Origin of the sequence: Rahnella sp. PD12R, from assembly GCF_019200965.1 — a bacterium.
In the GTDB taxonomy this organism is placed as follows: domain Bacteria; phylum Pseudomonadota; class Gammaproteobacteria; order Enterobacterales; family Enterobacteriaceae; genus Rahnella; species Rahnella laticis.
Map to the genome: position 1 here is coordinate 1 of NZ_JAHTMS010000010.1, position 202,098 is coordinate 202,098.

Here is a 202,098-nt window from a genome sequence, read left to right on the forward strand (position 1 = left end):
ACGTTGATACGGTTGGGAAAAATACGGCCAGGATACAGGAATACATAAAGCACCAACTGGAAGAGGATAAAATGGGTGAGCAGCTCTCGATCCCATATCCGGGCAGCCCGTTTACGGGCAGTAAGTAATCCATAGATGCAAATGTCAGATCGCGATGCGCCTGTTAGGGCGCGGCTGGTAACAGAGCCTTATAGGCGCATATGAAAAACCTCCGGCTATGCCGGAGGATATTTGTTCATGTCAAAAACACCGAACCTGTAACCCACTGTAAATATCCTCTTTGAATATTGCGTTAATTGTGGCGGAAGTTTGCTTAACAATGAATTAGCAATTAAAGCTAAAGGTCGCAACATCAAAAGGTGTTTATTGGCAATGTGCCGGATAAATATCTCAAGTGCGCAATCACCTCTGATTATTACGGCACATTCTGAATACCCGAATCATCCGGGTATAGAGACTGTTTTAGTGAGGAGTAAATCCATGAAAGGCTTAGTAAATGATGTTTTATCCATATTCTATCCAAAAGCTGTTAAGCCTGTTTTGGTGCGCGCCGGATTATCGCATCGTGAAATAGCCTCCCTGCAAGCCGTCGGCGTGACCACGGTTTCCTGGGCTACGTCCATGGAAGAACTCAACAGCGCGTTTGTTAAAAAAGCGTTAGACGCCGGTGCTGTCGGCTACCACATCACCAATGTGGAATCGCACAAACCGGGCAAGGAAGATCAGCACGTTATGGCCGCAACGGCGACCTTCTACCATATCAACCACGCAGGGGCTCGAAAATAACTCAACCAGTTGATATATAAATGTTTTTATCCACAAAAAACAAAATTCAGATGAAAAACCAACCGCCCGTAACCTCCTGATTTTAAGTAACTTAAAAATCGTTTTGCAGAAGACTTACGGGCATTAAATAACCAAATTATTCAAGCTGGTTATCCCCTTCAGAAATTCTCTTTCCTCTTCAATATCTGACTTAACTCAAATTTATCTTTCAAATGTTGCCTTCAACGCTTTAACATTAGCCGCACTTTTAATAAGGAGATTTAAAGGAATGCCAATTCCAGCTTACATGTGGCTTAAAGATGACGGCGGCGCACTCATTAAAGGCGGCGTTGATGTCAAAGACAGGGAATACAGCATCGAGGTAAAAGGTTTCCACCATAATCTGATGATCCCAACAGACAACGCGACGGGCAAGGTTACCGGCACGCGCATGCATTCACCCCTGCTGATCGTGAAGGATTTCGACTGCTCCAGCCCATACATCTATAAAGCTGTGGCAACTGGCCAGAATCTCGAATCTGCCGAGATAAAATGGTATCGCATTAACGATGCCGGTCAGGAAGTGGAATACTTCAACATGCTTTTGGAAAAGGTGCGAATCGTTTCAATTTCGCCAGCAATGGCTGCCAGTGATAACCCGCAGGATAACCATCTGGAGACAGTAGAACTGCGGTACGAGAAAATTACGTGGAAACATAACGACGGCAATATCATCTTTGCCGATTCATGGAATGACCGCCAAACGGCATGATGTGAAAAAGGGGCATAGCGCCCCTTAATCGTAAAGCCATCTTCCGGCTTTGGCAGACTCAATAATCATCTCAACAGTAAGAGGTTTGTACACCTTTTCTTTGTACTGCCGTCGAAGCCGGAACCACCACCACGGTAATTCAGGTTGAAAATAATCATCAATGTTAAAGTTGTCATATTTGATGTTATACCGTGTGAATAAATCTAAAAGCATTTCTTCCAGTTCTTCCGGTACAAAATAAAAATGTTCTCTAAAAGTCCAGTCTTTGCTGACTGGTTTCTTCCGGTCGCTGTAATGTTCAGTGATGTATTGAAGAATCTCATTTTCATCAATTGCCATCAGAAGTACGTCCACGCTACACGGTCTTGAGGGTACGCGATAAGGTTATATTTATTGCGGGTATCCCTTGCCACAAGGCCAACCAGTACTACTCCCTGAGCGTAACCAAGATAGGGAACTGCACGGCCTACAACAGCCCCGATTTTATTCGTATGGCGAACCTCGCCCAGTACCATTGATTCAATACGCATTCCTTTAGGGAATCTTGCATTATTAAAAATACGTCTTGCCATCTTTGACGCTATGCTGGTTTTGTTGCCTTTCGCACCCAGAACCTGACGCTTTGGTAAAATTGGCTGACCTGCAATAATGGTTGCAGCAGTTTCAACTGCCATTCCGGTGTGGTCTGCGAAAGATTCGATGAAGATTAGCCAAAACAACTCTTCTTTAGTTACGTTGGCATGACCGTGATAAAAGTATGTCCCGCCCAACGTTTCTGTAGTATCCATTCTCAATATCCTTTTGATTAGAATGGTTAAAGAATACATCCTGCAGCTGAAGCGAGCAATATGATCACATACACGGAATATCATCAAACTCGTCGGTCGTCGCATCGTTCATGATCTGAATCAGATTTCGCTTAGTGAGAAAAGCCCCGGTGCAGGTCGGGGCTTTCAGCGTAAAGCATAAGCAATCACCGCCACAGCAAACCCTATCGATGCCACCAAAGCTGATTAACTCCTGCGATATTTGCACCTTTTTCGCTCATTTTTCCACCTATTACGCAAGAAAGATTTAGTGATACTATTTCTTTGTACAGACTTCTCCGTTATTCACTCACGGTTTTGTAGATACAAAAAAGCCCCGACTGCTGGTTACAGTTCGGGGCTTTCGCATTTTTGGCACAAAAAAACCGCATCTAAGCGGCTGTTATTAATATTCTTTCCAGTCCGAGAAGGTCAGCGGTTCCCCGTAGGCATAGCAGCGTGTAATTCACAATGTCTTCCCTGATTTTGTCTTTTTCATCCTCGCCGAGCGTGCTGGTGCTGATGTTGATCTGTACATAAATTGTCAGATACTCGGGCCTGTAAAACGTGATGTTGACCGGCTGGCCTTTCGGCGTAAAAGTATCGATGCTGGTTTTGTTCGGATAGTTGTTGAAGCGATTTAAACCGAACCCTGGATTCTTATGCGTGGCCATAGCCAGCACAATATCATCCGTTTCCCCACCATCGATAAACACCTCCATGCTATGGCGGTAAGCGCCGTGCTCATCCGTTTCCGAGTCGGGATTTTCATGCACCAGCACCTGTTTAACCCCTGTGACGTTGCCCAGCGCGGCCTTCATGTTGTCGACCTGATTGTTTCCGGGCAGCGCGACGGATTCAGTCCGACGGACGCGGAAAGCGTTGTCGCTCTCCTCGGCTTTTCCCAAACTTGCACCAGCCGTATTAGTTACCGTAAGAATTCGCGGTACAGGAGTCGCAATGATGGTCAGCGTACCGGGGTTTGCGCTCTCCGCGCCCGCTGTCGTGCATGTGACACCCACCGAGGCATAACCGCTGCTATTCGTCATTACGATGATGTCCGTAGCCCACAGCGTGCCGGTGATCCGATGACGTACCTTTGTGCCTGCAGGTATCTCGATCAAGCCCTCACCGACGAACGCCGCGGTATCGGTCGAAAAGCTTTCTGGCTGCCGGTGCAGACCGGCGAACGCGGCGATGAAATCCAGCGGCTGTCCGATAGCTGAATTTGGGTCAGATGAATGGTAGGCGTTGATTACCTCTTCATCGATGCTCGCCAACGCCTCTGACCATGCCGCAAACGCCAGGCCGTCCGGTGTCTCCGGAGCGATATTCCAGGCGCGGTCAATATCGAGATATTTCGCGCTCAGTTCGTCCTTGTATTCCTGCAGAGTTTTACCGGTCGCCCCGTATTTTGTGATTTCGGCCATTACAGCTCCTTTTCATACAAGAATTCGAATTGATCGTTATTAATATCAATGAGTTCCGCGAACACGGTAAAACGCCGCTTTTTGGTGTCCGTATTCATCTCGAATCTGCTGATCGCCATCACGCCACGCGTGCCGAGAATACCTTGCTTAATATTCGCTTCTGCAATGTCGCGTGAAGACTTTCCGAGAATACTTTGAAACCACGCTGTACCGGCTGTGGCATCGAGAAAATACTCCCCCAAAAAAAGACGAAGCCTGCAAATGCAGGCTTGTCGTGTTTCGTCCTTTCAGGTTGCGAAGTGTTCGCCACTGGTAACAATATCTTCTGTGAAATTACGGATCATTTATTTACTCCGGCTCACGAGGATTAAGCCTGAACAATAAGAATAGATGATGAAACCCTTCTTATTTGGATAAAACAAGTTACGAAAGTGCTTTCCTGACGCCTTTAAGCACAGGGATTAAGCTAAACAGATAATTGCTATCTACAGGTACAGCCTCCTGATAAAATTCGAATGCATATCGTTTAGATACGAAATAATTTTTAATTTTAGAAAGAAACTCTAATAGGACTTCTTCGCTCGCTATTGACCTGTTTAGCTCAGCTATTTCGGCAACGATTTTTTTTCTTGTATCTTCATTTAGCGAAAGATATAAGGCATGGATATCGTGAGTTTGATGTTCTTTAGGAACTACCAATCGGCTATGATGTATAGCGACGATAGCTTCCTCAGGGTCTAAATACTCCTCCTCAGTTACCTCTATAAATTCATTGCCTTCACTGATTTTCACATATGCCGGATCTGTCATCCTTTCAACAAGCAGAGCTTTAAAATACAGCTCAAGCGCCAATACAGCATTTGTATAAATGACATTTTTCTTAGGATCCAGTGGATCAACCCAACCATCTGCCAGGTTAATAGCAACGTCACTAAATGTTGCTGCCATGTCTAAGATATACTCAGGGCCAATCCAGAGGGTTGAAGATACCCCAGGATTCGGCGGGGTTTTAGGTTTTGACATATAAATAAACCTTTCTCTGTAAGTTAGATTTTCATTCCATTATTGAAGGGTCTCATCTAAAAACTACTATAAATCATCACGAACATTAGCAACATAGTTTGTAATGGCTTCTGTTAATATCGGTGCTATTACTCAGGTGTCCCGCTTTTACTCTCACCTGACTGTACACCACCGTGCTTGTGGGTACCGCCTATTTTCACACCGTTATGGGTCAACCCTCCCGCCCCCAACTCGAGTACCTGCTCCCCCGCAGTCATAACCATGCCGTTTTCAGTTAGCTGCAATACCTGGCTGCCAGCAACCATTTTGACGCCGTTATCGGTGAGTTGAAGTTGCACCGTTCCCCCGGCGTTGCTCATGCCGATGCCGGTCGTTGGCAGTCCTGCGATACAGCTCGCGCGTGAACGATAACCCTGCGCGAAAAAAGCATCTGAAGCATCAAACATGCGGGCATCGAGCGGGCGCACCGGCCCGCCTTGTTCAAGCCAGTAATCAACAGATCGGTGTGAGAAATGAATAAATCCTTCCGTTCCCTCAGGAAGTTCATGAAACACCGACCACTGCGCGGTACCGGCGAACTGCACTTTAGTGGTCAACAAAAACTGGCCACAGCTTTAGAGTTTTTCCAGAACAATCGTTCTGATTCATTCGGCGTCAAACCACCATTATATTGATGAGGTCTGAGCTGGCTGTAATATCCTGTGATGTAATTCGTTATTGCCGTGCTGGCTTCGCTAAAATTCGCGTAGCCATTATCCGGTACCCACCCTGTTTTCAGGCTTCTGAAGAACCGTTCCATTGGACTGTTATCCCAGCAATTTCCCCGGCGACTCAGGCTTTGCTTTATCTGATATCTCCACAGTAACTGTCTGAAATTCCTGCTGGTATAGTGACTGCCTTGATCCGAGTGATACAGTAAATTAGCCGGTTTACCCCGTGCTTCCCAGGCCATCGACAGGGCTTTACCTGTCAGTGCTGAATCAGGGAAAAATGACATCGCCCAGCCAACCGGTTTACGGGAAAACAAATCGAGTACAACAGCCAGATAAGCCCAGCGTTTTCCCGTCCAGATATAAGTCACATCACCGCACCAGGCCTGATTAGGCTCGGTAACAGCAAACTGGCGATCCAGATAATTAGGGATCTCGATGTGTTCCTTAGACGCCTTCTTATAACGATGGCCAGGTTGCTGACAGCTGATAATATTGAGCGCTTTCATCAGCTTTGTTGCCCGCCAGCGGCTTAGTTTAACGCCTTTGGTGGTGACCATCGCGGCAATATTACGTGCACCTGCGGAACCATTACTTTCGCGATAGCTTTCACGAACAAGACTGAGTAATGCCACGCGTGTGGCATCAGGCTTCTTTGGCTGCCGCCAGTATTTATAGCTGCTGCGATGAACCCCAAACACGTTGCACACAACGGCAACAGGAAACCGCGCCCTGAGCTTCTCAACTAATGAGAATTGTTCAGGGAGTCTGACATCAAGAGCGTGGTAGCTTTTTTAATATATCCCTTTCCATTTCAACGCGTTGAAGTCTTTTCTTCAACTCACGTATCTCAATCTGCTCAGGTGTCATGGGTGAAGCTATGGGTGATTTTCCCGCTCGCTCTTCTTTCAGTTGTCGAACCCATTTATCCATCGTGGATTTGCCGGCATTCATCGCAGTGGCAGCGGCGGCAACGGTGTAATGCTGATCGAGTACAAGCTGGGCAGCCTCGAGGCGAAACTCGGGGCTAAAATTGCGTCTGTTACGTCCGATCATAATGTCACCTGTTTTGACTATGAGGTGATGATATCACCTCTATTCAGGTGGCCAAATTCACTATGCCACTACGCTTCTGGGACACAAAAACAGCATGATGACCGATAAATACAATGACGATCGAGGGAAAGAATGGAAGGAATTGTCTGTATAAATCGCATACAGTTTTGCAGAAGAATTTTGCAGGAGTTTTGCAGAAGAAATTTTTACCCTTATAAAATAGTACGTTATCCGTTATCTACCATATCAACCACAAAGTGGCTTATGGCTGATGGATTACGACAGCAGTGATGAAATGAAAATGCCGCAGGCCGGGAAGGTTTGCGGCATTTTTTAATTATCAGAATGGCGATTTGCAATCAATTGAAGGGAACTCTCTGCGCCATCAACGCCCATCATTCTCTTTTTCTTAATGTAAAGAACGAGTAAGATTAGCCCGAATAACAACAAATAAGGGAAAGGAACAGGAAATGGGATCGATGGTTTTTTGTAGAGGATGCGGAAAGGAGATCCACGAGTCTGCCAAAGCATGCCCTCACTGCGGAGCCACTCAAGGCATTAATACGCAAGGGACTAAAAGCAGAATTGCGGCAGCTTTATTAGCATTCTTTTTAGGTGCCTTTGGCGTCCACAAGTTTTACTTAGGCAAAATCGGGCAGGGTTTCTTATACCTCATTTTCTGCTGGACGTTTATTCCGTCAATAATCGCATTCATTGAGTTCATTATTTACTTATGCGATTCAGATGAGAATTTTGCCAAAAAATACGGCTGAACGGACTCATCCATGACGATAAAAGCCACTGATTAAGTGGCTTTTTTTGTTTGGTGCCGAAAGCATTGCTCATCTGTTTTTTAACGCTAAGCATATATAGGCAGCAGTAAAAATAACTTAATCACGATGACATTGACGATATCGATAAAGAACGCGCCCACCATCGGCACAACCAGAAAGGCCAGATGCGAAGGCCCGAACCGTTGCGTGACCGCCTGCATGTTGGCAATCGCCGTTGGCGTCGCGCCCAGCCCGAGGCCGCAGTGTCCGGACGCTAAAACAACCGCATCATAATTTTTACCCATCACGCGGTACGTAATAAAAATCGCATACAGCGCCATGGTGACGGTCTGAACAAACATGATCGCCATAATCGGTAACGCCAGCGAAGCAATCTCCCAGAGTTTCAGGCTCATCAGCGCCATCGCAAGAAAAAGAGACAAACTCACATTCCCGAGAATCGAGACAGCGTGTTCAAAAACACGATAAAAACCTAACCAGGACAACGTGTTGCTGAGTATCACGCCGATAAATAAAACATAAACGAAAGTGGGCACCTCAAGCGAGGAGCCTTGCATAAGGTCTGATACAAACCTTCCCGCGCTCAGACAAATCGCGATTAACGCGATGGTTTCCACAAATATTAACGGCGTGATCTCGCGCGCGGCTCCCGGTTTTTCAAATAACATCGGATCCGCGGTATCGTCCGCGACGCCGCCGGGAACGGCGCACCGGCTCAGCAGAAAACGTGCAATCGGCCCGCCCAGAAGGCCGCCCAGCACCAGCCCGAATGTCGCACACGCCATCGCCACTTCCGTGGCATTACGGAAACCATATTGTTCGACAAAGACTTTACTCCATGTCGCGCCCGTACCGTGACCGCCCGTCAGTGTGATTGACCCGGTCAGAAGCCCCATCAGCGGGTTTAATCCCAGCATTTTCGCCATGCCAATGCCGATAATATTCTGCAATACTAGCAAACCGGTGACGACGCAGATGAGGAGGATCAGCGTCCGCCCACCGGAACGAAGGCTGGCCAGATTGGCGTTTAACCCGATGGTGGCGAAAAACGCCAGCATCAGCGGTTCTCTCAGAGACATGTCGAAGTCTATATCTGTGCCGGTAAACTGGTTGATTGCCAGCAGCAATAACGCCACCAGCAAGCCGCCCACCACAGATTCAGGGATGGTGTATTTACGCAGCACGCCAACGGACTGCACGCATTTACGCCCCAAAATAAGCACCAGTGTCGCGGCAACCAACGTGCCATAAGTATCAATCTGAATCATAAGGGGATCTCACTTTCATCATCTCTGAAATGAGGGAAGAAATGTGCAGGCAATGGACAGCAGACGACGCCCGCATAAATCAATGATAGTCGGTCTTTACGGGAGATTTGCTGGGGAGTGAGGGATTTGTTTGAGCTGTGGGACCGCAATGAGACCAAAATCATGACGCTTGAATTTCAGGGTGTGTGTTATTACCGCGGCCACAAAAAAACCCAGTCCCGCCTTTCGGCAGAGCTGGGTTTTCAGCAATCGTTGCCCGTTAAATCAGATTACATCTGGATCAGATGTTTGATTTTCACGTCCGGATTGGTGTCGGCGGCGTAATCAACGCCGTTCAGGCCAAAGCCGAACAGGCGCATGAATTCACTTTTGTAGCCTGCGAAATCCGTCAGTTCAGCGATGTTATCGTTGGTGACTTCGTCCCACAGTTTACCGACTTCTTCCTGCACTTCTGGCGCGATCTCTTTCAGGTCAGCACGCAGACGGCCTTCGTTGTCCAGCAGCGGAGAAGCACCGTACAGGCTCTCTTTGTACAAGCCGTAAACCTGCTCGATACAACCTTCGTGGGTGCCCTTCTCTTTCATCACTTTGAACAGCAGGGAAAGGTACAGCGGCATCACAGGAATGGCAGAACTCGCCTGAGTGACAACGGCTTTCAGAACAGAAACGCGTGCGTCGCCGTGCTGTTCTGACAGTGAGCTGCGGATATCCAGAACACGTTTGTCCAGATCCTTTTTCGCTTCGCCGATAGAACCGTTCCAGTAGATGTCCTGCGTTACTTCTTCACCCAGGTAGGTGAAGGCCGTGGTTTTCGCGCCATCCGCCAGCACACCGGCTGCTTTCAGGTCTTCAATCCACATCTGCCAGTCTTCGCCACCCATCACCGCAACAGTCCCGGCGATTTCTTCCGGCGTTGCAGGTTCGAGCGTGGTTTCGTTAATGGTTTCTTTATCGGTGTTGATGCCACGGATAGTCACTTGCTTACCGATTGGCTTCAGGGTGGAGTTGAACACTTCACCGGTTTTCGGATGGGTACGGCGTGGCGCTGCCAGGCTGTAAACCACCAGATCAACCTGACCGAGATCCTGTTTAATCAGTTCGATGGTTTTCTGTTTTACTTCATCAGAGAACGCGTCGCCGTTGATGCTTTTGGCATACAGGCCTTTTGCTTCAGCGAATTCTTCGAATGCGGCAGAGTTGTACCAGCCCGCGGTGGCGGTTTTGGATTCATCGCCCGGACGTTCGAAGAAGATGCCCAGCGTGGCAGCGTCAGAACCGAAAGCAGCGGAGATGCGGGCAGCGAGGCCGTAACCGGTGGAGGCACCGATCACCAGGACTTTTTTCGGGCCGCCGTCGATTTTACCCTGTGCGGTCACGTAATCGATTTGTTCTTTAACGTTCGCCTTGCAACCTTCCGGATGGGCAGTAACACAGATAAAGCCACGGATGCGTGGTTTGATAATCATATAGACCTCATTGTTGCAACTGTCTCAGTAAATTGGCCGATAGAATATAGGTTTGCGCCGTTTCAGGCAAAACCTGCTGCTTTATCCCATCGTAAACAGACTTCTCTTAAGTGAAAACTGGTTCAATTTTACCCGAATGGACAAAAAAACCACCGGGCTATGCTCTGTGAGCAAGTGTAATCCAGTTACCCCCCTTCTCCTGCGCGCTGGTCAGTATTTTCCGAAATTTCAGCATCCGGCGTGCCACAAACCACTCATTTTTCCTTTTTCCTACCAAAATCCTCAACATGCGTTACGTTTAATAGTTGTGTGATCTGCATCACACTCCATAACGACAATAATGAAATACAGGGAGCACTTGTGACTGACAAACTCAAAGACGGACAGGAAAGCGAGGCGAAGAAAGCGCCGCAGCCGACCGAACCGCTGGTAAAAGTAATCGCGTTCATCGCCACCCTCGGTGGTTTGCTTTTTGGCTACGACACCGGGGTGATCGCCGGCGCGCTGCTGTTTATGAAGCACGACCTCCACCTGACCTCAGTGACCACCGGGATGGTCACCAGTTTTCTAATACTGGGTTCCGCCATCGGGGCCATCTGCGCCGGACGTGTCGCTGACCGGTTTGGCCGCAAGAAAATCATCCTCGTAATGGCGCTGATTTTCATGCTCGGCTCGCTGGGTTGTGCGCTGGCACCGAACGTCGTGCTGATGATTATCTTCCGCTTCATTCTCGGGTTGGCCGTCGGCGGCGCAGCGGCGATTGTGCCGATTTATATCGCCGAAATTGTGCCGTCTAACCGTCGCTGGCAGTTTGTGACCTTGCAGGAACTGATGATTGTTTCCGGCCAGCTGATTGCTTACACCAGTAATGCGGCGATTAACGAAGTCTGGGGCGGTGAAACGACGTGGCGCTGGATGCTCGGTGTGGCGTGTGTTCCGGCGGTGATTTTGTGGGTCGGCATGTTATTCCTGCCAGACACACCGCGCTGGTACGCCATGCACGGCCGCTACCGCGAGGCGCGCGACGTGCTGGAGCGCACCCGTAAAGCGGGCAAGGTCGAGAAAGAACTGAGCGAAATCCGCAGTTCTATGAGTTCTAAAAGTGAGAAACACTCACGCCGCCAGAAGACCATTTCCGTGTGGATGAAGCGGCTGGTGGCGCTGGGGATCGGGGTCGCGATGCTTCAGCAACTCTCGGGCGTAAACACGATTATGTTCTACGCGCCGACGATGTTGCAGGCCACCGGGCTGAGCACCAATGCGTCGCTGATGGCGACTATCGCGAACGGCGTGATTTCGGTGATCATGACGTTCGTCGGGATCATGCTGCTGAGCCGTTTCGGGCGGCGTCCGCTCTTGCTGACCGGGCAAATTGGTTGCACCTGTACGCTGCTTGCCATCGGGCTGGTGACCTGGCTGATGCCGGAGACGGTCAACGGCCATCCTGATGCGGTGCGCAGTTATCTGGTGCTTGGCGGGATGCTGATTTTCCTGTGCTTCCAGCAGGGCGCGCTGTCGCCGGTCACCTGGCTGTTGCTGTCGGAAATGTTCCCGATGCGCATCCGCGGTATGGCGAACGGCGTCTCGGTATTTGCCATGCAGATGACGAACTTCTCCATCGCGTTTATGTTCCCGATCATGCTGGAAAGCATCGGGCTGACCTGGTCATTCTTCACGTTTGCCGCCATCGGCGTGGCGGGCGGGATATTCGCGGTGATTTTCGCCCCGGAAACCCAGGGTAAAACGCTGGAACAGATCGAGAAACACTTCAAAAAGCATTTACAGGATGACCCTGCGCCAGAGAAGGCCGGCGTTTAAACCCTTTCACCGGCGCAGGGATGCGCCTTTTACTCAAACCTCACGCATATTAAAACGGTGCTTCCGGCAGACCGGGCACCGTTTTTCATCTGCTGACCATGACGTAAACGGGCGGCGGCACGTCATACACACCGCGCCCGTTGTTTCCAAAATTTCTGAACCCGCCGCAATATCCTTCTCCACGCCAATCGCTTTTTCGAAGCACAGGGTTTCGCAGTTGCCACAACCCGTACATTTTTGCGCATTCAGCGTAAAAGACGTGCTGCTGATATAAATCGCTGATTCGGGGCAAACCCGCGCACAAGCGCCGCACAGCGAGCACTTTTCGCGATCCAGCACAATGCGATATTCGGTGACCTGCGGGAAGCTGGCGCGTCGTGCCCTGCCGCCCGGTGTAACGTGGCTGGTCTGGTGGGAATCGTCTTTGATGCGCAGCCAGTGACGGCGCGATCCCTGCTGAGTCTCTTCAGAAGCTGGCTGTAGATCCCACAACGGTTCACCGGTTTTTTTCAGCCAGATATTCAGGGCGGCAACCGCCATCAGCCAGCCGGTGTGCGAACCGGCCTCCATTTCAACGGCGCGTATCTGGTATTGCGCGTGCCACATCAGCAGTTCGTTAACCGACGGCGCGCTCAGGCTCAGCGGCACCGTCAGACAGCCGTCGCGGTAAGCACGTTCCGGCGGCGTAATGCCTTCTATCGCGCCAGCCGGACAGGCAAAAAGACAGGCCCCGCAGGCCGTACAACCTGCGGTTTCTATTTCAATCCTACCGTTGTTTACCTTTATGACGCCCGCGCCGCAGACATCCGCGCAGGCCTGACAAGGGTTGCCGGGCAGAGTATTGCGAACGCAGGCCCGTCCGGCACCGGCTTGGGGCGGACGGGCATCGAGCGAAAACAATTTCATTATTGAATACTGAAAAAGTTAAAGCGCAACATCACTTCGGCAATCAGGATTAGCACCGCGCCCGCCAGCAACCGCAGGCGGCTGAACCGCTGCGTGTGCAGACATAATGCCGTCACGCACACGCCTGCAATCAGCAGCGCCCAGGCCACAAAACGCGTGACCGCCATCTGCCCGTACGCTTCCAGAGGCTGATGCGGGAACGTCATCAGATCCGCGCCGCCCAGGCTGGCCAGATAGTTACCGTACACCGGCTGAACCAGCAGGCGTAAAACGGTGATCGCGATCAGCACGCCAATCGACATCAACGCCAGCCTGCGCACGGTTCCCCACGCCAGCAACGGACGCGCCGCCAGTGTCCACAATCCGCTGACCGCGCCGAGGGTCAGCGCGGTGCCGCCAAACATCACGTAGGTGTTGAAGTGCATCCACGTGACAACGGAAGCGTGAACGTAAATCGCGCTCATGCAGAAGATATCCACCGCGCCCGTCGCGACGCCAATCACCATCAACAGCGCGATCACCCGTTTGGTCAGAAGCGCAATCAGCGTCGCCAGCCCCAGCGCCGCCAGATATCCACTGGCGAACACGATTTCACGGCTCAGCCATGAACTGCTGAAATGGCTCAGCGCATGCAACGCGTTAAGCGGATACCCGAGATGCGCGGTGGACGCGATAAGCCCGAGCGCACCGGCAATAAACGCCGTCAGCATGGCGGGCAGCGCAAGACGATGCTTTTCTCTGGCGCTCAGTTTGTCCGCGCCGGAAATCAGGATCAGCGTGGTGAACAGCGTAATGCCGACGGAACTCTGGATCAGCAAAGTGAAAATAATAAGTGGCCATTCATGCATGATTATTTACCTCCCTTTTCAGCGCCCTGATGCGGTTTGATGACAAGATTCGGCCGCGTCAGCGTGGATACCGGCAAACCCTGAACGTCGCACAGGTCGCCGTATTGCGCGCGTAACTCGTCAATTGGCCCGAATTTGATCGCGCCCAGCGGACAGGTCGCGACGCAAACCGGTTGTTCTCCGGCGGCTTGCAGATCGACGCAAAAATCGCATTTCGACATCTGGCCGGTTTCCTGATTTAACTGCGGCGCGCCGTACGGACACGACCACGCGCAGTAGCCGCAGCCGACACATTTGTCGGTATTGACGCGCACAATGCCGTCGCCCGGACGTTTGTGCATGGCGGTAGTCGGGCAGTTTTTGGTGCAGATCGGGTCTTTGCAGTGGTTGCAGGAAATCGACAGCGTGTAGGCGTAGACGTTGTTGTAAACGCCGCCCTGCCCGGTGGGTACGAATCCGCCGCCTTTCACTTCGTAAATACGGCGGAAACGGCGGCCCACTTCCAGATTGTTTTTATCCTTGCAGGCAACCTGACAGGCCTTGCAGCCCGAACAGCGGGAAGAGTCGATAAAGAAACCCAGCTGGCGGTTACTGACCGGCGCGTAATCTATAAATTGGCTCATGCTTTAACAACCTCCACCAGCATGGTTTGATGAGAATTCCCTTTTGCGAGCGCGGTAATGCGCGCCGAACTGAGCACGTTGGCGCAACCGCCACGGTCAACGCCGTTTTCATCCGGCTGCCACCACGCGCCCGCCTGTAAAGCCACCACGCCGGGCATGATGCGCTGCGTCACTTCCGCCGGGATCAGCGTCACGCCGCGATCGTTGTGAATGCGCACGCTGTCGCCCTGCGCAATGCCGCGCTGCGTGGCGTCAGCCGGGTTGATCCACAGTTTTTGCTCCTGCACTTCCTTCATCCACGGGTTGGCGTACTGCGTCGAGTTCGCGCGGTTTTTGCCTTTCCAGGTGATCAGCTGCAACGGGAAGCGGGCAGAAAGTTCATCTTCCGGGCCTTCGTGCGCCGGAACGTAATGCGACAAGGCCGGGATTTCCGGGTGATGCATGTCGTACAGGCGCTTTGAGAAAATCTCGATTTTGCCGGAAGGCGTCGGGAACGGATTGTTTTGCGGGTCGCGGATATTCGCTTCGAACGCGATATGCGGTTTGTCTTTGAAAAGATAACGGCGGGTGACCAGCAACTCGTCAAAGGTCGGCAGTTTCTCTTCCGGCATTGATTCACGGGTTTTTTCCCAGATGCTGACGATCCAGTCTTTTTCTGTGCGTCCGAGACTGAATTCCTTTTCGACGCCCAGTTTGGCCGCAACTTCGCGCAACCAGTCGTAGTCGGTACGGCTTTCAAACTGCGGTTCAATCAGTTTTTCTGAGAGGATCAGGTAGTTGCCGGTTCCCCACGATTCGCCAATATTCCAGCGTTCCATAAAACTGGTTTCCGGCAGCAACAGATCGGCATATTTCGCGCTGGGCGTGAGGAACAGATCGCTGGCCACAATGAATTCAATTTTCGATTCATCTTCGAGAACCTTCACGGCCTGATGAATATCCGGGTTCTGGTTTGCCAGATAATTTCCCGCCAGCGAAAACAGGATGCGGATATTGCTGTCCAGTTTGTCGCCGCCGGTCAGCCCGTCCGCTGACGTGATTTTGCTGGCGTCATCCGCCGCCTGCACCCAGTTCATCACCGAGATTTTCTTCGTTACCGGATTGTCCGGCATTTCCACGCCAGCGGTGAATTTACGGCTGCTGTCACCGCCATAGCCACCCGCCCAGCCGCCCTTCACGCCGACATTTCCGGTGATCGTCGCCAGTATTGTTGAACCGCGCGCAGTGCGTTCGCCGCAGTTGTGACGCTGCGGCCCCCAGCCCTGGATCAGCGCCGCCGGTTTGGTGGTGGCGTAATCACGCGCCAGTTGGCGGATGGTTTGCGCAGGCACATGCGTGATTTTTTCCGCCCACTCCGGCGTCTTTTTCACGCCGTCTCTCGCGCCGGTCAGGTACGCCACCAGCGATTCATTGGCCGGAACGCCTTCTGGCATCGAACTTTCGTCAAAGCCCAGGGTGTAACGTTCAACAAACGCTTTATCGTGCAGGTTCTCCGTGATGATGACGTACATCATCGCGTCCATCAGCGCATTGTCGGTGGAAGGCAGCAGCGGGATCCACTGATCTGCCAGCGAAGACGCCGTGTCCGAATAGCGCGGATCCACCACGATAAACCGGGTGCCGTTCTGTTTCATTTGCTGAAAATAGTGATTGGTATGCCCGAATATGGTCTCGTTCGGGTTATGCCCCCACAAGATCACCAGCGGCGTGTCCGCCAGCGTATCCAGCGTATTGCCGCTGGCTGCCGCGCCATAGGTGTAAGGCGTCGCCGCCGCCGTATTGCCCATACTCACCGAGTGATAAGTATTGAGATAGCCGCCGGTCTGGTTCAGCAACCGCCGCACCATGGTATCGCCGGAGAACGGGCTGCCGCTGACCGCCGTGCCGACGTGAACATTGCGCGATTCCGGGCCATATTTTTCCGTGATGCGTTTGAGGTTATCCGCAATGAGCGTCGTGGCTTCTTCCCAGCTGATCCGCTCGAATTTGCCTTCGCCGCGTTTGCCGACGCGCTTCATAGGGTATTTCAGCCGGTCAGGGTGATAGACAAATTTCCGGTAACTGCGCCCGCGCACGCAGGCGCGCATGATGGGCATTTCCGGGTCGAGATCGGCATCCGGACGGGTGGAAATGCGGGTAACGACGCCTTCCTGAACATGGGCGCGGATATCACATTTGCCGCCACAGTCGAATGAACTACAGGTGGGAACGATTTTTTCCGATGAGGAGGGAAATTCCTGAGAGGCGACGGAGATTTTCCCGCCTGCATGTGCAAATTTAAAGCCGATCAGAGGAAGTGCAGCCACCATGCCGCTGAGTTTGACAAAATCCCGGCGGTTAACGCCTGAGGGATCCTTACAATCTTCATTGTTTTTCATAACATTAGCTCGCAAAAGAAAAAATCATCTCATGCTTAAGTCAAATTTTTCCTTGTGTGATATCAACGCGCACGCAGGTCACCTCTCCTTTCGGGGTATACGCGCTTTATTTTTTAATTTCATAAGGTTATGTATTAATTACCGTGATGTATCGCACATTACTCATCACCCGGAATAGGTATCAAAATTCGGGGTATTTCTGCCCATCACATTTGATGCATCATGTTGTATAATCGGCTTCCACGAATTCTTCCTTAATCCGGGTGCGCGCACTCTATTGCTACGGTGAACTTTGAATTATCCCATCAGCTCAATTAACCACGCCTATCTGGGCAGCAGCGTCTACGCCACCTTGCGTGAAGCCCTGATTACCGGCCGCCTGAAACCCAATGACCGCCTGCGGATCCGCGAACTTGCGGAACAGGTCGGCACCAGCGTGACGCCGGTGCGTGATGCGATTTTGCAGTTGGCAAAAGAGCAGGCGCTGGAAATGCGCACACCGAAAGATATTCGTGTTCCGCAGCTGGATGAACAGCAGTATCAGGAAATCCGCACGTTGCGTTTAGATCTCGAAGGCCTTGGGGCGGAAAAAGCGGCGCAGACAGTTACCGAATATGAGTTACAGCGCATCGCACAGAACATTGAAAACAACCGAAAAGCCATCAGCAGCGAAGATTTGCCGGAGGCGCTGCGGCTTAACAGTGAATTTCATCTGATGCTGGCCGAAAGCGCGCGGATGCCGCTGCTGAGTAATTTCATCGACAGTTTATGGATGCGCACCGGCCCGCTGATTGCCCAGGCGTACGCACATTTTTCCGAGCGGATGGCGATCGAACATCACGAAGAAATCTTGCGCGCACTGCGCAAAGGCGACAGCGCAACGGCAAGAAAAGCCATTCAGGAAGACATTCTCGACGGCAGCCAGAAGATGGTCGAATTCCTGGCCGCCAGCCGGGAGAGGTGATTTCAGAGCGGGATATCTGCCAGTACGCCCGCCAGCGTTTCCAGTAACAGCGTGGCGTGTTCGGGCTGAAAGACCATCGGCGGGCGGATTTTCAGGACGTTCGCCGCCGGGCCGGTGGCGCTGATCAGGATCTGTTTGTGCCGCATCTGGTTAACGACAAACGCCGCCAGCTCTGGCGCGGGCATGTTGCGCTGATCGCTCACCAGTTCCACGCCGATGAACAAACCGTCACCGCGCACATCGCCGATCACCGGATAACGCGCCGCCAGTTTCAGCAGCCCTTCCCGCAGAATTTCCCCCGTCCGTTGCGCGTTTTGTTGCAGCTCTTCACGGCGTAAAACCTGCAAAACCGCATGCGCCGCGCGGCACGAAACCGGATTGCCGCCAAAGGTGTTGAAATAACGCTGACGGCGGCCAAATTCCGCGAACAGTTCCGGCCTGCCCACCAGCCCGGCGACCGGATGTCCGTTGCCCATCGGTTTGCCCAGACTCACCAGATCCGGCATCACGCCGTAACGGGCAAAGCCCCAGCGCTGGCTGCCGGTGCGGCCAAAACCGGGCTGCACTTCGTCGGCGATAAATAACCCGCCCGCCGCACGAACCTGCGCCACCGCACGCTGCATTTCGGCCGGTTCAGGGCTGAAAACGCCGTCGCTGGAGAAAATCGTGTCCACCAGCAGCGCCGCCGGTTTTACGCCAGCCTGTTTTATTTCTTCCAGCGCCCGTTCCACGCCATCGGCGAAAGCGCCCTGACGGCGGAAGGTGTCCGGCGCATCAATGAGCCAGACATTTTTGCCCTGCTCAAAACCGTCGCCGAGCGATGGCGAAAGTTCGGCCAGTGCGCTGGTGACGCCATGATACGCCCAGCGCGTGACCAGAACGCCCTGCCCGCCGGTGATTTGCCGCGCCACGCGCAGCGCCAGATCATTGGCTTCGCTGCCGGTGCAGGTCATGGTGAGATTGCGCAGTTCCGGCGGAAACTCTGTCAGAAAATCTTCGGCAAACTCCACAATAGCGTCATTAAGATACCGCGTGTGCGTGTTGAGCTGCGCCGCCTGCGCGGCAATCGCTTCCACAACAGCCGGATGGCAATGCCCCACGGACGCCACGTTGTTGTAAGCATCCAGATAGCGACGCCCTTCGCTGTCGAACAGCCAGACGCCTTCGCCGCGCACGACGTGCAGCGGTTCCTGATAAAACAGACGATAACCGCCGCCCAGCCATTGCTGGCGGCCTTCCAGAACCTGTTGCTGAGTCAGCATTTTTGCTCCCTTTACGGCAATTCAGATGTACAAGACTGACTGAAAATCTCGCCAGTCTGCGAAAACGACAACGCCATCAGACGCGACAAACTGCCCCACGCGTGCGTCTGATTACGCAAAATATAATCACGGTTTTGCGGATATAACACGGCGCGGTGCTGGGCAATCAGCAGGCTCAGCGCCAGCCGCGAGGCCACGAGTTCAGGCAAAACGTGTTGTTCCGCCTCACTCAGCGGCTGACGGGCGGTGTACGCCGCAATCATCGGACGGCAATACTGGAAGAGATTTTCGCCCTGGCTGTCGAGCTGATACGCCAGCGCCGTCGCCAGTTCATTGATCAGCGGCGCACGCAGCGCATCGCCAAAATCGATAATCCCCGCCAGACGCTGCGGGTCTGCGCTTTTAACCAGTACGTTGTGCGCGTTCAGATCGTTGTGGATCACCTGTTTGCGCAAAAAGCGGCTGGCGGGCACCACTTTTTGCTGATGGATATCCAGCACGCGGCTGATAGTGTGGCGCTGCATCGGGTCAGTCAGATGCGGGATCCAGCCTTCAAGGCGCGACATATCGCTGATGTCCCACAGCAAATCCCGTTTCGCGCCGGGGTGTTCAAAATCGCTGAGCGCAATGTCAAGACGCGCCAGCGTGTCGCCGAGTTCGCGCATCAGTGTCTGAGACCGGGGTACCTGAAATTGCGCGGTACCCGGAAGATAACTGACGGCGCGCAGAGTCAGGTTCTGCCCGGCGACGCTGACCTGTGGCGTCAGTTCGCCGCTGCGGCTTTCCTGCAAACGCGGCACCGGCAGCTGGCTGTCGCGCAAGGCAAGATGACTGAGAATGGCGGTCTGAAAATCGACCTCTTCCGGCACTTCCGCCGGATTCACAAACCGCAGCATGTAAGCGCGGCCTGAAAGCGTGGTCAGGCAAAAATTGCTGTCGCGCTCTCCGCCCAACACCTGCGCGGAACCTTCCAGCCCGTAGACCTGCGCGGCGATGTTTTCGGCTTGCGAAGGGCTGACGCGCGGCACTTCGGTAGTCAGCAGTGACGGCGCTTCAGACATGCTGACCGCCGTTAACGTGGATCTCCGCGCCGTTCACATAAGACGCGCCCGACGTGCAGAGGAAATAAATCAGCGACGCCACTTCTTCGGCCTTGCCCAGACGTTGTAACGGCACGCTGCGCTCGACGATTTCCTGCGTGCCCGGCGACAGAATGGCGGTATCGATTTCCCCCGGCGCAATCGCATTAACGCGCACGCCGTGCGGGCCAAACTCATGCGCCATTTCACGGGTCAGCGTGGAAAGTGCGGCTTTGGAACAGGCATACGCCACGCCCGCAAAAGGGTGCACTTTGCTGCCCGCAATCGACGTAACGTTGATGATGCTGCCCTGCGCGGCCTTAAGTTCATCAAATAATCCGGTCGCCAGAATCGCCGTCGAGAACAGGTTGACGTTGAACACCTGCAACCAGGTGGTGTAATCGCTGCCGAGCACGCCCATGCGCCCGCCCGTCGGCGTTTTTGGCGAAATCCCGGCGTTATCGACCAGCGCATCAAGCCGTCCGCCGAGGCGCTCTTTAATCATCGGCAGCGCTTTTTGTACGCTGTCGATGTCTTCCAGATCCAGATGAATATGGTTGAGAAAACCTTCTGCCCACGGACATTCGTCCACCCAGTTCTGACGCGACGCGGTGAAAATCCGCCATCCTGCAGCATAAAAATGTTTCACCGTTGCGTGACCGATACCTCGGCTTGCCCCGGTCAGCAGTAACGTTTTTTTCTCTGTCATGATGAAGGTCCTTGTCGGTTTGATATTTGATGCATCAGGAATAATCAAAAAAAGAGGACCTGTAAAGTCCTCTGAGTCATTTAATGTTTAATGTGCGGCGGAAGAATGGCGCAGGCGTTCGCCACGGCGACGCAACAGTTCCATCACCAGCAGTAAAATCAGCGATGCGCCGACCATCAGCGACGCCGCAGCGGCAATCGTCGGGTCAAGGTTTTCGCGGATACCGGCGAACATCTGGATCGGCAACGTGCGCTGACGCGGGCTGGCGAGGAATAATGTCACCACCACTTCGTCAAACGAGACCGCAAACGCAAACAGCGCACCGGAAAATACGCCGGGTGCAATCAGCGGCAGCGTCACTTTACGAAATACGCGCCACGGCGAAGCGCCCAGACTGGCGGCGGCGCGTGATAAATTGCGGTCGTAGTTCTTGAGGATTGCCGTCACGGTAATCACCACAAAAGGCACGCCGAGCAGCGCGTGCGCCAGCACCAGCCCCAGATAACTGTTGAGCAGGGAAACGCGGGCAAAGAAGAAGAACATCCCGACGGCGATGATGACTACCGGTGCAATCATTGGCGAAATCAGAATTGCCATCACCAGCGATTTGCCGCGAAACTCACCGCGCACTAATCCGACAGAGGCCAGAACGCCCAAAACGGTGGCCAGAATCGTCGCCAGCGGCGCAATCAGCAGGCTGTTCCCCAGCGAACTCAGCCATTCGTCCGAGTGGAAGAATGTGTGATACCAGCGCAGCGAAAAACCGGTCAGCGGATAGCTCAGAAACGAGCCGGAATTAAACGACAGCGGCACGATAATCAGCACCGGCACAATCAGAAACAGCAAGATTGCCGCGCTGTAGAAGTTGAAACACCAGCGCCACAACCGCAAAATCAGCGCCCCTTTCTGTTTCATACTGTGTTTCATGGTCTGGCTCCTTTAGTTCGCAGCCACTTCGGCTTTGCTGCGCGTCACGCGGATATAAACGATATAAAGCAGAACCACAATCACCAGCAACTGGCTCCCGAGCGCCGCCGCCATTCCCCAGTTCATCGTGGTATTGGTGAAGAACGCCACAAAATAGCTGACCATCTGATCGCCCGGCCCGCCGAGCAGCGCGGGCGTGATGTAGTAACCAATCGCCATCATGAACACCAGCAGCGCGCCCGCCGTGACACCGGCATAGGTCTGCGGCACGTACACCCGCCAGAACGCAGAGAAAGGATGCGCGCCGAGTGAAATCGCCGCGCGGACATAGTTCGGCGAAATGCTTTTCATCACGGCATATAAAGGAAGAACGATAAATGGCAGCATGATGTGCGTCATTGAGATGTAAACGCCGAGACGGTTGAATACCATCACCAGCGGGTGATCGATGATGCCGGTGGAAAGCAGCGCGCGGTTGATCAGGCCACCGGATTGCAGCAAAACAATCCAGCTGGCAGTGCGGACAATCAGCGATGTCCAGAACGGCAGCAACACCAGAATCATCAGTAAGTTGGCGCGACCGGCCGGTTGTTTCGCCAGCCAGTACGCCAGCGGATACCCGAGCGCGACGCAGCACAGCGTGACGACCAGCGCCATCCACAAAGTGCGAAGCAGCACGTTAACGTACAGCGCCTGGTCCGGCGGCAGCGCCGTAATTTTGCCGGTATCGACGTCAACTTTGCGGTCAAACGCGGCCAGCAGATAATAGGAAGTCAGCGGTTTCGCCGCGCGCTGCAACGTCTGCCAGGTGCTGATTTCGCCCCACAGCGGCATACTCTGGATCAGTGCCTCTTTGACCGGCGCGGTGCCTTCGGGAACATGGCGTAATGTGCCGGTGATCAGGCTCCGGTAGCGGTTATCCTCATAGCTCAGACGTTTGGCGACAGTCGCCATCTGGCCGCTGTTACGGGCGTTGCGCAGATCCGTCACCAGCGCGGAAAAGGTCGCTTCATCCGGCACGGTTTTGCCTTCCCAATGTGCAAGCTGCGCCACGGTTTCCGGAAGGGTTTCGCCAAGCTCCGGGTTGGTCACGCTCTTGCCCAAAATAGACGCAATCGGAAACAGGAAGCTGATAATCACAAACAACAAAAGTGGCGCAATCAGCAGCAAAGAACGTCGCGTATACGCCGCTTCTACTTTGCGCAGGCGCTGACGCAGCGTCGGCCCTGAAGCGGCGTCGTCCGGCACCGGTGTCGTCAGCATTTCGGTCTGGCTCATAATTTTCTCCCGCGGCAAATTCTCTGGTATTACCTAACTCAAAGCACAAAATCATTCAGACTGAATCAGGGCGGCAAGCGAAGCGGATCCCCGGCAACAGTCAAAAGACTGTGACCGGGGCGAGCAAATGAAGCCAACGCCGGGTCAGACCAAAGGATGACGGGTATTTACTTAGCAGCCCAGGCGTTGAAGCGCTGTTCTAAGTCTTCGCCATGCTCAATCCAGAAGTTAGTATCTACCTGCAAAGCGCCTGCCAGGTTTTTCTCAGCGGTTGGCAGGTTCTGCGCATATTTAGGGTCAATCATGCCGGTGACTGATTTTTCAGTCGGGCCGTAAGGGATGGTTTCGGCGAAGACTTTCTGGTTTTCAGGTTTGTTGGCGAAAGCGATGAACTGTTCGGCCAGATCTTTGTGTTTGGACCCTTTCACGATGGCCCAACTGTCGAGGTCATAGAGGCTGTTGTCCCAGACCATTTTGAAATCATGGCCTTCACCCTGCGCGGCGCTCACGCGACCGTTGTAGGCGGAGGTCATCACAACGTCGCCGGACACCAGCCACTGAAGAGGTTGTGCGCCAGATTCCCACCACTGAATATTCGGTTTGATTTGATCGAGTTTTTTGAAAGCACGTTCCACACCGGCTGGCGTGGCGAGCACTTTATAGATGTCTTCACGCTTCACGCCATCGGCCAGTAAAGCGATTTCCAGCGTGAATTTGGCGCTTTTGCGCAGAGCGCGTTTGCCCGGAAAATCTTTTATATCCCAGAAATCAGCCCAGCTGGTCGGCGCTTTTTTCAGTTTGCTGGCGTCATAGGTCAGCACCGTTGACCACAGGAAAATGCCCGCACCGCACTCGGTGACCGCGCCCGGCACGTACTGCGTTTTGTCGCCCAGTTTGCTCCAGTCCAGCGGTTCAAACAGCCCTTCATCACAACCACGGATCAGTTCCGGGCTTTCGACTTCCACCACGTCCCAGCCCACCTGTTTGGTTTCTACCATGGCGCGGATACGGGCCATTTCACCGTTGTATTCACCCGGCTCGATGGTGCCTTTACCGGCGGCTGCGAAAGGTTTGTAAAACGCTTTGTCCTGAGCGTCTTTATTCAGACCGCCGAAAGAGATCACTGTCAGAGATTCAGCCTGAGCCTGAAACACCAACCCGGCGAGAAGAGTGGTAAGGGCAATCTTTTTAAACATGCTGTGACTCCTGGGTTAACTAAAAAAGTAAGGAAAGCGCTAAGGTAACGGCATTGTTAAAAACATGATGCATCATATTTTATAATGAAGCATAAACCATGCCATTACTGTTGAGTCCGTCCGCCACGCCGTAAATGGCGGGCGGACAGGTTTTGCAGAGGCGTTATTTGATTTTTTTGTGCCTCACGACCACTCAGTTTCTTTTTATTGTTGAACCTTGCACAGCTGACGTGCATTTCTGCACCCTATCGGGACGTTGTGCGTCAGGATTACTCACCCAGTTCGATGCACAGATATTTCATTTCCAGATAGTCATCCATACCGTGGCGGGCCCCCTCCCTCCCCAGACCGGACTGTTTAATACCGCCGAACGGCGCGACTTCGTTGGAAATCAGACCGGTATTGATGCCCACCATGCCGTATTCCAGAGCCTCCGGCACCCGCCACTGGCGCGCAGCGTCACGCGTGAAAATATAAGCAGCCAGCCCGAATTCGGTATCGTTCGCCATCGCGACCACCTGCGCTTCATCGGTAAAGCTGAAAACCGGCGCAACCGGCCCGAAGGTTTCTTCACGCGCAAATTTCATCGCGGATGTCACACCGCCGACCACGGTAGGCTGGAAGAACGTGCCACCCAGCGCGTGTGGCTCGCCGCCGGTCAGTATTGTTGCCCCGTGTGACAGCGCATCGTCGATATGCTCACGCACTTTGCTGACGGCAGCGTCGTCGATCAGCGGCCCCTGCGTGACGCCGGTTTGAGAGCCCTCGCCCACTTTCAGTTTTTCCACTTCTTCCACCAGCCGTTTCACCAGCGCCGGGTAAATCCCCTGCTGGACATAAATCCGGTTAGCGCAGACGCAGGTTTGCCCGCTGTTGCGGAATTTCGAAGCCATAATACCGGCCACGGCGCGCTCGAGATTGGCGTCATCGAACACGATACACGGCGCGTTACCGCCCAGTTCGAGAGAGAGTTTTTTCACCGTCGGCGCACTTTGCGCCATCAGGATGCGCCCGACTTCGGTGGATCCGGTAAAGCTCAGTTTGCGGACCACCGGACTCGCGCACAGCACTTTGCCGACTTCCTGCGCGGAACCGGTGATCACCTGCAATACGCCCGCCGGAATGCCCGCTTCCATCGCCAGTTGCCCGAGCGCTAAAGCGCTGAGCGGCGTTTGCTCTGCGGGTTTCACGATCATCGCGCAACCTGCGGCCAGCGCCGGTGCGGCTTTGCGGGTGATCATCGCCGCCGGGAAATTCCAGGGCGTAATGGCCGCGCACACACCAATCGGTTGTTTCAGAACCAGCATGCGTTGTGAAGCCTGAACCGGTGCCAGCACGCTGCCTTCCACGCGCTTCGCCTCTTCGGCAAACCATTCGATAAACGATGCGGCATAGACAATTTCGCCTTTTGCCTCCGCCAGCGGTTTGCCCTGTTCAGCGGTCAGCAATGCGGCCAGATCGTCCGTATGTTCGAGCATCAGCTGCGCCCATTTCTGCATCAGCGCGGCACGTTGTTTGGCAGTTTTTTCCCGCCAGACCGCCTGCGCCTGTTCGGCGTAAACAATAACCTGCGCCGTTTGCGCGGTGGTGATCTGCGGTACGCTGCCGATCACCGCGCCCGTTGCCGGGTTGATGACGTCCTCGCGTTCGCCATTTTCGCTGTCGGACCATTCACCGTTGATCAGGCATTGCTGGCGCAGGAGTTCAGTATGTTTGAGTTGCATAACGTTCCTCAGTCAGCCAGCACGCGGGACAAAATAGCCAGCGCGTCTTTGAACTGGGCATCAGGAATGGTCAGCGGATACAGGAAACGGATCACGTTGCCGTGGACGCCACAGCTCAGCATCAGCAGTCCGGCATCCAGCGCTTTACGCAGATACTGTTTTGTCAGCTCAGCCGACGGTTTGCCTGTCTCCGGATCGTTGAATTCTGCCGCGACCATGGAACCGCGCGCACGCACATCAACCAGCGCCGGGCATTTCGCTTTGGCTTTTTCCAGCGTTTCAACCAGTTCCGCACCCAGACGGCTGGCACGTTCGCAGAGTTTTTCTTCTTCGATGATTTCGAGAACCGCCAGCGCCGATGCCACCGCCAGCGGGTTGCCCGCGTAAGTGCCGCCCAGACCGCCCGGTTCCGGCGCGTCCATCAGTTCAGCGCGGCCGGTCACGCCGGAAATCGGGATCCCGCCGCCCAGGCTTTTCGCCATGGTGACTAAATCAGGTTGAGCATTCGGATAGTAATCTGACGCGAACATTTTACCGGTGCGCGCAAAGCCGCTCTGCACTTCATCCGCAATCAGCACGATGCCGTGACGGTCGCAGATGTCGCGCAGACCTTTCACAAAATCTTCCGGCGCAATATTAAAACCCCCCTCGCCCTGAATCGGTTCGTAAAGAATGGCGGCAACCTGCTGCGGGCTGATATCACTGCGGAAAATTCGCTCGATGCTGTCCAGCGCCATTTCTGTGCTGACGCCGTGTTGCGCATTCGGATACTGCCCGTGGAATACCGACGCCGGGAACGGACCGAAACCCACTTTGTACGGCACAACTTTCCCGGTCAGCGCCATGGTCAGTAAGGTGCGGCCGTGGAATGCGCCGGAGAAAGTGATAATACCGGGGCGACCGGTGGCAGCGCGGGCAATTTTTACCGCGTTTTCTACCGCTTCGGCACCGGTACTGAAGAAGGTGGTTTTCGCTTTTCCTGACACCGGCGCGATTTCGTTGATGCGTTCAGCCAATGTGACAAAGCTTGCATAAGGCACAATCTGGTAGGCGGTGTGCGTGAACAGGTCGAGCTGTTTGCGGATCGCTTCGACAATTTTCGGATGGCGGTGGCCGGTATTCAGCACGGCGATCCCGGCGGTGAAATCGATATATTCACGGCCCTGCTCATCCCACAACGTTGCGTTTTCCGCCTTCGCTGCATAGAAATCACACATGACGCCGACACCACGCGGTGTCGCTTCTTTACGGCGTTTTTCCAGTTCGCTGTGACTCATCTTTCGCTCCTGCCTGAAGGTTATGTTTTGAAGATTGCCGGTTGCAAGGTGAACAATTTGTCGAAATAGCAATCCGTCCTTGTTTTTTATCCCGCCAGCGGTTCTATAATCCAGAACCAGTTTTAATTATTTTGAGGATCCACTTTTGCGCTCATTGCTCTCTGACCTCATTTTTCAGCGTCTCACCGGGCTTTCTGAATCTTCCGGAGGCACGCTGAACAGGCGCGTTTATCAGGCATTACAACAGGCTATCTTTGACGGCAGCATCAGCCCCGGCAGCCGTTTGCCTGCGTCCCGGGACCTGGCCAAAGAACTGGATATTTCGCGCAATACGGTACTGGCGGTCTACGAGCAATTGCAGGCCGAGGGCTACATTCAGACACGTACCGGAAGTGGTACCTTCGTCACATCAGATTTACCGGAAGACGGCGTGATTGCGGACAAAACCATCACGCGCTGTGCCCCGCTCCGCAGCCATGTTTCACTTTCCAAACGCGGTTCAAATTTGCTGACGCGCACCGGCGTGGCGTCGCACCAGTGGGGCGCATTTATGCCGGGCGTGCCGGATGTCACAAAGTTTCCTCATGACATCTGGCGCAAGCTGCAAAACCGCCTGAGCCGCCGTCTGCATCCGGAATATCTCACCTATTCTCGCCACGGTGGCTGCCCGGAACTTCAGCATGCGCTCGCTGATTATCTGCGTATTGCACGCTCGGTGGACTGCACCGCCGACCAGATCCTCATCACCGCCGGTACGCATCAGGCGCTGGATTTACTGGCAAAAATGCTTTGCGATCCGGGCGATGTCGCCTGGATTGAAGAACCCAGCTACTGGGGCATTCGCAATGTACTAACCATCAACGGCGTGGATATTCAGCCAATTCCGGTGGATGAAAACGGTATGGATCCGCCTGAAAACCCGCCAGAAAACCGCGCGCCTAAACTGATATGCGTGACACCGTCACATCACTATCCGCTGGGTGCGGTAATGAGTCTGGCGCGCAGACAAAAAATTCTCGCGATGGCCAGTCAGCAAGGCAGCTGGGTGGTGGAAGATGATTACGACAGCGAATTTCGTTATTCCGGCAGTCCTATCCCCGCGTTGCAGGGCCTGGGCAGCGATGCGCCGGTGATTTACATCGGGACGTTTAGCAAAACGCTGTACCCGGCGATGCGAATCAGTTACGTCGTTTTGCCGCGCCCACTGGCTTCGCGCCTCAAGATTGCGCACTCCGAGTTGTACCGGGCGGGTAACGGACTGACGCAACTTACGCTGGCGGAATTTATACGCGAAGGCCATTACGCGGCACATATCCGCCGGATGCGGCTGATTTACGGCAAGCGGCGTAATGTGCTGACGAAGCTGATTGAACAGGAGCTCGGGCCGGAGTTTTTAAGCGAAAACAGTAATGCCGGATTGCATCTGATTTTGTCGTTGCCGGATTCGATTGATGACGTGGCGCTCAGCGCGGAGCTGGAGCAAAAGCGTGTGCTGACCCGCCCGCTTTCCGCGTACTATCTGCGTCCGGCCCCGCGGCGCGGGCTTTTGCTCGGTTATGGCGGTGTTTCGGAGGAAGAAATTGTGTCCGCGTTTGGGCATATCGTGGATTGTTTGCGACGCAGGCTGCAATCTTGTAGTGCGCAGGAGGCGCTGATTGAGATCACCGAAACGGAAGCTAACGACTTGCCTGATCCTGCGTAATCCCTCTTTCACATTGCTAGCAATAATCAGAAGTCTTACAAAAATAGCAATAAAATTCATAAGCCTGCGAGATTTCTCTCAGGCTCTTTTTTTGTGGTTTTTTGCTAAAAAATGCTTGTTAGCGTTTCTGACGGGTGGTAAAGATTTTTAATAACGCCACACAAACACTCCTTCTGAGGATGTTTTATGCATGATTTGTGCCGGGTTGCGTCATCCACTTTCCAGTATTTTTCTTTGCGGAGTACCTGTTATGAGAACGTATGTCAGCTTCAAAAATATCAAGAAGAGCTATGACGGCGATAAACTGGTCGTTAAAAACCTCAATCTTGATGTCCATGAGGGGGAATTTTTGACGCTGCTTGGCCCGTCAGGTTCCGGCAAGACGACCAGCCTGATGATGCTTGCAGGGTTTGAAACGCCGACTCAGGGAGAAATTCTGCTGCGCGATAAACCTTTGCATAATTTGCCTCCGCATCAGCGTGATATCGGGATGGTTTTCCAGAATTATGCCTTGTTCCCGCACATGACGGTGGCTGAAAATCTGGCGTTTCCGCTGACGATACGTCGTCTTAACAAGACGGATATCAAGGAGAAAGTTGACCGTATTCTGGATATGGTCAAACTGAAACCGCTGGCTGATCGCTATCCGGCGCAAATGTCCGGCGGGCAACAGCAACGTGTCGCCCTCGCCCGCGCTCTGGTGTTCGAACCGAAACTGGTGTTGATGGATGAACCGCTCGGGGCGCTGGATAAACAGCTGCGCGAACATATGCAGATGGAAATCAAGCAATTGCACCAGATGCTGGATCTGACGATTGTCTATGTGACACACGATCAAAGCGAAGCGATGACCATGTCTGACCGCGTTGCGGTATTTAACGACGGCGTTATCCAGCAGATGGACAGCCCGAGTGTGATTTATGAAAAACCGGATAATGCGTTTGTTGCGCAGTTCATCGGAGAAAATAACAGTCTGCTGGCAACCAATACGGCAGCCGAAGGTGATTTTTATCGTGCATCGCTTGATGACGGCACAATTCTGCGCGCGGTTAAAATTCGCCCGAGTTCACCCGGTAAGAAAATTTTGCTCTCAATCCGCCCCGAGCGGATCAGCATCAACAATCCTCAGCCGGGTATGGAACAGGTCAAAGCGCGGATTAAACAGTTCATCTATCTGGGCGACCATGTTCGCATGATGACTGAAGTTGCGGGTCAGGATAATTTTATGGTTAAGCTTTCTGCCGCACATATGAATCCGGACTGGAAAGCCGGATCAGAAGTTCTGCTTTCCTGGCTGCCTGAACATCTGCGTGCCCTTGATGTTGTGACCCATTAATTTCGCCTTTCAAATTCCTGAATCCTAAAATCCCGAGATTTTATAATCTTGGGATTTATTATTTAAACATCTTGTCATCTTGTCATCTTGTCATCTTGTCATCTTGTCATCTTGTCATCTTGTCATCTTGTCATCTTGTCATCTTGTCATCTTGTCATCTTGTCATCTTGTCATCACAAGATAAATCCCAGCATCTTATAATCACAACATCCTTCAGGCCTGTATCTCATAATGATAAAATCACATAATCCTGAAATCCCATCATCCCAACATCCATCACAAACCTCGATAATCCTGAGATTTTAAGATTCTGAAATCTTGCTAAACACAAGAATCCCAGAATCCTTTAATCTTAATACTCTGCATACATTATATCCATAATTATGGAATCCCTGAATCCCCGCGCATTGTGAGAATCTTATAATCCCGTGATTTGTTATGGATATCCTGTAATCTCAAAATCCTATAGAAAATCATGGAATCCTGACATCCTCTCATGGCTTATTAATCCAGCTTCGCTACTTGTAGATAACTGCTTGATTTTAATAAAATGATTATGGAATCACAGAATCTCAAAGCAGTATTATGCAATCCTGAGATTCATTCTAAATCCCAGGATTACATAATGCGCATAACAAGATAAGACCAGTGAGCACTCATCAACGTGTAATCCTGTAATCCTCAGAAAGATTCCAGAAGCATGTCATCCTGGAATCCTTAAGTACCGTAGATACCTGTGTGTTCTTCTATTGATAATTAATGATTCAAAGATTACTTAATCCTGTAATCCTACAATTCATATACGCACGTTTCAGGATTTTGTAATCTCAGAGGTGTCAGAATCATTCTATCCTGTAATCATAAAATACAGAGCTGATATCATATGCTTCTGAAATCCTAAGATGTACAAATCCCTGAATACAGGAATCATCAGATGGTGAGATGGTGAGATGGTGAGATGGTGAGATGGTGAGATGGTGAGATGGTGAGATGGTGAGATGGTGAGATGGTGAGATTTTCAAGGCTATTGTTTTGAACGTCAACTCAAACCGAAACCTTTTGGCGTTCTCATTGGCATGATGCCTCCCCGCGAAAATCCCAAGATTGCAGAATCATTAAATCACATGATGGCGTAATCCTTAACGCTTCATGTTTTAACCTTATTCTCTGAGACCGATACTTCAGCCTTATCAGCCTGTAATCCTGACATCCCAAAACCCTGAGATGATGAGATTCAAAAATCACAACATCCTGAACATTATGTTACCGGCGTAATCAATCAACCGGTAATCACGTAATCCTGAAATCACAGGATAATATAATTCGGTAATCCTAAAATATTGAAATCATCGGATGTAAACTTTATAGTAGTGCTTCAATCCTGTGATTCATGGATTTTTAAATCCCAGAATCCTATGATTACATAAATAATGAATCCCGAAACCTTATGATTCCGGGATTCTATAATCTTCATTTAGCGCTTCATCAAGAGGTTGTTATGGCAGCGAAAATTATTTCTTTCCTGAACGGGAAGGGCGGGGTAGGGAAAACCACGACTTCTATTAACATCGCAACCTGTCTTGCCCGGCAAGGTCATAAAGTCGTGATGGTCGATACCGATCCACAGGGAAGCATCAGCAACTGGTACGACGAAAGCAAATGCCAGTTCGACCTTGCGGAAGCCGCATCAGAAAAAGAAGTCTATACCGTACGCAAGCAGTTGAAAGAATATGACTACGTGGTCATCGACGGTGCAGCGGCAATCTCGGCAATTTCATCTGCAGCCGTGATGGTCAGTGATTTAGTATTGATTCCCGTGACACCGTCACCTTTAGATTTTGCAGCCTGCGGCGCTATACTTGCCGTTGTTGAGGCGCGTGAAAATTTACAGCCTGTCATCGCGCGTTTTCTGATCACCAAGAAAGTCGCATCCGCTAAGATGCTGGAAGTCTTGAAAGAATCGATTGCTGATACAGGCGTTCCGGCACTGCGCACAGGCACCTCTCAGCGCCAGGTTTACATCCGTACCATGATGGATGGCGGAACAGTCTTCGATACAACGGACGGTAATGCGAAAGGCGAGATTGAAATTATGACCAAAGAAATTACGGAGTTGTTGAAATGAAAATGAAACTTGGCCAGCACAGACAACTGACTACAGCACTGGACGCTGTAGCAAAGCCGCCCGCTTCAGTGAAGAAGTTACAGACTAACATCGATGAAGAGTTGCATCGCCGTTTCAAAACCAGCTGCTTCCTGCAAGATCGCGAGATGAAAGACGTTCTGACAGAGTTGATCAATGCCTGGCTAATCACCAACGAACGTTCCTGATCGTCTGTTACGTCTGGATCGGGCCTTTTCAGGCCCGTTTCTGTTTCTTAAGCCTGCATAACCTTGTCCCGTCTGATGCTACCTCTTCCCAATCCTTTACGTAATAACGTCGCCAGCCCTTATCAGGATCCCAAGATCAAATAGTGTTTTGTTTTATTTATAAGTTTAGATCTTTCTCTTTAAGAGAGGTTTTTTCCTATGTAAATCAGCAGAATACAACACGTCTTGTGGAGGTATTTCCTGCCCGGAGTGGAGATCCTTCCTGTTGGATGTGGATCCTTTTCATGACCAATGTAGAGCTTTTTCCTGTGGATAATTTCCTTACAGATCAGTCCACTGAATACGTGGAGCTTTTTTCTGTGGACAGTTTTCCATGGGAGCCTCTGTCATGAACATCAGCTTAGATCTAACGCTAACATATTGCCACAACTCATATTTCTGATAAGTGGAGTGATTTCCTGATCCCTTAACAGGCACTCATGTGGAGACATTTCCTGTGACAGCGTCACGTTGTGTCACGTAACAGGGAGAGGATCATCCTGGCCAGGCATAATCAGCTTCAGAAATCGGTATCCGGGCAGCGGAGCAGGGCATATGTGGAAGCTTTTCCTGATCCAATCAGCAGTTATGTGGAGACATTTTCTGATCTGATTAACGCTATTTAAACGATCTCTGAAAATATAATTCTTTATAAACAGTCAGTTAGAAATTATGTGACATTGTCACTTTCCTATATGTGGAAGAATTATCTGATCAAACGTGCGTGAATTCACGGTAACTGTCCGGTCAGTTAACACCTTACGATGGAATACGTGGAAGCATTTCCTGATCCCGCGCATTGCTATACGTGGAAAGATTTCCTGAGATCAGAATAACCCGCATATGTGGAGTTATTTCCTGATCACCGATCGTGTATCCCCAAATGTGGAGACATTTTCTGATCCACGGGCACATATACGTGGAAATTTTTCCTGTAGATCCCGTTTCAGACAGGGAACGGGCCGGGATGATGAAATGAGAAGGGGATCACAAAGCCGGTTCCGGTCGGTTAACGTGCAATATGGACTTATATGTGGAAGAATTTTCTGATCGGCAGGGAAGATCAGCGCGTATCTCAGACATTCAGGGCTGGAGATCTTCAGCTCGATAAGTGGAGTAATTTCCTGTAAAAAGTGAGCCGATCCAGCATGTTAAAAAAAGGATCCCGAAGGCGGCGGAAAATCATATGTGGAAGTTTTTCCTGATCGATGTTTTAGGATCCTCTGATAACAATCTGAAAATAAAGGAATAAATAAGCCTTGTTTTTACTTTACGTCAGTATTTTTTATGTGGAATAATTTACCTACTTTCCACTTATGGATCCTGCTACATGGAACTGAATAAACTCACCGTAGTTCAGGGGAACGATCTTCTTGAAGGCGCCTACAGCGTTACTCTGGATGAAATGCGCTTGCTTAACCTGGCGCTGGCACAAATTGATAGCAGGAAACCTCAGCCGGACACGCTATATCGACTTTTCCCTCAGGATTACCAGCGGATCTACGGGGTAAACCCGACCAGCAGCCACCGCCAGTTGCGTGAAGCTGCAGAAAGCCTGATGAAAAAGCCGGTCACCATCTACAAACCGGATACGAAAACCGGAAAGGTCCGTACCGTTCAGCTTTCATGGTTCTCGCGGCTGGAATACGTCAGCAGTGATGATCACAGCGCCGTTGTACTGAGATTCGGTCAGGATGTTGCACCGTATCTGTATGAATTAAAAGAGTCTTTTACCAAACTCAATTTTGCTAATATTGCCAAACTGGATACGCCGTTCTCCGTGCGCCTCTATGGCTGGTTAATCAAAGCCAAAAACCTCTACGGACGACGCAGCGGTAAAGCCATTGAAGTGACCCTGGATCTCAACTGGATGCGCGAGAAGGCCGGTCTGGCGGGCAAATACGAGGATTACCGTGACTTTCGCCAGAAGCTGCTTGAACCGACGATCAACCGGATCAATGCCAATACTGATATTTCCGTGGTCTGGGAGCCGGTGAAGCAGGGCAGAACCGTTGTTTCGATCAAGTTCGCCTATGTCGATGAGTCAGCGCCGGAAGCCAGTAAACCGCTGCGCCCGCGCTTACCGCGGCGTCCACGCGCTGTAGCAGGCTCTGCGCTGGAAGGCGAGTGGGCACGCCGCTGTATCACTATCTTCGAAGAGTATCGTGAGAAATTAAGTGCTTACGACGTAGAAGAAAAGGCGACGTTGCCGGATCTGCGCAAGCTTTCAGGCTGGTACAAGCTGATCGGTGAGAAGAGCAAACAAAAAGAGATCCTCTCTGAGGTCAGTTCCCGCAGTAAGAAAACCGCTGCCTGACAGCCCGGCCGGAAAGCATTCCGAAATGAACGGCGTATCTTCGATGAGATACGCCGTTTTTCTTTGTACGGATCCGGAGGATTCCGACGTCCATTACAGTTAACTTACTGATTATCATGACTATAATGGTTAGTGAGTGCTTACTGGGTGTGGGCAGGAAATCATTCCACATTACCCGTTTTGGCGGCTTTTTCAGCGTACTGCCCAAAAGCTATAAGCCATATTTTTTCGTTGTTAGACAAGGACAAACCTCAACCTTACTCTTCGTCATGTTTTGTAAACCTATTGCACACTTATTGATGAGGGATGTCACTTGGCTACGTTACTCACTTCTGCCCCCGCGCATTCAGTCTCCCGCGCGCGCCGCACCGCTTCTTTTAAAATCGCATTGCTGGCCAGCGCCGTAATGTTTTCTTCTTTATCCTTTGCGGACGATGTTCTTAAAGAAGGCATCACGCCGGCCACAGACGCCAGCCAGGTGCCTGCTGCCGCGAAACTTCGTACGGACACCGTGATCGCCGGGATCTCCGAACCGCAGGGCATTTTTAACCCTTACTTCTTCGTGAATGGCTGGGACGAAAATGTCACCAACGTGATCTTCGCCCGCCTGATTGACTGGGACAGCCAGGGCAAACTGGTTCCGGGTCTGGCGGAAAGCTGGACGGTCAGCCCGGACGGCAAAACGTATACCATCAAACTGCGTCCGAACCTCAAGTACAGCGACGGTTCTGCGCTGACGGCGGAAGATGTCGCGTTCACGCTGACCGTGCTGTATGACCCTAAATATGATGGCGATACCGATATCACGCTGGCACATATTGCCGGTGGCGATGATTACAAGCAGGGCAAAGCGGACAGCGTCAGTGGTCTGAAAGTTATCGACCCGCTGACCCTTCAGGTGACGACCACGCAACCGGGCGCGACCACGCTGCAAAAAATCGGCGGGCCGGTGCTGTCGAAAGCCTATTACGGCAAAGATTATCAGCGCGGAAATCTCGACACGCTGCGTACTTTGCACGGCAAACCGCTGGGTAACGGCCCGTACGTTTACGACAAATACATTCCGGGGCAGGAGATCCGTTTCCACGCCAACACAAACTATTACCGCGGTACGCCTCCGACGCCACGTTTCATTTATCGTGTCACCAATCCGTCGACGAACTTCCAGTTATTCCAGACCGGCGATACCGACTACGATGCCTTTACGTCACGTCCGGATGATATCGAACAGCTGAAACTGCTGGGTTTTGCGAACATCAACCTGTACGGATCCAGCGATTACAGCAAGATTGAGTTCAATCTTCATCGCCCGGTATTGCAGGACGTGAAAGTTCGCCAGGCGCTGATCTACGGTCTGGATCGCCAGAAACTGATCGACGTGGTGTATCAGGGCTACGGCACCGTGGCTATCGAGCCGATCGCGCCAATCTCCTGGGCGTATAACACCGACGGCGTGAATCCGTACAAATTCGACCCGGCGCAGGCTAAAAAATTACTGGATGAAGCGGGCTGGAAAACCGGTACGGACGGCATTCGTGTGAAAGACGGCAAACGTCTGGAACTGACCCTGCTGGTCAGCAAAAAAGTGCTGAACGACGCGCTGATCCCGATTGCCAAAGAGGATTACCAGAAAATCGGTGTGCTGCTGAAACCACAGGTCGTGGATTTCAACGCGCTGATGTCGCAACGTAAAGCGGGGAATTACGATCTGGCGTCATTCAGCACCAGCACGCTCAACGATCCGCACGACGGCGTCTGGGATTACTACAGCACAGAGGCCACGGAGCAGGGTTACAACAATCCGGAAGTGGATAAGCTGATCAACGAAGGTAATGCGACCCTCGACATCGAAAAACGTAAGCCGGTTTACCACGAACTGTACAAAGTTCTGGCGAACGATCCGCCGGTGATCCTGCTCGGCAACCGTAAAATTTTGTCGGCCAGCAGCGCCCGTGTGACCGGTTTCAAACCGGATATTTACAACGGCCTGACCGGCAGCCTGCCGGATGTCAAAATCGTCAAATAATCAGAAATCACGTTGCTGCCGGTCTTTACCGGCAGCTTCAATGAGAAAGTCATGAGAAATTTCATTCTGCGTCGTTTGCTTCAAACCATCCCGATGTTGTTCCTCGCTTCGCTGCTCATCTTTATGCTGTTTGCCAAAACGCCGGGCGATTTTATCGACGGAAATATTACCCTGACCGCACAGCGTGCCGCCGAACTCAAAGCGTTATATGGCCTCGATCAGCCGCTGCTCAGCCGCTATCTGCACTGGCTGGGGAACCTGCTCCAGGGCGATCTGGGTTTTTCACTGCAATATCAGATCCCGGTGAGTCAGTTGCTGAATCAGTACATCTGGAACTCCTTCCTGCTGGCGACTATCGCCATGGTGCTGTACTGGGGGATCGCGCTGGCAGTGGGCATTGTTTCTGCCATGAAACCCTATTCGCTGTTTGATCACGTCGTCAGCGTGGTGATATTCGCGGCGATGTCATTCCCGACGTTTTTTCTTTGCCTTCTGCTGATCAAATGGTTTGCGGTTGATCTCCACTGGCTGCCGGTTGGCGGCATGACCAATACCGGCAGCGACGCCACGGGCTGGGCCTGGGTGATGCAGGTCGCGGCGCACCTGGTATTACCGGTGATTGCACTGGTGATGCTTCAGGCGGGCAGCCTGACGCGCTATTTCCGCGCCAGCATGCTGGACGTCGTGCGCATGGATTTCATCCGCACCGCGCGCGCCAAAGGGCTGCGCGAGCGCACCGTCATCCTCAAACATGCACTGCGAAACGCACTGTTGCCGATTATCACGCTGTTAGGATTCGAGCTGCCGGGGCTGTTTTCCGGTGCGCTGATCACCGAAAAGGTCTTTAACTGGCCGGGCGCGGGGCACATTCATATTGATTCGCTGGCAGCGCGTGATTATCCGGTGCTGATGGGATTCACGCTGTTTCTGGCGGTTCTCACCATTCTGGGCAACCTGATTGCCGATGTGCTTTATGCGTGGGCTGATCCGCGTATTCGTGTGAGGTCGTGATGTTTGGATCATTATTTTCAACCAACCGCCGGCTTCGTGAAGCGGAAATTCCGGCGATGGCGCAGGTGACACCGTCACCGTGGCAGCAAGCCTGGAAAGCGTTGCGCCAGAACCGGCTGGCGATGTTTTGCCTCATCCTTCTGCTGGTCATGGCGGTCTGGTGCATAGTGGGCCCTTACTATTCGCCATGGCGCGATGATGCCACCGATGCGCTGATGATTAATAAAGCGCCAAATGCCGATCACTGGCTGGGCACCGATTTTCTGGGGCGCGACGTTTATACGCGTCTGCTTCTGGCCGGGCGTATCTCGCTGATCATCGGCCTGCTCACCATGTTGCTCTCCGTGACGCTTGGCTATCTGATGGGCGCGGTTTCGGGGTATCTGGGCGGCGTTGCTGACAAAATCATCATGCGTTTTGCCGATCTGGTGATGACCATTCCAAGCCTGCCGCTGCTGATTGTGATGGGTGCGATGCTCTCGGAACTGGATTTTTCGCCGGATTCCCGCGTCTACATGGTGATCGTAATGCTCAGCTTACTGGAATGGCCGAAGCTGGCGCGTCTGGTGCGCGGGCAAATTCTGTCCCTGCGCGAGCGTGATTTTATGCTGGCGACGCAGGTGCTCGGGCTGTCTGCGCGCCGTCGTCTGTTCGGCCATCTGTTGCCCAATACCGTGCCCATTCTGGTCGTGATGGCGACGATGGCGGTGGCAAACGCCATTCTCAGTGAATCGGCGCTCAGCTATCTGGGGTTGGGCGTGGTGCCACCGACGCCTTCATGGGGAAATATGATGGACGCGGCCAACAGCCTGATCGACTTTCAGCGCCGTCCGTGGTTGTGGATGCCGCCGGGCGTAGCGATTTTTATCACCGTTATTGCGATTAACGTACTGGGCGATGGCCTGCGCGACGCGCTCGATCCCAAGATGAAACGGAGCAAAAAATGACTGAATCGTTGATCCGTTTTAATCAGCTTTCGCTGTCTTTTTCCAGCGATCAGGGGCGCGTGCGTGCAGTGCAGGACGTCACGTTTGATGTTCAGGCCGGGCAAACCGTCGGTATTGTGGGCGAATCCGGTTGCGGAAAAAGCGTCACGGCGATGTCGCTGATGGGATTATTGCCGCCACAGGCCGCGCGCATCGATGGCGGCGAAATCCTGTTTCAGGGTCGTGATTTACTGAAATTGCGCCCGTCACAAATGGCGGATTTACGCGGCAACCAGCTGGCGATGATTTTTCAGGAACCGATGACTGCGCTAAATCCGGTGCTGACCATCGGTGAACAACTGGTTGAGCCGCTGATCCGCCATCTCGGGGAATCGCCAAAACCGGCCTGGGAAAAGGCAACGAAGATGATCACTGAGGTCGGGCTGGCGCGTGCAGAAAGCCTGATGACCAGTTATCCGCACCAGCTTTCGGGCGGCATGTTACAGCGCATCATGATTGCCATGGCGCTGAGCTGTAAGCCGCAGTTGCTGATCGCCGATGAGCCCACGACGGCGCTGGACGTCACCGTACAGGCGCAGATCTTACGGCTGTTACGCGATCAGGCGCGGCAAAATCACATGGCGCTGATGCTGATTACGCATGATCTGGGCGTGATCGCGCAGATGGCCGATCACGTGGTGGTGATGTACGCCGGGAAAATTGTTGAGCAGGGCGCAACGGCGGAGGTGCTGCGTAATCCGCTGCATCCGTACACGCAGGGGTTGATCGCGTCGCGGCCCACGCCGGGCGAGCGTCGCCGGCGGTTGTATTCCATTCCCGGTCAGGTGCCGGATCTGGCTGCGCTGCCGCCGTACTGTGCTTTTACGGATCGTTGTGAACGTGCCACCGACCGCTGCCGTCAGGGGATCCCGCCGCTGGAAGGGCGGTCGCGGCAGGCGGCCTGTTTTTACAGCGGGTTGAGTCCGGCAAATGAAATGACGCAGAAGGAGTTGCAGCCATGAGTACCGACAATCTGATGAGTACTGACTACCTGATAGAAGTGGATGGCCTGAAGAAACACTTTCCGATCCGCGACGGCGTATTCGGGCAGGAAACCGGCCAGCTGCGCGCGGTAGATGGCGTCAGTTTTAACATCCGCAAAGGCACGATCTTCGGGCTGGTGGGCGAATCCGGCAGCGGTAAAACCACCGTCGGCAGAACGCTTCTCGGGCTCTACGATAAAACGGCGGGCAGCGTGAAGTTTCGTGGTGAAGATCTGCACCGGCTTAAACCGAAACAGCTGAAAGCGCTGCGACCGAAAATCCAGCTGGTTTTTCAGGATCCCTACAGTTCGCTGAATCCGCGTATTCGTATTGGTGACGCGATCGGCGAAGCGATGCTGGAACATAAACTCTGCTCACGCGCTGAACTGCACGGCAAAGTGCTGGACGTGATGAAAATCTGCGGGCTGTCGCCGCTGCATTACAACCGCTTCCCCCATGAGTTTTCCGGCGGGCAACGCCAGCGTATTGGTATTGCGCGGGCGCTGATCCTGCAACCGGAATTCATTATTGCCGATGAGCCGATCTCCGCGCTCGACGTCTCGATTCAGGCGCAGATCATCAATTTATTCTCGGATTTACGCGACGATCATGGCGTGACGTTTCTGTTTATCTCGCACGATCTGGGGGTGGTGGAACATCTGTGCGACGACGTGGCGGTAATGTATCTGGGGCAACTGGTGGAAACCGCGAGCCGCGATGCTTTATTCCGCCAGCCTTTGCATCCGTACACGCAGGCGTTACTGGCCGCCGTGCCGACGCTTGATCCTGACAGCGAGCCGGTGGCAATGGTCAGCGGTGAAATTCCGGATCCGTCAAAACCGCCGTCCGGTTGCCGTTTCCATACCCGCTGCCCGCGAGCGACCGAACGTTGCCGCGCTGAAATTCCGTTACTGCGTGAAGTGGAAAGCGGCCACCGCGTCGCCTGCCATCTGGTGTAATTTCTGGCTCTTTCCCGCCGCGGCTGGCCTTAGTCTTCCAGCATGCGGCGGGCTTCACTTTGCATTTTCTGCCCGACGTTTTGTGTCACTTCAATCACCTTTTGCGTCGCGGGTGAAAGAAATGCGCCTTCCCGCCAGGTAATGCCCACACGGCGCGGCATCATCAGCTGATCGTTATCAATCCTGATCAGCCGGGAAATAAACTCTTCCTCGACCAGAATGTTTTCAGAAAGAAAACTGAGCAGGCCACTTTTGGCGATCAAACCAGGCACTGACGCCAGCGAGCTGATTTCCACTTTAACGTCCGGCAGCGGGCAATGATTTTCATAGAACATCTTGTCCAGCCACTGGCGCATCGACACGGTTTTGGCCGGTAAAATCCAGCCGTAACGGCTCATGTCGCGCAGCGAAACTGGCCTGCCCGCCAGCGGATGATCGCGGGACGCCGCGACAACCACGCGATCTGCGGTGACCGGCACCTGAACCACCGGGCTTTCATAGTTCACCAGCGGCCCGATGATAATGTCGATGACGTGGCGCTCCATCAGCGTGAACAGCACGTCGTTCATGCCGATCTGGATTTCCAGTTTTACGTTGGGAACCTGTAACTGAAGCGTTTTGCAGATTTCCGGCAGTAAAAATTGCGTCGCGGAACCCGACACGCCGACACGCACAATCCCGCCCGCGCCGCTGCTCAGTTCCGTCATGACTTCTGCCATCTCATGATAGGAATTTTGCAGCGCCAGACCCCGCTGATAAAGAATGCGGCCCGCCTCGGTGAGCTCCAGACCCCGGCCGACTCTTTTAAACAATTTAATGCCGAGTTCTTTCTCCAAACGGGTGATGGATTTCGATAGCGCGGGCTGCGTAATATTTAAATTTTGTGACGCAAGTCTCAAATTTATCATCTCCGCAGCGGTGACGAAATAATCTAAGTCCCTGTTATTAATCATACATTCCTGAAATTCATCGGTTTGGTAAAAAAATATAGTAGAAGGCATGAGAGGCGCGGTCAATAATCTCGCGATCTTTGCAGGGGCGTGAGCGCCTCCGCAATCTGAACGCCAGTGAATTCACCTGTTTTATGTAAAATAAGAAACTAAGCGCATCTATGAAAATTGTTAATTTCACCCTCAGTAAAGACCACACTAAAAGCTTCGGCATCTTCCAGACAGACGGCATTATTGATGTCGGCCGTCACTCAGGTTGCCGGGATATTAACGAATTCATGGCGCATCATCAGCTTGACGAATTGCAGCGCTATGCGCAGCTTCCAGCCGATCTTCAGCTGAGCGACATCAGCTTCCTGCCGGTGATTGACCGTCCGGGCAAAATCTTCGGCGTCGGCATGAACTACGCCGAAAAGCGCAAAGAGTTCAATGAAACCAGCGATGCGCCGACGTTGTTTGTCCGCTTCGCGGATTCGCAGGTTGGCCATAACGGCATCATCATCAAACCCGCCTCTTCCAGCCAGTTCGATTACGAAGGAGAACTGGCGATCATTATCGGCCGCACCGGCCGCAATATTCCGGCTGAAGAAGCGCTGAATTTCATTGCGGGCTACAGCTGTTATATGGATGGCTCGGTGCGCGACTGGCAGCATAAATGGTACACCGCCGGGAAAAACTGGCCTGCCACCGGCGCGTTCGGACCTTGGCTGGTGACGCCGGATGAAGTCGGCGATCCGCAGAATCTGAGCATTAAAACCTGGCTGAACGACCGGCTGGTGCAGAACGACACCACGGCTAACATGGTGCACACCATTCCGCAGATGATTGCCTATATCAGCACGTTTACGCAGCTTTCGCCGGGGGATGTGATCATGACCGGTTCACCGGGCGGCGTGGGCAAAAGCCGCGTACCGCCGCTGTACCTGAATGACAATGACACGATTGAAGTGGAAATTGAGAACATCGGTCGCTTGACCAATAAAATCCAGGCAGCAGCCAGCGCCGCCGCCTGAATTTAACGCACCTGACTGACCAGAGGCACCGATTTTTCGGTGTCTTTGTTTTTAACGACCATCAGATATGTCAGCGTAAATGACAGCCCCAGCGATAACACCACGCCCATTACGATATAAATGAAGTACGGACCAATGTAGGCGGGCAGGCTGAAAATGCTCGACAGAATATAGCCGTACAACCGCACCCCGAAGAACGCAATAAATGCCGACGCCACAGAACTGCTGATTGTGGTGGCAATAAACGCTTTTTTATAGCGTGTCAGCACGCCAAACAGCGCCGGTTCTGTGATCCCCAGCAGCCCGGAAATCGCCGCCGACAGCACCACAGATTTTTGCTCGCGGGTTTTCACGTGGAAATAAATCGCGAAGGTCGAACCGGCAATCGCCATGTTGGCCATGAACATCATCGGCATCAGCATGTCCCAGCCCTGATCGGTGAAGTTCTGCAAGGCAATTGGCGTCATGGCGTGGTGCATTCCGGTGAGGATCGCCACCGGGCGGATCGCGCCAACGATGAAACCAGCAAACACCGATGACACTTCAAACAGCCCCTGAATACCCAGCGCCAGCAGTTTACCGAGGTATATTCCGGCCGGGCCGATTACCGTCAGTGAAACTAATGCTGCAATAAATAACGTCAGCGTTGGCGTGAAAACGGTTTTCAGCACGTCGGGCATGATTTTGTCCACCCAGCGGTGGATGTAGCTCAGCGCCAGCACCGAGAAAATTACCGGAATAACGCTGGCCGAATAGTTAAATACCGAAACCGGCAAGATATCCATGAAATACAATGCCGTTGGCGCACCCGCAGTATGGCTGGCGAGCGCTTTTGCGGCGTCAATCAGCGTCGGATACATCAGGCAGGCGGCGACTGCGGCGGCCAGATATTCATTGGTTTTGAAAATTCTGGCGGCGGAGACTGCGAGGAAGAACGGCAGAAAATAGAAAACGCCGCTGGCAATCAGGTCAATGATCATCACGGTTTCGCTTTTCGCTGAAATCACCTTGAGGGCGATTAAACCGGCCAGCAAACCTTTGATCATCCCTGCGCCCGCTATGGCCGGAACGATCGGACCAAACACGCCCGACACCGTGTCCATGAACATCGAGATCAGACTTTTGCGCGCATTTGTGGAAACATTTCCTGTTGGCTTTGACGCCGGATCCAGCTGCGAAACAATCGCTTCGTACCAGGTATTCACTTTCGGGCCGACAATAATCTGCACCTGACCGCTCTGGCTCTGCGCACCCAAAACGCCGGGCAGATTTTTTATCTCATCCCACGCCACTTTATTTTCGTCGGCTAAATCAAAACGCAGACGGGTCATGCAATGCCAGACTTTATTAATATTTTCTGCACCGCCGACGCCTTTAATAACGGACTGCATTATTTCTGTATTCACCCTGAACCCCGCGACGGAAATTGTATTTTTATTCTCAGATGGGAAGGGAGTGTAATGAGCGTGGTTTTTAAAAACAAACCAATAAAACAGGATCCCGGTCACACAATCCGCTATTTAAGCCTGATTAGACTGGCTTTTATGATAATTGGTCTGGTTTTTTTGCGGTAATTGGCCGGTCTTTCATACCAAAATAAATGCCTGAAATTAAGGTTTACAGCCGGGTGTAAAATACGGTGAAATAACCGCAATACGAATATTCCCGCACTCTTTTCCTTAAAAGAGCTGAAGGCCATTATTAAGGATTTTCCATGAAACCTGTGCTGATTACGCATATTGAATGCCAGATAACGCGCCCCGATCGCCATAATCTGGTGGTCGTCAGAATTGAAACGGACTGCGGTATTTTCGGCCTCGGCTGCGCCACATTCCAGCAGCGTCCGCTGGCGGTGAAACTGATGGTCGATGAATACCTCAAACCGCTGCTGTTAGGCCGCGATGCAAATCACATCGAAGATTTATGGCAGATGATGATGGTGAACGCGTACTGGCGTAACGGGCCGGTGATCAACAATGCCATCGCGGGCATCGATATGGCGCTGTGGGACATCAAAGGCAAGCTGGCGAATATGCCGCTGTATCATTTATTCGGCGGTAAATCGAAAGATGCGGTCACCGCGTACAGCCACGCGGCGGGGGAAACGCTGGAAGATCTTTACGGCGAAGTGGATCGTCTTCTGGGCGAAGGTTATCGCCACATCCGTTGCCAGCTGGGCTTTTACGGTGGCAACGCGCGCGATTTCCACACCACGCGCGAACCGGCGGCGGGCGCGTATTACGATCAGGATCAGTACATGGATAACACGCTCGCCATGTTTAAAGCGCTGCGTGAAAAATATGGTAATCGGTTCCACATTCTGCATGACGTTCATGAGCGTCTGTTCCCGCAACAGGCAGTGCAGTTTGCCAAAGCGGTGGAACAATATCGCCCGTATTTTATTGAAGATATTTTGCCGCCAGATCAAAACGAATGGCTGGCGCAGATCCGCAGCCAGACCGCCGTGCCGCTGGCGACCGGCGAACTTTTTAATAATCCGGCGGAATGGAAGGATCTGATCATTAATCGCAGGATCGACTTTATCCGTTGCCACGTTTCGCAAATCGGCGGTATCACGCCCGCGCTGAAACTGGCGCATTTCTGCCAGAGTTTTGGCGTGCGTCTGGCCTGGCATTGCCCGCCGGACATGACGCCGATCGGCGCGGCGGTGAATACGCACCTGAATATTCATCTGCATAATTCTGCAATTCAGGAATTTGTGGCTTATCCGTCTAATACGCAGCAAGTTTTCCCCGGCGCGCAGGCACCGGTAAACGGGTATTTTTATCCGTGTGAAGAAGCCGGGATCGGCGTGGATTTCAACAGCGAGGCAGCGAATGAATTTCCGGTGGTGTATCGCCCGCATGAATGGACGCAAAGCCGCCTGCCCGACGGCGTGATCCACACGCCTTAAGTCTGGCGAAACGCCAGATTATCCTGATTAAACGGGATAACGTAAGTGCATGAATAATCGATATCGAGGATATCGCTGAACGCGTAAACGCGGCCGCCCTGCAAAATCCCTCTGTTGGTGATCTGCATGGCGGCGATGCCTTTCTTGCAGCCCAGCAACTGCGCCTGCTCTTTGCTGACGGTGACCGCCTGATAACGGGTGAGGGAATGCGAAATCGCGAAGCCTTTATTCAGAACGTATTGCTGAATGGAATGCTCGATCGTTTTCTGATTCAGATCCGCAAAACCTTCGGCGGGCATCCGTGAATACTCAATCTGTACGTTGCGCTGGCTGATGCGCCGCAGACGGGTAAACGCCCAGATAAAATCATCGGCGGTTAAATCGAAGACCTGCTGTTCTTCGCGGTCAGGCCGCCGCTTGTGCAACTCCAGCATTTTGAAACTGATGTCGGTGAATTTCTTCTCGGTAATCGAGTTGTACACCAGCGGATTACTGCTGACGCCCGCATTGATATAAATCCCCGAGCCTTGCACGATGCGCACCGCGCCGATACTCACGAGTTTTTCAAGCGCCTTGCGCACGGTAAACCGCGATACACCATACTCTTCCGCCAGCTGGCGCTCCGGCGGCAACTTTTCCGGCAGGGATCCGCTGTGCTGATAAATCTTGCTCAGCAAATCCTGAGCGATAAATTCACTTTTTTTCATCGGCGCCTGGCTTATTTGAGACCGGAAGATCGGGAACGCATTGAAACATGCGACAGGCAGAAAGGGCAAATTACAGCCTGAAGGCTGTATTGGATTTTTACAGCTTATAGGGTGTATTCAGCAATTACAGCTTTTAGGGTGTATTTTATAAAATACAGCTTATAATCTGTATAACGCCCGCTTTACGAAGATTAAAGACCTATGAAAACTGTCTATCCGTTAAAAACACTCAGCCAGTTACGGCCAATACTCGTTGGCTTTCGAAAAGCCAACGGGCTGACACAGAAAGAGGTGTCTGAAAAACTGGGTATAACGCAGCAGACCTATGCCCGTCTGGAGGCGAACCCTGCTTCCGCCAGTCTGGACAGATTGTTCCGTGTATTTAATGTGTTAGGTATTGAAATAGTCTTTTCTTCCGAATCCGATCCTGAGGTTCTTTCAGCAAATGAAATCACGCAGGATTATTTAAGCTCGCCCGCCAGAAAGGAACAGTGGTGATGAAATGCGTCGTGTGCAACAACGTTTAGCGATATGGATGAACGGTATTCCTGTGGGGTACTGGGAAAAGCAAAAAGGTGAAGATCGGTTGCACTATTTATCCAAATGGATGGCGGAAGAACAGGGCAGACCGTTGTCGCTTTCCCTGCCATTTACGCCAGGAAATCAGGTGCATCGCGGAACTGTCGTGCGCGACTACTTTGATAATCTGTTGCCGGACAGCGAAGGGATCCGGCGGCGTCTGGCCATTCGCTATCAGGCCGAAAGTCTCGACCCCTTTGATTTACTGACCGAGCTGGGGCGGGACTGTGTGGGAGCGATTCAGTTACTTAACGAAGAGGATGTACCTTCGGGGATATTCACGATCAGGCAGCGTCCTCTTTCTGAAGGGGGCATTGCCTCTCTGCTTCGAAATACCGTTTCCACGCTGCCGGGGCGAAACGATCAGGATGAAGATTTGCGTTTGTCCATCGCGGGTGCACAGGAAAAAACGGCACTTCTGTGGCATGAAGGACGGTGGTGTCTGCCGGAAGGAAATACGCCAACCACGCATATTTTCAAACTCCCTTTGGGGTTAGTGGGAAATATGCAGGCGGATATGAGCACTTCTGTAGAAAACGAATGGATTTGTTCTCTTATCATTGAGCAGTACGGTTTGGCTGTTGCAAAAACACGGATTGCACAATTTGAGGAGATGAAGGCACTGGTCGTTGAGCGTTTTGATCGGAAACTATCTTCTGACAAATCATGGTGGATACGTTTGCCGCAGGAAGATATGTGTCAGGCGATGGGGGTTTCTCCGCTTCGAAAATACCAGTCGGATGGGGGGCCGGGAATAACGGATGTCATGGAAATACTCAGCCGTTCTGAACGGTCACGGCAAGATCAGTATCAGTTTTTCAAAGCGCAGATAGTCTTCTGGTTGCTGGCCGCAACGGACGGGCATGCCAAGAATTTCAGCATTGCGCACCAGCCGGAAAATCAGTACCACATGACGCCGTTGTACGACATATTATCGGCCTGGCCGGTGATCAGGCATGGCAATAGCAAGATTGCGTGGCAGAAATGCAAACTCGCGATGGCGGTTAGGGGTAGCAGTAATTATTACCTGATCAGCAAAATTCAGCGACGGCATTGGGTTAAGCATGGAGAGCTGACCGGGGTTGGGAAACAGCAAACTGAAGCAATGATTGAGGAAATAATTGCCGCCACGCCGGACGTTATCGAAAACGTGGCAGCACAACTTCCTGCGTCATTCCCGGCTGAACTTGCAGACTCTATTTTCACCGGAATGAAGCTACAACTTGCAAGACTGACGGCACAACCATAACGCTTTCATCGTCCCCAAACAAAAAAGCCCGCCAGTTCACACCGGCGGGCTTTGTTTTTCGACAAAATTAAATCGAATTACTTCTGATCAGGTAATGCGTAGGCAATCACGTAGTCGCCGCGTTCTGCGGACTGACGGGCGCCACCGGCGCTGATGATGATGTACTGTTTACCGGTTTTCGGGGAAACGTAAGTCATCGGGCCGGACTGGCTGCCCACCGGCAGGCGGGATTTCCAGATTTCTTTACCGGTTGCGGTATCGAACGCGCGCAGATAGAAATCCTGCGTACCGGCGAAGAACAGCAGGCCGGATTGCGTTGACAGGCTCGCGCCCAGCGTTGGCATACCGACTTCCATTGGCATACGCATTTTGATGCCCAGCGGACCGGTGTCTTTCACCGTACCGACAGGAACCTGCCAGACGATTTTACCGGTTTTCAGGTTAACCGCAGACATCGTACCGAACGGTGGTTTCTGGCAAGGAATGCCCAGCGGAGACAGGAAGCGCTCGCGAACTGCGCCGTACGGCGTACCGTCCATCGGCACCATCCCCATCTCAATACCGCTTGCGCCGGTCGGAACCTGTGCACGCGGAACCATGTAGTTCGCCAGACCCAGACGCATATCATTCACAAACATGATGGCGTTGTTCGGGTCAACCGACACGCTGCCCCAGTTCATGCCGCCCAGAGAACCCGGGAATTGCAGGGAACGATCCAGACCCGGAGGCGTATAAACGCCTTCGTGACGCATGCCTTTAAACTCGATGCGACACAGCAACTGATCCATCGGTGTTGCGCCCCACATGTCAGACTCTTTCAGCGTCTGGTTGCCGATGTTTGGCATACCGACGGAGAAAGGCTGCGTTTTGGAGTAACGTTCGCCAGGGACGTTACCCTGCGGCACTTCGCGGTTTTCCACCTTCGCGACCGGCTGGCCGGTTTCGCGGTTCAGCATGAAAATCATGCCTTGTTTGGAGGTCTGCACCAGAACCGGCGTGCTGCCACCTTTACCGTCCGGCAGGTCATACAGCAGCGGCTGAGACGGCAGGTCAAAGTCCCACAGATCATGATGTGTGGTCTGGAACGTCCAGCGAACTTTACCGGTTGTGGCTTCAACAGCGACCACGGATGAACTGTATTTATCATCCAGCTCAGTACGCGTGCCGCCGAAGAAGTCAGGCGTGGCGTTGCCGGTTGGCATATAAATCAGACCCAGTTTCGGATCATAAGACATCGCTGACCAGACGTTCGGCGTACCGCGCGTGTACGTCTCACCTTCCGGTGGCAGTTTAGTGATGTTCGGATTACCCGGATCCCACGCCCAAACCAGTGCGCCGGTGTGAACGTCAAACGCACGCACCACGCCCGGAGGTTCGCCGGTGGAGAAGTTATCGGCGACACGGCCACCGACCACGACCACATTACCCGCAACCAGCGGGGTAGAAGTCTGCTGGTAGTAGCCCGGTTTCACTTCACCCATGCCGACTTTCAGGTCAACCACGCCGTTGTCACCGAAATCAGCACAAGGCTTGCCGGTGTCGGCGTTGATGGCGATCAGACGCGCATCAATGGTTGGCAGGAACAGACGACGTTCGCAGGTTCCGCTCACGGTACCGCCGGTGGCCGCTGGCGCTTGTGGCGCATCAGAAACCGGAGCCGCCGCTTCGGAAGCCGCTGGTGTTACCGGTTCGGCCGCAGGAACAGCTGCCGGTTGAGCTGCCGGAGCCTGTGACGCCGCGCTGTTCTCGCTGCTGTTCTCGTAATAGCCCAGACCACGGCAACGCTGCCAGTTCGGCGCGGTGGAGTTGGAGTCGTAAGCCCAAAGTTTTTTACCGTCATCCACAGAAAGCGCGATCACTTTGCTGTACGCGGTACACACAAACAACTTGTCACCGATTTGCAGCGGTGTGTTCTGGTCTTCTGCACCGGAACCGTTGCTCTGCGGGATATCGCCGGTATGCGCAATCCACGCAACCTGCAATTTATCGATGTTGGTTTTGTTGATCTGATCCAGTGCAGCAAAACGGTCGCCTGCGGTGGTGTTACCCCAGTTCGCCCAGTTTTTCTGTTCCGCACCTTTATCAACCGGTTTGACCGGAACCTGATCGTTGTCGGCGCTGATGATTGGCGTCGGGACGAACGTGTTACCGAATGCCGCGATCAGGGCAACTGCCAGCACGGCGGCGAGCGAGAAGCTCGGGCCTTTGCGGGCAACAAGGCCCGCACGCGTTTTCAGCAGCGGATACGCCAGTGCGACGAGGAAGGCCAGAACACCAAAGGTGAACAGGCGGGAGAACAGCGGCCAGAAGGTGAAACCGGCGTCCCAGATAGCCCAGATAACAGAAAGCACGAAGGCGATGGCGTAGAGCCACGCGCCCGAAGGCTTGCCTTTGAAAATTAAAACGGCGGAAACGACGAGCGCCAGACCCATCAGCAGGAAGTAAATGCTTCCTCCCAATGTCGCCAGATACGCACCGCCGATGCCGAGTGTCAGGCCGATAACGGCCATCAGCGCACTCAGCAGCCAGAGGAGCCAGGTCCATTTACTCTTAGTTGTTGGCATGATTTATCTCACTGCACTTATGTTGTCGACAAAAATATTGTAGTCAAGATGTGGGAAAAGCTGGAAACACGTAATGAACACCCGTTATCAAATGAACCAGATAGGACAATTTCGCGGAAATAGTAATACTTCTCATCGGGGTTGTGAATGTGTAACGAAGAGTTTGAAATTAGGTAAATTATTATAAGTGAGATTACTCTTTGTGCGGATACAAGATAACTTGTTGATATTTGGTGGTTAAATAATTTAACTTATTCAAATAAATGATATTTAAACGATGATTTATAGCTTTTAAGTCTATGTGGGCGCACTATTTGCCCACGTGAGCGTCGCTTGGCGTGAGGAATGTGACAGAGATCACTAAGAAGTATGATTTTGTGTGAACCTTTTGGGGCGTTTTACTGATGTGGGCTGCAAATAGCTACAGATAGCCTTCGATTAACGTCTTCATTTCTTTAGTAATATGTTCTACCAGACGACTTTTCGGGATCTGCGGCGGGAATACGGCAAGATAGGCAATACTTATGTCTGGCGTAAATGGCTTGAGCACAATATCGCTCTTGTGGCTGCGTGCCGTAATGTAATCGACGATGCCGATGCCCAGATTATTCCCCGCCATGATGCAGCAATTATTAAGCGACGTTTCGATAGGGTTGTTCATATACAAGTCGAGACGGCTCATGACCTGATCCAGCTGTTCGCGCAGCGGCGTTTTCCGGCCGGGAATAATGGGGCGATAGCGGGTCAGATCCATGGCGGTGACCACATCCTGTTTCGCCAGCGGATGCCTCGGCGACATCACGGCCACGGCTTTGGCGGTTGCCAGCATCTCGGCTTCCAGCCCCTTTACATCGGGCTTTCCGAAGATAAACCCCACGTCGTACTGATTGCCGGTCACCACATCCATAATGTGCGTCGTGCTTTCGATATCGAGAAACAGCGAGATATCCGCAATCTCTTCAATCAGCGGCGGCAGAACGTGTTCGACGCACAACGGCGAAAGTGCCGCGACGCTGCCGATGCGCAAAACGCTGCCTTTTGAATGACGGATTTCGTCGGCGATACGTGAAATATGTTCAAGTCCGAGGTAAAGACGTTCTACTTCACGGTACAACTTGATGGCATCGTCGCGCGGGATCAGCCCGCGTCCGTCGCGGTCAAACAGCTTCAGATCGATGGCATATTCAAAGTCGCGGATCAGCCTGCTGACCGCGGGCTGCGTGATATTCATCATATTCGCCGCCGCCGTAATCCCGCCAGTGAGGATCACTTTGTGAAAGGCTTCGACCTGTCGGGGATTAATTTTCATAATATTTCCTCAGAATCCATAACATTTGTTTATGGATGTAACACAAAATACAATTTTCAATCCAGAAGTCCACCCCCTAGACTCCAATTTACGATCTGTCACACATTGCCTGAAAATCTAAAAAAATTAAGGGTTAAATGCATGAGAAAGTCCGTTCTGGCCGCAGTGTTTTCCTCGGCGCTGGCCACCATTTCCGGGTTTCAAACCTTTGCAGCACAGGCCGCTGACCTGAATATTGGTCTTGCTGCGTCAACGACTTCGATGGATCCTCAGTTTTATGTGGGTGGCGCCAACAGCGCGATGGCTCGCAACATCTTCGACGGCCTGGTGAATCAGGACGAAAAACAACACATATCGCCTGCACTTGCCGTCTCGTGGAAAGTTATCAACGACACCACCTGGGAATTCGCATTGCGTCCCGGCGTGAAATTCCACGACGGCAGTGACTTCACCGCCAAAGACGTGATCGCCAGCATCAAACGCGTGGCGCTGGCCTCTAAAAACAGCCCCAGCGCCTACACGCCTTACGTCAACGACATTGCTGACGTCACGGAAGTGAACCCGTTAACGGTGAGAATTGTCACCAAAACGCCGACACCTTTATTGCTTAACAACCTGAGCCGCGTGGCAATTTTACCGGCGCGTCTGGAAACGGTGCCGTCGCAAACCCTGAACGAAGGGAAAGACGTTATTGGCACCGGGCCGTTCAAATTTGTCAGCTGGACGCCGGACGACAACGTGGTGCTGGCGCGCAATGACCAGTACTGGGGCGGAAAATCGCAGTGGGACAAAGTCACGTTGCGCGTCTTCAAAAACCCGAGCGCACGCGTGGCCGCGATGCGTTCCGGTGACGTGGATTTAATTGAAAGCGTGCCGACGGCGGACGGGCGGGATCTGGCGAAACAAACCAGCCTGCATCTGGAATCTGTCGCCGGTAACCGCATTTTGTATTTACACCCGGATCAGGATCGCGATGTGTCGCCGTTTGCCAAAGGGCCGGACGGCAGCAATCCGCTGAAAAAGCGGGAAGTGCGCGAGGCGATGTCGCTGGCGATTAACCGTCAGGCAATCGTTGACCGCATTATGGACGGGCAGGGTGTTCCGGCGTCGCAGCTGGTGCCGAAAGGGTATTTCGGCTACACGCCGTCGATTGCCGCACCGGTTTATGATCCGGCAAAAGCCAAACAGCTGCTGGCGCAGGCGGGATATCCGGACGGTTTTACTCTGACGTTCCACGCGTCAAACGACCGTTATCCGAACGATTCTAAAATTGCGCAGGCGCTGGGTCAGATGTTCAGCCGCGTGGGCATCAAAACCGATGTCGTCACCATGCCGGGCAGCGTCTATTTCTCGCGGGCGTCAAAGCGTGATTTCAGCCTGATTATGGGCGGCGCGGCGATTGAAACCGGCGAAGCGTCGGGCGTGCTCGGGCCGCTGCTCGAAACTTTCGGGCCGAACGGCGGGCAGGGTAACCGCGGGCGTTACTCGAGTCCTGAATTTGATAAAACGCTGGCCAAAGCGCGGGAAACCCTCGACGACGGCCAGCGCGAAAAGCTGTTGCAACAGGCCACAGAGATTGCGATGAAGGACGAAGGCACCATTCCGCTGCTGTTCCTCTCGTATACCTGGGCGATGAAAACGCCTTACAGCTACACCGGCCGATCTGATGGCTACACATTGCCGTACTTTGTCCATCAAAAGTAAGTGTTCAGCGGCATAAGAACACGGACAACGTGCATACCGAACCAAGGCGGGAATAGAGCACCAACACCAGGGTTGTTCTAAGAAAAGAGAGAGAAGCTATGACTTCTTTTAGCGGTGTGTATCCCTATCTGGTTTCGCCGGTTACCCCCGACGGCCAGATAGACAAACCGGTGCTCACGGCACTGGTCGGGCATCTGATTGATAGCGGCGTGCACGGTCTGACGCCGCTGGGCAGTACAGGTGAGTTTGCTTATCTCAACGCAGAGCAGCGCACTGAGATAGTCAAAACCGTCGTCGAAGCCGCTCGGGGCCGCGTTCCGGTAATCGCCGGAGTCGCAGCCACCACCATCCAGGACGCCGTCGCGCAAACCGCTCGCTACGCTGCTCTGGGTGCCGACGGTATTCTGGCGATCCTGGAAGCGTATTTCCCGGTGCCCGAACAGGGCGTGGAAGATTACTTCCGCGCCATCGCGCTGGCCGCCGGAAAACTGCCCGTCGTGCTCTATACCAATCCGCAGTTCCAGCGTTCCGATCTCAGCCTGCCGGTGATTGAGCGGCTGAGCCATGTTGAAAACATTAACTATATTAAAGATGCGTCGACCAATACCGGGCGGCTGCTGTCGATCATTGAACGTACACAAGGGCGGATGCAGGTCTTTGCCGCGTCGGCGCATATTCCGGTGTGTGTGATGATGATTGGTGGCGTGGGCTGGATGGCCGGACCGGCCTGTATTGTCCCGAAACAGAGTCTCGCGCTTTACGAAGCCGCACGTCAGGGCGACTGGAAAAAAGCCATGGAACTGCAACGGCCGCTGTGGCGCATCAACGAAATCTTCGCCAAATATTCAATTGCCGGATGCATCAAAGCCGCGCTGCAATTGCAGGGATTTGAAGTCGGTGATCCGCTCCCGCCGCAAATTCCGCTCAGTGAGGCGGCGCGTCAGGAAATTGCAGAAGTCCTGCGTTCGGTCGGTGCCTTATGAAAACGCTGCCGGTGATTATTGACTGCGATCCGGGCATCGACGATGCCATTGCGCTCCTCAGCGCGTTCGTTGCGCCCCAGCTGAAAATCCTCGGAATTTGTACCGTGTGCGGCAATCAGCCGCTGGTGAATACCTTACGCAACGCGCTGCAAATTACCGAACTGGGTTACCGTGTGGACATTCCGGTGTTTGCCGGATGCCATCAGCCGATGCTGCGCGCGCCCATCCACGGCCAGTTCCACGGTGAAAACGGCCTGGGCAATACCGCGTTTCCGGCACCTAAAAAGCAGCCTGAAACTCAGCACGCAGTCAACTTCCTGACCGACAGCTGCGAGCAGGCGATTGCGGATAATCAGCCGCTGACGCTTTGCGTACTCGGGCCGCTGACCAACCTTGCCACGGCGCTGCGCATCAAACCGCACATCGCCGCCGGTATTTCCCGCGTGGTGCTGATGGGCGGCGCGTACCGCGAAGCCGGTAACCGCACCATGACTTCCGAATTCAACATGCTGGCCGATCCGCACGCTGCGCATATCGTTTTTTCCAGCCCGCTTAACATCACGGTTTTACCGCTCGACGCGACGCATCAGGTCATTCTGACGCCGGAACATGTGGCGAAGTTTGTGAAAGTTTCCGGCCGTATTTCGGCGCAACTCGGTGAGCTGATGGCATTCTGGGATCGCAACGACGTGCGCCGTTATGGTTCCCGCGGCGGGCCGTTGCACGATCCGCTGGTGATCGCGTATGTCCTTGCGCCGGAGCTGTTCGGCACGGAAAAAGCGCGGGTCTTTATCGAACATAACAGTGAGTTATGTATGGGGCAGACCGTCGCCGACTGGTACGGAAAATCGGGCGAAACCCCGAACGTCGATATTGTGACACGCGTGGATGCGAACAAAGTCTTCGCGCTGTTTTACGAACTGCTCTCACGTTATGCCGGGAAATAATCCTATGACGCAGCGAATCATTATTGATACCGATCCGGGCGTGGATGACGCCATTGCGCTGTGGCTGGCGCTGGCTTCGCCGGAACTGGACGTGCTCGGCGTGACGGTGGTCGCCGGAAATGTGGCGCTGAAAGACGCCGTACAGAATGCCTGCAAAATTGTCGCGCTCTCGGGAAAAACCGCGACGCAGGTGTTTGCCGGTGCGCCCGGTCCGCTGGTGCGTGAACAGGTCTACGGAAAATACGCACATATCGGCGCGTTCAGAAATGAGCTGGTGCCGGATTGCGAACTGCAACCCCAGGCGGAACACGCCGTCGATTTTCTGGTGCGTACGCTGAGAAAAGCTGCCGGAGACAACGACCCGGTGACGTTGTGCGTGATTGGCCCGATGACCAATATTGCGCTGGCGCTCGGGATGCACCCGGACGTGGCGCGCGGCATTAAACAAATCGTCACCATGAGCTGCGCCTTTACCGCGCTCGGGCACCGCGTGCCCTGGGCTGAATTTAACGTGTACGCCGATCCTCACGCGGCGGAAAAAGTGTTTAACAGCGGCGTTCCGCTGGTGATCATGCCGCTGGATATGACGTTTCAGGCGCTGATTGGCACCGGTGATATCGACGCCCTGAAACAGGACGGCGGCCTTCCGGGGCAGGCTATTGCGGCGCTGCTGGGCGCGTTTGATCGCAGCGATTTACGCCGTTTTGGCCGCGACGGCGGGCCGGTTCATGACGCGACCGTGATCGCCTGGCTGCTGCAGCCGGGGCTGTTTGACGGTTTACCTGCCCGCGTGGGCGTTGAGATCTCCGGCAAAACCGCCGGTTATACCTATGCTGATTTCTGGCAAAAACTGGCGACACCGCCCAATGCGCACGTCATGCAGACCGTCGATGAATACGGATTCTTCAGCCTGCTGCGCCGCGTGATTTCCCGCTACGGCTCGGCGCAAAAATGAGCCGGTATCTGCTTGGGCGCTTCGGGCAAACGCTGCTCACGCTTTTTGTGATGTCGCTGCTGGTGTTTGGCGGCGTTTATCTGGTGGGAAATCCGGTGGATCTGCTGCTCAGCACCACCGCAACGCCCGCCGAACGGCTCAGCGTGATCCAGTCTTTTGGCCTCGACAAACCGGTGTGGGATCAGTACGGCCTGTTTTTGATGAACGCGCTGAACGGCGACATGGGCAACTCCTTTATCTACAACCAGCCCGCGCTGCATCTGATTTTCCAGCGGATGCCCGCCACGCTCGAACTGGCGCTGGTGGCGTTTTTGCTGGCGCTGGTGATTGGGATCCCGCTCGGCGTTTATGCCGGTTTGCGCCCGGACGGCTGGCTTTCCAAATCCATCATGACCGTCTCGATTTTAGGTTTCAGCCTGCCCACATTCTGGATCGGGCTGATGATGATTATGTTTTTCAGCGTCAAACTGGGCGTTTTGCCTGCGTCGGGGCGTGGCGCAACGGTGGACGTTTTTGGCGTACCCGTCAGCCTGTTTACCGCCGACGGCCTCGCGCATCTGATCCTGCCTGCGTTCAATCTCGCATTGTTCAAGATCTCGCTGATTATCCGCCTGACCCGCGCCGGTGTGCTTGAATGCCTGCAACAGGATTTCATCCGTTTTGCCCGCGCTAAAGGGCTTTCTGAAAGCCGCATCGTGCTGGTTCACGTTCTGAAAAACACGCTGATCCCGCTCATTACCGTCATCGGTCTGGAGCTGGGATCACTGATTGCCTTTGCCGTTGTTACCGAAACCATTTACGCCTGGCCGGGAATGGGCAAACTGATTATTGACTCGATTGCGGTGCTCGACCGGCCGGTGATTCTGGCGTATCTGATGATCACGGTAGTGATGTTCAGCCTGATCAACCTGCTGGTGGATATGTTGTACGTGCTGGTCGATCCGCGCGTGCGGCTGGGGGGCGAAAGCTGATGGCGTCAGATTCGGTACATACGCGAACCGTCGTGCAGGGCAAAGTGCATTCGGCGTTTTACCACACCGTGCGCGCGCTGCTGCGCAATAAATTCTCCCTTTGCGGCCTGATTATTTTAGGGATCGCTATTTTGCTGGCGGTGCTCGCACCGTGGATTTCGCCGCAAAATCCGTACGATTTATCGCAGCTCGACATTATGGATGGCCGCCTCAAACCGGGCACGGCCAGCATGAGCGGCATGATCTACTGGCTGGGCACGGACGATCAGGGGCGCGATTTACTGAGCGCCATTCTTTATGGCATGCGGACCAGCCTGCTGGTCGGCGTTTCAAGTGCGCTGACCGCCCTGACTATTGGCGCCGCGCTGGGGCTGACCAGTGCGTACGCCGGTGGCAAAACCGATGCGCTGATCATGCGCGTTGTTGATATCCAGCTGAGTTTCCCGCCGATTTTAATCGCGCTGATTTTGCTGGCGGTCCTCGGGCAGGGCGTCGATAAAATTATTCTGGCGCTGATCGTTACGCAGTGGGCGTACTACGCGCGCACGGTGCGCGGTTCGGCGCTGCTCGAACGCCGCAAAAGTTACGTGGACGCCGCGCGCAGCATGGCGCTGTCGAACCCGCGCATTCTGTTTCGCCACATTTTACCCAACTGCCTGCCGCCGCTTATTGTGGTCGCGACCATGCGCATTGCCTACGCGATCATGCTTGAGGCCACGCTCTCGTTTCTTGGCATCGGCCTGCCGGTGACGGAACCATCGCTGGGCTTACTCATCGCCAACGGCTTTGATTACCTGATGTCCGGCGACTACTGGATCAGCGTTTTCCCCGGCGTGACGCTGCTGGTGCTGATTGTCGCCATCAACTTAGTCGGCGATGCGCTGCGCGACATCCTTAACCCCCGGAATAAGGATTGAAGATGCACAATCCGGTTTTACAGGTCGAAAGCCTTAATACCGCTTTCAGCGCAGACGGCGGATGGCTGAACGTAGTGCGGGATCTTTCCTTCTCGATTGGCCCGAAAGAAACGCTGGCGCTGGTGGGCGAATCCGGCTCAGGGAAAAGCGTGACGGCGATGTCGGTCATGCGTTTGCTGGATGAAAAGCAGACCCGCTATTCGGGAAAAATTCAGTTCGGCGGACAGGATTTGCTCAGCCTGAACGCGCGTCAGATGCAGAGTATTCGCGGCAACCGCATCGGAATGATTTTTCAGGAACCGATGACCAGCCTGAATCCGGTGCTGAAAATCGGTGTCCAGATTACCGAAGTGCTCAAACGCCATCGCGGGATGGATGACGCCACCGCGCGCGCCGAAGCTGTCCGTTTGCTGGAAAAAGTGCGTATTCCGGCGGCCACCTCCCGGCTCAATGAATATCCGCTGAGCTTTTCCGGCGGCATGCGCCAGCGTGTGGTGATTGCCATCGCGCTGGCCTGTAATCCGCGTTTATTAATTGCAGACGAACCGACGACGGCGCTGGATGTCACTATTCAGGCGCAAATTCTGGCGCTGATAAAATCGCTTCAGGAAGAAGAGGGGATGTCGGTGCTGTTCATCACGCACGATATGGGCGTGGTGGCGGAAGTCGCTGACCGCACGCTGGTGATGCATCGCGGCGAAGCGGTGGAACAGGCGTCAACGCGCGAAATTTTTCATCTGCCGCAACACGCTTATACCCGCGCGCTGCTTTCGGCGGTGCCGCGGCTCGGCGCGATGGAAGGTACGACGCTGCCCGCCCGTTTTCCGCTGACGGACACGCGAACCGGAGCACCGCTGACGGTGGCCGAACCGGTCAACACGTTACGCGCCGGGCCGCCGGTGCTCGACGTAAAAAACCTGATCACCCGTTTTGATGTGAAATCCGGCCTGCTGCGGCGCGTGACGGCGCGCGTACATGCGGTTGAAGATCTCTCGTTCAGCCTGCAACCGGGCGAAACGCTCTCGCTGGTCGGTGAATCGGGCTGTGGAAAATCGACCACCGGCCGCACGATTTTGCGTCTCACCGAAGCCACCTCCGGCGACGTGCTGATCGCAGGTCAGGACATCCGCCGTGCCGATCCGGCGCATCTGGCGGAAATCCGCATGCAGGCGCAGATGATTTTTCAGGATCCGTATGAAAGCCTGAACCCGCGTATGCGAATCGGCCAGGCGATTGCCGAACCGATGATCAGTCTCGGCCTGCACAATGCAGAAGGCGCGAAACGCCGCGTCGCGCAACTGCTCGAACAGGTCGGGCTGCAAAGTAATATGGCGTCCCGATTTCCGCATCAGTTTTCCGGCGGCCAGCGTCAGCGGATCTGCATCGCACGCGCACTGGCGCTGGAACCTAAAATGATTATCGCCGATGAAGCCGTCTCGGCGCTGGACGTCTCAGTAAAAGCGCAGGTTATCAATCTGATGCTCGATCTCCAGCAGGAACTCGGGCTGGCGTATCTGTTTATCTCACATGATATGGCCGTCGTGGAACGTGTCAGCCATCGCGTGGCGGTGATGTATCTGGGGGAAATCGTGGAAATGGGGTCACGCGCGGATATTTTTGAAAACCCGCAACACGCCTATACCCGCAAACTGCTGGCCGCCGTGCCGGTGCCCGACCCGGATGTCCGCCGTAAACGAGCCGTCGCGCCGGAAGAACTCGCCAGCCCGCTGCGCAGCGCCAGCTATCTGCCGCCCGCCCGACATTACCGCGAAGTCGGCGCGGGGCATTTTGTGCAGGTTTGAATGAAATATCCGATCAGATAAGAGGGGAGGACTAAATTTAATTTTTTAGTCATACAGCCACTTTCCCGCACGCGCTGATTCAGCCAACATTTTGAGCGTTAATGGTAGTGGCTCCTCGTAATCATCTCCGCATGTGCATAACGCAAAGATTGATAGGCCAGACGCCTCAATTGGCCAGTACTTTAAGAAATCGAACCCCTGAGGTTCAACCTGGAATTTCTCGAAATATTCTTTCATGATGTCGTCCCCGGTTTCACACGCCCAGACATAACGGCCGGTAGAAAGGCTGGTATCAATAGTGACCGGCCAGCGTTTTTTAGAGAAATAACCCGGTTTGTTAAAACGCTCATTGTACCAATTTATGATTTCCTCATTACTTACCATAGGCGATCTTTCTCATTGGCAATGGTGTTAAAACGGTTAGTGGTTTTGCAGGCAATTGTAGCAACATCGTCCGCGAGTATTACCCAACCAACAAAAGGGATCCATCGGCCAACAAATGCCCCGAGATTTGTTACGTAGGAGAATTTTAACCGCCGGATACTCCCGTTAGTTAGAGTAGGCCATTGCTTAACCTCTATATTAAGCCATTGCCTCAGATGATAACTTAATATCGAGGTTCCAGGTGTTGCGCCAAGAGGTTTGGCACGTGTCGCTTTCATGGGCTGGCCGAGAACAATCAGAGCAAGGTTTGCAAAATCGGTAATCCCTACCTGTTTGCCGGTTTCATCCAGAAAAACCCAAAAGAACAGTTCCCCTGGTGATAAATTAGATAACCCGTTGAAGTAGTAGCCACTGGTTTGTTCGGTAGTATCCATATTTTGTTACCCGGTTATGCGCTCATTCCATGCATCACTGTACTGGATATTTCCATCCAAATATTTCCATGTGATTTTCTGATAGCGCAGTTGAATGGCTTCTTTATGGCCAACATTTATCACTGCTTTTGTGTCATGCATCATCGGGACGACAGAGACGATCTTCACGCCTTCCATGAACATGTTGAAATATTCAACTTCATGACCCGCGTCATTGATCCAGTACCATTTCAATTCTGCTGAGTTCAAGGTCTGGCCGGTGGCCACAGCTTTGTATAGGTAAGGTGAGGAGGAATCAAAATCCTTCTCAACCTGCATTGCTCCATGTACCCGCGTACCCGTGAGTTTTCCCGTGCCACTATCAGTGGGAATACTGAGGGAATGATTGAACGATGTGATTTCGATTGAGTGCTCGCGACCTCTGACATCGACTGACCCCTTAATCAGTGCACCGCCGTCGTCTTTGAGCCATAAGTAAGCTGGAATAGCCATATTTAACTCCCTGTCGTTTGTGTGACAACACCGTATGCTTCCCCGTGTCTATTAACAATTAGTGATTGATTATTAATGTTATTTTCAGAAAAGTAGTACATAAAATCGATAACTCAGCCTCGCAGAAACCAGTCACTTTTACCCTGCACATTTCAGTGGATGCCAGCCGAGATCCGCTCATTACGCAACTTAGTTACAACATACTTTATATGTGGAGAGATTTTCTGTCCGCGTTATCTGTATGTGCCCTGCAAACCGGCGGCATAAGATCCCTCTGTAAGCCGCATCGCAGGCGGGCTCTGGCTTAGTCCAAATGGTCATTAGAAATACCCTAACGATCGTTATAAATAATCTTGACCTGGTGACGGCGATCACGTTTTATTACGATCAAAATACATGTCCGTAATAATTCACCTCGCTAAGGATAACAATAATGACTGAGTGCTCATCGCTGGACACCCGGCCAGAGACGTCTGCTTTTCGCCGCTGGCTGGCGGTCTTTTCACTGGCCTGCGGCACCTTTGTTCTGGTTAACACTGAATTCCTGCCTATCGGCCTGCTGTCGCCGATTGCGCAATCTCTGGGCGTGACGGAAGGCCACGCCGGGCTGGCGGTGATGTTGCCGGGATTAATCGCGGCTATTTCTGCGCCGCTGATTATGCTTTTCGCCAAAAAAATGGATCGCCGGAATCTGCTTTTACTGCTCTCGGCGTCAGTGATTCTGGCAAACGGTATCGCGGTGATGGCCGAATCGTTCAACGTTTTGCTGATCGGACGCATTATTCTCGGCATCGGTGTCGGCGGTTTCTGGTCGTTTGCAATTCCGTCCGGACGCAGACTGGTGGCAGAAGAGCAGGGCGCACGCGCCATTTCGCTGATCACCGCCGGCGTGGCCGTCGGAACCGTGGCGGGCGTTCCGGCAGGGGCGTTTATCGGCGATTTGTATGGCTGGCGGATGGCGTTTACCCTCAACTCCGCGCTGGCGCTGGTTTTCTTCGTGCTGCAATGGCTGGCGCTGCCTTCTTTACCGGCGCAGCAGTCCATCGGCCTGCGCGCAATGCTCGGCGTGACGAAAGTGGCGGGGATCCGTTATGCGCTAATCATCGGTGTCTTTATGGCGGGCGGCCATTTCGCGGCTTACACCTATCTCGAACCCTGGCTGCGCTTTAATCTCAAACTGCCTGCCAGCGATATTTCCTTATTGCTGATGGGCTACGGGGTTGCAGGGCTGATTGGCACGCTGACCACGGAAATCACCGTGCGCGAATTTGGCGTGAAGAAAGCTTTCATGCTGAACATGTTGCTGCTGAGTCTTTCGGTGCTGGCGTTGTCGCTGTTTAACCTGCCGTTGCCGCTGGCCAGTGCGCTTGTGATCCTCTGGGGCCTGGCGTTTGGTGCGCTACCGGTGTGTCTCAATATCTGGACTTATCAGGCATCGCCCGCTTTGTTTGAAACCGGTTCAGCGTTACTGGTTTGCGTATTCCAGACCTCGCTGGCGCTGGGCGCGCTGTTCGGCGGGATCCTCGCGGACAATGCCGGTGTCAGCAGTGCGTTTCTGCTCGGCGGCGCGCTGACGCTGCTCGCGGGCATCACCATTTTCCTGTCACGCCCGCAACCTGTTGCGCTGCATTCCGCCAAAGAATGATCGTTTGCGATCAGGAAATCTTTCCACGTAAGCGATTCTGACCTCCCCGGAGCCTGCCTTTGGCGGGCTTTATTTGATTTAAGGCAATTTCAGCTCAATTATTGTTCGCATGAACTTCGCAGCCCTGCTATTTTTTTAACGGGGTTTAACCGGAGGGAGTGCGTTATATGAGAGTGTTGAGGAGTGAAAGGGACTATATATCGTGGATGTTTGAAGACTACTTTAAGTTTTCGGATTCCATCGTCTCACCATTAATGAGTGATGAGGAAATTCAGCAGGTTTTGGTTGAATTGCACCCTGATTCTTTTCCCTGCATTGGATATTTAACATCTTCACCAAATGGTTGTATTTATGATGTAAATTTTATTTCTCCTGACACGGTTTCAGCATGGGCGACGGAATTGAATGTAAGGTAATCCTATTTTATTGATAATGATATACACCATAAAAAACATGGTCTTAAGATTAATCCTAGGCCATGTTTTGTTTTTACTGAAACAAAATACGTGGAGGTTAAACAACAAATTAACAACACTCAGGTTATCGTTTTATAGAATTTAAGAATAAATGTCCGCCAAAAATTACGCTTTTTGCATTAGGTTATTTCTTTTTCGTATTTGCTCATGTGAAAACGTTTTGAAACACTGTGTCTGTAAAGCTACGGCTTCAATTTGAACACTTATTTATTCACGGAAAGAGTAAACCTCATGCGCACCGCAATAAAAATTTCACTCCTGGCGTTATCGCTGGTTGGCGCTCTGGCGCTGACGGCTTGTGATCAAAAATCCAAAGATAACCACATCAAAGTGGGCATCAGCGCGGGTATCGATCAGCAGATGTGGGAAACCATCAAGAAAACGGCCAAAGATAAATACAATCTGGACGTCGAAGTGGTGACCTTCAACGATTTCGTGCTGCCTAACTCTGCACTGAGTAGCGGCGATATTGACGTCAATTCCTTCCAGCACCGCCCGTATCTCGATAAACAAGTGAAAGAGCGCGGCTACAAACTGGTGGAAGTGGGTAAAACCTTTGTTTACCCGATCGCGGCGTATTCCCGCAAAATCAAATCCATCGATCAGCTGAGCGACGGCGCGCAGGTTGCCGTACCGAACGATCCGACTAACCTTGGTCGCTCGCTGTTACTGCTGCAAAAACAAGGGCTGATTAAACTGAAAGACGGCGTGGGTTTGCTGCCTACTTCGCTGGATATCATTGAGAACCCGAAACATCTCAAAATTGTTGAGATTGAAGCCCCGCAGCTGACCCGCGCAATTGACGATGACAAAATTGAACTGGCGGTGATCAACACCACGTATTCCGGTCAGGTTGGCCTGACGCCGGGCAAAAACGGTCTGTTCGTGGAAGACAAAGATTCGCCTTACGTGAACATTATTGTGGCGCGCGAAGATAACAAAGACAGTCAGGCCGTGAAGGAACTGGTTGAGGCTTATCAGACAGATGCAACAGTTAAAGCGGCGGATGCCATCTATCACGGTGATGCGGTAAAAGGCTGGTAAGAATACAATCGCCAATAAGTAATCATTGAATCCTGAGATTTCACAATCTCAGGATTTTTTGTCTCTGTAAAATCAAAAAGCCGTTTTCAGCAGACGCCGAAATCACCGTCTAAGTGATACAGATTCACAGAATCAGCGCTCACTTCGATCTCTTTTTTTGCAAAATCATCCGTACGCGCACACCACAACGTCTCGCCTTCCACGCGCAGCACAATCATTTGCGGTCCGCCGGTTTTTGACTGAACCAAATCCTGGGGTTTAAACATGTTTGTCTCTCTGTATTTTTGTGGGGGTGAATGAATTCCGTGATTTGCGATAAAACCGCGGTGAAGCCGCATAGCCGGGCGATCCTCGCGAATCACAGCGCTAAAGCTATACTTATAGCCAATGTAATACAAACCGGAGGAAAAACATGACCATTCATAAGAAAGGATCGGCGCACTGGGAAGGCGATATTAAACACGGTAAAGGTTACATCTCGTCTGAAAGTGGCGCCCTTAAGGATCAGCCGTACGGATTTAACACCCGTTTTGAAGGCAAAGCCGGAACCAACCCGGAAGAACTGATTGGCGCCGCGCATTCTGCGTGCTTCTCAATGGCGTTATCGCTGATGCTCGGCGAAGCAGGGCACACGCCGGAAAGCATCGATACCGTTGCAGATGTGTCACTGGATAAAGTAGATGGCGGATTTGCCATCACTAAGATTGCGCTCGACAGCAAAATCAAACTGCCGGGTATCGATAAAGACAAATTTGACGAAATCATCAAAAAAGCCAAAGCTGGCTGCCCGGTTTCACAGGTGCTGAAAGCGGAAATCACGCTGACTTATCAGCTCCACTGATACCTTCACCGCACCTCTTCTAAGCCATGCAAAGCGCATGGCTTTTTTGTGTCTGCTTCATAACTCTCACTTTAAGTTCTCCGCCCGTTTGACAAAAATCCGCCGCCTGCCATTACTTGATCATTCCCTTAAACCGAATGCTGAGCCATTGCGTTCGATTATATGTAGAGGTCTTGATCGCGCCATGTTGACGTTACGCCAGATCCGCCATTTTATTGCTGTCGCTGAGACCGGTTCGATTTCTGCGGCTGCGCAGGCTTCTTTTGTTTCGCAATCGTCGTTAACGCAGGCGATTCAGCAACTTGAAGTGGAAACCGAAGCGCGGCTGTTTGACCGTCACGCGAAGGGAATGACTTTGACGCATCAGGGGCATCAGTTTTTGCGCCAGTCGTATCTGATCCTCGCAACCGTTGATAACGCCAAACGCAGCCTGCAACTGGGCACCGAAAGTGTGACCGGGCAAATCACGCTGGGCGTAACCAGCCTGGTGGCCGGGTATTTTCTGGTGGATTTACTCAAGCAGTTCAACGCGTATTACCCGAACGTCGAGGTGAAAGTCGTCGAAGATGAGCGCCAGTACATCGAACATCTGCTGGTCAGCGGCGAAATTGATATCGGTGTGCTGATCCTCTCAAATCTTGAAGACCGCGATGCGCTCCAGACCGAAGTGCTGACCCACTCCTCTTACCGCTTGTGGCTGCCGCCGTTGCATCCGCTGCTGGAGCGTGAAAGCATTTCGCTGGCGGATATCGCTAACGAACCCCTGATCCAGCTCAATGTGGATGAAATGGAAAAGCACGCGCAGCGGCTGTGGGCGCGGGCGGGGCTGAAACCGAATATCGCGATGAAAACCGCCTCGACCGAAGCCGTGCGCAGCCTGGTGGCGGCAGGGCTTGGCGTGTCTGTTCAGCCGGACATGGCGTACCGCGCGTGGTCGCTGGAAGGCAATATGATCGAAGCCAGTAAACTGGAGGATTCCATCGAACCGCTGGATATCGGGCTGGCCTGGCGGCGTGGCAGTGCGCGGCCGGAACTGGTGACGCCGTTTCTCACCATTGCGCGGGAAAACAGCGCCAAGCGACGTCCGGCTTAACGGAACATTCGTTTTTTCCGAACGCAGCCTTCAGTAATTGCTATTTGTTGCCCTCAGAGAAATTACCTAATGTGAATAGACGAATTGTTACTAACAAATAACATTTTTGTTAATTCACGATGATTGTCTTCTCTGTGGGGTAAGCGATGTCGGATGCAGAATTTGTTGCCCGTTTTTCTGAAAAACATGCAATTAACGGCGACCTCCGGACCGGCGAGGGCGCCACGCAAAGTATTTTCAATCCCGCCACCGGTGAAGTCATTGCCGAAATCGCTGAAACCTCGCTTTCTCAGGTCGATCAGGCCGTCACCGCCGCCAACAATGCTTTTCTGCGCTGGTCACGCACCACGCCGGCTGAACGTGCATCGGTGCTTTTGCGCATTGCCGACGCTATCGAAAAACAGGCGTCGTCACTGGCGCAGCTGGAATCTGTTAACTGCGGAAAACCGCTGCATCAGGCGCTGAAAGACGATCTGCCTGCGGCCATCGACGTTTTTCGCTTCTTTGCCGGTGCGGTGCGATGTCAGCAAGGGCAGCTTTCCGGTGAATATCTTCCCGGCCACACGTCGATGGTGCGCCGCGATCCGCTGGGCGTGGTGGCGTCTATTGCGCCGTGGAATTACCCGCTGATGATGTCGGCGTGGAAGATTGCACCGGCGCTGGCCGCGGGAAATACCGTGGTTTTTAAACCTTCCGAACATACGCCGCTGACCATTCTTGCGCTGCTGCCAGCGTTACAGGAAATCCTGCCGCCCGGCGTGCTTAACGTGATCACCGGCAGCGGCGAGGGCGTCGGTAATGCGCTGGTCAGCCATCCGCACGTTCGTCTGATTTCCCTGACCGGCGATATCGTCACCGGCCAGCGCATTCTTCAGGCTGCGGTCAAAACCGTGAAACGTACGCATCTGGAACTGGGCGGTAAAGCGCCGGTGATTGTGTGCAATGACGCTGATATTGACGATGTGGTAGAGGCGGTCAGCCAGTGGGGATATTACAACGCAGGGCAGGACTGTACGTCCGCCTGCCGCGTTTATGCGCAGGCCGGGATTTATGAGCGTCTGGTAGAAAAATTGGGTGAGGCGGTCTCGCAGTTATCTTTCGCGCGCAAAAACGATAGCGAAAATTTTATGGGGCCGCTCATCAGCAGCCGCCAGCGGGATCGCGTGTCGAGCTTTGTAGAGCGGGCGCTGAGCCAGCCGCACATCGAGCGTATTACCGGCGCAGCGTCGCATTCCGGCCCCGGTTTTTATTACCAGCCGACGCTGCTGGCGGGCTGCCTGCAAAGTGATGAAATCGTCCAGCGCGAAGTGTTCGGGCCGGTCGTGAGCGTGACGCGGTTCGACACTATTGCGCAGGTCGTCAGCTGGGCAAACGAATCAGAATACGGACTGGCGTCGTCGGTCTGGACACAAAATATCGACCTGGCAATGCAAATCTCTTCCCACCTGCAATACGGCACCACCTGGATTAACACCCACTTTTCATTAGTCAGCGAAATGCCCCACGGCGGATTAAAACGCTCCGGGTACGGCAACGATCTTTCCAGTTATTCATTACAGGATTACAGCGTAGTCAGACACATCATGGCGAAGTTCAAACCACAATTCTAAAAACATATCTACGACGACAGGACAGGAGTAACCGATGAAAAAGCTATCTGCTATTTGTTTGGGCCTGCTGAGTTTTTTAAATACCGCTCTGGCCGCGGAAACACCGGCAAGTTTGGGTAAAGGCGAAGGCCAGTTAAATATTGTGGCCTGGCCGGGGTATATCGAGCGCGGTGAAAGCGACAAAAATTACGACTGGGTGACCCAGTTTGAAAAGCAAACCAGCTGCAAGGTGAATGTGAAAACCGCGGCGACGTCCGATGAAATGGTCAGCCTGATGGCGAAAGGCGGCTATGACCTGGTGACGGCGTCCGGCGATGCGTCGTTACGCCTGATTTACGGTAAACGCGTCCAGCCAATTAATCCGGCGCTGATCCCCAACTGGAAGAGTATCGATCCGCGTCTGACGCAGGGCGCATGGTTTAACGTTGGCGGAAAAGTGTACGGCACGCCGTATCAGTGGGGGCCAAACCTGCTGATGTATAACACCAAAACTTTCCCGACCGCGCCGGACAGCTGGGCGGTCATTTTCGTTGCGCAAAATCTGCCGGATGGCAAACCGAATCAGGGACGCGTGCAGGCGTATGACGGCCCGATCGCCATCGCGGATGCCGCGCTGTATCTGAAAAGCACCCAGCCGGATCTGAAAATCGACGATCCGTACCAGCTCAATGAAACCCAGTATGCCGTCGTGCTGAAACTGCTGCGCGCACAACATCCGCTGATCCACCGCTACTGGCACGATGCGTCGGTGCAGATGAGTGATTTCAAAAATGAAGGCGTAGTTGCCAGCTCTTCCTGGCCGTATCAGGCCAATGCGCTGAAAGGGGAGAAACAGCCGATTGCCACCGTGTTCCCGAAAGAGGGCGTTACCGGCTGGGCGGATACCACCATGTTAGCTGCTGATTCTGAGCATCCGAACTGTGCGTATCAGTGGATGAACTGGTCGCTTGAGCCAAAAGTGCAGGGCGACGTTGCCGCTTGGTTTGGCTCCGTGCCTGCGGTTCCGGCCGGATGCAAAGCCAGCCCGCTCTTAGGCACGGAAGGCTGCGAAACCAACGGTTTCAATAAGTTTGCGTCCATTTCCTTCTGGAAAACGCCGCAGGCCGAAGGCGGGAAGTTCGTTCCTTACAGCCGCTGGACACAAGACTACATCGCCATCATGGGCGGCAGATAATCCGCTTCATCCTTTGAGCCGTCTCTGCGTTGGCTGCGTTCGCGAACCCCGGTCACTTACTTCAGTAAGCTCCCGGGGATTCACTCAGTTGCCGCCTTGATACAACTCAAATGATTTTGCGTTTGGTTTCGGTGAAAAAATCCAGGAGCACTTTATGCCTGCCGTACAGTTCATCAATGTTTCCCGTTTATTCGGGGATGTGAAAGCCGTCGATAATGTGTCGATTGATATTCAGGACGGCGAGTTCTTTTCTATGCTCGGGCCTTCGGGCTCAGGGAAAACAACCTGCCTGCGTCTGATCGCAGGTTTTGAAACGCTGACATCAGGGTCCATCCGCATCCACGGGCAGGAAGCGTCGCAGCTCGCGCCGTATGAGCGCGACGTGAATACCGTTTTTCAGGATTACGCGCTGTTTCCGCACATGACGGTACTCGATAATGTCGCTTATGGCCTGATGGTCAAAGGCGTGGGGAAAAAGGAGCGAACGCACAAGGCGATGGAAGCGCTTGAACGCGTGGCGCTCGGTTTTACCGCCGACCGTAAACCGGCATTTTTGTCCGGCGGCCAGCGTCAGCGCGTGGCGCTGGCAAGGGCGCTGGTGAATCAGCCGGGCGTGTTGCTGCTCGATGAACCGCTCGGCGCGCTGGATCTCAAACTGCGGGAGCAGATGCAGGGTGAGCTGAAAAAGCTGCAACGTGAGTTGGGTATCACCTTTATTTTTGTTACCCACGATCAGAGCGAAGCGCTGTCGATGTCGGATCGCGTCGCGGTGTTCAACAATGGCCGCATCGAACAGGTCGATACGCCGCGCGAGCTGTATCTCAACCCGCGTACTGCATTTGTCGCGCAGTTTGTCGGCACCGCGAACGTGCTCACTTCCGATCTCTCCCTCAAACTCACCGGTCTTTCCGGCAGCCGTTCCATCCGCCCTGAACATATCCGCCTGACGCCGCAACCGGTAGCCGGAACGGATACGGTACAGGTCAGCGCCATCCTCAAAGATATTCATTTCCAGGGCGCCGCTACGCGTTACGAACTGGCGCTGGAGGGCGGTGAAAAGCTGTTTGTCAGTGAGGCAAATAACCTTTCGGTCAGCGCGAAAAACACCTTCCATCAGGGGCAACCGGTGGTGGCCTGTTGGGACAAAGATGCCATGGTGGCGCTGCTTGAGGGTTAAACGATGGATATCAGCATGACTCCTTACGAGAAGCGATCGCGGCATGGCCGGGCGCTGGTGACATTCCTGCATCGCCGCCCCGGATTTTATCTGGCGCTGCTGCTGGTGCCGCCGCTGCTGTGGTTCGGCGCGGTGTATTTAGGCTCGCTGTTTGCGCTGTTGTGGCAGGGTTTTTATACCTTCGACGACTTCACCATGACGGTATCCAATACGCTGACGCTGGCCAACTTGCGGGCGCTGTTTGATCCGGTGAATGCCGACATCATTATCCGCACCGTGACGATGGCGCTGCTGGTGTCATTTTTCAGCGCGGTGCTGGCGTTTCCGATTGCGTATTACATGGCGCGCTACATTACCGGCAAGAAAAAGGCGTTCTTTTATATCGCCATTATGATGCCGATGTGGGCGAGCTATATCGTCAAAGCCTATGCGTGGACGCTGCTGCTTTCCAAAGGCGGCGTGCTGCAATGGTTCCTGGAACATCTCGGGCTGGAGCCGTTATTGGCGGCGGTGCTGAGCCTGCCGGGGATTGGCGGGAATACGTTATCGACGTCCGGGATTGGCCGCTTCTGGGTCTTCGTCTACATCTGGCTGCCGTTTATGATTTTGCCGATTCAGGCCGCGCTGGAACGCCTGCCGCCATCGCTGATCCAGGCATCGGAAGATTTAGGCGCCAAGCCGTGGCAGACGCTGCGCTACGTGATTTTCCCGCTGGCGGTGCCGGGCATTGCCGCCGGGTCGATTTTCACTTTCTCGCTGACGCTGGGCGATTACATCATCCCGCAGCTGGTGGGGCCGCCGGGGTATTACATCGGCAACATGGTGTATTCACAACAAGGTTCGATCGGCAATATGCCAATGGCTGCGGCGTTTACGCTGGTGCCTATCGTGCTGATCGCGCTTTATCTGTCGATGGTTAAACGATTGGGGGCTTTCGATGCACTCTAAACGCGCACCCTGGTTACTGAAACTTTCCGCGTGGAGCGGGCTGGTTTTCCTGCATTTCCCGCTGCTGATTATTGCCGTCTACGCCTTTAACACCGAAGACGCGGCGTTCAGTTTTCCACCGAAAGGCTTCACGCTGCACTGGTTCGCCGTGGCGGCCGGGCGTCACGACATTCTCGACGCCGTCTGGCTCTCGGTACAAATCGCCTGCTACGCCACGATTATCGCGATGGTACTGGGCACGCTGGCGGCTGCGGCGCTGTATCGCCGGAATTTCTACGGCAAAAACAGCATCACATTATTGTTCATGTTGCCGATCGCACTGCCGGGGATCATCACCGGGCTGGCGCTGCTCAACGCCTTTCACGCCGCGCAGATCGAACCGGGCATGCTGACGATTGTTATCGGCCACGCCACGTTTTGCATGGTGATTGTTTATAACAACGTGATTGCGCGCTTCCGGCGAATTACGCACAGCCTGATTGAGGCGTCGATGGATCTCGGGGCGGACGGCTGGCAGACCTTCCGCTATATCATTTTGCCCAACCTCAGTACGGCGCTGCTGGCGGGCGGAATGCTGGCGTTTGCGCTGTCTTTCGATGAAATCATAGTGACGACATTCACCGCCGGGCACGAACGGACATTGCCGATCTGGCTGCTCAATCAGCTGGGCAGGCCGCGTGAAGTGCCGGTGACGAACGTCGTCGCGCTGAGCCTGATGGTACTGACCATGTTCCCGATTTTAGGGGCGTGGTATCTGACAAAAAACGGGTCTGATGTGGCCGGTGACGGCAAATAATAAGGAAAAATGATGCAAACGAACATGCTGATTAATGGTGAGCTGGTTGCCGGAGAAGGGGCGTCATTGCCGGTTTTCAACCCGCATAACGGACAGGAAATTGTGCGTCTGGCGCAGGCCAGCGAGCAGCAGACCAAACAGGCCGTCGATCTGGCGCATCGCGCATTCACGCAGTGGGGACAAACCACGCCGAAAACCCGCGCCGAACTGCTGCTGGCGCTGGCCGACCGCATCGAAGCCAACGCCGAAGCGCTGGCAAAACTCGAGTCCCTGAACTGCGGGAAACCGTATCATCTGGCGCTGGGCGATGAGATCCCGGCGGTGGCCGACGTGTTTCGCTATTTCGCCGGTGCCAGCCGTTGCCTGAACGGCTTAGCCAGCGGGGAATATCTGTCCGGACATACGTCGATGATCCGCCGCGACCCGCTGGGCGTGGTGGCATCTATCGCGCCGTGGAACTATCCGCTGATGATGGCGGCGTGGAAAATCGCGCCCGCACTGGCGGTGGGCAACTGCGTGGTGATCAAACCTTCTGAAATCACGCCACTGACGGCGCTGAAGCTGGGCGAACTGGCACAGGATCTCTTCCCGGCTGGCGTGCTGAACGTGCTGTTTGGCGACGGTCAGACGGTGGGTAACGCGCTGACGCATCACGATAAAGTCCGCATGATTTCCCTGACCGGTTCAGTCGCAACGGGTGAAAAAATTGTTGCGCAGGCCACCAGCGGCATCAAACGTACGCATATGGAACTCGGCGGCAAAGCGCCGGTGATTGTATTTGATGACGCGGATATCGATCAGGTGGTGGAAGGCGTGCGCACGTTTGGCTTCTACAACGCCGGGCAAGATTGTACCGCCGCCTGCCGCATTTACGCGCAGAAAGGCGTTTATGCCCGGCTGGTCGCAGCACTGGGCGAAGCGGTTTCCACGCTGAAATTAGGCACCGATGAAAACAGCGAAATGGGCCCGCTGGTTTCTGCGGCGCATCTCGAACGTGTCGAAGGTTTTGTGCAGCGCGCAAAACAGGTGCCGCATATTGAGGTCGTGACCGGCGGCGAACGCGTCTCAGGCGAAGGGTATTACTTCCAGCCCACGGTGCTGGCAGGCGCACGGCAGGAAGATGAAATTGTTCAGCGCGAAGTGTTTGGCCCCGTCGTCAGCGTGACGGAGTTCGATACCGAAGAGCAGGTTCTCGACTGGGCCAACGAGTCAAACTACGGGCTGGCTTCGTCAGTCTGGACGCAAAACATCGGCCGCGCGCACCGCCTCAGCGCCCGCCTGCAATACGGCTGCACCTGGGTGAATACGCACTTCATGCTGGTCAGCGAAATGCCACACGGCGGCCAGAAACAATCCGGCTACGGCAAAGACATGTCGGTGTACGGGCTGGAGGATTACACGGCAATCAGGCATGTGATGATAAAACACGAATAACGGGCTTTCATGGTTCGTCGCAGTTATTCAGGCGGGGCGCATCGTCAAAATCATTTGTTATCAGGCTAATAGTCAAAATGGCAATTATTGTTAAATACTATTAGGAGGAATCTGAGAAGATGAGTTCGCCCCTTCAAGAGCTAAGCCAATGAGAGTGCCGGAGATAAGCGCCGGGTGGGGTAAAAATTAAGGAGAAGGCCGCCATCGGGCGGCCTTTTTGCGTTTCTGAAGCGGAGTCTACGATGAACTGCTCAGGAATATGATGGCGATAATGAACGAGACGACCGTCAGGGCAGCGAGTAAGCAGTTGCCGGGAGTCAGCAACTTGCTGTTGGTCTTGCTTCGGTGGTTTCGGAACAGTATCCAGATCATCACAATCGCGATGAGTATGAATATTATCCCGCCGGTCAGACTGGCAACTGAAGTCATGTATGAGCCCTCATCAGTTAAACCCTAATGATAGCTCATATTATTGAATCTATTCCCGAAGCAGGCGTGCGGGCGTTATGCCTCGCCGGAAGCCGCGATTTTTTTGCGGGCGATGTCGATAAACAGAATGCTGGCCGCGAACGAAATTCCGGAGCCGATGATCATGGAAAGCAGATAAGAAGTGACGTAATTATATTCTTTATCTATTAATGTCTGTTGTTCAGAAATTAAATCAATGTTGTCCATGACATAACCCCGGGACAAAAAGAGGCCTGCCCAGAGCGCGCCGCAGACAATGAAACAGGTATAACAGACGTACGAGAATTTTTTATCAATATAATCAAGGTAGAACTTGGGATCTGAATAGGCCATTTTGAGAAGACCCAAAAAACAGCCCAGATAAATACCAATCAACCACTTCATTACGTCCCAGTTCATAGATGTCTCTGAATGTTGCCGCTGCGGCAGTAAACGATAGATAGAAGCCATCTCAGGATGCTTTGTCACACATCGCTCAATAGCCGTCAAAACCCTAACAATTTGATTTTACGTTGTTTTTGTCGTAAATAACGCGGTGTATTATCACACACACTTCGACATTCTGGCAAGATTGTTCACGCTGCTGAAAGAGTGGAACAGGTTAAAGGAAGTCCTAAATTGCGCAGCGTAAAACGGAAATAAAAAAGAGCCGGAGATTTCTCTGTCGGCTCTTTTTTGGCACTAAACGTTTGATGCTTAATTAACGCTTTCTCGCCAGCAGCGTGGCAAAACGCAGTTTGTAACGGTTGCCGTTTTCATCGCGTTTATGCAGTTCGCCGACGTCTTCGTTGTATTTAACGATTTCCCAGCCTTCGTAATAATTACGCAATTCTTCCGGTTTGAAAGTAAACGGGAAAGGCAACGGACACGGATAATCCGGGCTGTCCATAGCCGCGACAATCAGGTTGTAGCCGCCGGACTTTGTCGCCGCGTGCATATCTTCGATGATGTGCGGGATGCTGCCGCGTTCCAGGAACATCATCACCACGGTGGAGAAAATGAAATCGTACTCGCCGCTGAAACGGTGCGAATTGAGATCTGCCTCGCTTATTGCGATGTTTTGCAGTGATTCCGCAGCGATGATTTCATTCACTTTTGCGACGCTCATCGCGTTGTGATCCCAACCGGTGACGTCGAAACCTTTCAGGTTCAGATAAAGCGAGTTACGCCCGCTGCCGCAGCCTAAATCCAGCGCTTTGCCCGGCTGGACATAATTTGCGGCGTTGATGATTTCAGAGTGCGTGCGGGTCAGGCTGTATTTTTCGGTGTAATAATCTTCGTGCGCAATGGGCTGAGTCATCCCTGGTTTCCTTTAATAGTGAATCGAATATCCGCTATTATCCTCCAAAATGACTCCGGCACCATTACCCTTAGTGATCAGCTTTATCGCCTAAAAACTTACACCGCCAGCCAGGCCTTCGCGCTGGCTTTCATTTTTTGTTCCAGTTCGCTGCCACGTGTGGCAAAGATGCGGTTCAGCGGGAAACCGCTTTTTTCCAGCAGATAAGCCAGTGCGGCATATTCACGCGGATACTTCGTCACGACGCTCTGGTCTATTTCCACCGGGCCCAGCGGGAAAGTGAACGTGCCCATATCGTAAACACTCTGACGGTGGAAGAGTTTCCAGACGCCGTCGCGTTTTTCGGCCAGATCGTAAAAACGGTTATGGCATTCACAGCCCAGATTAAGTTTTACGTTTTCGCCCATGATCATCGCGTTGGTTTCCAGAATCGCTTTGTTTCCGCGGGTATTAAACGTGACGGCCGGTTGTGCGATGAGGTGTTTGGTGCGCAAATCCGACGCGCCCATACGCATTGAGCCATCGACAAAATCGCTCGCCAGCCCTTCAAACCAGGTGATTTCAATCGTGCCGTCCGGGTGGAATAAATTGCGCAGCCCTTCCCAGTTACCCAGGTCGCGGAACATCCAGCCATTCATCAGATCATTAAGTTGCTGACGGTCTTCAAGTTGATTTTGCATTTCGGTGACTCCTGTTAGTTGACGGTGTTCAGTTTGGTCGTGAGAGGCGTTAAACTCAAATATATAGATTTGACTGAACAATCATTTTTAATGATTGATGGAGCGATTATGGATTTGCGTCATCTGAGGTATTTTCTGGCCGTCGCCGAAGAACGGCATTTTGGCCGTGCGGCTGAACGGCTTAACATTGTTCAGCCCGCGTTAAGTATGCAAATCAAAGCGCTGGAAGCTGAACTGGGCGGCGCATTATTTATACGTACCAGCCGTCACGTAGAACTCACGGAAGCCGGGATTCTGCTGCGGGCAGAAGCACAGCGCACGCTGGATCAGGTGGAACATACCCGGCTGACCGTTGAGCGCTCCCTGCGCGGGGAAACCGGGCGCGTCAGGGTCGGATTCGCGGGCAATGCCATTTTCAGCGGTAAAATGACCAGCGATTTACGGCGTTTCCATAAAGCTTATCCCGATGCGGAGATTGTGATTCAGGAAGTCGCGCCGCAAAAACAGGTGGAAGCGATCCTCGCCGGACAGCTGGATATTGGTTACACGCCGGATAACAGCACGACGTCCGTCGCTGCCATCCGGGTGCAAAAGGCCGGAAGCTGGGAAATTATGGTGGCGCTGACGGACGATCATCCGCTGGCGGCGCACGCCTGCATCACCCTTGAGATGCTCGCGGAGCAGCCGCTGATTTTGTACGACGCCCACGACACGCACGAGCACGTCTATCTCATGTTTGCGAAGAAATTGGGCGATAAGTTCCGCGTCGCGCACCGTTCCGGCAGCACCCTGAGCGTGCTGGCGATTGCCGCCGCCGGGCTCGGGCTGGCGCTGATCCCCGCGCCGGTTCAGCAGGTGAATATTCCCGGTCTGCTCTACCGCCGTCTTGATGCGCCGGAGATGATGGCGAACCTGGTGATCATCAGCCGCGTCTCAGAACCGGGTCATGCGGTCACGGCTTATCTTGAGATGGCGCTCCCGGCGGTGTGAAGGATTCTGCCGCCGGTATGGCGTTAATTTCCGCGTCTTCCGGTCTGGTGGTTTGTCTGCCGGAAAATATAACTGCCGACGCCGTGAACCGGATCGCCCTGAAAACCGACTTTCTGCATGCCGATTTTTTCCAGAACTCGCTGTGACGCCAGATGATTTTCACGCACGGTGGCGGAAATCTGCGGGATCCCAAAATGCTCAAAGCCGGAATTCAGCGCCGCGCTGGCGAATTCGGTCGCCAGCCCTTTTCCCCACGCGGACGTGGCGAACCGGTAACCGAGAAACACCCTGTGATTTTCGTAGCCTTCACGAATGCTCAGCCCGCCAAACCCGATAATGTTGTCCGGCTGCGTATTCAGCGCGACAGCCCAGTGTCCGAACCCATAATCGGGCCATTCGCGCAGCCAGCCGTTCAGTTTTTCGCGGGCAAATTCAAGGTCAGGATAGGGGCCGCGCGGGTTGAACTGATGAGTCTGCGGGTCGCCATAGATCGCGAAAAGGGAATGGACATCATTGGCCTCAACCGGCCGGAGCAATAACCGCGATGTTTCGATGAGCATAGTGAATGTTTTCCTCCCGTTAGCTGAAATAGATCTTAGCCTGAGCGGAGAACTCTGCCACTGTTTGTAAGGAATAAGTGACCTTATTATTATCTCCCAACAACAAGGTCATGGTAATACGCGGGTTACAGATGAAGAGGGGAAATTAGTTACCGACTACAACGTGGTCGACATCGATTTCTACGCGTCCATCATCTTTATCCACATCACCGATAATATGCACGGTTTTGCCGATCAATCTGCGTTCATCGTCGTCGTCATCATCGTCCACGTCGATGCGGATTTTGCCCGTGCTGTCCTGGAACCAGTAGCGGTCGTCGTCTCCGGCGTAGCTGATGATTTTTCCTGTCAGCATCACCCGTGCATCGTCGCGCAGTGTTTTGGCCTGTGCCACGGTGACTTCACGGGTATGTGAATGATTCGCCAAGGCAATCATGGGAAATAAGAAAATAAGTAATACACTTTTTTTAACCATTAAGGATCCATCCTTCCCTGCGGGAATGCTATTCCGAACCGGTCTAACAAGGAGCAAAAGCAACCGGTTTACGGCGGAAGCGGATTCTAATCCTGAACAGAATGTAAGTTAATCCTGCGGGGGAATTATCAGAGATTTCTATCGTGAATATTGGATTTATCCGACGCAAACGATAATCCGATACCGGAAAATACCCCTAAAGGAGTAGTCCTGTTTGCCCGAAATTTGTTCTGTATTAAGAGAACGTTTAATTCCAGCAAAAGCGCTTTTTGGTTTTGATTTATCATACGTCAGTCATATCAATCAGGCTCAAACAATGCCCTCAATGAATATCTCGTTATCCTCCGTGCTACGCATACTTTTACTGCTTTCTCTGACCGGGCTAGCCTTGCCTGCGATGGCGATTAACTGCCAGCGGGCAGCCACGCTGGTGGAAAACACGCTGTGCAGCAGCCCGGAACTGCGCTGGCTGGATCATAATCTGAACTGGATTTATCAGACTGAAGTGGTGAAAAACCCGCAAAGTATCTGGAAACAACAACAGGAATGGCAACGTGCACGCAGCAGTTGTGTCAGTGACAGCTGCATTCAGCGCGCTTATTTACTGGGGTTAAGTTCGCTGGCGCAGGTCGACCGCAACCAAAGCATGGAAGGCAAATGGTGGAATAAAACCGCGCCCAACGGCAGCGGCGGAATGCTAACGGTTTCGCGGGTATCGCGCTGGGGCTATGAACTGAATGCCACGTCGTGGGCGGGCGTAAACAAAGTCTCGCTCAGCGGAGAAGGGCGACTTTATTACGGCGTCGGTCTGGTGGACGACCTGAAAGATGCCAGCGGTTGTAAATTACTGATGATCCCGCGTCCGGACGGAACCCTTGAGGTTGCCAGCAATACTGACTTTGGCTGCAAGCTTTTCCTGCCGGAAGGTATCGCGGTCGACGGCGTGTATGTGCGCGGAGAAACCGATCCGCGCCCTCCGGCAACCTTACTTTCGCTGGGCATTTTCCCGACCGAGGCGCTGGATCAGAAATTTCGCACGCTGGTGGGACAGGATTACGCCGAGTATGTCAGAACGGCCAATACCTACACGTACAGTGACGATCTGGATAATCAGGGTGCCACGGTCATGACGCTGACCGTGAAAGGGATGGCGAACCGCAAAGCGGCGATGATTCGTTATACCGCTGAAGGACAAATCTGGGCGCTGCGCATCGAACCAACTTCTGCGGGTAAAGTGAAGATTGGTTACGTGACGACCGAAGCCGACAAGTCAGCCATTCCAAAATCCCTCTCGACCTGGTGGCTGAACTTCCCGGATGCTCCGGAAATCGTCCCCTCACAGAAGTAATCTTCAGCGCCGGGCAGTCAGAACAACATACCGCCCGGCCACCACAGCAATCCCAGCACGACGGCCACTCTCAGTAAAAATCCGCCTGTTATCACGGCCAGATGCGCCGCCACCGGTAAGGACAGGGCACGCCGCCACTTTTTGCTGATCATCAGCTGAGCTGCCCGACAATTTTCAGATCCACATCATCCGGCACTTCGTTATAAGAAAGCACGTTCAGACCGGCGGCAAACAAACGCCCGTAGCGGGCCAGAAGCGGCCGCAACTGAGGCGCAACCAGCAGGCAAGGTGACTGATTCTGCGCTTTCAGTGTCTCGAGGATCACCGGCATATTGGTTTGCAGCTGGGTCAGAATATTCGGGTCAACCGGGAAACTGTCGAGACTGACTTTCCCCGCCTGCTGGGCCTGATTCAGCGCGCTGAGCAGCAGATTTTCCACCTGATTATCCAGCGTGAAGGCCGACAGCGCTTTTTTGTCCTGCGTCATCGAAGCAATGATGGCGCGACGCAGGGCATAACGCACGTCAGAGGCCAAAAGCAGCGGATCTTTGGTCACGGCGGCGCTTTCCACCAGCGTGGTGGCGATAGTGACAATATCTTTCAGCGACACCTGTTCGGTGAGCAGAATGCGGTAAATGCGCAGCTGCTGGCTGAAATTTAAACTGCTGTTCAGATCTTCTGCCAGTTTTGGAGCCAGTTGCGAAAGGCGCTCATTGAGCAGCGTAATGTCGTCATAGTTGAACAGTTCGGGCAGGCTTTCCCGCGCAATTTTATTCACATGCGTGGCGACCACGCTGGCGCAATCCACCACCTGATAACCCAGATTCAGCGCGCGTGCTTTCTGGTCTGGCGTGATCCACACCACCGCCAGCCCCCAGGCGGGGTCGATATCCATCACGCCATCGACTTCGCCGTACTGTTCGGCGGTAGGAATAGCCATCAGCCGGTCGGCGTGAACTTCGCCCAGCGCGCTGCGGATCCCGTTGATGTGAATGGCGTACTGCGCCGGTTTCAGGCGGAAGTTTTCACGAATGCAGATTTCCGGCAGTAAAACACCGCTGGTTTCCGACACCACCTGGCGCACGCCGCGCATACGCTGCGTCAGGGGGCTGCCTTTGGCTTTATCCACCAGTGTGACCAGCTTGTAGCCAAGATTGAGGCCAATCGGCTCAATAACCGGAATGCTTTGCCAGCAAACGGCTTGCCCTTCCGGGTCTTCCAGCACTTCGGCAATGGCGGCCATGTCGGTAACCGGCGTCGCCTGTTTTACCTTCTTGCTTTGCTGCCACGCGGTGAACAGCAGCAGGGCGGTGAACACCAGAAAGACCACATGCGGCATGCCCGGCACGACGGCCAGAATAAACATCACGAAGGCGGCGGTATACAGCGTCGCAGGTTTTGCCAGCAGCTGTTTTTTGATGTCATCGGACATCTCGCCGCCGTCACTGACGCGCGTCACGATAATCGCCGCCGCCGTCGCCAGCAGCAGGGAAGGGATCTGCGCAACCAGACCGTCACCGATGGTCAGCAGCACATACAGTTCGAAGGCGTGGCTGGCGTCCAGACCGTGTTTGAAGATACCGATGCAAATCCCGCCGATGACGTTAATCACCAGGATCATGATCCCGGCGACGGCGTCCCCGCGCACGAACTTGGATGCGCCGTCCATCGCGCCGTAGAAATCCGCTTCGTTCGCGACGTCTTTGCGGCGCTGGCGGGCTTCTTCCTGATTGATCAATCCGGCATTCAGATCGGCGTCAATTGCCATCTGTTTACCGGGCAGGGCGTCGAGGGTAAAACGCGCTGACACTTCGGAAATACGTTCGGCACCTTTGGTCACCACCACAAAGTTGATGATCATCAGGATGACGAAAACCACGAAACCGACGACGAAGTTGCCGCCGATCACCACCTGGCCGAAGGCTTCAATCACCTGACCGGCAGCGCCTGCGCCTTCATGCCCGTTGAGCAACACCACGCGGGTAGACGCGACGTTCAGACACAAACGCATCAGCGTGGTGATCAGCAAAATGGTCGGGAACAGCGCAAAATCGAGCGGCCGTTTGCTGTTCACGCTGACCAGCAGCACCATGACCGCCAGCACGATATTGAAGGTGAACAGAATATCGAGCACCATCGGCGACAGCGGCAAAATGACCATTGCCAGCATACTCAGCAGAAGTATCGGTACACCGACGTTGGCTTTTTTCAGCATCGGGATGATGCCTTTAATGTCAGGACTTGCCATGAGTTTCCAGTACCTCTTTCGGAATAGGGATCCGGGTGTTCAGCGCCGGTTTTTCACCCTGACCGGCACGCCAGGATTTCAGTTGCATCACGTAAGTCAGCACATGGGCGATGGCTGCATACAACGGTGCGGGAATTTGCTGATTTACCCGCGTAGTGTGATAAATCGAACGGGCGAGCGGCGGAAACTCAACGATTTCCACCTGATTTTTACGCGCCACTTCGCGGATATACAGCGCGACTTCGTCGACCCCTTTCGCGACGATGTAAGGTGCAGCAGCGCGGTCTGCGTCATATTTCAGCGCCACGGCAAAATGGGTCGGGTTAGTAATAATGACGTCGGCATCGGGTACGGTGACATTGATTTGTCCCATGGCCATCTGACGTTGTAACTGGCGGATCCGACCCTTGATTTGCGGGTTGCCGTCATTGTTTTTATGTTCCTCTTTCACTTCATGCTTGGTCATACGCATCTTTTTGGAGAACAGGAATTTGCTCAGCGGAATGTCGATCACCGCGAAAGCCGCGATGATTAACACGAACGTCAGCATGATGTCTTTGTACATCAGCAAGCCGTGGTTCACGGCCTGCCGCAGCCAGAGTGTTTGCAGGGAAAGCAGGTCAGGCAGTTCGCTCTGCACCGTGTTGTAAAGCACGGCCAGCAGCACGGCGCACTTGGCGATCATCTTCAGCACGTCGGTAAAATGGCTGGGCGAAACCAGTCGTTTTATGCCGCTCAGCGGGCTGATTTTCTTGAAGTCAGGTTTGAGTTTTGACAGCGTAAACTGCCAGCCGCCGGGGATCAGGCTGCCGATAATCATCGCCAGCGGCACCGGCACCAGCGTCAGAATAAACTTCATGAGGATCAGCACATGCGTGAGCATAAACTGATGCAGCGCACCGTCGTCATTGAGCCAGTCAGCCATCTGCCCGACCGCAACAAACGACGCGGCAATCAGGCTTTTGTAATAAGGCAGAAATGCGCCGAGCGTCATGAAAGACGCGATTAAACCCACCGCCACCGTGACATCTTTTGAACGCGGAATATCGCCTTTCTGGCGCGCTTTTTTCAGCTTGCCCTGCGTGGCTTTTTCGCTTTTATCGCCGCTGCTCTCCGCCATCAGGCCTCCCGCAGCCGGTCTAACTGCGCCAGCACGTCATTGGTCAGATGCAGATAGTGATCAGGCATATTGCTGACCAGCAGGCCGATACAAAACAGCCCGAACAGCATGCTGATTGGGAAACCGAGCGAAAACAGGTTCAGCGCCGGAGAAACACGGTTCAGCAGACCGAAAACGCCCTGCACGATCATCATGATAAATACGGTCGGCATCGCCAGCAGCAATGCGCCGGAAATCAGCCAGCCCACGCCGCTGACCACGGTTCGCAGGGTCAGATCGCTGATGGCGTGACCAATCGGCCAGAAAGTGAAACCTTTATAAAGAATGGTGACCAGCAGCAGGTGGCCATCCATGGAAAAAAACATCAGCACGCAGAAAATAAAAATCATCTGCGCAATGACCGTGGTGGAGACGCCGTTGCCCGGGTCATTCATCACCGCCATGCCCAGCCCCATGTTGAAAGACAAAATATGCCCGGCGGTTTGCAGTGCGATGAAAACCCATTGCAGGATCGCGCCAAACATAAATCCCCACAGGATCTGTTCGCCCACCAGCAGAAATGTTTGCACCGAGAGCAGGGCGGTCAGCACCACAACATTGTGCAGCATTGGCGAGATCACGGCGGTCAGCGCCAGTGCCACCGCTACGCGCACGCGGCGTGACACCGATTTTTGGTCCAGTACCGGGCAGAAATGCAGAAAAGCCAGAATGCGGACAAACGGCAGAAAACCGGCCAGCAGCGGGGTAAATAACTCGCGGACGTCGATACCCATCAGCCGGCCAGATGCGCAGCCTGCTGAAAAATCAGCTGGGCGAAGTCGATCAGTTGGGTCAGCATCCATTTTCCGGCGAAAATCAGCACGGTCAGGGTCGTCACCAGACGTGGGAGGAAGCTCAGCGTTTGTTCATTAATCTGCGTGGTGGCCTGAAAAACCGCCACAATCAGCCCGACAACCAGGCTCGGCACAATCGCGACCATCGAGATGATCAGCACCAGTTTTACGCCCTGCGCCACAATATCGCCGGCGACGTCGAGAGTCATCATTATCCCAGCCCCTGAATACTGCTGGTCAGCGTACCGACCACCAGCGACCAGCCGTCACAGAGCACGAACAGCATCAGCTTGAACGGCAGCGAAACAATCAGTGGTGACAGCATCATCATCCCCATTGCCATCAGAATACTGGCGACAATCAGGTCGATAACCAGAAACGGGATGTAAATCATAAAGCCAATCTGGAAGGCCGTTTTCAGCTCGCTGAGCACAAAAGCGGGCACCACGATTGTCAGATCCTGATCTTCCGCCGCGCCTTCGACTTTGGCGATAGTCATGATTTGCTCGAGCGCTTTGGTACTGGTGTTGGCGAGCATGTAACGTTTTAACGGCACCGTGGCGGTGGCCAGCGCGACTTTCAGCGTGATCTGGTCATTCTGAAAAGGCACGATAGATTCGTTGTAGATATGCAGCCCGACGGGGCGCATCACCAGCATGGTTAACGCGAGCGCGATGCCGGTAAGGACTTTATTGGGCGGACTTTGCTGCAAACCGAGCGCCTGACGCATGACGGCCAGCACGATGATAAACCGCGTAAAACTGGTCATCATCAGCACCATGATCGGGATAAGCCCGAGCAGCGTCATGAGGATCAGAATTTCGATTTTGACGTTGTAATCCTGTCCGGTCGCCGTATTTGCTGTACTGAAAAGCGTCAGGCCGTCACCGGCGGCCTGCGCCACGGGCATGAAAAACAGGCCGCCGAGCAGCAGGGCAATCAGCCCGCCGCTCCGGGAAAAACGAAAGAAAAGTACCGGGTTCATAACGCCAGTTCACCCAGTTCTTTGTTGTTGAATTCAATAATGCGCAGGCCGTATTTATCGTTAAGCACCACGACTTCGGCCTTGCCGAACAAAATACCGTTCACTTTGATATCCAGAGGTTCACCAGCCATTTTGTCCAGCTCGATAACGGACTCGTTATTCACGGCCATCAGGTCCGCCAGTGAAATATTCACGGAGGCGACTTCCAGCGTAAGCGTCACCGGAATGCGGCTGAACAGTGAAAGTTTGCGCTTTTTCTCGAAAAGTTCAGATTCACTCATGCTGCCGGACCGGGCAGCGGAAGCAGGCATCGCCGGTGCGAGGGTGTCACTTAAATCGAAATTCAGGTCGAGATCCTGCGGCAAGTCATCCTGATGGTCAGTCATGTTGATCGTTAATCCTGTCGGTAAATTCTGAGAAGAAAAGTCTGCCGCGGTCTTCAGACACCACGGCATTAAACAAGGGCTGGGAACCGACGTGCAGCGGGAAACAGTCCGGCAGCGAAATCGGCAACACGTCGCCGGTTTTCAGCGCCGAAAGCTGTGCGACCGTCATGGCCACGCTGGCCAGATGGCCGGTCAGTTGCAGCGGCAGGGTCGAGACCATGGTTTCCAGCTGCCGCGTCGTGAAGTTCTCCGGCTTGCGCGCCAGCGTATCCTGCGAGCTGCATAACGCGGCCAGCAGGGCATCGATATGGTGGCCGTCGAGCAGCAGGGAAAAGCTGCCGTCCTGATATCCTTCCAGCGCAAATGTAATCCGGTATGACCAGTGGCCGATCAGGGCGTTATAGTCATTTTTAATACCCAGCGGTTCACTGAATAACGTGTCATTAAGAATAAATTCAGCCAGTTCCAGCCCGAGTTTATTCTTTAAACGTTCTTCCGTTTTGGTGACCGGCGCAGAAATGATCTCTTCCGGTCCCATCGATTCTTTTGCCAGCCCGTAATAATCATGCAAAATATTCAGCAGTAAAGGGCGTTCAATCTGAAACGCGATATTACCCAGCCGGGTAGACATGATTTGCGAATACTTTTGAAAAGAGTCCATTTCAAAATGCATCTTGTTCAGGGCGATATTCACCCGGAATTTTTTCAAAAAATAAATACTGATGTGTGCATCAATCAGGTCGAAGCGTTCGTTAAAAATCTGCGGGACTTTATGCCACGGGCGACCCAGCTTATTTGCTTTGAGTTCTGTCAGTTCAGGCAAGCTGTCTTTGTTGTATATCCGGATTTTATTTTGCATTGCCTGTCTTTCTCGTGCTGGGAATCATTTATTCCAGAGTTTTTTGAAAAGAATTTAAGTGCTGAATTTTTTTGTCGCTTTTCATCAATGACCCGTTTCAGCATATTTCTGGTGGCCATTTTTTTAGAAGATGAATTAAACCCGTATTTGTACAGTCGCGCAACCCTGTTTGAGTTATTAATGGCTTATTTAAATGTCATTAATAATGGTTAAATTTATGTTTAATTCGCTGTTTTTAATGGGTTTATATTTTAATACTTGATTAAACCTCGCGCCCGGCCCTCATTTCCGTATACTCCGCTGAAATTATCAATCTGATCCCGCATTTATACCGGTGAAATGGTGCTGCGGTGATTTAACCCTAATCAGGGTATTGATGAACAGGCCGGTAAGTTTTGTGCTGAAAAGAGTCATCTCTTCAGCCATTTTTCATCGGTGATATTTGACTATTGCGCCACAGCTTTTTTCAGAATCAATGCTAATCCGCGCATATTAACTGGGACCACACTGATGATGACCCGAATGTTACAACAGGATAACTCTCCGCAGAGCGATATCTACGACAGTAAATATGTCGCCTGTTCTCCGTCGAGTATTAATGTATTCGGCCTGGCGAAGCGCGTTTCCCGTTTTAATGTGCCCGTTCTGATCACCGGTGAAACCGGAACCGGCAAAGAGTGTGTGGCGAAATATATTCACCTGAACGCCTTTGATGAAGATGCACCTTATATTGCAGTGAACTGTGCGGCTATTCCTGAAAACATGCTGGAAGCGATTTTATTCGGTTATGAAAAAGGCGCATTTACCGGTGCCATTAACAGCGTGCCAGGGAAATTTGAAATGGCGAACGGCGGAACCTTATTGCTGGATGAAATCGGTGATATGCCTCTGGCGCTACAGGCCAAATTATTACGCGTGTTGCAGGAACATGAAATAGAGCGCCTCGGCAGCCATAAACGTATCCCCCTGGATATCCGTCTGATTGCCGCTACCAACAAAGATCTGGAAAAAGAAATCGCCGAAGGGCGATTTCGTCAGGATCTCTATTACCGCCTTTCTGTGGTGCCGATGCATATCGCGCCGCTGCGCGAACGCCCTGAAGACATCATCCCGCTGGCGCAGATCTTCATGCGCAAATACCCGTCTTTCAGCCAGACGCCGGTACGTCTGACGCAGGATGCCTGCATCGCACTTGAGCAGCACGAATGGCCGGGCAATGTGCGCGAGCTGGAAAACGTGATTCAGCGCGGCTTGATCATGTCCCCGGGTGGCGATATTTGCGCGCAGTCATTCGGCCTGAGCGTTGCCGGTGACGTTTCACCGGTCTGTGCCGGCACCCCTTCCACCGCCGCACCGCGCCACATAAAACAGCGCGGACGTCAGGCGGAATATCAGTACATCGTTGATTTACTTAAGCGCCACGAAGGCAACAAATCCCGCACCGCCGAGTTTCTCGGGATCACGCCGCGCGCGCTGCGTTACCGGCTGGCCTCCATGCGCCAGAAGGGTTTTGACCTGGGCTTTTGTACGACTTCGCCTAATTCGCACGGATAAAACGGATTTCACATGAACAAAATTGATGCCATTGGCATAGGACAGACGCAGCGCCAGCTGATTTCGCAGATGCAAAGCATCAGCGCACAGGCAGGCGCGCCGGTCATTGCGCCCGCCACCGGAAAGGCGGAAACCGTCTCCTTCGGCAATGTGCTGGATAACGCGATTAACAGCGTTGACCAGCAGCAGCACGTCGCCAGCGCAAAACAGCGCGCGGTGGAAATGGGCGAAAGTGATGACCTGACCGGCGCGATGCTGGAAAGCCAGAAAGCCAGCGTGTCTTTTTCGGCCATGATGCAGGTTCGCAACAAGCTGACGTCCGCGCTCGACGAACTGATCAACATTCCGCTGTAAGGACAGACCGTGCTTGAACAACTGAAACTCAAACTGAGCCGACTGCCGGTCGAAAACCTGCGTAAGTGGGGCGTCCTGGCGGGCGGAGCAGCACTGGTCACTGCCCTGATTGTAGCCGTGATGTGGGGCGGCAGCCCGAACTACACGGCGCTGTTTGGTTCGCAGGAAAACATCCCTGTCGCGCAGGTGGTTGAAGTCCTCAGTGGCGAGAAAATCGCGTACCGGATTGAGCCGGCAAGTGGCCAGATCCTGGTGGCTGAAGGCAAACTGCCGCAGGCGCGCATGGCGCTGGCCGCCAAAGGCATTGCGGCGCTGCACCCCGCCGGTTACGAGCTGATGGACAAAGAAGAAATGCTCGGCAGCAGCCAGTTCGTTCAGAACGTGCGTTTTCGTCGCAGTCTGGAAGGTGAGCTGGCGCAGAGCATTATGGCGATTGACGCCGTGGGCAGCGCCCGTGTGCATCTGGGCATCAGCGAGGCCAGTTCGTTTGTCCTGAGTAACCGTCCGCAAAGCAGCGCGTCGGTGATGGTACGTCTGAAATACGGACAGACGCTCAGCGCGGAACAGGTCGGCGCCATCGTCAATCTGGTTTCAGGCAGCGTGCCGGGCATGGATGCGGCAAACGTGCGCGTGGTCGATCAGCAGGGGCAACTGCTTAGCGCTGATCTGGAAGACAGCAGCGCCGTCTCCGGAAGTAAACGTATCGACGAACGCGTGCAGCACATCCGCCAGCAAACCGAACGTAACGTGGCGAATCTGCTGACTTCCGTGGTTGGCGCGCACAACTTCCGCGTGAGCGTGGTGCCGCAGGTGGATTTAAGCCAGATTGAGGAAACGCAGGAGCGCTATCTCGGCGAACCGCGCGTGAATTCAGAAAGCCTGCAACAGGAAAATACCACTGACGAAATGGCGATTGGTATTCCGGGTTCGCTGAGTAACCGGCCCGCTAACGCCGCGCCCGCCGCCAATACCAATCCGCAGGGCTTAACCAGCCGCAATCAGGCGCAGCGCCAGTTTGCCTATGACCGCGATATCCGCAGCGTGCGCCATCCGGGTTATAAGCTGGAAAAACTCTCCGTGGCCGTGGTGCTTAACGAAGCCGCACCTGCGCTGGCGGGCTGGAACGCCGACAAACAAACCGCCATGAACCAGTTGCTGACCAACGCCGTGGGCATTGATGCGCAGCGCGGTGACGTGCTCAGCCTGAGCCTGATGAATTTCGCCGAGCGCGATACGTTCGAAGAGCCGGTACTGAAATGGTGGGAAAAACCGGCAGTCATGAACTGGGCCGAACGCGGTGGTATGGGATTGCTCGGTTTGCTGGTCATTCTCTTTGGCATTTTGCCGCTGTTACGCCGTGTGGCGCGCAGGCCGGAACAGCCGGGCGTTGGCAACGGTTTGCCTGAAATGCTGGCCGACGGCGTATTCGTCGATGACACCGGCGAAGAGTCTAAATCCGGCGATGAAGCCACGCTGAACAACGCCCTGCCGCGCAGCGCGCTGCAACTCGACGATAACTTACCGGCCCAGAGTTCCGGGCTGGAAACCAAAATCGAATACCTACAGATGCTTGCCCAGAGTGAGACCGACCGGGTAGCCGAAGTCATTAAACAATGGATCAGCAGCAATGAGCGAAGCACCAGCAGCACCAAATCGTCCTAGCGGCAAAGGCAGCAACAATCCGGGGCGAACCCGCCTGGAGCAGGCCGCTATTTTGCTTCTGAGCATTGGCGAAGAAGCCGCAGCGACGGTGATGCAGAAATTCACCCGCGAAGAAGTGATGCGCCTGAGTGAAACCATGGCGCGCCTGCATGACGTCAAACTGACGCAGGCACGGGATGCGCTGAACCATTTCTTCAAGGAATACCGCGAGCAAAGCGGAATTAACGGCGCGTCGCGCAGCTACCTGAAAGGCATTCTGGAGAAAGCGCTGGGCGGTGAAATTGCCCGCAGCGTGATTAACGGGATTTACGGCGATGAAATCCGTTATCGCATGGCGCGCCTGCAGTGGGTTGATACCCCGCAGCTCGCGGCGCTGATCGAACAGGAACACCTTCAGTTACAGGCCGTTTTCCTCGCCTTTCTGCCGCCGGATGTTGCGGCACTGGTGCTCACGCACCTTGACGCTTCACGTCGAGAAGAAATTTTGTTCCGCGTTGCGCGTCTCGATGACGTTAACCGCGACGTGGTTGATGAGCTGGATCGTCTGATTGAACGGGGCGTGGCGGTACTTTCTGAACACGGTTCGAAAGTGAAAGGCATCAGGCAGGCGGCGAACATCGTGAACCGCATCGCCGGAAATCAGCAGGAATTGCTGGATCAGATGCGTGCCCGTGATGAAGACGTCGTGGATGCGCTCAAGGATGAAATGTACGAATTCTTTATCCTCAGCCGACAGACGCCGGTCACGCTGCAACGTCTGCTCGACGAAGTGCCGATGGAAGACTGGGCGGTTGCGCTCAAAGGAACCGAACCGGTTCTGCGCGCCACGATTTATGACGTCATGCCAAAACGGCAGGCCCAGCTGTTGCAAAACACCACCAACCGTCTGGGGCCGGTGCCGCTGAGCCGCATCGAACAGGTGCGCAAAGAAATTATGTCGCTGGTGCGGGAACTCGCCGAAGAGGGCGAAATTCAGGTGCAGCTGTTTGCCGAACAAACCGTGGAGTAAAGCATGACGCTTAAACGCAACACGATCCCCCGCCACGGCGTCGTCCGTGTTCACACCTTCCCGCCGCTGCGTAAAAACCGGCATGGTGAAATGGCGCACGGCGGTGCATCGCTGGATCCGGCGGAATATCAGCAACAGCTGATGAACGGTTTTCAGGAAGGGCTGAACAACGGCTACGAGCAGGGGCTGGAACAGGGGCGCGAAGAAGGCTATCAGACGGGGCATCAGCAGGGCTATGACGCCGGTCTGCAAAAAGGCCGCAGCGAAGGAAAAATCGCCGGACGCCATCTGTTTGAACAGGCATCGCAGCCTTTTGCCGGGCTCAGCCAGCAGTTACAGCAGGTACTGGACGAGCATGAACAGCGCCGCCGCACCGAACTTTTGCAACTGGTGGAAAAAGTGACCCGACAGGTGATCCGCTGCGAACTGGCGTTGCAACCTACACAACTTCTGGCGCTGGTGGAAGAAGCGCTGAGCAGCCTGCCGGACGCGCCTTCGCGGCTGAAAGTGTCGCTCAACCCGCTGGAATTCGCCCGCATCAGCGAGGCCGAACCACAGAAAGTGGCTGAGTGGGGCATGGTGGCTGACGAATCGCTGGAGCCGGGCGAATGCCGGGTAGAAACAGACACCAGCGACATGGATGTCGGCTGTTCGCACCGCCTCGATCAATGCATGGACGTACTGACGCAAACCCTGACCGCGACGGAAAACGCGGATGAGTGAAATGACCGATTTTGACAAAGCGCTGGCGTCGCTCGAAGGCATTAATCTGGCGCGCGTTGCCGGACGCCTGACCCGCGTCACCGGCATTTTGCTTGAATGTGTCGGTTGCCGTCTGGCGATTGGTCAGCGTTGTCAGGTCGAACAGGCTGACGGCGAAATGATTGATGCACAGGTGGTGGGTTTCGACCGCGAAATCACCTTTCTGATGCCGTTTAAACACCCCGACGGCCTGATTGCCGGTGCGCGGGTTTTTCCTTCCGAAAAAGAGAGCGAACCGCCGGTAGGCGATGCGTGGCTCGGTCGCGTGGTGAACGGGCTGGGTGAGTCGATTGATGGCAAAGGCCGTCTGGGCGGCGACACGCCGCTGCCATTACAGCTGCCACAAATTAACCCGCTGACCCGTAAACCGGTGCATGAACCCCTGGACGTCGGCGTGCGCGCCATTAACGGCTTACTGACCATCGGCAAAGGCCAGCGCGTCGGGTTGATGGCGGGCAGCGGCGTGGGGAAAAGCGTGCTGCTTGGCATGATCACCCGTTACACGCAGGCCGATGTGGTGGTGGTCGGGCTGATTGGCGAGCGTGGCCGTGAGGTTAAAGAGTTTATCGATAACGCGCTGAAATCCGCAGGCATGGCGAAATCCGTGGTCGTGGCGGCGCCGGCGGATGAATCGCCGCTGATGCGTATCAAGGCGACGGAAATCTGTCATTCCATCGCCACCTATTTTCGCGATCAGGGCAAAGACGTTCTGTTGCTGGTGGATTCCCTCACGCGGTATGCCATGGCACAACGTGAAATTGCGCTGTCGCTGGGCGAACCGCCGGCCACCAAAGGGTATCCGCCGTCAGCGTTTGCCGTGATCCCCAAACTGGTCGAAAGCGCCGGAAACAGCGAAAGCAACGGCTCGATGACCGCCATTTATACCGTGCTGGCGGAAGGCGATGATCAGCAGGATCCGATTGTTGACTGCGCCCGTGCGGTGCTCGACGGTCACATTGTTCTCAGCCGCCATCTGGCGGAAGCCGGGCATTATCCGGCCATCGATATTGGTCAGTCGATCAGCCGCTGCATGAGCCAGGTGACGGAAAAAAGTCATCAGCAGGCGGCGCGGACATTCAAGCAAATGTACGCCGATTACCAGGCGATCAAACCGCTGATCCCGCTGGGCGGCTACGTGGCCGGTGCCGATGCGCAGGCTGACCGCGCCGTGCGTCTCAGCCCGGCGGTGACGCAATACTTGAGTCAGGACGTCGACCATTGCGCGGCGATCCCGCAGTGCATTACCGAACTTGAGGCGCTGAGCCGTGCCTGATTTTTAACGATGTTTAATCCGCAGGGAAGATCATGAAACCCGTCAACACTATCGGCGTGCTGGAACAGCTGCGCCAGATGCGCGAACGCACCGTGAATGAACTGACCGGTCAGCTTGCGCGGCAAAAACAGCTTTGCCAGCGTTATATAAACAATATTAATTCACTGAATGCGCTGTGCCACGACGGACTTTTGCAAAATCAGGGAGCCGTGGAGCGGATGAACCAGATGCATTACAAAGCCAATATTCAACGCGTAATCGCCTGGCAGGAACAGGAACAGGCGCTGGCGGACATGCGCGCGCGCGAATTGCAGGCTGATCTGACCGTGGAAGCGTGTCGTGAGAAAACCGTAGATCTGGTGCTGTTACAGCAACGTGAAGCGCTGGCGAAAGCACGTGGCGCGCAGGAACAGAAAAATACCGACGGGCTGGCGCTGCAAAGCTGGCTGCGTAACCGCAACAACCGCCGTAAGCGCTGACAGGCAGGTTTATCCATGACGCAAAAGACTCCGTTAAACAGGACTTCCAGCCCGCTGATATCGGGTTTGCTTGCCCGCTCAGCGGCGAAACATGCCGACGCGAAGGCGGCATTGCCTTTTGTCAGCGTGATTACCCCAACCTGGGAACGCCGCGCATTTTTGCCTTATCTGATTTACATGTTCCAGTATCAGGATTACCCGGCTGACCGCCGTGAACTGGTGATCCTCGATGATTCAGCGCGCAGCAGTCAGGATTTGGTCGACCAGATTAACCGGACGCAAAACCGCGACAATCCCATCCGCTACTACCACGTCTCCGAACATCTGGATCTCGGCGAGAAACGTAACCGTCTGAATGAACTGGCGCAGGGCGAATACATTATCTGCATGGACGACGATGATTATTATCCGCCGGATAAAATCAGCTACACAATTGGCGAGATGCAGCGGCATAACGCGCTGTTTGCCGGATGCGACCAGATCCCTATCTGGTACAGCCACATCGACCGGATCTATAAAACGCAGGCCTTTGGCACGCATCACGCGCTGAACGGGACGTTTGCCTATCACCGCAACTTTCTGAAAAAACACCGCTACGAAGATTCCGCCAATCTCGGCGAGGAAGAAGGTTTCCTCAACGGATTTACCGTGCCGGTTTTACAGCTGGATCCGATGCGCTCGATTTTGTGCGTCTCCCACAGCAGCAACACGTTTGATAAAGATTTCCTGATGGGGCAGTGCGAGGCGGTGGACGCGACTGTCAGTGATATCGTCGGCGATGGCCTGCTGCGCAAACACTATCAGCGGCTGAGTCAGGCTCCGGTGAGAAGCATCATTAACTGGGGCTTTTTCAGCCGCATCGTAGTGAATTCGCTTTCCGGCAACGACGCCACGCGGGAGGCATTTTGCCAGACCTTGCTGGGCCTCGGCGTCAGCCCGCAACAGCTGGAAATCTGGCCGGAGGGACTCGCCGGAGAACCGCTGGCGGTAAGTCATAAAGCCGTGGCTGAAAAAGCGCGGGCCGAAAACTGGCCGAATTATCTGCTGCTCGATGACCGTCTCAGTCTGGTCCGGCAGGAAAAAACGGTGGCCAATATTAACCGGATGCTACAGGCGATGGAGCAGCTTGAATGGAGCGTGAGTTTGCTCGGCTGCAACCTGCACCGCCTGCATCTGCTCAAATCATTACCCGGAACGGTCCGTGCGCTTGAAGCCGGGCAGGCCGTGGCCTACGCCGTGAATCAGCCGTATTACGGCCAGCTCATCGATAACCTTTCGGAGGGGCTTCTCGGGCTGGAACAACAACCTGATAACCCGAATTTTGCGCTCGATTCTCACTGGCTGCCGCTGATGCAAACCGGCCTTTGGCTGGCGTTGTATCCGGGCTTTGCCTACCGGCGTGAAGGCGATAACGGCGAAGATCTTACCGCCGGATTCTTCCGCAAGGTTCAGGCCGGTTAGCCCTTCATCAAAGCAACTTCTGATGTCAGAACAGAAAGTATTATGAAAACGGAAAGCATTTTGAAAACTGAAACTCCCCTGATTGACAGTTATTCGCCGGAATTTGTCCTGCGTCTGCATGAAATGAAAACGCCTTGCACCTGCGAAAGTTGCCAAAAAGAACCGGCGCTGAGCCAGCTGAACTGGGCGAACGAAAGCCGTCACAGCGCACGACTGGAATGTGACCACGTCGCGCGCGACATGTTGCTCGATCCGCAATCTTTTGTGCTGCACAGTGCGAAAATTCCCGCGCAGGAAGGGGCGATGGAGCCGTTATCCGGCTGGCACCGCGCGGTAAATCAGGGCTGCATCAACCTGCTGATTTGCGGTGAGCTCAATACCGAAGAAAAGCTGTACGCCACGGGGGTTTTCCTCAGCAAAATGCAGCGCGTCGCCGGTGATAATGATCTGAATGCGGTCAGCGAATGCTGGCAGCAACTGCTGGAAATGGTGGAGAACGGCGCGCTAAGGCAGCAGTTCCGGCAGTTGCCGGAAATTGAAACCTACAAACTTGAGCAATTACGGCATATCAGCCTGCAACCGGTGGATGCCGCGCTGGATCCGCTCAGCGCGATGGCGCTGACGCTCAAACTCAATGAACTGAACGTGTTATCTGATGATTATCTGACCGACAGCCTGCATGAAATTAAACAGGACAACAGCCTGGCGCTGTTTGCAGAAGTGCACCCGTCGCTGTGGACGAACTACTTTATTTACCGCTGTTACCACGACGTATTCCCGGGCCGCGATCCGCAAAATTACAGCCATGCGTTTATGTCGCTGTGCGTCGATTATTTCTCGCTGAATGTGTTGTGCAGCCTGCTGGCACAAAGCGACTGCCCGCCGGACGAAGACAATGTTCCGGCGTTATTTGCCGACTGGCGGCGCACCGCTTTGCAGCGTGATTCCGCCGCACTGAGTGCCGATCCGCTGCTGATGGGGCTGTCTCTGCTGTCATGAAAACCGACCATCACGCCTCTAAAACGGTGATCACCTTTGGCACGTTCGATGTGTTTCACATCGGTCATCTGAATATTTTGCAACGCGCCAGCGCGCTGGGCGATCGTCTGGTCGTCGGGATTTCTTCTGATGCCCTGAATATCGAGAAAAAACAGCGTGCTCCGGTGTATTCCCAGCAGGAACGCATGGCGATCGTCAGCCAGATCAAAGGCGTGAGCGAGGTCTTTCTGGAGGAGTCACTGGAAGCTAAAGCCGGCTATCTGCGTCAGTATCAGGCGCAGATTCTGGTGATGGGAGACGACTGGAAAGGGCGTTTCGATCATTTTTCAGACCTGTGCGAGGTGGTGTATTTCGCCCGCACACCGTCCGTTTCGACCACGTCGATCATCGAAGTGGTGAAGGCGATTACCTGATCCTCACTCAACATCCACGCTCATTCCGGGGGAAAAATGTCTACGGAACTCGCTGTACTTACGCAATTTGGCACGATGATGAAAGCGGTATCAGAGCGCACGCCGAAGCGCCGCACCGTGCTGTTTTTTGGTCGGGAAACTTTTTGCGATAACAGCAAATATCTCTTTCTGCACATGGTGGAGCGCTGCAAAGATGCCGAAGTCATTTGGGTGAGTACGGAAACGCATCTGATTGAGCGCCTGCGCGAAAACCAGCTGCCGTGTTTTGATCTGACCGAAAATTACGACCGTTCCGTTGATTTGCTGCTGCATGCGGCGGTGGCGGTTTTTTGCGTCAATCCGAGCCAGAGCCTGGTAGGGAATTTGCCCCTGTTTTCCTGCCTGAGCGGCGCGGTACATATTCAGTTGTGGCACGGCGTTTCGGTAAAAAAACTGCTGTTGCAGTTGCTGCCTTATCTGTCCACACAGGATGAAACGTTTTTGCGCCCGGTCAGCTGGGCGACGCGTGCAGATTATGTGCTGAGTACTTCGCCTGAACTTGACGCTTACTGGCACCATGTTTTTGGCGCACGGACTTTGCTGCGCGGCGGCTACTCACGTAATGATGTCATCCGGCGGCCAGCGACGGCGGGCGAAATGATCGACGCCGTGATCCCGGAAAGCGCCCAAAAAGCGCTGGCATCTTCCCGGCGGAAAGTGCTGCTGGTGCCGACGTGGCAGCGTGGGAAAAACACTGTGCTGAGCGACGCCAAATTTCTGGTCCGGCTGATGACCTACGCCCGTAAACATGACCTCGAAATCTTCTACAAAGTGCATCCGCTGTATGTGTACCAGGCGCAACCCGCGGGGAAACAAGTCGATCATCTGCACATTTTACACGCCGGTGTGGATGTCTACCCGTATCTCTCGCAGTTTGACGCGCTGATCACCGACTATTCCTCGATCATGTTCGATTTTCTGCTGACCGGAAAGCCGGTGCTGACACTGGATATCCGACACGGAGACCATCAGCTTTTCGAGCCAGATTACAGCCTGCTGCCGGGCGACGAAGACTTTCGCTATCTCTTTACGCTGGATACTCTTGGGGAAACCTTGGGTGAGGCGCTGAACGCAGACACTAAACAGGCGGGACGTCAGGCGCTGGCGGGCAGGTTATTCCCCGAAGGCGAAGCCAGCCCGGCGCTGCATGACAAAATTCTTAAAATCCTGGATGAGAAATGCCGGGAATCATCGACGTTTGCAGTGGAGTGAAGAACGGCGCGACTTATGCCGCTTCGCTCTTTTCCTGAGGCGGGAATTGTTCAACCCGGATTTCAAAATCTGTAAAAACGGCAACCGGCATAATGGTATTTTTACTTTTCACCTTTTTAGCGAAACCATAGCCTTCCAGCGTTTTCATCGTCGTAGAAAGATTGCTGATATTACGACCGGCAAGCCTGGCAAGCTCAGACAGGCTTTCGGGTTTTTCGCGCGCCATCATCCTCAGGAGTTCGATATTCTCGTTACTGAGGATTTGGCCAAGCGCCAGCAGGGAAGTGAACCAGATTTTAGGGGCGTTTTCTTCCGGTACATATTCGCCTTTTACGACAGCCATAATCCGTTGTCGAAACATGTGATCCGGCATAATTCCGATCAGTGCTTTCATAAGTCCTTTATGTCCTTGTCATTTATTACCGGGCGAAATCACCCAGAATCAAATCTACGGCTTTAAAAAAATCATCAATCAACTGCTGCGCATTCACGAACTGATAAGCCGTTCCTTTATGGTTCAAAGCGGGGTGAATATGATCCCACTCTAGCCGCTTTTTCTTTCCAAGCCCCGACTTGTCCGACACCGACGCATGCGAGTTATCAAGGCCGAAAATGCGCTGGCAGTGACGATCGTGCAAGGTCAGTGAATAGCGGATCCCGTGCGGGCGTTGCAAACTTTTTGCAACCTGATAGGCGATGATTTCGTACCAGTAACCGTTCCGGTAAATAAACTTCACGCCATGCAGATTCAGCAGCAATTCTAATCCATGATCCATCAGTGACAGACTTCCTTATGACCTGATCATAAGCTAATTCAGGCGAACTATCAAGCCGGTTAATAAAGGCGTCCTTATCGGCCAGAATATCGGGCATCACAATCTTAAGTTCAGAGAATTTTTACAAGTTGCGCAATGGATTACGGTGATTTGAAAAGCCGGGAAGTGAGACATTTATTTATGGAAGGAAGTGCACAAGACTGGAAGAGGGAGGGGAAGATCCCCGTCTGTTAAGAAGGGGATTTCAGGCTGAGCACGGTTTCAGAACAACCGTTCCCGCAGGCTTTGCAGAAGAAAATTACGCTGGGGTCTTTGTGCATCATCCAGCAAACGGATAATTTCGTTTGCTGCACGCTTTCCGGCATTGCCGTCCTGAAATGCATCGCAGACGTTCCGGCGGTAATCACTCAGCTCCGGCCAGAGGGTTTCTTCACTGAGCGCACGGCGCAACTCCGGCAACGAAGCGGCCTGCGGCAGGAATTCGCGTACGGTCTGATCGGTACTGTAAACATCAGACAACGTGCGGTTGTCGTGAAGTAAATGGCCGAGACCTTTCCACCCCAGCAGCAGGGTCTTTTTGCCCGCATGAATTGCATCGAAAATAAACCCGCTGTTGTCTGTGATTACAATATCTGCTGCTTCCAGCAGGCTGAAGGTGGACGCGTGACTGACCAGATTTTTGCGAAAATATTTTTGCACCAGTGCGCGGGAAGGCGCCTCTTCGTTGCGGATAAGCGTGCCGTGGTGAAGTTTCACCAGCAGGGTGACGTCGTTTTGCAGCGCATTGAGCGATTCCGCCCAGTGCGGCAGCGAAGATAATTCGCCAAAGGTGGGTGCATATAACAAGGTCGGGCGATTTTTGCGACGGTTGAGCATTTCTGCCAGAGACCGGTCATATTTCGCGTTATGCCAGTCATCAAAACGCGGATTACCGACCACCACCGCGTTGCCACCTATATCGATGCGCTGACGTGTGTGTTCTGCATAACACAGCACGCAGTCATAAAACGCATTCCACCATGCGTGTCCCCAGCGGTCTTTCGCCAGACCGTAAAGTGCCCGGACATTCAGCGGCGCAAGGTTATTAAGCAGTGGCGTGTAATACGGGCTGACGAGGCAGGAAAGTTGTGACGGTTTTCCGGTCAGAACCGAGACGCGCAGCAAAGGTAAATCGGTGCGTTGCAGTTTTTGCAAATAGCCGACCATTTCACTGACAAAAGTCGCTTCAATGACGTCGCTGATCACCAGCGCGCAGGGGATATTTTGTGCCTGCAGGGCGGCAATAATGTTTTTGTACACCTCAAAGTGAAATGAGGTTTCCATATAAAAGCCGACAGGTTTACGTGTGATCGTCATTTTTCGCCGCCTGTTAGCGGGAATACAGGAAATCAGCCTGACCGGTTTTCACCAGCGGCTGCATGATTTCCTGCTGCATGGTCAGCAGCAATCCGTTGCGTTCATTCAACGCCTGGCATGCCTGCGCCTGCTGTTGCAGCGCTTTCCATTGCCCGCGTGTCTGGCCGGCGAGACTTTCCGGCAGACGTGAAAAAAGGAAATCTACGCCGCGTGCATCGGCAGGAAGCCTCAGCGTTTTCAGGCAGCGATAGCGCTGGCTGGCGGACTGATTCAGCGCCTGATAACAGACCATCAGTGCCTCGTTGACCGCCGTGACGGTGTCGGCCTGGCAGGCGATCATGGCGTCGCGCTGTTCTTCCAGCAAACCGCTGAGTTGCTGATAACGTGCGTGGTCGTGGCCGATCCCGGCCAGCAGATCTCTGATTAACACGCTCTTGTCGGTCTGGCCGTTGTGACTTTCACTGTTCATGAATGATTTTCAAAACTCTGGTTTTCAAAACTCTGATTTTTAAGAGCGGAAGAAATCCCGCATGGACTGCGCCAGTTCGTCGCAGTTCACCTGAAGTTTCCCCTGGCTGATGGCTGCCTTGAGCGCGCTGACTCTTTCCATGTCCACGTCCGGCATCGCGTGCAGCTGGGTTTTCGCGTCATTGATCATCATGCTGTCGCGGGTTTCAGGCACATTCTGCGGCTGTGCTGCTTTTTTGCCGGAGGTCGCTGCTTCATTGCGCGTTTCCTTCGTCGTTTGCAGTGGCGCAGTGGCGGCGGTGTGCTGAGTGGCGTTAATTTTCATAGGAACCTCGATGCTGTGCGATGTTTTCCGGGCCTGTTCTGACAGGGCATAAGCCGGTTACCAGAAAGAAGCGACACCGCCAGGCGGAAACTTAAATTCCGCGGCGGAAATTTTCACTTTTTTGTAGGCCGCCGGTTATGACTGGCCGGGCGCGTACAACATCCGCACTACACCCATGCCGTCCACCACCGCCGTTACGGTTTTTTTGCTGCTCAGGTTCTTCACTTTCACCATGTCTCCCTTGCGGCCATTTTTCATCGCCTCACCCGTCATGCGGGCCTCCACGCCATCCTGTTCCGCAATCATGATGACTTTTTGCCCACGGTTAACCAGCAGTTCGCTTTCGAGCTGTGAGGGAACAATCACCTGCATGTCGCGAATGCGTTTTTTCACCGTCAGCCCGACCGCGTCATCCGGATCCGTCAGGTAACCGTTACGGCTGCTGCTGATGTTGCGCTTTTTCATTTCGATATCGTTCGGGCCGACTTTGTTGCCGCGCTCAAGCGTATTTTTGGCGACCACCACCGGCACATAAATATCCGGTTTAACGGTCACGGTGATCTCCCAGCCATTGGCGGCAGGACAGCGGATATCGTAGCGCAGACGGGCGAGATCCAGCCGGTCACCCTGCGGCATCGCAACTGTCAGGGGCAGGGCGCAGGGCTGAAAACGGCTGACTTCTGCCGGCACAAACACGTTCAGTTTCGACTGAAAATCCTTCCAGTTTTTCTGACCCGCGACGCGGCTGATATCTGCAGTCGCCGCCGTGACGGCCTGCTGGTAAATCTGCTTGCGGGCCGTGCCTTTGGCGGCGCTGGCATTGGGGTTAGCCAGGGCAGGCGGAAGGGCGGCAATACACAGCAGGAAAAGACCGCTGAGGCGGAAAACTTCCTTCCGCTTAATTCCGGGGAAAAACATAGATACCTCATCGAATTCAGTAAGTTAAAAAACTGGCACGCCATTTGCTTAATGCGCGTGTATCGATGAGAGCATTGAGGAGGAAATCATGGGGATTAGTTTTGACAAGGCATTAGGTGTTCATCCTGCCGCGGTGCAGCTTCGTCTTGCGAGGGCTGAGCTGCTGTCGGCAAACCTTGCCAACGTGGATACCCCGAATTTCCAGGCTAAAGATATTGATTTTGCCCGTGAGATGCAACGGTCAGTTGCGCAAATGCAGTCAAAAAGCATTGCGCAGAGCGGCTTCGCGGACACACAGCAGGTGAAATATCGCGTGCCAAATCAACCCTCCAGGGACGGAAATACCGTCGCGCTGGATGTGGAACAAGCCGAGTTTTCGAAAAATACACTGGACTACCAGACCAGTCTGGCTTTTCTGAATTCGAAAATTACCGGCCTGAAAAAAGCGATCGAAGGGAAGTAATAAATGTCATTTAGCGATATCTACCGGGTATCAGGGTCGGCAATGACGGCGCAAACCGTGCGCCTTAATACCATTGCCAGCAACCTGGCGAATGCGGAATCGCCGGCAGCAACGGAGGCCGCCACCTACAAGGCACGTCGTCCGGTGTTTGCGGCGGTGTATCAGAACAGTGAACTGATTGGCAACCGGGCGATGAGTGGCGCGCGCGTTCAGGTTTTGGACGTGGTGGAAACCGGCGGCGCGGTGATGCGTCATGAACCGGGCAATCCGATGGCCAACGCGCAGGGCAACGTGTTCTACCCGGATGTGAATGTGGTGGAAGAAATGGCCGACATGATGTCGGCGTCGCGTAATTTTGAAACCAATGTCGAAGTGCTCAACAGCGTCAAAAGTATGCAGCAGAGCCTTCTGAAATTAGGTGAGGGATAAGTATGAGCGTCAGTGGAATTCAAAGTAACGCCAGTACCTACAGCAATGACAACGTCAGTGCGAACAGCAGCGCCGGGGATATGAGCAGCCTGTTTCTGACATTGCTGGTCGCGCAGATTCAAAATCAGGATCCGCTGAATCCGACCGACGGCACCGAGTATGTCAGCCAGCTGGCGCAGATGTCTCAGGTGCAGTCGATGGAAAACATGTCGGCGCTGATGAATCAGAACGCCACCTTAATAGACAACATTCAGGTGCTGACTACCGCAGGTCTGGTGGGTCAGACGGTCATGGTTCAGAGCGACAGCATTGAAATGGGTGAACAGGCCATTGATGGCCGTCTGACGCTGGGCCACGCCGCGACCAATGTCACGGTGACGGTGAAAGATTCTGCGGGCGTGGAGAAAACTATCGATCTCGGCGCGCAGGATGCCGGGCAGGTGGATTTCACTATCGATCCTGAAGAACTGGGGCTGGAACCCGGCAAATATACGTTATCGGTGGTGACCGATACCGGCGAACAAACGGTACCGATTGAGATTGCCGGCACGGTCAATAACGTCCGTATCCCGCTGGAAGGCGGCGCGGCACTCCTGAATATTCCGGGGCTCGGTGAAGTCCCTTATTACAAAGTCAGTCAGTTTGGCGGTAAGCCTTCTGCCTCCGCAACAGCTTAAAGGAATAAAGCGAAATGAGTTTTAACATTGCAACGACCGGCCTGAACGCCATTACCGAACAGCTGAACTCGATCAGTAACAACATCGCGAACTCCGGCACTATTGGCTACAAATCCATGCGCGCCGAATTTTCTGCGATGTATGCCGATTCTCAGGCAATGGGCGTGAACGTCAGCAAGGTTTCACAAAGCATTACCCGCGGCGGCAGCATTCAGGCATCTGCCAGCAATCTGGATCTGGCGATTTCCGGCAACGGTTTCTTTGTTATGCGCGACAGCGATGGCAACACCACGTACTCCCGCGCCGGTTACATGACTACTGATACCAACGGCTATCTGAATCAGAACGGGATGAAACTTCAGGGTTATCCGGTAGATGCCAACGGCGTATTGCAGGTGGGAACGGTGACTGACCTGCAGGTGAAGAGCGGTTCGATTCCGGCGAAAGCCACCGATCAGCTGGATTTTGCCGCCAACCTTGACGCGCGTGCTGAAAAACCGGAACGCGATGTGTTCGACCCGGCCGACGCGAAATCTTACAACAACACTTACACCACGCAGGTTTACGACTCACTGGGCCGCGAGCACAGCCTGTCACAGTATTTCGTCAAAAAAGACGACAACACCTGGGAAGCTTATTACTACATGGACGGCGAGCCGCTTAACGGTGGCGCACCGACTGAAATGACTTTCACCGAGCAGGGCGTTTTGCAGGCACCTTCGGACAAAGTGAATCTGCAAGCCGACATCGGCGGCGCGGCGGGCCTTTCTATCGATCTCGATTACAGCGGTACCAGCCAGTACGGCTCCGAGTTCTCGGTTTCCAAAAACAAAGCCACCGGCTATTCCGCAGGTGAGAAAACCGGCGAGCAGATTGACGCCGACGGTTCGGTTTATGCCACCTACAGCAACGGCCAGCGTATGTTGCAGGGGCAGTTAGTCCTGGCGAGTTTCAGCAACCCTAACGGGCTGGCATCAACTTCCGGTACCGCCTGGACCTCAACCAGCGAATCCGGCACTGCGCTGCTGGCGGCGGCCGGTGCGGGTCTGAACGGCACCATCAAATCCGGCGCGCTGGAAGGTTCCAACGTGGACTTAACCAACGAACTGGTCGGGCTGATGACCGCGCAGCGTAACTATCAGGCGAACACCAAAGTGATCTCTACCAACGACAGCATGATGAACGCGCTGTTCCAGGCGCTGTAAGGGAAGAGTCATGGATCACCTGATTTATACCGCCGTCAGCGGCGCGACCCGCAGCCTGACGCAGCAAACCATTCATGCCAACAATCTGGCGAATGCGAACACCGAAGGTTTCCGCGCCGATCTGGAGCGGGCCGGAAGCCAGCAGGTTAACGGGTATGGTTACAACAGCCGGTACATGGTGAATTCCCAAAACGGCGGCGTGGACATGAACCCCGGCGCGCTCAAGGAAACCGGACGTCAGCTGGATATTGGCATTAAAGGTGATGGCCTGATTGCCCTGCAAAATGGTCGCCGCGAAGCCTATACCCGTAACGGGCATATCGACGTGGACACCGACGGGAATCTGACCATCAACGGCCTCGCCGTGCTCGGTGACGCGGGCCCGATCCAGCTGCCACCGTTTTCGTCGATGGCAATTGGTCAGGATGGCACCATCACGATTATCCCGGATAACGGCGATTTCATGGCTTCGCAGGACGTTGACCGCATCAAGCTGGTGGACGTTCCGGCGAACCGTCTGCGTAAAAACAAAGATGGCCTTCTGGTTTCCAACCGCGCAACTGAACCGCGTGCGGAAGCCGTGCAGGTGGCCGGTCAGCATCTGGAAACCAGCAACGTTTCGGCAATCACCGAAATGGTGTCCACCGTTTCCCTGAACCGTCAGTTCGAGGCGCAGATCAAAATGATGAAAGCCGCAGAAACTCTGGCACAGGCGGGTAACCGTCTGATCCGTGGCAGTTAATAAGGAACGTTAATGAACCCAGCTTTGTGGATCAGTAAAACCGGTCTGGCGGCGCAGGACGCCAAAATGAGTGCCATTTCCAACAACCTGGCGAACGTCAATACCACAGGTTTTAAACGGGATCGCGTGGTGTTTGAGGATTTGTTCTATCAGAACGTGCGCGCGCCGGGCACGCAGCTTGATCAGAATAATATGACGCCTACCGGCATTCAGTTCGGCAGCGGGGTGAAAATCCTCGGTACGCAGAAAGAGTTCACCACCGGCAACATTCAGGTGACCTCGCAGGAACTGGACGTCGCCATCACCGGACAGGGTTTTTTGCAGGTGGAAACGCCGGACGGCGATATCGCTTATACCCGCGCGGGCAACCTGAAAATCAACAACGACGGCACGCTCACCAATGCACAAGGTCTGCCGCTGGTACCGCAGATTGAACTGCCAGATCAGACCAAAAGCCTGACCATCGGCAAGGACGGCACGGTGTCAGCGACGGTCGCCGGGGAAACCGATCCGGTGGAAGTCGGCCAGATTACGCTGGTGAACTTCGTCAATCCGGCCGGTCTGGAAGCCACGGGCGGTAATCTCTACCGCGAAACGGCTGCCAGCGGCGAAGCGGTAGAAGGCGTGCCGGGCGAAGATGCGCTCGGCCAGCTGGAACAGGGATCGCTGGAAGGATCGAACGTGCAGGTGGTGGAAGAAATGGTGGAAATGATCACCGTTCAGCGCGCTTACGAAATGAACGCCAAGATGATTTCTGCCGCCGACGACATGCTGAAATTCATCAGCCAGCAACTGTAGTTTTGACTTTCCCCCCGCGATGGGGGGAAAGCCTGTTCATTCACAATATTTGGAAGGATCACGTAATGAAATCAGGGCTCATATTCGTCGCCGTCCTGCTGCTCAGCGGCTGTGAAAGCCCGACCTGGATAGCGCAGAAAGACGACGCGGCCTATGCACCGCCGGAAAATCTGGTGCAACCGGCACCGCAGGTCAGCGGCGGCGGTTTATATCAGACAAACTATAACTGGGCGCTGACGCCCGACCGTCGCGCTTACCGCGTGGGTGACATTCTGACCGTCAGGCTGGAAGAATCGACCCAGTCGAGCAAACAGGCGAAAACCAATTTCGGCAAACGTAATGACGTCGAACTGGGCGCGCCGACGGTCTTTGGTAAAACCTACGACAAACTGAGTGGCTCGGTATCGGGCGACCGTAACTTCAACGGTAACGCCACGTCTCAGCAACAAAACATGCTGCGCGGCGCGATCACGGTCGCTGTCCATCAGGTTCAGCCTAACGGCGTGCTGATTATCAAAGGCGAGAAATGGCTGACGCTCAATCAGGGCGATGAATACATGCGCGTGACCGGCATGGTGCGTTCCGAAGATATCGAACGCGACAACAGCGTGTCATCGCAGCGCATTGCGAACGCGCGGATTTCCTATTCAGGGCGTGGCGCATTAAGCGACGCCAACACGGCGGGCTGGCTGACCAGAATCTTCAACCACCCGTTATTCCCAATCTGATGCAGGAGTTAAAGATGGGACACAAGATCACAATGTCCGTTGTCGCGCTGGTGATGACGCTGCTGACCGGGATGCTGACCGCTCCGGCGGTCATAGCGCAACCGCTCGGTTCGCTGGTAGATATTCAGGGCGTGCGCGGTAACCAGCTGATCGGTTACAGCATCGTGGTTGGCCTCGACGGCACCGGTGACCGGAATCAGGTGAAATTCACCAGCCAGTCCGTGACCAACATGTTGCGCCAGTTTGGCGTGCAGCTTCCGGCGAAAATCGATCCGAAAGTGAAGAACGTCGCCGCCGTGGCGATCAGCGCCACCCTGCCGCCGATGTACGCACGCGGGCAAACCGTCGACGTCACCGTGTCTTCGATGGGCGACGCGAAAAGCCTGCGCGGCGGCACATTGCTGCTGACCCAGCTTCACGGTGCCGACGGCGAAGTGTACGCGCTGGCGCAGGGCAACGTGGTGGTGGGCGGCATCAAAGCCGAAGGTGACAGCGGTTCAAGCGTCACCATTAATACGCCGACCGTGGGGCGGGTGCCGAACGGTGCGAGCATCGAGCGGGAAATTCCGAGCGATTTTCAGCAGAACAATATCGTGATGCTGAACCTGAAGCGTCCGGGGTTTAAAACCGCCAATAACATTGCCGTGGCGCTGAATCAGGCGTTTGGCAGCAATACCGCCACCGCGCAAAGCGCCACCAACGTGGCCGTCAAGGCGCCACAGGACGCCGGGGCGCGCGTAGCGTTTATGTCGATGCTGGAAGACGTGCAGATCAACGCCGGAAAAGTCTCGCCGCGCGTGGTCTTCAACGCCCGCACCGGCACGGTAGTGATAGGCGAAGGCGTGGTAGTTCGTGCAGCGGCGGTATCGCACGGCAACCTGACGGTCAGTATTCGCGAAAGCCGCAATGTCAGTCAGCCTAATCCGTTTGGCGGCGGTCAGACCGTGGTCACACCGGAAAGCGACGTGCGCGTCAGTCAGGGCGCAGCGCAAATGGTGACGGTTCCGGCGGGCACCAGCCTGCGGACGATCGTCAATACCATCAACAGTCTGGGCGCATCACCGGATGACACGATGGCTATCTTGCAGGCGCTGCATGAAGCCGGTGCGCTCGATGGTGAGCTTGTCGTGATTTAACCATGGAAAGTCAGATGATTAATGCAACCGGACCACGCACTGTTTCACCGGATTTTACCGGCACTCCGCGCCCGCAGGGGCTGGAGCAGGCGGCTGAACAGTTTGAAGCGCTGTTTTTACGCAACATGCTGGCGTCCATGCGTAAAAGCACCGACGTGCTGTCGGGCGAAGACGGCATGTTCAGCAGCAAGGAATCGCGCAATATGCGGGATTTCTACGACGACGCACTGGCGCAGAATCTTGCCAGCCAGCGCAGCACCGGTATTGCCAGTCTGCTCATTCAGCAACTGTCGCCGCAGGTGGATAAAAAGTCGGGCGGCTGATTAAGAAATGTCGCGACTGAGTCGTTTTACAAGGAGAGATAACGTAATGCGCAGGAACCCCCTATGAACATGATCAACATTGGCTTTAGCGGCTCGCAGGCCGCGCAGGCACAGCTCAATGCCACGGCGATGAACACCGCGAATGCGTTTACGCCGGGCTACAGCCGCCAGCGTGTTGAACTGAGCGCCATCGGCCCGATGGGAAACGCGGGCATGACGCCGGGAAATGGCGTCGAAACGACGGCCATCCGCCGGGTGAACGATCAGTTTGTCACCGGACAGGTGTGGCGCGCGACCAGCAGCAGCGGCTACTACGGCATGTCTCAGCAATACCTTAGCGGGCTGGAAACGCTGCTCGGAACGTCGAGCACCAGTCTGGGCAACGGGCTGGATACGTTTTTTGCCGCGCTGAGCGAAGGAACAACGCAGCCTGACAGCTCCGCGCTGCGCCAGCAGATGATCACCGAAGCAAACTCGCTGGCGACACGCTTTAACAACACCAATGATTTCATGAATAAGCAGCGTTCAGATCTGCACAATCAGCAGAAAACCACGCTCGACAGCATTAATACGCTGAGCGGCAATATCGCCGATTACAACCAGAAAATCATGGAGCTGGAATCCACCGGCGGCAGTACCAGCGTTCTGCGCGATCAGCGTGACGAACTGGTGCGCGAGCTGAGCGGGCTGGCGGATGTGCGCGTGACGGAAAGCGGCGACGGCAGTTACAGTGTCACGCTCAGCTCCGGTCAGCCGCTGGTGAGCGGACGTTCTTCCGGTTCGCTGGCGATGTCGGTGGACGATGAAGGCAATCCGCAGCTGGCGCTCTCTTTTGCGGGCACCACTTTTCCGGCATCAATGTCCTGCGGCGGCCAGCTTGGCGCGCTGTATGACTATGAAACAGGCACGCTGGCGGAAATGCAGGCGTCGGTCAATGGCATGGCGCAAGCGCTGGCGAATGCGTTTAACGACCAGCTGGCCGCCGGTTTTGACCTTGACGGCAATCCGGGCAAACCGCTGTTCAGCTTTGATCCGTCGAATCCTGCCGGAATATTGCAGGTTAACGATCTCGACTGGCGTGAACTGGCGCTGTCTGGCGCGGACGATGAACCGGGCAACGGCGATAACCTGAAGGCCCTGATCGACATTAAAAACCAGAAAGTGACCATTCCCGGCATGGGCGAAATGAGCCTGAGCGAAGGGGCGGCCAGCATTATCAGCAAAATCGGTATTACCAGCCGTCAGAACCAAACTGAGATGACCGCCGCCAACACCTTGCTCAACCAGACGCAAAACCAGTGGGCGTCGATCAGCGGCGTCAGTCAGGAAGAAGAGGCGATGAACCTGATGCAATACACGCAGGCATACAACGCGAACCTGAAAGTTATTTCCACCGGCAATCAGATTTTCACCGATCTGCTGGCGCTGTTCTGATATCTCCGGGAGGGATAAATCATGCGAATTACCAATCAGGTCATGGCCAATACCATGCTGCAAAACCTGAATACCAACGGCAGCCAGATGAGCAAACTGGTGACGCAAATGGCCACGCAAACCAAAATCGGCGTGCCATCGGATGATCCGATCGCCAGCACCCGTCTGGTTCAGATGAACCGCGAACAGTCGGCCATCAACCAGTACCAGAGCAATATCAGCCGTCTTTCCGGCAGTTTGTCGGTGCAGGAAGCGCACGTCAAAGCGGTCAGCGACCAGTTACAGGAAGTGCAGGACACGCTGCTTTCCGCCGCCAACGGCGTTCATTCTCAGGCAGATATGGAAGGTTTCGGGCAGAAAGTGGATAGTATGGTCAATAACCTGCTCGCCACGCTCAACGCCCGTAACGAAGATGGCCGTTACCTGTTTGCCGGCACCAAAAATGACCAGCCGCCGGTAATCTACGACGAGGTCAGCGGCAAATATGTGTATCAGGGGAACGAAGGTACGCGCAGCACCACCGTCGCCAATGGTGTCGATATTGTGGAAAACACCGCGCTGGCGCAGACGTTTGGGGACGGCAGCGATCCGCTGGCGTTGCTCAATAAACTCAACGATATCAGCAAGAAAATGCAGGATCCGGCGAGTTCACCGGAGAGCTATCAGGATGAACTGAACGCTTTACTGGGCGATGTGAAAACCACCTCCGACGCGGTTTCCGGTTTGTTCACCGATTTGGGTGGCCGCCAGAACCGTCTTACGCTGCTCGATGATGCGCACACTGACATCAAAACGGCGAACGAAGGGGTGATCCGCGAATTATCGGATACCGACACCGCGCAGGCGTATGTGGATTTCAATATGATCTACGCCTCGTCGCAGGCCGCCAATAAGGTTTACGCGCAGCTCTCACAGCTTTCACTTTTCAATGCCATTTAAACCGCAAACTGAACTGAAATTATGCAGGTAGAACGCCAGTCTTCTTCTCTTCTCACTATGACTCCGTCACCGCTTTCGGGCGGTGCTGCGGGGCCGGCGCGGCCTGTCAGCGCGTCTGCGCTGATCAACCAGACGCCGCAGACGGCGCGTCAGAACGCCTTTCCCGATGCGCCACGTTTGTCTTCGCAGCCTCTGCGTTACAACGTTCAGCTCAATGACCAGCTGACTTCCGTCCAGCAGGCGGAACATTTCCTGCAAACCACGGAAAAGCAGTTACTTAAACTTTGCCACAGCGTTTCAGGTCGGGCAGGCAGCGGTGAAATCCAGGCGCAGGCAATGTCGCTGAAAAAAGTCCTGGGTGATCGTCAGTCTCTTTCCGCCGGAACCGTTGACCGGAATATGCAGGTTTCACTGACAGGCAAAGCGCAGGTGAATTTCGGGCTGCGTAACAGCGACGCGCTGGTGAACAGCGGCAACAGCGAAACGCTGATGTTCTCGCTTGCAGGCAATCGCCGTGAGCTGAGTGCGGTGTCGCTGGGTCAGGATGCCAGCAGCAATAATTCGGTGCTGCGGCTGAATCAGGCGCTCGGGCAGTGGGGCATTCATGCCACCACGCGTCAGCAACAGGTGCAGTTTCGCGTCGAAGAATCGCAATGGTCGCGCGTCAGTCAGCATCTGAGCGTGCAGGGGGAAGGGGAGCGTTTTCCTCAGGGGCAGTTTGTTCCGCTGCGCCCGCAGGCAGAAATGTCGCTGGAGGATGTGGTCGCGGCAGTCGTTGCTGAACCGGCCAGAGCGGGCAACTATCTGCCACAATTGCAGAATTCGCTGGAAGAAATCACCCGCCAGCGTTCACAGCTGAAAACCAGCAAAGCCTCAGTGCGCCAGCGCATTGACAGCATGGCGACCTATGCGCCAAAGGGCAGCGCGGAAAAGATCGCCGCGCGTCTGGGTTCGCAGCTCAATGCATCCTCTGAAACGTATGCGGCGCTTGCCACGGCGGTCGGCGCGCAGGCAAATGTGCATGCGCTGACGGTGAGAAATGTGTTATCGGCGGTGAAAAACGCCTGATTATTCAGGCGTTATTCGCTGTACAGGATCAGCCCGTTGTGGGCAATCAGCAGTTCGGTGTTGTCGTTTTTCAGCGTGGTAACGGAAACCACATTTGTCGTCATATACTTCAGCGAGTTATTCACAATCAGCCCGCCGCCCGGATTAGAGTTGAAAATGGGCTGATAGTTGAATGCCATTCCCTTTCGCACATCTTCGCGTTTAATCAGCTTTCCTTTGGCCACAAAATGATTGTCATCGGGGCTGGTCAGCGTCATCAGCAGGGTGCCGCTGCGGTTCTCAAAATGCGGATCGTACAGCTCTCTTCTCTCTGCCAGCAGATCGTAATAGCCCAGCTGCAAGTTTTGATTTTGAAAATCCTTGCGATTAAAAACCAGCTCCGAAGGCCGGGTTCCGTTTTCGCGTGCATGCGTGACCATCCACATCGCCAGAAGCGAAACCATCAGCGCACTAGCTAGCGCAAACATCCATTTCATTTAATTTTCGTTCCGTTTCACGATAGATCAGGGAGTTCAGCTGGTCTGCGTTGAGCCGCCACTGGTAAACATTCATCGCCAGCTGGCGTTTTCCACAACTGTTGCTCAGCACAATGGTGTAATTGAGCACCATTTCGGACAGGTGATAATAAATCTGCATATGGATGCTGCGGCCTTTCAGCGTCTGGTTAATCCGGTACAGCGTGTTTTTCAGGCGGAAATGCAGGTCGTCCTTCGATTCTTCAAACGCCTGGCTGTCCGCCAGTTCGAAAATCCGGATATTGCTGTAAACATTCTCCTCAATGCTGCGCATCACCACCGCATCATCCTCTTTCATCAGCCAGGTTTTCCATCCCCAGCCAAGCAGCAGCGTCGTCAGCGCGGTGATCAGAATAATCATGCCGGTTTTCTGCCACTTAGAAGCGGTCGCCCGCGCTTTTGTCACTGGAATCGCCCGCTCCACCGGCACCGGTATTTCTTCCCTTTCCGGTACACGTTCTGGTGTGATTTCTGGTTCTGCCTGAGGTTTTTCAGCCACAACCGGCAGGGGCTCAGGCGCTTTTTCCAGTGGCTGACAAAATTCTGCTTCGAGAATGTAGCCCTTTCGCGGGATCGTTTTGATGATGCGTTGCTGTTTACCGTCATCTTCCAGCGCAACGCGCAGGGCATGAACCGCATTGGGCAGTGAGTTATTACCAATAATCCGGCGTGCCCAAACCCATTGCGTCAGCTGATCGCGCGAAAGTATTTCGCCGGCGTGCTCGATAAAAACGGTTAATAATCTTAACTGATATTCACCCAGGCGGCGTTGCTCTCCCGTAATCTGATGGATCAGGGATGCAGACGCTATATCCAGCCGCCAGTGGTTAATGGTGCATTCGGAAGGTTCCATATCACTCAATTGTCTTGATTTCTAACCCGATAATATCCGGAAAATAGCAGGTTAATAAAATTGCAGATTAACCGGCTGACATAACAATAAACACTGATTAACCCGCATATCGTAATTTTAATCGGATTTTTCTCTGTTTGGCGTGTGCGCATTCTTACTTGTTTGGCTTATGAGAACACTGGTTCAGATCAATATTTTTCAGATAAGTAGTACTTCAACTTGCAGGGTTAATATTTATCTGCATGTATTTATTGTGATTTATGGTTTTAATAATAGTTAAATAATCGCAACAACTGATGTGATTATTTTCACATCCGGCCGGTTTCCCGGAACTTGCCAAACTTCGGAATGTTCTTGCTATGGGGTAAACAAGAATCATTTCAGTCGGGTAATAATATTTTCTCATGGTGTTAAGAAACCGACGTATTGTGTCGCTTATAACCCCTTCGGGTTAATTAAACAGTGGCAGTGTCTTTGTATAAAGAAGGAATATATTTACGTCCCCCCAAAAATAAAAAATCACTTTTTTTTCATTTTCGATTTAATTACTGAAATACAGGTGTCGTTTATCACTGGTACTAGCGAATGAGTCTGATGGACAGGCTCACAAGATTGACTACCAAGGAGATGACCCATGTCTTTATCTATTTTCACCAGTGCTTCATCCATGGCTTCCACCAACGCCCTGAACAAATCCAACAGCATGCTGAGCACCGCAATGGAACGTCTGGGTACCGGTAAGCGTATCAACTCTGCGGCAGATGACGCAGCTGGCCTGCAAATCGCGACCCGTCTGCAAGGGCAATCAAACGGTATGACGGTGGCGAAGCGCAACATTTCTGATGCTACCGCGATGCTGCAAACGGCTGAAGGTTCTTTCGATGAAGTGACTAACATCCTTTATCGTATGAAAGACCTGGCAACACAGTCTGCGAATGACACGAACACCCAGAAAGACCGTGATTCACTGCAGGCTGAGTACAGCGAGCTGAATAAAGAACTGGACAACATCATGAGCAACACCTCTTACGGCGGCGAAAAACTGCTGAGCGCAAGCGGCAAACTGTCCAATTCTATGAGCTTCCAGATCGGTTCAAGCTCCGGCGAAACCCTGAAACTGGATCTGAAAACTTCCCTGACTGCGGTCAGCGGCGCAATGACTACCGTTTCCGGTCTGACCCTGAATGCGACGGCTTCAGGCAGCAACGCGGCTATCACCCAGATTCAGGATGCACTGGATACCGTGGGCAGCATGCGTTCAAGCCTGGGTGCCAACATCAACCGTCTGGGTCACACCGCGGCGAACCTGGCAAACATGCAGGACAACACTAATCTGGCGCTGGGCAACATCCAGGATGCTGACTTCGCTTCCGAAGCATCTTCCATGACCCGCAACCAGATGCTGGCGCAAACCAGTATGTCCATGCTGAAACAGTCCAACAGCATGAGCGGTATGGTGATGTCCCTGCTGGGCTAATCCTGCTTCTCCCGCACCAACAAAACACCGCTGAAAGGCGGTGTTTTGCTATCAGCCGTACGGAAAATGCAGGCGACGCTTTTCCCTTCCGCCTGCGGGGAGCGGGGCGGAAGTTTCCCTTCCCATCAAATAAAAAATTACAGCAAAAACAATGAATTAAAAGTTGGCATGCCTTTTGCTAAAACGTTTAACTCAATGAGGTGAATGATGAGCGATTTATTAAGTCTGGACCCACAAACCATGGCGCAGCAGATGGCGCAGTACGACGTCATGGCGTTGCAGTCCGCCCTGAAAACCCAGCAGGGCACGCTGAAAACTCAGCAGGCGGCGCTGTCCGCCCTGAAATCTGCCATGACCGATTTCCGCACGGCGCTGACGGCGATGAACAAAGCCGACAGCGGCATGTTGAAAAACAGCGCGACGGTGAGCAAAGAGGGCTATCTGACGGCGACGGCCAATTCCAGCGCGTCGAAAGGTTCCTACAACATCTTTGTTCAGCAGACGGCGTCGTCGAGCCAGACCGCGTTTGAAAACCTGAGCGATGACGAAGTGAAAAACGCCAGCGGCATGATGGATATCACCATCAATGGCGAAACGCTGTCAGTGGATATGGATTCCGTCAGCACGCTGGGCGAACTGGCCAGCGCCATCAACGGCAGCGATGACAACCCCGGCGTGACGGCGTCACTGATGCGCTCTGAAGGGAAAGTCACGTTGCTGCTGAGCAGTAACGAAACCGGCGAGAAAAATGCGGTCACGCTTGATACCAGCGGTATTACCGGTACCGGCGCAGATGCGTTGCAGCAAAGTGTCATGACTGAAGCGAAAGACGCGATTGTGCGCATGGGCAACGAGAACGGCCCGGAAATGCGCAGCAGCAGCAACACGTTCAGCGAGCTGATTCAGGGCGTCACGCTGGAAGTGACGGCTGAACAAAAAGCCGGAGAGACGCCGTTGCAACTGCGTATCGGCACTGACCAGACCGAAACCACGGCGCAGGTTCAGTCGTTTATCGATGCGTACAACAACCTGCGCACACAGCTCGATACCCTGACTCAAAGCGGCGCTGGCGGTAAAGAACGCGGCGCGTTTGCCGGTGATGCCGGGATCAGTTCGCTGTCCCAGCAGATGAATTCGATGCTACGTACCGAATTTAACGGTAAGCGCATCACCGATTTCGGCATCACGGCAGACAAAGACGGCAAGCTGACGCTCGACAATGACAAATTTAAAGATGCTCTGGCAGAAGATCCGGCCAGCCTGACGGCGCTGTTTAACGGCAACGACGGTCTGATCAAAGGCATGGATAAGGCGATGGACGGCTATCTGAACAACACCAACGGGATGCTGAAAATGCGTCAGGACACGCTGGATCGCAAAGAAAGCCAGCTGACCGATAAAGCCGACCAGATTAATACCCGTTATGACACGGCCTACAACCGTTATCTGAAGCAATTCACGCAGTTGCAGAACGTCATGACACAAATGAACAACACCATGAGCATGTTCGGGATCGTCTAAAAACGCATTCACGCGCAGGCCAGAGAACCGCAGGGAGCTGACGGAGAAGCTTATGTACGGAAATACTCAAAACGATTATCACCATTATCAGGATGCGGATCTGGCGATTCAGACCGCCGCCGCCACGCCGCACCAGCTGGTCCTGATGCTGTTCAACGGCCTGATGGATGAACTGGTGCGCGCGCGCAGCCATATCGAAGCCAAACGTTTCGAGAAAAAGGCGCAGAGCATTAACAAATGTATCGACATTCTGAACGCCCTGACCAGCGCACTCGACTACGACCGGGGCGGCGATCTGGCGCTGCAACTGGCAGGCATTTATGACTACAGCGTTTACCGCCTGTATGACGCCAGCGACAAACTGTCCGTCGAAATGATTGACGAAGTCGCGCAAATCCTGGGCAATATCCGCGAAGGCTGGGAAGGGATGGGCAAGCTGAATGGATGATCTTCAGCTCATCCGCCAGCTCGGGCAGGCGTTAACGCAGGCGGTCGAAGCACAGGACTGGCCGCGTTTACAACAGGCAGACCGGGCCATTGCCCGGCTGCTGCACGCAATGGCCGCTTCGCCGCTTACGCAGGAAAAGCGTCAGGCATTACAGGCGCTGCAGCAGCATCACCAGCAGATGTATCGCGTTTGCGAAACGCGCCGGACGGAGCTGGAAGAAAAGATGCGCCAGCACCGGAGCCAGCGTGACGGACGTCAGGCGTACGCCTTATTTTCTCAGGAAGAGGAACTGTAATTGATCCCTTTGCAACCGATGAATTTCCCGCCAGTGACCGGTTCCGCGCTGCCGGAGACGCTGGCGTTACCGGCACAAGGGACGGCTTCTGACGCGGTCAGTTTTGTGATGCCAGAACTTCCGCTGATCGCCTTTTCTGCTGATGGCGGTCCGGACGAATCTGCCCCCACATCGTCAGAAACCGACACGCAGCTGTCTGACGACGTGGCGGCACAACTGGCACAACTGCTGAATCTTCTGGTTCCGCAGGAAACGCCGGTAGCACCTGTCGCTCCTGTCGAAATCGCGGCCACAGAACAGGCAACACGGGTTCTGCCTGCGGGTTATGAACCCCCTGTGATGCCGGTTGCGGCGGAAACTAAAACTCCCCGCGCACAAACTTCTGCGGCGCTGGCAACGGCGGCCAGCGTGGCTGAAAGCCTGTCTCAGCCGGGCGCGCAAAACACCCTCAAGCCGCTGGCGATGTGGCCCGCGCTGATCTCACTGGCACAGCGTCAGGAAGGTGCAGAAAAACCGGTGCTAACGCCGGGAACGCAGCAACAGCCTGCAGGCGTATTGCCCGCCAGTTTCCAGACCGCGCATAACCCGCCGGACATCACGCAGGGTCGTTCTGAAGCTGCTTCCAGAGCCGTAAATATGCCGATGAATATCACCGACGGCACGCAGATCCAGGGCGAGAAATTACGTCAGGTTCTGGGCGAGCGGTTACAGCTGCAACTCGATAACCGCGTTCAGCACGCCACCATCCGTCTGGATCCGCCCGAGCTGGGCAAAATTGAGATCTCGCTGCAACTGGATGCCAACAAATTACAGGTGCAGATCCAGGCCGGACAGCCGGAAGTCGCGCGCGCCCTGCAACAGGTCAGCCATGAACTGCGCCAGTCGCTGACTGCGCAAAACAACCTGCAGGTGCAGGTCAATATTTCGTCTCAGCAGCAGTCATCGCAGCAGCAGGGACAACACCCGTCGCAGACGCCGTACCAGCCCGCAAATCTGGCGGATATCGCCCCGGCTGCGCGCAGTCGCGCCGATGACATGTCGTCTGTGAAGCCGCTCGACACGTCAATTCTGACGACAGTCTGACCAACAGGGTAATGACATCATGACTTTAAAGACTTTTTTACTTGGCCTGCTTCTGGCTATGTTCGCCGCGGTCATGACCGCCGGTTTGGTGGTTTTTGGCAATGCCTGGCTTAACGACAAACCGGACGGCCCGGTTCGTTCAATGCTCAGTCGCAGCGCGCAGGAAAAAGACGACATGGAATTCGTTGAGATTAAAAACCTGGTGGTGACGCTGAAAAACGATCAGGGGCGTGAGCGTTATATGCTGCTCGAGCTGGGGCTGGGTACGGCTGGCGAACAGCAGAAGAAACGGGTAGAGAATTACATTCCGGTGATCCGCGGCACCACGGTGGATGTGTTGTCGGCGATGACCTATGCCGAAGCGCGCAATTTGTCCGTCGGTGAAATCCGCGAACTGCTGATGGAAAACTACCAGAAATCGTTTGAACGCAATGACAGATCCCTGCCGTTTGAGAAAGTCATCATCAGCAAGCTGGTGTTCCAGTAATCCGCAATGAGTGAATTTATCGAAAGCGTAGCGCTGACGCCCGGTCAGGAAAGTCAGTACATGAAGGACTGGCTGCCGCTGGTCAGACGCGTGGTACGCCAGCTGGCACCGCAGGCGGATGCGGTCATTGACCGTGATGACATGGAACAGATAGCGCTGATGGGATTGCTGGAAGCGCTGCGTCGTTACGGTGCGCCTGACGAAATGTTCGCCGGTTATGCCGCGCTGCGTATCCGTGGCGCGGTGCTTGACGAGCTTCGTCTGCACGACTGGCGTCCGCGGCGCCTGCGGCAGAAAACGCACAAAATCAGCGATGCGCTGCGTACGCTTAGCCGCACGCTCGGCCGCGAGCCGCAGGAAGAAGAAATCCGCCTGCACCTTGAGCTGTCTGCGGATGAGTATCAGGAATACCTGCAACTCGACAGCGCGGGCACGATGGAAAGCCTCGATAACCTGCTGGCGGTGGGGGATTTCGCCCCCGCAGCCTTGCAGGGCCGGGCGCTGGAAGACGACGTGCATACCAGCCGTATGCTCGCCTACGCCATCAGCCAGCTGGACTCGCGCGAACAGATGATTCTGGCGCTGTATTACCAGCAGGAACTGAGTCTGAAGGAAATCGCGCTGGTGCTCGAACTGACTGAAGCGAGAGTCTGCCAGCTCAATAAAAAGATCAGCGAAAAAATTCGCCTCTGTTTCAACTAATCAGATTTATACGGAAAGATTATGCAAAAAATTCTAGGTCTGCTCATCGTGCTGTTCAGCGTCGTTGGCGGATACATTATGTCCGGCGGGCAACTGGCGTCGTTCTGGCAACCGGGTGAAATCCTGATCATTCTCGGCGCGGGCATCGGGGCGATGGTGATTGCCAATCCCAAACACGTCCTGCGGGAAATGTGCCAGCAGGTGAAAGGCGCGATGCGCAAAAATGAATACACCGACGAGTTCCAGAGACAGCTGCTGATCCTGCTGTATGAACTGCTGGAACTGGTGCAGGACGGCGGCCTGAAAACGCTGGACGAGCACATTGAAGTGCCGGAAAACAGCCCGTTATTTCAGAAATACCCGCTGATCCTGCGCGATAAAGCGCTCATTACGTTTATTGCGGATAACTTCCGCCTGATGGCGATGGGCAAAATCAACGAGCACGAACTGGAAGGGATCCTCGAACAGGAACTGGAAGCGGTGGAAGAAGAATTGCTGGTGCCTTCGCGCTCCCTGCAACGTACCGCAGAAGCCATGCCGGGATTTGGTATCTGCGCGGCAGTGCTCGGTATCATCATTACCATGCAGTCGATTGACGGTTCCATCGCGCTGATCGGGGTGAAAGTGGCTGCGGCGCTGATCGGGACATTCCTCGGCGTTTTCTTCTGTTATTGCCTGCTGGATCCGCTGGCGAATGCCATGGAACAGCGCAGTAAAAGCCGGATGTCGGTGCTGGAATGCGTGCGTATGGTGCTGGTGAATCACGTTGCCGGAAAACCCACGCTGCTGTCCGTGGATTCCGGACGCAAAATGCTGCCGCTTGTCAGCAAACCGACCTTTGCAACGCTTGACGGCTGGGTTAACCAGATGGCGGAAGATGAGACATGAGATCGTCGAAAAATACCCACAGCACAACGATCATCAAGCGGGGTTCGCGCAAGGGGCATTCCGGCGTTCACGGCGGTGCCTGGAAAGTGGCGTTTGCAGACTTTACGCTGGCCATGATGGCGCTGTTCATGGTGCTGTGGATTGTCGGTTCCGTGAGTGAAGAAGAACGCAAAGAAATCGTCGCGCAGATCAACAGCCAGTCGATTTTCAGCAGCACGGTTTTTGACCCGATTGATATGGAAAGCGCCAGCGGCGGCGGCAAACTGATCGGCCCCGCACAGCCGGTGACCGACGCCAGTACCGCGCAGAATCCGAACGATCCACGCGGTAAAGACGGGAAAGACGCAGACGGCGGTGAATCCCTCGACAGCGTGATGAACCGTTCGCATATTGAAATGGAAGAACTGACGGCGGTGATTGAAAAAATCACGGCGGAAAATAACGCACAGGCCAACCTGAAAATTGAAGTGATCCCGCAGGGGCTGCGCATTCTATTGCAGGACGACCGCCAGAAAGCGATGTTTGAGCGCGGCAGTTCCACGCTTACGCCATTCTTTGGCCGCCTGCTGACCGAATTGGCGCCGGTATTTAATAAACTGGATAACCAGATCATCATTACCGGCCATACCGATGCGGTGCGGTTCCGCGATCAGGAGCGTTACAACAACTGGAATCTCTCCGGTGACCGCGCACTGGTGGCGCGCCGGGCACTGGAAGGCGGCGGGCTGGATCAGGCGCGGGTGATTCAGGTGAGTTCGATGGCTGACCGCATGCTGCTTGACCCGGAAAATCCGGAGAGCGCGGCAAACCGCCGCATTGAAATTACCGTTCTGACCAAAGCCGCTGCCGACACATTATTCCAGTTCTACGGTTATCACGGCGAGAAAGTGGTGAAGCCGATCACTGAACGGCTGGAAGCGGACGGCAAAAAGCCGTAACCGCATTAGGATGAGTCTCCCTCCCGGCATTCACTGCGCACGTAAGTGATCAATAAACCGCCGTACTTTCTCGGGAACGTGGCTGGTGTTGGGGTAGAGCGCAAAAATCCCCTGCGGCGGAAAACGATGATCGGGCAGCAAATGGCGCAGGCGGCCCGCGTCGGTTTCCGGCTGAATCAGCCAGTCCGGCAGCAATGCGACACCGGTGCCGTGCAGGGCGAACGCCAGCAGCGAAGACGCATTATCGGCGGTCACGACCGGCGGCGTGGCGACGCGAAACAGCTTTTGTTCTCCCTGCGGTAACGTCACGGGCCAGCTCACCGGCCATGGCAGACGGCAGTGGGCAATCCACTTTGCTTGTGCCAGCTGTTGCAGATTACCGATGTCGCCGTGCCCGCGTAAAAACGCCGGAGACGCCACCGGCAGTATGCCAAAACTGCCCAGCGTGGCGGCGTGATGGCTGGAATCCGCCAGCTGACCAAGGCGGATCGCCAGATCGAAACGGCCTGAAATCAGGTCATCGTGATGCGATGAGGCGACATGCTGAATGCGCAATTGCGGATGCAGCGCCGCAAACGCGGCCAGCGCCGGAACCACCACCCGCGCGCCATATTCCGGCGTACTGGTGATCCGCAACTGACCGCTCAGCCCGCCGTGATCGCGGCGCACATCGTCGAGCACCGATTCCGCGTCCTGCAATAAAATCCGGCAACGTTCGTAAAAGCGTTCGCCGGAATCAGTCAGCGCCAGACGCCGCGTGCTGCGGGTCAGCAGCGCGACGCCGGTTTCATTTTCCAGCTGCTTAACGTTAAAACTCACCACCGCTTTGGTCAGCCCGAGCGTTGCCGCTGCGCCGGTAAAACTCCCCGCCGTCACCACTGCCACGAAAATTTCCAGACGTTGTAAATTCAGCATGCCGAAGCCTTTTATTGTCAAAATTATTTTGACAGTGTAGCGGCAACCCGCCCGTATATCAGCCACCCTTTCTCCGTTACATTGCCCGCCATTCAGTGTGAAGGAGAGAATCAAATGCAGTACCGCACGCGTGTGGCCAGTGTGTATCTGCTGGGGTTTTTTGTTGATCTGATCAACATGTTTATCGCCAACGTGGCGTATCCCGGCATCGCCCGGCATTTTGACGCGCCGGTCAGTGCGCTGGCCTGGGTCAGTTCCGGGTATATTCTCGGGCTGACGCTGGTGATCCCGCCCAGCCGCTGGCTGGCTTCACGGCTGGGCGCCCGTCGCGTATTCACCGTGTCGCTGGCGATTTTTATGCTGGCGTCGGTTGGCGCTGCGGGCGCGCAAAGTCTGACGTCGCTGACGGTCTGGCGGAATGTGCAGGGGCTCGGCGGCGGCCTGCTGATCCCCGTCGGACAAACGCTGGCGTACGCACTTTATCGCAGCCACGAACGGGCGCGGCTTTCAGCGGTGATCATGCTGGTTGGCCTGCTGGCACCGGCGTTATCGCCGGTGGCGGGTGGCATTATCGTGGATCATCTGAACTGGCGCTGGGTTTTTGTCGCCAGTTTACCGCTGGCGCTGCTCGCCTGGATCCTTGCATTGTGCTGGCTGCGCGAGGTTCCGGCTGAACCTGCGGTGCGTTTTGACCTGCGCGGTTTTTTACTGGCCAGTCTCGGGCTGACGCTGATTTTATCCGGCCTGACCCGTCTGGGGGAACGCAGCGAGTTGACCGCGGGGAGCGCGTTATTGCTGGCGGGTGTGGCGTGTCTTTATGCTTTCGTTCGCGATGCGCGCAGGCGACATAATCCGCTGCTGGATCTGCGGCTGATCAGGGAGCCGCTGCTGCGCACCGCGATGATAATTTACCAGTGCATCCCCGGTATTTTTACCGGCGTGGGCCTGATTGCGATGCTGTATTTGCAGGATGAAATGCAGTTTTCTGCCGCGCAGGCGGGCGGACTGATGGTGCCGTGGTCGGTGGCGTCGTTTGCGGCTATCGGGTTAACCGGCAAAGTGTTTAACCGCACCGGCCCGCGCGCGTTGTTTATCCCAGGATGTCTGGTTCAGGGGTGCGGAATTGCGCTGCTGGCGTGCATGACCGTTTATCCGCAGGCGTGGCTGGCGGTGGCGGCGTTCACGCTGATGGGGTTCGGCAGCAGTTTGTGCAGCAGCACGGCGCAGAGCTGCGCATTTTTACACATCGCCGCGCCGCAGCTTGCTGACGCCAGCGCGTTGTGGAACATCAACCGCCAGCTGAGTTTTTGCCTTGGCGTAACGGTCATCAGCGTCCTGCTTAATCTGTTGCAGGCGTATCTGCCGCAATGTGCCTACGAAGTGAGTTTCGGGCTGGCGGCGGTGAGCGTGCTGGTTCCGGTGATATTTTGTCTGAGATTACCGCGCGGGGCGGTGGTGCAGGAATGAAAACAACAGGAGAAAAGATGAACCGTTTTGTGAAAGAAGTGTTTGATGCGCATGAACTTATCCGCCAGTGGCTGGGCGATGCAAATTCTCCGCAGGCAATTTGTGATGAATTGCTGGCGCGGTTTAGTGAGGATTATTCGATGGTGACGCTGACCGGCCACCGGCTGGATTATGCGGCGTTACGGGCATTTTTCACGGCGCAGCACGGTGCGAAAACCGGGCTGGAGATTCAGGTTGAGCAGCCAGAATTAATTGCGGAAAGCGAGTTCTCCGCCGTGGTGACGTATCAGGAGCGCCAGCAATTGCCGGGGCAGGCGGCGACGCTGCGTTATTCAACGGTGGTGTTCAGCGTGGTCGCGCAGGGCAAAATCCTTTGGCGGCATCTGCATGAAACAGCGGCGGGCTGATTTCTGCATGCAGACGAAAAAACGGCCTTCCCGCAGGAAAGCCGTTTTGATTTGAAACCCGATATCTGGCGGGCGGCGAAATCAGTGGGTCAGCGTTTTTCTGACTTCACTGACGTCTTTCGCTGTCACTGCAGGCGCGTTGTTGCTCCACCCCTGACGGATAAAGGTCGACAACTGCGCCGCTTCTTCATCGGTCAGACGGCCCGCAAAGCCCGGCATCGCCAGCGTTGACGGTGCGCGTGCGGTTGACGGTTGCTGAGCACCGGCGAGGATCGTGTGGATCAGGCCGGTCGGATCTTTCGCATTCACAATCGTTGCCTGATCCAGCTGCGGGAACACGCCCGGTGCGCCTTTGCCGGTCACAAAATGGCAGGCCCCGCAGTTATCCAGATACAAACGCTCGCCTTCGCTGAGGTTTTTCGCCGCCGTCAGTCTGGCTTCGGTCGCGCTGGTTTTCTGCGTTTCCGGTGCCGGAACCGGCGGATTGCCGCCCAGGAATTTGATGTACGCGGCAATGGCTTTCAGATCTTCATCGGTCATGTGTGCGGTACTGTTCTCCACCACCGACGTCATTTCACCGCCCACGGCCGCTTTGTCGTTGCGCCCTTTGCCCAGATAATCAACGATTTCCTGCTGATCCCAGTGCGCCACGCCGCGCAGCGACGGAACGTCCCAGTTATTCAGACTGCCGCCCGCGAGGAAATCAGAGTCGCTGCTGTCCAGCGCCTTCTCGTTCATCCCCAGACCGCGGGGCGTGTGGCAACTGCCGCAGTGCCCGAGGCTTTCGACCAGATACGCGCCACGGTTTACTTCGGCAGACGCGCCGCCAATCGGCTGGAACGGTTTATCGGATGCGAATGCCCAGTTCCAGAAACGCATGCCCCAGCGCTGGCTGAACGGGAAGCTCAGATCTGTTTCCGGTGGCTGTTCAGCACTCGGTTTCACGCCCTGCATGAAGTAGACATAAAGCGCGTGCATATCTTCATCGTTGATTTTGGCGTAATCCGGATACGGCATCGCCGGGTACAAACGGGTGCCATCCGGCAGCACGCCTTTACGCACGGCGTCCGAGAATTGCGCTTCCGTATAACCGCCAATCCCGTGATCTTTATCCGGCGTAATATTCGTCGAATAAATGGTTCCCAGATTCGAATTAATCGCCAGGCCGCCGGAAAACGCCGGTTTCCCCGCCACCGTATGGCACGCGCCGCAGTCACCCAGACGCGCGACGTACTCGCCCTGTTTGATGAGCTGCGCGTTATTCGCGTCATCCGCCTGCGCATTGGCCATCAGCCCGGTGCCCAGCAGCAGGGCGTTCGCGATAAATAAACTTTTGAGTTTCATCCTGTTCATCTCCGCTTATGCCTGAACCAGTGGACCAGGATTTTTCAGATACTGATCTTTAATCGCCTGCGCGGCCATCAGCGTGATGGCTCCGATGGTATCCGTCGGGTTCGCCTGGAAGTTCTGCGGGAACGCATTGCCGCCCGGCACAAAGACGTTATGCACATCCCAGCTTTGCAGGAACTTGTTCAGCGCGGAGGTTTTCGGGTTATCGCCCATGACCGCGCCGCCGACGTTGTGCGTCGAAACGTATTTGGTCAGATCAAAGTGTGCGTCCATCGGCAGGAAGCTTTCGCTGTAGCTGTCCGGGTTCAGCTCTTTGGTGATATTGCCCACAATCCCTTTCAGGTACTGCTGAAGTTTGAGTTCGTTCTGTTTCCAGTCGAAGGTCATCCGCAGCAGCGGATAGCCGTATTCATCTTTGTAGTTCGGATCGAGATCCAGATAAATATCGCGATAAGACTGACAGGTGGTGGTGATGCTGATTTTCATCGAGTGGCCGTACCACTCTTCCATGCCTTCTTTCCAGCCGGTGCCCCACGCCGGTGTGCCTTTCGGCAGAGACGTGCTGATTGGCGTGCCGGTGGCCTGAGAACTGTGGATTTTCGCGCCGCCGATAAAGCCCAGAGCAGGGCCGTCGAAATTGCCCGGAGAGATGTCGTTGATCATCTGGCCGGTGGCGCCTGCGGTGGCGAACGGGTTGAAGTTTTTGTCTTTGAAGAACAGCGTGGAGCCGCCATTGCTCAGGAACGCATAGTTACGGCCAATCACGCCTTCTTCGGTGATCGGGTTGTAAGGTTTGCCGATCCCGGAAAGCAGCATCAGGCGGACGTTACAGAACTGGAAGCTGCTCAGCACCACGATTTTCGCAGGCTGGAAGCACTCGTTGCCCTGCGCATCCATGTAGATCACGCCTTTGGCGGTTTTCTTGTCGTCATGCAATTCGACTTTCAGCACGTTGGCGTGGACTTCATAAGAGAAGTTGTCCATGCGTTTCAGTGCGTCCATGACGGCCGTCTGCGGCGAAGCTTTCGAGTAGTTCAGGCACGGATATTTACTGCAATAGCCGCAGTAGTTGCACGGTGCGATCTGGTTGCCGTACGGGTTGGTCCAGGCGCGGGAGACGCAGGCAGACGGGTTCGGGAACGGGTGATACCCCATTTTTTTCGCCACTTCGGCAAACATGCTGCTGTTAAGCGTATCTTCCAGCGCAGGCAGCGGATACGGCTCTGAGCGTGGCCCTTCGAACGGGTCGCCGCCTTCCATAATCTGGCCGCGCAGGTTGCCGGTTTTGCCCGACTGCCCGCAGATGTGCTCAAACTTGGTGTAATACGGCTCGATTTCATCCCAGGTGAACGGGAAATCCATGATCCGCATATCTTCCTGCAAAATGCCCGGTTTGTACGCCTCATCGGCATACGTTTTGAGCTTTAAATCGGTCGGCGTAGGGCGGATAAGAACAGCCGTCCAGTGCAGACCGGAACCGCCAACGCCCGTACCCGGCGCAAATGCGCCCCATTTACGGGTCGGCAGCGCGGTTTCGCTCATGTTGTAACGCACGGTCACCGCTGCTTCGGCGGGCGTTGCCATCACTTTGTTGCGTACGGCGTAGGCGTATTCATCCGCCGGTTTCGGGTAAGCAAATTCTTCGTACCCGCGATCGCCGCCGCGCTCAAGTGCGCGAACGGTCAGACCGGCCATTGCCAGCTCGATGCTCATCAGCGAGCCCGCCCAGCCGAGGCCGACAACGACGACGTCGACTTCTGGTTTAATTACTTGTGCCATCTTTAATCCTGTCAGTCATCAGAAAACGGAAAGAGGTCCGGCGCTCAGGCGCGGGCACCTTGCAGGCTCACCGGCCCCAGCGGATAAGGGACGTTGTGTTGTTTCACCCACTCCGTAAAGCTGGCGCGCGCACCGGGGAATCCGATGGCGATCCACGCTTTCATGCCTTTGTTGCCGCCATAAATCGGGTCTGCCAGATAGCCATGTTTGGTATCGGAAAGCAGTTCCCCGAAGAATTGCGACGCGACCAGGTTCTCTTCGCCCATATCGGCAAAACGGATGCCATTTTTCTGGAGCTGCGTCAGGGCGTTGTCTTTGTCCTGATCGGAGAGCGCGTGGAAGTCTTTCTGATGATTTTTCTGACACCAGCTGTTCGCCAGGCGAATACCGGTTTTGTAGATTTGCTGAGGACGGAAGGGGATCTGATACCCCATGGTCGCGGGCGCGTGAACGTTAAATGGCCCCTGCATATAGATTTCTTCGCCGAAATCGCCGTGCATTTGCTGATCGATAAAAATTGGCACGTTGGTTTCAAGCGCGCCGGGCGCTTTCCCTTTGCCTCCTGCGGGGATCAGACGGTCAGCGGCGGCCATTATAAATTGCCACTCATCCGCGCTGAAAAACACGGGTTTATAATCGAGTAAATCCGGGGCAGCCATTTCAGCAGCCTGCGCCGCGGACAACCCTTTCATCATGATGGTGCCGACGGGCAACGCCATCAGCGACCCAAGTAAAAACTTGCGACGGGTAGTTTTCTTTTGAAGGAGCATAGAATTACGACTCTCACATGCCTGATGTTAAGTTTGGGTTAATTGTTATTATTTTTGGGTACAAATTTATAATATCACCGCTACATTTAAAATAAATGACTAATTTCCACAAGGAATGTGAGGAGGAGATATTTCTTATGTTTTTAGATATCAGTGAATAGGTTAAATTTCATATAAAACAGTATGTTATTATTATTTTATTCGAGTTTTCAGTTGCGGGGATTTAGCATTTCTTATCAAAGAATAGCGACGGATAATTCCGGTTAAATTTAGATCAATATAATTCCGGAAGGAAAGTTAATGTTATTTGTTGATATAAATGTTACCTAACATTTTTAACATTTAGAAAATGGAATAAATTTAATGTTTATATTTAAGGTCAATACCAAGACCTTGGGTTGCCACCCAAACGGGCTTCAAGGGCTTTACACAGACTTGTGTAAGTTTCGGTTTTTCAATTGCAGTGACTGCTTAACGCGCTGCGCCGAAACCGACCAAAGAGGCCCGGGACGGAGCCTCTTTGGAATCTCCGCGTCTTTTTTACTGCGCGCTATCGCTCGCTGACTATGTTTCAGCAGCCACATCTATTGCCGCAAAATCCCGCCGCTGCGCGGTGCCCTCCTGTCGGGTTACAAACCGCGCGTAAAGATACGCGGTTTTCCACCTCTCCCTGCGGCGCGATTTTTGAAAGCGGCTGGAGGCATTTTTAATTCAAAATCAAAATTAGCCGGCATCAATCTTCCGAATTACATAGCCATTGGCCGCTTTCAAAACGACGTGGAGTGAGCGGTGAGAAACAGCGAGAGTCTTTATTCGAGGAGGTTCGAACCCGAAGCGAAAGTACCGCGCAGCGGCGGCGTTTGCGGCAATAGCCGTTATGCCTGAAACATTGTCAGCGAGCGATAGCGCGGAGTTAAAAGAGCCCGGGGGGCTTGGGGGCGGCGGCGATATGCCGCCCCCAAGTCGGTGTGGGCCGACGCCCACGGTTTTGACCTTGAAGCCCGTTTGGGTGGCCAACCCAAAAACAATCAGGCTGATTCCCTGATCACCAACCGATACCCCGTATCCACAATCGGTTCCTCAACCTTAATCCCTTCAATTCTGTCCGCCAGCATAGTGGCTGCGCGGATCCCCAGATCCCATTTCTCCACGCTGACAGTCGTGATCGAGGGCCGGTTATGGGCCGCGAAATTCAAATCAGCAAAACCGATCACCGAGAAATCATCGGGTACGCGCAGCCCCTGTGCTTCCGCTTCCATGATCACGCCTTGCGCCAGCGTGTCGGAACTGCAAATGATCGCGTCGAACCGCTCGCCGCCGGAAAGCATCTCTTTCAGCGCTGCACGTCCGACTTCCATATTGGCAGGCAGCGAGACCATCATTTCGCGGATTTCTGTGCCGGGTTGTGCACGCAGCACGTTGATCGCGCCATTCATGCGCACCACGGCGCGTCTGTCCGAAGCACAGATAAAACCAAAACGCGTGAAGCCTTTCTCAAGGAAGTATTCGCCAATCGCATTGCCGACTTTTTCATGTGAAAAGCCGATCAGCATATCAATCGGCGTCGGGGTTAAATCCCAGATTTCCACGACAGGAATATTGGCGTTGAGGATGATTCTTTTCAGATCTGACGAATGATGAATACCGGTCAGAACGATGCCGTCCGGACGGCGCGAGAGCAGGGTGGCGACAATCTCAGTTTCTGCATCCGGCTCGTAACCGACAATACACAGCAACATATGGTAGCCGCGCGCGGCCAGTTCATCGCTGATCGCCTGAACGGTATCGACAAACATATTGTTGTTAATCTGCGGCACAACCACGGCGATCAGCTTCGTGCGGCTGGTCGCCAGCCCGCCTGCCAGCATATTAGGGATATACCCGGTCACGTTCACGGCATCCATCACTCTGGCGATGGTGGCTGGGCGCACGACCTTGGGATTATTCAGCGCCCGGCTGACCGTCATCGGTGAAAGACCGGCTTCTCTGGCAACATCTTCAAGCGTGGCCGTACGGGAACGACCTGTGTGATTCTTTATTATAGTATTCAATGCATTGCTCACTGGTTTGCAAGTTCAAACTACGAATGTTTGCGCAATCATTACCAGTTTCTCACAAGAAAATGAGGGACGATAGACCCAAAGTGTTAAAACGCTGTTATCAGACAGATATCAATTTGAGGAGGAGAATTCTGAGCCTTTCCTCTGCTCCTCAGCGACCTGTCGTCGTGCCCCTGTAAACGAAGATCTTAATTATTTCCGCGAATTATTTGCCCAAAACGTGAAGGGAGTCATGGGCAATGGTCAAGGAGAGACAATTTCTATAAGTTCGGAATTATCCCTGCCGGAAGTGATGCCGTATACTTCTTTCAAGCAGAAACAATTAACCATCTCTATTTATCTGCTGGTACTGAGTAATGACAGATAAAGAAAGATCCGTTGTCAGACCTGCACTCTATACGGGATACGAGGGTTTTCATTATGGAAAAGAAAGTCATTTATTTGTTTTGTTCCGCCGGAATGTCCACTTCTCTGCTGGTTTCTAAAATGAAGGTTCAGGCCGAGAAATATGAAGTGCCTGTCATTATTGAAGCATTTCCTGAAACCCTGGCAGCCGAGAAAGGTCACGCTGCGGATGTGATCCTTCTCGGCCCGCAAATTGGTTACATGCTGGAAGAAATTAAGAAGGTATTACCGGGCAAGCCGGTTGAAGTGATTGATTCTGCCCTCTACGGCAAAATTGATGGGTTGGGTGTATTGAAAGCAGCGGTTGCTGCGATCAAAAAAGCAGCAGCACAGTAAGTTTTAACTTTTGCGTCAATTTTAAATTAGCAGTGATTAGCATTTTTAAGTCAAAGAGAACTCCAGTCAAAGAGCGAATTTCATACCTTGCCGCCGGAAGGCGGCTTTAAAGGAAAATGCCAATGAGCAAAGCCATTGATTCACTTGAAAAGATACTTCTCCCGTTTGCGGTAAAAATAGGTAAGCAGCCCCACATTAATGCCATCAAAAATGGCTTCATCAAATTAATGCCGCTGACCCTGGCTGGCGCCATGTTCGTTTTAATTAATAACGTATTCCTGAACTTTGGTGCCGGTTCCTTCTTTTATTCTTTAGGCGTTCGTTTAGACCCGTCAACCATAGAAACACTGGCGGGATTAAAAACCATCGGGATTAACGTTTATAACGGTACGCTCGGAATAATGTCGCTGATGGCACCGTTCTTTATCGGTATGGCGTTAGCCGAAGAGCGGAAAGTCGATTCACTCTCGGCGGGTTTATTAGCCGTTGCCGCATTTATGACCGTCACACCTTACAGCGTCGGCGAAGCGTATGCCGTTGGCGCAAACTGGCTGGGTGGTGCGAATATTATTTCGGGGATGGTTATCGGTCTTGTTGTCGCCGAAATGTTCACGTTTGTTATTCGCCGCAACTGGGTCATAACCTTGCCCGCCAGTGTACCCACTTCTGTTTCGCGTTCTTTCTCCGCGTTAATTCCGGGCTTTATCATTCTGTTTATTTTCGGGGTGATTTCCTGGTTACTCGGATTATATGGCCACAACTTCCACCAGATTATTATGGATTCCATTTCCAAACCTCTGGCGTCAATGGGAAGCGTGGTGGGCTGGGCGTATGTAATTTTCAACTCACTGCTGTGGTTCTTTGGTGTGCATGGTTCTCTGGCGCTGACCGCGCTCGATAACGGCATCATGACCCCGTGGGCGCTGGAAAACATCGCGTTGTACACCGAATACGGTTCTGTGAGTGCGGCGATTGAAGCGGGCAAGACCTTCCACTTCTGGGCCAAACCGATGCTCGACTCCTACATTCTGCTGGGCGGTTCCGGGGCAACGCTGGGTCTGATTATCGCCATCTTTATTGCCTCTCGCCGTGCGGATCACCGTCAGGTGGCGAAGCTGGCACTGCCGTCAGGCATCTTCCAGATTAACGAACCGATTCTGTTTGGTCTGCCGATTATCATGAACCCGGTTATGTTTATCCCGTTCGTGCTGGTGCAGCCGATTCTGGCCGCTATCACGCTGGCCGCCTACAGCATGGGCATCATTCCGCCGGTCACCAACCTTGCACCGTGGACCATGCCGACCGGTTTGGGTGCGTTCTTTAACAGTAACGGCAGCATTGCGGCGCTGCTGGTCGCCTTGTTCAACCTCGGTGTCGCCACGCTGGTTTACATGCCTTTCGTGATTCTTTCCAACAAGGCTCAGGCGATTATTGAAGAAGAAGAAAGCGAAGAAGATATTGCGGCTGCACTGAAATTCTAATCTGACCTGAAAGCGGGGCGAAAATGGCCCCGCCATTCAGCGGACTTTCAAGGAGAGATAAACATGTTTGATTTAGACAGCATTGTTGAGACTGAAACCGAATTGCAGGATCTGGAAGAAGTGGTAATGGGGTTAATTATTAACTCCGGACAGGCGCGCAGCCTGGCGTACGCCGCGCTGAAAAAAGCTAAAGAGGGCGATTTTGAGCAAGCGCGTGCGGTGATGGCGCAGTCAAAAATGGCGCTGAATGAGGCGCATCTGGTGCAGACCAAACTGATTGAAGATGATCAGGGTGAAGGGAAAACCAAAGTCAGCCTGGTGCTGGTCCATGCGCAGGATCATCTGATGACGTCCATGCTGGCCCGTGAACTGATTGCAGAACTCATTGAGCTTCATGAGAAAATAAAATAACGTAGGGATCCAGGATGCAGCCACAGGTATTGAGCATGGAAATCAAGACAGCGCGCGAAAATCAACTCTTCGACGGTCAAAATTTCCACATGTTCATCTACAACAAAGTAGAGAGTATTTCCGGGCTGCATGAACATGATTACTACGAATTCACCGTGGTGCTGACGGGGCGGTATTACCAGAACGTCAACGGGAAAAGGGTATTGCTGGAGCGCGGAGATTTTGTTTTTATTCCTCTGGGTTCGAATCATCAAAGCTTTTATGAATTTGGCGCGACAAGAATACTGAATGTCGGCATCAGTAAAGCTTTTTTTGAGCAGCATTATCTGGCCCTGTTACCGGCACAGTTTATTGCGTCGCAGGTTTATAAAATAAACCACGAATTTCTGAATTATATTGAGTCTGTCACGGCGTCCCTTAATTTTCGTAATGGCGAGTTTAATGAATTTCTTGAGATGGTAACGTTTTATATCGTTAACCGTCTGCGCCACCATCGTGAATCGGAAGTGACCGCGGATATTCCGGGCTGGCTGACGATGGCGGTTGAGAAAATGCATGATAAATCGCGTTTCGGGGATAAAGCCTTATCCAATATGGTGCAGTTATCCGGTAAGTCGCAGGAATATCTGACCCGCGCCACACAGCGCCATTACGGCAAAACGCCGATGCAAATCATCAATGAGATTCGTATTGATTTTGCGAAGAAACAGCTGGAAATTACGAACTACTCCGTGACCGATATTGCATTTGAGTCCGGTTACAGCAGTCCGAGTATGTTTATTAAGAATTTCAAAAAGCTGACTTCATTTACGCCGAATCATTACAGAAAGAAATTATTCAGCATTAACTAAATACCCATCGATTATAGATGGATTGTTTATATTAACCGTTTTTTGTAATTTACAGTGCATTATTATTGCACGGGAGCTCCTATGCGTAAAAAACTGAAAGTGGTCACCATCGGTGGCGGAAGCAGTTATACCCCTGAATTACTTGAAGGCTTTATTAAGCGTTACGATGAATTACCGATTACTGAATTGTGGCTGGTCGATGTTGAAGGCGGAAAAGCCAAACAGGATATTATTTACGATCTGTGCGTGCGCATGGTTGAACGCGCGGGTGTGTCAATTGAAATACACAAAACGCTCGATCGCCGTGAAGCGCTGGCCGGAGCTGATTTCGTCACCACGCAGTTGCGCGTCGGACAATTAAAGGCGCGTGAACTGGATGAACGAATTCCGCTGAGCCACGGCTATCTGGGCCAGGAAACTAACGGCGCGGGCGGGTTATTCAAAGGCTTACGCACAATTCCGGTGATTTTTGACATCATCAAAGATGTCGAAGAAATCTGTCCTGACGCCTGGGTGATTAACTTCACTAACCCGGCGGGCATGGTGACAGAAGCGGTTTTCCGTCACACCCAATTCAAAAAATTCATCGGCGTCTGCAACATTCCTGTTGGCATGAAAATGTTCATTCAGGATGTGCTGAAACTGTCAGCGGAAGACGATTTGTCGATCGACCTCTTTGGCCTGAACCACATGGTGTTCATCAAAGACGTGCTGGTTAACGGCGAATCCCGTTTTGTAGAGCTGCTCGACGGCGTGGCGTCCGGCACACTGACCGCCGGTTCGGTGAAAAACATCTTTGATTTACCCTTTAGCGAAGGGCTGATCCGCTCGCTGAACCTGCTGCCATGCTCGTATCTGCTGTATTACTTCAAGCAGAAAGAGATGCTGGCGATTGAAATGGGCGAATTCTACAAGGGCGGCGCGCGGGCAACCGTGGTACAGAAAGTCGAAAAACAACTCTTCGATCTGTACAAGAACCCGGAGCTGAACGTCAAACCGAAAGAGCTGGAACTGCGCGGTGGCGCGTATTATTCCGACGCGGCCTGCGAAGTGATCAGCGCGATTTACAACGACAAGCAGACCGAGCAGTACGTCAACTTCCCGCACAACGGCCATATTGATAATATTCCGGCTGACTGGGCGGTGGAAATGACCTGCACGATTGGCCGCGACGGCGCGAAGCCGCATCCGCGTGTCACGCATTTTGACGATAAAGTGCTCGGCCTGATCTACACCATTAAGGGCTTTGAAATCGCGGCCAGTGAGGCGGCGCTGAGCGGAAAACTCAATGACGTTCTGCTGGCGCTGAATCTCAGCCCGCTGATTCATTCCGATAAAGATGCCGAAATACTGGCGCGGGAAATGTTGCTCGCCCATGAAGCGCTGCTGCCGAATTTTGCCGATACCATTGCCGCGCTGAAATAATCCGCCGCCCTCCCGTAAAAAGGAGGGCGCGTTAAAAAGGGACGCTTATGGATAAATTACTGATTGTGAACGCCGACGATTTCGGGCTGTGCAAAGCGCAGAATTACGGAATTATCGACGCGTTCAACAACGGCGTCGTGACGTCCACCACGGCGATGATGAATATGCCGACCATCGGGCACGCTGCGGCGCTGAGTGCGGCAAATCCGGGGCTGGCCGTCGGGATGCATTTTGTCCTCACGCTGGGAAAACCGCTTTCGCCGATGCCCGGTCTGGTGCGCGAAGACGGTGAACTGGGGAAATGGATCTGGGAAATGGCGGAGCAGGGCACGCTGCCGCTTGATGAAATTAAGCAGGAACTGAAAGCCCAGTTTGCAAGGTTTACAGAACTGTTTGGCCGTCTTCCCACGCATATCGACAGCCATCATCACGTGCATCTGCTTGCACCAATATTTCCGATTGTGGAAACTTTTGCGAAAGAACAGGGCGTGGCAATACGCATCGACCGCGATGAAATCAGGAAAGGCGAAATTGTTCTGCGCGGCGCGCAAAGCACGCAGGGTTTCGACAGCACGTTCTACGGCGAGGTGATTTCAGAAGCGTTGTTCCTGAATACGCTGGATCAGGCCACCGCGCGCGGCGACGAGTCCGTGGAAATCATGTGCCATCCTTCGTTTATCGATAACACGATCCTGGCGAGCAAATATTGCTATCCGCGGCTGACAGAGCTGGATGTTCTGACGACCGCATCACTGAAACAGGCGATTGCAGAACGCGGGTTCAGGTTGGGGACGTTTAAGGATTTATAGGTTTTGGTAGCAAACCTTTCAATGTTAATGAGTTAACGCCCCCTGATGTTTGCCGGTAACGCAAGGATTGGGGGCAGTCCAAATTTCCTTTCTACGCACATTCATGATGTTATCTGGGTAAACACGATATCGGCGGGGGGCCTGCTTTACACGGAGTATTCAGTAGGAGGGACGCCCAAAACACTTTTGAATGAATAGCTGAACGCTGCTGTACTTGAGTACCCCATTTCGAGCGCTATTGTCGTGACGCTTTTACTTTGCTTAAGCATGATAACAGACTCAAATATCCGCATTTTCTGCTTCCAGAGACTAAATGATAAACCGGTTTCCTTTTTAAACTTTCTTGAAAAGTTGCGCGTAGACATGCCCACGTTGGCTGACCAGAATTCAATAAAATGCTCAGAACCGGGTGATTCCAATATAGTACGGCACATTTCGTTTAACGCCGGACTTTGCGGCCAGGGAAGGACAAAATCCACTTGCGGTAAATTAAAGATAATATCCAGCAAGACGCTGACCAACTTGCCGTCTTTCCCATGTTCATCGTATAACTCCGGAATGGTTTCGGATGCATAATGTATGAGCTCTTTTGCAACGTCACTGATGGTCACGGCTTTACACATGGTGATGGTGTCGTCTACGACATCTGTTTCGATATCCAAACTTTCAAGGAATACATCATCCATGGCCCACACGGTATGCTCCATATAAGCGGGGATCCAGATACCATAATGTGAAGGGACGATCCAGCAATTATCGGCGGTCTCAAGGCGCATATTTCCATTTCGAGCGCAGTGAAATTGTGCAAATTCATGAGTATGTGGTAAGACGCCCGTATTTGATTTAATTAAATAAGAGCGAAAATGAACAGGACGGCGCTCCTTGGGCATTGGATAGTCCTGCGATGAAACCCAATTTCTTTTAGCTGAGGCTTTCATTGCCGATTCCCTGAGAACATCTTGCTTAGACTTCTTATCGATAAAGATTGTCCTGTCATGATAATACATTTACAACATTTATAGATAATAATAATTCCCATGAATTGTTGTGGGTAATGAAATTTCCGCCCGCAATGAATTGTGCAAGTTATTGATTAAATGGATGAATTTTGAAATATTTTGCTTCCGTTACTCAGCATGCAAGGTATGACCCATGGCCACTCATGGGAAAGAACCTTTTACAGAAAGCTGATATTCAGATAGAAGGAATCCGCCCCTGGGATATCAGAATACGCCATCACGGCTTCTTCAAGCGCATTATGCTACAGGGTCTTTTGGGACTGGGTGAAAGTTATATGGACGGGTGGTGGGAATGCGATCGTCTGGATATATTCATCTACAAATTTCTCGCCCATAAATTAGATGAAGCAGTGCCCGGATATCACAGCAATATCATGATGGGATTAAGTGGAAAAATATTAGGCCGGAAACCGGATGATTGTGGCTGCAGTGCTTTAGAAAAAGAATACGGTATTGGTTACGATGTTTTCGCTCATATGCTCGATCCGTATATGCAATATTCTTGTGGATACTGGAGGGCGGGCGCAACGCTGGCTGAAGCCCAGGAAGCTAAATTGAAAATGGTTTGTGAAAAACTTCAATTAGCACCGGGGATGCGTGTATTAGATATCGGTTGTGGCTGGGGGGGAACTGCAGAGTATATGGCACGTCATTATGATGTCTATGTTGAAGGTATCACTAATTCTACCGAAGAACAGAAAGTCGCGCAGTCGCGGTGCCAGGGACTTGATGTAACGATAATGCTCGAAGACTATCAGGATCTGCCTGACGATAAATTTGACCGCATTATCGCGCTCGGCGCGCTTGAGTATGTGGAGCTAAAAAACTATCAAAATTTTTTTAAAGCGGTTGCTCGCAGTTTGAAACCTGATGGTCTTTTCCTTTTGCACAGCACAGGTAGCACCCAGCTGGTTAATCATGTCGGCCCCTGGTTAAATAAGTATATCTTTCCCAATGGATGCCTGCCTTCAGGGCAGCAATTAGTCCAATCAACCGAGCCTTATTTTAAAATTGAAGATTGGGATAACTTAGGTACGGATTATGATAAAACATTGATGAGTTGGTTTGAGAAAATAAACGAGTCCTGGCCTGTGTTGTCAATGAATCATTCTCCGAAATTTAAACGTATGCTTGATTATTATTTATGTTCTGGTGCGGGATTTTTTCGTGCAGGAAAAATTCAGCTCCGGCAGATACTGCTTTGTATAGGGGGTGATGGTAAGACTATTTAAAAACACGGCCTTCATTTTCTAAAGAATTTTTTCTTTATCTGCATTCGGCAACGCCATTTATTAAATCAGAGAAATTATGAAACATACTTTATTACTGTCTTCTGTCATTATTGCACTACTTTCTGTGTCCGGTTGTTCAAGCTATAAGTCACTCGAATTGAGTCAACAACAAGTCCATGCTTCTTCTGCTTCATCTGATTATACCTATTATAAAATTGATCCACCTTTGTACGGAGGTGATGTTGTGCAATATTCATTGCGTAACGGAAGTAGCGGTACACTTACTGTGAAAAGAACAACACCACAAACATTAATCAGTGATGACGGACTCGTGATTAATTTGTCGGATCTCGTCTCACTTAAGCGTAAAGAAATATCCAAAGGAAAAACAGCTGCCGCTGTCGGTACCGGTGTTGTTAGCACCGTGGTGGTTGTGACGGCTGTCGTGGGTTTAGCTTTTGGGGCTGGCATGGTTGCGATGTTATCAGCAAGCTAACGTATTAATGGAAATCAATTGTTGTAATTTGAGGCGCAGCGAGATGAAAGTGGAGTTGAATAAGAGTACGCCGGAAAGAATTTTACATGCTGTGCTTTTTGAAGTACTTGGGAATGTTGTTATAGCCATTTTCCTCGCCTACAGTCTGAAAGTTTCTTTGATACAGTCCGGGACGTTATCATTCATTTCCGCTCTAACTGCAACGATCTGGAATTACGTATTCAATAAGATTTTTGATGAGATTCAGAAGCGGTTTTTATTTGAGAGAAGCTTCCCGATCCGAGTTTTGCATGCCGTTTTCTTTGAAGCCGTACTTGTTCTTTCACTCACGCCTGTTGCGATGTTTTTACTTGAGTTAACGGTGACTGAGGCATTTTGGGTTGAAATAGGCTTAATATTTATTTTCTTACCTTATACGTTAATTTTTAATTGGGTCTATGACTATATACGTTGGAGGTTTTTGGCCAATGAGTAGATTAATTATTTTAATTGAGTTGAGAAGGTTGCAAAAATGAACAGTGTGGATTTATTAAAATTTAAGGCCAGTTCTCTGGAAAGTAAGGGGCTAATACGAAGAGCAATATCAATCTGGCAGGATATTTCGATTAATCCAAAGTTAAGTAAGCACGATAGAGATCAGGCGATGCGTAGCTTGAATCGTCTTAGGTGCGCGATTCAACAAAAAGTCGATATTCAGAGGGAGAAACTAAAGACCTATCCAGACAGATATAAAAATGTCGAGTCAGATAAAGAAAAGATTATGCATCTTTATCGGCAAGGATTAACAACACGGGAAATCCAACAGATTACACAGCGATCCAGGGATTTTATTTATAATTGCAAGAAGAAATCATGAATTTTTAGGGGTTTTAATCAAAAGGCACGCGAATGAAAAAAAATATGATCGTACCTAAGGACTATAACGAATGGCAGAGAATCTGCCGTGAGCTCCTTGATGACGCGGGGATCGAGATTGGTGGTGGTGAGACGTATGATATTCATGTCAAAAACCCAAAATTCTATAAGCGTGTTTTAAAAAGAGGGTCGCTTGCATTGGGTGAAAGTTACATGGACGGGTGGTGGGATTGCGCCAGGCTTGATGTATTTTTTACTAAAATCATTAATGCAGATTTACAATCCCGTGTACCGGATAATTTGAAAGATATCATCAGAGTGGCCGGGGCGAGATTCATAAACTTTCAATCCAAGAAAGGAGCCCTGAAAGTTGGTAAAGAACACTACGATCTGGGTAATGACCTTTTTTGTCTGATGCTTGACCCCTGGATGCAATACTCTTGTGGTTACTGGAAGAACGCAGATAATTTATATCAGGCACAGCAAAATAAACTTAAATTGATTTGTGAGAAGTTGAAGTTAGAAAAAGGGATGAGTCTGCTGGATATTGGCTGCGGCTGGGGAGGACTTGCGGCATACGCTGCTGAACATTATGGTGCAAAAGTCACGGGGATTACGATATCAGCAGAACAGCAAAAAATGGCGCAAGTGCGCTGCGCCAGTTTCGATGTTGAAATTCTGCTTCAGGATTACAGGGAACTTGACAGGAAATTTGACCGCATCGTTTCTGTCGGAATGTTTGAGCATGTAGGGCCTAAAAACTATGCGACTTACTTCGATGTGGTGGACAAAAATCTGAAACCAGATGGAATTTTCTTATTGCATACGATTGGTGCTAACAAAACAGAAGTCAACGTCGATCCCTGGATTAATAAGTATATTTTCCCTAACGGATGTCTGCCTTCTCTCGCGCATATCGCTTCGGCCAGTGAACGGTATTTTGTTATTGAAGATGTACATAATTTCGGTCCAGATTATGACAAAACGCTTATGGCCTGGAGTGAGCGATTTCTGGCCTCCTGGAAACATATCGAAGGGAATTACTCAGAAAGATTTAAAAGGATGTTTACCTATTATTTAAATTCGTGTGCAGGCGCTTTCAGATCTCGTGATATTCAGCTCTGGCAGGTCGTCTTTACAAGAGGGTTAGAAGGCGGTTTGATCGTCCCCCGCTAATAATAATGCAAAAATTCTGGGTTGAAACCGACAGCTTGCTACATGCCAGCTGCAGCTTAGCGGCTACCGATCAACCCAGTCTAAAATATTGTCTGTCAGCTGAATATTGGCGATTGCGAAAAGCGCCCTGCGTCTGACCTAAATCCGGCTTTCCGCTTTAATCCATTGCATAAAATCATCGATAAACACCCGCGTTTTCAGCGGCAGGAGTTTGTTGGGCAGGGTGATTGCGTAGGTGTTGCGCGGGAGCGGATTTTCCACGCGCCAGTCAGGTAAAACGCGGCGCAATTTACCGTTGGCGATATACCGGTTGGCGATAAAAGTGGGGATCAGCGCAATGCCGACACCTTGCAGAATGGCGTCGATCATGGCGTCACTGTTATTGATCATCAGCCGTGGAACCAGCGTCACACTTTCCATGATTTCATTTTGCCAGAAGCGCCATGCGCCGCGAAATTGCCGTTCATCAGGGAAAAAAATGTTGTGTTTGATGAGTCCGGCGGGGAAATCCGGCAGGACTTCGTCGTAATCCGCGGAACACACTAATACGTAATCGATTGGCATCAGGGCGCGGGCCACCATGTTTTCCGGCGGGCTTTCAGTGACACGCAGTGCCAGGTCGTAAGCGTCCTGCGCCAGATTACTGACCCGGTCAGACAACGTCAGCTCGACATTGATCTCCGGGTAACGGCGTAAAAACGCAGGCAGAAACGGGGTGAGCAGAATTTTACCCAGCGTATTCGGCGCGGTAATACGCAAAACACCCTGAGGGGTATCACTGAAACTGTCTGCCTGAGAGAAGAGGGCCTGCGTGGCGGATAATACGGCCTGCGCCTGCCGGTAAATCTCGAGCCCGACCTCGGTCGTCGTGACCGATCGCGTGGAGCGGGTAAATAACACCACATTGAGGCGTTTCTCCAGCCTGTCGATCATCCTGCTTACTGACGAGGGGGCCATCGAGGTCTCACGTCCTGCCGAAGAAAAGCTCCCTTTTTCAACCACCTGAATAAAAACGGACAAACTGGGAAGCAGTTCTGCTAACTCACTTGTGTTCTTCACGCATAGCTCTTTTGTTTCTGGGATATCTAGCCAAATTAGCATCAAGCCGTATGATGTTCAACAGAGGGTTCATCTGGTGCAAATCGACCATAATAGTCAATTTATTTAATGGGTTAGCTATGTCAAACCAAACGGTAATTGAAATGATCCGCCAGCGTGATGTGCTAAATGTTGGCGTTAGTCTGGGTTTCAGAGGGTTGTCGTTTCGTAACGCAATAAAGAATTGCTGGGAAGGGTTCGACATTGATTTAGCCAGGGCAGTGGCGGTCGCGGTGTTTGGCGATGCAGGAAAAATCCATTACATGCCCTTGCAGTCTGGTGACCGTTTCCGGGCGCTGCGTGATGGTGTGATTGATCTGGGTTCGTTCAATTCCAGTATTACCTTCCAGCGTGAGGCGGAGTCAGAGGTTACTTTTGTTCACCCGATGCTGTTTGACGGTGAAGTGCTGATGACGCCGGCCAGTAATTTGCTCGAACCGGTTGAACAGGCAAGTTATACCCGCAAGCGCCGGATAGCGGCGATGCGCGGTTCGACCACCGAAGAAAATCTGAAGCGTTATTTTGGAAATTTAAACCTGTCCTGCGAAATCAGCCTGTTTGATTCGCCGACTCAGGCACGCCAGGCTTATCAGCATGGTGAATGCAATATCTACTGTCTCGACTCCTATCTGCTGGCCGGTGAACGCGCTCAGCTGAAGGATAAAGACGCACACATTATCTTGCAGGATCGTATCTCACTGGAAACCATGTCACCGGCGGTGGCATCGCATGATCCGCAGTGGCTGAAAGCGGTAACCTGGGTCATGCGAGCGCTGATTGAAGCGGAAAACCTGCAAGTCAGCAGCAAAAATATTCATGAAATGAGTCAGGAGGCGACGGGTTATCTCAAGACCTTCCTGTATCCGTCAGAACAGAATTGTAAAAATCTGGGCCTGCGCCCTGAATTTATTCGCGAGATTATTCATCAGGTCGGCAACTACGGTGAAATATTCCAGCGCAATCTGGGGAAATACTCAGAACTGAATCAGGCGCGTCGGGATAATAATTTATGGTCGCAGGGCGGGATGTTGTATTCGCCTTTGTTTATATAGCCTCTGATTTATATTTATACTTAATTTTATTACGTTATTTTCGCGCGGTTATCCTTTAAATATTCTTTGGCAGGAACATCATGAGTGAACTATTGGCTGAAAAACAGCAAGAGATGATTTTGTCTGGCTCTGTGAAAAAGAATTTCGGTTATTTAGAGACGCAACCCGATAATGTTGATGCCAGCGTTATCAGAAATATTATTCTGCATGGCCATCATCAGGGCAATGTTTTATATGTTATTCGTAATTTCGCGAATAAACAGATTTGCCAGGATGTGGCTGAAAACTTCAATAAGATGGTAAATCGTAACGGCGGTGGAAACCGTGCGGATGACGGTTTTGTGCTGACCAACCAGATTGGCGCCACGCAGTTCTCACGTAATGGCGAACAATATATGGCGGAAGTGAACCGGGTGAATGCCAGCGTCGCCGAGCTGATGTCAGTGACCGACACGTATGCCACAGAATCCCTGTTCCTCAACCGCACGCTGGAAGATTTATTCCTCGAGGAAGGCATTCACTTTGGCCCGGCGCGATATAAAAATACTTACGCCTGTTTCGCCACTTTCCGCCGCTGGCTGGACAACGGTGCTATGTCGCTGATGCCGCATGAAGACCGCGCCCAGCTTAAGTTTGCGCTTCAGGATAATTTCGAAATTGCCGATGCAATGACGGTGACTGCTTTCAACGTGTGTCTGGAAGCGGCGCAGGGCGGCGGCGAGCTGAAAATGTGGAACCTCGACCCGGACGAACTTTGCCGTGCGCGCTTTGGTGTGACGGACACCGGTTATCCGTACCCGCCACATCTGCTCCAGGGCGTGGAGTCGTTATCCGTGCAGCTGAACGCCGGTGACATTTACTTTATGAATGCCTGTCATTTGCACGGTGTAAGCAGTGTGAGTCAGGGAAGCCGTCTTACAGCCGGACGCTTTATCGGCAGACTTAATAACAGCAAAGTGGTGTATTGGACATAATCGGAATGAATTAACAACGGCGATTTATTCTCTCTGTATTCTGAATTAATAATGAGTCTGATATGAAACATATTGATCATCTTGCCGCCGGAGGATACGCTTTTATTCCCGGTAGTTATTATCAGGCATTGCCTGATACCCATTACGAAAATAAAGATGTTTTTCTTTCTGATCTGGAACAGTTAAAAATTGCGTACGAAAGTCTGACGCTGGATCCTTATTCTCCGGGCAACCGCTGGCGCGGATATGCGCAATGCCGTCGCGACGCAGAGGGGAAACTGTTTTTTGGTCATTTCACAGCCTATAAGCAAACTAAAAAATACAATCCGGATACCGGAGGTATTATTCGCCAATATACTTTGTTGCCGGAAAATATCACCGCGAACCGTCTGATGCAGGCAATTTTGCAAGACGATATCGCTTTTGTTGAAGCCTATGAACGTATCGGGCCGCTGGAAGAACTGACCGTCGGCATTCATCTGTTTCGCTATGAAGCGCAGTGCGATGCACCTGCCTACAGCTCACCCGTGTGGCTGCATAAAGATGATGAGGATGTGGTGTTCGTCCATCTCATCCATGCCTCCGCCAATATGCTGGGTGGCGACAATCTGATTGCGCCGAACCCTAAAAACATTGAGCGGGTGCTGCGCCTTGAGAACCTGTTCGACACGCTGGTGGTGAATCACGACAAATATCACGCCGTGACGCCGGTCGGTTGCCGCGAACCCGGAGAGACTGCCGTGCGCGACATCATCCTGGTCACGTTCCAGCGTACTGAAGGAGAGGCCGCATGAGCCTGAACCATAAAGCTTTTATCACTGGCGCATCCAGTGGGATCGGCAGGTCGATGGTGGCGGCCTATCTGGCAGCCGGTTATGTGGTCGAAGGCATTGACTGCGCCCCGTCCGTTTTCACCGATGAGCCTGACTACTCTCACCATCAGCTGGATATTACTGACTCCATTCGCCTCGATGCCCTGTTTGAAACGGCAGAGTACGCCAGCGGCAATAACGTCTTAATCAACTGTGCCGGCACCCGCGAAATCTGCCGCATTGATGAGTTATCGCTGTCGCTGTGGGAACGCGTTTTTGCCGTCAATGTGACTGCTAGTTTCGTTGCCGGGCGTGCCTTCTGCCAGCAACTGGTTCGTCAGAACTTACCGGGCAATGCCGTCAATATCGCCTCGGTATCGGGGCTGATGGGCGAGCCGGATCGCACCGCGTATGTCTCATCAAAACACGCAGTGATTGGCCTGACGAAACAACTCGCGCTGGAATACGGCAGGCATCAGATCCGGGTGAATGCCATTGCGCCCGGGGTTATCCGCACGCCGCTGACCGAACCTTATTACGACAATCCGGCACAGATGGAGAAGATCCAGCGCGGTCAGTACCTGCCTGTGCTGGGCGAAACGCAGGATGTGGCACAAGCGGCGATGTATCTCACCTCGCCGGAAGCGCGATTTGTGACCGGTTCAACACTGGTGATTGATGGCGGTTGGACGATTGGTAAAGAGCTTTAATCCGATGGCCAGCATAACGGCCACTTATGACTTGCAGGAGTTTTAACATGAACAACACCTATATTTTGATCCTCGGCGGTGAGTTTGCTTTACGTGAGCGTGTTTTAGCCGGTGCCCTGCGGGCTTCTGGCGGCATGCGGGTTCTGACTATGGCGAAAAACCGCACCACACCGACAATTAAATTCTTCGACGGCTTTTTGCCGGGCGATGTCGCGGACGCTGAGGCGGTGCTGTGCGCCGTCCTGGACCACGAACGCAAGACCGGTGAAACCCCTGCGGCGGTGATCCCGATGAACGATTTCACCGTGCGCGCCGCCAGCCTGCTGACTGAGCATTACCAGCTGCACGGGAACGACAGCCAGACGATCACCAACTGCCGCGACAAATTTGTCATGAAGCAGATCCTGCAAGCTGCTGGCCTGCCGGTGCCCCGCTTCGCGGCGTTTCGTACCTTAAACGAACTCAAAAAACTGATCGCTGAGATTGGTCTGCCGGTGGTGATTAAACCGCGTGAAATGGCGGGCAGCCTGGGTGTATTAAAAATCAGCCGTGAAGACGAAATCGAAGAAGTATTCGGCAAATGCGTGACCGATGTGATTTCACTGAACGGGGAATCTTTTGCGCCGGAAGACCTCTTCCAGGTCGAGGAATATGTTCCGGCCTGGCAGGAAGTCAGCGTCGAGGTGATCAATCAGGGCGACTATCATCGCGCGATGGCCGTGACCGACAAATACCTGGGCGAAGAGCCGAATTTCGTGGAAGTGGGCCACAGCATGCCGTCGCTGCACAGTAACAATAAGCAGCTACGCGACATCGCCGAACGTGCCTGCCATGCGCTGGGGATCCGTTACGGCGTGGCGCACTTTGAAGCGCGCATTACCCCGACGAATGAAATCAAAATCATTGAAGTGGGGGCGCGCACCGGTGGCGACACCATCATGGATCTGGTGGAAAGAACCTACGGCATCAATCCTTATGAACTGCACGTGCTTAGCCATCTGAACAAACTAAAACCCCTGCCTGACACCCTGAAGCCCCGCGGTCTGAGCGCTGTTGCTTTTATTAAAGCCGACGAAGGCGTGATTGAAAAAGTCACTTTGCCCGCCAGCCTGCCAGACCACGTAGTGAATATGCAGGTCACGGCTAAGCCGCTGGATACATCGAAAAAGCTGGTGTCGTGGAAAACCCGCGAAGGCTCGGTGGAGTATTTCTGGCCACAGCGTGCGGCGGAACCGGGTTTTGATGAGCATTTAACGATTGCCGATCAGTACGCGCGTTCGCTGTTTACGCTTCGTCAGGCCTGATATTAACCGGGCTGCCGCGCCTGTGCCGGTGGCCCCTGAACTCTTTTAAGGATAGTGATGATATGAACAGTGATCGTTTTGGATTAAAACGTTTTGTCTTTTCCCGCTTTGCCGGGTCACTGTGCGATCAGTTCCTGCTGTTTGCCGTGCCGCTGGCGATTCTGAAAGCCACCGGTTCCCTGACTTTTTCGTCGCTGGCTTTCGTCATTGAATGGCTGCCGCGCATTCTGTTTTTCCCGCTGTCTGGTTTTCTGGCAGACCGTATCAAACCGCGTTTTATCTTCTTCAACGTAGAAGCAGGGCGTTCGGTACTGATGGTGGTGGCCTTCCTGACCCTGACTTTTCACCCGAGCGCCACGTTCCCGGTGCTTGCCGTCATGATGGCACTGCTGTCAGTCGCCTACGTGCTGAACTTTGTTGCCACTGAAGCGCTGTTGCCGCGCCATATTCCGGCCAGTACGTTGCCGAAAGCGCATTCCATGCTGCAAGGCGTTGATCAGATTACGCAAGTGCTCGGCCCCGCGCTGGCGGTAGCTATTTCTGTGTACGGCGGCGTCGGGGCAATTTTAGCCTGTGCCGCCGTGCTGTTTGCCATCTCGGCCATCAACTATTTGTTCCTCGAAACACACGATCTGGTGGTTGCTGAGAAGATGAGTTTCCGCTCAATTGTGGAATCGAACCTGACGGCGATTCAGGTGCTTAAGCAGAATAAAATCCTGCTTCATCTGTGCGCACTGACCTGGGTGGTGAATCTGGTTTACGGGGCGGCGCTGGTGGTGAGTGCGGCGGTGATCCTGAAAGAATTCCACCTGCCGGAAAGCTATTTTGGCGTATTACAAACGTCCGCCGCGCTGGTCACCATTGTGACGTTTATCTTTGTGCCGCGCATTGCCAAACGGTTTGGCCTCTCGACGCTGGGAACGCTGTCATTTTGCGGGATGATTTTGTCTGGTGCGCTGATGTCGCTGTCACTCGATTTCGCGATGTATCTGGTGGGTTATGCGGTGCTGATGGCCTTCGACGGCGCATTCAGCGTTTACCTGCGCACCTTACGCAGCCAGATTATTCCACAAGAGCATCTGGGCAAAACCATGGGGCTGATTGGTCTGATGAATATGTGTTCGGTGCCGGTCAGTGGTCTGGCGGTGACGGCGCTGGCGGGCAGCTTTATGCCGCTGCAAATCATCGCCATTATCCTGGCTTTCGCGCTGGCATTAGGGCTGGTGCTGATCGTCGTCGGTCGCCGCGCCTTTGGCTACCGCAGCTGGTTACCGCCGGTGATTGCGCAGCCGCAGGTTTAAAAAGGATTACCCCTTACCCGGCCGGGTAAGGGGTGTATTTGCTAAAACAACACCCTCAGAAAGAGAAGCACGAACACCCAAGTGCGCCCCAGAAGGCGTTGTCGTCGGAGACCGGAACGTCGGAACCACGGGCGATGTCGTGGCTATGTTTGTGCACGCCGCAAGGGCCGACGCACTGGTGAGCCTGACGAACCAGCCCGACGCGTGCGGCACCTTGCGGAGGTGCGGAGCGGTAATGCCCCGGCACGGTGGTGACCGGCGACCAGTCCGGCAGAACCGGGATCGCTGGCGGTGAAAGCGGTGAGAATCCACCCGCGGCGTACACCACTTTGCCGTCTACCACTGTCATTACCGATTCAATGCCTTTAATGCGTTCTTCCGGCACGCTGAAGAAATCTTCAGAAAGCACCGCCAGATCCGCCAGCTGCCCGGCTTTGATTTGGCCCTTTTTGCCCTGTTCGCTGGAGAACCACGAGCTGCCCTGCGTCCACAACATCAGCGCGGTTTCGCGATCGATTCTTGCGTCGTCATCGTACATCGCCATTCCGCCGACCGTGCGGCCGGAAACCAGCCAGTAGAGTGCCGTCCACGGGTTATAACTGGCCACGCGGGTGGCGTCGGTGCCCAGCCCGACTGGTACACCGGCGGACAACATTTTCGCCACCGGCGGCGTGTGTTTGGTGGCTTCAAGGCCGTAGCGCTCAGCGAAATATTCCCCCTGGAATGCCATGCGGTGCTGTACCGCAATCCCGCCGCCCAGCGCTTTGACGCGTTCAATATTACGTTCGGTGATGGTTTCCGCGTGGTCGAAGAACCAGTGCAGGCCGTTAAACGGAATATCGCTGTTCACTTTTTCAAACACATCCAGCATGCGGCTGATGGATTCGTCATATGTGGCGTGCAGGCGGAACGGCCAGCGATGCTCGACCAGATGACGCACCACGCGCTCCAGCTCAATTTCCGTACCCGGCGGTAAATCCGGGCGCGGTTGCAGGAAATCTTCAAAATCTGCCGCCGAAAACACTAACATTTCGCCTGCGCCGTTATGACGGTAGAAATCCGTGCCCTGACCGGGTTTCAGCATGTCGGTCCACAGTTTGAAATCATCCAGCTCATGCTGCGGACGCTGGGTAAACAGGTTGTAGGCGATGCGCACGGTCAGCTGATTTTTCTGATGAAGTTCATCAATGATCTGATAATCCTCAGGATAGTTCTGGAAGCCGCCGCCCGCATCGATGGCGCTGGTCAGCCCGAGACGGTTCAGTTCGCGCATAAACTGGCGCGTGGAGTTCACCTGTTGTTCCAGCGGCAGTTTTGGCCCTTTTGCCAGCGTCGAGTACAAAATCATCGCGTTGGGTTTGGCAATCAGCATGCCCGTCGGGTTGCCGTTGCTGTCACGCTGAATTTCGCCGCCCGGCGGGTTTGGCGTGTCTTTGGTGTAGCCGACCACCTTCAGCGCGGCGCGGTTGAGCAGGGCGCGGTCATAGAGATGCAGGATGAACACCGGCGTATCCGGCGCGGCCTGATTGATTTCATCCAGCGTGGGCATGCGGCGTTCGGCGAACTGAAATTCAGTCCAGCCGCCCACGACGCGAACCCACTGCGGGCCTGGCGTGCGCATGGCCTGATCTTTGAGCATCCGCAGCGCATCGGCCAGAGAAGGCACGCCTTCCCAGCGTAATTCCAGATTGTAATTCAGACCGCCGCGGATCAGGTGAAGGTGAGAGTCGTTAAGGCCGGGAACCGCCGTGTGACCTTGCAAATCAACCACCTGCGTACCCGCATCGGCGAACTGCATCACTTCATTTTCTGTGCCGACGGCAAGGAATTTGCCGTCTTTAATTGCCACAGCGTTCGCCTGCGGTTTTTCGCGGTCGACGGTGTGGAATTTACCGTTGGTTAAGATCAGGGAAGCAAAATGAGTCATTGGAAAAGCTCCTGTCATTGCGCGGTTGTGCGCGTCAGCCATGAATGGAAAACTCGGGTAATAATCGGCATCCAGAGGAATACCACCAGCGCAACGACGGACGCGTCATTGAGTAAATGGCCGCCCTCCGTGCCTTTGAGCTGCGGCAAAAAGAGACCCCAAAACCAGGGAACGATGTGCGTTGACGGGTAAATCACCAGCAGGGTCAGCAGATATTGCTTCCAGCGTGCCGGAGGACGAACGGTGGCGCTGGGCGGGGTGAACCAGAATTCGGCACCGGGGCGCACTTCCGTGCTGTCGCTTTGTAAAAGCAGCGGGCTAACTTCATCCACCAGCTGTTTGCGCAGGTCTGATTTGTGCCAGGCGTTGAGATTTTCCAGCGTGTCGAAGCGCACCAGAATGGTGTAGGCATCGCCGCTGCGGCTTGGACGGATGACGTTGACGCCCAGATGGCCCGGAAAGGTACTCGCCTGCGGCATGATTTTATTCAGCCAGGTTTCGTACTCTGCTTCACGGGCAGGCGCAACTTTGTGCGTAATGACAAGCGTAACGTGCTGCTTGTGGGTTTGAGACTGGGACATTAACCACCTCGCCTGTTGAAAATAAAATCATTTATCGAATCAATGAAATGATATTAGTTGGCGAGTTGAATCAATGATAGGCGAGAATTTTGGCCTTCTTGTTAAGTTTTTTTGTTACTCATTTTCCCCGACCACGCGCAGGCTGCGCTGCTTCATGACGCGGTGCAAATTCGATTCCAGCCAGTTCGCCAGCCCGGAAACCTGATCCTTCACCTCAATCCCCAGCGGGGTCAGACTATACTCAACGTGCGGCGGCACGACCGGGAACGAACGGCGGTCAACAAAGCCATCTTCTTCTAACGACTGTAATGTCTGTGCCAGCATTTTCTCACTGACGCCCCCGACTTTGCGGCGCAGTTCGCTGAAACGCAGCGTTTTGTCACTCAGGGCGAGCAATATCAGTAAACCCCAGCGGCTGGTGATGTGCCGGAGGATTTCGCGGGAAGGGCAGTTTGGGTCGAGCACTTCGCCCCGGCGGATCTGTTCTGTGAGGGGCAAACGCTCTGCCGGTATGTCGGAAGGAATTATTTTCATACTAACCTTTTGGTGCGTACTTACGAAAAGTTAGTATATCGCATAGGATGTTTTCAGAGCCAGCGTCTTTCGGGCCTCATGTTGAATAAAACACTTTTTGGAGAAACAAAATGATTGCAATCACCGGTGCTACCGGCCAGTTAGGCCGCCTCGTTATTGCTGCACTTTTGAAGAAAGTGCCTGCTAACCAGATTATTGCTGCCGTGCGCAGCCCGGAAAAAGCCAAAGACCTGGCTGATTTAGGTGTGGAAGTGCGTCAGGCCGATTACAGCCAGCCTGCAACATTAGATTCCGCGTTTAAAGGCGTTGAGAAACTGCTGCTGATCTCTTCCAGCGAAGTCGGTCAGCGTGAGGCGCAGCACAATGCGGTGATTGTCGCCGCGAAACGCGCAGGCGTTAAATTGCTGGCATACACCAGCCTGCTGCACGCAGACAAAAGCCCGCTGGGCCTGGGCGTGGAACACCGCGCGACCGAAAAAGCACTGAGCGAATCCGGCGTGCCTCACGTTCTGCTGCGCAACGGCTGGTACACCGAAAACTACGCGGCAAGCGTGGCGCCTGCACTGGCACACAATGTGTTTATCGGCGCTGTTGGCGAAGGGCGTATTGCTTCTGCCGCACGTCAGGATTATGCCGAAGCCGCCGCCGCAGTGCTGACGCTCGATAATCAGGCGGGTAAAGTTTACGAATTAGCCGGTGATGAGGCGTATACGCTGGCTGAATTCTCCGCAGAAATCGCGAAGCAGTCCGGTAAAAAAGTGGATTACGTTAATCTGCCGGAAGCTGAATTTGCGAAGGCGCTGATCGGCGCAGGTTTGCCGGACTGGCTGGCGAATATGCTGGCAGATTCTGATGCGGGCGCGGCAAAAGGCGGGCTGTTTGATGATTCTCATACATTGAGCAAACTGATTGGTCGCCCGACGACACCGGTAAAAGACGTGATTGCTGAGACGCTGAAAGCGCTCTGATTTGTTAAATGTTGTTCATTATCTGTGACTCAGCGGCCTGCAATTTTGCGGGCCGTTTTTCTTTCTTCCTGATCCCTGTTCCCGCCGTCTGTTAAGTGCAACACCATCTGGTATTATCAGAAAGTCCGCATAAATACTCAGGTGATCTTATGACAGAAAATGAATTCAGACTGCTGCTCATCGATAATGGTTTTGACGAGCCGGTGCTGGTCGAGCGGGAACCGCTAATCCGTCTTGAAAAACATGCTCACCCGTTCGAAGCCATGGCTTTTATCCTCAGCGGTGAAATCACTATCACCACCCAAAACGGGCTCAGAACCTATTGCACCGGGGAGATTTTTCATCTTCAGCCCAATGAAATGCATGAGGAAGAGTTCGGCGATCAGGGCGTCCGCTACCTTTCAGGGCGTAAAAGCTTGCAGTAAATCGCAGATAAAAGAATGCCCGTCAGGGGAAACGGGCATTGGAATGAGTTACAAGGGGAAACCTTAAATCGACTGTAGCAGGCTACAGATGAGCTTTATAATAATCATTTAATGTGACGTTTGTGTGTAGGAACAATCTGTTTTCTGCTAAATGTGGCAACAAATTTTCAACGTTCCCTCGCTATACAACCGGTTAATTTCGCGGCAGAATACGCGCCCTTTTTGGCGAGAAAAACAGCGAGCGGAGAATTCTTCAGTGAAAATCAATGTCATTGGCACCAGCGGAAGCGGGAAATCAACACTGGCGCGCGGGATTTCTCAGAAGCTGAATATTCCGTATATCGAACTGGACGCATTGTTCTGGCGGGCAGACTGGCAGGGCACGCCGGATGAGGAATTTTTCGCCCGGCTTGGCGAAATGCTCTCCGCCAGCGAAGGCTGGGTGCTGGACGGCAATTATAAACGCACGCAGCCCGTTAAATGGCGGGAAATCGATCTGATTATTTGGGTGGACTACTCGTTCGGGCGGACGCTGTTTCAGGCGGTGAAACGTGCCGCCACACGCGCATGGCACAAGCAGGAAATTTGGGCTGGAACGGGAAATCGTGAGACGTTTCGCAAAAGCTTTTTCAGCCGGGATTCCATTATTTTGTGGACGCTGAAAACCTTCGCCAAAAACCGCCGCCAGTATCAGGCATTGCTGGTGGATCCTGACTGGCAGCATGTTCGTTTTGTACGCTTACGTTCACCCCAGCAGGCTCAGGTTTTTCTCCGTAATCTGACCCAGCTGTAACACCATCCACGGGCTGAACGCCCAGGGTGTTGCACGCACGCTGTTCAGCAAATCTTCCGGTTTTACCCATTGATAATCCATGACTTCCGTGTCGCGTGGCTCGGGAGCGCTACGGCAAAATGCGGAAAAAATCGGGCAGAATTCGTTCTCGACAATCCCGGAAGCATCGGTTGCGATGTACTGGAATTCTCCGATCAGCGAGGTGATTTTTTCAACCGATAAACCCAGTTCATACTGGCATCGGCGGTAAACGGCTGCCTGCAATGATTCGCCGGGAAGCGGGTGCCCGCAGGCGGAGTTCGTCCAGACACCGGGCCACGCGATTTTGTTCAGGGACCGGCGCGTGATCAGCAACTCGCCGCGATCGTTGTGGATGTAGCAGGAAAAAGCCAGATGCAATGGCGTCTGAGCGTTGTGCACCAGCGCTTTATCCATGGTACCGGCCGGTTGATTTTTAACATCAAGCAACACGACTTCTTCAATCATAAAACTCTCCGTTACTCCTCCATCATCGCTTTCAACAGGCGAACCAAATGCTGTTGATCATCAGGAGAAAGTCTTGCCAAAAACTCAGTGTCTACCTGCTGGCCGAGCGGCTGGGTTTTGGCCAGAACCGCTTTTCCTTCCCCGGTCAGGGTAATAAAACGCCGGCGTTTGTCCGCCGGATCCGCCTCACGGATTAACAAACCGCGCGACTCAAGTCGTGAAAGCATTTCCGCCAGCGTGGCCTTGCTGCTGATGGCAACGTCGGTCAGCTGCACCTGTTCAATGCCCGGGTTTTCAGCAATTGAGCGCAATACCGCGTACTGAGGTTTGGTCAGATCCGGAATGCATTGCTGCCATCTCGCGGTGTGTTGCTGGAATACCTTACGCATTAAGTGAAAGGCTTCCTGTCTCAATTGTGTGCTCATCATCGTTCCCGGCTTTCTTATGGTTTCGCCCTATCTTAGCAATCTATGGATCTCGAATGCGACAGACCATTGCGGGGATTTGAAAATGAGTATAAGGTAAAAATAGTTCGTATACGAACAATATATTCGAAAAGGCCAACGTGAGTGAGGGTGGTATGAGACTGATTGTGGGGATGACCGGCGCGACGGGCGCACCTTTGGGCGTCACGCTGCTGAAAGCGCTGCGGGAAATCGACGGAGTAGAAACGCACCTGGTGATGTCGAAATGGGCGAAAACCACCATTGAACTGGAAACGCCCTATACCGCTCGTGAAGTCGCTGAAATGGCTGATTTTACGCACAATTCTGCCGATCAGGCGACCACGATATCCTCCGGTTCATTCAAAACCGACGGCATGATTATTATTCCGTGCAGCATGAAAACGCTGGCCGGGATCCGCGCCGGTTATGCCGAAGGGCTGGTCGGCCGTGCGGCGGATGTTGTGCTGAAAGAAAACCGTAAACTGGTGCTGGTTCCGCGTGAAACACCGCTCAGCACCATTCACCTCGAAAACCTGCTCGCGCTGTCGCAAATGGGCGCGGCGATCGTGCCGCCGATGCCCGCCTATTATAACCATCCCGAGACAATTCAGGATGTTACCGACCATATCGTGACCCGCGTACTCGACCAGTTTGGCCTGGAATATCACCGCGCAAAACGCTGGGCCGGGTTATCGCCAAAAAGTGACGACGTCACGTTATAGCGTTCAATTTCTAAGTTCTAAAACACGTAGTAATCGTTCAACCGAAACAGGAGAGTCGAGATGGCTTTTGATGATCTGCGCAGCTTTATGAGCGCACTGGATGAAAACGGACAACTGCTGAAAATCACCGAACAGGTGAAAGCAGAGCCCGATCTGGCCGCGGCGGCGAACGCCACCGGTCGTATCGGTGAAGGCGCGCCCGCGCTGTATTTTGACAATGTGGAAGGGTTTACCGACGCCCGTATCGCCCTGAATACGCTCGGTTCCTGGCAAAACCATGCGATTGCGATGGGGCTGCCGCCCAATACCTCGACCAACGAACAGATTGCCGAATACATCCGCCGCTGGGATACCTTCCCGGTAAAACCGGAGCGCCGGGATAATCCGCCGTGGGCGCAAAACACCGTCGATGGCGAAGACATTAACCTGTTCGACATCCTGCCACTTTTCCGCCTGAACGATGGCGACGGTGGTTTCTATCTCGACAAAGCCTGCGTCGTTTCCCGCGACCCGACCGATCCGGACAGTTTTGACAAACAAAACGTCGGCATTTACCGGATGGAAGTGAAGGGCAAGCGCAAACTCGGCCTCCAGCCGGTGCCGATGCACGATATCGCGCTGCATCTGCATAAAGCCGAAGAGCGCGGCGAAGATTTACCGATTGTTATCACGCTGGGCAACGACCCGATCATTACGCTGATGGGCGCAACGCCGCTGAAATACGACCAGTCAGAATATGAAATGGCCGGTGCGCTGCGTCAGGCGCCGTACCCGATCGCCACCGCGGCGCTGACCGGTTTCGACGTGCCGTGGGGTTCAGAAGTGATCCTCGAAGGGGTTATCGAAGGCCGTAAACGTGAAATCGAAGGGCCGTTCGGGGAGTTCACCGGGCACTATTCCGGTGGCCGCAATATGACCGTGGTGCGTATTGATAAAGTGTCGTACCGCACCAAACCGGTATTCGAATCCCTGTATCTCGGGATGCCGTGGACCGAAATCGATTACCTGATGGGCCCGGCGACCTGCGTGCCGCTGTATCAGCAACTCAAAGCTGAATTCCCGGAAGTTCAGGCCGTTAACGCCATGTACACGCACGGGCTGCTGGCGATTATTTCCACCAAAAAACGCTATGGCGGCTTTGCGCGCGCGGTCGGTTTACGCGCCATGACCACGCCGCACGGGCTGGGCTACGTGAAAATGGTGATTATGGTGGATGAGGACGTCGACCCGTTCAACCTGCCGCAGGTGATGTGGGCGCTTTCCGCGAAAGTAAATCCGGCGGGCGATCTGGTTCAGTTGCCGAACATGTCCGTGCTGGAGCTGGATCCGGGGTCTTCTCCGGCGGGGATCACCGACAAACTGATCATCGATGCCACCACGCCGGTCGCGCCGGATAACCGAGGGCATTACAGCCAGCCGGTACGTGATTTACCGGAAACCAAAGACTGGGTTGTGAAACTGAATTCCCTGCTGGCGGGCCGTCAGGTCTGAGCATTAACTGACTGACTTTAGGAGTGATTATGATTTGTCCACGTTGTGCCGGTGAGCATATCGAGCGGATGGCGGTATCGCCGGTGAAAGGGGTCTGGACGGTACATCAGTGCCAGCGTTGTTTATACACCTGGCGGTCAACGGAGCCTTTGCGGCGCACCAGCCGGGAGCATTACCCGGAGGCGTTCCGGATGACGCAGGCGGATATAGATAATGCACCAATGGTGCCGTCAGTGCCGCCGCTTTTAGGGGAATAGTATTGGGCTGCTGCCCAACCCCGCAAGACCTTGGGCTCGCCGCCCAAACTGACTTCAAGCGCCAGCTTGGTGTAAGTTTCGGTTTTTCAATTGCAGTGATCGCTCAGCGGCTCGTGCCGAAACCGACCAAAAGGGGAAAGCGTTTCCCCTTTTGGATTTCCCCACGCTTTTTCAACACGCGCTGCCGCTGGCTGGCTATGTTCCAGAAACTCCGGCCAGTGCCGCAAAATCCCGCCGCTGCGCGGTGCCCTTCGTTCGGGTTACAAACCTCGCAAAAACACGCTCGGTTTTCCACCACTCCTGCGGCGTGATTTTTGAAAGCGGCCAGTAGCTCGTGCCTAATGCTTAATGCCTGTGCCTAAAGGCTATTTACCTGCGCACCCATGGACGTTATTGCAGCGTTATTGTTTTATCCGTATTTGACGTTCCGTTTACGAATGATTTGAATTTTTTATCAAAATCATTCAGGCAGGTATCCATATAAACTTTTGTGACGTCGTGGAGTTTCTGATAATTATTTGCCTGCCAGTCTGCGAGCGGGGCTTTAACGGCTTCGGGTTCGCAGACAACATCAAAACCGACCATTTTGGCGCTCTCGCCGCCTTTGCTGATGGTCGTTTTATAGTGAAGTTCGTAATTATCTCCGCCGGAGAGGTTTTCATAGACCAGATACCAGTTATTGACGTATATCTCGACCGGTTTCTTATATACCGTTGGTACGCTGCTCTGCATTTGATTTTTTACGTTATCGGTCAGCTTCGGTGCCATATAAGTCAGCGATGGATTGACTTCGCTCATCACCGGCGTGCCCTTCAGCTGCTCCTTGCTAAAACTTGTCTCCTGAACGCCGCCTGCAAACATCCCGACTAAAACATGCAGTGTTTTCAATCCGGTAACCGCTGCAGTATCAGAACGGTTGATCATTCTCAGATTACTGTCCGTCGGCTGGCTAATGCTCGTTTTCAGTTCGTAGATAACATTCAGTGTCATCTGACTTCCATTGTCAGAGCGTATTTCCGTTGAACTCATTGTCTGGTGTGTCTGCGGTAATGGCGGCGTCGCGCAACCTGCCAAAGAAAGTACCATTGCCGGTAATAATAGATTTACCCTGAATTGCATGACGCGTTTCCTTACTTGTTAATATTCTGATGGTGGGTGAAATTCCCTCAGCAAGTATCGGCAACAGTCACACAATCTTTATGGTTAATAGCAGAGGTACAACATGGAAATTAATTAATCACAGGGGGGGATTAAATTAAAGCCAAATAAATGGCCCGCAAGCTGAGGGCCATTTTATTTCTATCGCTTAACGTGGTGCCCGCCAATGGTAATCACGGTGACGTTATTGCCCCTTTTTCTTTCAACGGACAGCCCTGAAAGATGAACGCTTTCAGGGCGGACATAACGGGGATTAAAAATGTGCCTTAACGGGGGTGATGATCATGCTGCGGATGATGAGATTCCGCATGGTGGGCGTCATGATGATGGTCGTAATGCGGGTGATGATCGCGTGGGCGCGCCATCATGCAACCTGTCAGAGAAAAAACGAGGCTCAGGGAAAGAACGGTTTTTAAGAAATTGTTCACAACATATGACTCATTCAATATTCAGAACCGGCAGATCTCCCTTTGCGCAATGAAAGCGGAGATCTGCTTCAGATAAACGGGCTTTTGAAATCAGACGCGTGAAATCAGAAATCCAGTTCGCCACCTAAATAAGCGCCATCAATAATGCGTTCATTTGGATTCCCTGCGCTGCCGTCAACGCCGATATAACGGTAACCGGCTTTTACTTTTAATGGCTGGAACGGAACCCAGCTGAATCCGCCATCGGCTTCAACATAACTTTTCGCGCGGTTAATTAAAGAATCGAGCGCGGCATAACCTTCAGCATAAAAAGCCAGTGAGTCAGTGAAGGGCACGGTAATACCGCCGCCGACCGGGAAAGCCACGCCTTCGTTATCGGAAACTGAACCTTGCATATACACGGCTTTTGCGCCGAGGTTGATCATTGCCGGGCCAACAGGAATATTAAAACCTGCGCCTAACGCGCCTGCCTGACGTCCGTTGCTGGTGTTTTTTGCCCAGTTGCTGTCAAGGTAAAGACCGGAAGTTGCACGGCCCATACCGACATTGAGCTCGGTGAAATCAGTGCCTGCTTTGGCACCCAGTTCTAACGCCTGAGCCTGTCCGGTAAAGGCCATTACTGCGACCAGCGTGCTGCCAGCAACGAGAGTTTTCATTGAGTTGATACGCATTTTAGACCTGTCATATGTCGTTTTATGTCTTCTGAAGCACCTGGCAAAATAGGCCAGCCAGGTGCTGGTGTGAAGATGCTATAAAACGACACGAGGCTTACTCACCTCAATTTATATCTGTAAAAATGACATGTATAGTTTTTTATGCTTCAGTTCGCGATGATGAAGGTTTTAAATCTAAGTCAGTTCGCCACGCAAACGAACTGTGGCGCGTACGGGCTGCTGATCACATACGCGCTGTCACGGATATTTCTTACCCCGATGTTTATCGATGTGCTGTCACCGCTGTTTTCAAGCCACAGCTGATTGAAGTCGGCATCCGGCGTGGTATCTAGCGGTGACGGTGTCACTTTTTCAATGGTGAAGTGATAGGTTTTACTGTCGACCCTGACGCCGTGAGTCAGATAGATCGTGCGCTCCAGGTAGGTATTTTTCGAAGGTGATTTCACATTGCCTTCGTACTGCACAATACCTTTGTCCTTCCCGTAAAACTGAAGGTTTTCATTGAGTGAAAAAATTAATTGTCCTCGTTCGAGATCCATACTCCATCTGGCAAAGCCTTTACAGTTAAGCGACGGCACAGAATTACGCGGGAAGAGGAACGCCACAATTAAGGCGATGAAGACCACAGCCAGCAGTAATAGAGAAAAACGCAGAGGTTTCAGGTATCTCATGGTTTGATCCATTTATAATGATAAAAATTATCACAGGAGATAATTTCTCTGTTCTTCCCCAGGACGCATAAAGACAGCAATGTCCGCCGGGTGTCCAGATTGGACACTGTCACTTCACGGTTATAAATAATCACATTGTCTTTGAGACACTGAAGGCCATTTTTCTTCATGATATTAGCCACTTCCTGCATAGCATCCTTTTGACGCCGTTCAGAAATGTCCTTTAGAAAAATCACCTCACAACCGCTTTCCTTGTGAGTAACCACTGTTTTCTCATCATGATCATCCTGATATTCCCACAACCCGAAAGCGGCGGCGCACAATACGGTCAGCGCCCCAAAAATGACCGGCAGGGTTTTCTTTTTTGGCGCAGCCGTGACAACCGGCGTTTCAGAAACCATGGGCTGAGAAGGTGGAGGTGGCGTCCGGGGTACCGGCGCGGTTTCTTGCTGCATTGTCTCCGCTACCGGCATCACGCTGATGCTGGTATTCAGCCTGAAGCCGACTTTCGGCAGCGTCACAATCAGTTCATGGCAATCGAGCATCGCCAGATTGCGGCGCAGGATACTGATGTACTGGTTAAGATTATTGCCTGATGCCTGCAAACCGTGGCGATCCCACACGGTTTCGAGTAAGTAATCACGGGTCAGGTCACGCCCGTCCGATAACAGAAACTCCTCCAGAAGGCGCGACGCTGGCAGAGTGAGTTTTATAATATCTTTGCTGGCGGGATAAAAGAGCGACCCGTCGTCTGAGTTGAATTCTATTTTATTATCAATAAGATATTTCATCTGACCCTGTTAGATATCCATGAAGTCGTTCAAGTGATCTTCTGAGAAAAGGCGTCTCAGATTAAGAGTATACAAATTAAAATCCGATAGTCGTACTTCGGGAAAATATCGGTGGATTTTCTCTCCTTCTTGCTGTTATCCCTTATTCGCGTGTGGGTAATTTTGTTGCCGGGGATAATTAATTATCCGGTGAAGTCTGCTGAATGAAAAATAAAAACCTATATATGCCCCCATCGGGTAATTAAATTGTCTGCTTAATTGAAATACGGTTTCCTGTGCTGCCTGATCACAACGTATCGGAGGGAGCAGGGCCACGCGCATTTTCTCCCGCCTGCACGGGAGCATTCAATGACCGTCAATTTTACTGATTTTCTCGCTGCTTTTTCCTCGGCGCTGGACTTACTGAAACCGGAAACTCCTCATCAAAGCGCCCGCCGGGCCTACATTACACACAACATCGCCCGACATCGTGGCCTCAGCAAGCCAGTTCAGCGGCGTTTGTTTATCGCCGCCTTGCTGTGGGATATCGGTAACGGCGCGCATTCTCCCGCGCATTGCGCGCAACGGCTGAGTAATATCCCGCTGCTGGCCGGATGCGCCGGTCTGATTTGTGGCGCAGGTATTCACAATGCAGAACACAGCCTGCTGCAACTGGCAGACGACCTCGCCGCCCTCAGCGTGTATGAATTTCCCCGCGGGCATTACCCCGAAAAGGCCATGCAAACCCTGTGCGATTCCATCGGGTGTAAATACGCGCTGGATGACGTTATTGCCCTGCGTGATCTGGGTTTACAGCAGGAATTCTGGAAGCAGCTCGCGTCTTCTGCTCTCAGCACTGAAATTCGCCTGCTCGCACCTTTCCCCGCATATACCATGACGGACACTGAGTTACTCCAGATTGCCAGTCTGCTGGCGCGCGTGATTGATACACATTGTTGCTCGGCCATGGGTCATTCTTTCAAAGTTGCCGAACTGAGTGCTCAGCTGGGCGGTTTATACGGTTTTTCACAGACGGGCATAGAAAAAATTCATATCGCCGGTCTGCTGCACGATCTCGGAAAACTGGCGGTCCCGGCGGCGGTGCTGACGCAAAAAACGCCGCTGAATGAAATGCAGAGAAAACTGGTTTTCCGCCATCCGCTGCATACCTGGGATGTTTTATCCGCGGTGCCCGGTCTGTGCGATGTCGCGCAGAGCGCCAGTTTTCACCATGAACGGCTGGACGGCAGAGGCTATCCTTTCTACCTGAAAAGCACGCAGCTTGATCTGGGCTCGCGCATTATTTCCGTCGCGGATAATTATGCCGCGCTGACGGAAGAGCGTTGCTACAAGGCGGCATACTCACCGGAAAAAAGCTTTGCGATCATGGAAGAAAACGCCCGCGGTGGCGGGCTGGATGCAGCCGTCGTGGGCGCGCTGAAGTCCGGCCTCAGCGTTAGCCCGGACTTACTCAGCGCATCGTCAGTACAGCCGTAACACTGACATTGAATTTCCCGGTCTGCACCGGCTCACCGGGAGCCCGGCTCAGTTCCGCCACGTAACCCGTCTCATGAAATGCCGCGTCCGCATCGGTACTGGCGGCGCTGAAATCAACATATTTTCCCTGTTCTGTCCTCACGCTCAGCCCGATGCCCGGCAGACTGGTTTCGATGTGTTGCGCGTCAATCCGCTTGCCGTTGTACACAAAATGAATGTCCAGGTTGTCGTAATCTTCCGGCGCGTTACAGCGCAAGGGGAGATGAAAACGGACGCGGGAAAGCACCGGAGACGTGCCGGGCGTGGCGTCGGGGAATGTGACGTGCAGCGAATTACGGGTGATGCTGCACTGGCTGACGTTAAGCCGCAGCGCATTCAGGCCCAGCGACATAAGCGGAGCACCTGCCTGATTAAGGGTAAACAGGGCGGGTAAATGGTATTCACCGGCCTGAACCCGACCGGTTTTATACAGGCGGATCGCGAAATTTTTCATCGACGCCGGAACGGACGACCCCATCAGCGCCGCGCCGTTGTGCAGGCACAGGCTTCCGTCCTGCTGGCAAAAGCTAAAACCAATCCCCGGAATATCCGTCTGATAAATGCCCCGGCCTTCATCCCAGACCGGGTGCGGGATCATCACATTGAGGTCAGCGTCGGGCAACACCGCATGGCTTAACGTGCTGGCAGGAAAGGTGCCCAGCAGCGTGCCGCCGGGTTGGATTTGTTTTACCGCGACGGTGCCGGCTTTAAGTAACAGGGTTTTGTTTTCGCTGGCCTGTGTCTGGGATAACAGAACCGGAGCAAGCAAAGGCAATAACAGCCAGCTATTGCGGCGCGCTATGAACATGATAATTTCCACAAAGTTGATGTGTCGGAGGAAGCGCCGGAGGTTGCCGGGCGGGGAATATGGCACAGCAGCTTGCCGTTGAGGGTGACGGCCAGCGGCCAACGGGCTTTACTGAAATCCGCCAGCAAAATACCTGCTGCGCCACCGGTGCCCAGTTCAGAATGACCGGCATCCTGAACGCTGACGCCAAATGGCAGGGGCTGCTGTTTTTTATCGAGTATTTTGGCAAAACGCCGGTCGTGGCGGCGGGCATTAAATTCGGCTTCGATGACTGCGCCATGGGTCGGAATCACCCTTTTTACGGTCGAAGACGCATCGATATGTCTGTCGAGGGATTCAGGATCCAGCGCCACATCGTTTGCCCGGTAAGGCACGGCGTACGGGATCACCGCGTTGCCCCAGCGATCGGTAGAGATATTTTCGCTGTTTTCAATTTTCAGCCCCGATGTCTGCGGGGTGTGAACCAGCACCACCGTGTCGCCCAGCGGCTGGCTGAGCGTGACGCCATGATGATGCACCAGCACGCCGCCTTCCAGGCCGAGGCTGGTTTGCTGATAACCCCGCCCCTGTGAAATCCCGGCGCTGACAATGCCCGCCGCACCGCTGTAATCACCGGAAATCTGCGCCGTTTTCTGGCTTCCTTGGCCGGAAAGACTGACGTCATAACCCAGCTGATTATCATCAAGAAAAGAACCGTTCACCGAGGCCGTCTGCTGCGTACCGCCCCGCGAATCTGTCAGGGCGTTGTAACCGACGTGGTGTTTTTGGGATCCGCCCAGCGGGATCACGACGTTGAACGTCAGGCTGTTATCCGTAACGGCCTGAAGGCTTCGCTGATGGGTGTAGTAAACCTGAAATTGTGATTGCCAGCGGTTGACGCTCAGCCCGAGACGCGAACTGCGCTGCCGGCTGTCGTCCCCGCGCCGGTCTTCGGTATAACGCAGCATCACGGTCATTGTACCGATGCTCTGATCGAGCTGAACGTTGTACTGATCACGGTAGCGGATGCCTGCCGGGCTCAGTTCGGCGGCGCTGATCGCTTCGCCGACTTCCTGATAATTCTGGCTGTATTTGTGCTTCCAGCTCAGGCTCAGGGTGCTTTGGGTTTCGTCGACCGTGCGTACAAACAGCGTTTCCAGCTGTTTCCCTTGCCGCATTTTTGGGGTGCTTGCGGTTTGGGACTGACTGCGTTTAAGCATTAATGACAGCCCGCCAATCACCGGGATGTTCGCACCCAGCCCGCCGCCGCTGTTCTGATAACAAAAGTTGCCCTGTGTCGCCATCTGCTGACCGGCAAGCAGGGTGAAGGTATTGCTTAACCCGTAAAAGGCGCTGGCCTGATAGATTTTTGGCGTAAGCATCAGACCTGCCGTCATGCTGTTGCGATAACGTCCGGCAGAGATTTCATAGTTAAACACGCCCGGCGGAAGCAGGGCGGCAATGGCATTGAACGCCTGAGTAAAATGTTGCGTACTGCCATCGCTTTCCGTCACGGTGATATCAAGATCGCCGGAGCTGCTCGCGCTGTGTAAATCCTTAATCAGAAACGGGCCGGGCGTAACGCGGCGCTGGTCAATCACAAAACCGTTCTGGCGGATGACCACGGTGGCGTTGCTGCGCGCCGTTCCGCTGATGACGGGCATGTAAAAACGCTGATTATCCGGACGCATTTCATCGCTGGAAGAGAGCGTCATGCCGCGCAGTGAAACGGACGAAAAGATTTTGCCATTCGTGAAGAAATCGCCGCCGCGAAATGTACTTTTCAGTGCGGCGATATCGCGGGTGATATAGCTGGCGCTGCTCTGATAATGGCTGCCCGCCTCGCTGCTGTAGTTAAAATAGCCGTCGTTGCGCAGCCGCCAGTTTCCCAGATTGATGCCGCTGCTGAGCGTCGAACTGGCGGTGTCATTTTGCTGACTCTGGCTGCCGGTATTGCGTTGCAGGTTCAGGTTGTAATTGAGCCGCGCGGCGTTAAGCCCGGCAGCCCAATTTTCTTCCGGCGCGATATCGCCTGAACCGGCGGAAAACCGTGCCTGCGGAACCGTCAGGGAAAGCTGTTCGCTTCCGGCGTCATAATTTACCCGGGCATCATCCACAAAAGCAGCCAGCGGGTGCGGACCTTCAGGGGAATGGTCGGGCGTAATGCCCCAGGCGCTGAGTTGCGCGGTGGTAAAAACGGGCTGAACGGAACCGTCCGCCAGCTGAAAAGACTGCGTGATCTGGCCGGTTTCCTGAGTATTGATCAGCAGAACGACCGGATAATTTCCTGCGATCATCTCGCCGCCTTTTTCCAGCACTGATGTATCCACGCCCTGCAAATTGCCCACTTTTTCCATTAAAGACATATCGAAGTCTTCACTGTACACAACACCCGGATAACACATCGGGAGCAGAAAAAGGGTAAGAAAATGCGGGGGGATTTTCATGACGGGTGACGGGATCCGGGCCGTAAAGCCCGGTAACATCTGACGCCCGTGAGGTGAATGACGCCAGATGTTATTTCCCTATGAGTTACTTATACGTGAACGCAAAAGTTGCGTTGGACGTCAGAGCACCGGCGCTGACTGTGGCGTCCTGTTTCGCGTATTCCACAACAAAGTTGATGCTTCCGTTACCCTGATTCAGGCGGTCGATGTAATCGGCAGAAGGCACGACGCCGCCATTCACCTGAAGAGGTGTCGCCAGATCCTGCTCACTGAAAAGCTCGAAGCCTACGCCTTTTGCACTGGCGGCATCGGTGCTGGCGTTGGTCAGAATATTCGGCGTTGAGCCATCGGTATGACCATCTATGGTCAGCGTCAAATCATCCGCACTGGCTTTTTCAGCGCAGTTCACAGAAAGGTGAAAACGTTGCTGATTTTCCGCGGTGGCCTGGCCTGTGGTGAGCGCGGCAACTTTCGCCTGGTTGATTTCCGCCAGGTTCACGGAATGATCGGTACCACTGTCATTGATGGTGCAGGTCGGGGCTTTCACCGAACCATTGAACTGAATTTCAACCGAAGAAGCGGCGTCATCAGCGTGAACCATACCGGCGACCGGTAATAAAGATAAGGCTAAAGCACCTGCTAATACATTTTTATTCAACGTCATTTTCTTGCCTTTATAAATTTAAAACGTGGAGACTCACTTTCCTTCAGAGAGGGTTTAAATCGCTGTGGGAAATTTTATTAAAATACATACTAGAGAGAGATGTTTTGTATTTTTGATACGCCGCCAAAATCATTGATAATATTGTAATGCACCTGATGGACTACGGCGCTGGCGGGAACGGAAATTGTCAGGGTGGAAAACGGTTCAACCATATTGGCGGATAGTTTGTTTTTGTCGTTACTGACCGGGCCGCCCCATACTTTATCGAAGGTAATATGGTAAGGCGTCGGATTGGTGACGATCAGTTTTCCCGGTTCCGCGCGCCAGGTCATTTGGGTAAAACTGTCATGAAGTTCCGGGTCTATCCCTTTCGGGCGGTAGAAAATTTTGATGCGGGTCTTGAAGGCGACAACCAGCTGCGGCCCGCTTTCTTTGGCTTTTTGCGGGATTTCCTTTACATTCAGCCACATCATCGTTTCACGGTCTGACGGAAGATTGCTGGCGTCGATTTTTTCAATGCGCAACGTGCTGGCATTATTTCCGCTGATTTTAGACAGCGGCGGATACACAGTAAAACGACCTTCTTCCTGACCTTGATCGTTTTCGATCCAGGCCTGTGCCAGGAAATTAATTCGCGTCGGGTTATCGACTTTTACAGATTCCTGCGTTTTCGATTCAGGATATACCACCCGGGTTTCATTAAGAATAAGCGAAGCATGACAAAAGAAAGGAGGTAAATAAGTCACCAAAGCTAAGGTTAACGCCGTGACTATTTTGCTGTTCATGTTTTTACCGGTATTAATGTATTAGGATAATTCGCAGGGGATTATTATAGGTGGCTGGTATCAACGCTTCTTCAACGGGTTTCTGCTGCTTATTTTAGATGTAAATCAATTGATACCAGAATATTCAAATTCGTCAGTTATCACAAAATGGTTAACTTTTCGGGAGGATTCGGTAAGACATCCGCCGGTAATCTGATGTCATCGACAGTAACCGCAACGGTGACGATGATGATCAACAGACGTAATTTCCTCTTAGGCAGCACCGCCGTCTCGGCGATTGCCGTGATGGGGCTTTTCCCCGGGGTATTTACCCGCAAGGCTGATGCGCAGGCAAAAACTGAAACGTTCGAAATTGAACTGACCGATGCGCAGTGGCACCAGCGCCTCAGCGAAGCACAATATTACGTTTTGCGTGAAGCCGGTACTGAGCGCCCTTATTCCAGCCCGCTCAATAATGAGCATCGCGAAGGGCAGTTTGCCTGTGCGGGTTGCGCGCTGCCTTTATTCTCTTCGGCGACCAAATTTGACAGCCACACCGGATGGCCGAGTTTCTGGAAACCGCTGCCTGACGCGGCGCTGACCCGCCGGGATACGACACTGGGCATGGTTCGCGACGAAGTGCATTGCCGTCGCTGCGGCGGCCATCTTGGCCACGTTTTTGACGACGGCCCGCAGCCCACCGGTCTGCGTTATTGCATGAACGGGCTGGCGATGACGTTCAGTCCAAAAGTTTAATTCCCGCGAGGCTGCTATGAAAACAACTGTGAAAACATCCGAAAAAAGAGTGAAGTCGTTACGCAATATCAGCGTGATCGCCGGTCTGGTGCTGGCGTCTGCCTTTGTCTTTCAGAATACCGCCTGGTCCTGGGGCGGCGCGGAAACGGCGGTGGTGATCCCCGCACCGGCACATGACGAACCGGCGGGCACATCACACAGTGAAACAGCCGTATTTGCCGGTGGCTGCTTCTGGGGAATTCAGGGCGTGTTTCAGCATGTGAAAGGCGTGACCAGCGCGGTGTCCGGATACGCGGGCGGCGACGCGCAAACCGCCAGCTACGAACAGGTCAGCGGCGGCGATACTGGCCATGCGGAATCGGTCAAAGTGACGTTTGACCCGACGCAAATCACCTACGGCGAACTGCTGCACATTTTCTTCTCCGTGGGGCATAACCCGACCGAACTGAACCGGCAGGGGCCGGACACCGGCAGCCAGTACCGCTCGGCAGTATTCCCGACGAACGCGGCGCAGGCGGAAGTGGCGAAAGCGTATATTGCGCAACTGAACACCAGCAAAAGCTACAGCGATCCGCTGGTGACGAAGGTGGAAAGCAATGCGCACTTCTATCCGGCGGAGGCTTATCACCAAAACTTCCTGAATGATAATCCGGACTATCCGTACATTGTGGTGAACGATCTGCCGAAGATTAAAGATTTAGAGAAAGTCTTTCCGGGGGATTACCGGGAGAAACCAGTGCTGGTGACAAAGTAGAGCTTGACGCTCTGGCTTTAAAGTCAACACCTTGGGCTCGCCGCCCAAACTGGCCCAAAGGGCGCGTTAACGCGCGCGCCCTCTGGACTCCCGCGCTTTTTAACTGCGCGCTTCCGCTCGCTGGCTACGTTTCAGCAACTCCGGCTAGTGCCGCAAACGCCGCCGCTGCGCGGTTCTCTCGCCTCGGGTTCGAACCTGCTCGAAAAAAGACTCTCGCTGTTTCTCACCACTCACTCGACGTCGTTTTGAAAGCGGCCAGAGGCTTTTTAGTTCAAAACCTCACTGCCGATTATTTTTTAGAAAAAGAGTGGACGCTATTACAAAAGGTTAAGCAAGAAAACAGATTGCCGTTGAATTTAGATAAGCCTCAGGCCGCTTTCAGAAAGCTTGCCGAACGAAGCGTTTCGAGACCTGTGGCTCGAAACCGAGAAAGGGAACCGCGCAGCGGCAAGTTTTCGCGGCAATAGCTGCTGTACCTGAAACATAGCCAGCGAGCGATAGCGCGGGTTGTAAAAAGACGCGGAGATTCCAAAGAGGCCCCGTCCTGGGCCTCTTTGGTCGGTTTCGGCGCGAGCCGCTGAGCGATCACTGCAATTGAAAAACCGAAACTTACACCAAGCTGCTGCTTCAAAGTCGTTTGGGCGGCGAGCCCAAGGTCTTAACCTTGAGCGATCACCGCAATTGAAAAACCGAAATTTACACCAGGCCGCCTTTAAAGGCAGCCCTTTGCAGCTGCCTCCTGCAAATCCAGAAACTCCTGAATGCATTCCATACACGCTCCCCGTTCTTCCACATGCGGCATGTGGCTTGAATTCTCAAAAATCACCCACCGGACGTCTTTGATCCTGTCGGCAAAGGGCTGAACTACTTCGGGGGCGGCTTCGTCGTAGCGGCCGGAAATCAGCAAGACCGGTACGTTGATCGCCGGCAGACGGTCGATGATCGTCCAGTCTTTCATGCTGCCGATGACGTGAAATTCGGTCGGGCCGTTCATGGCGTGATAAACCGTCGGATCAGCGTCCATCGCGGAGAAGGTGCGTTTTACCTCTTCCGGCCACGGGTCGAGACGGCAAACGTGGCGCGCGTAGAAAACCTGCGAGGCGGCTTTGTATTCTTCGCTGTCGATGGTTCCGGCCTGTTCGTGGGCGAGCAGGGTTTTCTGCACACCGGCAGGAAGTTCGCTGCGCAGGCGGGCGGCGGCTTGCAGCCAGAGTTCCATCGAGGCGGGTGAGTTGGCGATGATCAGCGCCTTCAGGCCGTCCGGCTGCGTAACGGCGTGTTCGGCACCTAACATTCCGCCCCAGGATTGCCCGAGCAGGGCGTAGTTTTCTTCGATGCCTAGATGGCGCAGGAGATTGTCCAGCTCTGCCAGAAACAGCGACGGTTGCCAGAAACCGGCCGGTTTATCGGGAAGATGCGTCGAACGACCATTGCCTACCTGATCGTAATGAATGACCGCGCGATCCGTTTCGGCGATGTCGCGAAAGGCGTCGACGTAATCGTGCGTGCAGCCCGGTCCGCCGTGGGCGATCACCAGCGGAGTCTTGCCGCTGCTGAGATCGCCGCTGATGCGGTACCAGGTCTGGTATTCCTGAAACGGCGCGTAGCCTTCAGTGATGTTGACCATTTTGTTTCCCCTGTCGGTGAATAATCTTCTCAGGGTAAACATCGGGGCGGTGCTGAACAGCTAGTAAAAAAGATAGGAAATCGGGCAGTCAGCTGTCCAGCAGGCGGTAATGCAGCGCGCGAACCACTGCCTGGACGCGGTTGCTCGCCCCCAGTTTCCGACCGGCAGTGTTGAGGTGCAGCGTGACGGTGGCCACCGAGCGGTTGAGTTTGCGGGCGATTTCCTTGGCCGTCAGCCCTTCCGCCGCCCACGCCAGACATTCGCGTTCGCGCTTGCTCAGCCGCACATGTTTGCAGGTCAGCACGCTGGCGTCGAACAGCGGAAAGACGCACTCCTGAAACGTCAGCGCCAGCAGGCTCAGCTCCGCCAGCACATCGCGAATATCCAGTTCATGCCCCGCGCCGGTGTGTATGCCGGTCACGGTGACAAACCCGCCGTTCGGCAAATGCAGGGGGACAGTTGCGCCGCACGGCATATTGTTATCACACATGTAATGCGTGACCGGTTTGTTGAGATCGCTCAGGCGATTTTGCAGGGACGTATTGTCCGGCCGCTGATAGGACCACACAAACGGCGCGCAGCTTTCCAGCGCGTAATGCTGCACCGGATCGACCTGATAATAGCCACTTTCCAGCCACAGCTTTTGCATGTCGCCCGGCACGTTACACATCCGCAGCAAAGAGGGCGTGATCAGCTCGCCTTCCAGCGATCGCGGTACCGGTGTGTAATCGTAGATCAGGGCATCGAACCCCAGACGCGACGTCTGCGCAAAGAGCTGGTTAAACGCGCCGTCCACGGTGGTTTCCCGTAATGGCGCTGCACTTTCTTTCACCGCGAGTTTCATGAATTCATCTCCGCAAGTTCCTCTTTCCGCCATGAATGTGCTGATCGGGCACCGATTTTGCTGCTCACCGGTTGTTAAGAAAAAGTTATGCAATCGCAGTGCCAAATCTCCGACGGGACAAACCTAGTATTTTTGCTAACTACCGGTGAGGTTTTGCTGAGGCTAACGTAGAGCCACAGGGGAAATGACGCCTGCTCTGCACCAAAAACAGTCATTAAGAGGATTGCCATGCACCGTTACCGATTTTTGCTCTGGCGCCCGCTGCAACTGCTGCCGGTTTTGCTGGGGATCAGCATCCTGACGTTTGTCATGGTGCGCGCCATTCCCGGCGATCCGGCGAGGATCCTGCTGGGCGTACGCAGCACGCCGGAAGCCATCGCCCGCATTCGTGCGCAGTACGGACTGGATCTGCCAGTCTGGCAGCAATATCTCTACTTCTTGCGCAACCTGTTGCATGGCGAAATGGGTAAATCGCTGATTTACCGCGTGGATACGCTGAAACTGATCATGTCACGCATCGAACCGACGCTGTATCTGGTGCTGGGCAGCGTGCTGCTGGCGATGCTGTTTACCGTGCCACTGGCGGCAACGGCGGCGCGAAACCGCGGGCGGCTGGCAGATCAGATGATCCGTCTGCTTTCTACCGTCGGCCTCGGATTACCGGCGTTCTGGCTGGCGATCATGATGATTTTGCTGTTCAGCCTGTCGCTCGGCTGGTTTCCGGTGTCGGGCTACGGCAGCGATTTTGGCGAGCGTTTACATCATCTGTTTTTGCCTTGTCTGACCGTGGCGCTGGCGCTGTCGGCGGTGCTGACCCGCAATCTGCGCGCCAGTTTATTGATGGAATTGCAGAACGATTATGTCACCGCAGCCAGGGCGCGCGGGCAGAACGAGTACCGGATTTTCTGGCGGCACGTCATGCCCAATTCACTGGTGCCGACGGTCAATCTCCTGGCGGTAAATATCGGCTGGCTGATTGGCAGCACGGTGGTGATTGAAAGCGTTTTTGCCATTCCGGGCATGGGGCAGTTGCTGGTGAAAGCCATTATCAGCCGTGATTACATGGTGGTGCAGGGCGTGGTTTTGGTGTTTGCGCTGGCGACGGTGGCCGTCAATCTGGTGGCTGATTTGCTGACGGTGGCGTTAGATCCGAGGGTGAAGCTATGAGCATGACCGAAAAAATAGCCACGCAGCGGTTGGGCAGCTTTCACCTGCGTTGGTTGCCGCGTCAGCAGGCGCTGCGGCTGGGTATTCTGATGCTGAGCGCGTGGGTGCTGATTGCGCTGTTTTCCCCGTGGATTGCCCCGTTCGACCCGATTGCGCAGGACGCTGCCGTCACGCTGTCGCCGCCAACTTTTGCGCACCCGTTTGGAACTGATAACTTTGGCCGCGACATTCTTTCCCGCGTGATGTGGGGCGCGCGGATTGATCTGCAAATCTGCATTATCGGCGTCATCTTTCCGTTCACCTTTGGCACGTTGATTGGTGCGTTTTCCGGGTACCTCGGCGGCGCGGTGGATACGTTTTTTATGCGCGTTATCGATGTGGTGCTGGCGTTTCCATTTCTGGTGCTGATGCTCTCTATCATCGCCATTATCGGGCCGGGGTTAAGCAGTTTTTATATCGCGATGGCGATGGTCGGCTGGGTGTCTTATGCCCGGCTGGTACGCTCGCAGGTGCTGACGCTTAAACACCGGGATTTTATTCTGGCCGCGCGCAGCCTGGGTTACAGCCATCCGCGCATTTTGCTTTTGCATCTTTTACCCAACGCGCTGACCAGTTCGCTGGTGTTTTCGATGTCCGATTGCGTGCTGGTTTTGCTCAGCGGCGCGTCAGTGAGTTACCTCGGCTTAGGCGTTCAGCCCCCGCTGGCCGAATGGGGCGTGATGGTCGCTGAAGGGCAAAGTTTTATCACCACCGCCTGGTGGATAACCACGTTTCCGGGCCTGGCGATTGTGATGCTGGCGATGAGTTTCAGCCTGCTGGCCGACGGTTTAGGCGACAAACTGGGGGAGCGCCCATGACGCTGTTGCAGGTGTGCGGTTTAACCATTGAAGACCGGCAGGGCGTGGCGCTGGTGGATAAGCTTTCCCTCACGCTCAGTGCCGGTGAAATCCTCGGGCTGGTGGGCGAAAGCGGGTCGGGCAAAACGCTGAGCTGTCGTGCGATGATGCGCCTGTTGCCGGGCGAAGGCTTGAACATCCGCGCCGGAGAAATCCGCCTGAATGACACCGATTTACTGACGATCAACGATAAACGCATGACGGCCATTCGCGGGCGGGAAATTGGCATGATTTTCCAGAACCCGGCCAGCCATCTGAACCCTGTGATGACCATCGGGCAGCAGATTGCAGAAAGCCGCCGCCTGCATTTTGGGGCGAGCCGCCGCGAGGCACAGCGTCAGGCCGTCGAATGGCTGCGGCAGGTGGGCATTCCCGATCCGCAGCGTCGCGTGGACAACTATCCGCATGAGTTTTCCGGTGGTATGCGTCAGCGCGCAATGATCGCCGTGGCGCTGGCCTGCGAGCCAAAAATTCTGATTGCCGATGAACCGACTACGGCGCTGGACGTCACCGTGCAGATGCAGATTTTACGGCTGCTTTGCGATCTGCGCGACCGGCTGGGTATCGCCATTATTCTCATTACTCACGATCTCGGCGTGGTAGCACAAACCTGCGACCACATCGCGGTGATGTACGGCGGGCGCTTGTGTGAAACCGGCGAAAAACGGCACGTACTGGCGCAGGCGCTGCATCCTTATACCCGCGGCCTGATTGACTGTCAGCCCGCCAGCGAAGGCGGCGCGGGGCGGCTGATCACGTTGCCCGGCCAGCCACCGGTGGCGGCGCGTTTCCCGACCGGCTGCCGTTTTCATCCGCGTTGTTCACACGCCACGGCGCAGTGCCATGACCTTCAGCCCGCGATGCCGACCGCTGCGTTTGCCTGCAGCCATGTCGCCGCCTGCCATCACCCTTTGCGGGTTCTCAGTCCGGTGATTTCCGGGAGGGAAAATGAATCCACTTTCTGACCGGTCGGCTGCGCCGGATGTGCGGCCTTATCCGCTGCTGGAAGCCGAAGATTTGTCGGTGACGTTTCCGGTATCCGGCGGGCTGGGGCGTAAAAAGCGCGTCGTGCAGGCGGTGAACGGTGTGTCGATGTACATCAATGCCGGAGAAACGCTGGGGCTGGTGGGCGAATCGGGCAGCGGAAAAAGCACGCTGGGGCGCGCGATGTTGCAGCTGGAGAGCGCCAGTGCAGGGCGTGTGCGCTTTAACGGGCAGCTGATCACCGGCGGCGTGAAACCGGATATTGCCCGGCTTCGTCAGCAAACGGCAATGATTTTTCAGGATCCGTTTTCCTCGCTGAACCCGCGTCAGACGCTGGGCGAGAGCATTGGTGAAGTGCTGCGCGTGCATCAGAAAGTCGCAAAAGCGGCAATACCGGCGCGGATTAACGAACTGCTGACGCTGGTCGGCCTGAGCGCAGAACATGCGTCGCGGCGGCCGCAGGCGCTGAGTGGCGGGCAATGCCAGCGTGCCGGCATTGCCCGCGCGCTGGCGATTGAGCCACGGCTGATTGTCGCCGATGAATGCGTCGCCGCGCTCGACGTGTCGATTCAGGCCCAAATCATCAACTTGCTGATGGATCTGCGCGAGAGCATGGGGCTGGCAATTTTGTTTATCGCGCACGATCTGGCGATTGTGCGGCGTCTCTGCGACCGCGTGGCAGTGATGTATCTGGGGCGGATTGTTGAAAGCGGCCCGACGCAGACGGTCTTTACTTCGCCGCGCCATCCTTACACTGCCGCGCTGGTGGCGGCAATTCCTGAAATTGACCCCGACCGCCCGCTGCCGGAGAACCCGTTACAGGGCGAGCCGCCCAGCCCGGTTTCGCTGCCTGCGGGCTGCGCTTTTCATCCACGCTGTGCCCGTGCGCTTCCTGCGTGTAGGCAGGGCGCGGCACCCGAAACCCGGCATATTGCCGACCATGCTTTCGCCTGTGTGCTTGATGCGCCCGGTAGCGAAAGGATTTTTCCGATGACTGAAGGAATGTGACATGAAGCAAAAGCATTTTAACGTTGTGGCCGCCGGGGTGCTGCTGGCGTTGAGCCTGGTCAGCGAAATGGCGCAGGCGGCCGGGGTTCTGACCATCGGGCGGCGCGAAGACAGCACGACGTTTGACCCGATCAAATCGGCGCAAAACGCCGATAACTGGGTGTTCTCCAACGTGTTTGATCCGCTGGTTCGCGTGGACAATACCGGCACCAAACTGCTGCCGGGGCTGGCGGAAAGCTGGACGATTTCGCCGGACGGCAAAACCTATACGCTGAAAATGCGCGAGGCAAAATTCTCAGACGGCACGCCGGTCACGGCTCTGGATGCGGTGTTCAGCCTGACGCGTATCCGCGATGACGCCGGTTCACTGTGGAAAGATTCGTACAGCATTATTGATACGCTGAAAGCGGGCGATGCGCACACGCTGGTCATCACGCTGAAAACGCCGTCGGCAGCGTTTCTTTCCCAGCTGGCGCTGCCTAATGCGTCGGTGATTTCACAGGCGGCGCTGACCAAACAGGGCGCGGATGATTTTGCCGAACATCCCGTGGGATCGGGCGCATTCAGCGTGAAAGAGTGGACGCGTGGCGAGAGAGTCGAGCTGGTCAAAAACCCGTATTACTGGGATGCCGCGAAGGTAAAGCTTGATGGCGTCGAGTGGCTGACGCTGCCGGACGACAATACCCGCATGCTCAAAGTGCAGGCGGGCGAAATCGATGCGGCGCTGTCGATTCCATTCTCACGCATTTCCTCGTTGCAAAAAGACCCGAAACTGGCCGTCGAACTGGACACTTCTACGCGAGAAGACCACTTGCTGATTAACCATTCACACGGCGATCTGGGCAAAGTTGAAGTCCGTCAGGCGCTGGATTTCGCCATCGACAAAAAGTCGATTATCGACACCGTGACGTTCGGCTACGGCAAAATCGCCAATTCCTATATTCCTGACGGCGCGTTGTATCACTACGCCGGTAACTTACAACGCCCTTATGACCCGGAGAAAGCCAAACAGCTGCTGGCAGCGGCAGGCGTGAAAAACCTGACGCTGAAATATCTGGTGAACGCCGGGGATGAAGTGGATGAGCAAATCGCCGTTCTGCTGCAACAACAGCTGGCAAAAGCGGGCATTACGGCCAGTCTGCAAAAAGTGGATCCGAGCCAGAGCTGGGACATGTTAGTCGCGGGCGATTACGACATTTCGGTGATGTACTGGACGAATGACATCCTCGATCCCGATCAGAAAACCACATTTGTGCTGGGTCATGATTCCAACAACAACTACATGACGCGTTATCACAACGATAAAGTGAAAGCGCTGGTGGCCGCCGCCCGTGTGGAAATGGATCCGGCAAAACGCCAGCAGATGTATATCGATCTACAGAAAATGGCTAAAGCGGACGTGAACTGGATCGATTTGTATTACAGCCCGTACCGCAACGTGACACGTAAAAATATCAAAGATTTCCATCAGAATCCGCTGGGCCGTTTCACGCTGGAAGACACGGTTAAAGAGTAATTTCGCCTCACCGGGGAAATAATAAGAAAGCTGAGATAAAAGTCTGTTTACCCCTTTTGCCCACCTTCCGGTGGGCTTTTTCTTGCCGCTGAGTTCTGCGTTTCTGCCCGCCGGTGTGTCAACCGATCCTCAACCATTACGCTGGCTTCGCTTGATTTTGAGCGCCCGCTCAAGTACCTTTCGCGCTTGAGCAAGTGCTCAAAAACTTTCTGAGGCTGTATATGTTCGTCCAAAACCGCTGGCTGATCCTCGCCATTGTCACCAGTACCCTTTTCCTGATCATCATTGATATGACGGTGCTTTACACGGCGCTGCCGCGTCTGACGCTGGCGCTGGGGGCGTCGTCATCCGAAAAATTATGGATCGTGAATGCGTATCCGCTGGTCGTCGCCGGGCTGCTTCCCGGCGCGGGTATGCTGAGTGACCGTCTCGGGCATAAAAATCTGTTTATGAGCGGCCTGCCGGTGTTTGCGCTGGCGTCTCTGTGCGCGGCTTTTGCGCCGTCCGCAGAATGGCTGATCGCATCCCGCGTGTTTCTGGCGATTGGCGCGGCCATGATGATGCCTGCGACGCTGGCGATTGTGCGCCATGTGTTTACCAATGAGCGCGAACGTGCGCTGGCGATTGGTATCTGGTCGGCAGTGGCGTCAGGCGCGGCGGCGCTCGGGCCGGTGATTGGCGGCGTATTGCTGGAATATTTCTGGTGGGGCTCTGTGTTCCTGATCAACGTGCCAATTGTGCTGGCCGTATTCCCTTGTGCGCTGGCGCTGATCCCGCGCGGCAAAGGCAACCCGGAACGTCCGTGTGATTTCACCGGTTCTGCGATGGTGATGCTCGGGCTGGTCGGCGTGATTTATGCGCTGAAAGAGCTGAGCAATATGAACTCTTCATGGGCGGGCGTGTTGTTCCCGGCCTTTGCAGGCGTACTGTTTCTGGGGCTGTTCGCCAGAAGGCAAAAACGCGCCGTGCAGCCGATGATCGATTTTTCGCTGTTCCGCAACCGCGCCTTTGCCTGCGGCGTGGGCGTGGCGATCACCTCGATGATTGCGCTGATCGGCATCGAACTGGTACTGAGCCAGCGGTTGCAACTGGTGCTCGGGCTGACGCCATTTATGGCCGCGATGTTTATTTTGCCTATTCCGGTAGCCTCCGCGCTGGCATCGCCGCTGGCCGGAATGCTGATGCCAAAATACGGCGTCCGTAAAATTATGCTCGGCGGTTTCGCGCTTTCCGCCGCGGGAATTGTCAGCCACGCGCTGCTGTTTGAAGGCGGTACCGCGATGCAGCTCGTCAGCCTGTTTATTTTAGGTTTCGGCCTTGGCGGCGCGGTGACGGCGGCATCGACCTCCATCATGCTGAACGCCCCGGAAGAGAAAGCCGGAATGGTCGCGGCGATCGAGGACGTGTCATGGGAAATGGGCGGCGTGCTGGGTGTGACGTTGCTGGGCGGCCTGATGACGGCAGTTTACAGCCGCAGCCTTATGCTGCCGGACGGTATTGTGACCGGCGACGGCGCGTATGACAGCCTCGATGAAGCGCTGAATCTCGCCAGCCATCTCAGCCCGGAGCATGCGACGTTAATCAGCGAACTGGCGCGGACGGCGTTTGATCAGGCGTTTCTGGCAGTGCTGATTTCTGCCGCCACGCTGGTGATCGCCACCGTAGTGGTGCTCAAAATCGTCCTGCGTAAGCCGGTGGGCGTGCGCCAGTCTTCCTGATAAACTGCGACCTGAGCGGTTGCTCAATGCCAGCACAGGATTGATGATGAAAGAAAATCGGGAAGCGTTGAGGGCGAAAATCCTCGACGGCGCAATCAGCCTCTTTATCGAAAAGGGGATTGAGAAAGTGACGACGCGCGAACTGACGGAATACGTCGGGATCTCGCGCAGTCATATTTATCACTACTTTCCCGACTGGCAGACGCTGTGTATCGAAGCGCTGACGGAGGTAATGCTGGCGGAGCTCAAGGAGTTCACCGCAGAAATCGTGGCGCTGCCGCCGCAGGAAAAACTCCACACGCTGGTAAACAGCTATCTGCCGGACACGCAGGGTGACATCTGGCGACTTTACGGTTCGCTGTGGCAACTGGCGGCGCACAACGAGGCTTACGCCGCGCTGGCGCAACTGATGGTGAGAAAATGGCTGGATTTGCTGGCTGAAATCATCAGCGCAGGCACTGAAGCAGGGATATTTCGATCCACCAATGCCGCACGCGTCACCCGCCAGCTTTCCGCAATGCTCAACGGCTACGCCGATCAGCTGATCGTCATGCCCTCAGCCGACGTCAGGCTGGAAGCCATGGAAGATATCTGTGATTTCGTGGAATTGGTGTTGAAGAAATAAATAAAAGGCCGCCACGGATGCAGCGGCCCTCTGCATCAATGCTCCCGCATTCCCGCTGCAAACATCAGCAGATGAAATACTGTCGCGACGACAAACAGCGCTAACACACTTCCACCCCAGATGACGGCCATCCAGCCAACGCGTTTTAAGAACGGCGCTTTGGTGATGTTGTTGTCATCCATTTTTCTGATGAGATTCATACGAAATTCCTCAGTGATAACCCTGATCCGGCGTCACTTTTCCGCGGAACACGTAGTAGCTCCAGAAGGTGTACACCAGAATGATCGGGATGATGAACAGCGCGCCAACCAGAATGAAGCCCTGGCTTTGTGGCGGTGACGCCGCTTCCCAGATAGAAATGGACGGCGGAATGATGTTCGGCCAGATGCTGATCCCCAGACCGGTATAGCCCAGGAACACCAGCGCCAGCGTCAGCAGGAACGGCGCGTGATGCGCATTTTTGCTGATGGCACGGAACATCCACGCAGAGACTAATACCACCAGAACCGGTACCGGCAGGAACCAGTAAAGGTTAGGGCGTGTGAACCAGCGGGTGGCGATATCACTGTGCGTCAGCGGTGTCCACAGACTGACTGCCAGCGTCACCAGCAGGAAAACCACCAGCAGAGGTTTAGCGATTTTGTGCATCGCTTCCTGCAATTCGCCTTCGGTTTTCATGATGAGCCAGGTGCAGCCGAGAAGGGCATACGCCACGACCAGCGCGAACCCGCAGAACAGGGTGAACGGCGTCAGCCAGTCCAGCGCGCCACCGGCATACGTGCGGTTAACCACAGGAATACCGTTGATGACGGCGCCCAGAACCACACCCTGACAGAAGGTCGCGATAACCGATCCCCAGATGAAGGATTTATCCCACACATGGCGTTTGGCCGGACTGGCTTTGAAACGAAATTCAAATGCCACGCCGCGGAAAATCAGACCGAAAAGCATCAGGGTCAGCGGGATAGACAGCGCATCCAGAATCACCGAATACGCCAGCGGGAATGCGCCGTACAGCGCCGCACCGCCCAGCACCAGCCAGGTCTCGTTGCCGTCCCAGACCGGCGCAACGGTGTTCATCATCACGTCGCGGTCGTGCTCTTTTTTCACCAGCGGGAACAGCAGACCGATACCCAGGTCGAAGCCGTCCATCACCACGTACATCATCACGCCGAAGATGATGATCAAAAACCAGATCAGCGGTAAGTCGATACCCATTATCAAGCTCCCTTAGAGTCGTCGGACAGTGATTCCGAAATAGCAGACAGCGGACGCGCTGGCGTACGGTGCTGGCCCGGACCACCGTGGTCTACGCTTTCGCCTTCATGCGCCTGCGGACCTTTGCGGATCAGACGCATCATGTAGCCGTAACCCACGCCAAATACGGAGCAGTAAATCACGATGAACAGGATCAGGCTGACGCTCATCTGGAGAACGTTATGGTTCGATACCGCATCTTTGGTGCGCAGCAGGCCGTAAACGACCCAGGGCTGACGCCCCATTTCCGTGGTGATCCAACCCGCCAGCAGTGCCAGCAGACCGGAAGGCCCCATCAGGAAGGCAAAGCGCAGGAACGCTTTAGAGGTATACATTTTGCCGCCACGACGCAGGATCAGGCTCAGCACACCCAGTAAAATCATCAGCATGCCCAGACCGGCCATGATGCGGAAGGTGTAGAAAATGACTGACGAGTTCGGACGATCTTCTTTCGGGAAGGATTTCAGCGCCGGGATCTGATGCGTCAGACTGTGCGTCAGGATCAGGCTGCCGAGATACGGGATTTCAACCGCGTAACGGGTTTCTTCGCGGTTCATATCCGGGTAACCGATCAGCACCAGCGGCGTCGGTTTATTGTCTTTATTTTCCCAGTGACCTTCGATGGCCGCAATTTTAGCCGGCTGATATTTCAGGGTGTTCAGGCCGTGGGCATCGCCCAAGAATGCCTGAATCGGGGAGACAATCAGCGCCATCCACATCGCCATCGACAGCATGGTGCGGATTGCCGGGGTATCTCGCCCGCGCAGTAAATGCCAGGCCGCCGCAGAACCCACGAAGAACGCCGACGCCAGAAAGGCCGCGGTGGTCATGTGCATCAGACGGAACGGGAAAGACGGGTTGAAGATGATTTTCATCCAGCTGACCGGCACGACCAGATTGTTAACAATCTCGTAGCCCTGCGGTGTCTGCATCCAGCTGTTGGACGCGAGGATCCAGAAGGTGGACATCAGCGTACCGAGCGCCACCATGCAGGTGGAGAAGAAGTGCAGACCGGGGCCGACGCGGTTCCAGCCGAAGAGCATCACGCCCAGGAAACCGGCTTCGAGGAAGAAAGCGGTTAACACTTCATAGGTCAGCAGCGGGCCGGTAATGCTCCCGGCGAACGAGGAGAACATGCTCCAGTTGGTGCCGAACTGGTAAGCCATCACCAGGCCGGAGACCACGCCCATACCAAAGTTCACGGCAAAAATTTTCGACCAGAAATGATACAGGTCGCGGTAAGCCTCTTTCTTCGTTTTCAGCCACATGCCTTCCAGAACAGCCAGAAAACTGGCAAGCCCGATTGTGATTGCGGGGAAAATGATGTGAAAAGAGACGGTGAACGCAAACTGGATCCGGGCCAGTTCTAGCGCATCAAGACCAAACATAACAACCTCTTTTTGTGTGTCAGGTAACCCTTCCAGACATTAATACCGGTACGGGAACCGGCAATTTCTGACATTCGCAGGTGAAGTCTTGAATGAAAGGGTGGTACAGCTGGGTTTTCGCGAGGAGCCGATTTAACCACAGGGGTTAAAGGTATTAACAGGGACGGTTTCGTGGGGAAATTACCGGCTGAAACACTTTCGCGGCAGGGGAATGAGAGCGGGGAGGAAAACTATTTGCAGCCCGAAAGGCCTGAGGGAAGAGTAACCCTAAAAAGTGCGCGGGCATGATGTTGCATTGATCTGGATCAAAGAGTTTTGATGTTTTCTGAATGTAATTACCCTGCGTCCAGTAATGACTTGTTGTGTGCCATATTGGTAACTAAAAAGTTAAATTGCCAGCGGCATCAGCGCATTCTGATTTTAATGCAATGTAAATTTATGTCATCGGTTTTGGTTGAAAAGACGCCAAAACAGGTAATGGTTGTAGTATTTGTTTACATTTGCGTATCACGAAGTAAACGCCGTCAGCGCAGCGGGGTTGGCCGACGGCGTATAAATCATCGTTGTTGTGTTTCAGGCACCGCAGCGGTGGGTTCCAGCAGCGCATACCGGTTCAGCAACTGCGTGAACTGATTATCCAGTTGCATCAGCAGCTGAGGAGATACGGCATTTTTCTGCTGCTTCGCTTCGGCTAATTTACGCAGCGATTCTTCGACCGGCGTGGCTGTGTTCAGCGCCTGCTGAATGGCAAAAACCGACGATTTGAGCTGCGAGACGGTCATATATTTGCCGCGCTGTTCATCCAGCCCGTTAAGCTTATCTGCCAGTTGCTGCAACTGCGCGTTGGCCGAATACCAGCCGTTGAGGTTTTCCAGCGGTATAGCATTGGCGGTCAGCTGCTCGTTCCATTCCTGCGTCAGCTTTTTCGTCTCGGGATTGTCAGGCCAGAGGAAACGGGTCTGCTGTATCAGCTGCGAACCGGTGTCCTGCGCCCAGCGCGGCGAAAGTGCGGCCAGATGGCGGGTTTGCTGGCGGGTGGTGGCAATGATCTCTGGCGCCTCGCGGTTAAGTGATTCTGCCTCGCGATTTTTCAGGGCTTGCAGCTCAGTAGCGCTCAGAGGTTTAGGCGTGTTAGTCAGTGACGCTATCAGCCGCTCGCTGGCAGGCGGATGATTAAACGCGTTCACGCCTGCCACCACGCCGCTGCCGACCAGTACGGTGACCACAATCCCCGCCACAAATCCTTTCCACTGTAACGGACGCCTCGCTGACTGAGCGGGCGCAATCACCACCTGCGGCGGCACCGGTTCTGCCTGAGCGACATAAACCCAGGGTTCTCTGGCCCGGGTCTCCCATGTTGTTTCAACTTTTTCGGCGGAAGCGGGCAGCACAACGGCAGAGTCTGTCGTGGCGTGCATGTTTTCGAGGCGCATCGCGGCACCCTGCATATAGGTGCTCAGCACGCTAAGCTGGCTTGCGTGTTTGAGTTCAAGGCGTTGCAACACGTCGCAAAGCGCATTGATGAGTTTTTCCGCCTCATAAATTTGCGGCAGATCGCGGTATTCCAGCGTCATTCCCCGAAGGGATTGCTGCAAGCGCTGGCTCAGCCCGGTCAGAATTTCCATCCGTGCATGAACTGGCTGCGGCCATAGCCCCGGCCACTGGCGGGAGATCAGCGCGTCGAGTATCGCCAGCCCTTCATTCAGCCCGGACAACCCGACGAGTTGCGCCCGTGCCTGCGTGTACCACGATGCAGTTTGCAGCTCGATGCCATTTTGCTGGAACAGGCTCAGACACAGCTGTTCCACTTTTTTCCAGTTCACATCCGGACGCGCCGGGTGTGTCAGCTTACTCAGTTCTTCGCGTAAAACGGCATAATCAGCCAGCGCACGCGGGTCGCCCCCGGTGCGCAGCTGGCGTTCAATAGACATGGTTGTTTTCCTTAACTGACGTAATTCTGCTCTTTCACATAGCGGATCAGCACAAGGCCTTCAGGTATTCCCGAAGGCCAGTGCATTAAAGAATTCTGGCGGCACGGTTAAAGGTCAGGACAATAAACCTTCAATCATGTTGAAAAAGATCTCTTCGCTGAACGTTTCGCCGGGCTGCGTGGACCAGCCTGCCGGACGCCATGTCCAGTGAGTGTGCTCTGCGGAACGCATGAATAAACGGCAAAGAGGGACAGGAGCGCCCTCAGCGCAGAGGCTGACTTCCACGCAGCCGGTCACGCCCTGACCGTATAAAAAGGCAGGCGTGAATTTCACCATCCTGTTTTCATAACGCAGGTGGATGCCGGGAATGTTGAATGCCTTTCCGCCTATCAGAAATTCAACCAAGGAAACGGAGGTGCTTTCCGTCTGGATGCCGGTACCGGCCAGCCATGTTGCCACGTTCTCCTGAAGCTGACTCATCTGTTGCTGAAACTCAGCGATATCAGCCTGACCTTTATTTTCAAACACGGTGCGACCCGGCTGTTTGTCCTGTAGCTTTTTCAAAAAACGTTCTTTAGCTGACATACTTCCTCTGTCATTGACGATGGCAGGTGACACTCAGGATTGAATCTGACCATCAAACATAATTCTGCTGTTTCATATGGCGCATCAGCACCCGGCCTTCCGGCATAAATTCCGTCCCGAACCGCACCAGACCAAGCTCTTTCAGCTCAGCGTCGATGGCGTATTCAAGATGTCCCGGTGTGGATTGCGGCAGTAAAATCACGTTCAGCTTTCGGATCCGCGGCTCGTATTTCAGCAGCGTGGCGGAGAGCGTGGTCAGCAGGGAGTGCGCGGTGCCGGGCATCCCCTGCAAGATTTTGCTCATGTCCGGCAGGCCGTAATCTGGCAGATGCGAAATCGTTCCTGCGCGGCAGTTAAGGACCCGCTGCATGTTGTCGAGCACGGACAGAATGACCTGATTGGCTTCGCTGACCTGATGAAGTTCAATGCCGCCGGCAAAATTGCCGAGCAATTGCTCATAAAGAGAAGGGGCGCGATGGTCTGGCATCAGTCTTTCACCGCAATCAGCGTGAGGTTGTTATTCCCGAGTTCGATGGTTCGCGCTTTATCCGGATCCAGTTCTTCGCGGGACAGAACAAGTCGCCACTGATCCTTTGCAAGATCCGGGTTCCGGAAGAGACCGACGACTGCCACGAATTTGGCGTCTTTTTCCATTGGCATATCCAGCGACGCAGCCATGCCGGGTTTGACCACCACGTTGCGGCTGGCCAGCAGATCGTCTTTCAGCGCATCATCGCCGTCGCCTGCCAGTTGCTGATAGACCGTTTTCTGGAACAGTTTGTCATCACGCAACTGATAGACGCGAACCAGCACCGGTTGCGACGCTGAATTGGCCTCGCTGGCGTCGGTATTCAGTGCTTCACGGGCGGTGAAATCCAGCTGCAGCACTTTTATCTGCTTATAAAAAATGGATTTTGTTGCAGAGACGGTGCTGTCTGTCACGGCCTGCGTCAGTCCGCAGCCGCTCAGCAGCAGGACGACAGCGGGCAGACAGAATTTATTTTTCCATGCGGTATTGAATAACACGTCGTATTCCTTCCTGAGGCGTGTGAGGGAGCATGCCACGGTAGTGGCCCAGCTCCACGGTAAAGTATTCGGGAATATCGTCAGAAGTCTCATCGTCCAGACCCAGGACACCGGTCAGCCCGAGCCTGAACGGATTGTCTCCCAGAACGGGCGCGGGCAGCAGGCGGGTCGGGACGGTCAGCTCGAGGCGTGCGCCGTAACGCCAGCCCAGATAAACCCGCAGTAGCACCTGAAAATCTGCGTAAAGCGCGCCATCCGGCAGCCAGTCTGCGGCCTCATCGCTGTCCGCGGTGTGCAGGGAAATCAACAGCTGGCTGTTGGCGTCGGTACCTTCATCGCCCATCAGGGTATCGCCGTCCAGCCAGCGGGCACCTTCGTCCGCAAACGACATCGGAGTAGTGATGCGCACGCTGCGCAGGCAGTGTGGCGTCACGTCTGCACGCGTGCGAGGAGCCAGCAGCTGGACCAGTGCCTGCACGCCTTCCGCCGTTCTTCCCGGCTGGCGCATGACGCCCAGCAACGCCAGAAAACGCGATGTCGGTGTTGCAAGGTGGCGCTGCGTACCGGGGATACCCATGCCAATCAGGCCCAGCAGGCTTTGCGACGTGTTGTCTGCGCCGCCCGCCTCGAACGTCGCCGGGTAAGAGTATTTGCGCCAGATGCGGTAAAACTGCGTCATGATGCGGTGGTTAAAGATATCGAGAAACCCCTCCAGCGCCTCATGGCCATCGCGCTGCTGGGTGATGTCGTCGATGTAGGACGTCGGCAGCGGCGAGTCTACGCCGTAAAGCCCCATAAAGGTGGTACGTACGGTCGGCGGTGCGTCCGGATTTTCGGCATCCCGCTCGAGCGCTTTCAGCTCGCTGACCGGAAACCCCATCCCCGGATGAGGGCGAAATCGCACCGGGTCATCCGCCGGGTTGGCGGTGCTGCCGAGCGGCGGGTTACCGGAGTGCTCCAGCAACTGGCAAAAGCGGTAAAAGTTAATCCGCCCGATGTCCCGTTCAACCCGGTCATTCAACCGGAAGTGCGGGTGCGGGTTTTGTGGTTCTCTTCCCATTCCAAGCGTTCTCCGGTCGGTTGCAGTATCAGTGTCAGGCGATTAAACAGATGAATGTCGGTGTACAGCGCAAAGAAACGGCTGAGCATTTCACCAAACAGGCAGATGTCGCCGCTGCCGGCAAAACCGTTGCTGTCGAGGGTAATTTCGATATGCACCCCGCGCAGCAGATAGCCACGCTCGAAACGCTCAATCTCGCTGTGCCTGACGTCAACAATAGCCTCCAGACGGCGGCGGTTCATCTCGCTTTCGGTCCAGTCGTAGAGGGCGAGCGTGCCACGCAGCACTTCAGCATTGTCCATCATCCACAGGAAGCTGCTGCCCAGGTGGCTCAGCACCCGCCAGTGAAAACGGTCACGGTTAGGCGGATAACACGGCATGGTCGGCGCGGACAGGTTGCGCACCCGCACGTTAGCACCGGTGGATTTCACCGCCGTATCCAGCACGGTGCTTTGCAGCGATTTGCGCGGCAACTGGCCGTTGGTGCCGGTGAGGCTCAGGGACAGATTCTCGTTTTCCGGCACGGTGTGGTTATCAAACGCCTCACCGCCCAGCACCAGCCAGGTGTCGTGGAGGCCGGAAGGACCGCGCTTGACGCGTGTGTGGTAGTAATACTCCGGCGCGTCGTGGCGCAGCATGCCGCCCTTGTGGCGGAAACTGGTGAACGGCACATAAACCTGATGACCTGAATGCTTGGAGGAAATCACCGAGTCGACCGAATAGATTTCGGTGTGGCCATCCTGAACGCGCATCGGGCGCAGCATGTACTCAGTCTGCAAGGACGAGAGAGACAGCGGGTCTGATTCGAGCGGGAACAGGTTGATGACCGGCACGCAGTGCAGCCGCAAATGTTTTTCAGAGAACGAAAAATCGTGCTCCCAGCGTTTTTCCAGCACCACGTCAATCTCAAACCAGGCAAGCTCCGCGGGCAGATTTACGGTATCCAGCCCTTTAAGACCGGCAAACATAAACTTTTCGCGGAAGGTGAAATACTCCAGCAACAGCTGATAACCGCTGAATGCGCTGTCACCCTTGGGCCACAGGGTATCTTTTTCACTGAATCCTTGCGGGGCAAAGTAACAGTCCAGCGACTGACGGTCAGCTTGTCCCGGCAGACGTATCCAGAGCTGCGCAACGTTGAGGGTCAGTGCTTCATGTAACGCGCAGGCCAGCGGTGCATCGGCATCAAAATAGAGCGGCAGATGGCTCAGGTTGATTTTGCTCCAGTCAGCCAGTTCACCGCAATTAAACCGCAGGCGGAGAACTGACCGGCCATCCGGCTCCGTATCGAGACCGGCGCGGGTCAGCGACAGCGGAAGCAGTTCAATATCCTGCGTGGTGGTGTAGCGGCAACGCGTTGCGCGTTCACCCATCGGCCGGGAAAGAACTTCAAAGCCTTTACTGACAGCCATGCGTTCCTTCATGCCCTGCCACTGCGGGGTGAACTCCACAATAGAAAGGGAAGGGATGGTGCGCAGATAGTGCGGCCACAGCAGGCTGACCAGCCCTTCGGTCAGCTCGGGTAAATCGTCATCGAGCTTTTCGCGCAGACGCCCCATCAGGAAGGCGAAGCCCTCAAACAGGCGCTCCACGTACGGATCGCGGGCACCGGCCTTGTCCAGATTCAGTCCGGCAGCCCGGTCCGGGTGCGCGCGGGCAAACTCTTCGCCCGCCTCGCGCAGGTAACGCATTTCGGCGTCAAAATAACGTAAGGTTAAGTCGTCCATAGACATCCATGAGATCTTGAGGAATAAATTAAACGTGGTGGGTATATGCTGACTTACCTGTTTTTTGTGTCACACAGCTCCGGTATTAATGCATATCTTGTGGCCATGCCGGGTGTCCACCCTGATGGATTGCCATAGCACTGAATGTAACCTCCTTCTTCAAGTGATTTTTTATAACCAATAGAAAATGCAATCATTCCTATTACAGCTACAATAAGAAAGAAACCGGATATCTTAATCAATATCTTTCCTAATTTTTCTGAAATGCTTTTTTTTATGCATAAAAACAGGTATTAACATCAGTGCATAAGGCATAAAAAAAAGAGGAAATAAAATCGCAAATACAGACCAATATGATAAAACTACAACACTCTGGTGGGTATGATATGAATATAATAAATAGATGCCGGCATAAAAAACAGCCACAGAGATTAAGGTGAAAAATAAAAAACCTAAAAAGGAAATCAAACGCTGCTTTGTATTGTATGTCATAGTGTAATCCTAAGCTTACAAAGTTAATCTAAGCCAGTAGTCCCCGAGCCTCCTAGTTTGCTGTCGTACTTTTTTTAAAAAATTAAAAATAACGAGGTGCTTATAAGATGCCCCGCATTCGCTTCTGTAAAAATGTTATCGGTAATTTTTACAAGGGTGTCTATTGCCAATAAATAATAGTTTAAAGGAATAGCCCTAGAAAATTACATGTTTTGATTTTCATAAAAGCTTGATAGTGAAACGTATATCAGACTAAGAAGATATACAATTGATGCAAGGGTAATTCCTCCCCAACGGATTGTAAAAATTTTTTACCAAAAATATTAAAACTGGGATTAGGCGGGCAAGGTATCATTTTTCTTAATGACTGCGTCATCTGGAGTTTCTACAATCTGCGATATCGAGTACGTATTTCGATGCCATGCCTGGCGTCCAACCAATTGCGACACTACTGCACTGCACGTAACCCTTGTTCATTAATGAACTTGTATATAAAGAAGAAAACCCTATCATAAGAAGAATAGTAAACATTAAGAAAGAGAATGATATTCTCATTAAGATCTCCCCTACGTTGATAGAAATAATTCTCCCATGAAATATTACAGGAAAAATAAGAATCAAGAAAGGTATTGAAAATGTCGGGAACAATATTGCAAAGACGGTCCATGTAGAAAAAATGACGGATTTAGGGTGGGTGATATAGTGTCTGAACGAATCTATGCCAGCAAAGGATATAGCTAATGATAAAGCTAGATAAAACAAGACTCCGATTAATGCCCAAAACCTATGTTTGAAATCATACATAATTAATATATCCATGGGATATTGACTTGCACCGTCTCAAATAAGTGAATATTAATTATTTATAACGTGGGGTAACGAATTATTCTAAGTCGTAATAATATGAATTTTTATCTGATTTCTTGAGATATAGTTCCATTTGGTAGTTGTAAAAATGATTTTTTATCAAACCTGTAACGTATTTCTCCATTTCTCAATAGTGTCACATCCATCACCCAATCTTTATTTATGCAATTTTGATTTGTTCCAATATCATCAAAACATAGTAAATCAGAGTCTTCATCTATTCCACGATCAATCTTATACCCAGTATCTATATTAAGAATCACGACAGTATAAGTGCCTTCGCCGTCTGGTTCTGGAATGTTGAACCGGGTTCGTATCTGTTCTTTGTTTTTTAACCACCATGATATTTTCCCTTTATCAGTGAATGGTGGGTTTTTTATAAGCAGGGCGCTAAAGCCGCTCTTCATACGATGGGCATCCACAATAGATGTCGGTTTTGAAACAAAAAAAACACAAATAGATATAGCTGCAATTATTATTATTTTAATAGCTCTTTTTATTATCATCTAACTTCACCCGTTATCGTTATCGTAGTATTCATTTCGGTTATGAACGGGCGAAAACCATAATTTTCCCATCGCTGCAGTGTATACCAAATGCGGAATATTCTAAACTGATGAAACACTCGATTGGAAATATCATAATCATCAAGCCCGAAGTGATCCTGCACTTTGTATTTTATTTGTGCAGAGTAACTACTTCCATGTATATCCAGAGACTCTAGAGTTATTTCCGTTGACCATGTGTCATGAACAGTTATCACAAGTCCATTAATTCTATCGATTAGGTCGTCAAATTTTGGTAGCTTTGAATGCAAGGAGACGGATTCGGTTAACTTTCCCTTTCTGGCTAGTGGATAGATCTCTTCATCAGCATCTATGTTATCCGCAAGAGCTTGTTTAATTTGTATCAGAGAACTGCCTGATGAGGTGTCATTCAGAATTTGTTCTTTTAACGCCTGATCCAATAATGGGTCATTAAAAGGTGTGCCTGTGTTCCCCTGCATATGGGTGATCATCCGTCGCATAACTCCTTTATATTCACCATAGAAGGAAAAGGAATCTGATAAATCGCGAAATTCATCAAACAAGATCCTCGCAGAATTTCCCTTATCCAATTGGACTTCCTTTTGAGGAAGATAGTAACTATAAGGGGATGGATCAAGTTTAGTTCCGGTATAAGGGTCAACTCGCGCAGAAACGTCTCGAAGATCAAATTTATTTTTCAATACATCCTCAGTGAGATCTCCATGGTGCATATCCTGTGCGTCATAGTCATCCATTTTTCTCTTCGTTTTGAAAATCAGCACGGGAGTAATAAGAGGTGGTTGTTTATTTTTGCTTTGCACTTTTTCTTCTGATTTTTGCGAGTTTGTATTTTGAGTCTGCTGCTCATATTTCGATTCAACGCCTGTTTTGTTGGCCTTTGTAGCACCACTATTTGGCGTTAAATCATACGTATCATTCACCATCGACGGAATAAATCGCGCCTGGCACGGGCAGCTGCTTTTACTGTGCAGGGTACCGGCGAACATTCGGCCCATCACGGAATCCCCCGGAATGTGGCCAACGATGATGAACATGCCCGGATGCTTGCCACAGGTGACGTGATCTTGTTCGCGGGCAATCGCTTTACCGAACAATGTATGCGTGGGATCGCCTTCGGTGATAACACCGCCGCAGGTGGTTTTATCCTGAATGACCAGATAGTAGCCTTTTGCCATGAAAATATTCCTTTACGTGTTTTAGCCGCACAGCACGGCGGCGCGGGCAGGGTCGAGGGCTATCAGCCCGCTGAGCAGGGTGTCCATGTCGGCCAGCAGGCGGAGTTTATCACCGTCGCCGCGCTGGGTTTTCATGCGCAGCAACTTCAGGCGGCGCGCCTTCACTTCAAATACCAGCCCCGGCTCCCATTGTTGCAGCGTCAGCGTTGTGCAGCCCGCATCGAGATCTCCGAGCAGGTAAAGTGCCATGTCATTTTTGCCGTATTGCTCGGCGACACGTGCCATCACCAGACGCAGCAACCACTGATGGCGGGCGGTGGTAATACCCGGTCGCGACTGCAACCAGTTCAGCGCATTTTCGATACCGTCGCTGTCGGCCAGTGTCAGCGCTTCGGCTTCAAGTTGCAGGATATCGTCCTCGCCGGAGGCGACGGCGGCAGACGGTTCACTGCCCCAGCCGGAAGAGGATTCCAGCACCTGCTGGTTGATCCAGCCCAAGGTGACTTCATCGGCAAAGGGTGTGCCGTCGCTCCAGGAGAGGGTTTCCAGCCCCGGCAGGCGCGAAAGCAGCAGGCTTAAATCCTGCGTGATGCATTTGGCCCAGCCGTCAAATGGCGCACCGGCCTTCGTCAGCGCCTGATGCAAATACCACTGCACGTCCAGCCAGAAGTGGTTTACACCCTCGGAGAACATCGATTCCGCCTGTTCAAGCAGTTCGGTCCAGCTTTGCTGCAGATAAAGACGCTTAAGCTGGGCCCGATATTCGGGACGCGGGGGCAGCAGACGGGTGCGTCCGGTGGCATCGAGCGGTGGCAATTCATGCACTGTGTCCCAGCGGATGCTTTTAATGAGATGGTGGCCTGAGAGCCAGCCCGACGGCTGGTCGCGGAGGTACTTTGCCAGTGTTTTCGCCTGATCAAGCAGGTCGCGGCCTGACTGCACCGGGCGCAATGTCGGCGATGTGCTGGTGCTTTCTGACGCGGAGGAGGGGGAAGACGTGCTGCTGTTTTGCGGCACGACAGCGCCCATACCGCCAGACTGTGCGAGGCGGTTTTCCAGCGCAGCGTAAAGGGCGCCGAGGCCCGGACGGGACGCCGCATCCCAGGCGCTTAACCCTTGTTCGATTAACGCCAGTGCCCCGGCAATCCGGGAAAAATCCGCCGTATCAACTTCCGGGTACAGCGACAGGCTGTCCAGTACGCGTGAACCGGAGAGCCATTCCAGCGCGGCCTTGCGGCTGGTGGCACGCTGCGGATGCAAGGTTTCACCAAAGCGGGTAATGAGCCCTGCAAGCAGGGACAGGCCGTCGGCAAGTCCCGCCTCGCCGTCGCGGTGCAGACGCGCCCAGACGTAGTACGTGGCAACGCGCACGTCCTTACAGTGCGCGGTCAGCAGCTTTTCTGCCAGTTCGCAGGTCAGTGCTGTATCCGCGCCGGAAAGCTTGTTGACCTCTTCGCGCATCTGCTGGAAGTCATCGTCGTAGCCGGGGTCTGTCCCGGCCGGCGTGTCTGCTGATACCGGTTGCAGCCAGTTATCCCAGAGTAAGGCCAGCTGCTGCGCCTGCTCTAAAAGTGCGTCAGGCTCAGTCGTACAGGCGGTAAGCAGGGTTGTTAATGTGGCCATTACGGCTCCTCGGCGATTGCATCGGGGTCAAAAGGTTTTTCAGCCGGTACCGGCGCATCCTGAATCAGGAAAATTTGCGCCGGCAGCGTGAAGTTGCGCAGTTGCAGAAGGCCAAGCGGGCCTTTGCCGAGCTCAGTACGCAATATCCATTGCAGCGGTTGTTTGTCTGGCGTGGTGAAGGTCAGCTGATAACGACCCTCATCGAGTTTTTGTTGCTTCGCCTGTTCCAGCCAGCGGATAAGCCCCCAGGTGCCCTGATAATCGCCGTACAGGCGGGCACCCGCATTGGTGGACGTCCAGGTCAGCATTGTGCCCGGTTTATACGTCTCGCCCGGCCAGCGGAAACTCTGCCAGCTTTCCATCTGGTTGAAGTAATGCAGTTTTTGTCCGTCAATCGACAGATTGGTTTCCACCACGTCCGGCACCGGCCGGGCCAGCAGTTCGAAGCGCATTCCCTGGCTCCCGTCGGTAAACAAGATGTCAGATATCTGGCTCAGCTGATTGATAGCATCCAGGAAGGCCGGGTTGAAGGTCAGCCCCTGGCCGTTCACTTTGTCTGGCACCCAGCGCGTGCCTTCCTTATGCAGCACGCCGTTCAGTTCGCGGGTCAGGAAGCTGTCGATACGCCCGCTGTCCTTACGGATAAATTCCGCCAGCATTGGCAGGGAAGCGTCGCTCTTGCTAATCGCAAACGGATAACGGCCATCAAAGGCGGATTTCCAGTTGGCGACAATGGCGTTTTTCCACTGGTCGTTGAGGCTGGCAGAGGACGGTTGTAACACCGTTTCCCACGCCTGCGTCAGCGGCTGCACAAACATCGTCTGTCCGAAACCACTCCACTCTTCACCGAGGCTGGCGGCAATTAGGCTGCCGTATTCCTGGGTATCGGTCAGGTCAACGCTTTTGCCCTGGAACACGGTCTGCGCCAGCACCTGCGTCATTTCCTGCGGGTCATTGGCGTTAGCCACCTGCTGAAGTTTCAGGCGCACGCGGGTCACGCGGGTGAGCAGCGTTTGCAGGCTGAGCGAGCTGTCTGACGACATCATGTTCTGCGCACCGCCTTTGCCCATCAGCGCCAGCAGAGGTCCGAAAGTTTCATCGAGTGGCCCGACTGGTCCGCTGGCGTGCTGGTCGATGGCCGGCTGTGCGTCCTTGTTCATCAGCGCTTTGGCGGATTTCACCAGCGAGTCGGATAACGCTTCATCATATTGTCCGGCCTGCCCCTGCCATGCCAGCGTGTTCATCAGCGCGATTAACGGTGACTGGCGCACGTCACTCATCAGCGTCAGTTGGTCGATTACGTCGGAGAGATTTTTCGCCTCATTCCAGCGCAGGCTGTTGAGGAAGTTCAGCCAGCTGCCGGCGAAGTCGGTGAAGTAACGCTCGGTCAGGCGTTTTTTCAGTGCCTCCGGCGAGATATCATCAGAGATTGCCCGGCGGCTGTCGCTCAGTACCCAGTCAATTTCCTCACGGCGGGAGGTGACGGCTTTGTCGATGGCGCGCTGGATTTGCTCATCCCAGGCCTTACGGGTGAACATCCCCGGCACTACTTCGTCGGTGTGGAACAGACGCTGTGCATCGGTATCCCCGGTCATGTCCACCAGCGTCATATCGGCATAGTTGCGACGTACCGACAGCAGCATGTTTTCATACAACGTGCTTTCCGCATTGCGCTGGCCGATTTCACCCAGCAATACCTGCCTGCTCTGCGAGACCAGCGACGTATCCGGCGTGATTTTCCACGCGGGCTGAGCCGGGAGGTTGGTGGCATAAAACTGCCACAGGTCTGGCGCCAGACTTTGCCACAGGCCGGGAGACACGCCCGCGCGCTGCGGTTCGGCGGTTTTCATCACCTGTGCGTAAAAGGCAGCGTCAGCTTTTTCCGGGCGTGCCATCATCAGATAGGCCTTGAGCTGGTCATAGCCCGGTTTTGCCAGCACGGCGCGCTGCGGGCTGTTGGCCGGCAGGTTCGCCAGTGTGCTGATTTTTTGCTGCAAACTCTGCACGGCCGCATCACGGATCAAACGGTTACTTGCGTTGCCGTACCACGGCATCAGCGTGGTCAGCAGTTCCCGGTTGTGGTCTAACCCGAAACGCTGATACCACGGCGCACCGCGGGCAATTCGCGTTTGCAGACGGCCGATATTATTACGCAGCGCCTGCAGGGCAATCAGCTGTTCATCCGAGGCGGGTTCTGGCTTTGAAAGCAATTGCGCCTGCTCAGCCGCGCTCACCATCTGGTGACGGTTGACCGCAAAGGACACCACGCTGCCCACGCCCCACAGCACAATCAGGGCCAGCAGGCTGTAACACACACCTTGCTCCCACGGCAGACCCACGCGGCGGCCGCGCGCAGCCAGACAGTCATCCAGTACGCCCTGCCAGCTGGCCGGTGCCGTCCAGGTTTTTTCATGCACACCCTCCGCCGTCGCGGAAGTCTCCGGCAGGCTGAACATCAGCCCGCGCAGCGGAATACGTGCGGCATAATCGGCAAACCAGGGTGTTAATACCTGACGCCAGCGCATGGCTTCAGTCGTTTCCAGTGAGTGCGCCAGTCGCAGCAAAAAATCGTGTCGCTGTTCGGCGAACACCTGCTGCATCCCCTGTTCGCGCAGGGCAGGCAGCAGGGATAGCAGCTGGCGTTCGAGGGTATCCGGACTGGCGCTTGCGGCCAATATGGCACCGACCGGCTGCGTGACGCGGCCGTCCTGCCCCCAGCGGCTGTCGCAGACCTGCCACAGATACACTGGCGGCTGATAACGTAACGCCTCACCGGATTTTTCCAGCGAGCGCAGGCCGTCATCCATCCACTGTGCCCCCCGGCTTTGTGACTGCGTCAGTGCCCAGACCACGCCGTCCAGCGGGCGACTGCGGCGCAGCTTACGCAGCTCAGCCAGACGGGTTGCATCTGCCGGTTGGTGCAAACTGCCGCCGTGCAACAGCACGGTACGCTGACCTTCCAGCCAGCCCTGTTCCGCCAGACGCGGAGCCAGCGCGGCAATCTCTTGTGTTTCACCGACGACCATCAGCAGACGAACTTTGTAGCGCCAGAACAGGCCGTAACGGCGGCGGAGGCGGGTTTTGAGCAGCCTCACTTCCGTCTGCGATTTATCTTCGGCTTTTTCCATTTTTACCGGAGCAGGTGCGTCATCGCCTTCGGCGTGCTGACGCGTCTCGTCAAACCCTTTCTTGCCGGACAACCGCAGGCCAGCAAAGGAGAGCAGGGCGCAGAGAGTGACGACGCTGGTACCCACCACCAGCCCGGTCAGCCAGCGGTCGCGCTCTGGTGTTTCCCGGATTAAACCCACCTGTTCGGGGTGTTGCCAGACCAGCCAGCACAGAACGACCCCGGCCAGTAACAACAGCAGGGTAATTATCCAGAACCAGACCTCTGGCTTTTTAACGGGTAAGGCAATGCGCTTCACGCTGTATTCTCCTTGTGAGAAGCGAGGGGGGAGACGACGGTACTCCAGACAGCGTTACTGTCTGGTTCGCCACTGATGATCATATGTGGAGCAGGGGACCGGCTGATGGCCTGTGCAGCGGCGGCAAAGGCCAGCCAGGGGGCTGCAAGGCCGGGGTCTCCCATGAATTGATTAAAATCGTGTACACCTGTGGCAGCATCGACAGCAGCCAGAGGTGGGTTTTGCAGGGCAACGATGGCACATTCATGCCCTTTACTGGTTCCGGATATCCCGGCTAACCAGAGATGCTGCAGAGCGGTCGACCGCAATGGAACCCAGTCAATGGCTTGCTCAATTTTTTCCTGCAAGGCAACGGGCTCGGGTTGTGAAAGCTCTGGCCGGTGCAGCAAGGCTATCGGCGGCAGTGTATTTTGAGTCAGGCGGTTACCTAACAGCAGCCCTGCAATGGCTTCAGCGGTGTTTTCTGGTTGTGCAGGGGCGATTTGCAGGGCAATGACTAACAATACGGCTTTGTCCTTGATGCGGTAATCAAGCCAGTGGTCTATGGCTATCAACCCTTGCCCCGGAATAAATTCCATAGGCAGGGCAAGCTCATTCTCAAGCCAGGCTTGTCGCCAAAGGTCCCGAACCTTTGTATCCGGTAATGAGGACGATGATTCCAGCAATACAGCAACCGGGTTATCTTCGGGCAAATGGGATAAAGGCTCTGCCAGGGTTTTCAGTAATGCAGTGAAAGCGTTGGAAATCTGTGTTTGAGGTAATTCGCCTTCAGAATCTGGTAACCGGCTGTGCCGGACACTGCTCTGAGCCTCCCATGACGTTTGAGAAAACAGGATGTTTTCGTTACGTAACAATGCGTCAGTCGTATCCGTGGACTGAGACTCTGCTGCGTGTGCTGTCCGGTGTTCGGCCGCCAGGATTTGTAACGCGCGTCGCCCGCGGCGGACCTCTTGTAAAATGACCTGTTCGCGCCTTTTGTCCCAGGCGTTGGCATGGATTTGCTGCATCATGTACACCGTCATGCGTAACCCCATGAGTACAAGCCAAAACAGGACGGGGACCCCAATGGCAAACCACCAAAAGGAGGTTTCGCCCACCAGTTTTCCCAAAAATCGCATAAGTAATATTCCCGACGCAATAAAGCCTGCCAGCGCACCAAGCCAGCGTAATGGTTTAGGAGGGGCAGGGCGTAACGACGGGCCGGGAATGGTATTTAAATTTACTGGCATAGGATGCTCAAAGTATCAAATATAGATTTGTTTTTTCTGGCGCTGTTGATTTACCCCATGAAAGTCAGAGGGTTAAAATCTGCCGGAACACTTTAAGAACTCATTATTCTTTAGAGTAACGGTATTCAAGTTGGCAATGCTTACTTTACCCAAAACCAATTTAGAACTTATTATTTCCGAGAGGAAGAATATTTTATTAGCATGAAAATACACTTCTTTAGTTTTGTCCGGGTGGACGTTTTGTACTCTGTATACAGCTTGATTTGCAAACCCGATAACGCCATAACCTTCAGTATTCTGAAGTGGATTAAATAATCCTAAAAAATTTTATGCCATGGTAATGGTACGTTTTTTGGCCTCCTATTTGAAATTATTATTGATGTACTAAAGGTTGGTTAATTTATTCTTGAGGATAGCGATTAAATTCCCACGATTCATCTTTAGTGCATTTTTCGAATAACTCATTATTTTGTAAGTAATAATCAGGCTCGGTAGTTACTATATCACCGGTATTTGTATTAACAATACTTCCGGGATCAGAGTCGATATATACGTTGTTTGAGCTTGCCAAGAATTCGATACCAAATATCCCTTTACTTAAACTTTTCTTGCCGATGGTTTGATTGTTTTTTATATCGAAAAGGATTAATGTGCTATCTTGTGGATTGTTCTTATTCAGTATTTTAGGGTGCCCCCATGCAATAAACTTGCTTGCTGAGCAGTTAACGGAATAACCCGTAATGAAAGTGTTGGTTTTGATATTGATTATTTTATTATGACTATTAATGGTCACTACACCACCATCTGTAATGCTCACCGTAAGCTCAAATGAAAATGCATTATGGGTGACCAGCAAACTCGCAATCGTTAACAGTGATGTTTTTCTTATCTCTTCAAAAAAATTCATACAACATTACCTATGTAAAAGGTGGGTATATATGACTGTTAAATTGTATTTAATGGATTTGGTTTTTTAATCGAATAGTTTCCAAGGATTTTAAAGCGTTAGAGGTAAGGTCGACATCTTTATTATTTATTCTCGTTGTTAGATTACCTGTCCCACACAAAGCATATATGTCATGAATCATACAAAAATGTATCAATTTTTTTAAATCTTTGTCTCTATATAAAACTTGATCATGTTTATTTATATTTTCATCAACAACTGCAAATCCAGAAGAATTTGGTGATTGTATATTATAAAGCTTCAACTTGACGTATGTGGAAGATCCTTTAAAACTAATACCTGTTTGCCTGACTTCCCAGAGTTTTGTTTTTTTGTTGAATGATATTTTTTCTGGGTAGCTACCTGTATCATATCCATTTTTATATGTATCAGTATCAAACATGCACAACCACTGGCTGGCTGGAATACTTTGTGCTGGGGAGGTAGTTATACCTTTTGGTGAAAAAGAAGTGTATGTCACAATATCACAGCCACTTGTTTGAACAGTATTATAATCTATGGGAGAAGAGTCATTAATGCTCATCTCTGTGATTGTAAGATTTTTTGAGTCTATAACCTCTTGTGGTTTAGGCACTATCTCTGCTTTTACTGAAAAGCAAACTATTAACAATGTTGAAATGATAAATTCTTTATTCATTATATTCTCCTTGTGTTATTTTCTTCGGGTTTTTCAAAAGTAACGTTTCCTTGAGAATCTGGGAAATTCATTTCTTGCAGAACTGCAATGGCACTCCCGTAAACGCAGCATCTCTCAATAAAACCATTCAAACCTGAAAAATCAGACCTTTCTCTTGCTCCTGGTAGATTAATAGTTGCACTGGCTTGCCAAAATGAAATACTTCGATAGTAAATGTGATTTGCTGACACTTGTCTTTCAAGAACATGTTCTGGGTCAGCGTACCTTGCCATTTGTGTCGTGCACCAATAAAAACCAGCGCTATCGGCAGGTTCATAATCACCAGTTTCTATATCATTTCGCCAATTAATAACATCTAAGGCTAATTGTGGATTGCTAGTATCATTAAGATGATTATCTGAATACCTTAATGTACTATTCCTATACAAACGATTATATTCATCTTCCAAACGTGTTTTTACGGTCTCATCATATCTATACCCACGGTATTTAAAGTATTGCTAGTGAACGTTTTTTTTAAATATCGTTAATAACTACTTTTATAATTTCCATTTTTTGCGTTCGGATTAATAGGTCGTAAAAATATCCTAAGGATATGTACATCATTTTACCTTGAATGAAAGATATACGTTCTTGTAAACTTTAAATAAGGACAGTTCGCCTCTGCCAGTGAAAATGAAATTTATCTTTCTCGATAAATTAATTTCTGCCTGAAAGCACTGCTCAGCATGATATCCAGCATCGTCTTTATATTTACATGAAATTACTGCACTCATTCCGGTAAAATTCAGCGTAACTACGTTGTTTTATAACTTTCCCCGCCATAACACAAACTCGCAAACAAACACAAAAAAACATCATAATAGTTTTCACTTATTCATCCCCAACAATAGAATACGCATTTTTTGTTGATTGAAATCTGCGCAATCAAAAGATTGCTGATCCCATCTGTTTATTACCATACTTACAGAATTTGAACTGTCGCGTGTAACCCCCGCATCTGCGCTACGCAAAAATCGATTTTTCTCAGCATGGGAAAGGTTGAATAAACTAAAGCCAAAATTGATAAATTTTTTTGATTTCATGAGGTTTTAAAAGTATGACTTAGAGATGGTACGTTATTAATGAATTCCTATCTCCATGCTTTCTAGTGACTTTAATGCATAAGGTGTAAAGTCAATTTCCTGACCATTTATGTTATGCACTAAACTGCCAACGCCACATAAAGCCTCGGTATCGCGAATCATGCAAAAGTAAATGATTTTTTTTACTGGACTATTTTTAGAAAGTTCTCTATCTGATATAAGTATATTACGGCTAATAATCGCAAACCCCTTAGAATTAGGTGATGATATATTATAAAGATCGATGGGCTTGTATGGTGTATTTAAATATGCGGGAGAAATGTCAGTTTTTTTATTTTTTTTCTTAATCCATAGGGATTTAGTTTTAGAATAGGATACTCCTTCCGCCAATCCAGGGCCGTAACCGTCTTCATAAATATCTGTTGCATATAAACAAAACCATTGGGCAAACGGTATTTTTCCCGGCGACAGCTCATCTACACTATTTGTACCTTCGGCGGGGACATAGAAGTTTTTATATTTAGCATCATTACAGGAGCTATTTTGTTGGATATATTGGATTGGGGAATTTTCTCCAATAGTATTAATTTGAAACTGTTTTTGATTAGAACCCGCTGGTAAAAGTATTTCAGGGGTAATGGTGGAATTAGCTGATGCACAACAGAACAAAAAAAGAAAATATAGCTTTTTCATGACCTCCTCCTTAAATTGCCGTTTTCAGGTAAATCTACTGTGAGCTCGCCATGCGCATCAGGGAACTTTTCTTCAGTTAGAGTTGCAAGTGCACTTCCATAGACGCTGCATCTTTCTGTAAATCCGTTTAAAGCATCAACATATAGATTGTTCACTTTACTTGGTAAGTTAACAGCAGCGCTAGCATTCCAAAATGCTGAGCTCCTATAGTAAATTTTACCATCGCTGACTTTTTTTCGTTCAAGCAAATGTGTTTGATCTGCATATCTTGCCATTCCTGTGTTAGACCAATAAAAACCCGCACTATCAGCCGGTTCATAATCACCATCTTCCAGGTTTTTTCGCCAACTAATAACATTTGCCGCTAAATTAGGGTTGTTATTGTCTTCAAGATGATTATCTAAATATCTAATGGAGTGTTGGCTATACAAACGATTATATTCATCTTCCAAACGTGTTTTTACGATCTCATCATATCTATACCCACGGTACTTAAAGTATTTATAGTAATTCCCTGGGCTAGTTAATTGCAAAAAGCCACGTCCATACCATGGATAATACCAGATATTATAATGTCTAATTACAGCGTGTGTTCGTTGGTTTCTTTCTGTATACACATAACCTTCATGCGTAGTAGTTAACCAAGCAGTCTCTTGTATAGCATTACCAAAAAAACATGCCATTCGGAATGGCGTGTTAATTAAATATTTTCGTAATACTTTATTTATTCTGGAATAGTGGTGTGCTAGTACTGATCCATCACCATATTTGTCAGGAATAGTTTGCCATTGACCGTTTGAGATTGCTTTAGTAGGGATTAATTGTTTCATTTCATTTTTACTCAGCCACCCACACTTCCTAAAATGTCCTATAAACCTCGTTGGTTCAAAATGCCAGACTCTTCCTGATGGCAGTGGGTTTTCAGCTAAACAAAGCGCCTTTGCATGGTCGGTCAGAGGCCCCAAATCACACAGCTCCATAGGTTCTGGCAGAAAATCATTTTCTTGCGACAGCCACTGGAAGCGGTTATCTACTGTTGTTTTATCCCATTCAAGCGGGAAGTGACAAATCATCCCACTTAAATCTTCTCCAGTTCTGCAACGTAAATTAATTGTGGGTGAATTGCACTGGCTATTCGTATCCGTATCATCATCAACCAGTTGCCATCCCATCCAGTGTGGGAAATCAGCATCACTGAATACTTTCACTGAAGATGAGGCCAGATTAACAACGCCTTTGCCGTCCGGGTAATTAATTGTTCGCCACAAAGGGGCGTCGGCAGGGGACAAAGTTTCATTATCTGTATTAATAACGCGGCCAAACCTCAGTAATTCATATCCGGCGCTTGGGCTGTTCGGGTATAACGTTAATGCTTTACTGTAAAGGTTGTACTCATAATCTGCGCCATCCGCATCCGTTAAAGGTGCGCCAACTTCGGGATATTCTGAACCCAGGACATTTTTCAGTCGGGTTGTCATCGTGCAACTGCCTTGGTGAAAACGCATCGTCACAAATAGGTCAGATTTTGTTTGGGGCACAGGACCCTTTGCCATCAAGGATGCAGGCGTGTTGTCTTTAGGCGCCGAGTCATAGACAGGGGTGCCTGCTGGCAGATAAAAGTGAATATCTCCGTAAACAGCATCTGTCCTGCCATTATTTTTCAAATCAAGCTCCGGCGTTTCACGGCCTGTAAGCTTTTTGATATTGGCGTTATCACAGAATATTTGAAAATGAATGGCGTTCTGACCATCCACCATGCCGACGGTTCCTAACGGATCTTTCCGGTAGACGGCTGAACCTGGCGAAATAGTGCTTCCGATGCTTTTCATGTGCATATACAGCGACCAGTAGACAACTTTGCCATCCTCATCGCTGCCAATTTCTGTTTCATGTCTGAGCACTACATAGCCGCAATCAGTGGGGCCATTGTAGTTAAACGGCAGTAAGTCACGTTTCTGAAGGCTCGGTTGACGTACAGAAAAAACCGTACCATCGGCGACAGCTCTCACTTGCTCTGGCGTACCTGCGTGATCTGTGTGTTTGATGTGGATACCACCATGCCACGCCTGGTTGGTACTGACCGGGTAACCACGTTTCGAATCAAACGGCATCATGCTGCTTACCCATTCTTCATCGGTTTGTGACGAAGTCCGTGCGCGCAGGAAAGGAGGGCTGATTATCATTGATTAATCCTTTAATTAAGAAAATGGATACTTCTGAGCGGGTGGTTTAGCTTTAACGGCTAATGTCGGCACTACTGTCTCCAATTTCGCCTTGTCAACACGCCCGTAATTCCCCGCCTTTGTCACATAGTCCCCGGCCGTGCCTGATTCAATTTTGTTTGCATCCAGCGTGATGTAACTTCCACCCGAATTGAGCGTGATCTTCTTCTTCGCCGTGATCCTGATTTCATCTTCAGTACTGGTGATGGTGATCGCCTTACGGGCCAGCAGTTCCATTATGTCATTTTGTGCCTGAACTGTTACCGGCCCCTGATTGGCGATAAGTTTCATGCCCAGTTTTCTGACGAAGATACTTAAGGTATTACCTACACCAATGAAGAAATTCTTCGCGACGCTGATATCCGCGTTTTTCCCTGCGGTAGCAATCAGGTTATCGCTGGCACTCATTTGCAGATGCTCTCCGCTGCTCAGCGCGATGCCTTTTGGCGCACTGAGTAACAGGACTGCCTGTTTTAGTTCAGTGAGGTTTTGTTGCAACAGATTGATTTGAGCCTGCAGGTCAGATGGATTAGCTGCGGCTGCTTGTGCATCAGTCGAAATGGACTGCATCTGTTCCTGTGCACTTTTCAGGATGCTAACGGCAGGGGCCATCTCCAGCGCTTTTCCCTGCGCTTTTGCCTGGCCGTCGGCGCTGATGAAAATGCCTTTTTCCGCGCGAAGTGCCCCGAACATATCGGTCCGGAGCTCAAACCCTTCGCCGCGCTGCTGTTTCCCGCTGTCTACCAGGTGCCCGAGATTGAGCTGGCTTTTGCCGCCGTATTCGGTGCTGAGCTTGATGTGCTCTTTGCCTTTCTCATCATCAAGACGCAGCTTGTTGTTTGACGGGGTGCGCAGGACGTTGCGCTTGTAGTTTTTGATGGTGACGTGGTCGCCGTGCGC

General features: G+C 53.2%; 198 protein-coding genes and 4 pseudogenes. 108 read left to right on the plus strand and 94 right to left on the minus strand.

Annotated elements, in window-relative coordinates; all coding sequences use genetic code 11:
* The 3 genes and pseudogenes from KWG64_RS18700 to KWG64_RS18710 all read left to right on the plus strand — a co-directional run.
* A pseudogene (locus KWG64_RS18700) lies at positions 1-128 on the plus strand (IS200/IS605 family transposase); the annotation flags it as partial.
* 352 nt (positions 129-480) lie between these two features.
* Complete coding sequence (locus tag KWG64_RS18705) at positions 481-786, plus strand: DUF1471 domain-containing protein (protein ID WP_195824284.1); 306 nt, start codon at positions 481-483, stop codon at positions 784-786.
* Positions 787-1,054: 268 nt separating this feature from the next.
* On the plus strand, positions 1,055-1,537 hold the full coding sequence (locus tag KWG64_RS18710) for an Hcp family type VI secretion system effector (RefSeq protein WP_195824285.1): 483 nt from the start codon (positions 1,055-1,057) through the stop codon (positions 1,535-1,537).
* A 24-nt stretch (positions 1,538-1,561) separates the two neighbouring features.
* Here the strand turns inward: KWG64_RS18710 and KWG64_RS18715 are convergent, their stop codons facing one another.
* From KWG64_RS18715 to KWG64_RS18725, 3 genes are all read right to left on the minus strand, one after another.
* A complete protein-coding gene (locus KWG64_RS18715; protein WP_195824286.1) occupies positions 1,562-1,876 on the minus strand; it encodes a DUF1493 family protein in 315 nt (104 codons plus the stop codon).
* On the minus strand, positions 1,876-2,325 hold the full coding sequence (locus tag KWG64_RS18720; RefSeq protein WP_218522770.1) for an STM2901 family protein: 450 nt from the start codon (positions 2,323-2,325) through the stop codon (positions 1,876-1,878). Before KWG64_RS18720 ends, KWG64_RS18715 begins: the two co-directional genes overlap by 1 nt.
* A gap of 410 nt (positions 2,326-2,735) precedes the next feature.
* Entirely contained in the window at positions 2,736-3,773 is a 1,038-nt protein-coding gene (locus KWG64_RS18725) for a baseplate J/gp47 family protein (protein ID WP_218522771.1), read from the minus strand.
* A gap of 29 nt (positions 3,774-3,802) precedes the next feature.
* Between KWG64_RS18725 and KWG64_RS18730 the strand changes: the two genes are divergently transcribed.
* A complete protein-coding gene (locus tag KWG64_RS18730) occupies positions 3,803-3,949 on the plus strand; it encodes a hypothetical protein (RefSeq protein WP_195824288.1) in 147 nt (48 codons plus the stop codon).
* 247 nt (positions 3,950-4,196) lie between these two features.
* Here the strand turns inward: KWG64_RS18730 and KWG64_RS18735 are convergent, their stop codons facing one another.
* The 3 genes from KWG64_RS18735 to KWG64_RS18745 all read right to left on the minus strand — a co-directional run bounded on the left by KWG64_RS18735 (position 4,197) and on the right by KWG64_RS18745 (position 6,562).
* The gene (locus KWG64_RS18735; RefSeq protein WP_195824289.1) at positions 4,197-4,796 is read right to left on the minus strand and encodes a hypothetical protein; all 600 of its coding nucleotides are present in this window, start codon (positions 4,794-4,796) and stop codon (positions 4,197-4,199) included.
* A 128-nt stretch (positions 4,797-4,924) separates the two neighbouring features.
* Positions 4,925-5,392, minus strand: a complete 468-nt coding sequence (locus KWG64_RS18740) for a Gp138 family membrane-puncturing spike protein (RefSeq protein ID WP_255562230.1) — start codon at positions 5,390-5,392, stop codon at positions 4,925-4,927.
* Positions 5,389-6,562, minus strand: a protein-coding gene (locus KWG64_RS18745; protein WP_218522772.1) for an IS3 family transposase whose coding sequence is annotated in 2 segments (ribosomal slippage) — positions 5,389-6,295 and positions 6,294-6,562 — 1,176 coding nt in all. Because the reading frame shifts where the segments join, the coding sequence is not laid out codon by codon here. The genes KWG64_RS18740 and KWG64_RS18745 overlap by 4 nt, the downstream gene beginning before the upstream one ends.
* Positions 6,563-7,032: 470 nt before the next feature.
* Between KWG64_RS18745 and KWG64_RS18750 the strand changes: the two genes are divergently transcribed.
* The gene (locus KWG64_RS18750; protein WP_195813105.1) at positions 7,033-7,335 is read left to right on the plus strand and encodes a TM2 domain-containing protein; all 303 of its coding nucleotides are present in this window, start codon (positions 7,033-7,035) and stop codon (positions 7,333-7,335) included.
* 86 nt (positions 7,336-7,421) lie between these two features.
* On the opposite strand, the gene gltS is transcribed toward KWG64_RS18750, so the two are convergent.
* Together gltS and fabV are read right to left on the minus strand one after the other, a co-directional pair.
* Positions 7,422-8,624, minus strand: coding sequence for a sodium/glutamate symporter (gltS, locus tag KWG64_RS18755; RefSeq protein ID WP_218522773.1), 1,203 nt, complete (start codon positions 8,622-8,624; stop codon positions 7,422-7,424).
* Positions 8,625-8,893: 269 nt separating this feature from the next.
* Positions 8,894-10,090 (minus strand): enoyl-ACP reductase FabV, encoded by a 1,197-nt coding sequence (fabV, locus tag KWG64_RS18760; RefSeq protein ID WP_152326696.1) that lies wholly within the window; start codon positions 10,088-10,090, stop codon positions 8,894-8,896.
* Between the two features lie 345 nt (positions 10,091-10,435).
* Between fabV and KWG64_RS18765 the strand changes: the two genes are divergently transcribed.
* The gene (locus KWG64_RS18765; protein WP_195824391.1) at positions 10,436-11,908 is read left to right on the plus strand and encodes a sugar porter family MFS transporter; all 1,473 of its coding nucleotides are present in this window, start codon (positions 10,436-10,438) and stop codon (positions 11,906-11,908) included.
* Between the two features lie 33 nt (positions 11,909-11,941).
* Here KWG64_RS18765 and KWG64_RS18770 read toward each other — a convergent pair whose 3' ends face one another.
* From KWG64_RS18770 to KWG64_RS18785, 4 genes are read right to left on the minus strand one after another with little or no spacing between them, the layout of a single operon-like run.
* A complete protein-coding gene (locus KWG64_RS18770; RefSeq protein WP_218522774.1) occupies positions 11,942-12,814 on the minus strand; it encodes a 4Fe-4S binding protein in 873 nt (290 codons plus the stop codon).
* Positions 12,814-13,662: a DmsC/YnfH family molybdoenzyme membrane anchor subunit gene (locus KWG64_RS18775; protein ID WP_218522775.1), complete on the minus strand. Its 849-nt coding sequence runs from the start codon at positions 13,660-13,662 to the stop codon at positions 12,814-12,816. Before KWG64_RS18775 ends, KWG64_RS18770 begins: the two co-directional genes overlap by 1 nt.
* A 2-nt stretch (positions 13,663-13,664) precedes the next feature.
* On the minus strand, positions 13,665-14,285 hold the full coding sequence (locus tag KWG64_RS18780) for a DMSO/selenate family reductase complex B subunit (RefSeq protein ID WP_218522776.1): 621 nt from the start codon (positions 14,283-14,285) through the stop codon (positions 13,665-13,667).
* Positions 14,282-16,663, minus strand: coding sequence for a DMSO/selenate family reductase complex A subunit (locus KWG64_RS18785; RefSeq protein WP_218522777.1), 2,382 nt, complete (start codon positions 16,661-16,663; stop codon positions 14,282-14,284). The genes KWG64_RS18780 and KWG64_RS18785 overlap by 4 nt, the downstream gene beginning before the upstream one ends.
* 292 nt (positions 16,664-16,955) lie before the next feature.
* Here KWG64_RS18785 and KWG64_RS18790 point away from each other — a divergent pair, with 292 nt between their 5' ends.
* Complete coding sequence (locus KWG64_RS18790) at positions 16,956-17,627, plus strand: GntR family transcriptional regulator (RefSeq protein WP_101078088.1); 672 nt, start codon at positions 16,956-16,958, stop codon at positions 17,625-17,627.
* 2 nt (positions 17,628-17,629) lie between these two features.
* Here the strand turns inward: KWG64_RS18790 and KWG64_RS18795 are convergent, their stop codons facing one another.
* From KWG64_RS18795 to KWG64_RS18830, 8 genes are all read right to left on the minus strand, one after another.
* The gene (locus KWG64_RS18795) at positions 17,630-18,889 is read right to left on the minus strand and encodes an aspartate aminotransferase family protein (protein ID WP_218522778.1); all 1,260 of its coding nucleotides are present in this window, start codon (positions 18,887-18,889) and stop codon (positions 17,630-17,632) included.
* Between the two features lie 11 nt (positions 18,890-18,900).
* Positions 18,901-19,950 carry a phosphotransferase gene (locus tag KWG64_RS18800; protein WP_218522779.1) on the minus strand — a complete coding sequence of 350 codons (1,050 nt, stop codon included), beginning with the start codon at positions 19,948-19,950 and terminating at the stop codon, positions 18,901-18,903.
* Positions 19,943-20,677 (minus strand): SDR family NAD(P)-dependent oxidoreductase, encoded by a 735-nt coding sequence (locus tag KWG64_RS18805; RefSeq protein ID WP_218522780.1) that lies wholly within the window; start codon positions 20,675-20,677, stop codon positions 19,943-19,945. The genes KWG64_RS18800 and KWG64_RS18805 overlap by 8 nt, the downstream gene beginning before the upstream one ends.
* An 87-nt stretch (positions 20,678-20,764) precedes the next feature.
* Positions 20,765-21,604 (minus strand): ABC transporter permease, encoded by an 840-nt coding sequence (locus tag KWG64_RS18810; protein WP_370628723.1) that lies wholly within the window; start codon positions 21,602-21,604, stop codon positions 20,765-20,767.
* A 12-nt stretch (positions 21,605-21,616) separates the two neighbouring features.
* A complete protein-coding gene (locus KWG64_RS18815) occupies positions 21,617-22,882 on the minus strand; it encodes an ABC transporter permease (protein ID WP_218522781.1) in 1,266 nt (421 codons plus the stop codon).
* A 167-nt stretch (positions 22,883-23,049) separates the two neighbouring features.
* Positions 23,050-24,078 (minus strand): ABC transporter substrate-binding protein, encoded by a 1,029-nt coding sequence (locus KWG64_RS18820; RefSeq protein WP_218522782.1) that lies wholly within the window; start codon positions 24,076-24,078, stop codon positions 23,050-23,052.
* A gap of 269 nt (positions 24,079-24,347) precedes the next feature.
* Positions 24,348-25,802 (minus strand): NAD-dependent succinate-semialdehyde dehydrogenase, encoded by a 1,455-nt coding sequence (locus tag KWG64_RS18825; RefSeq protein WP_218522783.1) that lies wholly within the window; start codon positions 25,800-25,802, stop codon positions 24,348-24,350.
* 8 nt (positions 25,803-25,810) lie between these two features.
* Positions 25,811-27,079 (minus strand): 4-aminobutyrate--2-oxoglutarate transaminase, encoded by a 1,269-nt coding sequence (locus KWG64_RS18830; protein WP_218522784.1) that lies wholly within the window; start codon positions 27,077-27,079, stop codon positions 25,811-25,813.
* Between the two features lie 145 nt (positions 27,080-27,224).
* Here KWG64_RS18830 and KWG64_RS18835 point away from each other — a divergent pair, with 145 nt between their 5' ends.
* The 10 genes from KWG64_RS18835 (at position 27,225) to KWG64_RS18880 (ending at position 40,769) form a co-directional block, all read left to right on the plus strand.
* Entirely contained in the window at positions 27,225-28,781 is a 1,557-nt protein-coding gene (locus KWG64_RS18835; protein ID WP_255562231.1) for a PLP-dependent aminotransferase family protein, read from the plus strand.
* A gap of 250 nt (positions 28,782-29,031) precedes the next feature.
* Complete coding sequence (locus KWG64_RS18840; protein ID WP_165059893.1) at positions 29,032-30,117, plus strand: ABC transporter ATP-binding protein; 1,086 nt, start codon at positions 29,032-29,034, stop codon at positions 30,115-30,117.
* 1,498 nt (positions 30,118-31,615) lie between these two features.
* Positions 31,616-32,242 (plus strand): ParA family partition ATPase, encoded by a 627-nt coding sequence (gene parA, locus KWG64_RS18845; RefSeq protein WP_218522785.1) that lies wholly within the window; start codon positions 31,616-31,618, stop codon positions 32,240-32,242.
* Positions 32,239-32,448: a plasmid partition protein ParG gene (locus tag KWG64_RS18850; RefSeq protein WP_101078106.1), complete on the plus strand. Its 210-nt coding sequence runs from the start codon at positions 32,239-32,241 to the stop codon at positions 32,446-32,448. Before parA ends, KWG64_RS18850 begins: the two co-directional genes overlap by 4 nt.
* A 1,369-nt stretch (positions 32,449-33,817) precedes the next feature.
* Positions 33,818-34,804 (plus strand): replication initiation protein, encoded by a 987-nt coding sequence (locus KWG64_RS18855; RefSeq protein WP_104925214.1) that lies wholly within the window; start codon positions 33,818-33,820, stop codon positions 34,802-34,804.
* A gap of 406 nt (positions 34,805-35,210) precedes the next feature.
* Positions 35,211-36,830 (plus strand): ABC transporter substrate-binding protein, encoded by a 1,620-nt coding sequence (locus tag KWG64_RS18860; protein ID WP_255562245.1) that lies wholly within the window; start codon positions 35,211-35,213, stop codon positions 36,828-36,830.
* A gap of 51 nt (positions 36,831-36,881) precedes the next feature.
* Positions 36,882-37,841, plus strand: a complete 960-nt coding sequence (locus tag KWG64_RS18865) for an ABC transporter permease (RefSeq protein ID WP_152326710.1) — start codon at positions 36,882-36,884, stop codon at positions 37,839-37,841.
* Complete coding sequence (opp4C, locus tag KWG64_RS18870) at positions 37,841-38,788, plus strand: oligopeptide ABC transporter permease (RefSeq protein ID WP_218522787.1); 948 nt, start codon at positions 37,841-37,843, stop codon at positions 38,786-38,788. The genes KWG64_RS18865 and opp4C overlap by 1 nt, the downstream gene beginning before the upstream one ends.
* Positions 38,785-39,789: an ABC transporter ATP-binding protein gene (locus KWG64_RS18875; RefSeq protein ID WP_218522788.1), complete on the plus strand. Its 1,005-nt coding sequence runs from the start codon at positions 38,785-38,787 to the stop codon at positions 39,787-39,789. Before opp4C ends, KWG64_RS18875 begins: the two co-directional genes overlap by 4 nt.
* Before the next feature lie 14 nt (positions 39,790-39,803).
* Positions 39,804-40,769, plus strand: a complete 966-nt coding sequence (locus KWG64_RS18880) for an ABC transporter ATP-binding protein (protein WP_218522899.1) — start codon at positions 39,804-39,806, stop codon at positions 40,767-40,769.
* Positions 40,770-40,798: 29 nt separating this feature from the next.
* On the opposite strand, the gene KWG64_RS18885 is transcribed toward KWG64_RS18880, so the two are convergent.
* Entirely contained in the window at positions 40,799-41,770 is a 972-nt protein-coding gene (locus KWG64_RS18885) for a LysR family transcriptional regulator (RefSeq protein ID WP_370628724.1), read from the minus strand.
* A gap of 110 nt (positions 41,771-41,880) precedes the next feature.
* Between KWG64_RS18885 and KWG64_RS18890 the strand changes: the two genes are divergently transcribed.
* Positions 41,881-42,732 (plus strand): fumarylacetoacetate hydrolase family protein, encoded by an 852-nt coding sequence (locus KWG64_RS18890; RefSeq protein ID WP_195813084.1) that lies wholly within the window; start codon positions 41,881-41,883, stop codon positions 42,730-42,732.
* A 2-nt stretch (positions 42,733-42,734) separates the two neighbouring features.
* Here the strand turns inward: KWG64_RS18890 and KWG64_RS18895 are convergent, their stop codons facing one another.
* Positions 42,735-44,123: a PTS transporter subunit EIIC gene (locus KWG64_RS18895; protein WP_218522900.1), complete on the minus strand. Its 1,389-nt coding sequence runs from the start codon at positions 44,121-44,123 to the stop codon at positions 42,735-42,737.
* 323 nt (positions 44,124-44,446) lie between these two features.
* On the opposite strand from KWG64_RS18895, the gene KWG64_RS18900 reads away from it, so the two are divergent.
* Positions 44,447-45,646, plus strand: a complete 1,200-nt coding sequence (locus tag KWG64_RS18900; protein ID WP_218522790.1) for an enolase C-terminal domain-like protein — start codon at positions 44,447-44,449, stop codon at positions 45,644-45,646.
* On the opposite strand, the gene KWG64_RS18905 is transcribed toward KWG64_RS18900, so the two are convergent.
* Positions 45,643-46,353: a GntR family transcriptional regulator gene (locus tag KWG64_RS18905; protein WP_104925221.1), complete on the minus strand. Its 711-nt coding sequence runs from the start codon at positions 46,351-46,353 to the stop codon at positions 45,643-45,645. The two genes, KWG64_RS18900 and KWG64_RS18905, sit on opposite strands and share 4 nt — an antisense overlap.
* Before the next feature lie 201 nt (positions 46,354-46,554).
* On the opposite strand from KWG64_RS18905, the gene KWG64_RS18910 reads away from it, so the two are divergent.
* The gene (locus KWG64_RS18910; RefSeq protein WP_195813082.1) at positions 46,555-46,851 is read left to right on the plus strand and encodes a helix-turn-helix domain-containing protein; all 297 of its coding nucleotides are present in this window, start codon (positions 46,555-46,557) and stop codon (positions 46,849-46,851) included.
* A gap of 4 nt (positions 46,852-46,855) precedes the next feature.
* On the plus strand, positions 46,856-48,181 hold the full coding sequence (locus KWG64_RS18915) for a type II toxin-antitoxin system HipA family toxin (RefSeq protein ID WP_218522791.1): 1,326 nt from the start codon (positions 46,856-46,858) through the stop codon (positions 48,179-48,181).
* Between the two features lie 77 nt (positions 48,182-48,258).
* Here the strand turns inward: KWG64_RS18915 and KWG64_RS18920 are convergent, their stop codons facing one another.
* The gene (locus KWG64_RS18920) at positions 48,259-50,745 is read right to left on the minus strand and encodes a membrane-bound PQQ-dependent dehydrogenase, glucose/quinate/shikimate family (RefSeq protein WP_218522792.1); all 2,487 of its coding nucleotides are present in this window, start codon (positions 50,743-50,745) and stop codon (positions 48,259-48,261) included.
* 421 nt (positions 50,746-51,166) lie between these two features.
* Positions 51,167-52,054 carry a LysR family transcriptional regulator gene (locus KWG64_RS18925; protein WP_165059880.1) on the minus strand — a complete coding sequence of 296 codons (888 nt, stop codon included), beginning with the start codon at positions 52,052-52,054 and terminating at the stop codon, positions 51,167-51,169.
* A gap of 141 nt (positions 52,055-52,195) precedes the next feature.
* Here KWG64_RS18925 and KWG64_RS18930 point away from each other — a divergent pair, with 141 nt between their 5' ends.
* The 7 genes from KWG64_RS18930 to KWG64_RS18960 all read left to right on the plus strand — a co-directional run bounded on the left by KWG64_RS18930 (position 52,196) and on the right by KWG64_RS18960 (position 60,333).
* Positions 52,196-53,758, plus strand: a complete 1,563-nt coding sequence (locus tag KWG64_RS18930) for an ABC transporter substrate-binding protein (RefSeq protein ID WP_195813075.1) — start codon at positions 52,196-52,198, stop codon at positions 53,756-53,758.
* A gap of 98 nt (positions 53,759-53,856) precedes the next feature.
* On the plus strand, positions 53,857-54,741 hold the full coding sequence (locus tag KWG64_RS18935) for a dihydrodipicolinate synthase family protein (RefSeq protein WP_218522793.1): 885 nt from the start codon (positions 53,857-53,859) through the stop codon (positions 54,739-54,741).
* Complete coding sequence (locus tag KWG64_RS18940; RefSeq protein WP_218522794.1) at positions 54,738-55,688, plus strand: nucleoside hydrolase; 951 nt, start codon at positions 54,738-54,740, stop codon at positions 55,686-55,688. Before KWG64_RS18935 ends, KWG64_RS18940 begins: the two co-directional genes overlap by 4 nt.
* Before the next feature lie 4 nt (positions 55,689-55,692).
* The gene (locus KWG64_RS18945) at positions 55,693-56,643 is read left to right on the plus strand and encodes a nucleoside hydrolase (RefSeq protein ID WP_218522795.1); all 951 of its coding nucleotides are present in this window, start codon (positions 55,693-55,695) and stop codon (positions 56,641-56,643) included.
* Positions 56,640-57,614 carry an ABC transporter permease gene (locus KWG64_RS18950; protein WP_218522796.1) on the plus strand — a complete coding sequence of 325 codons (975 nt, stop codon included), beginning with the start codon at positions 56,640-56,642 and terminating at the stop codon, positions 57,612-57,614. Before KWG64_RS18945 ends, KWG64_RS18950 begins: the two co-directional genes overlap by 4 nt.
* Positions 57,614-58,531, plus strand: coding sequence for an ABC transporter permease (locus KWG64_RS18955; protein WP_218522797.1), 918 nt, complete (start codon positions 57,614-57,616; stop codon positions 58,529-58,531). The genes KWG64_RS18950 and KWG64_RS18955 overlap by 1 nt, the downstream gene beginning before the upstream one ends.
* Before the next feature lie 2 nt (positions 58,532-58,533).
* Entirely contained in the window at positions 58,534-60,333 is a 1,800-nt protein-coding gene (locus KWG64_RS18960; RefSeq protein WP_218522798.1) for an ABC transporter ATP-binding protein, read from the plus strand.
* A gap of 45 nt (positions 60,334-60,378) precedes the next feature.
* Here KWG64_RS18960 and KWG64_RS18965 read toward each other — a convergent pair whose 3' ends face one another.
* Genes KWG64_RS18965 through tssD form a run of 3 tightly spaced genes read right to left on the minus strand, consistent with a single transcriptional unit; the run spans position 60,379 to position 61,643 of the window.
* Positions 60,379-60,717, minus strand: coding sequence for a DUF1493 family protein (locus tag KWG64_RS18965; RefSeq protein ID WP_195813068.1), 339 nt, complete (start codon positions 60,715-60,717; stop codon positions 60,379-60,381).
* The gene (locus KWG64_RS18970) at positions 60,711-61,151 is read right to left on the minus strand and encodes an STM2901 family protein (protein ID WP_165059866.1); all 441 of its coding nucleotides are present in this window, start codon (positions 61,149-61,151) and stop codon (positions 60,711-60,713) included. Before KWG64_RS18970 ends, KWG64_RS18965 begins: the two co-directional genes overlap by 7 nt.
* 6 nt (positions 61,152-61,157) lie before the next feature.
* On the minus strand, positions 61,158-61,643 hold the full coding sequence (gene tssD, locus KWG64_RS18975; protein WP_195813067.1) for a type VI secretion system tube protein TssD: 486 nt from the start codon (positions 61,641-61,643) through the stop codon (positions 61,158-61,160).
* Positions 61,644-62,076: 433 nt separating this feature from the next.
* On the opposite strand from tssD, the gene KWG64_RS18980 reads away from it, so the two are divergent.
* Both KWG64_RS18980 and metQ read left to right on the plus strand, forming a co-directional pair.
* Positions 62,077-63,288 (plus strand): MFS transporter, encoded by a 1,212-nt coding sequence (locus KWG64_RS18980; RefSeq protein WP_195813066.1) that lies wholly within the window; start codon positions 62,077-62,079, stop codon positions 63,286-63,288.
* 707 nt (positions 63,289-63,995) lie between these two features.
* Positions 63,996-64,808, plus strand: coding sequence for a methionine ABC transporter substrate-binding lipoprotein MetQ (gene metQ, locus KWG64_RS18985; RefSeq protein WP_195813065.1), 813 nt, complete (start codon positions 63,996-63,998; stop codon positions 64,806-64,808).
* 86 nt (positions 64,809-64,894) lie between these two features.
* Here metQ and KWG64_RS18990 read toward each other — a convergent pair whose 3' ends face one another.
* Positions 64,895-65,074, minus strand: coding sequence for a DUF2158 domain-containing protein (locus KWG64_RS18990; RefSeq protein WP_195813064.1), 180 nt, complete (start codon positions 65,072-65,074; stop codon positions 64,895-64,897).
* Positions 65,075-65,220: 146 nt separating this feature from the next.
* Here KWG64_RS18990 and KWG64_RS18995 point away from each other — a divergent pair, with 146 nt between their 5' ends.
* The 8 genes from KWG64_RS18995 (at position 65,221) to KWG64_RS19030 (ending at position 73,881) form a co-directional block, all read left to right on the plus strand.
* A complete protein-coding gene (locus tag KWG64_RS18995; RefSeq protein WP_218522799.1) occupies positions 65,221-65,649 on the plus strand; it encodes an OsmC family protein in 429 nt (142 codons plus the stop codon).
* Between the two features lie 184 nt (positions 65,650-65,833).
* A complete protein-coding gene (locus tag KWG64_RS19000; RefSeq protein WP_104925231.1) occupies positions 65,834-66,742 on the plus strand; it encodes a LysR substrate-binding domain-containing protein in 909 nt (302 codons plus the stop codon).
* Positions 66,743-66,888: 146 nt separating this feature from the next.
* Positions 66,889-68,352 (plus strand): gamma-aminobutyraldehyde dehydrogenase, encoded by a 1,464-nt coding sequence (locus tag KWG64_RS19005; RefSeq protein ID WP_195813061.1) that lies wholly within the window; start codon positions 66,889-66,891, stop codon positions 68,350-68,352.
* Between the two features lie 34 nt (positions 68,353-68,386).
* On the plus strand, positions 68,387-69,526 hold the full coding sequence (gene ydcS, locus KWG64_RS19010) for a putative ABC transporter substrate-binding protein YdcS (protein ID WP_218522800.1): 1,140 nt from the start codon (positions 68,387-68,389) through the stop codon (positions 69,524-69,526).
* Between the two features lie 154 nt (positions 69,527-69,680).
* Positions 69,681-70,703 carry an ABC transporter ATP-binding protein gene (locus KWG64_RS19015; protein WP_218522801.1) on the plus strand — a complete coding sequence of 341 codons (1,023 nt, stop codon included), beginning with the start codon at positions 69,681-69,683 and terminating at the stop codon, positions 70,701-70,703.
* Between the two features lie 15 nt (positions 70,704-70,718).
* On the plus strand, positions 70,719-71,651 hold the full coding sequence (locus KWG64_RS19020; protein ID WP_218522901.1) for an ABC transporter permease: 933 nt from the start codon (positions 70,719-70,721) through the stop codon (positions 71,649-71,651).
* Complete coding sequence (locus KWG64_RS19025; RefSeq protein WP_218522802.1) at positions 71,641-72,447, plus strand: ABC transporter permease; 807 nt, start codon at positions 71,641-71,643, stop codon at positions 72,445-72,447. The genes KWG64_RS19020 and KWG64_RS19025 overlap by 11 nt, the downstream gene beginning before the upstream one ends.
* Before the next feature lie 12 nt (positions 72,448-72,459).
* Positions 72,460-73,881, plus strand: coding sequence for a gamma-aminobutyraldehyde dehydrogenase (locus KWG64_RS19030; RefSeq protein WP_218522902.1), 1,422 nt, complete (start codon positions 72,460-72,462; stop codon positions 73,879-73,881).
* Between the two features lie 237 nt (positions 73,882-74,118).
* Here the strand turns inward: KWG64_RS19030 and KWG64_RS19035 are convergent, their stop codons facing one another.
* The 4 genes from KWG64_RS19035 to KWG64_RS19050 form a co-directional block, all read right to left on the minus strand.
* On the minus strand, positions 74,119-74,310 hold the full coding sequence (locus tag KWG64_RS19035; RefSeq protein WP_101078180.1) for a hypothetical protein: 192 nt from the start codon (positions 74,308-74,310) through the stop codon (positions 74,119-74,121).
* A gap of 75 nt (positions 74,311-74,385) precedes the next feature.
* Entirely contained in the window at positions 74,386-74,817 is a 432-nt protein-coding gene (locus tag KWG64_RS19040) for a hypothetical protein (protein ID WP_218522803.1), read from the minus strand.
* 232 nt (positions 74,818-75,049) lie between these two features.
* Positions 75,050-75,649 carry a tellurite resistance methyltransferase TehB gene (gene tehB / locus KWG64_RS19045; RefSeq protein WP_218522804.1) on the minus strand — a complete coding sequence of 200 codons (600 nt, stop codon included), beginning with the start codon at positions 75,647-75,649 and terminating at the stop codon, positions 75,050-75,052.
* A 98-nt stretch (positions 75,650-75,747) separates the two neighbouring features.
* On the minus strand, positions 75,748-76,329 hold the full coding sequence (locus KWG64_RS19050; protein ID WP_218522805.1) for a nuclear transport factor 2 family protein: 582 nt from the start codon (positions 76,327-76,329) through the stop codon (positions 75,748-75,750).
* Positions 76,330-76,437: 108 nt separating this feature from the next.
* Between KWG64_RS19050 and KWG64_RS19055 the strand changes: the two genes are divergently transcribed.
* Positions 76,438-77,319: a LysR substrate-binding domain-containing protein gene (locus tag KWG64_RS19055; RefSeq protein WP_218522806.1), complete on the plus strand. Its 882-nt coding sequence runs from the start codon at positions 76,438-76,440 to the stop codon at positions 77,317-77,319.
* Positions 77,320-77,342: 23 nt separating this feature from the next.
* Here KWG64_RS19055 and KWG64_RS19060 read toward each other — a convergent pair whose 3' ends face one another.
* Complete coding sequence (locus KWG64_RS19060) at positions 77,343-77,879, minus strand: GNAT family N-acetyltransferase (RefSeq protein ID WP_218522807.1); 537 nt, start codon at positions 77,877-77,879, stop codon at positions 77,343-77,345.
* 145 nt (positions 77,880-78,024) lie between these two features.
* Positions 78,025-78,354: a NirD/YgiW/YdeI family stress tolerance protein gene (locus tag KWG64_RS19065; protein WP_218522808.1), complete on the minus strand. Its 330-nt coding sequence runs from the start codon at positions 78,352-78,354 to the stop codon at positions 78,025-78,027.
* Between the two features lie 316 nt (positions 78,355-78,670).
* Between KWG64_RS19065 and KWG64_RS19070 the strand changes: the two genes are divergently transcribed.
* Positions 78,671-79,702, plus strand: a complete 1,032-nt coding sequence (locus KWG64_RS19070; RefSeq protein WP_218522809.1) for a lysozyme inhibitor LprI family protein — start codon at positions 78,671-78,673, stop codon at positions 79,700-79,702.
* A gap of 17 nt (positions 79,703-79,719) precedes the next feature.
* Here KWG64_RS19070 and KWG64_RS25740 read toward each other — a convergent pair whose 3' ends face one another.
* From KWG64_RS25740 to KWG64_RS19105, 8 genes are read right to left on the minus strand one after another with little or no spacing between them, the layout of a single operon-like run.
* Positions 79,720-79,854 (minus strand): hypothetical protein, encoded by a 135-nt coding sequence (locus tag KWG64_RS25740; protein ID WP_255562232.1) that lies wholly within the window; start codon positions 79,852-79,854, stop codon positions 79,720-79,722.
* Positions 79,854-81,950: a flagellar biosynthesis protein FlhA gene (locus tag KWG64_RS19075; RefSeq protein WP_218522810.1), complete on the minus strand. Its 2,097-nt coding sequence runs from the start codon at positions 81,948-81,950 to the stop codon at positions 79,854-79,856. Before KWG64_RS19075 ends, KWG64_RS25740 begins: the two co-directional genes overlap by 1 nt.
* Positions 81,937-83,070: a flagellar biosynthesis protein FlhB gene (gene flhB / locus KWG64_RS19080; protein WP_218522811.1), complete on the minus strand. Its 1,134-nt coding sequence runs from the start codon at positions 83,068-83,070 to the stop codon at positions 81,937-81,939. Before flhB ends, KWG64_RS19075 begins: the two co-directional genes overlap by 14 nt.
* Positions 83,070-83,843 (minus strand): flagellar biosynthetic protein FliR, encoded by a 774-nt coding sequence (gene fliR / locus KWG64_RS19085; RefSeq protein WP_218522812.1) that lies wholly within the window; start codon positions 83,841-83,843, stop codon positions 83,070-83,072. Before fliR ends, flhB begins: the two co-directional genes overlap by 1 nt.
* On the minus strand, positions 83,843-84,115 hold the full coding sequence (gene fliQ / locus KWG64_RS19090; protein WP_195813047.1) for a flagellar biosynthesis protein FliQ: 273 nt from the start codon (positions 84,113-84,115) through the stop codon (positions 83,843-83,845). The genes fliR and fliQ overlap by 1 nt, the downstream gene beginning before the upstream one ends.
* A complete protein-coding gene (gene fliP / locus KWG64_RS19095) occupies positions 84,115-84,888 on the minus strand; it encodes a flagellar type III secretion system pore protein FliP (RefSeq protein WP_195813046.1) in 774 nt (257 codons plus the stop codon). The genes fliQ and fliP overlap by 1 nt, the downstream gene beginning before the upstream one ends.
* On the minus strand, positions 84,885-85,274 hold the full coding sequence (gene fliN / locus KWG64_RS19100) for a flagellar motor switch protein FliN (protein WP_218522813.1): 390 nt from the start codon (positions 85,272-85,274) through the stop codon (positions 84,885-84,887). Before fliN ends, fliP begins: the two co-directional genes overlap by 4 nt.
* Positions 85,267-85,935, minus strand: coding sequence for a FliM/FliN family flagellar motor switch protein (locus tag KWG64_RS19105; RefSeq protein ID WP_255562233.1), 669 nt, complete (start codon positions 85,933-85,935; stop codon positions 85,267-85,269). Before KWG64_RS19105 ends, fliN begins: the two co-directional genes overlap by 8 nt.
* 6 nt (positions 85,936-85,941) lie before the next feature.
* Between KWG64_RS19105 and KWG64_RS25745 the strand changes: the two genes are divergently transcribed.
* From KWG64_RS25745 to KWG64_RS19160, 12 genes are all read left to right on the plus strand, one after another.
* Complete coding sequence (locus tag KWG64_RS25745) at positions 85,942-86,346, plus strand: hypothetical protein (protein WP_255562234.1); 405 nt, start codon at positions 85,942-85,944, stop codon at positions 86,344-86,346.
* Between the two features lie 300 nt (positions 86,347-86,646).
* Positions 86,647-87,687 carry a sigma-54-dependent Fis family transcriptional regulator gene (locus KWG64_RS19110; RefSeq protein ID WP_218522903.1) on the plus strand — a complete coding sequence of 347 codons (1,041 nt, stop codon included), beginning with the start codon at positions 86,647-86,649 and terminating at the stop codon, positions 87,685-87,687.
* A 12-nt stretch (positions 87,688-87,699) separates the two neighbouring features.
* Entirely contained in the window at positions 87,700-88,041 is a 342-nt protein-coding gene (gene fliE / locus KWG64_RS19115; RefSeq protein ID WP_195813043.1) for a flagellar hook-basal body complex protein FliE, read from the plus strand.
* Positions 88,042-88,050: 9 nt separating this feature from the next.
* Entirely contained in the window at positions 88,051-89,703 is a 1,653-nt protein-coding gene (fliF, locus tag KWG64_RS19120; protein WP_218522815.1) for a flagellar basal-body MS-ring/collar protein FliF, read from the plus strand.
* On the plus strand, positions 89,669-90,712 hold the full coding sequence (locus KWG64_RS19125) for a flagellar motor switch protein FliG (RefSeq protein ID WP_195813041.1): 1,044 nt from the start codon (positions 89,669-89,671) through the stop codon (positions 90,710-90,712). Before fliF ends, KWG64_RS19125 begins: the two co-directional genes overlap by 35 nt.
* A 3-nt stretch (positions 90,713-90,715) precedes the next feature.
* Positions 90,716-91,435: a flagellar assembly protein FliH gene (gene fliH / locus KWG64_RS19130; RefSeq protein WP_218522816.1), complete on the plus strand. Its 720-nt coding sequence runs from the start codon at positions 90,716-90,718 to the stop codon at positions 91,433-91,435.
* Positions 91,428-92,747 carry a flagellar protein export ATPase FliI gene (fliI, locus tag KWG64_RS19135; protein WP_218522817.1) on the plus strand — a complete coding sequence of 440 codons (1,320 nt, stop codon included), beginning with the start codon at positions 91,428-91,430 and terminating at the stop codon, positions 92,745-92,747. Before fliH ends, fliI begins: the two co-directional genes overlap by 8 nt.
* A 32-nt stretch (positions 92,748-92,779) precedes the next feature.
* Positions 92,780-93,226: a flagellar FliJ family protein gene (locus tag KWG64_RS19140; RefSeq protein WP_195813038.1), complete on the plus strand. Its 447-nt coding sequence runs from the start codon at positions 92,780-92,782 to the stop codon at positions 93,224-93,226.
* Positions 93,227-93,241: 15 nt separating this feature from the next.
* Positions 93,242-94,687 carry a glycosyltransferase gene (locus KWG64_RS19145; protein ID WP_218522818.1) on the plus strand — a complete coding sequence of 482 codons (1,446 nt, stop codon included), beginning with the start codon at positions 93,242-93,244 and terminating at the stop codon, positions 94,685-94,687.
* Between the two features lie 60 nt (positions 94,688-94,747).
* Positions 94,748-95,686, plus strand: a complete 939-nt coding sequence (locus tag KWG64_RS19150; protein ID WP_218522819.1) for a hypothetical protein — start codon at positions 94,748-94,750, stop codon at positions 95,684-95,686.
* Positions 95,683-96,099, plus strand: coding sequence for an adenylyltransferase/cytidyltransferase family protein (locus tag KWG64_RS19155; protein ID WP_218522820.1), 417 nt, complete (start codon positions 95,683-95,685; stop codon positions 96,097-96,099). Before KWG64_RS19150 ends, KWG64_RS19155 begins: the two co-directional genes overlap by 4 nt.
* Positions 96,100-96,135: 36 nt before the next feature.
* Positions 96,136-97,350: a CDP-glycerol glycerophosphotransferase family protein gene (locus KWG64_RS19160; protein WP_218522821.1), complete on the plus strand. Its 1,215-nt coding sequence runs from the start codon at positions 96,136-96,138 to the stop codon at positions 97,348-97,350.
* Positions 97,351-97,363: 13 nt separating this feature from the next.
* Here KWG64_RS19160 and KWG64_RS19165 read toward each other — a convergent pair whose 3' ends face one another.
* From KWG64_RS19165 to flgA, 6 genes and pseudogenes are all read right to left on the minus strand, one after another.
* Entirely contained in the window at positions 97,364-97,744 is a 381-nt protein-coding gene (locus KWG64_RS19165; RefSeq protein ID WP_195813034.1) for a transcriptional regulator, read from the minus strand.
* A 25-nt stretch (positions 97,745-97,769) separates the two neighbouring features.
* A complete protein-coding gene (locus KWG64_RS19170) occupies positions 97,770-98,108 on the minus strand; it encodes a DUF6516 family protein (RefSeq protein ID WP_218522822.1) in 339 nt (112 codons plus the stop codon).
* Positions 98,109-98,387: 279 nt separating this feature from the next.
* Positions 98,388-99,482: a CDP-glycerol glycerophosphotransferase family protein gene (locus KWG64_RS19175; RefSeq protein ID WP_218522823.1), complete on the minus strand. Its 1,095-nt coding sequence runs from the start codon at positions 99,480-99,482 to the stop codon at positions 98,388-98,390.
* A gap of 13 nt (positions 99,483-99,495) precedes the next feature.
* Positions 99,496-99,951 (minus strand): flagellar export chaperone FlgN, encoded by a 456-nt coding sequence (gene flgN / locus KWG64_RS19180; RefSeq protein WP_218522824.1) that lies wholly within the window; start codon positions 99,949-99,951, stop codon positions 99,496-99,498.
* Between the two features lie 39 nt (positions 99,952-99,990).
* Positions 99,991-100,275, minus strand: coding sequence for a flagellar biosynthesis anti-sigma factor FlgM (gene flgM, locus KWG64_RS19185; protein ID WP_218522825.1), 285 nt, complete (start codon positions 100,273-100,275; stop codon positions 99,991-99,993).
* 135 nt (positions 100,276-100,410) lie between these two features.
* Positions 100,411-101,237, minus strand: a pseudogene (gene flgA / locus KWG64_RS19190) (flagellar basal body P-ring formation chaperone FlgA).
* A 44-nt stretch (positions 101,238-101,281) separates the two neighbouring features.
* Between flgA and flgB the strand changes: the two are divergent.
* From flgB to KWG64_RS19250, 12 genes are all read left to right on the plus strand, one after another.
* Positions 101,282-101,656, plus strand: a complete 375-nt coding sequence (gene flgB / locus KWG64_RS19195) for a flagellar basal body rod protein FlgB (RefSeq protein WP_195813028.1) — start codon at positions 101,282-101,284, stop codon at positions 101,654-101,656.
* 3 nt (positions 101,657-101,659) lie between these two features.
* Entirely contained in the window at positions 101,660-102,085 is a 426-nt protein-coding gene (flgC, locus tag KWG64_RS19200) for a flagellar basal body rod protein FlgC (protein WP_218522827.1), read from the plus strand.
* A 2-nt stretch (positions 102,086-102,087) separates the two neighbouring features.
* On the plus strand, positions 102,088-102,762 hold the full coding sequence (flgD, locus tag KWG64_RS19205; RefSeq protein WP_195824342.1) for a flagellar hook assembly protein FlgD: 675 nt from the start codon (positions 102,088-102,090) through the stop codon (positions 102,760-102,762).
* A 14-nt stretch (positions 102,763-102,776) separates the two neighbouring features.
* Positions 102,777-103,967, plus strand: coding sequence for a flagellar hook protein FlgE (gene flgE / locus KWG64_RS19210; RefSeq protein ID WP_218522828.1), 1,191 nt, complete (start codon positions 102,777-102,779; stop codon positions 103,965-103,967).
* Positions 103,968-103,977: 10 nt separating this feature from the next.
* Entirely contained in the window at positions 103,978-104,709 is a 732-nt protein-coding gene (locus KWG64_RS19215; protein WP_218522829.1) for a flagellar basal body rod protein FlgF, read from the plus strand.
* 12 nt (positions 104,710-104,721) lie between these two features.
* Positions 104,722-105,507: a flagellar basal-body rod protein FlgG gene (flgG, locus tag KWG64_RS19220; protein WP_195813023.1), complete on the plus strand. Its 786-nt coding sequence runs from the start codon at positions 104,722-104,724 to the stop codon at positions 105,505-105,507.
* A 65-nt stretch (positions 105,508-105,572) separates the two neighbouring features.
* Complete coding sequence (flgH, locus tag KWG64_RS19225; RefSeq protein ID WP_195813022.1) at positions 105,573-106,235, plus strand: flagellar basal body L-ring protein FlgH; 663 nt, start codon at positions 105,573-105,575, stop codon at positions 106,233-106,235.
* Between the two features lie 53 nt (positions 106,236-106,288).
* Positions 106,289-107,371 (plus strand): flagellar basal body P-ring protein FlgI, encoded by a 1,083-nt coding sequence (locus tag KWG64_RS19230; RefSeq protein ID WP_255562247.1) that lies wholly within the window; start codon positions 106,289-106,291, stop codon positions 107,369-107,371.
* Between the two features lie 14 nt (positions 107,372-107,385).
* Positions 107,386-107,694, plus strand: a complete 309-nt coding sequence (locus tag KWG64_RS19235; RefSeq protein ID WP_218522830.1) for a rod-binding protein — start codon at positions 107,386-107,388, stop codon at positions 107,692-107,694.
* Positions 107,695-107,757: 63 nt separating this feature from the next.
* Positions 107,758-109,128: a flagellar hook-associated protein FlgK gene (flgK, locus tag KWG64_RS19240; RefSeq protein ID WP_218522831.1), complete on the plus strand. Its 1,371-nt coding sequence runs from the start codon at positions 107,758-107,760 to the stop codon at positions 109,126-109,128.
* A gap of 21 nt (positions 109,129-109,149) precedes the next feature.
* Positions 109,150-110,067: a flagellar hook-associated protein FlgL gene (flgL, locus tag KWG64_RS19245; protein ID WP_218522832.1), complete on the plus strand. Its 918-nt coding sequence runs from the start codon at positions 109,150-109,152 to the stop codon at positions 110,065-110,067.
* 21 nt (positions 110,068-110,088) lie between these two features.
* Positions 110,089-111,135 (plus strand): hypothetical protein, encoded by a 1,047-nt coding sequence (locus KWG64_RS19250; protein WP_218522833.1) that lies wholly within the window; start codon positions 110,089-110,091, stop codon positions 111,133-111,135.
* A gap of 11 nt (positions 111,136-111,146) precedes the next feature.
* On the opposite strand, the gene KWG64_RS19255 is transcribed toward KWG64_RS19250, so the two are convergent.
* Positions 111,147-111,611 carry a hypothetical protein gene (locus KWG64_RS19255; RefSeq protein ID WP_218522834.1) on the minus strand — a complete coding sequence of 155 codons (465 nt, stop codon included), beginning with the start codon at positions 111,609-111,611 and terminating at the stop codon, positions 111,147-111,149.
* Complete coding sequence (locus KWG64_RS19260) at positions 111,586-112,503, minus strand: transcriptional regulator (protein ID WP_218522835.1); 918 nt, start codon at positions 112,501-112,503, stop codon at positions 111,586-111,588. The genes KWG64_RS19255 and KWG64_RS19260 overlap by 26 nt, the downstream gene beginning before the upstream one ends.
* Positions 112,504-113,137: 634 nt before the next feature.
* Here KWG64_RS19260 and KWG64_RS19265 point away from each other — a divergent pair.
* The 9 genes from KWG64_RS19265 to lafU all read left to right on the plus strand — a co-directional run bounded on the left by KWG64_RS19265 (position 113,138) and on the right by lafU (position 120,342).
* On the plus strand, positions 113,138-113,980 hold the full coding sequence (locus KWG64_RS19265) for a flagellin (RefSeq protein ID WP_195813015.1): 843 nt from the start codon (positions 113,138-113,140) through the stop codon (positions 113,978-113,980).
* 204 nt (positions 113,981-114,184) lie between these two features.
* Entirely contained in the window at positions 114,185-115,501 is a 1,317-nt protein-coding gene (gene fliD, locus KWG64_RS19270; protein WP_255562235.1) for a flagellar filament capping protein FliD, read from the plus strand.
* A 52-nt stretch (positions 115,502-115,553) separates the two neighbouring features.
* Positions 115,554-115,949 (plus strand): flagellar export chaperone FliS, encoded by a 396-nt coding sequence (gene fliS / locus KWG64_RS19275; protein ID WP_195813013.1) that lies wholly within the window; start codon positions 115,554-115,556, stop codon positions 115,947-115,949.
* The gene (locus tag KWG64_RS19280) at positions 115,942-116,244 is read left to right on the plus strand and encodes a flagellar protein FliT (protein WP_218522836.1); all 303 of its coding nucleotides are present in this window, start codon (positions 115,942-115,944) and stop codon (positions 116,242-116,244) included. The genes fliS and KWG64_RS19280 overlap by 8 nt, the downstream gene beginning before the upstream one ends.
* Positions 116,245-117,327 (plus strand): flagellar hook-length control protein FliK, encoded by a 1,083-nt coding sequence (locus tag KWG64_RS19285; protein ID WP_255562236.1) that lies wholly within the window; start codon positions 116,245-116,247, stop codon positions 117,325-117,327. It abuts the gene before it with no gap.
* 19 nt (positions 117,328-117,346) lie between these two features.
* The gene (gene fliL / locus KWG64_RS19290) at positions 117,347-117,814 is read left to right on the plus strand and encodes a flagellar basal body-associated protein FliL (protein WP_218522837.1); all 468 of its coding nucleotides are present in this window, start codon (positions 117,347-117,349) and stop codon (positions 117,812-117,814) included.
* A 6-nt stretch (positions 117,815-117,820) separates the two neighbouring features.
* Positions 117,821-118,516, plus strand: coding sequence for a FliA/WhiG family RNA polymerase sigma factor (locus KWG64_RS19295; RefSeq protein WP_218522838.1), 696 nt, complete (start codon positions 117,821-117,823; stop codon positions 118,514-118,516).
* A gap of 21 nt (positions 118,517-118,537) precedes the next feature.
* Entirely contained in the window at positions 118,538-119,404 is an 867-nt protein-coding gene (gene motA, locus KWG64_RS19300) for a flagellar motor stator protein MotA (RefSeq protein ID WP_218522839.1), read from the plus strand.
* On the plus strand, positions 119,401-120,342 hold the full coding sequence (lafU, locus tag KWG64_RS19305) for a putative lateral flagellar export/assembly protein LafU (RefSeq protein WP_218522840.1): 942 nt from the start codon (positions 119,401-119,403) through the stop codon (positions 120,340-120,342). Before motA ends, lafU begins: the two co-directional genes overlap by 4 nt.
* Before the next feature lie 30 nt (positions 120,343-120,372).
* On the opposite strand, the gene KWG64_RS19310 is transcribed toward lafU, so the two are convergent.
* Positions 120,373-121,257, minus strand: a complete 885-nt coding sequence (locus tag KWG64_RS19310; protein ID WP_218522841.1) for a LysR family transcriptional regulator — start codon at positions 121,255-121,257, stop codon at positions 120,373-120,375.
* A 114-nt stretch (positions 121,258-121,371) separates the two neighbouring features.
* On the opposite strand from KWG64_RS19310, the gene KWG64_RS19315 reads away from it, so the two are divergent.
* Positions 121,372-122,724 (plus strand): MFS transporter, encoded by a 1,353-nt coding sequence (locus KWG64_RS19315; RefSeq protein ID WP_218522842.1) that lies wholly within the window; start codon positions 121,372-121,374, stop codon positions 122,722-122,724.
* A 17-nt stretch (positions 122,725-122,741) separates the two neighbouring features.
* Complete coding sequence (locus KWG64_RS19320; RefSeq protein WP_218522843.1) at positions 122,742-123,131, plus strand: DUF4440 domain-containing protein; 390 nt, start codon at positions 122,742-122,744, stop codon at positions 123,129-123,131.
* Between the two features lie 81 nt (positions 123,132-123,212).
* On the opposite strand, the gene KWG64_RS19325 is transcribed toward KWG64_RS19320, so the two are convergent.
* The 4 genes from KWG64_RS19325 to KWG64_RS19340 form a co-directional block, all read right to left on the minus strand.
* A complete protein-coding gene (locus KWG64_RS19325) occupies positions 123,213-124,475 on the minus strand; it encodes a cytochrome c (protein ID WP_370530237.1) in 1,263 nt (420 codons plus the stop codon).
* A gap of 15 nt (positions 124,476-124,490) precedes the next feature.
* The gene (locus tag KWG64_RS19330) at positions 124,491-126,260 is read right to left on the minus strand and encodes a GMC family oxidoreductase (protein WP_195824356.1); all 1,770 of its coding nucleotides are present in this window, start codon (positions 126,258-126,260) and stop codon (positions 124,491-124,493) included.
* Positions 126,261-126,304: 44 nt separating this feature from the next.
* Positions 126,305-127,030, minus strand: coding sequence for a gluconate 2-dehydrogenase subunit 3 family protein (locus KWG64_RS19335; RefSeq protein WP_218522844.1), 726 nt, complete (start codon positions 127,028-127,030; stop codon positions 126,305-126,307).
* A gap of 1,028 nt (positions 127,031-128,058) precedes the next feature.
* Complete coding sequence (locus tag KWG64_RS19340; RefSeq protein WP_370628726.1) at positions 128,059-129,093, minus strand: LacI family DNA-binding transcriptional regulator; 1,035 nt, start codon at positions 129,091-129,093, stop codon at positions 128,059-128,061.
* Positions 129,094-129,510: 417 nt separating this feature from the next.
* Here KWG64_RS19340 and KWG64_RS19345 point away from each other — a divergent pair, with 417 nt between their 5' ends.
* From KWG64_RS19345 to chbG, 6 genes are all read left to right on the plus strand, one after another.
* A complete protein-coding gene (locus KWG64_RS19345; RefSeq protein ID WP_195826036.1) occupies positions 129,511-129,831 on the plus strand; it encodes a PTS sugar transporter subunit IIB in 321 nt (106 codons plus the stop codon).
* A gap of 122 nt (positions 129,832-129,953) precedes the next feature.
* Positions 129,954-131,312 (plus strand): PTS N,N'-diacetylchitobiose transporter subunit IIC, encoded by a 1,359-nt coding sequence (gene chbC / locus KWG64_RS19350; protein WP_152326755.1) that lies wholly within the window; start codon positions 129,954-129,956, stop codon positions 131,310-131,312.
* A gap of 63 nt (positions 131,313-131,375) precedes the next feature.
* The gene (gene chbA / locus KWG64_RS19355; protein ID WP_195813000.1) at positions 131,376-131,723 is read left to right on the plus strand and encodes a PTS N,N'-diacetylchitobiose transporter subunit IIA; all 348 of its coding nucleotides are present in this window, start codon (positions 131,376-131,378) and stop codon (positions 131,721-131,723) included.
* Positions 131,724-131,737: 14 nt separating this feature from the next.
* A complete protein-coding gene (chbR, locus tag KWG64_RS19360) occupies positions 131,738-132,574 on the plus strand; it encodes a transcriptional regulator ChbR (RefSeq protein ID WP_195812999.1) in 837 nt (278 codons plus the stop codon).
* Between the two features lie 81 nt (positions 132,575-132,655).
* Positions 132,656-133,999 (plus strand): 6-phospho-beta-glucosidase, encoded by a 1,344-nt coding sequence (locus tag KWG64_RS19365; protein WP_218522846.1) that lies wholly within the window; start codon positions 132,656-132,658, stop codon positions 133,997-133,999.
* Positions 134,000-134,046: 47 nt separating this feature from the next.
* The gene (chbG, locus tag KWG64_RS19370) at positions 134,047-134,808 is read left to right on the plus strand and encodes a chitin disaccharide deacetylase (protein WP_218522847.1); all 762 of its coding nucleotides are present in this window, start codon (positions 134,047-134,049) and stop codon (positions 134,806-134,808) included.
* A 146-nt stretch (positions 134,809-134,954) separates the two neighbouring features.
* Here chbG and KWG64_RS19375 read toward each other — a convergent pair whose 3' ends face one another.
* Positions 134,955-135,746 (minus strand): helix-turn-helix domain-containing protein, encoded by a 792-nt coding sequence (locus KWG64_RS19375; protein WP_195812996.1) that lies wholly within the window; start codon positions 135,744-135,746, stop codon positions 134,955-134,957.
* A gap of 170 nt (positions 135,747-135,916) precedes the next feature.
* Between KWG64_RS19375 and cfa (KWG64_RS19380) the strand changes: the two genes are divergently transcribed.
* The 5 genes from cfa (KWG64_RS19380) (at position 135,917) to cfa (KWG64_RS19400) (ending at position 139,586) form a co-directional block, all read left to right on the plus strand.
* Positions 135,917-137,059: a cyclopropane fatty acyl phospholipid synthase gene (gene cfa / locus KWG64_RS19380; RefSeq protein WP_255562237.1), complete on the plus strand. Its 1,143-nt coding sequence runs from the start codon at positions 135,917-135,919 to the stop codon at positions 137,057-137,059.
* 76 nt (positions 137,060-137,135) lie between these two features.
* A complete protein-coding gene (locus KWG64_RS19385) occupies positions 137,136-137,555 on the plus strand; it encodes a hypothetical protein (RefSeq protein WP_218522848.1) in 420 nt (139 codons plus the stop codon).
* A gap of 43 nt (positions 137,556-137,598) precedes the next feature.
* Positions 137,599-138,030 (plus strand): PACE efflux transporter, encoded by a 432-nt coding sequence (locus KWG64_RS19390; RefSeq protein WP_218522849.1) that lies wholly within the window; start codon positions 137,599-137,601, stop codon positions 138,028-138,030.
* A gap of 36 nt (positions 138,031-138,066) precedes the next feature.
* Complete coding sequence (locus tag KWG64_RS19395) at positions 138,067-138,411, plus strand: hypothetical protein (protein WP_218522850.1); 345 nt, start codon at positions 138,067-138,069, stop codon at positions 138,409-138,411.
* 32 nt (positions 138,412-138,443) lie between these two features.
* A complete protein-coding gene (gene cfa, locus KWG64_RS19400; RefSeq protein WP_218522851.1) occupies positions 138,444-139,586 on the plus strand; it encodes a cyclopropane fatty acyl phospholipid synthase in 1,143 nt (380 codons plus the stop codon).
* Positions 139,587-139,724: 138 nt separating this feature from the next.
* Here cfa (KWG64_RS19400) and KWG64_RS19405 read toward each other — a convergent pair whose 3' ends face one another.
* On the minus strand, positions 139,725-140,687 hold the full coding sequence (locus KWG64_RS19405; protein ID WP_255562238.1) for a LysR family transcriptional regulator: 963 nt from the start codon (positions 140,685-140,687) through the stop codon (positions 139,725-139,727).
* 77 nt (positions 140,688-140,764) lie between these two features.
* On the opposite strand from KWG64_RS19405, the gene KWG64_RS19410 reads away from it, so the two are divergent.
* From KWG64_RS19410 to KWG64_RS19435, 6 genes are all read left to right on the plus strand, one after another.
* On the plus strand, positions 140,765-141,736 hold the full coding sequence (locus KWG64_RS19410) for a transporter substrate-binding domain-containing protein (protein ID WP_195812989.1): 972 nt from the start codon (positions 140,765-140,767) through the stop codon (positions 141,734-141,736).
* Positions 141,737-141,816: 80 nt separating this feature from the next.
* Positions 141,817-142,710, plus strand: coding sequence for an L-isoleucine 3(1)-dioxygenase (gene hilA, locus KWG64_RS19415; protein WP_218522853.1), 894 nt, complete (start codon positions 141,817-141,819; stop codon positions 142,708-142,710).
* Between the two features lie 62 nt (positions 142,711-142,772).
* Positions 142,773-143,504, plus strand: a complete 732-nt coding sequence (gene hilB / locus KWG64_RS19420) for a 3(1)-hydroxy-L-isoleucine 4-dioxygenase HilB (protein ID WP_218522854.1) — start codon at positions 142,773-142,775, stop codon at positions 143,502-143,504.
* The gene (locus KWG64_RS19425; protein ID WP_218522855.1) at positions 143,501-144,232 is read left to right on the plus strand and encodes an SDR family NAD(P)-dependent oxidoreductase; all 732 of its coding nucleotides are present in this window, start codon (positions 143,501-143,503) and stop codon (positions 144,230-144,232) included. The genes hilB and KWG64_RS19425 overlap by 4 nt, the downstream gene beginning before the upstream one ends.
* 47 nt (positions 144,233-144,279) lie before the next feature.
* The gene (locus KWG64_RS19430) at positions 144,280-145,536 is read left to right on the plus strand and encodes an acetyl-CoA carboxylase biotin carboxylase subunit family protein (protein WP_218522856.1); all 1,257 of its coding nucleotides are present in this window, start codon (positions 144,280-144,282) and stop codon (positions 145,534-145,536) included.
* Positions 145,537-145,598: 62 nt separating this feature from the next.
* On the plus strand, positions 145,599-146,837 hold the full coding sequence (locus tag KWG64_RS19435) for an MFS transporter (protein WP_152326771.1): 1,239 nt from the start codon (positions 145,599-145,601) through the stop codon (positions 146,835-146,837).
* A gap of 55 nt (positions 146,838-146,892) precedes the next feature.
* Here the strand turns inward: KWG64_RS19435 and KWG64_RS19440 are convergent, their stop codons facing one another.
* The 3 genes from KWG64_RS19440 to KWG64_RS19450 form a co-directional block, all read right to left on the minus strand.
* Positions 146,893-148,764, minus strand: a complete 1,872-nt coding sequence (locus tag KWG64_RS19440; RefSeq protein ID WP_218522857.1) for an amidohydrolase — start codon at positions 148,762-148,764, stop codon at positions 146,893-146,895.
* 14 nt (positions 148,765-148,778) lie between these two features.
* Positions 148,779-149,345, minus strand: coding sequence for an antibiotic biosynthesis monooxygenase (locus KWG64_RS19445; RefSeq protein ID WP_152326773.1), 567 nt, complete (start codon positions 149,343-149,345; stop codon positions 148,779-148,781).
* A 114-nt stretch (positions 149,346-149,459) separates the two neighbouring features.
* Positions 149,460-149,879, minus strand: a complete 420-nt coding sequence (locus KWG64_RS19450; protein WP_218522858.1) for a helix-turn-helix domain-containing protein — start codon at positions 149,877-149,879, stop codon at positions 149,460-149,462.
* A 110-nt stretch (positions 149,880-149,989) separates the two neighbouring features.
* On the opposite strand from KWG64_RS19450, the gene KWG64_RS19455 reads away from it, so the two are divergent.
* From KWG64_RS19455 to KWG64_RS19465, 3 genes are all read left to right on the plus strand, one after another.
* A complete protein-coding gene (locus KWG64_RS19455) occupies positions 149,990-150,847 on the plus strand; it encodes an SDR family oxidoreductase (protein ID WP_218522859.1) in 858 nt (285 codons plus the stop codon).
* Between the two features lie 149 nt (positions 150,848-150,996).
* On the plus strand, positions 150,997-151,272 hold the full coding sequence (locus tag KWG64_RS19460; protein WP_195812980.1) for a cupin domain-containing protein: 276 nt from the start codon (positions 150,997-150,999) through the stop codon (positions 151,270-151,272).
* Positions 151,273-151,528: 256 nt separating this feature from the next.
* Positions 151,529-152,065 carry a shikimate kinase gene (locus KWG64_RS19465; RefSeq protein ID WP_218522860.1) on the plus strand — a complete coding sequence of 179 codons (537 nt, stop codon included), beginning with the start codon at positions 151,529-151,531 and terminating at the stop codon, positions 152,063-152,065.
* Here the strand turns inward: KWG64_RS19465 and idi are convergent.
* The gene (gene idi, locus KWG64_RS19470) at positions 152,018-152,551 is read right to left on the minus strand and encodes an isopentenyl-diphosphate Delta-isomerase (RefSeq protein ID WP_218522861.1); all 534 of its coding nucleotides are present in this window, start codon (positions 152,549-152,551) and stop codon (positions 152,018-152,020) included. The two genes, KWG64_RS19465 and idi, sit on opposite strands and share 48 nt — an antisense overlap.
* 11 nt (positions 152,552-152,562) lie before the next feature.
* Complete coding sequence (locus KWG64_RS19475; RefSeq protein WP_195826023.1) at positions 152,563-152,976, minus strand: MarR family winged helix-turn-helix transcriptional regulator; 414 nt, start codon at positions 152,974-152,976, stop codon at positions 152,563-152,565.
* A 155-nt stretch (positions 152,977-153,131) separates the two neighbouring features.
* On the opposite strand from KWG64_RS19475, the gene KWG64_RS19480 reads away from it, so the two are divergent.
* From KWG64_RS19480 to KWG64_RS19490, 3 genes are read left to right on the plus strand one after another with little or no spacing between them, the layout of a single operon-like run.
* On the plus strand, positions 153,132-153,719 hold the full coding sequence (locus KWG64_RS19480; RefSeq protein WP_218522862.1) for a non-oxidative hydroxyarylic acid decarboxylases subunit B: 588 nt from the start codon (positions 153,132-153,134) through the stop codon (positions 153,717-153,719).
* Between the two features lie 60 nt (positions 153,720-153,779).
* On the plus strand, positions 153,780-155,210 hold the full coding sequence (locus KWG64_RS19485; protein WP_218522863.1) for a non-oxidative hydroxyarylic acid decarboxylases subunit C: 1,431 nt from the start codon (positions 153,780-153,782) through the stop codon (positions 155,208-155,210).
* A gap of 29 nt (positions 155,211-155,239) precedes the next feature.
* Positions 155,240-155,467, plus strand: coding sequence for a non-oxidative hydroxyarylic acid decarboxylases subunit D (locus KWG64_RS19490; protein ID WP_218522864.1), 228 nt, complete (start codon positions 155,240-155,242; stop codon positions 155,465-155,467).
* 390 nt (positions 155,468-155,857) lie between these two features.
* Here KWG64_RS19490 and KWG64_RS19495 read toward each other — a convergent pair whose 3' ends face one another.
* From KWG64_RS19495 to KWG64_RS19510, 4 genes are all read right to left on the minus strand, one after another.
* On the minus strand, positions 155,858-156,586 hold the full coding sequence (locus tag KWG64_RS19495; RefSeq protein WP_218522865.1) for a hypothetical protein: 729 nt from the start codon (positions 156,584-156,586) through the stop codon (positions 155,858-155,860).
* Between the two features lie 571 nt (positions 156,587-157,157).
* Positions 157,158-157,709, minus strand: coding sequence for a YfaZ family outer membrane protein (locus KWG64_RS19500; RefSeq protein WP_255562239.1), 552 nt, complete (start codon positions 157,707-157,709; stop codon positions 157,158-157,160).
* A gap of 197 nt (positions 157,710-157,906) precedes the next feature.
* A complete protein-coding gene (locus KWG64_RS19505; RefSeq protein ID WP_195813489.1) occupies positions 157,907-158,398 on the minus strand; it encodes a FidL-like protein in 492 nt (163 codons plus the stop codon).
* Positions 158,395-159,189 (minus strand): helix-turn-helix domain-containing protein, encoded by a 795-nt coding sequence (locus KWG64_RS19510; RefSeq protein WP_218522867.1) that lies wholly within the window; start codon positions 159,187-159,189, stop codon positions 158,395-158,397. Before KWG64_RS19510 ends, KWG64_RS19505 begins: the two co-directional genes overlap by 4 nt.
* 348 nt (positions 159,190-159,537) lie before the next feature.
* Here KWG64_RS19510 and KWG64_RS19515 point away from each other — a divergent pair, with 348 nt between their 5' ends.
* A complete protein-coding gene (locus tag KWG64_RS19515; RefSeq protein ID WP_218522868.1) occupies positions 159,538-160,665 on the plus strand; it encodes an HD-GYP domain-containing protein in 1,128 nt (375 codons plus the stop codon).
* Here the strand turns inward: KWG64_RS19515 and KWG64_RS19520 are convergent.
* The 4 genes from KWG64_RS19520 to KWG64_RS19535 all read right to left on the minus strand — a co-directional run bounded on the left by KWG64_RS19520 (position 160,640) and on the right by KWG64_RS19535 (position 165,387).
* Entirely contained in the window at positions 160,640-161,512 is an 873-nt protein-coding gene (locus KWG64_RS19520; RefSeq protein WP_218522869.1) for a hypothetical protein, read from the minus strand. The genes KWG64_RS19515 and KWG64_RS19520 overlap by 26 nt on opposite strands.
* Complete coding sequence (locus KWG64_RS19525; RefSeq protein ID WP_218522870.1) at positions 161,503-163,857, minus strand: fimbria/pilus outer membrane usher protein; 2,355 nt, start codon at positions 163,855-163,857, stop codon at positions 161,503-161,505. The genes KWG64_RS19520 and KWG64_RS19525 overlap by 10 nt, the downstream gene beginning before the upstream one ends.
* 166 nt (positions 163,858-164,023) lie before the next feature.
* Positions 164,024-164,602 carry a fimbrial protein gene (locus KWG64_RS19530; RefSeq protein WP_218522871.1) on the minus strand — a complete coding sequence of 193 codons (579 nt, stop codon included), beginning with the start codon at positions 164,600-164,602 and terminating at the stop codon, positions 164,024-164,026.
* 89 nt (positions 164,603-164,691) lie between these two features.
* Positions 164,692-165,387 (minus strand): molecular chaperone, encoded by a 696-nt coding sequence (locus KWG64_RS19535; RefSeq protein WP_255562240.1) that lies wholly within the window; start codon positions 165,385-165,387, stop codon positions 164,692-164,694.
* 195 nt (positions 165,388-165,582) lie between these two features.
* Here KWG64_RS19535 and msrB point away from each other — a divergent pair, with 195 nt between their 5' ends.
* Together msrB and msrA are read left to right on the plus strand one after the other, a co-directional pair.
* Entirely contained in the window at positions 165,583-166,122 is a 540-nt protein-coding gene (gene msrB, locus KWG64_RS19540; protein WP_255562241.1) for a peptide-methionine (R)-S-oxide reductase MsrB, read from the plus strand.
* A 16-nt stretch (positions 166,123-166,138) separates the two neighbouring features.
* Positions 166,139-166,876 carry a peptide-methionine (S)-S-oxide reductase MsrA gene (gene msrA, locus KWG64_RS19545; protein ID WP_370628729.1) on the plus strand — a complete coding sequence of 246 codons (738 nt, stop codon included), beginning with the start codon at positions 166,139-166,141 and terminating at the stop codon, positions 166,874-166,876.
* Positions 166,877-167,588: 712 nt separating this feature from the next.
* On the opposite strand, the gene KWG64_RS19550 is transcribed toward msrA, so the two are convergent.
* Together KWG64_RS19550 and KWG64_RS19555 are read right to left on the minus strand one after the other, a co-directional pair.
* A complete protein-coding gene (locus tag KWG64_RS19550; RefSeq protein ID WP_218522874.1) occupies positions 167,589-168,503 on the minus strand; it encodes a proline iminopeptidase-family hydrolase in 915 nt (304 codons plus the stop codon).
* Positions 168,504-168,591: 88 nt separating this feature from the next.
* Positions 168,592-169,347 carry a LuxR family transcriptional regulator gene (locus tag KWG64_RS19555; protein ID WP_218522875.1) on the minus strand — a complete coding sequence of 252 codons (756 nt, stop codon included), beginning with the start codon at positions 169,345-169,347 and terminating at the stop codon, positions 168,592-168,594.
* Positions 169,348-169,575: 228 nt separating this feature from the next.
* Between KWG64_RS19555 and KWG64_RS19560 the strand changes: the two genes are divergently transcribed.
* From KWG64_RS19560 to KWG64_RS19590, 7 genes are all read left to right on the plus strand, one after another.
* The gene (locus tag KWG64_RS19560; RefSeq protein ID WP_218522876.1) at positions 169,576-170,514 is read left to right on the plus strand and encodes an ABC transporter permease; all 939 of its coding nucleotides are present in this window, start codon (positions 169,576-169,578) and stop codon (positions 170,512-170,514) included.
* Positions 170,511-171,371 (plus strand): ABC transporter permease, encoded by an 861-nt coding sequence (locus KWG64_RS19565; protein ID WP_218522877.1) that lies wholly within the window; start codon positions 170,511-170,513, stop codon positions 171,369-171,371. The genes KWG64_RS19560 and KWG64_RS19565 overlap by 4 nt, the downstream gene beginning before the upstream one ends.
* Positions 171,368-172,375: an ABC transporter ATP-binding protein gene (locus KWG64_RS19570; RefSeq protein WP_218522878.1), complete on the plus strand. Its 1,008-nt coding sequence runs from the start codon at positions 171,368-171,370 to the stop codon at positions 172,373-172,375. Before KWG64_RS19565 ends, KWG64_RS19570 begins: the two co-directional genes overlap by 4 nt.
* The gene (locus KWG64_RS19575; RefSeq protein ID WP_218522879.1) at positions 172,359-173,402 is read left to right on the plus strand and encodes an ABC transporter ATP-binding protein; all 1,044 of its coding nucleotides are present in this window, start codon (positions 172,359-172,361) and stop codon (positions 173,400-173,402) included. The genes KWG64_RS19570 and KWG64_RS19575 overlap by 17 nt, the downstream gene beginning before the upstream one ends.
* A 1-nt stretch (position 173,403) precedes the next feature.
* On the plus strand, positions 173,404-174,918 hold the full coding sequence (locus KWG64_RS19580) for an ABC transporter substrate-binding protein (protein WP_218522880.1): 1,515 nt from the start codon (positions 173,404-173,406) through the stop codon (positions 174,916-174,918).
* 221 nt (positions 174,919-175,139) lie between these two features.
* Complete coding sequence (locus KWG64_RS19585; RefSeq protein WP_218522881.1) at positions 175,140-176,636, plus strand: MFS transporter; 1,497 nt, start codon at positions 175,140-175,142, stop codon at positions 176,634-176,636.
* Positions 176,637-176,682: 46 nt separating this feature from the next.
* Complete coding sequence (locus tag KWG64_RS19590; protein WP_218522882.1) at positions 176,683-177,261, plus strand: TetR/AcrR family transcriptional regulator; 579 nt, start codon at positions 176,683-176,685, stop codon at positions 177,259-177,261.
* Between the two features lie 35 nt (positions 177,262-177,296).
* On the opposite strand, the gene KWG64_RS19595 is transcribed toward KWG64_RS19590, so the two are convergent.
* From KWG64_RS19595 to KWG64_RS19690, 21 genes and pseudogenes are all read right to left on the minus strand, one after another.
* On the minus strand, positions 177,297-177,461 hold the full coding sequence (locus KWG64_RS19595) for a DUF2474 domain-containing protein (protein WP_152326793.1): 165 nt from the start codon (positions 177,459-177,461) through the stop codon (positions 177,297-177,299).
* A 10-nt stretch (positions 177,462-177,471) separates the two neighbouring features.
* On the minus strand, positions 177,472-178,479 hold the full coding sequence (gene cydB, locus KWG64_RS19600) for a cytochrome d ubiquinol oxidase subunit II (protein WP_101079059.1): 1,008 nt from the start codon (positions 178,477-178,479) through the stop codon (positions 177,472-177,474).
* Positions 178,480-178,481: 2 nt separating this feature from the next.
* Positions 178,482-179,906, minus strand: coding sequence for a cytochrome ubiquinol oxidase subunit I (locus KWG64_RS19605; RefSeq protein ID WP_218522883.1), 1,425 nt, complete (start codon positions 179,904-179,906; stop codon positions 178,482-178,484).
* A 557-nt stretch (positions 179,907-180,463) separates the two neighbouring features.
* Positions 180,464-181,837 (minus strand): VasL domain-containing protein, encoded by a 1,374-nt coding sequence (locus KWG64_RS19610; protein WP_218522884.1) that lies wholly within the window; start codon positions 181,835-181,837, stop codon positions 180,464-180,466.
* A 114-nt stretch (positions 181,838-181,951) separates the two neighbouring features.
* The gene (locus tag KWG64_RS19615; protein WP_218522885.1) at positions 181,952-182,422 is read right to left on the minus strand and encodes a hypothetical protein; all 471 of its coding nucleotides are present in this window, start codon (positions 182,420-182,422) and stop codon (positions 181,952-181,954) included.
* A 52-nt stretch (positions 182,423-182,474) separates the two neighbouring features.
* Positions 182,475-182,909, minus strand: coding sequence for a type VI secretion system baseplate subunit TssE (gene tssE / locus KWG64_RS19620; protein ID WP_218522886.1), 435 nt, complete (start codon positions 182,907-182,909; stop codon positions 182,475-182,477).
* Positions 182,909-183,448 (minus strand): type VI secretion system lipoprotein TssJ, encoded by a 540-nt coding sequence (tssJ, locus tag KWG64_RS19625; RefSeq protein WP_255562242.1) that lies wholly within the window; start codon positions 183,446-183,448, stop codon positions 182,909-182,911. The genes tssE and tssJ overlap by 1 nt, the downstream gene beginning before the upstream one ends.
* Positions 183,420-184,508, minus strand: a complete 1,089-nt coding sequence (gene tssG / locus KWG64_RS19630) for a type VI secretion system baseplate subunit TssG (protein WP_218522888.1) — start codon at positions 184,506-184,508, stop codon at positions 183,420-183,422. Before tssG ends, tssJ begins: the two co-directional genes overlap by 29 nt.
* Positions 184,466-186,235 (minus strand): type VI secretion system baseplate subunit TssF, encoded by a 1,770-nt coding sequence (tssF, locus tag KWG64_RS19635; protein WP_218522889.1) that lies wholly within the window; start codon positions 186,233-186,235, stop codon positions 184,466-184,468. The genes tssG and tssF overlap by 43 nt, the downstream gene beginning before the upstream one ends.
* A gap of 1,403 nt (positions 186,236-187,638) precedes the next feature.
* The gene (locus KWG64_RS19640; RefSeq protein ID WP_218522890.1) at positions 187,639-188,100 is read right to left on the minus strand and encodes a DUF943 family protein; all 462 of its coding nucleotides are present in this window, start codon (positions 188,098-188,100) and stop codon (positions 187,639-187,641) included.
* The gene (locus KWG64_RS19645; RefSeq protein ID WP_218522891.1) at positions 188,097-189,317 is read right to left on the minus strand and encodes a PAAR domain-containing protein; all 1,221 of its coding nucleotides are present in this window, start codon (positions 189,315-189,317) and stop codon (positions 188,097-188,099) included. Before KWG64_RS19645 ends, KWG64_RS19640 begins: the two co-directional genes overlap by 4 nt.
* A 21-nt stretch (positions 189,318-189,338) precedes the next feature.
* Positions 189,339-190,940, minus strand: a complete 1,602-nt coding sequence (gene tssA, locus KWG64_RS19650) for a type VI secretion system protein TssA (RefSeq protein ID WP_218522892.1) — start codon at positions 190,938-190,940, stop codon at positions 189,339-189,341.
* A complete protein-coding gene (locus KWG64_RS19655) occupies positions 190,940-194,365 on the minus strand; it encodes an ImcF-related family protein (RefSeq protein WP_218522893.1) in 3,426 nt (1,141 codons plus the stop codon). The genes tssA and KWG64_RS19655 overlap by 1 nt, the downstream gene beginning before the upstream one ends.
* Positions 194,362-195,594 (minus strand): hypothetical protein, encoded by a 1,233-nt coding sequence (locus tag KWG64_RS19660; protein WP_218522894.1) that lies wholly within the window; start codon positions 195,592-195,594, stop codon positions 194,362-194,364. Before KWG64_RS19660 ends, KWG64_RS19655 begins: the two co-directional genes overlap by 4 nt.
* 400 nt (positions 195,595-195,994) lie before the next feature.
* A complete protein-coding gene (locus tag KWG64_RS19665) occupies positions 195,995-196,501 on the minus strand; it encodes a hypothetical protein (protein WP_218522895.1) in 507 nt (168 codons plus the stop codon).
* 49 nt (positions 196,502-196,550) lie between these two features.
* Positions 196,551-197,198 carry a hypothetical protein gene (locus tag KWG64_RS19670; protein ID WP_255562243.1) on the minus strand — a complete coding sequence of 216 codons (648 nt, stop codon included), beginning with the start codon at positions 197,196-197,198 and terminating at the stop codon, positions 196,551-196,553.
* Positions 197,198-197,698: pseudogene (locus KWG64_RS19675) on the minus strand (M23 family peptidase); the annotation flags it as partial. The gene KWG64_RS19670 and the pseudogene KWG64_RS19675, both read right to left, overlap by 1 nt.
* 102 nt (positions 197,699-197,800) lie before the next feature.
* A pseudogene (locus tag KWG64_RS25755) lies at positions 197,801-197,995 on the minus strand (hypothetical protein); the annotation flags it as partial.
* 324 nt (positions 197,996-198,319) lie between these two features.
* Entirely contained in the window at positions 198,320-198,976 is a 657-nt protein-coding gene (locus KWG64_RS19680; RefSeq protein WP_255562244.1) for a hypothetical protein, read from the minus strand.
* Complete coding sequence (locus KWG64_RS19685; protein WP_218522896.1) at positions 198,973-201,159, minus strand: M23 family metallopeptidase; 2,187 nt, start codon at positions 201,157-201,159, stop codon at positions 198,973-198,975. Before KWG64_RS19685 ends, KWG64_RS19680 begins: the two co-directional genes overlap by 4 nt.
* Positions 201,160-201,174: 15 nt before the next feature.
* Positions 201,175-202,098 (minus strand): type VI secretion system tip protein VgrG (locus KWG64_RS19690; RefSeq protein WP_218522897.1); only part of this gene is annotated, 924 nt, incomplete at its 5' end.

Bases quoted from the DNA above. Each gene is read 5' to 3' on its own strand.
- KWG64_RS18705 (WP_195824284.1), top strand. From the start codon at position 481: ATGAAAGGCTTAGTAAATGATGTTTTATCCATATTCTATCCAAAAGCT.
- KWG64_RS18710 (WP_195824285.1), top strand. From the start codon at position 1,055: ATGCCAATTCCAGCTTACATGTGGCTTAAAGATGACGGCGGCGCACTC.
- KWG64_RS18715 (WP_195824286.1), bottom strand. From the start codon at position 1,876: ATGGCAATTGATGAAAATGAGATTCTTCAATACATCACTGAACATTAC.
- KWG64_RS18720 (WP_218522770.1), bottom strand. From the start codon at position 2,325: ATGGATACTACAGAAACGTTGGGCGGGACATACTTTTATCACGGTCAT.
- KWG64_RS18725 (WP_218522771.1), bottom strand. From the start codon at position 3,773: ATGGCCGAAATCACAAAATACGGGGCGACCGGTAAAACTCTGCAGGAA.
- KWG64_RS18735 (WP_195824289.1), bottom strand. From the start codon at position 4,796: ATGTCAAAACCTAAAACCCCGCCGAATCCTGGGGTATCTTCAACCCTC.
- KWG64_RS18750 (WP_195813105.1), top strand. From the start codon at position 7,033: ATGGGATCGATGGTTTTTTGTAGAGGATGCGGAAAGGAGATCCACGAG.
- gltS (WP_218522773.1), bottom strand. From the start codon at position 8,624: ATGATTCAGATTGATACTTATGGCACGTTGGTTGCCGCGACACTGGTG.
- fabV (WP_152326696.1), bottom strand. From the start codon at position 10,090: ATGATTATCAAACCACGCATCCGTGGCTTTATCTGTGTTACTGCCCAT.
- KWG64_RS18770 (WP_218522774.1), bottom strand. From the start codon at position 12,814: ATGAAATTGTTTTCGCTCGATGCCCGTCCGCCCCAAGCCGGTGCCGGA.
- KWG64_RS18775 (WP_218522775.1), bottom strand. From the start codon at position 13,662: ATGCATGAATGGCCACTTATTATTTTCACTTTGCTGATCCAGAGTTCC.
- KWG64_RS18780 (WP_218522776.1), bottom strand. From the start codon at position 14,285: ATGAGCCAATTTATAGATTACGCGCCGGTCAGTAACCGCCAGCTGGGT.
- KWG64_RS18785 (WP_218522777.1), bottom strand. From the start codon at position 16,663: ATGAAAAACAATGAAGATTGTAAGGATCCCTCAGGCGTTAACCGCCGG.
- KWG64_RS18795 (WP_218522778.1), bottom strand. From the start codon at position 18,889: ATGCTGACTCAGCAACAGGTTCTGGAAGGCCGCCAGCAATGGCTGGGC.
- KWG64_RS18800 (WP_218522779.1), bottom strand. From the start codon at position 19,950: ATGTCTGAAGCGCCGTCACTGCTGACTACCGAAGTGCCGCGCGTCAGC.
- KWG64_RS18805 (WP_218522780.1), bottom strand. From the start codon at position 20,677: ATGACAGAGAAAAAAACGTTACTGCTGACCGGGGCAAGCCGAGGTATC.
- KWG64_RS18810 (WP_370628723.1), bottom strand. From the start codon at position 21,604: ATGAAACACAGTATGAAACAGAAAGGGGCGCTGATTTTGCGGTTGTGG.
- KWG64_RS18815 (WP_218522781.1), bottom strand. From the start codon at position 22,882: ATGAGCCAGACCGAAATGCTGACGACACCGGTGCCGGACGACGCCGCT.
- KWG64_RS18820 (WP_218522782.1), bottom strand. From the start codon at position 24,078: ATGTTTAAAAAGATTGCCCTTACCACTCTTCTCGCCGGGTTGGTGTTT.
- KWG64_RS18825 (WP_218522783.1), bottom strand. From the start codon at position 25,802: ATGCAACTCAAACATACTGAACTCCTGCGCCAGCAATGCCTGATCAAC.
- KWG64_RS18830 (WP_218522784.1), bottom strand. From the start codon at position 27,079: ATGAGTCACAGCGAACTGGAAAAACGCCGTAAAGAAGCGACACCGCGT.
- KWG64_RS18840 (WP_165059893.1), top strand. From the start codon at position 29,032: ATGAGAACGTATGTCAGCTTCAAAAATATCAAGAAGAGCTATGACGGC.
- parA (WP_218522785.1), top strand. From the start codon at position 31,616: ATGGCAGCGAAAATTATTTCTTTCCTGAACGGGAAGGGCGGGGTAGGG.
- KWG64_RS18850 (WP_101078106.1), top strand. From the start codon at position 32,239: ATGAAAATGAAACTTGGCCAGCACAGACAACTGACTACAGCACTGGAC.
- KWG64_RS18855 (WP_104925214.1), top strand. From the start codon at position 33,818: ATGGAACTGAATAAACTCACCGTAGTTCAGGGGAACGATCTTCTTGAA.
- KWG64_RS18860 (WP_255562245.1), top strand. From the start codon at position 35,211: ATGTTTTCTTCTTTATCCTTTGCGGACGATGTTCTTAAAGAAGGCATC.
- KWG64_RS18865 (WP_152326710.1), top strand. From the start codon at position 36,882: ATGAGAAATTTCATTCTGCGTCGTTTGCTTCAAACCATCCCGATGTTG.
- opp4C (WP_218522787.1), top strand. From the start codon at position 37,841: ATGTTTGGATCATTATTTTCAACCAACCGCCGGCTTCGTGAAGCGGAA.
- KWG64_RS18875 (WP_218522788.1), top strand. From the start codon at position 38,785: ATGACTGAATCGTTGATCCGTTTTAATCAGCTTTCGCTGTCTTTTTCC.
- KWG64_RS18880 (WP_218522899.1), top strand. From the start codon at position 39,804: ATGAGTACTGACTACCTGATAGAAGTGGATGGCCTGAAGAAACACTTT.
- KWG64_RS18885 (WP_370628724.1), bottom strand. From the start codon at position 41,770: ATGCCTTCTACTATATTTTTTTACCAAACCGATGAATTTCAGGAATGT.
- KWG64_RS18890 (WP_195813084.1), top strand. From the start codon at position 41,881: ATGAAAATTGTTAATTTCACCCTCAGTAAAGACCACACTAAAAGCTTC.
- KWG64_RS18895 (WP_218522900.1), bottom strand. From the start codon at position 44,123: ATGCAGTCCGTTATTAAAGGCGTCGGCGGTGCAGAAAATATTAATAAA.
- KWG64_RS18900 (WP_218522790.1), top strand. From the start codon at position 44,447: ATGAAACCTGTGCTGATTACGCATATTGAATGCCAGATAACGCGCCCC.
- KWG64_RS18905 (WP_104925221.1), bottom strand. From the start codon at position 46,353: ATGAAAAAAAGTGAATTTATCGCTCAGGATTTGCTGAGCAAGATTTAT.
- KWG64_RS18910 (WP_195813082.1), top strand. From the start codon at position 46,555: ATGAAAACTGTCTATCCGTTAAAAACACTCAGCCAGTTACGGCCAATA.
- KWG64_RS18915 (WP_218522791.1), top strand. From the start codon at position 46,856: ATGCGTCGTGTGCAACAACGTTTAGCGATATGGATGAACGGTATTCCT.
- KWG64_RS18920 (WP_218522792.1), bottom strand. From the start codon at position 50,745: ATGCCAACAACTAAGAGTAAATGGACCTGGCTCCTCTGGCTGCTGAGT.
- KWG64_RS18925 (WP_165059880.1), bottom strand. From the start codon at position 52,054: ATGAAAATTAATCCCCGACAGGTCGAAGCCTTTCACAAAGTGATCCTC.
- KWG64_RS18930 (WP_195813075.1), top strand. From the start codon at position 52,196: ATGAGAAAGTCCGTTCTGGCCGCAGTGTTTTCCTCGGCGCTGGCCACC.
- KWG64_RS18935 (WP_218522793.1), top strand. From the start codon at position 53,857: ATGACTTCTTTTAGCGGTGTGTATCCCTATCTGGTTTCGCCGGTTACC.
- KWG64_RS18940 (WP_218522794.1), top strand. From the start codon at position 54,738: ATGAAAACGCTGCCGGTGATTATTGACTGCGATCCGGGCATCGACGAT.
- KWG64_RS18945 (WP_218522795.1), top strand. From the start codon at position 55,693: ATGACGCAGCGAATCATTATTGATACCGATCCGGGCGTGGATGACGCC.
- KWG64_RS18950 (WP_218522796.1), top strand. From the start codon at position 56,640: ATGAGCCGGTATCTGCTTGGGCGCTTCGGGCAAACGCTGCTCACGCTT.
- KWG64_RS18955 (WP_218522797.1), top strand. From the start codon at position 57,614: ATGGCGTCAGATTCGGTACATACGCGAACCGTCGTGCAGGGCAAAGTG.
- KWG64_RS18960 (WP_218522798.1), top strand. From the start codon at position 58,534: ATGCACAATCCGGTTTTACAGGTCGAAAGCCTTAATACCGCTTTCAGC.
- KWG64_RS18965 (WP_195813068.1), bottom strand. From the start codon at position 60,717: ATGGTAAGTAATGAGGAAATCATAAATTGGTACAATGAGCGTTTTAAC.
- KWG64_RS18970 (WP_165059866.1), bottom strand. From the start codon at position 61,151: ATGGATACTACCGAACAAACCAGTGGCTACTACTTCAACGGGTTATCT.
- tssD (WP_195813067.1), bottom strand. From the start codon at position 61,643: ATGGCTATTCCAGCTTACTTATGGCTCAAAGACGACGGCGGTGCACTG.
- KWG64_RS18980 (WP_195813066.1), top strand. From the start codon at position 62,077: ATGACTGAGTGCTCATCGCTGGACACCCGGCCAGAGACGTCTGCTTTT.
- metQ (WP_195813065.1), top strand. From the start codon at position 63,996: ATGCGCACCGCAATAAAAATTTCACTCCTGGCGTTATCGCTGGTTGGC.
- KWG64_RS18990 (WP_195813064.1), bottom strand. From the start codon at position 65,074: ATGTTTAAACCCCAGGATTTGGTTCAGTCAAAAACCGGCGGACCGCAA.
- KWG64_RS18995 (WP_218522799.1), top strand. From the start codon at position 65,221: ATGACCATTCATAAGAAAGGATCGGCGCACTGGGAAGGCGATATTAAA.
- KWG64_RS19000 (WP_104925231.1), top strand. From the start codon at position 65,834: ATGTTGACGTTACGCCAGATCCGCCATTTTATTGCTGTCGCTGAGACC.
- KWG64_RS19005 (WP_195813061.1), top strand. From the start codon at position 66,889: ATGTCGGATGCAGAATTTGTTGCCCGTTTTTCTGAAAAACATGCAATT.
- ydcS (WP_218522800.1), top strand. From the start codon at position 68,387: ATGAAAAAGCTATCTGCTATTTGTTTGGGCCTGCTGAGTTTTTTAAAT.
- KWG64_RS19015 (WP_218522801.1), top strand. From the start codon at position 69,681: ATGCCTGCCGTACAGTTCATCAATGTTTCCCGTTTATTCGGGGATGTG.
- KWG64_RS19020 (WP_218522901.1), top strand. From the start codon at position 70,719: ATGACTCCTTACGAGAAGCGATCGCGGCATGGCCGGGCGCTGGTGACA.
- KWG64_RS19025 (WP_218522802.1), top strand. From the start codon at position 71,641: ATGCACTCTAAACGCGCACCCTGGTTACTGAAACTTTCCGCGTGGAGC.
- KWG64_RS19030 (WP_218522902.1), top strand. From the start codon at position 72,460: ATGCAAACGAACATGCTGATTAATGGTGAGCTGGTTGCCGGAGAAGGG.
- KWG64_RS19035 (WP_101078180.1), bottom strand. From the start codon at position 74,310: ATGACTTCAGTTGCCAGTCTGACCGGCGGGATAATATTCATACTCATC.
- tehB (WP_218522804.1), bottom strand. From the start codon at position 75,649: ATGACTCAGCCCATTGCGCACGAAGATTATTACACCGAAAAATACAGC.
- KWG64_RS19050 (WP_218522805.1), bottom strand. From the start codon at position 76,329: ATGCAAAATCAACTTGAAGACCGTCAGCAACTTAATGATCTGATGAAT.
- KWG64_RS19055 (WP_218522806.1), top strand. From the start codon at position 76,438: ATGGATTTGCGTCATCTGAGGTATTTTCTGGCCGTCGCCGAAGAACGG.
- KWG64_RS19060 (WP_218522807.1), bottom strand. From the start codon at position 77,879: ATGCTCATCGAAACATCGCGGTTATTGCTCCGGCCGGTTGAGGCCAAT.
- KWG64_RS19065 (WP_218522808.1), bottom strand. From the start codon at position 78,354: ATGGTTAAAAAAAGTGTATTACTTATTTTCTTATTTCCCATGATTGCC.
- KWG64_RS19070 (WP_218522809.1), top strand. From the start codon at position 78,671: ATGCCCTCAATGAATATCTCGTTATCCTCCGTGCTACGCATACTTTTA.
- KWG64_RS25740 (WP_255562232.1), bottom strand. From the start codon at position 79,854: ATGATCAGCAAAAAGTGGCGGCGTGCCCTGTCCTTACCGGTGGCGGCG.
- KWG64_RS19075 (WP_218522810.1), bottom strand. From the start codon at position 81,950: ATGGCAAGTCCTGACATTAAAGGCATCATCCCGATGCTGAAAAAAGCC.
- flhB (WP_218522811.1), bottom strand. From the start codon at position 83,070: ATGGCGGAGAGCAGCGGCGATAAAAGCGAAAAAGCCACGCAGGGCAAG.
- fliR (WP_218522812.1), bottom strand. From the start codon at position 83,843: ATGGGTATCGACGTCCGCGAGTTATTTACCCCGCTGCTGGCCGGTTTT.
- fliQ (WP_195813047.1), bottom strand. From the start codon at position 84,115: ATGATGACTCTCGACGTCGCCGGCGATATTGTGGCGCAGGGCGTAAAA.
- fliP (WP_195813046.1), bottom strand. From the start codon at position 84,888: ATGAACCCGGTACTTTTCTTTCGTTTTTCCCGGAGCGGCGGGCTGATT.
- fliN (WP_218522813.1), bottom strand. From the start codon at position 85,274: ATGACTGACCATCAGGATGACTTGCCGCAGGATCTCGACCTGAATTTC.
- KWG64_RS19105 (WP_255562233.1), bottom strand. From the start codon at position 85,935: ATGGACTCTTTTCAAAAGTATTCGCAAATCATGTCTACCCGGCTGGGT.
- KWG64_RS25745 (WP_255562234.1), top strand. From the start codon at position 85,942: ATGCATCTTGTTCAGGGCGATATTCACCCGGAATTTTTTCAAAAAATA.
- KWG64_RS19110 (WP_218522903.1), top strand. From the start codon at position 86,647: ATGACCCGAATGTTACAACAGGATAACTCTCCGCAGAGCGATATCTAC.
- fliE (WP_195813043.1), top strand. From the start codon at position 87,700: ATGAACAAAATTGATGCCATTGGCATAGGACAGACGCAGCGCCAGCTG.
- KWG64_RS19125 (WP_195813041.1), top strand. From the start codon at position 89,669: ATGAGCGAAGCACCAGCAGCACCAAATCGTCCTAGCGGCAAAGGCAGC.
- fliH (WP_218522816.1), top strand. From the start codon at position 90,716: ATGACGCTTAAACGCAACACGATCCCCCGCCACGGCGTCGTCCGTGTT.
- fliI (WP_218522817.1), top strand. From the start codon at position 91,428: ATGAGTGAAATGACCGATTTTGACAAAGCGCTGGCGTCGCTCGAAGGC.
- KWG64_RS19140 (WP_195813038.1), top strand. From the start codon at position 92,780: ATGAAACCCGTCAACACTATCGGCGTGCTGGAACAGCTGCGCCAGATG.
- KWG64_RS19145 (WP_218522818.1), top strand. From the start codon at position 93,242: ATGACGCAAAAGACTCCGTTAAACAGGACTTCCAGCCCGCTGATATCG.
- KWG64_RS19155 (WP_218522820.1), top strand. From the start codon at position 95,683: ATGAAAACCGACCATCACGCCTCTAAAACGGTGATCACCTTTGGCACG.
- KWG64_RS19160 (WP_218522821.1), top strand. From the start codon at position 96,136: ATGTCTACGGAACTCGCTGTACTTACGCAATTTGGCACGATGATGAAA.
- KWG64_RS19165 (WP_195813034.1), bottom strand. From the start codon at position 97,744: ATGAAAGCACTGATCGGAATTATGCCGGATCACATGTTTCGACAACGG.
- KWG64_RS19175 (WP_218522823.1), bottom strand. From the start codon at position 99,482: ATGACGATCACACGTAAACCTGTCGGCTTTTATATGGAAACCTCATTT.
- flgN (WP_218522824.1), bottom strand. From the start codon at position 99,951: ATGAACAGTGAAAGTCACAACGGCCAGACCGACAAGAGCGTGTTAATC.
- flgM (WP_218522825.1), bottom strand. From the start codon at position 100,275: ATGAAAATTAACGCCACTCAGCACACCGCCGCCACTGCGCCACTGCAA.
- flgB (WP_195813028.1), top strand. From the start codon at position 101,282: ATGGGGATTAGTTTTGACAAGGCATTAGGTGTTCATCCTGCCGCGGTG.
- flgC (WP_218522827.1), top strand. From the start codon at position 101,660: ATGTCATTTAGCGATATCTACCGGGTATCAGGGTCGGCAATGACGGCG.
- flgD (WP_195824342.1), top strand. From the start codon at position 102,088: ATGAGCGTCAGTGGAATTCAAAGTAACGCCAGTACCTACAGCAATGAC.
- flgE (WP_218522828.1), top strand. From the start codon at position 102,777: ATGAGTTTTAACATTGCAACGACCGGCCTGAACGCCATTACCGAACAG.
- KWG64_RS19215 (WP_218522829.1), top strand. From the start codon at position 103,978: ATGGATCACCTGATTTATACCGCCGTCAGCGGCGCGACCCGCAGCCTG.
- flgG (WP_195813023.1), top strand. From the start codon at position 104,722: ATGAACCCAGCTTTGTGGATCAGTAAAACCGGTCTGGCGGCGCAGGAC.
- flgH (WP_195813022.1), top strand. From the start codon at position 105,573: ATGAAATCAGGGCTCATATTCGTCGCCGTCCTGCTGCTCAGCGGCTGT.
- KWG64_RS19230 (WP_255562247.1), top strand. From the start codon at position 106,289: ATGACGCTGCTGACCGGGATGCTGACCGCTCCGGCGGTCATAGCGCAA.
- KWG64_RS19235 (WP_218522830.1), top strand. From the start codon at position 107,386: ATGATTAATGCAACCGGACCACGCACTGTTTCACCGGATTTTACCGGC.
- flgK (WP_218522831.1), top strand. From the start codon at position 107,758: ATGAACATGATCAACATTGGCTTTAGCGGCTCGCAGGCCGCGCAGGCA.
- flgL (WP_218522832.1), top strand. From the start codon at position 109,150: ATGCGAATTACCAATCAGGTCATGGCCAATACCATGCTGCAAAACCTG.
- KWG64_RS19250 (WP_218522833.1), top strand. From the start codon at position 110,089: ATGCAGGTAGAACGCCAGTCTTCTTCTCTTCTCACTATGACTCCGTCA.
- KWG64_RS19255 (WP_218522834.1), bottom strand. From the start codon at position 111,611: ATGAAATGGATGTTTGCGCTAGCTAGTGCGCTGATGGTTTCGCTTCTG.
- KWG64_RS19260 (WP_218522835.1), bottom strand. From the start codon at position 112,503: ATGGAACCTTCCGAATGCACCATTAACCACTGGCGGCTGGATATAGCG.
- KWG64_RS19265 (WP_195813015.1), top strand. From the start codon at position 113,138: ATGTCTTTATCTATTTTCACCAGTGCTTCATCCATGGCTTCCACCAAC.
- fliD (WP_255562235.1), top strand. From the start codon at position 114,185: ATGATGAGCGATTTATTAAGTCTGGACCCACAAACCATGGCGCAGCAG.
- fliS (WP_195813013.1), top strand. From the start codon at position 115,554: ATGTACGGAAATACTCAAAACGATTATCACCATTATCAGGATGCGGAT.
- KWG64_RS19280 (WP_218522836.1), top strand. From the start codon at position 115,942: ATGGATGATCTTCAGCTCATCCGCCAGCTCGGGCAGGCGTTAACGCAG.
- fliL (WP_218522837.1), top strand. From the start codon at position 117,347: ATGACTTTAAAGACTTTTTTACTTGGCCTGCTTCTGGCTATGTTCGCC.
- KWG64_RS19295 (WP_218522838.1), top strand. From the start codon at position 117,821: ATGAGTGAATTTATCGAAAGCGTAGCGCTGACGCCCGGTCAGGAAAGT.
- motA (WP_218522839.1), top strand. From the start codon at position 118,538: ATGCAAAAAATTCTAGGTCTGCTCATCGTGCTGTTCAGCGTCGTTGGC.
- lafU (WP_218522840.1), top strand. From the start codon at position 119,401: ATGAGATCGTCGAAAAATACCCACAGCACAACGATCATCAAGCGGGGT.
- KWG64_RS19310 (WP_218522841.1), bottom strand. From the start codon at position 121,257: ATGCTGAATTTACAACGTCTGGAAATTTTCGTGGCAGTGGTGACGGCG.
- KWG64_RS19315 (WP_218522842.1), top strand. From the start codon at position 121,372: ATGCAGTACCGCACGCGTGTGGCCAGTGTGTATCTGCTGGGGTTTTTT.
- KWG64_RS19320 (WP_218522843.1), top strand. From the start codon at position 122,742: ATGAACCGTTTTGTGAAAGAAGTGTTTGATGCGCATGAACTTATCCGC.
- KWG64_RS19325 (WP_370530237.1), bottom strand. From the start codon at position 124,475: ATGAAACTCAAAAGTTTATTTATCGCGAACGCCCTGCTGCTGGGCACC.
- KWG64_RS19330 (WP_195824356.1), bottom strand. From the start codon at position 126,260: ATGGCACAAGTAATTAAACCAGAAGTCGACGTCGTCGTTGTCGGCCTC.
- KWG64_RS19335 (WP_218522844.1), bottom strand. From the start codon at position 127,030: ATGCTCCTTCAAAAGAAAACTACCCGTCGCAAGTTTTTACTTGGGTCG.
- KWG64_RS19345 (WP_195826036.1), top strand. From the start codon at position 129,511: ATGGAAAAGAAAGTCATTTATTTGTTTTGTTCCGCCGGAATGTCCACT.
- chbC (WP_152326755.1), top strand. From the start codon at position 129,954: ATGAGCAAAGCCATTGATTCACTTGAAAAGATACTTCTCCCGTTTGCG.
- chbA (WP_195813000.1), top strand. From the start codon at position 131,376: ATGTTTGATTTAGACAGCATTGTTGAGACTGAAACCGAATTGCAGGAT.
- chbR (WP_195812999.1), top strand. From the start codon at position 131,738: ATGCAGCCACAGGTATTGAGCATGGAAATCAAGACAGCGCGCGAAAAT.
- KWG64_RS19365 (WP_218522846.1), top strand. From the start codon at position 132,656: ATGCGTAAAAAACTGAAAGTGGTCACCATCGGTGGCGGAAGCAGTTAT.
- chbG (WP_218522847.1), top strand. From the start codon at position 134,047: ATGGATAAATTACTGATTGTGAACGCCGACGATTTCGGGCTGTGCAAA.
- KWG64_RS19375 (WP_195812996.1), bottom strand. From the start codon at position 135,746: ATGAAAGCCTCAGCTAAAAGAAATTGGGTTTCATCGCAGGACTATCCA.
- KWG64_RS19385 (WP_218522848.1), top strand. From the start codon at position 137,136: ATGAAACATACTTTATTACTGTCTTCTGTCATTATTGCACTACTTTCT.
- KWG64_RS19390 (WP_218522849.1), top strand. From the start codon at position 137,599: ATGAAAGTGGAGTTGAATAAGAGTACGCCGGAAAGAATTTTACATGCT.
- KWG64_RS19395 (WP_218522850.1), top strand. From the start codon at position 138,067: ATGAACAGTGTGGATTTATTAAAATTTAAGGCCAGTTCTCTGGAAAGT.
- cfa (WP_218522851.1), top strand. From the start codon at position 138,444: ATGAAAAAAAATATGATCGTACCTAAGGACTATAACGAATGGCAGAGA.
- KWG64_RS19405 (WP_255562238.1), bottom strand. From the start codon at position 140,687: ATGCTAATTTGGCTAGATATCCCAGAAACAAAAGAGCTATGCGTGAAG.
- KWG64_RS19410 (WP_195812989.1), top strand. From the start codon at position 140,765: ATGTCAAACCAAACGGTAATTGAAATGATCCGCCAGCGTGATGTGCTA.
- hilA (WP_218522853.1), top strand. From the start codon at position 141,817: ATGAGTGAACTATTGGCTGAAAAACAGCAAGAGATGATTTTGTCTGGC.
- hilB (WP_218522854.1), top strand. From the start codon at position 142,773: ATGAAACATATTGATCATCTTGCCGCCGGAGGATACGCTTTTATTCCC.
- KWG64_RS19425 (WP_218522855.1), top strand. From the start codon at position 143,501: ATGAGCCTGAACCATAAAGCTTTTATCACTGGCGCATCCAGTGGGATC.
- KWG64_RS19430 (WP_218522856.1), top strand. From the start codon at position 144,280: ATGAACAACACCTATATTTTGATCCTCGGCGGTGAGTTTGCTTTACGT.
- KWG64_RS19435 (WP_152326771.1), top strand. From the start codon at position 145,599: ATGAACAGTGATCGTTTTGGATTAAAACGTTTTGTCTTTTCCCGCTTT.
- KWG64_RS19440 (WP_218522857.1), bottom strand. From the start codon at position 148,764: ATGACTCATTTTGCTTCCCTGATCTTAACCAACGGTAAATTCCACACC.
- KWG64_RS19445 (WP_152326773.1), bottom strand. From the start codon at position 149,345: ATGTCCCAGTCTCAAACCCACAAGCAGCACGTTACGCTTGTCATTACG.
- KWG64_RS19450 (WP_218522858.1), bottom strand. From the start codon at position 149,879: ATGAAAATAATTCCTTCCGACATACCGGCAGAGCGTTTGCCCCTCACA.
- KWG64_RS19455 (WP_218522859.1), top strand. From the start codon at position 149,990: ATGATTGCAATCACCGGTGCTACCGGCCAGTTAGGCCGCCTCGTTATT.
- KWG64_RS19460 (WP_195812980.1), top strand. From the start codon at position 150,997: ATGACAGAAAATGAATTCAGACTGCTGCTCATCGATAATGGTTTTGAC.
- idi (WP_218522861.1), bottom strand. From the start codon at position 152,551: ATGATTGAAGAAGTCGTGTTGCTTGATGTTAAAAATCAACCGGCCGGT.
- KWG64_RS19475 (WP_195826023.1), bottom strand. From the start codon at position 152,976: ATGAGCACACAATTGAGACAGGAAGCCTTTCACTTAATGCGTAAGGTA.
- KWG64_RS19480 (WP_218522862.1), top strand. From the start codon at position 153,132: ATGAGACTGATTGTGGGGATGACCGGCGCGACGGGCGCACCTTTGGGC.
- KWG64_RS19485 (WP_218522863.1), top strand. From the start codon at position 153,780: ATGGCTTTTGATGATCTGCGCAGCTTTATGAGCGCACTGGATGAAAAC.
- KWG64_RS19490 (WP_218522864.1), top strand. From the start codon at position 155,240: ATGATTTGTCCACGTTGTGCCGGTGAGCATATCGAGCGGATGGCGGTA.
- KWG64_RS19495 (WP_218522865.1), bottom strand. From the start codon at position 156,586: ATGCAATTCAGGGTAAATCTATTATTACCGGCAATGGTACTTTCTTTG.
- KWG64_RS19500 (WP_255562239.1), bottom strand. From the start codon at position 157,709: ATGAAAACTCTCGTTGCTGGCAGCACGCTGGTCGCAGTAATGGCCTTT.
- KWG64_RS19505 (WP_195813489.1), bottom strand. From the start codon at position 158,398: ATGAGATACCTGAAACCTCTGCGTTTTTCTCTATTACTGCTGGCTGTG.
- KWG64_RS19510 (WP_218522867.1), bottom strand. From the start codon at position 159,189: ATGAAATATCTTATTGATAATAAAATAGAATTCAACTCAGACGACGGG.
- KWG64_RS19515 (WP_218522868.1), top strand. From the start codon at position 159,538: ATGACCGTCAATTTTACTGATTTTCTCGCTGCTTTTTCCTCGGCGCTG.
- KWG64_RS19520 (WP_218522869.1), bottom strand. From the start codon at position 161,512: ATGTTCATAGCGCGCCGCAATAGCTGGCTGTTATTGCCTTTGCTTGCT.
- KWG64_RS19525 (WP_218522870.1), bottom strand. From the start codon at position 163,857: ATGTCTTTAATGGAAAAAGTGGGCAATTTGCAGGGCGTGGATACATCA.
- KWG64_RS19530 (WP_218522871.1), bottom strand. From the start codon at position 164,602: ATGACGTTGAATAAAAATGTATTAGCAGGTGCTTTAGCCTTATCTTTA.
- KWG64_RS19535 (WP_255562240.1), bottom strand. From the start codon at position 165,387: ATGAACAGCAAAATAGTCACGGCGTTAACCTTAGCTTTGGTGACTTAT.
- msrB (WP_255562241.1), top strand. From the start codon at position 165,583: ATGTCATCGACAGTAACCGCAACGGTGACGATGATGATCAACAGACGT.
- msrA (WP_370628729.1), top strand. From the start codon at position 166,139: ATGAAAACAACTGTGAAAACATCCGAAAAAAGAGTGAAGTCGTTACGC.
- KWG64_RS19550 (WP_218522874.1), bottom strand. From the start codon at position 168,503: ATGGTCAACATCACTGAAGGCTACGCGCCGTTTCAGGAATACCAGACC.
- KWG64_RS19555 (WP_218522875.1), bottom strand. From the start codon at position 169,347: ATGAAACTCGCGGTGAAAGAAAGTGCAGCGCCATTACGGGAAACCACC.
- KWG64_RS19560 (WP_218522876.1), top strand. From the start codon at position 169,576: ATGCACCGTTACCGATTTTTGCTCTGGCGCCCGCTGCAACTGCTGCCG.
- KWG64_RS19565 (WP_218522877.1), top strand. From the start codon at position 170,511: ATGAGCATGACCGAAAAAATAGCCACGCAGCGGTTGGGCAGCTTTCAC.
- KWG64_RS19570 (WP_218522878.1), top strand. From the start codon at position 171,368: ATGACGCTGTTGCAGGTGTGCGGTTTAACCATTGAAGACCGGCAGGGC.
- KWG64_RS19575 (WP_218522879.1), top strand. From the start codon at position 172,359: ATGAATCCACTTTCTGACCGGTCGGCTGCGCCGGATGTGCGGCCTTAT.
- KWG64_RS19580 (WP_218522880.1), top strand. From the start codon at position 173,404: ATGAAGCAAAAGCATTTTAACGTTGTGGCCGCCGGGGTGCTGCTGGCG.
- KWG64_RS19585 (WP_218522881.1), top strand. From the start codon at position 175,140: ATGTTCGTCCAAAACCGCTGGCTGATCCTCGCCATTGTCACCAGTACC.
- KWG64_RS19590 (WP_218522882.1), top strand. From the start codon at position 176,683: ATGAAAGAAAATCGGGAAGCGTTGAGGGCGAAAATCCTCGACGGCGCA.
- KWG64_RS19595 (WP_152326793.1), bottom strand. From the start codon at position 177,461: ATGAATCTCATCAGAAAAATGGATGACAACAACATCACCAAAGCGCCG.
- cydB (WP_101079059.1), bottom strand. From the start codon at position 178,479: ATGGGTATCGACTTACCGCTGATCTGGTTTTTGATCATCATCTTCGGC.
- KWG64_RS19605 (WP_218522883.1), bottom strand. From the start codon at position 179,906: ATGTTTGGTCTTGATGCGCTAGAACTGGCCCGGATCCAGTTTGCGTTC.
- KWG64_RS19610 (WP_218522884.1), bottom strand. From the start codon at position 181,837: ATGTCTATTGAACGCCAGCTGCGCACCGGGGGCGACCCGCGTGCGCTG.
- KWG64_RS19615 (WP_218522885.1), bottom strand. From the start codon at position 182,422: ATGTCAGCTAAAGAACGTTTTTTGAAAAAGCTACAGGACAAACAGCCG.
- tssE (WP_218522886.1), bottom strand. From the start codon at position 182,909: ATGCCAGACCATCGCGCCCCTTCTCTTTATGAGCAATTGCTCGGCAAT.
- tssG (WP_218522888.1), bottom strand. From the start codon at position 184,508: ATGGGAAGAGAACCACAAAACCCGCACCCGCACTTCCGGTTGAATGAC.
- tssF (WP_218522889.1), bottom strand. From the start codon at position 186,235: ATGGACGACTTAACCTTACGTTATTTTGACGCCGAAATGCGTTACCTG.
- KWG64_RS19640 (WP_218522890.1), bottom strand. From the start codon at position 188,100: ATGATAATAAAAAGAGCTATTAAAATAATAATAATTGCAGCTATATCT.
- KWG64_RS19645 (WP_218522891.1), bottom strand. From the start codon at position 189,317: ATGGCAAAAGGCTACTATCTGGTCATTCAGGATAAAACCACCTGCGGC.
- tssA (WP_218522892.1), bottom strand. From the start codon at position 190,940: ATGGCCACATTAACAACCCTGCTTACCGCCTGTACGACTGAGCCTGAC.
- KWG64_RS19660 (WP_218522894.1), bottom strand. From the start codon at position 195,594: ATGCCAGTAAATTTAAATACCATTCCCGGCCCGTCGTTACGCCCTGCC.
- KWG64_RS19665 (WP_218522895.1), bottom strand. From the start codon at position 196,501: ATGAATTTTTTTGAAGAGATAAGAAAAACATCACTGTTAACGATTGCG.
- KWG64_RS19670 (WP_255562243.1), bottom strand. From the start codon at position 197,198: ATGAATAAAGAATTTATCATTTCAACATTGTTAATAGTTTGCTTTTCA.
- KWG64_RS19680 (WP_255562244.1), bottom strand. From the start codon at position 198,976: ATGAAAAAGCTATATTTTCTTTTTTTGTTCTGTTGTGCATCAGCTAAT.
- KWG64_RS19685 (WP_218522896.1), bottom strand. From the start codon at position 201,159: ATGATAATCAGCCCTCCTTTCCTGCGCGCACGGACTTCGTCACAAACC.